221 protein-coding genes, 10 tRNA genes and 1 pseudogene (1 of these 232 running past the window's edge) are annotated in these 217,868 nt (G+C 40.6%); 127 read left to right on the top strand and 105 right to left on the bottom strand.

The features are described 5' to 3' along the window. Both BKG94_RS09960 and efp read right to left on the bottom strand, forming a co-directional pair. A pseudogene (locus BKG94_RS09960) lies at window positions 1-185 on the bottom strand (hypothetical protein); the annotation flags it as partial. Window positions 186-374: 189 nt separating this feature from the next. Continuing rightward, window positions 375-941, bottom strand: a complete 567-nt coding sequence (gene efp, locus BKG94_RS03085; protein WP_059368513.1) for an elongation factor P — start codon at window positions 939-941, stop codon at window positions 375-377. A 33-nt stretch (window positions 942-974) separates the two neighbouring features. Here efp and epmB point away from each other — a divergent pair, with 33 nt between their 5' ends. From epmB to BKG94_RS03050, 7 genes are all read left to right on the top strand, one after another. Beyond that, complete coding sequence (epmB, locus tag BKG94_RS03080; protein ID WP_077434078.1) at window positions 975-1,991, top strand: EF-P beta-lysylation protein EpmB; 1,017 nt, start codon at window positions 975-977, stop codon at window positions 1,989-1,991. A 98-nt stretch (window positions 1,992-2,089) separates the two neighbouring features. Next, window positions 2,090-3,430 (top strand): opacity-associated protein OapA, encoded by a 1,341-nt coding sequence (gene oapA, locus BKG94_RS03075; RefSeq protein ID WP_167377228.1) that lies wholly within the window; start codon window positions 2,090-2,092, stop codon window positions 3,428-3,430. Between the two features lie 48 nt (window positions 3,431-3,478). Then, complete coding sequence (locus BKG94_RS03070; protein WP_077434074.1) at window positions 3,479-3,883, top strand: Opacity-associated protein OapB; 405 nt, start codon at window positions 3,479-3,481, stop codon at window positions 3,881-3,883. 3 nt (window positions 3,884-3,886) lie between these two features. Next, the gene (gene recO, locus BKG94_RS03065; RefSeq protein WP_077434072.1) at window positions 3,887-4,597 is read left to right on the top strand and encodes a DNA repair protein RecO; all 711 of its coding nucleotides are present in this window, start codon (window positions 3,887-3,889) and stop codon (window positions 4,595-4,597) included. After that, a complete protein-coding gene (gene rlmD / locus BKG94_RS03060; protein ID WP_077434071.1) occupies window positions 4,597-5,913 on the top strand; it encodes a 23S rRNA (uracil(1939)-C(5))-methyltransferase RlmD in 1,317 nt (438 codons plus the stop codon). Before recO ends, rlmD begins: the two co-directional genes overlap by 1 nt. Window positions 5,914-5,992: 79 nt before the next feature. Next, complete coding sequence (relA, locus tag BKG94_RS03055; RefSeq protein WP_077434069.1) at window positions 5,993-8,224, top strand: GTP diphosphokinase; 2,232 nt, start codon at window positions 5,993-5,995, stop codon at window positions 8,222-8,224. Window positions 8,225-8,237: 13 nt separating this feature from the next. Next, entirely contained in the window at window positions 8,238-8,594 is a 357-nt protein-coding gene (locus tag BKG94_RS03050) for a diacylglycerol kinase (RefSeq protein ID WP_077434067.1), read from the top strand. A gap of 68 nt (window positions 8,595-8,662) precedes the next feature. Here the strand turns inward: BKG94_RS03050 and BKG94_RS03045 are convergent, their stop codons facing one another. Then, window positions 8,663-9,421, bottom strand: coding sequence for a DeoR/GlpR family DNA-binding transcription regulator (locus BKG94_RS03045; protein ID WP_077434065.1), 759 nt, complete (start codon window positions 9,419-9,421; stop codon window positions 8,663-8,665). Between the two features lie 176 nt (window positions 9,422-9,597). On the opposite strand from BKG94_RS03045, the gene ltnD reads away from it, so the two are divergent. The 10 genes from ltnD (at window position 9,598) to BKG94_RS02995 (ending at window position 21,058) form a co-directional block, all read left to right on the top strand. Continuing rightward, window positions 9,598-10,503, top strand: a complete 906-nt coding sequence (gene ltnD / locus BKG94_RS03040) for an L-threonate dehydrogenase (protein ID WP_077434063.1) — start codon at window positions 9,598-9,600, stop codon at window positions 10,501-10,503. 2 nt (window positions 10,504-10,505) lie between these two features. Beyond that, window positions 10,506-11,750, top strand: coding sequence for a 3-oxo-tetronate kinase (otnK, locus tag BKG94_RS03035; RefSeq protein ID WP_077434061.1), 1,245 nt, complete (start codon window positions 10,506-10,508; stop codon window positions 11,748-11,750). Beyond that, window positions 11,747-12,379 carry a 3-oxo-tetronate 4-phosphate decarboxylase gene (otnC, locus tag BKG94_RS03030; protein ID WP_077434059.1) on the top strand — a complete coding sequence of 211 codons (633 nt, stop codon included), beginning with the start codon at window positions 11,747-11,749 and terminating at the stop codon, window positions 12,377-12,379. Before otnK ends, otnC begins: the two co-directional genes overlap by 4 nt. A 2-nt stretch (window positions 12,380-12,381) precedes the next feature. Then, window positions 12,382-13,158: a 2-oxo-tetronate isomerase gene (gene otnI, locus BKG94_RS03025; RefSeq protein WP_077434057.1), complete on the top strand. Its 777-nt coding sequence runs from the start codon at window positions 12,382-12,384 to the stop codon at window positions 13,156-13,158. Between the two features lie 102 nt (window positions 13,159-13,260). After that, entirely contained in the window at window positions 13,261-14,208 is a 948-nt protein-coding gene (gene denD, locus BKG94_RS03020) for a D-erythronate dehydrogenase (protein WP_077434055.1), read from the top strand. A 23-nt stretch (window positions 14,209-14,231) separates the two neighbouring features. Continuing rightward, on the top strand, window positions 14,232-15,698 hold the full coding sequence (locus BKG94_RS03015) for a GntT/GntP/DsdX family permease (protein ID WP_077420082.1): 1,467 nt from the start codon (window positions 14,232-14,234) through the stop codon (window positions 15,696-15,698). A 145-nt stretch (window positions 15,699-15,843) separates the two neighbouring features. Next, entirely contained in the window at window positions 15,844-17,196 is a 1,353-nt protein-coding gene (locus BKG94_RS03010) for a phospholipase (RefSeq protein ID WP_077434053.1), read from the top strand. A gap of 226 nt (window positions 17,197-17,422) precedes the next feature. Beyond that, entirely contained in the window at window positions 17,423-18,529 is a 1,107-nt protein-coding gene (locus BKG94_RS03005; protein WP_077434051.1) for a CdaR family transcriptional regulator, read from the top strand. 121 nt (window positions 18,530-18,650) lie between these two features. Further along, complete coding sequence (locus tag BKG94_RS03000) at window positions 18,651-19,913, top strand: GntP family permease (RefSeq protein ID WP_077434049.1); 1,263 nt, start codon at window positions 18,651-18,653, stop codon at window positions 19,911-19,913. A 14-nt stretch (window positions 19,914-19,927) separates the two neighbouring features. Further along, entirely contained in the window at window positions 19,928-21,058 is a 1,131-nt protein-coding gene (locus tag BKG94_RS02995; protein WP_077434047.1) for a glycerate kinase, read from the top strand. 59 nt (window positions 21,059-21,117) lie between these two features. Here BKG94_RS02995 and xerD read toward each other — a convergent pair whose 3' ends face one another. Genes xerD through proC form a run of 3 tightly spaced genes read right to left on the bottom strand, consistent with a single transcriptional unit; the run spans window position 21,118 to window position 24,009 of the window. After that, on the bottom strand, window positions 21,118-22,011 hold the full coding sequence (xerD, locus tag BKG94_RS02990) for a site-specific tyrosine recombinase XerD (RefSeq protein ID WP_077434045.1): 894 nt from the start codon (window positions 22,009-22,011) through the stop codon (window positions 21,118-21,120). A 19-nt stretch (window positions 22,012-22,030) separates the two neighbouring features. Further along, the gene (locus BKG94_RS02985) at window positions 22,031-23,194 is read right to left on the bottom strand and encodes a 3-phenylpropionate MFS transporter (protein ID WP_077434043.1); all 1,164 of its coding nucleotides are present in this window, start codon (window positions 23,192-23,194) and stop codon (window positions 22,031-22,033) included. Further along, window positions 23,194-24,009 (bottom strand): pyrroline-5-carboxylate reductase, encoded by an 816-nt coding sequence (proC, locus tag BKG94_RS02980; RefSeq protein WP_077434041.1) that lies wholly within the window; start codon window positions 24,007-24,009, stop codon window positions 23,194-23,196. The genes BKG94_RS02985 and proC overlap by 1 nt, the downstream gene beginning before the upstream one ends. A gap of 67 nt (window positions 24,010-24,076) precedes the next feature. On the opposite strand from proC, the gene rdgC reads away from it, so the two are divergent. Then, window positions 24,077-24,985, top strand: a complete 909-nt coding sequence (rdgC, locus tag BKG94_RS02975; protein WP_077434039.1) for a recombination-associated protein RdgC — start codon at window positions 24,077-24,079, stop codon at window positions 24,983-24,985. Window positions 24,986-25,042: 57 nt separating this feature from the next. On the opposite strand, the gene BKG94_RS02970 is transcribed toward rdgC, so the two are convergent. Beyond that, window positions 25,043-25,759, bottom strand: coding sequence for a 7-cyano-7-deazaguanine/7-aminomethyl-7-deazaguanine transporter (locus BKG94_RS02970; protein ID WP_077434037.1), 717 nt, complete (start codon window positions 25,757-25,759; stop codon window positions 25,043-25,045). 314 nt (window positions 25,760-26,073) lie between these two features. Between BKG94_RS02970 and gorA the strand changes: the two genes are divergently transcribed. Beyond that, window positions 26,074-27,447: a glutathione-disulfide reductase gene (gene gorA, locus BKG94_RS02965; protein ID WP_077434035.1), complete on the top strand. Its 1,374-nt coding sequence runs from the start codon at window positions 26,074-26,076 to the stop codon at window positions 27,445-27,447. A gap of 88 nt (window positions 27,448-27,535) precedes the next feature. Here the strand turns inward: gorA and BKG94_RS02960 are convergent, their stop codons facing one another. The 3 genes from BKG94_RS02960 to murQ form a co-directional block, all read right to left on the bottom strand. Beyond that, entirely contained in the window at window positions 27,536-28,345 is an 810-nt protein-coding gene (locus BKG94_RS02960; RefSeq protein WP_077434033.1) for a class II glutamine amidotransferase, read from the bottom strand. A gap of 130 nt (window positions 28,346-28,475) precedes the next feature. Continuing rightward, complete coding sequence (locus BKG94_RS02955; protein ID WP_077434031.1) at window positions 28,476-28,859, bottom strand: cytochrome b562; 384 nt, start codon at window positions 28,857-28,859, stop codon at window positions 28,476-28,478. Window positions 28,860-28,982: 123 nt separating this feature from the next. Next, window positions 28,983-29,894 (bottom strand): N-acetylmuramic acid 6-phosphate etherase, encoded by a 912-nt coding sequence (murQ, locus tag BKG94_RS02950; RefSeq protein WP_077434029.1) that lies wholly within the window; start codon window positions 29,892-29,894, stop codon window positions 28,983-28,985. A 300-nt stretch (window positions 29,895-30,194) separates the two neighbouring features. Here murQ and BKG94_RS02945 point away from each other — a divergent pair, with 300 nt between their 5' ends. Beyond that, window positions 30,195-31,610: a glucose/sorbosone family PQQ-dependent dehydrogenase gene (locus BKG94_RS02945; protein ID WP_077434027.1), complete on the top strand. Its 1,416-nt coding sequence runs from the start codon at window positions 30,195-30,197 to the stop codon at window positions 31,608-31,610. Window positions 31,611-31,735: 125 nt separating this feature from the next. Here the strand turns inward: BKG94_RS02945 and BKG94_RS02940 are convergent, their stop codons facing one another. The 9 genes from BKG94_RS02940 to hflD form a co-directional block, all read right to left on the bottom strand. Beyond that, window positions 31,736-32,917, bottom strand: a complete 1,182-nt coding sequence (locus tag BKG94_RS02940) for a glutathionylspermidine synthase family protein (RefSeq protein WP_077434025.1) — start codon at window positions 32,915-32,917, stop codon at window positions 31,736-31,738. 1 nt (window position 32,918) lies between these two features. Further along, window positions 32,919-33,539: a hypothetical protein gene (locus BKG94_RS02935; RefSeq protein ID WP_077434023.1), complete on the bottom strand. Its 621-nt coding sequence runs from the start codon at window positions 33,537-33,539 to the stop codon at window positions 32,919-32,921. After that, complete coding sequence (locus tag BKG94_RS02930; protein WP_077434021.1) at window positions 33,536-34,240, bottom strand: HAD-IA family hydrolase; 705 nt, start codon at window positions 34,238-34,240, stop codon at window positions 33,536-33,538. Before BKG94_RS02930 ends, BKG94_RS02935 begins: the two co-directional genes overlap by 4 nt. Further along, a complete protein-coding gene (locus BKG94_RS02925; protein ID WP_077434019.1) occupies window positions 34,241-34,660 on the bottom strand; it encodes a DUF2251 domain-containing protein in 420 nt (139 codons plus the stop codon). A gap of 8 nt (window positions 34,661-34,668) precedes the next feature. Next, on the bottom strand, window positions 34,669-35,067 hold the full coding sequence (locus BKG94_RS02920; RefSeq protein ID WP_077434017.1) for a type II toxin-antitoxin system VapC family toxin: 399 nt from the start codon (window positions 35,065-35,067) through the stop codon (window positions 34,669-34,671). Continuing rightward, complete coding sequence (locus BKG94_RS02915) at window positions 35,064-35,327, bottom strand: type II toxin-antitoxin system Phd/YefM family antitoxin (protein WP_077434015.1); 264 nt, start codon at window positions 35,325-35,327, stop codon at window positions 35,064-35,066. Before BKG94_RS02915 ends, BKG94_RS02920 begins: the two co-directional genes overlap by 4 nt. A 123-nt stretch (window positions 35,328-35,450) precedes the next feature. Continuing rightward, window positions 35,451-36,761, bottom strand: a complete 1,311-nt coding sequence (gene eno, locus BKG94_RS02910; RefSeq protein ID WP_077426623.1) for a phosphopyruvate hydratase — start codon at window positions 36,759-36,761, stop codon at window positions 35,451-35,453. Between the two features lie 197 nt (window positions 36,762-36,958). Then, a complete protein-coding gene (purB, locus tag BKG94_RS02905) occupies window positions 36,959-38,326 on the bottom strand; it encodes an adenylosuccinate lyase (RefSeq protein WP_077434013.1) in 1,368 nt (455 codons plus the stop codon). Between the two features lie 35 nt (window positions 38,327-38,361). Beyond that, on the bottom strand, window positions 38,362-38,985 hold the full coding sequence (gene hflD / locus BKG94_RS02900; protein WP_077434120.1) for a high frequency lysogenization protein HflD: 624 nt from the start codon (window positions 38,983-38,985) through the stop codon (window positions 38,362-38,364). A 147-nt stretch (window positions 38,986-39,132) separates the two neighbouring features. Here hflD and trpS point away from each other — a divergent pair, with 147 nt between their 5' ends. Then, complete coding sequence (gene trpS, locus BKG94_RS02895; protein WP_077434011.1) at window positions 39,133-40,137, top strand: tryptophan--tRNA ligase; 1,005 nt, start codon at window positions 39,133-39,135, stop codon at window positions 40,135-40,137. A 119-nt stretch (window positions 40,138-40,256) separates the two neighbouring features. Beyond that, window positions 40,257-40,547, top strand: coding sequence for a YfcZ/YiiS family protein (locus BKG94_RS02890; RefSeq protein WP_077434009.1), 291 nt, complete (start codon window positions 40,257-40,259; stop codon window positions 40,545-40,547). Between the two features lie 54 nt (window positions 40,548-40,601). Here the strand turns inward: BKG94_RS02890 and BKG94_RS02885 are convergent, their stop codons facing one another. Both BKG94_RS02885 and BKG94_RS02880 read right to left on the bottom strand, forming a co-directional pair. Continuing rightward, on the bottom strand, window positions 40,602-40,754 hold the full coding sequence (locus BKG94_RS02885) for a DUF1232 domain-containing protein (RefSeq protein ID WP_077434118.1): 153 nt from the start codon (window positions 40,752-40,754) through the stop codon (window positions 40,602-40,604). Window positions 40,755-40,769: 15 nt separating this feature from the next. Continuing rightward, window positions 40,770-41,036 (bottom strand): YfhL family 4Fe-4S dicluster ferredoxin, encoded by a 267-nt coding sequence (locus tag BKG94_RS02880; RefSeq protein WP_077434007.1) that lies wholly within the window; start codon window positions 41,034-41,036, stop codon window positions 40,770-40,772. A gap of 82 nt (window positions 41,037-41,118) precedes the next feature. Between BKG94_RS02880 and BKG94_RS02875 the strand changes: the two genes are divergently transcribed. From BKG94_RS02875 to BKG94_RS02840, 8 genes are all read left to right on the top strand, one after another. After that, window positions 41,119-41,844, top strand: coding sequence for a ribonuclease T2 family protein (locus BKG94_RS02875; protein ID WP_077434005.1), 726 nt, complete (start codon window positions 41,119-41,121; stop codon window positions 41,842-41,844). A gap of 91 nt (window positions 41,845-41,935) precedes the next feature. Then, the gene (pgk, locus tag BKG94_RS02870; protein ID WP_077434003.1) at window positions 41,936-43,099 is read left to right on the top strand and encodes a phosphoglycerate kinase; all 1,164 of its coding nucleotides are present in this window, start codon (window positions 41,936-41,938) and stop codon (window positions 43,097-43,099) included. Between the two features lie 85 nt (window positions 43,100-43,184). Then, window positions 43,185-44,261: a class II fructose-bisphosphate aldolase gene (gene fbaA, locus BKG94_RS02865; protein ID WP_077434001.1), complete on the top strand. Its 1,077-nt coding sequence runs from the start codon at window positions 43,185-43,187 to the stop codon at window positions 44,259-44,261. Window positions 44,262-44,328: 67 nt separating this feature from the next. Next, window positions 44,329-45,585: an O-antigen ligase family protein gene (locus BKG94_RS02860; protein WP_077433999.1), complete on the top strand. Its 1,257-nt coding sequence runs from the start codon at window positions 44,329-44,331 to the stop codon at window positions 45,583-45,585. Next, the gene (locus BKG94_RS02855) at window positions 45,585-46,616 is read left to right on the top strand and encodes a glycosyltransferase family 9 protein (RefSeq protein WP_077433997.1); all 1,032 of its coding nucleotides are present in this window, start codon (window positions 45,585-45,587) and stop codon (window positions 46,614-46,616) included. Before BKG94_RS02860 ends, BKG94_RS02855 begins: the two co-directional genes overlap by 1 nt. Window positions 46,617-46,892: 276 nt before the next feature. Then, on the top strand, window positions 46,893-47,435 hold the full coding sequence (aroK, locus tag BKG94_RS02850; protein WP_018356294.1) for a shikimate kinase AroK: 543 nt from the start codon (window positions 46,893-46,895) through the stop codon (window positions 47,433-47,435). 41 nt (window positions 47,436-47,476) lie between these two features. Next, window positions 47,477-48,565 (top strand): 3-dehydroquinate synthase, encoded by a 1,089-nt coding sequence (gene aroB / locus BKG94_RS02845; protein WP_077433995.1) that lies wholly within the window; start codon window positions 47,477-47,479, stop codon window positions 48,563-48,565. A gap of 1 nt (window position 48,566) precedes the next feature. Next, window positions 48,567-49,418 carry a Dam family site-specific DNA-(adenine-N6)-methyltransferase gene (locus BKG94_RS02840; protein ID WP_077433993.1) on the top strand — a complete coding sequence of 284 codons (852 nt, stop codon included), beginning with the start codon at window positions 48,567-48,569 and terminating at the stop codon, window positions 49,416-49,418. Here BKG94_RS02840 and BKG94_RS02835 read toward each other — a convergent pair. Further along, window positions 49,408-49,737 (bottom strand): DciA family protein, encoded by a 330-nt coding sequence (locus tag BKG94_RS02835; protein WP_077433991.1) that lies wholly within the window; start codon window positions 49,735-49,737, stop codon window positions 49,408-49,410. The genes BKG94_RS02840 and BKG94_RS02835 overlap by 11 nt on opposite strands. A gap of 76 nt (window positions 49,738-49,813) precedes the next feature. Between BKG94_RS02835 and secM the strand changes: the two genes are divergently transcribed. The 3 genes from secM to mutT all read left to right on the top strand — a co-directional run bounded on the left by secM (window position 49,814) and on the right by mutT (window position 53,412). Further along, on the top strand, window positions 49,814-50,113 hold the full coding sequence (secM, locus tag BKG94_RS02830; RefSeq protein ID WP_077433989.1) for a secA translation cis-regulator SecM: 300 nt from the start codon (window positions 49,814-49,816) through the stop codon (window positions 50,111-50,113). Between the two features lie 122 nt (window positions 50,114-50,235). Further along, window positions 50,236-52,932, top strand: coding sequence for a preprotein translocase subunit SecA (gene secA, locus BKG94_RS02825; protein ID WP_077433987.1), 2,697 nt, complete (start codon window positions 50,236-50,238; stop codon window positions 52,930-52,932). A 60-nt stretch (window positions 52,933-52,992) separates the two neighbouring features. Then, on the top strand, window positions 52,993-53,412 hold the full coding sequence (gene mutT, locus BKG94_RS02820) for an 8-oxo-dGTP diphosphatase MutT (protein WP_077433985.1): 420 nt from the start codon (window positions 52,993-52,995) through the stop codon (window positions 53,410-53,412). Here mutT and holA read toward each other — a convergent pair. From holA to corA, 6 genes are all read right to left on the bottom strand, one after another. Further along, window positions 53,396-54,430 carry a DNA polymerase III subunit delta gene (holA, locus tag BKG94_RS02815; protein ID WP_077433983.1) on the bottom strand — a complete coding sequence of 345 codons (1,035 nt, stop codon included), beginning with the start codon at window positions 54,428-54,430 and terminating at the stop codon, window positions 53,396-53,398. The two genes, mutT and holA, sit on opposite strands and share 17 nt — an antisense overlap. Beyond that, window positions 54,430-54,933 (bottom strand): LPS-assembly lipoprotein LptE, encoded by a 504-nt coding sequence (locus BKG94_RS02810; RefSeq protein WP_077433981.1) that lies wholly within the window; start codon window positions 54,931-54,933, stop codon window positions 54,430-54,432. Before BKG94_RS02810 ends, holA begins: the two co-directional genes overlap by 1 nt. A gap of 59 nt (window positions 54,934-54,992) precedes the next feature. Continuing rightward, a complete protein-coding gene (gene leuS, locus BKG94_RS02805; protein WP_077433979.1) occupies window positions 54,993-57,581 on the bottom strand; it encodes a leucine--tRNA ligase in 2,589 nt (862 codons plus the stop codon). A gap of 129 nt (window positions 57,582-57,710) precedes the next feature. Beyond that, window positions 57,711-57,998, bottom strand: a complete 288-nt coding sequence (gene yggU, locus BKG94_RS02800) for a DUF167 family protein YggU (RefSeq protein ID WP_077433977.1) — start codon at window positions 57,996-57,998, stop codon at window positions 57,711-57,713. Between the two features lie 68 nt (window positions 57,999-58,066). Then, window positions 58,067-58,612 (bottom strand): YggT family protein, encoded by a 546-nt coding sequence (locus BKG94_RS02795; RefSeq protein WP_077433975.1) that lies wholly within the window; start codon window positions 58,610-58,612, stop codon window positions 58,067-58,069. Further along, a complete protein-coding gene (gene corA, locus BKG94_RS02790) occupies window positions 58,612-59,559 on the bottom strand; it encodes a magnesium/cobalt transporter CorA (protein WP_077433973.1) in 948 nt (315 codons plus the stop codon). Before corA ends, BKG94_RS02795 begins: the two co-directional genes overlap by 1 nt. A 63-nt stretch (window positions 59,560-59,622) precedes the next feature. Here corA and BKG94_RS09955 point away from each other — a divergent pair, with 63 nt between their 5' ends. After that, window positions 59,623-59,784, top strand: coding sequence for a hypothetical protein (locus BKG94_RS09955; protein WP_158074636.1), 162 nt, complete (start codon window positions 59,623-59,625; stop codon window positions 59,782-59,784). Between the two features lie 82 nt (window positions 59,785-59,866). On the opposite strand, the gene BKG94_RS02785 is transcribed toward BKG94_RS09955, so the two are convergent. After that, window positions 59,867-60,466: a YajG family lipoprotein gene (locus BKG94_RS02785; protein ID WP_077433971.1), complete on the bottom strand. Its 600-nt coding sequence runs from the start codon at window positions 60,464-60,466 to the stop codon at window positions 59,867-59,869. Window positions 60,467-60,560: 94 nt separating this feature from the next. Between BKG94_RS02785 and BKG94_RS02780 the strand changes: the two genes are divergently transcribed. From BKG94_RS02780 to BKG94_RS02725, 12 genes are all read left to right on the top strand, one after another. Continuing rightward, the gene (locus BKG94_RS02780; RefSeq protein ID WP_077433969.1) at window positions 60,561-60,872 is read left to right on the top strand and encodes a BolA family protein; all 312 of its coding nucleotides are present in this window, start codon (window positions 60,561-60,563) and stop codon (window positions 60,870-60,872) included. A gap of 324 nt (window positions 60,873-61,196) precedes the next feature. Beyond that, entirely contained in the window at window positions 61,197-62,540 is a 1,344-nt protein-coding gene (locus tag BKG94_RS02775; RefSeq protein ID WP_077433967.1) for a Na(+)-translocating NADH-quinone reductase subunit A, read from the top strand. 2 nt (window positions 62,541-62,542) lie between these two features. Continuing rightward, window positions 62,543-63,778 (top strand): NADH:ubiquinone reductase (Na(+)-transporting) subunit B, encoded by a 1,236-nt coding sequence (locus tag BKG94_RS02770; RefSeq protein ID WP_077433965.1) that lies wholly within the window; start codon window positions 62,543-62,545, stop codon window positions 63,776-63,778. Continuing rightward, a complete protein-coding gene (locus BKG94_RS02765; RefSeq protein ID WP_077433963.1) occupies window positions 63,771-64,505 on the top strand; it encodes a Na(+)-translocating NADH-quinone reductase subunit C in 735 nt (244 codons plus the stop codon). Before BKG94_RS02770 ends, BKG94_RS02765 begins: the two co-directional genes overlap by 8 nt. Then, a complete protein-coding gene (locus BKG94_RS02760) occupies window positions 64,505-65,131 on the top strand; it encodes an NADH:ubiquinone reductase (Na(+)-transporting) subunit D (protein ID WP_077433961.1) in 627 nt (208 codons plus the stop codon). The genes BKG94_RS02765 and BKG94_RS02760 overlap by 1 nt, the downstream gene beginning before the upstream one ends. Window positions 65,132-65,134: 3 nt before the next feature. Beyond that, window positions 65,135-65,731 carry an NADH:ubiquinone reductase (Na(+)-transporting) subunit E gene (nqrE, locus tag BKG94_RS02755; protein WP_018356313.1) on the top strand — a complete coding sequence of 199 codons (597 nt, stop codon included), beginning with the start codon at window positions 65,135-65,137 and terminating at the stop codon, window positions 65,729-65,731. A gap of 12 nt (window positions 65,732-65,743) precedes the next feature. Continuing rightward, window positions 65,744-66,979 (top strand): NADH:ubiquinone reductase (Na(+)-transporting) subunit F, encoded by a 1,236-nt coding sequence (gene nqrF, locus BKG94_RS02750; protein WP_077433959.1) that lies wholly within the window; start codon window positions 65,744-65,746, stop codon window positions 66,977-66,979. 168 nt (window positions 66,980-67,147) lie between these two features. Further along, window positions 67,148-68,188 carry an FAD:protein FMN transferase gene (locus tag BKG94_RS02745; protein ID WP_077433957.1) on the top strand — a complete coding sequence of 347 codons (1,041 nt, stop codon included), beginning with the start codon at window positions 67,148-67,150 and terminating at the stop codon, window positions 68,186-68,188. Window positions 68,189-68,190: 2 nt separating this feature from the next. Further along, the gene (gene nqrM, locus BKG94_RS02740; protein WP_077433955.1) at window positions 68,191-68,451 is read left to right on the top strand and encodes a (Na+)-NQR maturation NqrM; all 261 of its coding nucleotides are present in this window, start codon (window positions 68,191-68,193) and stop codon (window positions 68,449-68,451) included. Window positions 68,452-68,567: 116 nt separating this feature from the next. Further along, window positions 68,568-69,719, top strand: a complete 1,152-nt coding sequence (gene mnmA, locus BKG94_RS02735; RefSeq protein ID WP_077433953.1) for a tRNA 2-thiouridine(34) synthase MnmA — start codon at window positions 68,568-68,570, stop codon at window positions 69,717-69,719. A 563-nt stretch (window positions 69,720-70,282) separates the two neighbouring features. Then, entirely contained in the window at window positions 70,283-72,310 is a 2,028-nt protein-coding gene (locus BKG94_RS02730; protein ID WP_077433951.1) for a BCCT family transporter, read from the top strand. 275 nt (window positions 72,311-72,585) lie between these two features. Then, complete coding sequence (locus BKG94_RS02725) at window positions 72,586-74,130, top strand: methyltransferase regulatory domain-containing protein (protein ID WP_158074635.1); 1,545 nt, start codon at window positions 72,586-72,588, stop codon at window positions 74,128-74,130. 173 nt (window positions 74,131-74,303) lie between these two features. Here BKG94_RS02725 and BKG94_RS02720 read toward each other — a convergent pair whose 3' ends face one another. The 7 genes from BKG94_RS02720 to napF form a co-directional block, all read right to left on the bottom strand. After that, on the bottom strand, window positions 74,304-74,924 hold the full coding sequence (locus BKG94_RS02720) for a cytochrome c3 family protein (protein WP_077433947.1): 621 nt from the start codon (window positions 74,922-74,924) through the stop codon (window positions 74,304-74,306). A gap of 12 nt (window positions 74,925-74,936) precedes the next feature. Continuing rightward, on the bottom strand, window positions 74,937-75,380 hold the full coding sequence (locus BKG94_RS02715; RefSeq protein ID WP_077433945.1) for a nitrate reductase cytochrome c-type subunit: 444 nt from the start codon (window positions 75,378-75,380) through the stop codon (window positions 74,937-74,939). A gap of 5 nt (window positions 75,381-75,385) precedes the next feature. Further along, a complete protein-coding gene (gene napH, locus BKG94_RS02710; RefSeq protein WP_077433943.1) occupies window positions 75,386-76,252 on the bottom strand; it encodes a quinol dehydrogenase ferredoxin subunit NapH in 867 nt (288 codons plus the stop codon). Continuing rightward, window positions 76,252-77,061, bottom strand: coding sequence for a ferredoxin-type protein NapG (gene napG / locus BKG94_RS02705; protein ID WP_077434116.1), 810 nt, complete (start codon window positions 77,059-77,061; stop codon window positions 76,252-76,254). The genes napH and napG overlap by 1 nt, the downstream gene beginning before the upstream one ends. A 94-nt stretch (window positions 77,062-77,155) precedes the next feature. Next, window positions 77,156-79,639: a nitrate reductase catalytic subunit NapA gene (gene napA, locus BKG94_RS02700; RefSeq protein WP_077433941.1), complete on the bottom strand. Its 2,484-nt coding sequence runs from the start codon at window positions 79,637-79,639 to the stop codon at window positions 77,156-77,158. A gap of 99 nt (window positions 79,640-79,738) precedes the next feature. Further along, a complete protein-coding gene (locus tag BKG94_RS02695) occupies window positions 79,739-80,020 on the bottom strand; it encodes a chaperone NapD (RefSeq protein WP_077433939.1) in 282 nt (93 codons plus the stop codon). After that, window positions 79,995-80,543 (bottom strand): ferredoxin-type protein NapF, encoded by a 549-nt coding sequence (gene napF / locus BKG94_RS02690; RefSeq protein ID WP_077433937.1) that lies wholly within the window; start codon window positions 80,541-80,543, stop codon window positions 79,995-79,997. Before napF ends, BKG94_RS02695 begins: the two co-directional genes overlap by 26 nt. A 327-nt stretch (window positions 80,544-80,870) precedes the next feature. Between napF and BKG94_RS02685 the strand changes: the two genes are divergently transcribed. The 3 genes from BKG94_RS02685 (at window position 80,871) to BKG94_RS02675 (ending at window position 84,764) form a co-directional block, all read left to right on the top strand. Beyond that, a complete protein-coding gene (locus BKG94_RS02685) occupies window positions 80,871-81,887 on the top strand; it encodes a Fe(3+) ABC transporter substrate-binding protein (RefSeq protein ID WP_077433935.1) in 1,017 nt (338 codons plus the stop codon). Window positions 81,888-82,076: 189 nt separating this feature from the next. Beyond that, the gene (locus tag BKG94_RS02680) at window positions 82,077-83,726 is read left to right on the top strand and encodes an ABC transporter permease (RefSeq protein WP_077433933.1); all 1,650 of its coding nucleotides are present in this window, start codon (window positions 82,077-82,079) and stop codon (window positions 83,724-83,726) included. Then, entirely contained in the window at window positions 83,727-84,764 is a 1,038-nt protein-coding gene (locus BKG94_RS02675; protein ID WP_077433931.1) for an ABC transporter ATP-binding protein, read from the top strand. It begins immediately after the preceding gene. A 106-nt stretch (window positions 84,765-84,870) separates the two neighbouring features. Here the strand turns inward: BKG94_RS02675 and BKG94_RS02670 are convergent, their stop codons facing one another. Continuing rightward, window positions 84,871-85,215: a YggL family protein gene (locus BKG94_RS02670; protein WP_077433929.1), complete on the bottom strand. Its 345-nt coding sequence runs from the start codon at window positions 85,213-85,215 to the stop codon at window positions 84,871-84,873. An 80-nt stretch (window positions 85,216-85,295) separates the two neighbouring features. Further along, window positions 85,296-86,036, bottom strand: a complete 741-nt coding sequence (gene trmB, locus BKG94_RS02665; RefSeq protein ID WP_077434114.1) for a tRNA (guanosine(46)-N7)-methyltransferase TrmB — start codon at window positions 86,034-86,036, stop codon at window positions 85,296-85,298. 102 nt (window positions 86,037-86,138) lie between these two features. Between trmB and priA the strand changes: the two genes are divergently transcribed. The 5 genes from priA (at window position 86,139) to acrB (ending at window position 94,320) form a co-directional block, all read left to right on the top strand. After that, on the top strand, window positions 86,139-88,331 hold the full coding sequence (priA, locus tag BKG94_RS02660) for a primosomal protein N' (RefSeq protein WP_077433927.1): 2,193 nt from the start codon (window positions 86,139-86,141) through the stop codon (window positions 88,329-88,331). 77 nt (window positions 88,332-88,408) lie between these two features. After that, window positions 88,409-89,218 (top strand): cell division protein FtsN, encoded by an 810-nt coding sequence (gene ftsN / locus BKG94_RS02655; protein WP_077433925.1) that lies wholly within the window; start codon window positions 88,409-88,411, stop codon window positions 89,216-89,218. A 199-nt stretch (window positions 89,219-89,417) separates the two neighbouring features. Then, complete coding sequence (gene acrR, locus BKG94_RS02650) at window positions 89,418-89,984, top strand: efflux transporter AcrAB transcriptional repressor AcrR (RefSeq protein WP_077433923.1); 567 nt, start codon at window positions 89,418-89,420, stop codon at window positions 89,982-89,984. A gap of 35 nt (window positions 89,985-90,019) precedes the next feature. Further along, a complete protein-coding gene (acrA, locus tag BKG94_RS02645) occupies window positions 90,020-91,216 on the top strand; it encodes a multidrug efflux RND transporter periplasmic adaptor subunit AcrA (RefSeq protein ID WP_077433921.1) in 1,197 nt (398 codons plus the stop codon). Window positions 91,217-91,233: 17 nt separating this feature from the next. Further along, window positions 91,234-94,320: a multidrug efflux RND transporter permease subunit AcrB gene (acrB, locus tag BKG94_RS02640; protein ID WP_077433919.1), complete on the top strand. Its 3,087-nt coding sequence runs from the start codon at window positions 91,234-91,236 to the stop codon at window positions 94,318-94,320. A 200-nt stretch (window positions 94,321-94,520) separates the two neighbouring features. Here acrB and BKG94_RS02635 read toward each other — a convergent pair whose 3' ends face one another. Beyond that, window positions 94,521-95,294, bottom strand: a complete 774-nt coding sequence (locus tag BKG94_RS02635; RefSeq protein WP_077433917.1) for a M48 family metallopeptidase — start codon at window positions 95,292-95,294, stop codon at window positions 94,521-94,523. Between the two features lie 138 nt (window positions 95,295-95,432). Between BKG94_RS02635 and mtr the strand changes: the two genes are divergently transcribed. From mtr to BKG94_RS02615, 4 genes are all read left to right on the top strand, one after another. Then, entirely contained in the window at window positions 95,433-96,689 is a 1,257-nt protein-coding gene (mtr, locus tag BKG94_RS02630) for a tryptophan permease (protein ID WP_077433915.1), read from the top strand. Window positions 96,690-96,766: 77 nt separating this feature from the next. Beyond that, window positions 96,767-97,537: a class I SAM-dependent methyltransferase gene (locus tag BKG94_RS02625; protein ID WP_077433913.1), complete on the top strand. Its 771-nt coding sequence runs from the start codon at window positions 96,767-96,769 to the stop codon at window positions 97,535-97,537. A gap of 236 nt (window positions 97,538-97,773) precedes the next feature. Further along, window positions 97,774-97,849, top strand: a tRNA-Phe gene (locus BKG94_RS02620). Window positions 97,850-97,862: 13 nt separating this feature from the next. Then, window positions 97,863-97,938 (top strand) — tRNA-Asn (locus BKG94_RS02615). Between the two features lie 291 nt (window positions 97,939-98,229). Here the strand turns inward: BKG94_RS02615 and mltC are convergent. From mltC to mutY, 3 genes are read right to left on the bottom strand one after another with little or no spacing between them, the layout of a single operon-like run. Beyond that, window positions 98,230-99,309 carry a membrane-bound lytic murein transglycosylase MltC gene (gene mltC / locus BKG94_RS02610; RefSeq protein WP_077433911.1) on the bottom strand — a complete coding sequence of 360 codons (1,080 nt, stop codon included), beginning with the start codon at window positions 99,307-99,309 and terminating at the stop codon, window positions 98,230-98,232. A 14-nt stretch (window positions 99,310-99,323) separates the two neighbouring features. After that, the gene (locus tag BKG94_RS02605; protein WP_077433909.1) at window positions 99,324-99,596 is read right to left on the bottom strand and encodes an oxidative damage protection protein; all 273 of its coding nucleotides are present in this window, start codon (window positions 99,594-99,596) and stop codon (window positions 99,324-99,326) included. Next, a complete protein-coding gene (gene mutY, locus BKG94_RS02600) occupies window positions 99,574-100,707 on the bottom strand; it encodes an A/G-specific adenine glycosylase (RefSeq protein WP_077433907.1) in 1,134 nt (377 codons plus the stop codon). Before mutY ends, BKG94_RS02605 begins: the two co-directional genes overlap by 23 nt. A 216-nt stretch (window positions 100,708-100,923) precedes the next feature. On the opposite strand from mutY, the gene rpmE reads away from it, so the two are divergent. The 5 genes from rpmE (at window position 100,924) to metJ (ending at window position 104,709) form a co-directional block, all read left to right on the top strand. After that, window positions 100,924-101,136 carry a 50S ribosomal protein L31 gene (gene rpmE, locus BKG94_RS02595; protein ID WP_077433905.1) on the top strand — a complete coding sequence of 71 codons (213 nt, stop codon included), beginning with the start codon at window positions 100,924-100,926 and terminating at the stop codon, window positions 101,134-101,136. Between the two features lie 227 nt (window positions 101,137-101,363). Continuing rightward, on the top strand, window positions 101,364-102,248 hold the full coding sequence (locus BKG94_RS02590) for a hypothetical protein (RefSeq protein ID WP_077433903.1): 885 nt from the start codon (window positions 101,364-101,366) through the stop codon (window positions 102,246-102,248). A gap of 494 nt (window positions 102,249-102,742) precedes the next feature. Further along, window positions 102,743-103,411, top strand: coding sequence for a glycosyltransferase (locus BKG94_RS02580; protein ID WP_077433899.1), 669 nt, complete (start codon window positions 102,743-102,745; stop codon window positions 103,409-103,411). A 16-nt stretch (window positions 103,412-103,427) separates the two neighbouring features. Then, the gene (locus tag BKG94_RS02575; RefSeq protein WP_077433897.1) at window positions 103,428-104,186 is read left to right on the top strand and encodes a glycosyltransferase family 25 protein; all 759 of its coding nucleotides are present in this window, start codon (window positions 103,428-103,430) and stop codon (window positions 104,184-104,186) included. Window positions 104,187-104,391: 205 nt separating this feature from the next. Further along, window positions 104,392-104,709, top strand: a complete 318-nt coding sequence (gene metJ / locus BKG94_RS02570; protein WP_077433895.1) for a met regulon transcriptional regulator MetJ — start codon at window positions 104,392-104,394, stop codon at window positions 104,707-104,709. Here metJ and BKG94_RS02565 read toward each other — a convergent pair. Next, complete coding sequence (locus BKG94_RS02565) at window positions 104,706-105,098, bottom strand: Cu(I)-responsive transcriptional regulator (RefSeq protein WP_077433893.1); 393 nt, start codon at window positions 105,096-105,098, stop codon at window positions 104,706-104,708. The genes metJ and BKG94_RS02565 overlap by 4 nt on opposite strands. A gap of 86 nt (window positions 105,099-105,184) precedes the next feature. On the opposite strand from BKG94_RS02565, the gene BKG94_RS02560 reads away from it, so the two are divergent. Continuing rightward, the gene (locus BKG94_RS02560) at window positions 105,185-105,391 is read left to right on the top strand and encodes a heavy-metal-associated domain-containing protein (protein ID WP_077433891.1); all 207 of its coding nucleotides are present in this window, start codon (window positions 105,185-105,187) and stop codon (window positions 105,389-105,391) included. Window positions 105,392-105,416: 25 nt separating this feature from the next. Further along, window positions 105,417-107,549: a heavy metal translocating P-type ATPase gene (locus tag BKG94_RS02555; RefSeq protein WP_077434112.1), complete on the top strand. Its 2,133-nt coding sequence runs from the start codon at window positions 105,417-105,419 to the stop codon at window positions 107,547-107,549. 33 nt (window positions 107,550-107,582) lie between these two features. Here BKG94_RS02555 and cpxA read toward each other — a convergent pair whose 3' ends face one another. Genes cpxA through yejK form a run of 4 tightly spaced genes read right to left on the bottom strand, consistent with a single transcriptional unit; the run spans window position 107,583 to window position 111,222 of the window. Then, a complete protein-coding gene (gene cpxA, locus BKG94_RS02550) occupies window positions 107,583-108,974 on the bottom strand; it encodes an envelope stress sensor histidine kinase CpxA (RefSeq protein ID WP_077433889.1) in 1,392 nt (463 codons plus the stop codon). 5 nt (window positions 108,975-108,979) lie between these two features. Further along, window positions 108,980-109,684: a response regulator gene (locus BKG94_RS02545; protein WP_077433887.1), complete on the bottom strand. Its 705-nt coding sequence runs from the start codon at window positions 109,682-109,684 to the stop codon at window positions 108,980-108,982. A 47-nt stretch (window positions 109,685-109,731) separates the two neighbouring features. After that, window positions 109,732-110,145: an outer membrane protein assembly factor BamE gene (gene bamE / locus BKG94_RS02540; protein WP_077433885.1), complete on the bottom strand. Its 414-nt coding sequence runs from the start codon at window positions 110,143-110,145 to the stop codon at window positions 109,732-109,734. A 60-nt stretch (window positions 110,146-110,205) separates the two neighbouring features. Continuing rightward, window positions 110,206-111,222, bottom strand: a complete 1,017-nt coding sequence (gene yejK, locus BKG94_RS02535; RefSeq protein WP_077433883.1) for a nucleoid-associated protein YejK — start codon at window positions 111,220-111,222, stop codon at window positions 110,206-110,208. Window positions 111,223-111,359: 137 nt separating this feature from the next. On the opposite strand from yejK, the gene BKG94_RS02530 reads away from it, so the two are divergent. The 3 genes from BKG94_RS02530 (at window position 111,360) to BKG94_RS02520 (ending at window position 114,542) form a co-directional block, all read left to right on the top strand. Then, the gene (locus BKG94_RS02530; RefSeq protein WP_077433881.1) at window positions 111,360-111,578 is read left to right on the top strand and encodes a YejL family protein; all 219 of its coding nucleotides are present in this window, start codon (window positions 111,360-111,362) and stop codon (window positions 111,576-111,578) included. Window position 111,579: 1 nt separating this feature from the next. Next, window positions 111,580-113,328, top strand: a complete 1,749-nt coding sequence (locus BKG94_RS02525) for a DUF3413 domain-containing protein (protein WP_077433879.1) — start codon at window positions 111,580-111,582, stop codon at window positions 113,326-113,328. A 221-nt stretch (window positions 113,329-113,549) separates the two neighbouring features. Then, window positions 113,550-114,542 (top strand): amidohydrolase family protein, encoded by a 993-nt coding sequence (locus BKG94_RS02520; protein WP_077433877.1) that lies wholly within the window; start codon window positions 113,550-113,552, stop codon window positions 114,540-114,542. Window positions 114,543-114,605: 63 nt separating this feature from the next. On the opposite strand, the gene BKG94_RS02515 is transcribed toward BKG94_RS02520, so the two are convergent. The 5 genes from BKG94_RS02515 to BKG94_RS02495 form a co-directional block, all read right to left on the bottom strand. Beyond that, a complete protein-coding gene (locus BKG94_RS02515) occupies window positions 114,606-115,388 on the bottom strand; it encodes a glycosyltransferase family 32 protein (RefSeq protein WP_077433875.1) in 783 nt (260 codons plus the stop codon). 91 nt (window positions 115,389-115,479) lie between these two features. Next, window positions 115,480-115,555, bottom strand: a tRNA-Val gene (locus tag BKG94_RS02510). A 54-nt stretch (window positions 115,556-115,609) separates the two neighbouring features. Further along, window positions 115,610-115,685 (bottom strand) — tRNA-Val (locus BKG94_RS02505). A gap of 63 nt (window positions 115,686-115,748) precedes the next feature. Further along, window positions 115,749-115,824 (bottom strand) — tRNA-Val (locus BKG94_RS02500). 40 nt (window positions 115,825-115,864) lie between these two features. Continuing rightward, a tRNA-Val gene (locus BKG94_RS02495) sits at window positions 115,865-115,940 on the bottom strand. Between the two features lie 171 nt (window positions 115,941-116,111). Here BKG94_RS02495 and gltX point away from each other — a divergent pair. Both gltX and BKG94_RS02485 read left to right on the top strand, forming a co-directional pair. Then, complete coding sequence (gene gltX / locus BKG94_RS02490; RefSeq protein WP_077433873.1) at window positions 116,112-117,554, top strand: glutamate--tRNA ligase; 1,443 nt, start codon at window positions 116,112-116,114, stop codon at window positions 117,552-117,554. 78 nt (window positions 117,555-117,632) lie between these two features. Further along, window positions 117,633-117,708 (top strand) — tRNA-Ala (locus tag BKG94_RS02485). 91 nt (window positions 117,709-117,799) lie between these two features. On the opposite strand, the gene psiE is transcribed toward BKG94_RS02485, so the two are convergent. From psiE to ispB, 3 genes are all read right to left on the bottom strand, one after another. Further along, entirely contained in the window at window positions 117,800-118,216 is a 417-nt protein-coding gene (gene psiE / locus BKG94_RS02480) for a phosphate-starvation-inducible protein PsiE (protein WP_077433871.1), read from the bottom strand. Between the two features lie 85 nt (window positions 118,217-118,301). Further along, the gene (locus BKG94_RS02475; protein WP_077433869.1) at window positions 118,302-119,027 is read right to left on the bottom strand and encodes an epoxyqueuosine reductase QueH; all 726 of its coding nucleotides are present in this window, start codon (window positions 119,025-119,027) and stop codon (window positions 118,302-118,304) included. A 38-nt stretch (window positions 119,028-119,065) separates the two neighbouring features. Beyond that, window positions 119,066-120,055 (bottom strand): octaprenyl diphosphate synthase, encoded by a 990-nt coding sequence (ispB, locus tag BKG94_RS02470; RefSeq protein ID WP_077433867.1) that lies wholly within the window; start codon window positions 120,053-120,055, stop codon window positions 119,066-119,068. Between the two features lie 217 nt (window positions 120,056-120,272). On the opposite strand from ispB, the gene rplU reads away from it, so the two are divergent. The 4 genes from rplU (at window position 120,273) to cgtA (ending at window position 123,071) form a co-directional block, all read left to right on the top strand. Next, entirely contained in the window at window positions 120,273-120,584 is a 312-nt protein-coding gene (gene rplU / locus BKG94_RS02465; RefSeq protein WP_005626416.1) for a 50S ribosomal protein L21, read from the top strand. A 19-nt stretch (window positions 120,585-120,603) separates the two neighbouring features. Continuing rightward, window positions 120,604-120,861, top strand: a complete 258-nt coding sequence (gene rpmA / locus BKG94_RS02460; protein WP_005760959.1) for a 50S ribosomal protein L27 — start codon at window positions 120,604-120,606, stop codon at window positions 120,859-120,861. An 83-nt stretch (window positions 120,862-120,944) separates the two neighbouring features. Further along, entirely contained in the window at window positions 120,945-121,868 is a 924-nt protein-coding gene (locus BKG94_RS02455; RefSeq protein WP_077433865.1) for a DMT family transporter, read from the top strand. Between the two features lie 33 nt (window positions 121,869-121,901). Then, window positions 121,902-123,071, top strand: a complete 1,170-nt coding sequence (gene cgtA, locus BKG94_RS02450) for an Obg family GTPase CgtA (protein WP_077433863.1) — start codon at window positions 121,902-121,904, stop codon at window positions 123,069-123,071. Between the two features lie 70 nt (window positions 123,072-123,141). Here cgtA and smpB read toward each other — a convergent pair whose 3' ends face one another. Together smpB and arcA are read right to left on the bottom strand one after the other, a co-directional pair. Then, window positions 123,142-123,624, bottom strand: a complete 483-nt coding sequence (smpB, locus tag BKG94_RS02445) for an SsrA-binding protein SmpB (RefSeq protein WP_077433861.1) — start codon at window positions 123,622-123,624, stop codon at window positions 123,142-123,144. A gap of 111 nt (window positions 123,625-123,735) precedes the next feature. Then, a complete protein-coding gene (gene arcA, locus BKG94_RS02440) occupies window positions 123,736-124,452 on the bottom strand; it encodes a two-component system response regulator ArcA (protein WP_077433859.1) in 717 nt (238 codons plus the stop codon). Between the two features lie 183 nt (window positions 124,453-124,635). Between arcA and BKG94_RS02435 the strand changes: the two genes are divergently transcribed. The 5 genes from BKG94_RS02435 to glyA all read left to right on the top strand — a co-directional run bounded on the left by BKG94_RS02435 (window position 124,636) and on the right by glyA (window position 131,507). Then, window positions 124,636-126,372 carry a protein-disulfide reductase DsbD gene (locus BKG94_RS02435; protein ID WP_077433857.1) on the top strand — a complete coding sequence of 579 codons (1,737 nt, stop codon included), beginning with the start codon at window positions 124,636-124,638 and terminating at the stop codon, window positions 126,370-126,372. 113 nt (window positions 126,373-126,485) lie between these two features. Continuing rightward, a complete protein-coding gene (locus BKG94_RS02430; protein ID WP_077433855.1) occupies window positions 126,486-126,887 on the top strand; it encodes a DoxX family protein in 402 nt (133 codons plus the stop codon). A gap of 184 nt (window positions 126,888-127,071) precedes the next feature. Then, the gene (gene purH, locus BKG94_RS02425) at window positions 127,072-128,670 is read left to right on the top strand and encodes a bifunctional phosphoribosylaminoimidazolecarboxamide formyltransferase/IMP cyclohydrolase (RefSeq protein WP_077433853.1); all 1,599 of its coding nucleotides are present in this window, start codon (window positions 127,072-127,074) and stop codon (window positions 128,668-128,670) included. Between the two features lie 149 nt (window positions 128,671-128,819). Beyond that, complete coding sequence (gene purD / locus BKG94_RS02420; protein ID WP_077433851.1) at window positions 128,820-130,109, top strand: phosphoribosylamine--glycine ligase; 1,290 nt, start codon at window positions 128,820-128,822, stop codon at window positions 130,107-130,109. A 132-nt stretch (window positions 130,110-130,241) separates the two neighbouring features. After that, on the top strand, window positions 130,242-131,507 hold the full coding sequence (gene glyA, locus BKG94_RS02415) for a serine hydroxymethyltransferase (RefSeq protein ID WP_077433849.1): 1,266 nt from the start codon (window positions 130,242-130,244) through the stop codon (window positions 131,505-131,507). Between the two features lie 289 nt (window positions 131,508-131,796). On the opposite strand, the gene secF is transcribed toward glyA, so the two are convergent. From secF to pssA, 9 genes are all read right to left on the bottom strand, one after another. After that, window positions 131,797-132,771, bottom strand: a complete 975-nt coding sequence (gene secF, locus BKG94_RS02410) for a protein translocase subunit SecF (RefSeq protein WP_077433847.1) — start codon at window positions 132,769-132,771, stop codon at window positions 131,797-131,799. A gap of 11 nt (window positions 132,772-132,782) precedes the next feature. After that, complete coding sequence (gene secD / locus BKG94_RS02405) at window positions 132,783-134,633, bottom strand: protein translocase subunit SecD (RefSeq protein WP_077433845.1); 1,851 nt, start codon at window positions 134,631-134,633, stop codon at window positions 132,783-132,785. Between the two features lie 24 nt (window positions 134,634-134,657). Then, entirely contained in the window at window positions 134,658-134,951 is a 294-nt protein-coding gene (yajC, locus tag BKG94_RS02400; RefSeq protein ID WP_077433843.1) for a preprotein translocase subunit YajC, read from the bottom strand. A 172-nt stretch (window positions 134,952-135,123) separates the two neighbouring features. Next, the gene (locus BKG94_RS02395; RefSeq protein WP_077433841.1) at window positions 135,124-136,131 is read right to left on the bottom strand and encodes a YeiH family protein; all 1,008 of its coding nucleotides are present in this window, start codon (window positions 136,129-136,131) and stop codon (window positions 135,124-135,126) included. A gap of 192 nt (window positions 136,132-136,323) precedes the next feature. Continuing rightward, complete coding sequence (locus BKG94_RS02390; RefSeq protein ID WP_077433839.1) at window positions 136,324-136,539, bottom strand: sulfurtransferase TusA family protein; 216 nt, start codon at window positions 136,537-136,539, stop codon at window positions 136,324-136,326. A 3-nt stretch (window positions 136,540-136,542) separates the two neighbouring features. Continuing rightward, window positions 136,543-137,055, bottom strand: coding sequence for a hemerythrin domain-containing protein (locus tag BKG94_RS02385; RefSeq protein WP_077433837.1), 513 nt, complete (start codon window positions 137,053-137,055; stop codon window positions 136,543-136,545). A 57-nt stretch (window positions 137,056-137,112) separates the two neighbouring features. Next, a complete protein-coding gene (tgt, locus tag BKG94_RS02380) occupies window positions 137,113-138,276 on the bottom strand; it encodes a tRNA guanosine(34) transglycosylase Tgt (protein WP_077433835.1) in 1,164 nt (387 codons plus the stop codon). A gap of 345 nt (window positions 138,277-138,621) precedes the next feature. After that, a complete protein-coding gene (queA, locus tag BKG94_RS02375) occupies window positions 138,622-139,713 on the bottom strand; it encodes a tRNA preQ1(34) S-adenosylmethionine ribosyltransferase-isomerase QueA (protein WP_077433833.1) in 1,092 nt (363 codons plus the stop codon). A 91-nt stretch (window positions 139,714-139,804) separates the two neighbouring features. After that, entirely contained in the window at window positions 139,805-141,172 is a 1,368-nt protein-coding gene (pssA, locus tag BKG94_RS02370) for a CDP-diacylglycerol--serine O-phosphatidyltransferase (RefSeq protein ID WP_077433831.1), read from the bottom strand. A 149-nt stretch (window positions 141,173-141,321) separates the two neighbouring features. On the opposite strand from pssA, the gene BKG94_RS02365 reads away from it, so the two are divergent. After that, window positions 141,322-142,362, top strand: coding sequence for a TrmH family RNA methyltransferase (locus tag BKG94_RS02365; RefSeq protein WP_077434110.1), 1,041 nt, complete (start codon window positions 141,322-141,324; stop codon window positions 142,360-142,362). A gap of 111 nt (window positions 142,363-142,473) precedes the next feature. Here BKG94_RS02365 and yczE read toward each other — a convergent pair whose 3' ends face one another. From yczE to BKG94_RS02350, 3 genes are all read right to left on the bottom strand, one after another. Then, window positions 142,474-143,130: a membrane protein YczE gene (gene yczE, locus BKG94_RS02360; protein WP_077433829.1), complete on the bottom strand. Its 657-nt coding sequence runs from the start codon at window positions 143,128-143,130 to the stop codon at window positions 142,474-142,476. Window positions 143,131-143,340: 210 nt separating this feature from the next. Then, window positions 143,341-143,670 carry a DMT family transporter gene (locus tag BKG94_RS02355; RefSeq protein ID WP_077433827.1) on the bottom strand — a complete coding sequence of 110 codons (330 nt, stop codon included), beginning with the start codon at window positions 143,668-143,670 and terminating at the stop codon, window positions 143,341-143,343. A gap of 71 nt (window positions 143,671-143,741) precedes the next feature. Continuing rightward, a complete protein-coding gene (locus tag BKG94_RS02350; protein WP_077433825.1) occupies window positions 143,742-145,400 on the bottom strand; it encodes a phospho-sugar mutase in 1,659 nt (552 codons plus the stop codon). A gap of 238 nt (window positions 145,401-145,638) precedes the next feature. Here BKG94_RS02350 and menB point away from each other — a divergent pair, with 238 nt between their 5' ends. The 5 genes from menB (at window position 145,639) to accC (ending at window position 150,238) form a co-directional block, all read left to right on the top strand. Continuing rightward, a complete protein-coding gene (gene menB / locus BKG94_RS02345) occupies window positions 145,639-146,496 on the top strand; it encodes a 1,4-dihydroxy-2-naphthoyl-CoA synthase (RefSeq protein WP_077433823.1) in 858 nt (285 codons plus the stop codon). 54 nt (window positions 146,497-146,550) lie between these two features. Continuing rightward, on the top strand, window positions 146,551-147,543 hold the full coding sequence (gene menC / locus BKG94_RS02340) for an o-succinylbenzoate synthase (RefSeq protein ID WP_077433821.1): 993 nt from the start codon (window positions 146,551-146,553) through the stop codon (window positions 147,541-147,543). 56 nt (window positions 147,544-147,599) lie between these two features. Next, the gene (gene aroQ / locus BKG94_RS02335) at window positions 147,600-148,052 is read left to right on the top strand and encodes a type II 3-dehydroquinate dehydratase (RefSeq protein ID WP_077433819.1); all 453 of its coding nucleotides are present in this window, start codon (window positions 147,600-147,602) and stop codon (window positions 148,050-148,052) included. Between the two features lie 311 nt (window positions 148,053-148,363). Further along, window positions 148,364-148,831, top strand: coding sequence for an acetyl-CoA carboxylase biotin carboxyl carrier protein (gene accB, locus BKG94_RS02330; RefSeq protein ID WP_077433817.1), 468 nt, complete (start codon window positions 148,364-148,366; stop codon window positions 148,829-148,831). Between the two features lie 60 nt (window positions 148,832-148,891). Further along, a complete protein-coding gene (accC, locus tag BKG94_RS02325) occupies window positions 148,892-150,238 on the top strand; it encodes an acetyl-CoA carboxylase biotin carboxylase subunit (RefSeq protein ID WP_077433815.1) in 1,347 nt (448 codons plus the stop codon). 111 nt (window positions 150,239-150,349) lie between these two features. Here accC and glmU read toward each other — a convergent pair whose 3' ends face one another. Beyond that, window positions 150,350-151,720, bottom strand: a complete 1,371-nt coding sequence (glmU, locus tag BKG94_RS02320) for a bifunctional UDP-N-acetylglucosamine diphosphorylase/glucosamine-1-phosphate N-acetyltransferase GlmU (RefSeq protein ID WP_077433813.1) — start codon at window positions 151,718-151,720, stop codon at window positions 150,350-150,352. A gap of 121 nt (window positions 151,721-151,841) precedes the next feature. On the opposite strand from glmU, the gene BKG94_RS02315 reads away from it, so the two are divergent. The 19 genes from BKG94_RS02315 (at window position 151,842) to rpoH (ending at window position 173,112) form a co-directional block, all read left to right on the top strand. Then, entirely contained in the window at window positions 151,842-152,591 is a 750-nt protein-coding gene (locus BKG94_RS02315; protein WP_077433811.1) for a DeoR/GlpR family DNA-binding transcription regulator, read from the top strand. A 226-nt stretch (window positions 152,592-152,817) separates the two neighbouring features. Next, window positions 152,818-154,587 carry an L-fucose isomerase gene (gene fucI / locus BKG94_RS02310; protein WP_077433809.1) on the top strand — a complete coding sequence of 590 codons (1,770 nt, stop codon included), beginning with the start codon at window positions 152,818-152,820 and terminating at the stop codon, window positions 154,585-154,587. Window positions 154,588-154,750: 163 nt separating this feature from the next. Continuing rightward, window positions 154,751-156,178 carry an L-fuculokinase gene (gene fucK / locus BKG94_RS02305; protein ID WP_077433807.1) on the top strand — a complete coding sequence of 476 codons (1,428 nt, stop codon included), beginning with the start codon at window positions 154,751-154,753 and terminating at the stop codon, window positions 156,176-156,178. A gap of 10 nt (window positions 156,179-156,188) precedes the next feature. Then, complete coding sequence (fucU, locus tag BKG94_RS02300; protein ID WP_077433805.1) at window positions 156,189-156,623, top strand: L-fucose mutarotase; 435 nt, start codon at window positions 156,189-156,191, stop codon at window positions 156,621-156,623. A gap of 19 nt (window positions 156,624-156,642) precedes the next feature. Next, on the top strand, window positions 156,643-157,290 hold the full coding sequence (gene fucA / locus BKG94_RS02295; RefSeq protein WP_077433803.1) for an L-fuculose-phosphate aldolase: 648 nt from the start codon (window positions 156,643-156,645) through the stop codon (window positions 157,288-157,290). A gap of 45 nt (window positions 157,291-157,335) precedes the next feature. Beyond that, window positions 157,336-158,625 carry an L-fucose:H+ symporter permease gene (fucP, locus tag BKG94_RS02290; protein WP_077433801.1) on the top strand — a complete coding sequence of 430 codons (1,290 nt, stop codon included), beginning with the start codon at window positions 157,336-157,338 and terminating at the stop codon, window positions 158,623-158,625. Between the two features lie 226 nt (window positions 158,626-158,851). Next, window positions 158,852-160,486: a glutamine hydrolyzing CTP synthase gene (pyrG, locus tag BKG94_RS02285; RefSeq protein ID WP_077433799.1), complete on the top strand. Its 1,635-nt coding sequence runs from the start codon at window positions 158,852-158,854 to the stop codon at window positions 160,484-160,486. Between the two features lie 257 nt (window positions 160,487-160,743). Further along, on the top strand, window positions 160,744-161,625 hold the full coding sequence (locus BKG94_RS02280) for a pirin family protein (RefSeq protein WP_077433797.1): 882 nt from the start codon (window positions 160,744-160,746) through the stop codon (window positions 161,623-161,625). Window positions 161,626-161,817: 192 nt separating this feature from the next. After that, complete coding sequence (gene nudC / locus BKG94_RS02275) at window positions 161,818-162,618, top strand: NAD(+) diphosphatase (protein ID WP_077433795.1); 801 nt, start codon at window positions 161,818-161,820, stop codon at window positions 162,616-162,618. Continuing rightward, on the top strand, window positions 162,619-163,683 hold the full coding sequence (gene hemE, locus BKG94_RS02270) for a uroporphyrinogen decarboxylase (protein ID WP_077433793.1): 1,065 nt from the start codon (window positions 162,619-162,621) through the stop codon (window positions 163,681-163,683). Window positions 163,684-163,691: 8 nt separating this feature from the next. After that, window positions 163,692-164,282, top strand: coding sequence for a YjaG family protein (locus tag BKG94_RS02265; protein ID WP_077433791.1), 591 nt, complete (start codon window positions 163,692-163,694; stop codon window positions 164,280-164,282). A gap of 147 nt (window positions 164,283-164,429) precedes the next feature. Next, entirely contained in the window at window positions 164,430-164,702 is a 273-nt protein-coding gene (locus tag BKG94_RS02260; RefSeq protein ID WP_077433789.1) for an HU family DNA-binding protein, read from the top strand. 131 nt (window positions 164,703-164,833) lie between these two features. Beyond that, window positions 164,834-165,607 (top strand): DeoR/GlpR family DNA-binding transcription regulator, encoded by a 774-nt coding sequence (locus BKG94_RS02255; protein ID WP_077433787.1) that lies wholly within the window; start codon window positions 164,834-164,836, stop codon window positions 165,605-165,607. A gap of 55 nt (window positions 165,608-165,662) precedes the next feature. Beyond that, window positions 165,663-167,495 carry a glutamine--fructose-6-phosphate transaminase (isomerizing) gene (gene glmS, locus BKG94_RS02250; protein ID WP_077433785.1) on the top strand — a complete coding sequence of 611 codons (1,833 nt, stop codon included), beginning with the start codon at window positions 165,663-165,665 and terminating at the stop codon, window positions 167,493-167,495. Window positions 167,496-167,680: 185 nt separating this feature from the next. Continuing rightward, window positions 167,681-168,898, top strand: a complete 1,218-nt coding sequence (locus BKG94_RS02245; RefSeq protein ID WP_077433783.1) for an MFS transporter — start codon at window positions 167,681-167,683, stop codon at window positions 168,896-168,898. A 118-nt stretch (window positions 168,899-169,016) separates the two neighbouring features. Further along, window positions 169,017-170,720, top strand: a complete 1,704-nt coding sequence (gene narQ, locus BKG94_RS02240; RefSeq protein WP_077433781.1) for a nitrate/nitrite two-component system sensor histidine kinase NarQ — start codon at window positions 169,017-169,019, stop codon at window positions 170,718-170,720. Window positions 170,721-170,729: 9 nt separating this feature from the next. Then, window positions 170,730-171,755, top strand: a complete 1,026-nt coding sequence (gene murB, locus BKG94_RS02235; RefSeq protein WP_077433779.1) for a UDP-N-acetylmuramate dehydrogenase — start codon at window positions 170,730-170,732, stop codon at window positions 171,753-171,755. An 80-nt stretch (window positions 171,756-171,835) separates the two neighbouring features. Next, entirely contained in the window at window positions 171,836-172,153 is a 318-nt protein-coding gene (locus BKG94_RS02230; RefSeq protein ID WP_077433777.1) for a DUF2322 family protein, read from the top strand. Window positions 172,154-172,269: 116 nt separating this feature from the next. Beyond that, a complete protein-coding gene (gene rpoH / locus BKG94_RS02225) occupies window positions 172,270-173,112 on the top strand; it encodes an RNA polymerase sigma factor RpoH (RefSeq protein WP_077433775.1) in 843 nt (280 codons plus the stop codon). 42 nt (window positions 173,113-173,154) lie between these two features. Here rpoH and plsY read toward each other — a convergent pair whose 3' ends face one another. Then, on the bottom strand, window positions 173,155-173,754 hold the full coding sequence (plsY, locus tag BKG94_RS02220) for a glycerol-3-phosphate 1-O-acyltransferase PlsY (protein ID WP_077433773.1): 600 nt from the start codon (window positions 173,752-173,754) through the stop codon (window positions 173,155-173,157). Window positions 173,755-173,840: 86 nt separating this feature from the next. Between plsY and folB the strand changes: the two genes are divergently transcribed. Beyond that, window positions 173,841-174,209 (top strand): dihydroneopterin aldolase, encoded by a 369-nt coding sequence (gene folB, locus BKG94_RS02215; protein WP_077433771.1) that lies wholly within the window; start codon window positions 173,841-173,843, stop codon window positions 174,207-174,209. A gap of 77 nt (window positions 174,210-174,286) precedes the next feature. On the opposite strand, the gene rplI is transcribed toward folB, so the two are convergent. From rplI to infA, 5 genes are all read right to left on the bottom strand, one after another. Continuing rightward, window positions 174,287-174,736 (bottom strand): 50S ribosomal protein L9, encoded by a 450-nt coding sequence (rplI, locus tag BKG94_RS02210; protein WP_077433769.1) that lies wholly within the window; start codon window positions 174,734-174,736, stop codon window positions 174,287-174,289. A gap of 15 nt (window positions 174,737-174,751) precedes the next feature. After that, entirely contained in the window at window positions 174,752-174,982 is a 231-nt protein-coding gene (gene rpsR, locus BKG94_RS02205) for a 30S ribosomal protein S18 (protein WP_018355466.1), read from the bottom strand. An 11-nt stretch (window positions 174,983-174,993) separates the two neighbouring features. Further along, window positions 174,994-175,320: a primosomal replication protein N gene (priB, locus tag BKG94_RS02200; RefSeq protein ID WP_077433767.1), complete on the bottom strand. Its 327-nt coding sequence runs from the start codon at window positions 175,318-175,320 to the stop codon at window positions 174,994-174,996. Continuing rightward, window positions 175,307-175,684: a 30S ribosomal protein S6 gene (gene rpsF, locus BKG94_RS02195; RefSeq protein ID WP_018355464.1), complete on the bottom strand. Its 378-nt coding sequence runs from the start codon at window positions 175,682-175,684 to the stop codon at window positions 175,307-175,309. The genes priB and rpsF overlap by 14 nt, the downstream gene beginning before the upstream one ends. Before the next feature lie 190 nt (window positions 175,685-175,874). Continuing rightward, complete coding sequence (gene infA / locus BKG94_RS02190) at window positions 175,875-176,093, bottom strand: translation initiation factor IF-1 (protein WP_005627617.1); 219 nt, start codon at window positions 176,091-176,093, stop codon at window positions 175,875-175,877. Between the two features lie 218 nt (window positions 176,094-176,311). On the opposite strand from infA, the gene rsmA reads away from it, so the two are divergent. The 4 genes from rsmA (at window position 176,312) to BKG94_RS02170 (ending at window position 180,089) form a co-directional block, all read left to right on the top strand. Continuing rightward, window positions 176,312-177,175 (top strand): 16S rRNA (adenine(1518)-N(6)/adenine(1519)-N(6))-dimethyltransferase RsmA, encoded by an 864-nt coding sequence (gene rsmA, locus BKG94_RS02185; protein WP_077433765.1) that lies wholly within the window; start codon window positions 176,312-176,314, stop codon window positions 177,173-177,175. A 16-nt stretch (window positions 177,176-177,191) separates the two neighbouring features. Further along, complete coding sequence (gene apaH, locus BKG94_RS02180) at window positions 177,192-178,019, top strand: bis(5'-nucleosyl)-tetraphosphatase (symmetrical) ApaH (protein ID WP_077433763.1); 828 nt, start codon at window positions 177,192-177,194, stop codon at window positions 178,017-178,019. A gap of 11 nt (window positions 178,020-178,030) precedes the next feature. Further along, window positions 178,031-178,651 (top strand): HI_0552 family protein, encoded by a 621-nt coding sequence (locus BKG94_RS02175; protein WP_077433761.1) that lies wholly within the window; start codon window positions 178,031-178,033, stop codon window positions 178,649-178,651. A 103-nt stretch (window positions 178,652-178,754) separates the two neighbouring features. Then, entirely contained in the window at window positions 178,755-180,089 is a 1,335-nt protein-coding gene (locus tag BKG94_RS02170) for an NAD(P)/FAD-dependent oxidoreductase (protein WP_077433759.1), read from the top strand. Between the two features lie 41 nt (window positions 180,090-180,130). On the opposite strand, the gene folD is transcribed toward BKG94_RS02170, so the two are convergent. After that, the gene (gene folD / locus BKG94_RS02165) at window positions 180,131-180,985 is read right to left on the bottom strand and encodes a bifunctional methylenetetrahydrofolate dehydrogenase/methenyltetrahydrofolate cyclohydrolase FolD (protein WP_077433757.1); all 855 of its coding nucleotides are present in this window, start codon (window positions 180,983-180,985) and stop codon (window positions 180,131-180,133) included. A gap of 175 nt (window positions 180,986-181,160) precedes the next feature. Here folD and BKG94_RS02160 point away from each other — a divergent pair. Together BKG94_RS02160 and BKG94_RS02155 are read left to right on the top strand one after the other, a co-directional pair. After that, window positions 181,161-181,237, top strand: a tRNA-Pro gene (locus tag BKG94_RS02160). Between the two features lie 52 nt (window positions 181,238-181,289). After that, window positions 181,290-181,366 (top strand) — tRNA-Arg (locus tag BKG94_RS02155). 453 nt (window positions 181,367-181,819) lie between these two features. On the opposite strand, the gene BKG94_RS02150 is transcribed toward BKG94_RS02155, so the two are convergent. The 19 genes from BKG94_RS02150 to BKG94_RS09950 all read right to left on the bottom strand — a co-directional run bounded on the left by BKG94_RS02150 (window position 181,820) and on the right by BKG94_RS09950 (window position 192,834). Next, on the bottom strand, window positions 181,820-182,263 hold the full coding sequence (locus tag BKG94_RS02150; RefSeq protein ID WP_077433755.1) for a hypothetical protein: 444 nt from the start codon (window positions 182,261-182,263) through the stop codon (window positions 181,820-181,822). 501 nt (window positions 182,264-182,764) lie between these two features. Continuing rightward, the gene (locus BKG94_RS02145; RefSeq protein WP_077433753.1) at window positions 182,765-184,966 is read right to left on the bottom strand and encodes a DUF927 domain-containing protein; all 2,202 of its coding nucleotides are present in this window, start codon (window positions 184,964-184,966) and stop codon (window positions 182,765-182,767) included. A gap of 8 nt (window positions 184,967-184,974) precedes the next feature. After that, the gene (locus BKG94_RS02140; RefSeq protein ID WP_143538884.1) at window positions 184,975-185,271 is read right to left on the bottom strand and encodes a hypothetical protein; all 297 of its coding nucleotides are present in this window, start codon (window positions 185,269-185,271) and stop codon (window positions 184,975-184,977) included. Window positions 185,272-185,288: 17 nt separating this feature from the next. Further along, a complete protein-coding gene (locus BKG94_RS02135) occupies window positions 185,289-186,293 on the bottom strand; it encodes a tyrosine-type recombinase/integrase (RefSeq protein WP_077433751.1) in 1,005 nt (334 codons plus the stop codon). A gap of 9 nt (window positions 186,294-186,302) precedes the next feature. Continuing rightward, the gene (locus BKG94_RS02130) at window positions 186,303-186,485 is read right to left on the bottom strand and encodes a hypothetical protein (RefSeq protein ID WP_077433749.1); all 183 of its coding nucleotides are present in this window, start codon (window positions 186,483-186,485) and stop codon (window positions 186,303-186,305) included. Continuing rightward, on the bottom strand, window positions 186,482-186,796 hold the full coding sequence (locus tag BKG94_RS02125; RefSeq protein ID WP_077433747.1) for a hypothetical protein: 315 nt from the start codon (window positions 186,794-186,796) through the stop codon (window positions 186,482-186,484). The genes BKG94_RS02130 and BKG94_RS02125 overlap by 4 nt, the downstream gene beginning before the upstream one ends. Next, entirely contained in the window at window positions 186,786-187,124 is a 339-nt protein-coding gene (locus tag BKG94_RS02120; RefSeq protein WP_077433745.1) for a hypothetical protein, read from the bottom strand. Before BKG94_RS02120 ends, BKG94_RS02125 begins: the two co-directional genes overlap by 11 nt. Further along, window positions 187,117-187,296: a hypothetical protein gene (locus BKG94_RS02115; protein WP_077421902.1), complete on the bottom strand. Its 180-nt coding sequence runs from the start codon at window positions 187,294-187,296 to the stop codon at window positions 187,117-187,119. The genes BKG94_RS02120 and BKG94_RS02115 overlap by 8 nt, the downstream gene beginning before the upstream one ends. Continuing rightward, the gene (locus BKG94_RS02110; protein WP_077433743.1) at window positions 187,289-187,960 is read right to left on the bottom strand and encodes a host cell division inhibitor Icd-like protein; all 672 of its coding nucleotides are present in this window, start codon (window positions 187,958-187,960) and stop codon (window positions 187,289-187,291) included. Before BKG94_RS02110 ends, BKG94_RS02115 begins: the two co-directional genes overlap by 8 nt. A gap of 13 nt (window positions 187,961-187,973) precedes the next feature. Beyond that, window positions 187,974-188,282 (bottom strand): transcriptional regulator, encoded by a 309-nt coding sequence (locus BKG94_RS02105; protein ID WP_077433741.1) that lies wholly within the window; start codon window positions 188,280-188,282, stop codon window positions 187,974-187,976. A 9-nt stretch (window positions 188,283-188,291) separates the two neighbouring features. Beyond that, window positions 188,292-188,612 (bottom strand): helix-turn-helix transcriptional regulator, encoded by a 321-nt coding sequence (locus BKG94_RS02100; RefSeq protein ID WP_244156997.1) that lies wholly within the window; start codon window positions 188,610-188,612, stop codon window positions 188,292-188,294. Window positions 188,613-188,645: 33 nt separating this feature from the next. Continuing rightward, entirely contained in the window at window positions 188,646-189,560 is a 915-nt protein-coding gene (locus tag BKG94_RS02095; protein ID WP_077433737.1) for a hypothetical protein, read from the bottom strand. A gap of 57 nt (window positions 189,561-189,617) precedes the next feature. Beyond that, window positions 189,618-190,010 carry a helix-turn-helix domain-containing protein gene (locus BKG94_RS02090; RefSeq protein WP_077433735.1) on the bottom strand — a complete coding sequence of 131 codons (393 nt, stop codon included), beginning with the start codon at window positions 190,008-190,010 and terminating at the stop codon, window positions 189,618-189,620. Window positions 190,011-190,021: 11 nt separating this feature from the next. Further along, window positions 190,022-190,285, bottom strand: coding sequence for a type II toxin-antitoxin system RelE family toxin (locus tag BKG94_RS02085; RefSeq protein ID WP_077433733.1), 264 nt, complete (start codon window positions 190,283-190,285; stop codon window positions 190,022-190,024). A 103-nt stretch (window positions 190,286-190,388) separates the two neighbouring features. Continuing rightward, window positions 190,389-190,610 (bottom strand): hypothetical protein, encoded by a 222-nt coding sequence (locus tag BKG94_RS02080; RefSeq protein ID WP_077433731.1) that lies wholly within the window; start codon window positions 190,608-190,610, stop codon window positions 190,389-190,391. After that, entirely contained in the window at window positions 190,610-191,548 is a 939-nt protein-coding gene (locus BKG94_RS02075) for a P2 family phage major capsid protein (protein WP_143538883.1), read from the bottom strand. Before BKG94_RS02075 ends, BKG94_RS02080 begins: the two co-directional genes overlap by 1 nt. Window positions 191,549-191,558: 10 nt before the next feature. After that, window positions 191,559-192,251, bottom strand: a complete 693-nt coding sequence (locus BKG94_RS02070; RefSeq protein WP_077433729.1) for a hypothetical protein — start codon at window positions 192,249-192,251, stop codon at window positions 191,559-191,561. 2 nt (window positions 192,252-192,253) lie between these two features. Further along, window positions 192,254-192,562 (bottom strand): helix-turn-helix transcriptional regulator, encoded by a 309-nt coding sequence (locus BKG94_RS02065; RefSeq protein WP_244156996.1) that lies wholly within the window; start codon window positions 192,560-192,562, stop codon window positions 192,254-192,256. Window positions 192,563-192,651: 89 nt separating this feature from the next. Further along, window positions 192,652-192,834, bottom strand: coding sequence for a hypothetical protein (locus BKG94_RS09950; RefSeq protein ID WP_077433725.1), 183 nt, complete (start codon window positions 192,832-192,834; stop codon window positions 192,652-192,654). A 226-nt stretch (window positions 192,835-193,060) separates the two neighbouring features. Between BKG94_RS09950 and BKG94_RS02055 the strand changes: the two genes are divergently transcribed. After that, window positions 193,061-193,321, top strand: a complete 261-nt coding sequence (locus BKG94_RS02055; protein ID WP_077433723.1) for a hypothetical protein — start codon at window positions 193,061-193,063, stop codon at window positions 193,319-193,321. A 28-nt stretch (window positions 193,322-193,349) separates the two neighbouring features. Here the strand turns inward: BKG94_RS02055 and BKG94_RS02050 are convergent, their stop codons facing one another. Next, the gene (locus BKG94_RS02050) at window positions 193,350-194,561 is read right to left on the bottom strand and encodes a tyrosine-type recombinase/integrase (protein ID WP_077433721.1); all 1,212 of its coding nucleotides are present in this window, start codon (window positions 194,559-194,561) and stop codon (window positions 193,350-193,352) included. 199 nt (window positions 194,562-194,760) lie between these two features. Next, window positions 194,761-194,850 (bottom strand) — tRNA-Ser (locus tag BKG94_RS02045). A gap of 125 nt (window positions 194,851-194,975) precedes the next feature. Here BKG94_RS02045 and dauA point away from each other — a divergent pair. The 5 genes from dauA (at window position 194,976) to dusC (ending at window position 200,026) form a co-directional block, all read left to right on the top strand. Further along, window positions 194,976-196,718, top strand: a complete 1,743-nt coding sequence (gene dauA / locus BKG94_RS02040) for a C4-dicarboxylic acid transporter DauA (protein ID WP_077433719.1) — start codon at window positions 194,976-194,978, stop codon at window positions 196,716-196,718. 58 nt (window positions 196,719-196,776) lie between these two features. Beyond that, complete coding sequence (gene rph / locus BKG94_RS02035) at window positions 196,777-197,493, top strand: ribonuclease PH (RefSeq protein WP_077433717.1); 717 nt, start codon at window positions 196,777-196,779, stop codon at window positions 197,491-197,493. Window positions 197,494-197,502: 9 nt separating this feature from the next. After that, window positions 197,503-198,144: an orotate phosphoribosyltransferase gene (gene pyrE, locus BKG94_RS02030; RefSeq protein WP_077433715.1), complete on the top strand. Its 642-nt coding sequence runs from the start codon at window positions 197,503-197,505 to the stop codon at window positions 198,142-198,144. A 73-nt stretch (window positions 198,145-198,217) separates the two neighbouring features. Next, window positions 198,218-199,087 carry a co-chaperone DjlA gene (djlA, locus tag BKG94_RS02025; protein ID WP_077433713.1) on the top strand — a complete coding sequence of 290 codons (870 nt, stop codon included), beginning with the start codon at window positions 198,218-198,220 and terminating at the stop codon, window positions 199,085-199,087. A gap of 3 nt (window positions 199,088-199,090) precedes the next feature. Continuing rightward, a complete protein-coding gene (dusC, locus tag BKG94_RS02020) occupies window positions 199,091-200,026 on the top strand; it encodes a tRNA dihydrouridine(16) synthase DusC (protein ID WP_077433711.1) in 936 nt (311 codons plus the stop codon). Window positions 200,027-200,064: 38 nt separating this feature from the next. On the opposite strand, the gene dapF is transcribed toward dusC, so the two are convergent. Together dapF and lexA are read right to left on the bottom strand one after the other, a co-directional pair. Continuing rightward, the gene (gene dapF / locus BKG94_RS02015; RefSeq protein ID WP_077433709.1) at window positions 200,065-200,889 is read right to left on the bottom strand and encodes a diaminopimelate epimerase; all 825 of its coding nucleotides are present in this window, start codon (window positions 200,887-200,889) and stop codon (window positions 200,065-200,067) included. A gap of 130 nt (window positions 200,890-201,019) precedes the next feature. After that, window positions 201,020-201,649 (bottom strand): transcriptional repressor LexA, encoded by a 630-nt coding sequence (gene lexA / locus BKG94_RS02010; protein WP_077433707.1) that lies wholly within the window; start codon window positions 201,647-201,649, stop codon window positions 201,020-201,022. Window positions 201,650-201,806: 157 nt separating this feature from the next. On the opposite strand from lexA, the gene plsB reads away from it, so the two are divergent. Further along, the gene (plsB, locus tag BKG94_RS02005; protein WP_077433705.1) at window positions 201,807-204,236 is read left to right on the top strand and encodes a glycerol-3-phosphate 1-O-acyltransferase PlsB; all 2,430 of its coding nucleotides are present in this window, start codon (window positions 201,807-201,809) and stop codon (window positions 204,234-204,236) included. A 152-nt stretch (window positions 204,237-204,388) separates the two neighbouring features. Here the strand turns inward: plsB and sodC are convergent, their stop codons facing one another. The 5 genes from sodC to leuA form a co-directional block, all read right to left on the bottom strand. Then, a complete protein-coding gene (sodC, locus tag BKG94_RS02000; RefSeq protein ID WP_077433703.1) occupies window positions 204,389-204,937 on the bottom strand; it encodes a superoxide dismutase family protein in 549 nt (182 codons plus the stop codon). A gap of 172 nt (window positions 204,938-205,109) precedes the next feature. Next, window positions 205,110-205,712: a 3-isopropylmalate dehydratase small subunit gene (gene leuD, locus BKG94_RS01995; protein WP_077433701.1), complete on the bottom strand. Its 603-nt coding sequence runs from the start codon at window positions 205,710-205,712 to the stop codon at window positions 205,110-205,112. A gap of 14 nt (window positions 205,713-205,726) precedes the next feature. Then, window positions 205,727-207,136 (bottom strand): 3-isopropylmalate dehydratase large subunit, encoded by a 1,410-nt coding sequence (leuC, locus tag BKG94_RS01990; protein ID WP_077433699.1) that lies wholly within the window; start codon window positions 207,134-207,136, stop codon window positions 205,727-205,729. A 96-nt stretch (window positions 207,137-207,232) separates the two neighbouring features. Further along, window positions 207,233-208,309 carry a 3-isopropylmalate dehydrogenase gene (gene leuB / locus BKG94_RS01985; RefSeq protein WP_077433697.1) on the bottom strand — a complete coding sequence of 359 codons (1,077 nt, stop codon included), beginning with the start codon at window positions 208,307-208,309 and terminating at the stop codon, window positions 207,233-207,235. 580 nt (window positions 208,310-208,889) lie between these two features. Beyond that, entirely contained in the window at window positions 208,890-210,443 is a 1,554-nt protein-coding gene (leuA, locus tag BKG94_RS01970) for a 2-isopropylmalate synthase (RefSeq protein ID WP_077433695.1), read from the bottom strand. A gap of 533 nt (window positions 210,444-210,976) precedes the next feature. Here leuA and dprA point away from each other — a divergent pair. From dprA to fabD, 9 genes are all read left to right on the top strand, one after another. Continuing rightward, a complete protein-coding gene (gene dprA, locus BKG94_RS01965) occupies window positions 210,977-212,098 on the top strand; it encodes a DNA-processing protein DprA (protein ID WP_077433693.1) in 1,122 nt (373 codons plus the stop codon). Between the two features lie 41 nt (window positions 212,099-212,139). Then, window positions 212,140-212,916, top strand: a complete 777-nt coding sequence (yaaA, locus tag BKG94_RS01960; RefSeq protein ID WP_077433691.1) for a peroxide stress protein YaaA — start codon at window positions 212,140-212,142, stop codon at window positions 212,914-212,916. Then, a complete protein-coding gene (locus BKG94_RS01955) occupies window positions 212,909-213,490 on the top strand; it encodes a hypothetical protein (protein ID WP_077433689.1) in 582 nt (193 codons plus the stop codon). Before yaaA ends, BKG94_RS01955 begins: the two co-directional genes overlap by 8 nt. A gap of 122 nt (window positions 213,491-213,612) precedes the next feature. Continuing rightward, a complete protein-coding gene (pfkA, locus tag BKG94_RS01950) occupies window positions 213,613-214,578 on the top strand; it encodes a 6-phosphofructokinase (RefSeq protein ID WP_077433687.1) in 966 nt (321 codons plus the stop codon). A gap of 255 nt (window positions 214,579-214,833) precedes the next feature. Then, entirely contained in the window at window positions 214,834-215,358 is a 525-nt protein-coding gene (gene yceD, locus BKG94_RS01945) for a 23S rRNA accumulation protein YceD (RefSeq protein ID WP_077433685.1), read from the top strand. Window positions 215,359-215,380: 22 nt separating this feature from the next. Further along, the gene (gene rpmF / locus BKG94_RS01940) at window positions 215,381-215,551 is read left to right on the top strand and encodes a 50S ribosomal protein L32 (RefSeq protein ID WP_005544470.1); all 171 of its coding nucleotides are present in this window, start codon (window positions 215,381-215,383) and stop codon (window positions 215,549-215,551) included. Window positions 215,552-215,573: 22 nt separating this feature from the next. After that, entirely contained in the window at window positions 215,574-216,590 is a 1,017-nt protein-coding gene (gene plsX, locus BKG94_RS01935) for a phosphate acyltransferase PlsX (RefSeq protein WP_077433683.1), read from the top strand. Window positions 216,591-216,608: 18 nt separating this feature from the next. Beyond that, complete coding sequence (locus tag BKG94_RS01930) at window positions 216,609-217,559, top strand: beta-ketoacyl-ACP synthase III (RefSeq protein ID WP_077433681.1); 951 nt, start codon at window positions 216,609-216,611, stop codon at window positions 217,557-217,559. A gap of 132 nt (window positions 217,560-217,691) precedes the next feature. Continuing rightward, window positions 217,692-217,868 carry the start of an ACP S-malonyltransferase gene (gene fabD / locus BKG94_RS01925; protein ID WP_077433679.1) on the top strand. It continues 762 nt past the right edge of the window, so the window shows 177 of its 939 coding nt (coding positions 1-177); the start codon lies at window positions 217,692-217,694; its stop codon lies off the right edge, out of view.

The following is a 217,868-nucleotide window of genomic DNA, read 5'->3' as shown; positions in this document are numbered from 1 at the left end:
GGCTGTTGTGGCTGCGGTTGTTGTGGCTGTGGCTGTTGTGGCTGCGGTTGTTGTGGCTGTGGTTGTTGTGGCTGTGGTTGATTATCACCACTATTGCCTCCGCCACTACTTCCACAAGCGGAAATAATGAGTGCAGTTAGCGTCGTGAATCCAATTTTTGTCAGGGAAATTTTTGTTCGTGCCATAATGGCCTCCATATTATAATTATAAAGTAAGGTCAATCGGAGGTAATCCGGCAGGCAGTCTATCAAAACTCATATGGTTTGTTAAGCAAATAGTGAATAAAAGGTGGGGTTTTAATAACTTAAAAAAATAAAAAAAGAGCGGTTAAAAATTCATCAGATTTTTTGACCGCTCTTTTTTCATAACAGAGATTATTTTACACGAGAAACATATTCGCCCGAACGGGTATCGACTTTAATCACTTCGCCGATTTGTACGAATAGAGGCACTTTCACTACTGCGCCGGTGCTGAGGGTTGCCGGTTTGCCACCTGTACCTGCAGTATCACCTTTTAAGCCCGGGTCGGTATCCACGATTTCTAATTCGACAAAGTTTGGTGGAGTCACCGTGATCGGCGAACCATTCCATAGGGTAACGATACAATCTGCTTGGTCTAATAACCATTTTTCTGCATCACCCACTGCTTTTGCATCGGCTGAATATTGCTCGAAAGTTTCCGGGTGCATGAAATACCAGAACGCTTCGTCTTTGTATGAATAGGTAAGGTTTAGATCCATAACATCAGCGGCTTCAACGGATGTACCGGATTTGAAGTTCACATCCAATACTTTGCCTGAAATTAATTTACGAATGCGGGTGCGGGTAAATGCTTGACCTTTTCCCGGTTTTACGAATTCATTTTCAATGATTACGCAAGGCTCACCGTCTTGCATAAATTTTAGACCCGGTTTGAAATCACTGGTAGTATATGTAGCCATATTAAATATCCTAAAAGAAAGATGGTTTGAAAAGTGCACATTTTAACTCAAGATCCGGTGATTAGAGAAGAACAAAATTGGCTTACTATTTTAAAAAATGCGATTTCCGATCCTCAAGTATTACTAAAAACACTCGATTTACCGGAGAATAATTTTGAACAGGCATTAAATGCCCGCAAACTTTTTGCCCTACGAGTTCCTCAACCTTTTGTCTCAAAAATGGAAAAAGGCAATCCGAATGATCCACTTTTTTTGCAAGTGATGTGCTCCGATTTAGAATTTGCGCAGGCTGAAGGGTTTTCAACAGATCCCCTTGAGGAGCAAAATGCCAACGCCGTACCAAACATTCTACATAAATATAAAAACCGTCTTTTGTTTATGGTAAAAGGCGGCTGTGCGGTGAATTGTCGTTATTGTTTTCGCCGCCATTTTCCTTATGAAGAAAATCCGGGTAATAAAAAAAGCTGGCAACAGGCATTGGATTATATTGCCGAACATACTGAAATAGAAGAGGTGATATTTTCCGGCGGAGATCCGCTAATGGCGAAAGATCATGAGTTGGAATGGCTGATAAAACGCCTCGAAAATTTACCGCACTTACAGCGTTTGCGTATCCACACCCGTCTGCCGGTGGTTATTCCACAGCGGATTACTGATGAATTTTGTGAGATTTTAGCGAAAAGCCGTTTACAAACCGTAGTGGTGACCCATATTAATCATCCTAATGAAATTGATGAGTTTTTAGCCTATGCGATGAAAAAACTCTGTCACGCAGGGATAACGCTTCTTAACCAATCGGTTCTTTTGAAGGGGATTAACGATGATGCACGAGTGTTGAAAACCTTAAGCGATAAATTATTTCAAGTCGGTATTTTGCCTTATTATTTGCATTTGTTGGATAAGGTGCAAGGTGCAAGCCATTTTTTAGTGGGCGATAGGCAAGCCATGGCGATTTATAAAACCTTGCAATCGCTCACTTCCGGCTACCTTGTGCCTAAACTGGCCCGTGAAATTGCCGGTGAGCCAAATAAGACTTTATACGCTGAATAAGATCCGATAAAATACTTAAGATTTTTACCGCACTTTTGTGCATTTCACTAAGACAACAATGGACAATAATAATTAACTGAGGTAATTCCGTGGATTCTATGAATAACAATCAATCAAACGAAAATAAATCGCAAAATGAACTTGATCTTGGGTTAAGTCAAGCGGATGCGGTGACACCAAGAAAACCGGTTCAACCAAATGAATCTTTATTGGATAAAGCAAAAGGCTTGAAAGATTTATTTGGACGTAAAGAACAAATCGGAACGCAATTTCATGTGCGTAAAGAGCCGACATTTGGCGAAAATCACACACAACAAACCGGGCAGCCACAGCAGCAATCAAGTTTCACCGAAACCGTTAAAATGACGGCTGAAAATATGGAGAACAAGGTTGAAGCCTCTGTTGAATCTGTGGTTGAGACAGTTGAAACAAAAGTAGAAGGTGTAGTAGAAAGTACAGCTTCTGCCACAGAGCAAGCGAAAGAAACGATAGCTGCGGGTGCAACCGCTGCCGCGACAGCGTTGAAACGCCCTGAAAAATGGAAAATTCTTCAAATTTTACCGGAAAAACACCGCCGTCTCTTTATTGCAATTTTAGCGTTGGTTTTACTTTTAATCGTATTTTTTGCGTTAAAGCCTAATTCTGATACGGTGGAATCTTTTGAGCAGCAAAACAGTAATGAAATTCCGGTACAGTTCCAATCTTTGGATCAATCACAACCTGTTGAAACAACAGTGTTGGATAATGTCCCTGCGCCACAAGAAAACGCACCATCAGCGGAAAATCAAGCTCAGGCAGAATCTGTAAATACAACTGAACCCGGTAAAATGGAATATGTTGGCGATCAAAAAGCGGCAACAGACTCTGTAAAAGCGACAGGAGTGGCATCATCGGCCAATGAAACGGTTGCTCAACCTATTCCTGTTGCGCCTGTTCGTCCTGAACCGGCTAAACCTGCGGAACGTACTGTTGAAACCCGTCGTGAAACGGTAAAACACGATGCAGTTAAGCCTGTTACTCAAGAACGTAAAATCGTAGAAAAACCAGCAGCGAAACCGGTTCAACCTAAAACTGAAACGGTAAGAAAAGCGCCTGTTCAAGAAACCAAAGCGGCACCGAAGAACGAACGCAAAGTTCAAATTGTTGAGGCAAAACCGGCAACGAATACGGCAAAAGTGGCATCAAACAGCGCAAGTAAAACTTTAACCGTACCGAAAGGTGTTTCTCTCATGCAAGTATTCCGCGATAACAATTTGAATATTTCCGATGTGAATGCGATGACAAAAGCAAACGGTGCGGGTAACGCATTGAGTAGCTTTAAACCGGGTGATAAAGTTCAAGTTTCCCTGAACGGACAAGGGCGTGTAAGTGAGTTGCGTTTATCTAACGGAGCGAAGTTTGTGCGTCAAGCTGACGGTTCATATCAATTCAAAAAATAATTCTAAGGGCGAATCTTCGCCCTTTTTGTTTCCTTTCGGTGAAGGATTATGCTAAAAAAAACATTGTTTATTTTGACCGCACTTTTGCTTGGCGGTTGTACTCAACATACCTTATTAAATGAACCGCCCCCACAAAAGATGGTGGTACAGAAAGTCGATAAAACCTCACAAATAGGTTCGGCAAAATTGTATTTCTGCAAAGATGATAAGGAAGTGCGTGTCGTACACAGTACACAGAAACGAAATAAGAAAATGTTGAAACGTGTTTCCATCACCTTTAATCAAGTTACGGAAAAACTCACGCTAATGATTTCCGAGCGGGGAAATAACTACGGAAATATCCGTTGGACATGGTTCGAACGCAGTGATTTTAGTACCCTGAAAACCAGTGTCGGTGAGATTTTGGCGGAGCAATGTGTCTTGAAATCTTCCGACGCATCATTGAGTAAATAATACGTGCAAACCGAACTTCAGCGTGGTTTTGTCTTACACCGTCGTCCTTATAGTGAAACCAGTTTGTTAGTGGATTTATTCACGGAGGAAAGCGGCCGTCTTACCGTGATTGCAAAAGGCGCGAGAGCAAAACGTTCAACTTGGAAGTCCGTTTTACAACCTTTTACACCTTTGTTATTACGTTGGTCGGGAAAAAGCGGTTTGAAGACGCTTACTAAAGCAGAACCAGCTGCAATCACCTTACCATTGCAACAAACCGCACTTTATAGCGGTTTTTATGTGAATGAATTACTCACACGTGTTATTGAGCCGGAAACGGCCAATCCCCAATTATTCCAACATTACCTAAAATGCTTAACGAGTTTGGCGGCAGAAACCAATGTGGAACCTTGCTTACGTTTATTTGAATTTAACTTGTTGCAAATTCTCGGCTATGGTGTGGATTTTCTGCATTGTGCCGGTTCGGGTCAGCCGGTGGATTCTACAATGACTTACCGTTATCGTGAGGAAAAAGGCTTCATTGCGTCATTGGTGAAAGATAATCTTACCTTTTACGGACGTGATCTGATTGCCTTTGCTACTCTTGATTTTTCCGATGAAGCCGTACGTCAAGCAGCTAAGCGTTTTACACGTATCGCGCTCAAACCATACCTCGGCGATAAACCGTTGAAAAGCCGGGAATTATTCACTCAAAATATTTTATTTTTAAAATAATGGCACTGCTTTACACCCCACAGAAAAAATTAAATAAGCCACAAAAGATCACCGCAAAAATTATTGAACTGGATTACCAAGGATTAGGTGTGGCAAAAATTAACGGTAAAACTTGGTTTATCGAAAATGCATTGCCACAAGAAAAAGTGGAATCTCTCGTCACAGAAGAAAAACGCCAATATGGGCGAGCGGTGGCGAAAAAATGGCTTGAAAAAAGCCCCGATAGGGTTGTGCCACCATGTCAGTATTATGAACATTGTGGTGGTTGCCAAGCCCAACATATCCCTATTGAAATGCAACGTGAAGCGAAACAATCGGCACTGTTTAAACGCCTGGCAAAACTTCAGCAAGAGCCTATTGCTTTTCAACCGATGATTTGTGGTGATCCTTGGCAATATCGCCGTCGGGTACGTTTAAGTTTATGGTTTAATCCGAAAACCAAGCAAGTTGAAATGGGATTTCGTCAAAAAAATTCTCATGATTTGATCGTAGTGGGAAGTTGTGAAGTGATTGAGCCCGCTATCAATGATTTACTGCCCAAATTGACCACACTTTTAGCACGTTATTCCACACAAAAACAACTCGGCCATATTGAATTAGTCGCCGCAGATAATGGGGTGGCGATGTTGTTACGTTATACGGGAAATCTCGCCGAAATTGACCGCACTTTGCTATTGAATTTTGCCGAGCAAGAAAACGTGATGCTTTTTCTACAAAGTGATGAAGCTATTGAGCAGATTTATGGCTGCTTGCCGCATTATCAATTTTCTTGTGGTATTCGATTAAATTTTGATATTCGTGATTTTATTCAAGTCAATCGCAAGTTAAACGAAGAAATGGTGCAAACTGCATTGGATTGGCTTTCCCTTGAAACTACGGATCATGTATTGGATTTATTCTGCGGAATGGGCAATTTTACCCTTCCTTTGGCAAAACAGGTGAAAAGTGCGGTGGGAATTGAAGGTGTTTCTGAGATGGTACAAAAAGCGGCACAAAATGCCGCATATAACCAGATCAATAATATTGAATTTTTTCAAGCAAATCTTGACCAACCTTTTATTAGTCAACTTTGGGCAAATCAGCCTTTTAATAAAGTTTTGCTCGATCCGCCGCGAAGCGGTGCGGCTTTTGCATTGAATGCCCTTGCTCAATTAAAGGCTGAGAAAATTCTTTATGTTTCTTGTAATCCGGCCACCTTGGTTCGTGATGCGGAAATTCTGCTCGGGTTTGGTTATAAAATCGAAAAAAGCGCAGTGATTGATATGTTCCCTCATACGGGACATTTAGAATCCATTACGTTATTTTCTACAAAATAAGTAGGTTATTCTGTTACAATGACAAGCTAAAATGGAGTGACAGAGAGGGAGTTAGGCTTTCTCATCAACAGGGGGGATTATGGTTGCTGTTCGCAGTTCTCATTTGTTAAATCCACAGGATTTTGTGATTGAACAATGGTGTGTAGAGTTAAAACTGACGGAGCAAACGGAAAAAACGTTGATTGACGCTTGGTATTATTCGCGTGAGCTAATAACAGCCCATTCCGATGAAATGAAAAGTGCCACACTAACGCTCCAATCCGGAGTAGAAATGGTGGAAATTCTGCATGAACTTAATATGGATGCAGAAAGTCTTGTCACTGCCATGCTTTTTCCGATTGTGGCGAACCGTTTGGTAGAGTGGGAAGCATTGGAAGAGAAATTCGGTGCGAAAATTCTCAAATTGCTTAGAGGTGTTGAGGAAATGGATAATATCCGCCAACTTAATGCGAGCCACTCCGCCAATGCCTTACAAGTGGATAATGTACGCCGTATGCTACTTGCTATGGTCGATGATTTCCGTTGTGTCATTATCAAACTCGCTGAACGCATTACTTTCCTCCGTGATGCAGAAAATCGTTGTTCTGAAGAAGAAAAAGTGCTTGCAGCCAAAGAATGCTCTAATATTTATGCCCCTTTGGCGAACCGCTTAGGAATCGGACAACTTAAATGGGAGTTGGAAGACTACTGTTTCCGTTATTTACATCCCGAACAATATCGTGCTATTGCCAAACTCTTACAAGAACGCCGCCTTGATCGTGAACATTACATTGCCGATTTTGTGGAAGAACTTAGCCGCCATCTGCGTAAAAATATCGATCATGTTGATGTGTATGGTCGCCCAAAACACATTTATAGTATTTGGCGTAAAATGCAGAAAAAACACTTAGAATTTAGTGATTTATATGATGTAAGAGCGGTCAGAATTATCGTCCAAAAATTGCAGGATTGTTATACTGCATTAGGTATTGTTCATACCCATTTCAAACATTTACCAAAAGAATTTGATGATTACGTCGCGAACCCGAAACCTAACGGATATCAGTCTATTCATACTGTTGTGTTAGGAAAAGGCGGTAAGCCGATTGAAGTGCAAATTCGCACCCAGCAAATGCACGATGATGCAGAATTGGGTGTTGCAGCGCACTGGAAATACAAAGAAGGCACGACAGGTACCATGTCGGCGTATGAAGAAAAAATCGCATGGTTACGCAAATTGCTCGCATGGCAGGATGATATTACCGATTCCGGCGAGGTGATGGCGGAATTACGAAGCCAAGTATTTGATGATCGTGTCTATGTGTTTACTCCAAAAGGCGAAGTGGTGGATTTACCGACCGGTTCGACTCCTCTTGATTTTGCTTATGCCATTCATAGTGAAATTGGTCATCGCTGTATCGGTGCGAAAGTATCAGGGCGAATTGTGCCGTTCACCTATCAATTACAAATGGGTGATCAAATTGAGATCATCACGCAAAAAAATCCAAATCCGAGTCGGGATTGGCTCAATCCGAATTTAGGTTTTACTCATACGGCAAAATCTCGGGCAAAAATTCAGGCATGGTTTAAAAAACAGGATCGTGACAAAAATGTGCCGGCAGGAAAAGAATTACTGGATAATGAATTAGCCCGTTTAAATCTCAGTCTCAAACAGATCGAGCCTTACGCATTGCCACGCTATAATTTGAAAAATATCGATGATCTTTATGCGGGAATTGGCAGTGGCGATATTCGCCTCAATCACTTGGTGAACTTTTTACAAAATAAATTGATCAAAGTGAGCGCTGAGCAAGTTGATCAAGAAATTTTGCGTCATGTGGCAAACAAAAGTGCGGTCAATTCCCAGCAAAAAAGTCATGGTAAAAATGACTACGTTATTGTGGAAGGTGTCGGGAATTTAATGCACCATATTGCCCGTTGTTGCCAGCCGATTCCGGGTGATGCCATTGTGGGTTACATCACGATGGGGAGGGGAATTTCCATCCACCGTAGCGATTGTGAGCAGTTTTTAGAGCTACAAGCTGCGCATCCGGAGCGTGTGGTGGAATCCATTTGGGGAGAAAATTATGCCAGTGGTTTTCATATTAATATCCGTATTGTGGCAAGCGATCGTAATGGTTTATTGCGTGATATTACAACAGTACTGGCGAATGAAAAAATCAGTGTGTTGGGTGTATCCAGCCGTGCTGATACGAAAAAACAATTAGCCACTATTGATATGGAAATTGAACTTCACAATGTAGAAAGTTTAAGCAAAATCTTGGCTCGAGTTTCAAAATTGAATGATGTAATCGAAGCCAAGCGCTTATAAAATAGGAATCTTTATGTATAAAACAACGGGTTTAACCCATTTAATCAATTCCACAAAATATTCTCTTCAAGGCTTAAAAAGTGCATTCAAGCATGAAACCGCTTTTCGCCACGAATGCTTTCTTGCGGCTATTTTAATCCCTCTCGCCTTCTTTTTAGGGGAAACCAAAATTGAAATTGCGTTGATGATTTCATCAGTTTTACTGGTGATGGTGGTGGAATTGTTAAATAGTGCTGTTGAAGCCGTGGTGGATCGGATTGGTACCGAACGCCACGAACTTTCCGGCAGAGCTAAAGATCAAGGCTCTGCCGCCGTCTTTATCGCACTTTGCATTGTTGGCGTAGTATGGGGGAGTATTTTATTCTTCTAAAGTGCGGTCGATTTTTAAAAGATTTCGGCTTATGCGTTGGCATAAGCCGTTTTTTTATTTTGCCAATGCTAGACCGTGATTAATTCAACATTGAGTTCTTTAATGGCGTGTTGTACCGATTCAACCAGATTTTTGTCACAAATAATGCGATCAAAGCGTGTTAAAGGGCAAATATGGAAAGTTGCCACTTTGCCATATTTTGAAGAGTCCGAGACTAAAATTCTTTGATTGCTAGCATCAAGTAAGGCTTTTTTTACCGGTAATTTGTTTTCGTCAGGGGTGGTTAAGCCTTTCAATGTCCACGATGAAGTAGATACAAAGGCAATATCGATAGAAAGTTGTCGGAGGAATTGACCGGCAAGTTCGCCAACGGAAGAATGATTCAATTTATTCACGCTCCCACCGATATGAATTAACTCACATTGCCCATTCGTCATAAGAAAATGAGCAATAGAAAAATCGTTTGTGACCACTAAGAGATCATTCCGCTCAATTAAACGGTAAGCAATTTCTAATGTGGTGGTGCCCGCATCAAGATAGATCGTCGTATTGGTTGGGATTTGTTGTGCGGCAAATTTGCCGATTTGCTCTTTTTGAGTGTGAAAAAGAAGAGATTTATCTTGGTGGGTCGGTTCAAAAGACAAATGCTCTTGCATTTTTACACCGCCTGATATGGATACCACTTTTCCCATTTCTTCTAATTTTTGAATATCTCGACGAATAGTCATGTGTGACACATTCAGTGATTCAACCAGTTGTGTGATGCTTACCACATCTTTTTGATTGATTAAATTGAGTAACAGTTTTTGACGTTCCGCAGGAATCATAAAATTCTCCCCAAAGTTTTCTTCATTATATCGCTTTTTCCTCTTTTTTGTTTTCTTTCTTTTTTAACAAAAAATAACATAAATGTTAATATTTGTGATCTTGTTCACGTTTTTTTACTTTGAAACCTGTCAGAATGCCTTCATCAAATCAAAATAATATTATTGGAGGAAGCTCAATGACAAACAAACCTTATTCAGTTGCTGTAATCGGTTTAGGCGCAATGGGAATGGGCGCGGCACAATCTTGTGTGAAAGCAGGCTTAACCACCTACGGTGTCGATCTTAATGCGACTGCACTTGAAAAATTAAAGGGAGACGGTGCTTATGCCGTTAGTCAAAGTGCGGTCGATTTTGCCGATAAATTAGAGGCTGTTGTATTACTTGTCGTGAATGCCGCACAAGTCAATGCCGTGTTATTTGGTGAAAATGGGTTAGCGGAAAAACTTAATAAAGGTACCGCCGTGATGGTTTCTTCAACCATATCTGCGCAGGATGCGAAAGAAATTTCACAAAAATTAACAAGTTTAGGGTTGGTTATGTTAGATGCACCTGTTTCCGGTGGTGCAGCAAAAGCCGCCGCAGGAGAAATGACCGTCATGGCATCAGGTTCAAAACAGGCGTTTGATAAATTACAGCCTGTACTCGATGCTGTGGCAGGTAAGGTGTACAACATCGGCGAAGAAATTGGTTTAGGGGCAACGGTGAAAATTATCCATCAATTACTCGCCGGCGTACACATTGCCGCAGGGGCAGAAGCGATGGCGCTCGCCGCTAAAGCAGGTATTCCTCTTGATTTAATGTATGACGTGGTCACCAATGCGGCAGGGAATTCATGGATGTTTGAAAACCGAATGAAACACGTCGTGGAAGGGGATTATTCACCGCTTTCCATGGTAGATATCTTTGTGAAAGATTTAGGATTAGTGAACGATACGGCAAAATCCTTACATTTCCCGCTTCACCTTGCCAGCACCGCTTATTCGATGTTCACAGAAGCCAGCAATGCAGGTTATGGAAAAGAAGATGACAGTGCTGTGATTAAAATTTTTAGTGGTATTGAATTACCGAAAAAAGGAGCGTAACGATGCTAGGTGTTATTGCAGATGATTTTACCGGTGCAAGTGATATCGCCAGTTTCCTTGTCGAAAATGGCTTGAATACGGTGCAAATGAATGGCGTACCCAATACCACATTAACAGAAAAAGTGGATGCCATTGTCATCAGTTTAAAATCTCGTTCAAATCCGGTGGAGGAAGCGATCGAACAATCATTACAGGCGCTTGATTGGCTACAAAAGAGCGGTTGTTCTCAGTTCTATTTTAAATATTGTTCGACATTTGACAGTACCGAAAAAGGCAATATCGGCCCGGTAACGGATGCCTTATTAGAGGCACTTAATGATGACTTTACGGTCATTACACCGGCACTACCGATTAATGGAAGAACGATTTTTAACGGTTATTTATTCGTCGGCAATGTGCTACTGAATGAATCCGGAATGCGTAATCACCCGATTACGCCTATGAAAGATGCCAATCTTATGCGTTTAATGGATGCGCAAGCCAAAGGAAAAACAGGCTTGGTGAGCTATGCCGATGTGATTCAAGGCGCCGAGCATGTGAAATCTTGTTTTGCCCAATTAAAACAAGCGGGATTCCGTTATGCGGTGGTGGATGCGGCAGATAATAGCCAGCTTGCGATCCTTGCGGAAGCGGTGAGTGATTTGAAATTAGTGACCGGCGGTTCCGGACTCGGTGCTTATATGGCGGCGAGATTAAGCGGCGGTAAAAAAGCAGAAGAGGCGTTTGTACCGAAAAAAGCACGCAGCATCATTCTTTCCGGTTCTTGTTCCGAGATGACGAATAAACAAGTGAATGCTTATAAAGAAAAAGCCACCACGATTTATTTAGAGGTGGAAAAAGCGATAGCGGATGCCAATTATGCCGACATCTTATTTGAACAAATTTTACCACATATTGATGAACCGCTTGTGCCAATGGTTTATGCCACAGTGCCGCCTGATGAATTAAAACGAATTCAGGCGCAATTTGGTGCGGAGCAGGCAAGCCAAGCCATTGAGCAAACCTTTGCAAAATTGGCACAACGATTAAAAGAAAAAGCCAATGTGGAAAACTTTATCACCGCAGGCGGTGAAACGTCCAGCATTGTCGTGCAAAAACTCGGATTTATCGGTTTTCAAATCGGTAAACAAATTGCACCGGGTGTGCCTTGGTTAAAAGCCTTGGGAGAATCGACCGCACTTGCTTTGAAATCCGGTAATTTCGGAAAAGAAACCTTTTTTATTGATGCGCAGGGAATGATGTTATGACTGATTCAGAATTAAAAACACTTATGGTGCAACTTGGTCGTTCGTTCTATGAGCGAGGTTATACCGTTGGTGGAGCAGGGAATCTCTCCGTTCGATTAAATGAAAATCGTATTTTAGTGACCCCGACAGGATCTTCCCTAGGGCGTTTGAAAGCGGAACGACTTTCCGTGCTGGATATGGATGGTCATGTACTTGAGGGTGATAAACCTTCGAAAGAATCCGTATTCCATTTGGCGATGTACCGTAAAAATCCTGAATGTCGGGCAATTGTACATCTTCATTCTACCTATTTGACGGCACTTTCCTGTTTGGAAAATCTTGATCCGAAAAATGCCATGAAAGCCTTTACGCCTTATTACGTGATGCGGGTCGGGGGCTTGCCGGTAATTCCTTATTATCGTCCCGGCTCCCCTCGTATTGCCGAAGAGTTAGAAGCCCGGGCATTATCCGGAAAAGCCTTTTTACTGGCGAATCATGGCGTGGTGGTAACAGGAGAAGATTTGTTGGATGCCGTTGACAATGCGGAAGAGTTGGAAGAAACCGCCAAACTTTTCTTCCTTTTACAAGGAAAACCGATTCGTTATCTCACCGATGACGAAGTGAATGAATTAAAAAATAGGGGGAAATAGCCATGCCAAAATTTGCTGCGAATTTAACCATGATGTTCAACGAAGTTCCTTTTATTGAACGTTTTGCCGCGGCGGCAAAAGCGGGCTTTAAATATGTTGAATTTCTTTGGCCTTACGATTACGACATTGAAACCATCAAGCAAGAATTGGATAAACATGGTTTACAAGTGGTGTTATTTAACACGTCGGCCGGTGATATTTCGAAAGGAGAATGGGGTGTTTCGGCGATTCCGGGGCGTGAAGCGGAAAGTCATGCGCATATTGATATGGCACTGGATTATGCCTTAGGTCTAGGTTGCCCTAATGTGCATATCATGGCGGCGGTTGTCTCTGAGGGTGCGGATAAAGCGGAATATCAGCAAACCTTCATTAACAATATTCGTTATGCGTCAGAGAAATTTAAACCTCATGGTGTGAATATTTTACTTGAAGCCCTAAGTCCGGAAGTCAAACCGAATTATTTGTTAAAAAGCCAATACGACACGCTGGCAATCGTGGCACGGGTTGAACGGGACAATGTCTTCGTTCAGTTAGATTATTACCATGCGCAAAATGTGGACGGTAATTTATCTCGTTTAACGGATAAATTAAACGGCAAATTCGCCCATGTACAGATGGCTTCCGTACCGGATCGTCATGAGCCGGACGAAGGTGAAATTAACTACGACTATATTTTCAATAAACTTGATGAAATCGGTTATCAAGGTTTTGTCGGTTGCGAATATAAACCGCGGGGAGAAACATCAAGCGGTTTGGGATGGTTTGAAAAGTATAAATAAATCATAAAGTGCGGTTGTTTTTTGCCATGTTTTTTAAATATGAAAATAGCCGCTTTTTTATACCCTAAATTTGCCTTTTTAAAGGTTCAAGGAGCGTTTTTTATGAAAATTGTGATTACCGGCGGACAAGGATTTCTCGGTCAACGCCTTGCAAAAACATTACTTAATCAAACAAAAATTGACATTGATGAGCTTACCTTAATTGATGTGGTGAAGCCTATCGCACCGAATAATGATCCGCGCGTAAAATGTTTTGAAATGGATCTTCGCCATCCTAAAGGCTTGGAAAAGATTATAACGGCTGAAACGGATGCCATTTTCCATCTTGCAGCGATTGTAAGTAGTCATGCGGAACAAGATCCTGATCTCGGTTATGAAATTAATTTCTTGGCAACCAAAAACTTACTTGAAGTTTGCCGCCAAAATAACCCTAAAGTACGTTTCGTTTTTTCCAGTTCGCTTGCTGTATTTGGCGGTGAATTACCGGCTGTCATTCAAAATGATACCGCCGTTACCCCTCAATCTACCTATGGCACACAAAAAGCAATGAGTGAATTACTCATTAATGACTATACAAGAAAAGGTTTTGTTGATGGTTTTTGTGTTCGTTTACCGACCATTTGTATTCGCCCGGGCAAACCGAATAAAGCCGCCTCTTCTTTTGTGAGTAGCATTATTCGAGAACCATTACACGGCGAGCAAGCCATCTGCCCGGTATCGGAAGATTTGCGACTTTGGTTATCCAGCCCGAATACAATTATTGAGAACTTCATTCATACATTAACGTTACCGTCGTTACCATTACGTAGTTGGCATGTTATTAATCTTCCTGGCTTTACCGTCAGTGTTAAACAGATGCTTTCCGATTTGGCGAGTATAAAAGGTGATCAGATTTTGGCAAATGTCAAATTTGAATTTGATCAAAACATTAACAATATCGTGGCAAGTTGGCCGGCTGAAATTAATTGTTCACAAGCTTTAGAACTGGGATTTTCCGTTGATCAGAATTTTAAAGATGTGATTCATCAATTCATCCAATTTGATATGTGACCTATTAACGATAAGGAGTACCTATGCTTGGACTACCTACGCCAATTATTGGCTTAATTATTGCTGTATTCGTTCTTGTTGTTTTGGTGTTAAGAACACGTGTTCACGCTTTTATTGCGATGTTAATTGCTTCATCTATTGCCGGTTTGATCGGGGGAATGAGCGTTAATGATACCCTTGGTGCGATAACTAAAGGTTTTGGTGGCACATTGGGGGGAATCGGGATTGTTATCGGTCTTGGTGTCATGATGGGAAGCGTTTTGGAAGTGTCTGGTGCGGCTGAAAAAATGGCATTTAGCTTCATCAAATTCTTAGGTAAAAAGAAAGAAGAATGGGCTCTCGCAATTACCGGTTATATTGTGAGTATTCCTATTTTTGTAGATTCCGCCTTTGTGATTTTATATCCCGTTGCGAAAGCGTTGGCGAAAAACGGAAAACGTTCATTACTAACCTTGGGCGTGGCACTTGCCGGTGGTTTAGTTGTGACTCACCATACTGTGCCGCCAACACCGGGTCCATTAGGCGTTGCAGGTCTATTCGGTGTGGATATTGGTGCAATGTTACTGGTTGGTATGTCATTTGCCGTATTGCCGGTGATTGGTATGGTTTTATATGCGAAATGGTTAGATAAAAAATATCCGACTTTCAACCAAGAATCTTTTTCTACGGAAGAGTTAAAGCAAAAATATGATGATTATATTGAGAAGCACGAGAAGAAAAATCTTCCAAGCTTAGGGTTATCGTTACTTCCAATCGTACTGCCAATTTTGCTTATTTTTATCAAAGCGATTCTTGATTTAGCGATTAAGAGTAGCCCGGCAATTGCAGAGATGAAAATCTACCATTTCTTTGCTTTTATTGGTCATCCGATGATTGCATTAGCATTAAGTGTTTTAATTTCTGTTTATACCTTGTTGCCTAAAGTCGATAAAAATACGACCGCACTTCATCTTGAAGAAGGGGTAAAAACAGCCGGTATTATTTTATTGGTAACCGGTGCCGGTGGGGCATTAGGTGCGGTATTACGCGATAGTGGCGCAGGCAAACAATTAGCGGAACAAATTGCCAGCCTCCCAATTTCGCCTATTTTAATTCCTTTTATCGTCTCAACACTTGTCCGTTTTATTCAGGGCTCCGGTACGGTGGCGATGATCACTGCAGCATCAATTTCTGCGCCTATTCTGGCTCAAATTCCGGGCGTCAATATGCTGCTCGCTGCTCAAGCTGCAACAATGGGATCACTTTTCTTTGGTTACTTTAACGATAGTTTATTCTGGGTGGTCAACCGAATGATGGGAATTAATGATGTGAAGAAACAAATGATCGTTTGGTCCGTCCCTACCACAATTGCATGGGCAATTGGGGGAAGTTTGGTGATTATCGCCAATCTAATTTGGGGTAATGACGGTTCTATAACGGATTTGATTTTCCCATTAGGCATCCTCGCGTTAATCATGGGGTATGTTCAGATTCAGAGTAAAAAGCTATAACCGCTAATCTGTTGAGTGGGAGGGGGATTTCCTTCCTCCCACTCAAGATTAAAAATTTTACCATGACAAGCGAAGGGCGTGATTCACCTGTATTGTCATTATTGCGTAAAAAGTAGCTCGCTTTGTATAAAAAGGAGAGATTTACATGTTCAAAAAAATACTCGTTGGTATCTTTTTATTTTTTACGTTCTCTCATGTTTGGGCTGAAGAGGATAGACCCAAGCCAGGAAAACCGATACAGGCTACATTACTGGCTGAAATTACCTCATTAGGTCAAAGGGTGACAGGCGTTGCATTGGAATATGAAGATAATGTTCTGGCAACCAGTGATTTGAGATATTCCTACCAAGTATTCACCCAATTAGAAGAAAAAGAAAGGTTCCCTCGTTCTATTATTCGTGCTTATGTCAATGATTTGCCGAAAAAAGCAATACAGGCCAAATCAGGTAAGTTTGTCATCCTTGAATTAGATGATAGGGATGTGAATGCGGCTTTATATTCGTTGAAAGCGGATAATCAACAGCCTATGAAATTTCAATCAAAAGACAATTCAGGCAATATTGTTGAGGTTGAGAAAGTTCAAGGAATAAAGATTCCGCAATATTATGGCGAGAAGTTAGTCTATCAAATTGACCAAACCGGTTATATCAAACTTTCCAATGGGAAAACTGTTGAACGAAATTCAGTGTCTTTGAGTGCCGAAAAAGATCACCTTAAAACTTTATTTATTGATGATTTTTCTGAACAAGTGGTCAGGCTTAATGAAAATAATTTCTTGAAATATCGTTTTTATCGTCCCGATTTAATGGCAAACAAAAAATATCCTCTCACGATTTTCTTACATGGCTCCGGTCAAGTCGGTACAGATAATTTAGCCCATATTGTTTCAAATAAAGGTGCAATTTCGACATTACAATATGAAGACGGATTTGTACTTGCTCCTCAATATAGTATGGTTTTTGATCCCTTTGATGATAAAGCGAAAGGGCAAAAGGGGGGTATTCATTGGCAAACTCAGAATCGAGTGAATTTAGTATTAAAGATGATCGATGATGTGGTGCAGCAAAATCCTGCTATTGATAAAGATCGTATTTATTTGGTGGGCTTGTCTCGAGGTGCGGAAGGTGTGCTAAATCTTTTACTAAAACGACCGCACTTTTTTGCCGGTGCATTGTTAGCAAGTGGAAGGGAAGCTTATACAACGGAATGGGTTGATGGGCATGCTAATAAAGAAAATTTAGCGTCAATTAAAAATGTGCCTATGTGGTTTTTCCATAGTAAGGAAGATCGAATCTCACCGGTTAAAGGAGCTCGTATTAACTATGAGATTTTGCACAACCAACTTGATGCCCCTTATGTGAGATATACCGAGTTTACTACGGAAAAAGCGGGTGATAACGGCATCATTAATAATAATCCGCACAATACTTGGGATGTTATTTTTAACAGCCCGGAAGTCATGCAGTGGTTATTACAACAACGCCTTGGGAAGAAATGACGGTTAATTTTCAACAAGTCCACTATATTGATGGATATAAATTTCAATTCGTATAAGGAAAATTGCATTTTTCTCATTTAGTCAAAAATAAAAGTGCGGTCATAAAGTTGAATGAATTTTTGACCGCACTTATGCTCCCCCTCCTCATTTTATTTACCTAAAAGTTCATTGACGAATAGCCTTGTTGGTTATACCGTATATCAATCTCCCCTTTAAGAAAATCAATATGAAAGTTGATACAACTATTGCGCAAAAAATCGTTAAACGTGCGATGCAAATTATTCACTATTCTGTGAACGTGATGAATGACGATGGCGTGATTATTGCCTCCGGTAATCCTGAACGTTTGTCGCAACGACATACCGGTGCGGTATTGGCATTGAGAGAAAATCGGGTCGTGGAAGTGGATCAGATCCTGGCACAAAAGTGGAATTTTGAAGCCCAGCCGGGGATTAATCTTCCCATTCATTATTTGGGAAAAGCAATTGGCGTAGTGGGGATTTCCGGTGAGCCTATGCAAGTGAAACAATATGCGGAATTGGTGAAAATGACAGCGGAATTGATTGTGGAACAGCATGCATTATTGGAGCAAGAAAGATGGCGGCATCGCTATAAAGAAGAGTTTATTTTACAGTTGTTGCATGGCAATTTGAGTTGGCAAGAAATTGAACAACAAGCGAAATTTTTTGCTTTTGATTTAACTCAATCCCGTGTGGTGATTTTGATCAAATTGCTACACTCGAATCCTGATTCATTACAGCATTTGATCAATTATTTAGAACAACCCGAATTTGCACAAGATGTGGCGATTTTATCACTTGATCAGGTTGTCGTGTTAAAAACGCTGTCGGTTTCAACCGCACTTTCTCAACAAATAAAAACCTTATTACCGGCAGATTACACAAAACAGGACTACAAAATTGCCGTAGGTGCCAGTTTGAATATGCCTTTATCTGAACAGCTTCCCCTTTCTTTTCAAAGCGCGCAAAGTACTTTGGCTTACGGTATGAAACATCACCCGAGAAAAAATCTTTATCGCTTTGAGGAATATCGTTTGCCGGTATTATTGACGGATTTATCCTCTTCTTGGCAAGGTAAGGAACTATTAAAACCGGTTGTCCCTTTATTCGCCGAGGAAAATGCCACGCTTTATAAAACGTTGCAACAATATTTTTTTGCAAATTGTGATCTCCATCTCACTGCCGAAAAATTGTTTATTCACCCCAACACCCTACGTTATCGACTTGCTAAAATTGAACAAGTCACTGGGTTATCTTTCAATAGGATAGATGATGTGTTGAGTCTTTATTTAGGGACATTGTTGGAACATTGATTTGTTTAAAATTACAAAGTGCGGCAGATTTGACCGCACTTTTTTGTTCATATGAATAAAGCAATTTTTTGTTAAACAAGAAATAATCTTTCTGATCTTATCATTCAAGAGGAGAGAAACTATGACAACCGTATCTGCCTTTGGGGCATTGGTGGCATTAGTCGTCGCCATTTTTCTGATTTTGAAAAAAGTATCGCCTGCTTATGGCATGTTAGTGGGTGCATTGGTGGGAGGTTTGGTTGGTGGTGTGGATTTATCACAAACGGTGACCTTAATGATCGGTGGCGCACAAGGGATCACCACTGCCGTAATGCGTATTTTGGCTGCCGGTGTGTTAGCCGGTGTGTTGATTGAATCCGGTGCGGCAAATAGCATTGCAGAGAGCATTACCAATAAACTCGGTGAAACCCGTGCCTTATTGGCGTTGGCATTAGCCACCATGATTTTGACAGCAGTCGGGGTATTTGTGGATGTAGCGGTGATTACCGTATCACCGATCGCCTTAGCTTTGGCACGCCGTACCGATTTATCCAAGGCTGCAATTTTATTAGCGATGATTGGTGGAGGGAAAGCGGGCAATATTATGTCACCAAACCCCAATGCCATTGCGGCGGCAGATACTTTTCATTTACCGCTGACCTCTGTGATGATGGCAGGCGTTATTCCTGCAATATTTGGGTTAATACTCACTTATTTCTTGGCAAAACGACTGATCAATAAGGGAGCAAAAGTGACGGATCAAGAAGTGGTGATGGTGGAAAGCCAAAATCTTCCTTCATTTTCCACCGCACTTGTCGCACCGTTGGTGGCGATTTTATTACTTGCCCTTCGTCCTTTGTTTGATATTAAAGTGGATCCCCTTATCGCCTTGCCGCTAGGCGGCTTAATCGGTGCGCTTTGTATGGGAAAATTACGTCAGGCGAACAGCTATGCCATCAGCGGTTTAGGAAAAATGGCTCCGGTGGCGATTATGTTACTTGGCACGGGCGCATTAGCAGGCATTATTGCCAATTCCGGTTTGAAAGATGTGTTGATTCAAGGATTGGAACATTCCGGCTTGCCTTCCTACATTCTTGCACCGATTTCAGGGGCATTAATGTCTCTTGCCACAGCTTCTACTACCGCAGGCACAGCGGTTGCCTCTAATGTGTTTAGCAGTACCTTATTGGAACTTGGCGTGAGTAGCCTTGCCGGTGCTGCGATGATTCACGCCGGGGCGACGGTGTTTGATCATATGCCTCACGGCTCTTTCTTCCACGCCACCGGTGGTAGTGTGAATATGGAGATGAAAGAGCGTTTAAAACTTATTCCTTACGAAAGTGCGGTCGGTTTGATCATGACTATCGTTTCAACCTTAATTTTCGGTGTATTTAACTTATTCTAATCAAGGAGTTCAAAATGAAAATTGTGATTGCCCCCGATTCTTTTAAAGAAAGTTTAACTGCACTGGAAGTGGCAACCGCCATTGAAACCGGCTTTAAACGTGTTTTTCCTGATGCGGAATATGTGAAATTGCCTATGGCGGACGGTGGAGAGGGAACCGTCCAATCTTTAGTAGATGCCACACAAGGTAAAATTGTAGAAGCTGAAGTCACCGCCCCATTGGGGGAAAAAATCAAAAGTTTTTTTGGCTTATCCGGTGATGGTAAAACCGCCATTATTGAAATGGCTGCGGCTTCGGGATTGCATTTAGTGCCGGCGGAAAAACGTAACCCATTAATCACCACCAGCTATGGCACCGGAGAATTGATTAAACATGCTCTCAATCTTGGTGTGGAAAAATTCATCCTTGGTATTGGCGGTAGTGCGACCAATGATGGTGGCGTAGGGATGTTGCAAGCCTTAGGTATGCAGTTTTTAGATGCGCAAGGCAAGCAAATTGAATTTGGTGGTGCACAGCTCATCAAGCTAGCCAGAATTGAGGCGAAAGGGTTAGATCCACGTTTGCAAAATGTGCATATTGAGGTGGCCTGTGATGTGAATAATCCCCTTTGTGGTGAACGTGGCGCCTCGGCGATTTTTGGTCCGCAAAAAGGGGCAACACCGGAGATGGTGCAACAACTTGATCGTGCATTAGGGCATTTTGCAGCAATTGCCAAACGGGATTGCGGTAAGGATATTGCTGAACAAGCAGGTGCGGGGGCGGCAGGCGGAATGGGGGGCGGTTTGCTATTATTGCCAAATGCACAGCTCAAAGCCGGTGTCCAAATTGTGTTAGACACACTCAATCTCGCTCACTATGTGCAAGATGCGGATTATGTGATTACCGGTGAAGGGCGAATGGACGCTCAAAGTATTATGGGCAAAACCCCAATTGGTGTGGCTCGTACCGCAAAACAATTTAACAAGCCTGTTATTGCGATTGTCGGCTGTCTGCGCGAAGACTATGATGTAGTGTTTGCCCATGGTATTGATGCGGTGTTCCCGATTATCCGTCAGTTAGGCGCATTGCCTGATATTCTCAAACAAGGCGAACAGAACTTAATTTCCGCCGCTCAAAATGTGGCGAGAGTGTTGGCATTGAAGTAGTTTTGTTAGATTACCTATAATGATGTTGCAAAAGTGCGGTGATTTTTAACCGCACTTTTTTAACCTCTCGGATGAAACCTTTCATGCAGGCGTTTCAATCGTTCTTTTGCCACGTGGGTATAAATTTGCGTGGTGGATAAATCGCTGTGTCCGAGTAGCATTTGTACCACCCGTAAATCTGCACCGTGGTTCACTAAATGAGTCGCAAAGGCGTGGCGAAGCACATGGGGAGAAAGGGTATCGCCATCAATATCGGCTAAAATCGCATAATGTTTCACTCGATGCCAAAAGGTTTGTCGGGTCATTTGTTGGGCACGCTGGCTGGGAAACACAATATCCGAACTTTGCCCGTTTAATAACACTGGGCGGCCATAAAGCATAAATTGACGAATCCAATAGGCGGCTTCCTCCCCCATAGGGACAATTCGTTCTTTATTGCCTTTACCAATCACTCGCACTACGCCTTGTTGCACATTCATATTTTCAATGGTGAGTGAAACCAATTCTGTGACACGCAAACCTGTGGCGTAAAGCAATTCCAACATGGCTTTATCACGCAGTTCCAAAGGAATATCCACATCAGGCGTATTCAACAAATCACTCACTTGTTGCTCGCTTAAATATTTTGGCAAACGACCGGGTAATTTGGGTGAACTAAGGATTGCTGTGGGATCATCAGTACGATATTTTTCACGGTATAAATATTGAAATAATTTCCGCATGGCACTGAGCATTCGGGCAGTACTCGTTGCCTTATAGCCCTGTTCCACCCGCTCCCCAAGAAAGCCTTGTAAATCCACCGCATCGAGAGTTTCTAAGGAAAGATCATTCTTATCTAACCAATCGCAAAGTGCAGTCAGATCTAAGCGGTAAGATTGCACCGTGTTTTCCGAAAGCCCTTTTTCGATCCAATATTCATTGAGGAATAAATCAACTAATGCCGTGTTTTTCATTATGTCATCCTCTCTATGATTAATTTGCCTTCACCAAAAAGGCATCCAATTTGCGTGGAATGATGAAAAATGATGCAGCAGCAATACCGCTCATCAGTAAGAACGTCATTGTCGGTGAAATCGGGTAAATCAGACCTGAAATTGCCGTGAAAAAGGCAATCAGCGCACCATTTGATAAACCATTATACAAACCTTGTAATTTGGCAATATGGTTTTGTGGTTGCGTGGTGATATAACGCACAATGGCATAGTGGCAAGCCGCATAGGTGAGGCTGTGTGCCAGTTGGAGCGGTAAAATTTGCCAAAAGGTGTTGGCGTAAGCCAAACCTGCCCAACGTAAAATACTTACAAATGCAGAAAGAAAGAAAATACGGCTCACCGACCAATTTTGGAATAAACACCGTGAAAAGAAGAACAAGAGAATTTCTGCCAATACGCCAATGCCCCAAAGCAGGCTGGTTTGGGGAACGGAAATGTCGATGCTTGTCCAATAGATCGTGCTATAAACATAATAAGCGGCATGAGCCCCCTGAATTAGCCCCACGGCAAGCATAATGCGTAAGGTGATTGGATTTTTTAATAGGGCTAAAAAGCTGATTTGGCTTGATACTCCCTCTTCTAAAGGCTCGTCTTTCGGAGGAATACTTGGGGTTAACAATTGAATTAAGGCATAAAAGAATAAAAGTGCGGTCAAAATCCACACGATATTTTGTTCGCCCAGCCAACCAATCATTCCACCAAAAACAACCACACCTAGAATGAATGCGATGGAACCAATCAATCGTACCTTGCCGTAATCCAGCCCAATTTGCCGTTGCCATGTGGATGCTAGCGAATCACCAATGGGCATACCGGCAGAATTAACCATGGCAAAAAGCCCAATAGCAGAAAACAGCAACCAAAAATTGTGTGCTACCAAACTCATTGTCGCCATAATCAGGGCGGAAGCTAATGCCAGTAAACGCAGTGCGTTGATGAGGTGATCGGCTTTTTTAATTAATGAAGAGAAAAATAATCCGCCAATAAAACGGAAAATATAGGCACTACCAATGACCAAGCCGATCATTTCTTCGCCATAGTGTTGTGATTTCAACCATGCCGGAAAGAATGGCAAGAACACACCATAAGCACAATAATAGCCAAGAAAGCTCAGGGCGAGCCAGTAAAAGGGACGAATTTGCATTAGAATAAGGTTTCCATTTCTTGTGAGCGTGCAACACAGGATTGCATGGCTTCTTCCATAGTTTGATTAAATTGCCGCTGATGAAATACCGCTAATGCGGCGGCTGTTGTTCCCCCTTTTGAGGTGACATTTTCTCTTAAGGTCGAAAGAGGGATTTGTGGGTTTTCTACGACCATTTTTGCTGCCCCCAGCATCGCTTGTTGCACAAACTGACGGGCCGTGTCGGCATCCATATTCATTTCCATCAATGCTTGCTGCATGGCTTCCAGCATTAAAAAGAAATAGGCAGGGCTACTACCGGATGCGGCTGTGACGGCGTGCATTTGATTTTCCTCTTTTACCCACTGTGTTTTACCCACCGCATTTAATAAGGTTTGGGCAAAAGTGCGGTCGGTTTCCGCGGTATTTTCAGGGGCAAATAATCCCGCCATTCCTTCTCCCACCAATGCCGGGGTATTAGGCATCACTCGCACAATGGATTTTGCGCGAGGAATAAGGGCTTGTAATCGGGTGGTGGAAATGCCTGCGGCAATGGAAATCAGTAATTTATCGGAAAAATCTACCGCACTTAATGGCGCACAAACTTCCGCCATCATTTGTGGTTTCACGGCAAGTAAAACAACTTCCGCACGAGTGACGCTTTCCACATTATTGTCTGCCGTTTGCACGCCCAGTTTGGCGAAATATGCCCGTTTTTCTTCATTGGGATCATTCACAATAATTTGTGTCGCCGGATAACCTTGTTTCAATAATCCCAGTACAATCGCCTGAGCCATATTACCACCGCCAATAAAGGCGATTAATTTTTGTTGCATCATTTTTTCCCATCAGTTTATAGGCTACAATGTCGGCTATTTTACCCGATTATGAAGGATCTGTACGATGTGGTTTAAAAATTTAATGAGTTATAGGCTCACCAAGCCTTTGGAATGGGAGCGCAATCAACTTCAAACTCAGCTTGAAAACTGTCAATTTCATCCTTGTGGCGCACAAGATCAAAGTAAATTCGGTTGGGGTTATCCGTTGCGGGGTTCGGATTTACTCTATTTTTCCGTGGGCAATCACATTTTATTAGTAGCAAAAAAGGAAGAGAAAATCCTGCCGGCAAACGTGGTAAAACGTGAGTTGGATGAACGTATCGAAAGTTTGGAGCAAAAAGAAAATCGCAAATTGAAAAAAGTGGAAAAACAAACTTTAAAAGATGATGTGGTGATGAATCTCTTGCCGAGAGCCTTTAGTAAAAATCAACATACCGCTTTATGGATCGATACGGAAAATCAGCTGATTCATGTGGATGCCGCATCAAGCAAGCGGGCGGAAGATGCCTTGGCATTATTGCGAAAATCCCTAGGCTCTTTGCCTGTCGTACCGCTTGTTTTTGCCAATGAACCTAGCACCGTGATGACAAATTGGATCGCACAAGACAGCCTACCACATTGGCTGATCGCCCTTGAAGAAGCAGAGTTGCGGGGCAGCCAAGAAGATAGTGTGATTCGCTGTAAAAAACAACCCCTTGAAAATGAGGAAATTCTTGCCCTTTTACAAGAAGGCAAAAAAGTGGTGAGTAAACTGGCATTAGAATGGGAAGACACCCTCACTTTCATTTTTAATGAAGATTGCACGCTCAAACGGCTAAAATTTGCCGATACGGTACGTGAAAAAAATGACGATATTTTAAAAGAAGATTTCGCCCAACGCTTTGATGCGGATTTTGTTTTGATGACAGGCATTCTTAGCAAACTTACTGAAAATTTATTGGACGAATTCGGCGGTGAAAAGGCGAGATTATAAGGGAAAAGTGCGGTTAAAAATGACCGCACTTTTTGTTTGATTTTGCCTATTCTGACTTTAGGTTAAATGAGAGGCTTTGTTTTGAGCGGTTAAAATTTGAAGTTTACGCAAAATAAAGCTTAGTACCACGCCATAAGCCGGCACAAACAATAAGATACCAATAAATAGTTTGAACAAATAATCCACAAAACCAAGCTGTACCCAGTGCTCCGCCATAAAAGTATCCGTACTTTGATAAAATGCCACGCCGAAAAAGACAAAAGTGTCGGCGAGTGAGCCGAGAGTCATCGAGCTGCTTGGTGCCACCCACCATGTTTTGAGTTGTCGTAATCGGTTGAACACTGAAACATCCAATAATTGCCCTACCACGTAAGCCAAAAAGCTGGCAAGCGCAATACGGAAGACGAACATATCAAAATTTCCTAATGCGCCTATACCTTGATATTGGGAATCGGAAAAGAGTACGGAGATGACATAACTCACAATGAGCGCCGGAATCATCACGATAAAAATAATCCAACGGGCTTCTTTGGCACCAAATACCCGTACGGTTAAATCGGTGGCGAGGAAAATAAAGGGAAATGTAAGCGTTCCCCAGGTGCTGTGAAAAGAAAAGTTTTCCGCAGCACCAAGTGCGGTCAGTTTTAGCGTAATTTCAAAGGGAATTTGTACTAAATAATTGCTTGCTGCAATGATCAGAATATGGAAAAAACTGAGCCAAATAAGGGCGGTACGCTTTTGTTGCGCATTAAAAACAGTATGTTGGATTTTCATGTTTTACCTTTTTAATTTAATGGAAATTCGGGGTGAGGGAACCCGAGTGAAAATTAGGGATTGAATCTTACTCAGATTTACCGGGATTGCAAGTAAAGATAAGAAAAGTATTCAATTTATCAATCAGCCGGTGAGGTGGCATAGTGGCATCGATTTAATTGATTATTTCCTTTAACGGAAGTGTCAAAATACGGTAAAAAATAACCGCACTTTTACTTCAATATAGACATTTCCAATTATACTAATTTATGGCTTTATCTACGAAATTTAGGCAGAATGTAGAAAATTTTTATATTCGGAAAAAGGATAAAATGATGACTAAACATTACGATTATATTGCTATTGGTGGTGGCAGCGGTGGCATTGCTTCAGTTAATCGTGCGGCAAGCTATGGCAAAAAATGTGCAATTATTGAAGCGAAATATTTAGGTGGAACTTGCGTAAACGTGGGCTGTGTGCCGAAGAAAGTCATGTTTTACGGAGCGCAAATTGCGGAAGCGATTAATCATTATGCGCCGGACTACGGTTTTAATGTGGATGTGAAAAAATTTGATTTTGACAAACTTATTGAAAGTCGTCAGGCGTATATTAGCCGTATTCACACTTCTTACAATAATGTATTAGCGAAGAATAACGTTGATGTGATTAATGGCTTTGGGAAATTTATTGATGCACATACGATTGAAGTTACGTTAGCGGACGGTTCGGTTGAACATGTAACGGCGGATCATATCCTGATTGCAACCGGGGGGAGACCTTTTCGCCCTCATTCGGTAAAAGGCCAAGAATATGGCATTGATTCGGACGGTTTCTTTGCGTTAAAAGCATTACCAAAACGTGTAGCGATTATCGGCGCAGGGTATATTGCGGTCGAGATTGCGGGAGTATTAAATAGTCTTGGCTCGGAAACTCATTTAGTGGTACGTCGCCATGCGCCAATGCGCAATCAAGATCCGTTAATTGTTGAAACCTTGCTTGAAGTGTTGGAGCAAGACGGTATTGCTTTACATAAACATACCACGGTTCAGGAAATCATTAAAAATGCAGATGATTCTCTCACCGTAAAATTTGATCACGAACGTAGCGTAACGGTAGATTGTGTCATTTGGGCGGCAGGTCGTGAACCGGCGACGGATAAAATCGGCTTAGAGAATGCCGGAGTAGAAACGAACGAACGTGGTTATATTAAAGTCGATAAATATCAGAATACCAATGTGAAAGGTGTTTATGCAGTAGGTGATATTATTGAAGGCGGTATTGAATTAACACCGGTTGCCGTCGCAGCCGGTCGCCGTTTATCCGAGCGTTTATTCAATAACAAACCTAATGAACACTTGGATTACAATCTTGTGCCGACAGTGGTATTTAGCCATCCGCCGATCGGCACTATTGGTTTGACCGAACCACAAGCCATTGAACAATACGGCGAAGGAAATGTGAAAGTGTATAAATCCTCCTTTACTGCGATGTACACGGCTGTTACTCAGCATCGTCAGCCTTGCCGAATGAAATTAGTCTGTGTAGGAAAAGATGAAAAAATCGTCGGCTTACACGGCATTGGTTTTGGTGTGGATGAAATGATTCAAGGTTTTGCCGTAGCAATCAAAATGGGTGCGACAAAGGCTGATTTTGATAATACAGTGGCGATTCATCCGACCGGTTCGGAAGAATTTGTCACCATGCGTTAATGTTATCAAGAACAACAAAAAGTGCGGTTAATTTTGACCGCACTTTTTTTTGAAGTGTGAAATAGTTGGCGTAATCTCTATTTGGGGGTCACAGTGTTCCGTCATCTACCGCTTCTTTTGCGACACCAATGATTTCTGCCACTTTATCCCCTTCTTTGAAAAAGACGAAACCGCCGTTTTCCATTTTTGTCCAAGATTCATCTTTGGTTAGTGGAAAGGTGGTGATAATAGTAACTTTATCTCCATCTTTGGCATAATCGTTAAAATCAATTACTCCCTCATCATCAATACGGTGAGCTTTACCAAAAGGTGCTTTCCGAGTGAGATAATGCAAATTAGTTGCACAGTGGGCGATCATCCATTCACCATTAGAAAGGATAAAATTAAATGTACCATGTGTCGCCAATTTTTTGGTGATATCTTGAATCGCTTCAAAAATTTGCATTTCTGACGGTTTTTTACGAAAACGATTTTTTAAATATTCAGCCATATAACAAAATGCGGCTTCGGAATCTGTCGAACCTATCGGTTGGCAGAAACTCTCAGACATATCCGGTAAATCTTGCAAATTACCGTTATGGGCAAACACCCAATTTTCACCCCAAATTTCGCGAATAAAAGGGTGGGTATTTTCAATATTTACCTCACCTTGTGTCGCCTTACGAATGTGTGCAATCACATTAAGTGATTTTATTTGATATTGTTTTACACAATCGGCGATAGGAGAATCAGATGCGGGGCGATTGTCTCGGAAAATCCGTACTCCCCGTCCTTCGAAAAAAGCGATACCGAAACCATCGGAATGACATCCTGTTAAGCCTGCACGGCGACGGAAACCTTCAAAAGAAAACACGATATCTGTTGGTGTGTTACAGTTCATGCCAAGTAATTGACACATAAAACCCTTCTAAAATATAACTAAATGAATAACCCTATAAGAGGTGTAGATTTAACACCATTATAGGGTTGATTTCAAGAGAGATAAGGTAGGATTTTTAGACAAAAATATTACATAAAATAGCGTAAAATTATTTATACAATTTATGATACATTGTTCTTAGCTCCGGTAGTTCGCTGAGCTTTTCTTTGGCTTCACTTAATTTATTCTGTTTCGCCAACTCGGAGGCTTCCGTTGCAATGTCAATGACTTTTTGTAAACCCTGTTGATAGCCTGAAAATTGTGATGTATCGCCGTTCCATTTAGGTGGAATGGTCGCTTTGGATTTTTCTGCTGCATCAATAAATTTTGCCATGCTATTTTGAAATTCTTCAGCAGAATCTGCACGGTTAGCAAAATTTAAACGTTGCGCCATAATGGTCATTTCATCACGAAGATTAATGGATTCTTCTGATGCCGCAAAAGTAGAGGTGGCAGTGATTGCGATTGCCATAAGAGTAAAAAGTTTTTTCATAGTATGTCTCAATTTTGTTCCTAATAGAATTGATAATGCTATTTAAAAATCAGTATGATAAATAGCGGAGTAGATTTTATCCTATCAATAAAAATGCGGTCAAATTTAACCGCACTTTTTATTTCATTTTTCCAAAGCTTTCCGCAAAAGCCCTCGTTCTTTCTCTAACAATGCTTGTGCTTCATTTTTTTCTAATCCGCTTAGAATCATCATGATCGCCAATTTTGCATTTTGTTCGGCAAGAATAAGATTTTTTTCTGCGATGGTTTTATCACAATCGGTCGCTTGCATCACGATTCGAATAGCACGTGCTTTAAGCTTTTCATTACTGGCTTGCACGTCCACCATTAAATTTTCATAGCATTTACCAAGTAAAATCATCGATGCGGTAGTTAGCATATTGAGCACTAATTTTTGAGCCGTACCTGATTTTAAACGGCTAGAGCCGGTTAGTATTTCTGCGCCGACGACGGTATCAATGGCAATATCGGCGATTTGAGCCATTGCCGAATGTGGATTGCTGGCAATAGAGATCGTGATCGCCCCCAACTGTTTTGCATAATTTAATGCGCTTAAAACATAAGGCGTACGCCCACTGGCGGCAATGCCGACCAAAATATCTTGAGCTGAAAATTTGATTGCGCGTAAATCATCGATTGCTGCGGTTTGGTTATCTTCAGCGCCTTCTACAGGATAGCGGATAGCAATATCACCACCGGCAATAATTCCTTTCACCATCTCATCACTGACACCAAAAGTCGGCGGACATTCAGAGGCATCAAGAACCCCTAAACGTCCACTTGTGCCGGCACCTATATATATCAATCTTCCCCCCTGCTGAAATGCGCTAACAATAGTTTCTACCGCTTGGGCAATTTGGGGTAATACCGCTTCAATGGCAAGGGGAACTTGGCGATCCTCTTGGTTCATTAAGGTGACAATTTCTAAGGCAGAAAGCTGATCGATATTCATAGAACCTGGATTACGCTGTTCGGTAATCAGAGTTGAAAGCGTTTGCAAGAGTTGTTCGTTCATAAGTGTTCCGATTGAAATAGTTAGGATAGAAGCTCGTGTATTATGTTTTACTCATTTTATACATTTCGATGAATAAAATAAAACGATGAAAGCAATCGTTATTGGGGTTATATGACGGGAAAGTGTGGGGTTAATAATGATTGGCGGATGATATATACGGCAAAATCCGTATTTATTAGGAAAACCTTATTAATTCTGTCACTTACAAATTAAAAAGGGGGGCTTATCCCACTTACTTTTCCACATGAAAGTATGCTACCATCCGCCCGTTTTACATTCACTTATAAAAAGGAAATCTTTATGAAAAAGACCGCACTTTCCCTTGCATTAGGGCTAATCATGTCGACCTCTGTTTTTGCCAAAGCCGGTGATAAATTTGATACCCAACAAGCGGAGCCGTTCAGCGGTAAAGTTTTGGTTGAGGGGTTGCAAAGTCCTTGGGATATGGCGATTGACCGCAATGGACAACTTTGGGTCACGGAAGTGGGCGGCAATATTTTATTGATAGATGCGGAAACGGGCAAGCATCAGGTGATTCATCATTTTGATGATGTGGTGAATGGTGGCCAACAGCAAGGTTTGTTGGGCTTGACACTTGATCCGAATTTTCTATCCGGCAACAGTGAAAACGTACTTTATGCTGCCTATGCGTATAAAGGAAAAGACGGGCAAGAGCATACTAAAATCGTCAAGCTCACCTTAGACAAAACTGCCCGTAAAGTGGAAAAAGCGGAGATTGTGTTGGATAATTTGGCATCTTTCACTGATCACCAAGGCGGCCGCCTACGTTTAGGGCCGGATGGAAAACTTTACTACACCATTGGTAATCAGGGCGCAAACCAATATTCCCGTACTTGTTATGCAGATCGTGCACAGCGTTTACCAACCCAACAAGAAGTGGATAACAAAGATTTCGCTGCTTATGAAGGCAAAACCTTGCGTTTCAACGTTGATGGTTCGATTCCTGAAGATAATCCTGTCATCAACGGCGTGAAGAGCCATGTTTACACTTATGGACACCGCAATCCACAAGGTATTGTATTCGTGGGTGATAAATTATTCCAAGAGGAACAGGGGCCGGGTTCGGATGATGAGGTGAATTTATTGGAAGCGGGGGCAAACTACGGTTGGCCGCATGTGGCAGGTTATCCCGATAACCAAAATTACGTTTATACCAGTTATGCTACGGCAGAAAAATGTAATACTTTACCGGAAACTATCGGCGATACGAAATTTGAAACCTCTGGCGGAGCAGCGCCGAATAAAATGGTGGCACAAAAAGAGACCGACTTTAAACAGGAAGAAAATTATCGCAATCCGTTAAAAACCTTCTTCACTGTGCGTAACGGACATAATATGTTCGACCCGAATTGCCCGGATTCCAGCTATCTATGCTGGCCAACTGCGGCACTCTCAAGTATTGCTTATTACCCGAAAGATGGCAAAGTGAAAGAATGGCGCAATTCTATTTTAGTGTCAGGGCTAAAAAGTGGCGGAATTTATCGTATGCCATTGAATGGTAACAGCGATGATGTACAAGGTGAACTCTATAAACATTTCACCAGCTCAAATCGTTATCGTAATGTGGAAGTGAACCACGATGGTAGCAAAATCTATGTGATGACTGACACCGCCGGTGCTTCTCTGGGATTAGACGGCAAACAAAATATGCAAATGCAAAATTCGGGCGCAATTTTGGTGTTTGAGGCGAAGTAATTTGCGATAGCAATAAAATACGAAACGGAAGCCGATGCTTCCGTTTTTGTTATCTGTATCAGCTACAGAAAATGTTTCCTGTTTTGACCGCACTTTGGGATATTGCTTTGGGCTGAATATTTTCCTTATGGCACAAAATAATGTGGCACAAAATGGCTGTCATTGCCGGTAACTGCGGTGAAATCTTCACGTAATCCCATTCCGCACGCCACATCACCAATCACCCAAGAGCCGATAACGGGATACATTCCGTCAAAATTCGGCAGCTCAAATTTCTGTTGATAAATGTACCCAGAAGTATCGTAGAAAGCCGAATGTTCACTGCCTTTGGCGGCGAATTCTACTCCGTTGCTTTTTTCATAATAGAAGACATTTGCTCCTTCCCGACCAAGTAGTGGTTTTTTCACCCAAATAGCGTTGCGATCGGTAATGTCGAATTTATTGAAATAAGCCGGTAGTAAATTCGGATGGTTTGGATGTCGTTGCCATAATTTTGCTAATATGGCTTTGTTACTTAGCAACATTTTCCACGCAGGTTCAATAAAATGTGTTTTGGCTGTCGGGATATGTTGGGCAAATTCCGCTCCGCTTAACCATTCTAAAGGATAAAGTTTAAAAAGCATCTCAATCGGCGTATCGTTTAAATCGACAAATTCTTTGTTTTCCCGGTTATAGCCAATATCCTCTACAGCAAGTTGATGAATATTCCAACCTGCGTTGTAAGCAACGTCGGCAAGATAATCTAAATTACCCCAATCCTCCCGACCGGCTTCTTGCATGGCACTGAAATAGAAATCGTGTTTTCCGCTTTGCTGTTTGAGAAAAGTAAAATGTTTAAGTAACTCTTCGTGAATCCAATTAAATTGGTCACGATGTTGCAAGCCCTCAATTTGTTCTAACCATTGCCATTGCACAATTGCCGCTTCTAACAAGGAAGTGGGCGTATCGGCGTTGTATTCAAAAATTTTTAAATTTTCGCCATCATAACCAAAATCAAAACGTCCGTATAGATAGGGGGCTTGCTTGCGCCACGAGTCTTCAATTAACTGTTTTTGCAAATCGGTAAAACGATAATGGGCATAATCACCTTGTCTGATTTCATCAGCGACAAAATCTAAACACATGGCGTGCAATTCATTCGTGGTATCTTCAATCCGATCAATTTCCGCTAAGGTAAATTCATAAGCGACATTATCCGACCAATAATGAGAACCGTCACTGGAAGGCAAATTGTAATAATCAAATCCGACATCAAGCAGTTGTTGCACCATATCGGGGCGGGTTGGGAAGCCGGTCACGCGTTTCATTTTAGCCTCCGCTACTACGATTTGAATTGCTTGGGCTGCTAAAACCGCCTCGTGAAACCGGTTTACTGTTCATACTTCCTGCATTGCCTTTTATGAGCATTGGTTTGCCTACAGAACGGTTGGTTTGAGGTTGGATGACTTGTCCGCTCGGGGTGGAGACGGCACGATTACTTGGATGATAGCTTGGGCCTAAAAAGCTACTAACCGCACGGGCTGCCATATATCCCATCACCCCACCGGCAATTGCCGCACCTAAGGACGGATCACTGCTTTCAGCATTGGCAGTCGTTTCACCCGTTGCATTGTTGGACTCAGCTGTTGCCGGATTATTTTGCTGACCATTTTGCCACTCACCATTGACGGCATTGGGATTTTCACCGTTATTGCGTAAGCCTAGCCCAGAAAGAGAGTTGTTGTTTTGTTGGGGTTGGGCCGGCATATTAGCAGGTGCCGATTGAGTATTTTCTGTATTTTTGTCTGCTTCGCATAACTCAATTCTTTTCCAATCGGCAAGACAGTCATCAAGGGAATGATATACATCTCGTTGTACTTCTTCTTCCGAACAACCGCCGAGTAAAGCGACAATAGAGAGTGTAACGAGGATTTGATTTTTCTTTTTCATAATAATAACAGTTCAGTTAAGTGATTGATTTCTAAAGTTGGTAGAAGAGTGGCTGTGGTAAAGTCAGCGATCTGGCAACCAGATAAATTAATCCACACAGCTTGACAACCAGCCTGAATTGCCCCTTGAACATCTGTTGTTAAATTATCTCCTACATGCAAAATTTCTTGTGGGGAAACCTTGAAATAGCGTGAAGCTTGTTGGAACAGATCTTCATGAGGTTTTGCTCTGCCATGTTCTCCGGCACGTAAAATAAGGTCAAATTGTGATAATCCGATACGCAAAGGATCCACATTGCCGTTGGTGATGGCACAGAGTTTGTAGCCTGTTTTTAAATGATTTAATACGTTTGGTGTATCTTGGGGAATATCAATTTGATGGCGCCAATGTAAAAATTCATTCATTGAGAGTGCTAAAGTGCGGTCAATTTCAACCGCACTTTTTCCCTGTGCATTTAAAAATTGGCGTAGTGCTTCTTTTCGCCATTCTGTCACATCTTCGCTTAAGAGCGGATTTTCTTGTGCAACACGTTCTTTCCAATCCCACCATTCTGTTTCAAAGGTTGGGCATTGAGTGAGGCCTTGGGTGAATTGCACAAAACGCGAGATAGCAGTGCGAATCACATCATGGTTATCATAGAGTGTGTCGTCCAGATCAAAGCTAATGACTTTGAAAGGCTGAAGATTGCGATAAAATTTCATTTATTTGATGGTTTTTACACCAAGCCATTGCTCGGCTTTATCGTTGCTGAGTTCTTCTCGTGTCCACATACTCATTAAATTCGGTTGCGGATATTTGTTACTGTTATAACCGACTAAGCAAGCAAAATCAAATACTGCATGGGGATAACCATTAATTAAGAGTAAGGCTAAATAACCGCTTTCATCCCAACAAATTTCCAATTTACGGGCTTCGTGATGATTTGAGGTAGAATCCACATTGTAAACGTGCAACACATCCACAATGGGTTGACCGTTTTGGCGCATATCAAGCGCATAAAAATAGCCGGTCTCACCATCATCTTCAAACATCACAGCAAGATGATCATAGACAGTAGAATGAGTCCCCACTTGTTTTGGTTGACCGAGAAAGAGTTCGTCTTCAAGGGTGAGGTGGAGCATATAAATTCCTATTTTTTAGCATTTAAAAGAAATGACTTATTATAGTCGAGTATGAGGCTATCGGCAGTCATAAAGTAAATATTTTCTACATCCGCTTGTGCCAATAATAGCCTGTCAAAGGGATCCTTATGAACAAAGGGATAGCCTGATGATTTAACAATATGAGAGAGTTCAATCGGTAATAAATGACATCCCACGGAAATAAGCCCTTGTTCAAGCTTTTCAACATCAACATTAAAGTGAGGTTTTCCTAAGCTGGATTTTATTGATATTTCCCAAAGACTTGCTAGGCTAAAATATAATTCATTTTTAAAATCCTCTAATAATTCAATGGCTTGTGGTGAGAGTTTTGATTTATCGTCAAAGGCCAACCAAAGTAAAATATGAGTATCCAATAAAATTTTCATTCATCAGATCCTTCAAACATGTCGATAATTTCATCTTGGTAGAGATGGGCAAAATCATCAGGAATCACCATATTAGTCGCTTTCATAAAACCAAAACGAGAGCCTGTTTCATTTGAATCTAAAGGGACAATTTTTACTTGGGGTTTTCCAGCTTTGGCAATAATCATAGGTTTGCCAAATTTTCTAACATTTTCAACGATAGACGAAAGATTTGTTTTTGCTTCGTGAATATTCACACTGGGAATTGATAATGTTTTCATAAATCCCTCCTTTTTAGTTAGTTTAATTTTTTAGTTTAATTTTATCAAGGAGAATATGGGGCAAAAAAACACCGCACTTTCTTTCAAAAGTGCGGTGCGATTTCAGTTTAAATCAACCAAAGATTATGCTTGACCTTTAACCGCTTTTAAACCAGGGAATGCAGCCGGAGTACCTGCACGTTCTAATGCTTCTTCAATACGGATTAATTGGTTATATTTTGCAATACGATCAGAACGGCTCATAGAACCGGTTTTGATTTGACCTGCAGCCGTACCTACCGCTAAATCTGCGATAGTGGCATCTTCGGTTTCACCGGAACGGTGAGAGATAACCGCAGTATAGCCTGCATCTTTCGCCATTTTGATTGCGGCTAAAGTTTCAGTTAAAGAACCGATTTGGTTGAATTTGATTAAGATTGAGTTTGCAATGCCTTTTTCGATACCTTCTTTTAAGATTTTGGTGTTGGTTACGAATAAGTCATCACCGACTAATTGTACTTTGTCACCTAATACTTTAGTTTGGTATGCAAAACCATTCCAGTCAGACTCATCTTGACCGTCTTCAATAGAAACGATTGGATACTGTTTGCAAAGTTCTTCAAGGTAGTGAGTGAATTCTTCAGAAGTGAATGAACGACCTTCGCCTTTCATTTCATATTTGCCGGTTTCTTTGTTATAGAACTCAGAAGACGCACAGTCCATTGCCAAGGTTACATCTTTACCTAATACATAACCTGCTTTTTCTACCGCTTCTTTGATACAAGCCAAGGCATCAGCGTTAGAGGCAAGATTTGGTGCAAAACCACCTTCATCACCAACAGCGGTGCTCATTCCTTTTGCTTTTAATACTTTAGCAAGATTGTGGAATACTTCCGCACCGATACGAAGTGCTTCACGTAATGTTTTCGCTCCAACCGGTTGAATCATAAATTCTTGAATATCAACATTGTTGTCTGCGTGCTCACCACCATTGATGATGTTCATCATCGGTAATGGCATAGAATAGACGCCCGGAGTACCGTTGAGTTCTGCAATGTAAGCGTACAGCGGTAAGCCTTTAGATGCCGCCGCCGCTTTAGCGTTTGCTAATGAAACCGCTAAGATTGCGTTTGCACCGAAGTTAGATTTATTTTCTGTACCGTCTAAGTCGATCATAATTTGGTCGATTTCAGCTTGGTTTAAAGCATTCTTACCCACTAATGCATCAGCAATCGGACCATTGACTGCGGCAACCGCTTTTAATACACCTTTACCTAGGAAACGTGATTTATCGCCATCGCGTAATTCCAATGCTTCACGAGAACCGGTTGATGCGCCTGATGGAGCTGCCGCTAAACCCACGAAGCCACCTTCTAAATGTACTTCAGCTTCAACAGTTGGGTTACCACGTGAGTCGATGATTTCACGACCAATCACTTTAACGATTTTTGCCATTTTAGCTTTCCTCTTTAAGTTAATGAAAATGTGTATTAGGCGAACCTAAATTGCGGGCTATGATAAAGCTATTTTGTTTCTTTGTCTTGCAAAAAATGCACTTGCTTTGATCTTTGTCTAATTTATGAGGTAGCTGAAAAGCTAAAGTGCGGTCAAAATTTTCATAGAATTCCGACCGCACTTTTTATTATGTCAAATTAGAGTTTTTCCACTAATTCAACGGCTGCACCGATATAGGTTGCAGGGGTGAGTTGTTGTAAACGGGCTTTTTCTTCAGCCGGAATCTCAAGTTTTTCCACAAATTCGCGCATAGCTTGCTCGTCCACGCGTTTTCCTCGAGTTAATTCTTTCAGTTTTTCGTACGGTTTTTCAATGCCATAACGGCGCATGACGGTTTGAATCGGCTCTGCTAAGACTTCCCAGTTTTGATTGAGTTCATCACGTAAATGTTGCTCGTTCACTTCTAATTTACTGATACCTTTACGGGTTGCGGCATAAGCGATCAAGCAGTAGCCCACGCCCACGCCAAGATTACGCAACACGGTGGAATCCGTTAAATCCCGTTGCCAACGGGAAATTGGCAGTTTTTGTCCTAAGTGGGTCATCACCGCATTGGCAAGCCCAAGATTGCCCTCAGAGTTTTCAAAGTCAATTGGGTTCACTTTATGCGGCATCGTGGAAGAACCGATTTCGCCGGCGATGGTGCGTTGTTTGAAATGATTTAATGCAATATAGCCCCAGAGATCGCGGTCGAAATCAATAATAATAGTGTTGAAACGCACGATAGCATCAAAATATTCGGCGATGTAATCATGAGGTTCAATTTGCGTAGTGTAGGGATTCCAGTTCAAACCCAGTGAGGTGACAAATTCTTCGCTGAATTTATGCCAATCAAGGTTTGGATAAGCGGATAAATGCGCGTTGTAGTTCCCTACCGCACCATTAATTTTGCCGAGAATCTCATTTTGTTGCAGTTGTTTGAATTGACGGCGTAAACGATAGACCACATTGGCCATTTCTTTTCCGATCGTGGTTGGGGAAGCAGGTTGACCGTGCGTGCGTGAAAGCAATGGGATGGTTTTGTATTCATTGGCAAGACGGGTAATTTCATCAATCAGTTTTTGCCATTCCGGTAAAATTACGGTATCACGCGCCGTTTTTAGCATCAAGGCATGAGAAAGATTGTTAATGTCTTCGGAGGTACAGGCAAAGTGAATAAACTCTGACACTTTTGCTAATTCAGGCAACGCTTCGCTTTTTTCTTTTAAGAAATATTCCACGGCTTTTACATCGTGATTGGTGGTGCGTTCAATTTCTTTGATGCGCTCGGCATCGTTTAGGCTAAATTCACTGATGATTCTATCAAGGTAATCGTTTGCTTCTTGAGATAAATGGGAAACTTCTGGAATTTCGGCGGTCGCCGCTAATTTTTGTAACCAGCGAACTTCAACGGTAACACGGAATTTAAGTAAACCAAATTCGCTAAAAATATCGCGAAGTGCGGTGGCTTTGTCTTGGTAACGCCCATCAATCGGGGAAATCGCAGTGAGTGCGGAAAGTTGCATAAAATACTCCGGTGTATTAAGGGATGTTGATAAATTTAAGAATAAATCGTTGAATAGATTTCTTTCGCTGCATTAATGATTTTGCTGCGGAAGAATAATAATCGCCATTTATTGCCGCCTACTTGTCGCCATAGCACGGTGGCACGAATTCCGGCAAGCAAACAGGCTCGAATTTTGTCTTGCACAAATGGTTGCTGGAGGTAATGTTCTTCACCAATAATATGAATTCTTCGTCCTAAAGGGCTAATTACATCAATGTAAATATTAGCCATAATGGAAAGCATCTGTTCATCAAGCAATTTGTGATATGCCATCTGTTCTTGCAAACGTTGAATACGTTGAGCCAGTTTGGATTTGGCTTCAGAATTCTTGTTTAGGATACTTTCCAAGCCTAATAAACTACTCCAATAACTCACGATATTTTTATCATTTAGTGTAGAAAGTTGTTCAATCAGAGTTTCCAAGCCCAGTTTCAAATGATGAACTTGTCCGCCAAAAACGGCAAGCGTGTTTTCCGGGCTGGTTTGAAAAAGGGAATTGATGGTGGCGTGGAAAGCATCTTGATTTTCCACGTTGCCTTTTGTTGCCAGTTGATTGGCTAACGCAGTGGATTGATAAATGCCGGCTAGGGCCAGCGCCATATCATGATAATTTGTCATATAAAAATGTAATAGACGCGATAAACAGGCTGAAATTGCGCGCAATATAGCATTTTTGCCGTCTGTTTTGAACTATCTCATTAAAAAAGAAGCGATCTTTTGATATGATATCCACAATTTATTTTCAAGATGAAAAAAGGATAAGTTATGACAAAACCAATTGTATTTAGCGGTGTGCAGCCTTCCGGTGAGCTGACTATTGGGAACTACTTAGGCGCATTACGTAATTGGGTAAAAATGCAAGAGGATTACGAATGTATTTTCTGTGTGGTGGATTTACATGCGATCACAGTTCGCCAAGATCCTACGGCACTGCGTAAGGCAACCCTTGATGTGGTGGCGCTTTATTTGGCTTGTGGTATTGATCCTAATAAAGCAACGATTTTCGTACAATCTCATGTGCCGGAGCATACCCAATTGGGCTGGGTGTTAAATTGCTATACTTATTTTGGTGAGATGAGTCGTATGACGCAATTTAAAGATAAATCAGCACGTTACGCGGAAAATATTAATGTGGGCTTGTTTGATTATCCGGTGTTGATGGCGGCAGATATTCTACTTTACCAGGCCAAAAGCGTACCGGTAGGGGATGACCAAAAGCAACATTTGGAAATTACCCGTGATATTGCAAACCGTTTTAACGCACTTTATGGCGATATTTTCACCATTCCTGAAATTTTTATTGGTAAAGCCGGTGCACGCATTATGTCGTTGCAGGATCCTGAAAAGAAAATGTCAAAATCTGATGATAACCGCAATAATGTGGTGACACTGTTAGAAGAACCGAAATCCGTGGCGAAAAAAATTAAACGGGCGGTGACGGATTCTGATGAGCCACCGGTGGTTCGTTATGATGTGAAAAACAAAGCTGGAGTATCAAATTTATTGGATATTCTTTCTGCGGTAACGGATAAATCCATTGCGGAACTGGAACAAGAATTTGAAGGTAAGATGTACGGTCACTTAAAAACCGCCGTAGCTGATGAAGTGTCTAATTTACTGGAAGGATTGCAGGCACGTTTCCATGAATATCGTAATAACGAAGCTTTGCTTGATGAGGTGCTTCGTCAAGGGGCTGCAAAAGCACGGACGAAAGCGCAAGAAACCCTCGCAAAAGTGTATGACGCAGTGGGTTTTGTGGCGGCAAAATAGTGAATTGAAATTTCAATGATACTGCGTTGGCTTGCCTTGCTGTCCCTATTTGTACTGTCTGCGGCAAGCCGTCTTGTCTCATTTTTAACCCACTATAGCAATTAAAGAAGGAGTGAAAGATGGCAATTCAAACAGAAAAAACCATTGAATGTGTGGGCTGTAATACTTTCGATATGAAATCATTGTTTGATAATCGAGATTGCACACAAGAGATCAGCTATATCTATGACACCCAAGAGCAAGCGCAAACCGCACTCGATTTCTTCACTCAGAAAGCCCGTGAGGTTGAAAGCGAGCCTTGTGAAATTCATTCAGAAATCAATAAAGTTGATGATGGCTATTTGCTAAACGCAAAATTTGCCTTCTGCTGTCAGGCAGAGTTGGTGATTTTCCAAATGAAGGCGGCATAATGCAATGAAGCAGTGTGGTTGAAATTCTCCGTGAAAATCAACCGCACTTTTTATTTATTTAGCAAGTAAAATTTTGATTAGTAGCCACACGGCTGCGGCATCATCGACGAGGCCCAGAGGACCGAGTACGGCTTCCGGTAGAATATCGATAGGACTAAACAGATAAATCAAAATCACCACGATTTTGAGTAACTTTGTTTTATTCATTCGAGAAAACATGGTTTAACCTTCAAGTTTATCGGCATGGTGAATCATCACAAAACGCTCCCAAAGTTGTTCTTCCGTTTCTTGATGGTCGGGATCAGGTTTAATACAGTTCGTAATTGGGCAAACTTTTTGACAGGTTGGTGTGTCATAATGGCCAACACATTCGGTACAAAGTACAGGATCAATTACGTAAATGTCATCACCGACAGAAATGGCCTCATTAGGACATTCCGGTAGGCACATATCGCAGTTTGTGCATTTTTGAGTGATGAGTAATGCCATTGTGATCCTTTAACTATGTTAGATATGAAGGCGGCGAATTATAGCCGACAAATGTAAAATTGACAAAAAACAAACATATTTTATGAAAAAACAAATTTCCACACTTTCTGTTATTGCGCTTGCTACATTTAGCATTTGGCAATATTTTAGCGAAAGCAAAACGGCTTCCAAACCCTCTCAATCTTCAACGTCAATATCCTCTTCCCAAACGAACAAAAGTGCGGTCAAAAATAAGGATGTTTTTGCCGATTACGATGTGATTATGCGTGATGATCCTATTGGGCAAAATGCCAATGCATCGGTGGATTATTATATGTTGGCGCTTTCTTGGTCACCGGGATTTTGTGACTCACAGTATGAAAAATATGGCGATCAGTTACCCTCATCAGCGCAATATCAATGCGGAATGAATCGTTCTTTCGGCTGGGTTGTACATGGTTTATGGCCACAAAATGCAAAGGCGCGCTCTGTTGCTGATCATCCTCGTTTTTGTCAAGGTGATTTGCCTGCATTACCAAAATCAGTTATCGAACCCTATTTGACGCTTTCTCCCGGTGCAAAATTATTACAAGGGGAGTGGGAAAAACACGGTAGTTGTGCTTTCGGCTCGGCAGAACAGTATTTTGCCAAGGAATTGGAGTTATTTAGTGCGTTACGTTTACCGAAAGAAAATTTAAGCCGACGTGAATTATTCCGTTGGATGAAACAACACAATCCACAGCTTAAAAATGCTTATCTTGGCGCAAGCCGAAATGAATTGTTCATTTGTTATAACAAACAATGGCAAGTGATTGATTGTCAGAAGTAATAGGCGTTTCTTTGATCTAAATCGTTACAACCTAGCGAGATCTAGGTATAATAGACGAAGTTTTAATTTTAACTAACCAAGAGGATAGATTATGTCAGTAATCAAAATGACCGACTTAGATTTAGCGGGCAAACGTGTGTTTATCCGTGCAGATCTTAATGTACCGGTAAAAGACGGCAAAGTGACTTCCGATGCACGTATCCGTGCAACCATCCCTACGTTGAAATTAGCTCTTGAAAAAGGGGCAAAAGTGATGGTGACTTCTCACTTAGGCCGTCCGACTGAAGGTGAATTTAAACCTGAAGATTCTTTACAACCGGTTGTTGATTATTTGAACGAACATCTTGATGTTCCTGTGCGTTTAGTGCGTGATTACCTTGATGGCGTGGATGTGAAAGAAGGCGAAATCGTTGTTCTGGAAAATGTTCGTGTAAACAAAGGTGAAAAGAAAAACGATCCTGAATTAGGGAAAAAATATGCCGCACTTTGTGATGTGTTTGTGATGGATGCATTCGGTACCGCACACCGTGCGCAAGCTTCAACTTATGGTGTTGCTGAATTTGCGCCGATTGCTTGTGCAGGCCCATTGCTTGCTGCTGAGTTAGATGCCTTAGGAAAAGCGTTAAAAGAACCGGCTCGCCCAATGGTGGCGATTGTAGGTGGTTCTAAGGTTTCTACTAAATTGGAAGTGTTAAATTCCCTTTCAAAAATTGCTGACCAAATTATTGTGGGTGGCGGTATCGCAAATACTTTCATTGCAGCAGCCGGTCATAACGTAGGAAAATCTTTGTACGAAGAAGATTTAATTCCTGTGGCAAAAGAATTAGCGGCAAGTACGGATATCCCCGTGCCGGTTGATGTGCGTGTGGGAACAGAATTTTCTGAAACCGCACCGGCAACAGAAAAAGCGGTGACGGAAGTGAAAGACGATGAATTCATTTTTGATATTGGTGATAAATCAGCAGAACAGTTGGCTGAAATCATCAAAAATGCGAAAACCGTTTTATGGAATGGTCCGGTAGGCGTGTTTGAATTTCCTAATTTCCGTAAAGGGACAGAAGTGATTTCCCACGCTATTGCGAATAGTGATGCGTTTTCTATTGCCGGTGGTGGTGATACCCTTGCGGCGATTGATTTATTCGGCATTGCGGATAAAATTTCTTACATTTCAACCGGTGGCGGTGCGTTCCTAGAATTTGTCGAAGGCAAAGTATTACCGGCCGTAGAAATTCTTGAAAAACGTGCGAACGGTTAATTAACCGAATATGATGATAATGTGTGGGTTGAATGATCCACACATCAGTGCAAAAGTTCTCAATATTAAAGAAGGAAACAATAAGATGGGTTTATTAGATATCGTAAAACCGGGTGTATTAACTGGTGAAGATGTTCAGAAAGTATTTGCTTATGCGAAAGAACATAATTTTGCAATCCCTGCGGTAAACTGTGTGGGATCTGATTCTGTGAATGCGGTATTAGAAACAGCGGCACGCGTAAGAGCGCCGGTTATTGTTCAATTTTCTAACGGTGGCGCCTCTTTCTATGCGGGTAAAGGCATCAAACCGGCATCCGGTGCTCGTGCTGATGTGTTAGGTGCGATTGCAGGGGCAAAACACGTTCATACTCTTGCAAAAGAATATGGTGTGCCGGTTATTCTTCATACCGACCACGCAGCGAAGAAATTACTTCCATGGATTGACGGCTTATTAGAAGCAGGTGAAAAACACTTCGCTGAAACCGGTCGCCCATTATTCTCTTCCCATATGATCGATTTATCTGAAGAGCCTATGGAAGAAAATATGGCAATTTGCCGTGAATACCTTGCCCGTATGGATAAAATGGGTATGACCCTTGAAATCGAAATCGGTATCACCGGTGGTGAAGAAGACGGAGTGGATAATTCAGATGTAGAAGAATCTAAACTCTATACCCAACCTGAAGACGTATTATACGTTTATGACCAATTAAATCCGGTTAGCCCGAACTTCACGGTTGCAGCGGCATTCGGTAATGTGCACGGTGTGTATAAACCGGGTAACGTAAAATTAAAACCGTCTATCTTAGGTGCATCACAAGAATTTGTGGCAAAAGAACGTAATCTTCCGGCTAAACCAATCAATTTTGTATTCCATGGTGGTTCCGGTTCTTCCCGTGAAGAAATTCGTGAAGCTATCGGTTATGGTGCAATCAAAATGAACATTGATACCGATACACAATGGGCATCTTGGAATGGTATTCTTGAGTTCTACAAAGCAAACGAAGCCTATTTACAAGGTCAATTGGGTAACCCTGAAGGTCCGGACGTACCGAATAAAAAATATTACGATCCGCGCGTTTGGTTACGCAAAATGGAAGAATCTATGTCTAAACGCTTAGAACAATCTTTCGAAGACCTAAACTGTGTTGATGTTTTATAATCCACAAAAATAGCATAGAATACAACCGCACTTTTTGAGTGCGGTTTTTTATTTTTGGTGATTATTTATGCAAATTTCAAAACAAAATTTATTGCCGCTTCTTGCGAATTTTAGCATTAGTTTCTTTTTTTTATCTGTGCTGGCATTTAAAGGTGGACATAATGTTGCACCGTTCTTTTTAATCGCTTTAGGGATCGGCTACGGTATTTATGGATTAATTAAAAAGTTTAAATGGCACTTATCTAAAGAAGATAAATGGTTAATTTATAGTTATATTTTTTATTTTTCAGTATTTGTACTTTCGTTGTTTATCAATGAAGGAAGGGGAAGAGAGCTAGATAATCCAAGTCGCGCTATTTTATTAATTCCTGCTTTAATTTTCCTATTAAGAATGCCGTTAAAGCACTGTGCATTGATTTATGCTATCCCGTTAGGTTCAGTCATTGCAGGACTTGTTGCCCTTTATGATAAATTTATTTTACATAGTTCAATGGCATATTCTCCCCGAACTATGCATATCCAAGGTGGCGACATTGCGATGTCACTAGGCTTATTCAGTATTGTGATTGGGATTTATTACTGGCAGAAATCACAGAAAAAAATGACCGCACTTTGTATTTTCGCCTCTTTCTTTGGCATCGTGGGAAGTATTCTTTCCACCGCTCGTGGTGGCTGGGTCGCATTACCGGTTATGCTTGTGGTGATGTTATGGATTTATCGCCATTCGCTCTCAAAAAAATTCTTCTTTGGTGTTATCAGCTTATTTACGCTTACTCTGGTTGGGATAAGCCAAATGCCAAATAGCCGAGTGATGGAACGCCTTTCCTTAATTCAGCATGATATTGCCAGATATGAGAAAAATAGCGCCAATACCTCACTTGGATTGCGTTTTGAAATGTGGAAAAGTGCGATTCAAATGATAAAAGAAAAGCCGATTCTAGGCTGGGGAGAGCAAGGAGCGACAGACAAGCGTAAGCAAGATGTGAAAACTAAGGCTGTGGCAGGGAATATAGGGCGATTTACCCATGCTCACAATCAATATCTTGATGATTTTTCTAAGCGGGGACTTGTTGGGTTTATCGCATTTTTAGGTATTTTGTTAGTGCCGCTATATCAATTTAAACGTCGTTTAAACAGTATTTATCCTGAAACAAAATTCATTGCCACATTAGGTGTGGTGCATATTCTTTCGGTAATGGTTTATTGCTTAAGCCAAGGTTTTTTCACGCATAATTCTGGTAATATTTTTTATCTTTTCCTAACAATCGTGTTTTATGCCATGTTAAAACAAAGTGAAAAAAGACAATCTTCGGAGCAAGTGTAATGGAAAAAATTCTGGTTATTCGTAACGATAAATTGGGGGATTTTATGCAGGCATGGCCGGCTTTTGCTATGTTGAAAGCCTCAAATCCTTCACTAAAATTGACCGCACTTGTGCCGAGTTATACTGCACCGCTTGCAGAAATTTGCCCTTATTTGGATGATGTGATTGTTGATAGTAAAAAAGATGATAAAGAAGATTTCAAGCGCCTTCTTCAGGACATTAGAATAAGAAATTTTGATGCGATGATCAGTTTTTTTTCCAATACGCATAATGCTAAATTAGCCTGGAAAAGCGGTATTAAGTATCGCCTTGCTCCTTCGACAAAGCTGGTTCAATTTCTTTATAATCATCGCCTTACACAACGCCGTTCCCGTTCAGAAAAATCGGAAGCGGAATATAATCAGGATTTAGTTCGGGCTTTTTTAAAAAAATACAATATGCCGATTGTTGAACCCAAACCGCCCTATCTTGCATTGGAGAAAAGTGCGGTTGAAAATCAGCGTGTTTTTTTACAAGAAAACTTGGGGCTTTCAGCTGAGAAAAAATGGATTTTTGTGCATAGCGGCTCAGGGGGATCGGCAACCAATCTTTCACTTGCCCAATATGCCGAATTAATTCAAGGATTACTTGCTGTTTTTGATTGTCAAATTGTGCTCACAGCCGGCCCTGGTGAAAGCGAAAAAGCTCATGAACTGGCGCAGTTAGTGGGGGATTCGCGCCTTGTGATTTACGATAAAAATAACGGCTTGGTTGATTTTGCTCATTCCTTAGCTTGTGCGGATTTATTTATCGCGGGGTCAACCGGACCTCTGCATTTGAGTAGTGCCTTTAATCTTCCAACGGTAGGTTTTTATCCTAATAGCCGTTCCTCTCAACCAAGGCGTTGGAGACCGATTAATGATCCGGATAAGCACCTCGCATTTTGTCCGCCCGCCGGTAAAGAAACACAGATGAATTTAGGCTTGATTTCAATTGAGCATGCTCTAGTTGAAATTATTCCTTTTATTCGTCGAGTATGGCAAATAGGGTAATTTAATGTTCGGTATTTTCCATAAAAATTGCCGCCACGATGCTGGATGGGAAAGAAAATTTAATCTTCACTTAATGGGTAAGTAAAAATTAAACGATTTTTGACCGCGCTTTAGGCTTATTGAAAATAAATTCCCTTTAAAGGTTGAAAATTAAGGCGGTTTATTGCGATAATCCCCATTATTTTTTGGGTGATCTTTTGGCAACCTTCATTTCATGGTTTTGCTTGGTATTAAAAAGATCAATTTGAGTAAATTTATCATTAGAAAAAAAGAGTAATGGCAGAAAAACGTAATATTTTTTTAGTAGGGCCGATGGGGGCGGGTAAAAGCACAATTGGTCGTCAGTTAGCACAACAGTTAAATATGGATTTTTTAGATTCTGATGCTGTGATTGAAGAACGTTCGGGCGCAGATATCGGTTGGATTTTTGATTTAGAAGGCGAAGAAGGCTTTCGTAAACGTGAAGAACGTATCATTAATGAATTAACCCAAATGCAGGGTATTGTTCTCTCGACCGGTGGTGGAACTGTGCTTTCAAAGGATAGTCGTAACTATTTATCGGCACGTGGTATTGTGATCTATCTGGAAACTACCGTAGATAAACAATTTCAGCGTACGCAACGGGATAAAAAACGACCACTCTTACAAGATGTGGAAGATCCTCGCCAAGTGTTAGAAGATCTGGCAAAAATCCGTAACCCATTATATGAGGAAATTGCGGATATTACCCTTCCTACCGATGACCAAAACGCCAAAGTGATGGTGAATCAAATTATTGATTTAATTGATAATATGAATGGGCTCAATGGTTCGCTTTAGCTTTAATTAGTTGTATTTAATCATTACTGTAAGGATAAATTATGCAGTGCATAAATGTGGAATTACAAGAACGTCGTTATCCGATTTTAATCGGCAGTGGTTTGTTACAAGATGAACATCGCTATCCGGTTGAAGATGGGGAACGAGTGATGATTGTAAGTAATCCAACGATCGCACAGTTTTATCTGAAAGCAGTGACAGAAGCCCTTGAAAAGCGGGGATGTGTTGTCGATCATGTCTTATTGCCTGATGGAGAAAAGTATAAAACTCTTGATTCTCTTAATCTGATTTTTACCAAACTTTTACAAGGCAATCATGGTCGTGATACAACAATTATCGCATTGGGTGGTGGGGTTATCGGAGATGTTGCTGGTTTTGCTGCGGCAAGCTATCAGCGTGGTGTCCGTTTAATTCAAATTCCGACTACTTTACTTTCTCAGGTAGATTCTTCCGTAGGAGGGAAAACAGCAGTCAATCATGAGCTTGGTAAGAATATGATTGGTGCGTTCTATCAACCTACTGCAGTAATGATTGATACGCTTACGCTGAATACCTTGCCAAAACGTGAAGTCAATGCAGGGCTTGCGGAAGTTATTAAATACGGTGCAATTCTAGACTATGAATTTTTTGAATGGTTAGAAAAGAATATTGATGATCTTGTTGCGCTGAAACAAGATGCACTTCAGTATTGTATTGCCCGCTGCTGCCAAATAAAAGCGGATGTTGTGGCTCGCGATGAAACAGAGAAAGGCGATCGTGCCTTGTTAAATCTTGGGCATACTTTTGGGCACGCTATTGAGACACATCTTGGCTATGGCAACTGGTTACATGGTGAAGCGGTTTCCGTAGGAATGATGATGGCAGCCGCACTTTCAGAGGAATTGGGCAATATTTCCGTAGAAGATGTCGCCCGTTTAGAAAAATTACTTGCCCGTGCCAATTTACCCACTGTATCACCGGATGGTATGCAACCGGAAGACTATTTGCCGCATATGATGCGTGATAAAAAAGTTCTCGCCGGTAAATTACGCCTTGTATTACTTAAATCGCTAGGACAAGCTTATGTGGCAACAGACACGGATCATAAGCTTGTGCTAAATGCTATCCGCCGTTGTTCTCAAGCGGACTAAAATGTTACGTCCGAAAAAACAAATTAAATCTAAGATAAAGCACCGCCCTTTTTTGAAATGGGCGGGCGGCAAGTTTCGTCTAACGGATGATATAAACAAAGCTTTTCCAAAGAAAAAACAATGTTTGATTGAACCTTTTGTAGGCGCGGGAGCCGTTTTTTTAAATTCTAATTTTGAGCGCTATATCCTGGCGGATATTAACCCTGATTTGATTAATTTATTTAATATTGTTAAAGATAACGTAGATCAATATATTGACGCTTGTAAACCGATTTTCTTTTCACCTCAAGCCAATACGCCCGATTACTATTATGCGAAACGCCAACAATTCAACGAATCCCGTGATCCCTTTGAGCGCTCTGTTATTTTTCTTTATCTAAATCGATTTGGTTTTAATGGGCTGTGTCGTTATAACAGTAAAAATGAATTTAATGTGCCTTTTGGCGACTATAAAACCCATTATTTCCCGGAGGATGAACTTCGTTATTTTGCACACAAAGCTCAAAGTGCGGTCTTTTTATGTAGTGATTTTAAACAAACCTTTGAACTGGCGGATAAAACATCGGTGATTTACTGTGATCCGCCCTATGCGCCGTTGCAACAAATGACTAATTTTACCAGCTATGCAGGCAATGAATTTGATTTGGAACACCAACGAGCCTTAGCAGAACTCGCTAAAAAAGTACAAAAGGAAAAACAAATTCCCGTTTTGATTTCTAACCATGATATAAAATTTACCCGAGAAATTTACAAAGGTGCGAAATTTAAACGGGTCAAAGTGCAGCGCTCAATTAGCCAAAATTCAGAAAAACGGGTGAAAGTGAAAGAGTTGATTGCAATTTTTAAGGCATAGCGCTGTTAAATTCAGGACTGATTTTCAAATCAAGTTTTTTTACCTGTGGGTAATCTTTTTGAATCAACGCTAATAAATCCTGTTGGCGAAACAACATCCCCTGTCTAACAATCGCATTTGCGACTTCAATAAACAATGTATCCCCGTTTATCTGACCGATACGAAATAAACCTTGAAATTCAGGGGGAAAAGTGCGGTTAAGTTTTTGGTTTAATTCATGTATTGCCAAGCCTTTTTGCATTATTTGGGCAAAGGGTGACTGTTCTATTATCTCGACGATATTCACGGCCTTTTGATAACGTTCCACCTTGTTTTTCATGAAATAACCCCAATAAATGACATCAGTTTAGATTTCCGCTACAATACACGCAATTTTTGTAATAAACAACGAGATGATGATTTCAGGCAAAACCAAACCAAATTTTTGGTCGCGATTACTTTTAAGTATGATCGCTATCTTTGCTTTGCCTAATGCTCAAAGTTTAGAAAATCAACCGGCGGAAAACTATTCATCCAATGTGTCGGTTCAACAAGTGTTGGAAACAGTAAAAGTGTTGCACAATGAGCAACACCAACAATTCCAGCAACCTTCTATTTCTCATTCAACAAAAAAACAAGTTGAAATTCAACCGCACTTCATCGTGGCGGTATTGAATCCTCTAGCTCCTATCCGTGCAGGTCCTTTACTCATTTAATTTCTGATTTTCTATAATCAGTACGAATGTGGAAAATTCGTATTATAAGATCATTGTGATATGCAAAATTTAAGAAATTTTACACATTGATTCGTCTAACCTATTATTTTTAAAGAGAAATTATGAGTATTTTAACAAAAATCTTTGGTAGTCGTAACGACCGAATTTTACGTAAACTTAAAAAACAAGTTATCAAAATTAATAAATTAGAACCGGAATTTGAAGCCTTAACCGATGAACAACTTCGTGCTAAAACTGATGAATTCCGTGAGCGTTTGAATGCAGGCGAAACCTTGCAAGATATTTTACCGGAAGCTTTCGCTACGGTGCGTGAAGCGAGTAAACGTGTGTTAGGGATGCGTCACTTTGATGTGCAACTTATTGGCGGTATGGTATTGACGAATCGTTGCATTGCGGAGATGCGTACCGGTGAAGGGAAAACCTTAACCGCAACCTTGCCTTGTTACCTGATTGCTCTTGAAGGCAAAGGGGTACATGTGGTTACGGTCAATGATTACCTAGCACGCCGAGATGCGGAAACCAACCGTCCATTATTTGAATTTTTAGGGATGAGTGTGGGGGTAAATATTCCGGGCTTGCCACCGGAAGCAAAACGAGCAGCTTATGCAGCGGATATTACTTACGCCACTAATAGCGAACTCGGTTTTGACTATTTACGTGATAATTTAGCCCACTCAAAAGAAGAGCGTTTTCAACGTACTTTAGGTTATGCGTTAGTGGATGAAGTGGATTCTATTTTAATTGATGAAGCTCGTACTCCGTTAATTATTTCCGGTCAGGCGGAAGACAGTTCGGATCTTTATATTGCCGTGAATAAACTGATTCCGAGCTTGATTAAGCAAGAAAAAGAAGACACCGAGGAGTACCAAGGTGAAGGTGATTTCACGCTGGATCTTAAATCCAAACAGGCGCACCTCACTGAACGCGGACAGGAAAAAGTTGAAAATTGGTTAATCGAACAGGGTTTAATGCCGGAGGGCGATTCACTCTATTCACCGGGTCGCATTGTGTTATTACACCACGTGATGGCGGCATTACGCGCCCATACTTTATTTGAACGTGATGTGGACTACATTGTAAAAGATGGTGAAATTGTGATCGTAGATGAGCATACCGGCCGTACTATGGCAGGGCGTCGTTGGTCTGACGGTTTACATCAAGCCATTGAAGCCAAAGAAGGGGTGGATATTAAGAGTGAAAACCAAACTGTCGCTTCTATTTCTTACCAAAACTACTTCCGCTTATATGAAAAACTTGCAGGGATGACCGGTACAGCGGATACCGAAGCCTTTGAGTTTCAACAAATTTATGGTTTAGAAACCGTGGTGATTCCGACCAATCGCCCAATGATTCGTGATGATCGAACAGACTTAATGTTTGAAAATGAAGAATACAAATTCAATGCGATTATTGAAGATATTAAAGATTGTGTCGCACGCCAACAACCCGTATTAGTGGGGACGATTTCTGTTGAAAAATCGGAAGAATTATCCAAAGCATTGGATAAAGCAGGGATTAAACACAATGTATTAAATGCGAAATTCCACCAACAGGAAGCGGAAATTGTAGCTGAAGCCGGCTACCCGGGAGCAGTAACCATCGCAACCAATATGGCCGGGCGTGGTACAGATATTATCCTAGGTGGTAACTGGAGAGCGCAGGCGGCGAAATTAGATAACCCAACCCAAGAACAACTTGATGCGTTAAAAGCCGAATGGGAGAAAAATCACGACATTGTGATGAAAGCCGGCGGTTTACATATTATCGGCACTGAGCGTCATGAATCACGCCGTATCGATAACCAGCTGCGTGGTCGTTCCGGTCGTCAAGGCGACCCGGGCTCGTCCCGTTTCTATCTTTCTTTGGAAGACGGCTTGATGCGAATTTACCTCAATGAAGGCAAGCTCAATTTAATGCGCAAAGCCTTCACGGTGCCGGGTGAGGCGATGGAGTCCAAAATGTTGGCAAAAGTGATCGCCTCTGCACAAGCAAAAGTAGAAGCTTTCCACTTTGATGGACGTAAAAATTTACTTGAATATGATGATGTTGCTAATGATCAACGTCATGCTATTTATGAGCAACGTAATCACTTGTTGGATAACGATGATATTTCAGAAACGATCAAAGCGATTCGCCATGATGTATTTAACAATGTGATTGATCAATATATCCCACCGCAATCTTTGGAAGAGCAATGGGATATCAAAGGGCTTGAAGAACGTCTTGCACAAGAGTTCGGTATGGAGTTGCCGATTGCGCATTGGTTGGAAGAAGATTCTAACCTTCACGAAGAAAACTTGCGTGAACGCATTGTAGAAATTGCAGAAGAAGAATACAACGAAAAAGAAGCGCTTGTCGGTGAAGAAACCATGCGTCATTTTGAAAAAGGTGTGATGTTACAAACTCTTGATGAACTCTGGAAAGAGCACTTGGCTGCAATGGATTATCTCCGCCAAGGGATTCATTTACGTGGTTATGCGCAAAAAGATCCGAAACAGGAATACAAAAAAGAGTCTTTCCGTATGTTTACAGAAATGTTGGACTCTTTAAAACATCAGGTTATTACGACTCTTACTCGTGTCCGTGTGCGTACTCAAGAGGAAGTTGAGGAGGCGGAACGTCTGCGTCAAGAAATGGCAGCACGTGAAACCCAGAGCCATAAGCCTGTAGATGAAAATAGTTCGGCACAACAGGCGGAAGATTATTCTGATCGCCATGTAGGACGAAATGAGCCTTGCCCTTGCGGTTCCGGCAAGAAATATAAACATTGTCATGGTAGCCGCGCTAAATATAATTAATGGCACTCACCAAAAGTGCGGTTGTTTTGACCGCACTTTTTTCATATTGGATTTAACAAAATGGAAAAACCAGTAATACAAGTTGCTGCAGGCATTATTCGTAATGAATTCGGGCAGATTTATTTAACCCAACGTTTGGAAGGGCAGGATTTTGCCCAATCTCTTGAATTCCCCGGTGGCAAAGTGGATGCCGGTGAAACGCCGGAACAGGCTCTAAAACGTGAATTGGAAGAAGAAATCGGTATTGTGGTATTAAATGCCGAGTTGTATGAACGCTTTCAGTTTGAATATCCCACTAAGCTGATTTCGTTCTTTTTTTATATTGTAGATGAATGGATCGGTGAACCTTTTGGGCGTGAAGGGCAAGAAGGTTTTTGGATTGAACAAAGAGCATTAGATGCCGGATTATTTCCACCGGCCAATGCAAAGCTCATTCAGCGTTTGATTGCGGAAACCGATTTATCTATGAGCAAACTTTAACGGATAAATCCGCTAATTTTTCCCACACATTATGGCTAAATTCTTGTTTGGCGAGGCGTTCGATATCGGCTAACTCTTGGATAATTTCATAGAGTTTTTGATAGGTTAATCGTTGTACTGCGGTTAAAAAGAGCGGTCGGCGATTTTGCCAAATTTTAAGACGATCAAATTCTGACTTAATTTGTTGAATAGGTAAAGCATCGGTTATGCGAATGTGTTGTTGGGGTTTTGTAAGCTCAAGTATTGTCAATAATTCACGTTGTAAGGTACGAAGTAAAATTATTGGTTGAATATCCTCCGCTTGTAAACCGTTTAAAATTCGTTTAGCTCGATTTGCTTTGCCCGCAAGAAGTGCGTCAATCCATTGAAAAGGTGTAAATATGGAAGATTGTTCAACCACTTCAATCACTCGGTTGTAATTGAGTTTGTGATCAGGATGAAGTAAATCCAAGAGTTGCAAAGTTTGTTTTAATGCAAGCAGGTTATTTTCATAGCTATAACAAAGCTGCTGAATGGCTTCATCATCAGCCGTTAACCCCATTGATTGAATCCGATTTTTTACCCAGCGGGGAAGATTTTCCACCGTTGGCGTTTGGCAATTAATCAATATCAAATCTGGTTCATACTGACTAAGCGTCAAAAACCAAGCTTGTTTCTCCATTGTTTTGGGGAATTTCGCTACGCTGAGCATAAGCAGAATATCTTCGGTCAATGAGCTAACGAACTCTTGCAGATTTTTCTGCAAAGATGCGCTCAAGGTTTCCGGTAAATTGAGAACCAGAATTTGTTTGTTAAAAAATAGTCCCATCGACTGACTGGTTTCAATAAGTTGTCCCCAATCGGTTTGGCTATCAATTTGCACTGTATGTTTTTCATCAAAATCTTGCTGAATAGCAGTTTGATAAATAGTATCTTCACTTTCACTGAGTAACAGCGGATCTTGCCCAACCAATAAATATGCCTTGGCTAGACGTTGGCTTACATGGTGGGCTAGTTGCTCAGGAAAAAGACGATTCATTACTTACCTTTTACTTGGTGTTGTAATGCCACCATTTTAGTAATGAGTTGGCGTGCGGCTTGATCACGCATATCGTTCCAAATCACATCACGCTCGGCGGCTTTTGCCAATGCTGCCCGTGAATTATCAAAGAAAGTACGGTTTACTTTTGCGCTGATTGGATAAGTTTCACCATTGGCTAAACGTACGCTGGCTTCCACCTCCAACGTTAAGACTTTTTCTGCTTCACGTCCTCGTTTAAAAATGGATGCGACCTGATTATCGCTGGTTTGCTTATTGATACGCAGAACGGGTACGCCTTGCGTTGGTTTAACAAGATTGACATTATTGATTTGTAATTGGCGACGGACTGCCATTGACATTTCACTATAAGGATCACTACTTGCAAAAGTTAAAGTTTGTAATTCTTGCGGAATTAATGCACCATTTTGAAGATGCCAACCACAGGCTGAAAGTGTTGCCACTGTCGTCGCAAAAAATAATCTTTTGATTGATTTCATCATAAAAATCACCTTTAAAATCAACCGCACTTTGGTAATAAGTGCGGTTATTTTTTTATGGGTTATTGTGGTTTCACCACAACATTTAATAATTTACCTGAGACATAAATCACTTTCACGATTTGCTGACCATCGGTAAATTTCTTCACATTTTCATCGGCAAAAGCAATGGTTTTTACCATTTCTTCATCGGCATCTGCCGCCACCGTCACTTTGCCACGCACCTTACCGTTCACCTGAACAACAATGAGTTTTTCATCTTCGACCATCGCCGCTTCATCGGCTTTCACCCATTCTGCGGTATCAATGCTGTTTTCGTTGCCGAGAGCCTGCCATAACTCAAAGCAAATATGTGGGGTAATCGGATAAAGCATACGCACGACGGCACTTAAGGCTTCTGCCATGACCGCACGATCCTGCTCGCTATCCAATGGCGCTTTGGTGAGTTTGTTCATCAATTCCATAATTGCCGCAATAGCCGTGTTGAAGGTTTGACGGCGACCAATATCGTCACTCACTTTGGCAATGGTTTTATGTACTTCACGGCGAAGGGCTTTTTGATCCGCAGAAAGAGCGGTCACATCTAAGGCTGTTTTTGCCGGGTTTTGTTGATATTGATACACCAAGTTCCACACTCGGCCTAAGAAGCGTTTTGCCCCTTCTACACCGGATTCTTGCCATTCAAGGGTCATTTCCGCAGGGGAGGCGAACATCATAAATAGGCGAACGGTATCCGCACCGTATTTTTCCACCATTTCTTGTGGGTCGATACCGTTGTTTTTCGATTTCGACATTTTGGTCATACCGGAATGGACCAGCTCATGTCCTTCAGGATCCGTCGCCTTGATAATGCGGCCTTTCTCATCTCGCTCGAGGGTCACTTGCGTTGGGCTGACCCAAATACGCTCGTTAGTCGGGCTGGTGTAATAGAATGCATCGGCAAGCACCATACCTTGACATAACAACTTAACGGTCGGTTCATCACTTGTTACAAAACCTGCATCACGCAAGAGTTTGTGGAAGAAACGGAAATATAATAGGTGCATAGTCGCATGCTCAATACCGCCGATATATTGATCCACCGGTAACCAGTAATTCGCTTCTTCTTTATCTAACATTGCCTCTGCAAAGGTTGGTGAGGTGTAACGGGCGTAATACCAAGAAGATTCCATAAAGGTATCAAAAGTGTCCGTTTCTTTTAATGCAGGTGCACCGTTAAAGGTGGTTTTTGCCCAGTTTGGATCCGCTTTAATCGGGCTTTTCACCCCATCCATCACCACATCTTCAGGCAGAATAATCGGTAAATCTTCTAATGGAGCAGGCACGACATCACCGTTTTCAAGGGTCAGCATTGGGATTGGTGCGCCCCAATAACGTTGACGGGAAACACCCCAATCACGCAAGCGGTAGTTCACTTGGCGTTTACCCACGCCTAATTTTTCAAGTTTATTTGCAATACCGTTGAATGCGCCGTCGAAGTCTAAGCCGTCAAATTCGGCAGAATTAACTAATACACCATGTTCGATGAACGCTTCTTTGGTTAAATCAATTTCTTGGTCGGCAAGTGGCGCGATCACTTGTTTTAATGGTAGGGCATATTTTTGTGCGAACTCATAGTCACGTTGATCATGTGCCGGAACCGCCATTACCGCCCCCGTACCATAGTGCATTAATACGAAATTTGCCACCCAAATCGGTAATTTTTCCCCGGTTAACGGATGAATTGCGAACAAGCCTGTCGCCATCCCTTTTTTCTCCATGGTGGCAAGATCGGCTTCGGCAACTTTGGCGTTTTTCGCTTCTTGAATGAATGCAGCCAGTTCTGGATTATTTTGTGCTGCAAGGCTTGCCAAAGGATGAGCGGCGGCAATGCCTAAATAACTCACGCCATAGAAGGTATCCGGGCGAGTAGTGTAAACCGCCACTTTCTCATTGGTATCCGCTACTTCAAAGATAATTTCCACCCCTTCGGAACGTCCAATCCAGTTGCGTTGCATGGTTTTCACCATATCCGGCCATTGCGGAAGATTATCCAGCCCGCCTAATAATTGCTCGGCATAATCCGTGATTTTAATAAACCATTGAGGAATTTCTTTTTGTTCCACCGGGGTATCGCAACGCCAACAGCAACCATCATGCACTTGCTCGTTGGCAAGCACGGTTTCATCATTCGGACACCAGTTTACCGTTGAGGTTTTTTTATACACTAAACCTTTTCTATAAAGCTCGGTAAAAAACCATTGTTCCCATTTGTAGTATTCAGGTTTACAGGTCGCAATTTCACGATCCCAGTCATAACCAAAACCCAACATTTTGAGCTGGTTTTTCATATATTCAATGTTTTCGTATGTCCATTTTGCCGGTGCGGTTTTGTGTTTAATTGCCGCCCCTTCAGCAGGTAAACCAAAGGCATCCCAACCGATGGGCTGCAATACATTTTTACCGTTCATACGTTGATAACGTGAAACCACATCACCGATCGTATAGTTACGCACATGCCCCATATGCAGGCGGCCGGACGGATACGGGAACATAGAAAGACAATAATATTTCTCTTTATTGGTATCTTTAACGGCTTTGAAAACCTTATTCTCTGCCCAATATTGCTGAACTTTCGGTTCAATCATATCGGGACGATATTGTTCTTGCATAAAATTACCTTTAATTTTGACCGCACTTTAGCGGGATTTTTATATGAAAAAATTGACTCATAGAATATCGTAAAACGCCATAAATTGGTAGGCTAAGAGGCATAAAGTGCGGTGATTTTTTCGTTTGTTTTATAATAAATTTTCGATTTCTTTTGGCATTAATTTAGGAGAGGGAATCCAAATTTGTTTGTGGCGATTTAATTCGCCTTTTTCCAGCAGGATACTGCTTTTCGGTACTTTGAAGATTTTGCTTAAGAATTTTAATAAATGAGCGTTTGCTTGCCCTTCTATCGGTGGGGCGGTGATGGTAATTTTGAGTTCTTCATTATGTATTCCAACAATTTGATCTTTGCTGGCTTTGGGTTGTAAAAAAATCTTTAGGCGAATGCCATCAGACAGTTTTTCGATTGCTGACATATTTATAACCCCTATAAAGAAAAGCCACGTAGAACGTGGCTGAAAACATGTTATTTTATGACCGCACTTTATCCGGCGATCACCCAAAGTCCCTGTAACATATCAATCATAAGATTATTGATAAATAGTAGGATAAACACAATCACCATGGGTGAAAAATCAATCATTCCAATAGTTGGTAAGATTTTTCTAACAGGCCGTAATAGTGGTTCTGACAATTGATAGAAAGCGTAGAAAGTAGGATTGTTACCACGATTAAACCAGCTTGAAATTGCTCCGATAAATAACACATAGAAAATCGTCATTCCGGTTGCTTTTAGAATGCTTAATAGGCCTAAAAGTATCATGACATCAATGGCTAATCCGAAGTAAAGCACGGATTTTAGCGCACCGAGGATAAAAATCACAAGGACAGCTGAAGTGTCAATGTTTTTGACGGTCGGCATCATTTTACGAATGGGTTTAAGTACCGGTTCTGTAATTTTTACCACAAACTGTGAAAGAGGATTGTAGTAATCCACTCTAGCCAATTGCAACCAAATACGTAAGACCAACACTAGCGCATAAAGATTGATGATTGAACCGACAAATAGTGCGGTTTGGGATAATTCCATTATAGCCATCCTTTTCGTTTAAAATAAATATATGGGGTGAGTGCTGCGGCGATCATTAAACCGATAGCCATTGGGTAACCATATTTAAAATGCAGTTCCGGCATAAACTCAAAGTTCATTCCATAAGTAGAGGCAACTAATGTTGCCGGTAAGAACATCACGGAGACTACCGAGAAAAATTTCATAATTTTATTCTGCTCAATATTAATGTAACCCATTGCTGCTTGCATAAGGAAATTTACTTTTTGGAACAAGGATTCGTTGTGCGGTTGTAGGGATTCAATATCTCGCAGGATTTCTCTCGCCTGTTCCAACTGGTTTGCCGGTAAACGGGTTTTGCGCACTAAAAAACCGAGTGCGCGTTGGGTATCCATCAGACATAGGCGCACTTTTGAACTGGTATCTTCCTGTTCTGTGAGGGTGTTTAACGCTTCATCAAACGCCTCACCTTGTGTGCCGTTTAGGATTACGCGACTTAATTCTTCTAGATCGGCGTAAACATTTTCGATGACATCGGCAAGTTGCTCAATTTTGGTTTCAAATAAATCAAGCAGCACTTCATAAGCATTGAATTCCAATAAACGCTGACTACGGGAACGCATACGATACAAACGAAATGCAGGCAGTTCTCGATCACGTAAGGTAAATAAGCGGCCATCGCGGATAGTAAATGCTACACTAGCGAGATCGGCATAGTTATTTTCATCTTCACAGTAAAAGAATGAGTGTAAGTGTAATCCGTCTTCGTCTTCAAAGAAACGGGCGGAGGCTTCGATATCTTCTAATTCCAGAAAAGAAGCGAGGCTTTGTCCTAAGCTTTCTTGTAGCATTTCACGCTCTTCGCCGGTAGGTTCGAGCAAATCAAGCCAGATTGCGCTATTGAGATCCGTTTCATTTTCGTCGATCCGAAATAAACGGGAATCGTTGATAGTAAAAGCATTGATCATTTCATACTCCTTGTGGGATTATGAACAGTTAGCCGTGAACAAAAGAATGTCAAACGAATAAAAGTGCGGTTAAAAATTGCGGTATTTTCGTTTTGTATTAAGGATGCCGAAATCGGTAAATCTACCGACGAACTCTCGCCGATAGCCATTTTGGCGTTGGGCGGGAGTCTAAAGCGATATTCGGTATCGACTATGACTGTCCAAAGTGTGTGTCCTTCTCGTTAAAAAATCGGGCGAATGTTACGCTTGAAAGGGGTATTCGTCAAGTTTTTATAGAAAATAATGGGGCGAAACGCCCCAAAAGAAATTAGCGGGTATATTGATTGATTGCCGTAACGACTTCTTGATCTTGATAGATGTTATTAACAATATCTTTGAAAGTTTCACCAAGCACTTTTTGGATTTCGTCATTGTCAGCATTAAATGCGCCGGATTGTGAACGGCTGGCGTTAAAGTCTTTGTTATATTTCCCACCGCTACCCTGTACATGCACGGTGACTTGAATTTTGCTGTTTAGATTGTAGCGTAAATTGCCCTGATCCACCTGAGTGAAAAAATCTTTTACTTCAACGGTAACGCCGGCATTTGAATTATTTACCTGCCCAATACGGAATCCCTTACTGACCAAATTTTGTTGCATCACTTGTTGGAATAGTTGTGTCACACTTGGTGAAGCATTGAGTTTTACTAATTCCCCGTTTTTTACATAGCTGGCGATATCTTGTTTTGAACGGGCATCGCTTGTGGTGACATAAACAACGGCGGATTGATTAACGTTCATCGACGCATTAGGGGCTGGAGGGGTGAACGTTAATGTATTGGATTGAGCTTGGCAGCCGGTAAGAAACACTGTTGCGGCGGCAAGGGTAACAGCAGATAATGTTTTGATTTTATTTGCGAGCTTCATAATTTCCTCAATTAAAATAAGTTGATTTGTGCTATTCTTGCAGACTTAATGACGGATGTATAGCCTTTCAGCAAAATTTTATTGGAGATAAATGATGTCAAAGCAACAAGAATTATTAGATAAAATTCACACTGAATTTCAACCGCACTTTGCGGCAGTAGAAAATGAAAGTCACATGCATAGCTCCGGTCGTGGTGCAAATTCTCATTTTAAATTAGTGATTGTGAGTGATGTTTTTGATGGTATGAGTAAGGTTAAACGCCATCAAAAATTATATCAATTATTTGCCGAGGATTTAAAAAACGGTATCCATGCCTTCGCCCTCCATCTTTATACCAAAAAAGAATGGGAAGAGCGTGGTGAAGTATTTCCCAACTCACCAAACTGTGCCGGAGTTGGCTTATAGTTTGATTGTTTTCCGTTCATAACTCTTTGTGTGTATCTTGCAAAAAGTTCACAAATTTTTCACAAAAAGTGTGGGTTAAAGTGGAATGAAACGCAGATTTTAGCTAGAATAAGTCGCTTTAATTTTTATATTTTCAATTTTTTGATGTTGTAAAAGCTCGCTTACTTTGTCAAAAAATTAAACCAATTTGAGTTTTTTATTTATGTGTCAGTAGTTAATACTTTGATGGTTTAACGTATTCTCTGTCACGCTCAAACACGAGATTGCATTTAATTTCAGTTATTTGCAATCGTATTTTTAACCTTGAAAAGTAGTGCAAACAATATGATTACAATTAAGAAAGGCTTGGATCTTCCTATTGCAGGAAAACCGGCACAAGTAATCCACAATGGCAACGTTGTGAATCAGGTTGCGATTCTTGGTGAGGAGTATGTGGGGATGCGTCCTTCTATGAAGGTACGCGAAGGTGATGTTGTCAAGAAAGGTCAAGTGCTTTTTGAAGATAAGAAAAATCCCGGTGTGGTTTTCACAGCCCCAGCAAGTGGTACTATCACAGCAATAAATCGTGGCGAAAAACGTGTATTACAATCTGTGGTCATTAACGTGGAAGGCGATGAACAAATCACTTTCGCGAAATATAATGCAGATGAGCTCAATACGCTTTCTCCTGAACAAGTAAAACAAAATCTTGTGGAATCGGGTTTATGGACCGCATTACGTACGCGTCCTTTCAGCAAAATCCCTGCGATTGAAAGCGAACCTTCTTCTATCTTTGTTAATGCGATGGATACTAATCCTCTCTCGGCTGATCCTGAAGTCGTGTTAAAAGAGCATTGGCAAGATTTTATCAATGGGTTAAGCGTATTAAGTCGTTTATTCCCAAGCAAACCGTTACATCTGTGTAAAGCCGGTGATACCAATATTCCGACTGTGGATTTATCAAATCTTCAGGTTCACGATTTTGGTGGCGTTCATCCGTCAGGTTTAGTGGGCACTCACATTCACTTTATTGATCCTGTCGGTGCACATAAAACCGTATGGCATATCAATTATCAAGATGTGATTGCTGTTGGTAAATTATTTACCACGGGTGAACTTTACGTTGATCGTGTTATTTCTCTCGCCGGTCCACAAGTGCAAAATCCACGTTTGATCCGTACAGTGATTGGTGCGAACCTTTCTCAATTAACTGAAAATGAACTCAGTGCGGGTGAAAATCGTGTCATTTCAGGTTCCGTACTTTGCGGTAATACGGCGAAAGGTGTACATGACTACTTAGGCCGTTATGCATTACAAGTTTCTGTAATTGCAGAAGGGAACAATAAAGAATTCTTTGGTTGGATTACTCCGCAACCAAATAAATATTCGATTACCCGTACTGTATTAGGTCATTTTGGCAAAAAACTCTTCAATTTCACTACCGCTGAAAATGGTGGTGAGCGTGCGATGGTGCCAATCGGTAACTATGAGCGAGTCATGCCGTTGGATATTTTACCAACTTTATTGCTACGTGATTTAATCGCCGGTGATACTGATAGTGCTCAAGCATTAGGTTGTTTAGAGTTGGATGAAGAAGATTTAGCACTTTGTTCATTCGTTTGTCCGGGCAAATATGAATATGGTTCAATCTTGCGCCAAGCTTTAGAAAAGATTGAGAAGGAAGGTTAGAAATGGGTTTAAAAAATCTTTTAGAAAAAATGGAACCCGCGTTTTTACCAGGTGGTAAATACAGCAAGCTTTATCCGATCTTTGAATCGATTTATACCTTGCTTTATACACCGGGTACAGTGACGCACAAAAACACGCATGTTCGTGATGCGTTAGACTCAAAACGTATGATGATCACAGTGTTTCTCGCACTGTTTCCTGCGATTTTCTATGGTATGTACAATGTGGGTAACCAAGCGATTCCCGCATTAAATCAATTAGGCAATTTAGAACAATTAATTGCAAACGACTGGCATTATGCGCTCGCCAATGGTTTAGGGTTAGATCTAACCTTAAATGCCGGTTGGGGAAGCAAAATGGCATTAGGGGCAATTTTCTTCCTGCCAATTTACCTAGTGGTATTCACCGTTTGTACTATTTGGGAATTATTGTTCTCTGTAGTTCGTGGCCACGAAGTGAATGAAGGGATGTTTGTTTCTACCATTCTTTTCGCTTTAATTGTTCCGCCAACATTACCTTTATGGCAAGCGGCATTAGGTATCAGTTTTGGTATCGTTGTGGCAAAAGAGATCTTCGGTGGTGTAGGGCGTAACTTTATGAACCCGGCACTTGCAGGTCGCGCCTTCTTGTTCTTTGCCTACCCGGCACAAATTTCCGGTGATACGGTATGGACAGCAGCAGATGGCTTCTCCGGTGCGACCGCACTTTCACAATGGTCACAAGCAGGTCAGGGTGCATTACAGCATACTGTAACCGGTCAGCCAATCTCTTGGATGGATGCGTTTATTGGTAACCTTCCGGGTTCTATGGGTGAGGTTTCAACCTTAGCGATTTTAATCGGTGGGGCAATTATAGTTTTCACCCGTATCGCTTCATGGCGTATTATCGCCGGGGTAATGCTCGGTATGATTGCAACCTCAACATTATTTAACCTCATTGGTTCTGAAACCAATCATATGTTCTCAATGCCTTGGCACTGGCATCTTGTTTTAGGTGGTTTTGCTCTAGGTATGGTGTTCATGGCAACGGATCCTGTTTCAGCCTCGTTCACCAATACAGGTAAATGGTGGTATGGTGCGTTAATCGGTGTTATGGCCGTGTTAATTCGTACTGTAAACCCGGCTTATCCGGAAGGAATGATGTTAGCAATTTTATTTGCAAACTTGTTTGCACCAATTTTTGACTACATCGTTGTTCAAGCAAATATCAAACGTCGGAGAGCAAGAACAAATGGCTAAGTTTAATAAAGACAGTGTTGGCGGCACAATTCTTGTTGTGTTGTTACTGAGTTTAGTTTGTTCCATTATTGTTGCTGGTTCCGCTGTGGTGTTAAAACCTGCACAAGAAGAGCAAAAATTACTCGACAAGCAAAAAAATATCCTCAATGTTGCAGGACTTTTACAAGAAAAAACGAATGTAAAAGAAACCTATGCAAAATTTATTGAACCACGTTTTGTTGATTTAGCAACAGGTGACTATGTTCAACAAGCTGATGATTCGCAAGAAGCGATTCCTGCAGAACAGGATAAAGCGAGAATCCGTACTCGTGGGAAAACTGCAGAAATTTATCTTGTTAAAGATGAACAAGGTCAAACTCAGCAAGTGATTTTACCTATTTACGGCACCGGATTATGGTCTGTTATGTATGGTTTGGTTTCTGTTCAACCGGATGGCAATACGGTGAACGGTATCACCTATTATCAACATGGCGAAACTCCAGGGTTGGGTGGTGAGATTGAAAACCCAAATTGGGCCGGTTTATTTAAAGGTAAAAAACTTTTCAATGAACAGCATCAACCGGCTATTCATATTGTGAAAGGTCAGGCACCGAAAGATGATCATAGCGTTGACGGTTTATCCGGAGCGACCTTAACCGCTAACGGTGTTCAAGGTACTTTTGATTACTGGTTCAGTGAAAATGGCTTTAGTAAATATCTTGAAAAACTTCAAGCAGGAGCGAACTAATGTCTGGAAAAACAAATTTAAAAGATCTGTTATTAGCTCCTATTGCTAAAAACAATCCAATTGCGTTGCAAATCCTTGGGATCTGTTCTGCATTAGCGGTAACAACGAAATTAGAAACTGCATTTGTTATGGCTATTGCGGTAACTTTAGTAACCGGGTTATCAAACTTCTTTGTTTCTTTAATCCGTCACTATATTCCTAACAGTATTCGTATTATCGTACAACTTGCGATTATTGCTTCATTGGTAATTGTTGTTGACCAAGTATTAAAAGCTTATGCTTACGGTTTATCTAAGCAGCTTTCAGTATTCGTTGGGTTGATTATTACGAACTGTATTGTAATGGGTCGTGCAGAGGCCTTCGCAATGAAATCCCCTCCGCTTGAAAGTTTCGTGGACGGTATTGGTAACGGTTTAGGTTATGGCGCAATGCTAATCATTGTTGCGTTCTTCCGTGAACTTATCGGCTCAGGTAAATTATTCGGTATAACCATTCTTGAAACAATTCAAAATGGTGGTTGGTACCAAGCAAACGGTTTATTCCTACTTGCACCAAGTGCATTCTTTATCATCGGATTTGTCATCTGGGGATTAAGAACTTGGAAACCGGAGCAACAGGAGAAATAATCAATGGAACATTATATTAGCCTATTTGTGAAGGCCGTCTTCATTGAAAATATGGCACTGTCCTTTTTCTTGGGAATGTGTACATTCTTGGCGGTATCAAAAAAGGTTTCTACGGCTTTTGGTTTAGGGATTGCAGTAACCTTCGTGTTGGGCGTTGCGGTACCGGTTAACCAGTTAATTTACGCTAACATACTAAAAGAAAATGCGTTAATTGAAGGTGTGGATTTATCATTCTTAAACTTCATCACTTTTATCGGTGTGATTGCAGGTTTAGTACAAATCCTTGAGATGGTATTAGATAAATTTATGCCGTCTCTTTATAATGCATTAGGGATCTTCTTACCGCTTATCGCAGTAAACTGTGCGATTTTCGGTGGCGTATCCTTTATGGTTCAACGTGATTACAATTTCCCTGAGTCTATCGTATATGGTTTTGGTTCCGGTTTAGGTTGGATGCTTGCCATCGTTGCCCTTGCTGGTTTAACGGAAAAAATGAAATATGCGGATATTCCGGGTGGTTTGAAAGGCTTAGGCATTACTTTCATCACCGTTGGTTTGATGGCGTTGGGCTTTATGTCCTTCTCCGGTATTCAATTATAAGGAGTGTAATCAATGAGTGATTCAGTAATTCTTGCACTCGGTATTGCTGCATTTACGGTTATCGTATTGGTATTAGTAGCAATCATCTTATTTGCGAAATCAAAACTCGTAGATTCCGGGGATATTACAATCGGCATTAATGATGATCCTGAAAAGGCGATCACCTTACCGGCCGGTGGCAAATTATTAGGTGCGTTAGCAAGTAAGGGTATCTTCGTATCTTCCGCTTGTGGTGGCGGTGGCTCTTGCGGCCAATGTATTGTGAAAGTGAAAAGCGGTGGTGGCGAAATTCTTCCTACCGAGCTTTCTCACATCAACAAACGTGAAGCCAAAGAAGGTTATCGTTTGGCTTGCCAAGTGAATGTGAAAGGCAATATGGAAGTTGAACTTCCGGAAGAAATCTTCGGTGTGAAAAAATGGGAATGTACCGTTATTTCTAACGATAACAAAGCGACATTCATCAAAGAGCTTAAATTGGCGATTCCTGAAGGTGAAGAAGTACCATTCCGTGCCGGTGGTTATATCCAAATCGAAGCAGAGCCTCATACGGTTTACTATAAAGACTTCGATATTCCGGAAGAATATCACGAGGATTGGGATAAATACGATTTATGGCGTTATGTGTCTAAAGTGGATGAGCATATCATTCGTGCTTATTCCATGGCTTCCTATCCGGAAGAAAAAGGCATCATTATGCTTAACGTACGTATTGCAACGCCTCCTCCGCGTCAACCGGATGCCCCTCCGGGTCAAATGTCTTCTTACATTTGGTCATTAAAAGAAGGTGATAAAGTGACAATTTCCGGTCCATTCGGTGAATTCTTTGCAAAAGACACCGATGCGGAAATGGTCTTCATCGGTGGTGGTGCGGGTATGGCACCAATGCGTTCACACATTTTTGACCAGTTAAAACGTTTACATTCTAAACGCAAAATCTCATTCTGGTATGGTGCACGTTCTAAACGTGAAATGTTCTATGTAGAAGATTTTGATACGCTTCAAGCGGAAAATCCAAACTTCAAATGGCATGTGGCTCTTTCTGATCCATTGCCGGAAGATAATTGGGATGGCTATACCGGCTTCATTCACAATGTACTTTATGAAAACTATCTGAAAAATCATGAAGCACCAGAAGATTGTGAATACTATATGTGTGGACCTCCGGTAATGAACGCAGCGGTAATCAAAATGTTGAAAGACCTCGGCGTTGAAGACGAAAACATCTTGTTAGATGACTTCGGTGGATGATTTAATGAGTTAAAACACCATGAAAATTGACCGCACTTTGTGATGAAGTGCGGTCAAAATTTAAAGCGTTTTTTAGGGGCGTATGGCATACGCCCTTGTTGCTATTCAGATTACAGCAAGCTGATTGAAAAGTCAGTTTGCCTATATTCACCTCATTAGGAAAAATAAATGAAGAAAATATTGAGTGGACTACTTGCCGTTGTTTTCGCTTGCTCACTGGCGGCCTGTAAGAAAGAGGCCGAAGTGATCTCATTAAGTGGTAAAACCATGGGCACAACCTATCATGTAAAATATATTGATGATAGTGCTGTGAGTGAAAGTTCACAAAAGACCCATGAACAGATTGATAGCATTTTAAAAGACGTCAATGCCAAAATGTCCACTTATATTAAGGATTCGGAATTGAGCCGTTTTAACCAAAATACTCAAGTCAACACGCCTATTGAAATTTCAGCAGATTTTGCGAAAGTGTTGGCCGAAGCTATTCGGCTCCATCAAATCACTGAAGGGGCGCTTGATGTGACTGTTGGACCGGTTGTGAATTTATGGGGATTTGGTCCTGAAAAACGCCCGGAACGCCAACCGACACCGGAACAACTTGCAGAGCGTCAATCTTGGGTAGGGCTTGATAAAATTACCCTTGATATGAGTGGTCAAACCCCAACATTAAGCAAATCTGTGCCACAAGTTTATATCGACCTTTCTTCTATTGCGAAGGGTTTTGGGGTGGATCAAGTGGCAGAGAAATTGGAACAGCTTAATGTACAAAACTATATGGTGGAAATTGGGGGCGAAATTCGAGCCAAAGGAAAAAACGCGGAAGGAAAACCTTGGCAAATCGCCATTGAAAAGCCTAATATAACGGGAGAAAGAGCGGTTGAAAATGTGATTGGTTTAAATAATATGGCAATGGCAACCTCCGGCGATTACCGTATTTATTTTGAAGAAAACGGCAAACGTTTCGCCCATGAAATTGATCCGAAAACAGGTTACCCGATTCAACATCATCTTGCCTCCATCACGGTGTTTACTCCAACAACCATGACTGCGGACGGTCTATCAACGGGTTTATTTGTACTCGGGGAAGAAAAAGCCCTTGAAGTGGCGGAGAAAAATGATCTTGCGGTCTATTTAATCATCAAAACCGAAAATGGCTTTGAAACAAAAATGTCATCCGCATTTAAAAAATTGATGGAAACAAAGGAATAATCATGCAAACGTTATTTTTTACCCTCATCGCCTTTGTGGCGATTATTTTACTGATGTCGATTGGCTTTATTATCAAAAAACAGAGCCTAAAAGGCAGCTGTGGTGGCTTGTCCACATTGGGAATTGCCAAAGCCTGTGATTGTGATAAACCTTGCGATACACTTCAATCAAAACTTGATGCAGGTGATGAACAAGCCAAAGCGGAATACGAACAAAAATTTGCGAAGAAAAATGATGATACATCGTTTTATGAAGTGAAATAAATTTCGTTGAATTTTGACCGCACTTTTTATCGGATAGCTGAAAGAAACAGGCTTATTTCGCCGATTTTTAACAATAACCAATGTGCTTCGCCTTAACCGAAGTTACGGGAGAATTTATGTTAATTTCAAAAACTTACAATCAATATTTCCCTCAACTCACATCAGAACAACTTGCCGAAAATAGTAAGAAACAAGTGATTTGTGGAATGTCCGGTGGGGTGGATTCTTCTGTTTCTGCCTTTATTCTTCAGCAACAGGGCTACCAAGTGGAAGGCTTGTTTATGAAAAACTGGGAAGAGGATGATGATACGGATTATTGCACGGCAGCAGCGGATCTTGCCGATGCGCAAGCAGTGTGTGACAAACTTGGCATTAAACTGCATAAAATTAATTTTGCTGCTGAGTATTGGGATAATGTCTTTGAGCATTTTTTAACGGAATACAAAGCAGGGCGAACACCAAATCCGGATATTTTGTGTAATAAAGAAATTAAATTTAAAGCTTTTTTAGAGTATGCGGCAGAAGATCTCGGCGCTAATTATATCGCCACCGGGCATTATGTTCGTCGCTCAGGTGATGACAATCAAGCCAAATTATTACGTGGTTTGGATGCCAATAAAGATCAAAGCTATTTTTTATATACCCTAAGCCATCAGCAAGTGGGGCAAAGCCTTTTCCCGGTGGGGGAAATTGAAAAGCCGATTGTGCGTGCAATTGCCGAAGAGCTAGGTTTGATCACGGCAAAAAAGAAAGATTCAACGGGAATCTGCTTTATTGGTGAACGTAAATTCAAAGATTTTTTAGCCCGTTATTTACCGGCACAACCAGGAGATATTCGTACGGTGGATGGAGAGGTGATTGGTCGCCATGAGGGCTTAATGTACCACACCTTGGGACAGCGTAAAGGCTTGGGTATTGGCGGATTGAAAAATGCCGGTGACGAAGCTTGGTATGTGGTGGATAAAAATGTGGAAAATAACGAACTCATTGTGGCGCAAGGTCATGATCATCCACGTTTATTTTCCAAAGGATTAATCGCTAAACAGCTTCATTGGGTAGATCGTCAAACGATTCAAGATCCCTTATGTTGCACAGTGAAAACCCGCTATCGTCAAGCGGATATTCCTTGTGTAATAGAGCCTATTGATAATGACACTATCCGTGTTGTTTTTGATGAACCTCAAGCTGCCGTGACCCCCGGACAATCTGCCGTATTTTATCTGGACGAGATTTGTTTAGGCGGGGGCATTATTGAAGAACGGATATAGTTTTTCTTTCAAATGCGGTAAAAATATTGATATTACATAGCAGTTATACAAACCTGAGTCTGTTTATTGAATAGTAATCCCCTCGCCCGTTCACGGGAGAGGGGGGAGAAAATCCGTAGGATTTTCGGAGGGAGAGGGGGAACAACAAAATTTATTGCAAAGATAACTACATTTCCCCTCTCTCTGACGAAAATTGCCGAACGCAATTTCCGTCGTCTCTCTCCCGCAAGCGGGCGAGAGGATTTATATTAAACAAGGGAAATCACCTTATCTTTCATTGAAATAACTATCTCGAGCATTTGCTACATAACGCCGGAAAATATCGGTGTTTTTCACTGCACTTTTACTCGTCAATATCTACTAATTTGAAATAATCATCATTTTTTGATAGAATTCGCCCGTTATTTAGAAATAATCTCACAATGCCTACTGAGTATTTCTACCAAAATCGCACTTCTATGTGCTGTCATTGTAGTGGTTCCACTACACACTTTTTTGCCTAATGGCAACGTTTTGAATAAATCGAATTTTTAATTAATAGACTTCATTTTAAGGGGAAAGGTTTGTCTTTATCTCAATTTATGGAAAAGCGAACGTCATTTAATCCTTTTGTGATTGGATTAACGCTGTTTTTTGTTTTATTACTGGTGGCGATGATTTTAATCGCACCGGCTCAAACTCAAGCATTATTAAACCAAGCGAAAGCCGGTATCTTTGCAAATTTTAGCTGGTTTTATGTATTGGTATTCTCCGTTTTTTTAGGCTTTTTACTGATTTTATCCGTAAGTAGTTTGGGGAACATTAAACTTGGTAGTGATGAGGAAGAACCTGAATTTAGTTTCCTCTCTTGGCTTGCCATGTTGTTTGCTGCCGGCATGGGCGTGGGGTTAATGTTCTTTGGTGTTGCTGAGCCATTAACCCACTATCTTTCAGAAATAACCAGCGGTGCGGCGGAACATCGACAGCAAGAGGCATTATTACATACTTTATTTCACTGGGGGATTCATGCTTGGGCGGTATATGGCACGATTGCATTAGCTTTGGCTTATTTTGGTTTCCGTTATAAATTGCCGTTAGCATTACGCTCTTGTTTTTATCCGTTGTTGAAAGATCGCATCAATGGAAAAGTAGGAGATCTCATCGATATTGTGGCATTGCTTGCCACCTTATTCGGTATTATTACTACGCTAGGTTTTGGTGCTTCTCAATTAGGTGCAGGTTTGCATCAAATGGGATGGGTGAGTGAAAATACTTTTACATTACAAATTATTGTGATTGCTGTGGTAATGAGTCTAGCGGTTTTTTCTGCTATCTCAGGCGTAGGGAAAGGGGTAAAAATGCTTAGTGAATTGAATTTAACATTGGCATTTTTATTACTCATTTTTGTGTTAGTTACCGGGCCAACGCTTTATTTACTCTCGGCATTTAGCGATAACATTGGCAGCTATCTTAGTAATTTAGTACAACTTAGTTTTAAAACCTATGTGTATGAGCAAGAACATACCGAATGGTTTAGTGGTTGGACGGTGCTTTATTGGGCGTGGTGGTGTTCATGGGCACCCTTTGTCGGGCTATTTATCGCCCGCATTTCCAAAGGGCGTACTATCCGTGAATTTATTTTTGGTGTATTAGTCATCCCAAGTTTATTTGGTATCCTCTGGTTTACAGTATTTGGTAATACCGCTATCTGGTTAAATGATGGTGAGGCTGCCGGTGTACTGGGACAAATGATTTCATCACCGGAAACTTTATTGTTTAAGTTCCTTGATTATTTGCCATTACCTACTATGAGCGGTTTGGTAAGTTTGATCGTTATTTCTCTATTTTTTATCACTTCGGCGGATTCGGGAATTTATGTTTTGAACAATATTGCTTCTCGTGATAAAAGCCTTGTATCACCTAACTGGCAAACCGTGATGTGGGGTGTATTGATGTCCATAGTAGCAGTTGTATTAATGCAATCAGGTGGTTTAGCAAACTTGCAGGCTATGACATTAATGGTGGCATTACCTTTTGCCGTATTGATGTTAGTGATGTGTTTTAGTCTATGGAAAGGGTTAAATGCAGATAAAAAATACTTTACAACAAAGGTGAATCCGACCAGTATTTTATGGACGGGTGAAAAATGGAAAGAACGTTTGGAACAAATGATGAACCAAACACAGGAAAAAGATATTTTACGTTTCTTAAAATACACAGCGTTGCCGGCAATGCGTGAATTGCGCCAAGAACTTATCGGTAAATATAATTTAAACGTACAAGTTAATACCTTATTTGAGCAGGAAGAACCCGCAGTAGAATTAGTCATTCAAAAAGAATTGATGCGTGATTTTATGTATGGGATTAAATCCGTCGGACATGAGGTTTCCGAACAGCTAATTAACGATGAAAATCTTCCACATATTCAACATGGAACGAGTTATCAGCCTTATACGTATTTTTTTGATGGGCGTGTTGGTTATGATGTGCAATATATGGATCAAGATGAATTGATAGCCGACATATTGAGACAATACGAGCGTTATCTCACTTTACTTGATGATGTCGGTCAGGAATTAATGGCACATGAACAAGTAGAATTAGCTGAGTAATTTTTATTAGTATCAAAAAGTGCGGTCAAAAATGACCGCACTTTTTTAATATGCCGCTTAGGATAAATATAAAAAACTCACTTTATGTTAAGTTAATTAATTTTGGAATGTAGTACTTTTTTAGTATTTGGTAAAAAATCATGATAAAAAATGAGATATTCCTTAAATAATTTTAACGACTATATTTTAAAAATAAGGTATATTGCGTGGACTTTTAATGTAGTAGCAATAGAAATTATTATTTAATGATATGGAAATTAGTGGGGAAATCTCTTATGTCTAGTTGGTCAGAAGGCTATGTTAGCGATATAAATTACACATTTGGTTATTATTCGGAGCTCAATCCTAATAATGCCATTATTCCTTTTTTAATGGCAGGGATTGCACTACCGGAATCAATTTTAACTTCTCAATATCATGCTTGTGAGCTTGGGTTTGGGCAAGGTATATCGATGAATGTACATGCGACAGCCGGTCATGCTAAATGGTATGCTACGGATTTTAATCCATCTCAAGCCAATTTTGCCAGTTATCTTTCTGAGGTGGCGAATAATGGTGCATTAATCGCAGATCAAGGTTTTAATGAATTTTGTAAGCGTGATGATTTACCTGAATTTGATTTTATCGGTTTACATGGTATTTGGTCTTGGATTTCTGATGAAAACCGTGCCATTGTGGTGGATTTTATTCGTCGTAAACTAAAAGTCGGCGGCATCTTATATATCAGTTACAATACGTTGCCGGGATGGTCTGCGCCATCGCCACTGCGCCATTTATTGCTTCAACATCATAATACAATGACCGCACATTCCAATAGTCGCCAACAAAATATTAAGGATAGTATAGAATTTGTTGGTAAAGTATTTGCTCAAAGCACTAATCTAACACAAAAATCACCGGAATTACTCTCTCGGGTCGAGCAACTTAAAAACAAAGATCCACATTATGTTGCTCACGAATATTTAAATAAAGACTGGCAACCGATGTATTTTGCCGATATGCAAAAATGGTTGGAATCCGCCAAATTGACTTTCGCTTGCTCTAGTAATTATTTAGACGATTTTAATGAAACGCTATATAACCAAGAGCAACGTGAATTAATCGCAAGTTTTAGTGATCCGTCATTTGCTCAAACCGTTAAAGACTTTATTTTAAATAAACAATTCCGCAAGGATTTTTGGATAAAAGGTGCGCGTCGATTAAATAGCTATGAACAAAGAGAAGCATGGAAAAAATTGCGTGTCTTGTTACATACCCCTCGTAAACAAATTGAAATGAAAGCTTCAGGTCATTTGAGTGTTGATTTGAACGTAGATTTATTTAATCCGATATTGGATATACTGCAGGATCATAAAATCCACTTGGTTAAGGATATCGTTGAAACATTAAAAGGTCGCTTTAATGAAGCGGATATTTTTACTGTTTTAGCTATTCTTGTCGGTAAAAATAATTTGGCGGTGGCACAATCGGAAGAGACAATTGAGCAAGCGCGCCCACATTGCATGGCATTTAATCGCTATGTTTTGGAGCAATCCCGTTCTTCGCAATTCAGTATTAACTATCTTGCTAGTCCAGTTACCGGCGGTGCATACAATCTTGATATGATACAGCGTTGGTTTTTACTTGCCCATATTGATGGGTTTACGAAGAAAAAACAATTGGATTTTGCCTGGAGTTTATTAAAAGAAAATGGTCTATTTATGGTTGAAGACGGGAAAACTTTGGAAAAGGACGAAGAAGGAAAAGCCGCAATGGAAAGAATCTACAATAAATTTGTAGAAAATCAATTGCCACAGTTAGAATGTTTAGGAATTATCTAAACTGACTGAAAATGCTATTAATAGCTTAATATTTTTTATTAAGGATAAAATAAAGCCCGATCTTATTGAAAGGTATCGGGCTTTAAATATATTTCTAGTATAGAAACATTTTATGAGTATTAAATCGGCACCAAAAGGTGCCGATATTTATATAAAGTGCGGTCAAAAATTAATTATTTTTCCGCTTTATCCGATGCCTCTTTTTTAAAGCCGGATTCTACATTACTCATGTCAGGTAGCTGGTGAGCAATACCTTTATGACAATCAATACAGGTTTTTCCTTCTGTTTTGATTTTTTCGTGCATTTTCGCCGCAACAGAGCGTTGTGCATTGAAATTCATTCGATCTACATTATGACAATTACGACATTCTTGAGAATCATTGGCTTTCATTCTTGCCCATTCTCTTTCAGCCATTTCCAAACGATGCTGATTAAATTTCTCCAATGTATCCACTTTACCAGTGTAATGGGCATAGACCTCTTTTGCGGCAATGATTTTGCGTTTCATCTTCGGCCCAAATTCGTGTGGTACATGGCAATCCGGACAGCTCGCGCCTACACCCGTACGGGTTTGGTAATGTACGCTGTGAAGATATTCCGGATAGGCGTCATTCATATGGCAGCTTGCACAGAATTTTTCAGTATTCGTTTGCTCTAAGCCGTAATTAAAACCTACCCAAGATAAAATACCGCCGATAAAAGCAAGAGTAATGATTGTTCCCACGGCTAGACGGCTTGGTTTACGAAACCAACGCCAAAAGCGCACGATGAAATTTGGTTTTTTCTCTGACATAATCCTTCCTTATTAGTTACCGTAACCTTTCATCGGTTTGAAATCATTTGGTACGATAGGATCGACATTTGATTGAGAAACATGGCATTGTAAACAAAAATAACGGCGTGGTGATGAGCTTGAACCAATGTTTCCATCACGATCCATAAAGTGTGTCGGGCTGATTCGGGTTGCTCCACTTAAACGTGAATTTTCCGGGCTGTGGCAGTTTAAGCATTGATTCACATTTTTGGTCACCTGATAATTAGCCACACTGTGTGGCACCATTGGTGGTTGGTTCACATAATTTAATGCCGGTAACTCCGTTTCACGCGGTGCAGTGTGGAATGCCGGTGCAATATTTTCCGGCGATTGAGTTAGGTCTTTACCGATAGGTTGGACATCGTTCGCCATTAAGTAACCGGCAAAAAGTGCGGTCATGAATCCCACTAAAATTTTAGATACCTGATTGGTCATATTAATCACTCCCCTGAATGATTGAATCGAGTTGAAAATTTAAAAACTTTTTCAGCGCAGACGTCAATACAACGTCCACAGCTGATGCAATCTTTCGAAAGCACAAGTAGGCTATCATCTTTTTTTCCGTGTAAAGGTGAACGTAACACTTGTGCTTCCGGACAGACGTTATAGCAATCCATACAATTGTCACATTTGCTGCGATCAATGACTTTAATTCGGAGAATACTTTTGGCACCAATAATGCCGTAAGTCGCGCCGATTGGGCATAAATGTCCGCACCAACCGTGTTCGACAATCAACAAATCAAAAAGAAAAACTACCGCGATTAACCAAGCTGTCGCACCCAATCCGAATACAAAAGCGCGTCCTAATGCTGCAACAGGATTAATCCATTCCCACAGTAACATTCCGCTTACAGCACTGCCGACTAAAATCATCGTCAAAATACCATAGCGTAATCCTCTAGGGAGTTTTGCCGTTTGACGAATACCAAGTTTACGACGTAACCATGCTGCAGTATCTGTCACAATGTTTAGTGGACAAACCCAACCACAAAATACTTTACTTCCCAGTATTGCGTAGCAAAGTACAATAATTATGGCACCGATTAAGGTCAGAAGATCGGGTAAATGACCCGCAGCAAGGCTTTCAGCAGTGATTAAGGGATCACTCAAAGGAATCGTATCAAACAGTAGGCTACCACTGTAATTACCTTTTAAGATCCACACATTAAAACAAGGACCACTTAAAAACATCGCAAGAATGCCTAGTTGACTTAAACGTCGCCAAAACAAAAAGCGGTTGGCATACCACCATCCCCATTTTTGACGGGCTTCTCTCCCAGCATGTTTAGGTGCATTTGCTGCCATTATTTGGTTACCTCTAAAATTGGTGCCAAAACAGGTTCTGCGACCTCCGGTATCGTCACTGTAGCCTCTGGTGTGCGGGCAGGTAAAGAAATGATATCTTTCGGTGCAAGAGAATGCCCGGCTTTTTCTTTTTCCTCCCAACCTAAACGATAATGTTTGCCTAACATACCTTTCGCCAGATCCATTGGTAAAATCTTAATTGCCGCTTCTTCCAGCACACAGGCTTGTTCACATTTACCACAACCGGTGCAGGCATCGGAATGCACTGTCGGGATGAGTAAAGCGTGTTTATCCGACCGAGGATTGTGTTGTTTTTCCAAAGTAATTGCTTTGTCGATTAGCGGACAAACACGATAGCACACATCACAACGGAGACCTTGCCAGTTGAGACAGGTTTCATGGTCTAACAATACGGATAATCCCATACGTGATTCGTTGATATCCGTTGCATCGCGGTCTAGTGCTCCACTTGGACAAGCGTGTGCGCATGGAATATCAGGACACATTTCACAAGGTTTATCACGTGCAATGAAGTATGGTGTACCTGCTTCTACCGGCGACAGAAGCGACGCTAGATGCAACATATCATAAGGGCAAGCCTGTACGCATTGACCACAACGAATACAAGCAGCAGAAAATGCTTTTGCATCTTGCAGTGCAAACGGCGGGCGTAGCGCTACACCTTCACGGGCTAAGCTTTGATTTTGTTGTAACCCCAGCAAAATTCCTATGCCAACAAGACCACCCGCAGTACGGGTAGTCTCTTTTAGAAAGCGTCGGCGTTCAGGATTTAGTGTGGCTTTTTTCATTTTCTCTTTAAATATTGATTGCACTTTTGATAGGAAATGAATTTGTTTCATTTCCTATCCTAGTGACAAGTGCGGTTGGTTTTTATGTCGTTTTTTACACAGCCTTTTCTACTTTTACCGCACATTTTTTAAAGTCGGTTTCTTTTGAAATTGGGTCTGTTGCATCAAGTGTTAATACATTAGCAAGCTGACCTGCATCAAAGAAAGTAGTATAGACTAGGCCACGAGGCGGTTTGTTACGTCCGCGAGTATCCAGATAAGAAATCATTTCACCACGGCGGGATGAAATTTTAATTTTATCTCCGTGACGTAGTCCCCGAGCTTCTGCATCTAATGGGTTCATCCACACTAAATTATTTGGGAATGAGCGATGCAATTCTTGCACGCGGCGAGTCATGCTTCCTGTGTGCCAGTGTTCAAGAACACGACCGGTTGATAACCACAAGTCGAATTCCGCATCCGGAGATTCTGCAGGTGGTTCATAAGGTACGGCAAGGATAATCGCTTTTTTGTCCGGATAACCATAGAATGCCACACCTTCGCCTTCTTTTACGTAAGGATCGTAACCTTCACGATAACGCCATAAGGTTTCTTTTCCGTCAACGACCGGCCAACGTAACCCGCGAGCTTTGTGATACATATCGAAAGGTGCTAAATCATGCCCGTGACCTCGACCAAATTCGGCATACTCTTCAAATAGACCTTTATGCACATAATAGCCAAAGTGTTCGGATTCATCATTTAATTGACCTTCAGCCAGTTCGCTGAGTGGGAATTTATCCACTTGACCATTTTTAAATAGCACGTCATACAGTGTTTTTCCACGATATTCCGGCATTTGTGCGAGCAATTCTTCCGTCCACATTTCATCAGTTGTGAAATATTTAGCAAATTCCATTAATTGCCATAGGTCAGATTTCGCTTCTCCCGGTGCTTTTACTTGTTGACGCCAAAATTGCGTACGGCGCTCGGCATTACCATATGCCCCTTCTTTTTCTACCCACATTGCTGTTGGAAGGATTAAATCGGCGGATAGTGCGGAGACTGTTGGATAAGGATCGGAGACAATCACGAAGTTGCCTTCTTTACGCCAGCCCGGCAAGCGGTCGGCATTGATATTGGGGCCGGCTTGCATATTGTTGTTACACATCTGCCACAATACGTTCATTTTACCATCGTGCATTGCACGATCTTGTGCGATGGTATCCAAACCTACTTTGTCAGAGATGGTACCTTTCGGTAATTTCCAAATACGCTCGGCTGTTTCGCGGTGTTTCGGATTTGTCACCACTAAATCTGCCGGTAAACGATGTGGGAAAGAACCGACCTCACGAGCCGTACCACAAGCGGAAGGTTGACCGGTTAATGAGAATGGACCACAACCCGGAATAGAAATTTTGCCGGTTAATAGATGAATATTGTAAATCAAGTGGTTTGCCCATACGCCACGTGTATGTTGGTTAAAGCCCATTGTCCAGAACGACACCACTTTTTTATTTGGATCTGCGTAAAGTTTCGCTAAATTCTCAAGTTGAGCTTTGTCTACCCCTGACATTTCTGATACTTTTTCAAGGGTATATTCCGACACTAATTGCTTCAATTCTTCAAATGATGAATCGTGCATTTTACCTGCGGTTTTACGATTCGTGTCTTTCTCTAACGGATTTTCAGGACGTAAACCATAACCGATATTGGTTTCACCACGTTTAAATTTGGTGTGTTTATTCACAAAATCCCAATTGATCGCATTATTTTGAATGAGATAGTTAATGATGTAGTTCATAATCGCCAAATCGGTTTGCGGTGTAAACACTAAACCGTGATCGGCAAGCTCAAAACTGCGATGTTCAAAAGTTGAGAGAACCGCTACTTTCACATCAGGATTAGAAATGCGACGATCTGTGATACGAGACCACAAAATCGGGTGCATTTCCGCCATATTTGAACCCCAAAGGACAAATGCTTCGGCTTGCTCAATATCATCATAGCAACCCATTGGTTCATCCATACCAAAGGTACGCATAAAGGCGACCGCAGCGGATGCCATACAATGACGTGCATTCGGGTCCACATTGTTTGAACGGAAACCGGCTTTCCAAAGTTTGTTTTTCGCATAGCCTTCCCAAATGGTTGATTGACCGGAACTGAACATCCCAACCGCATTTTGCCCGTTTTGTTTAAAGGCTTCTTTAAATTTTTCAGCCATGGTTTTAAAGGCAACATTCCAAGAAACAGGTGCAAAATCCCCGTTTTTATCGAATTTGCCGTTTGTCATACGCAACATCGGCTGCGTTAAACGATCCTTACCATACATAATTTTTGGTAAGAAATAACCTTTAATACAGTTTAAACCACGGTTTACTTCGGCATCAGGATCGCCTTGGGAAGCAACAACACGTCCATCTTTAGTTCCTACCAGTACGGCACAGCCGGTACCGCAGAAACGGCATACTGCTTTATCCCATTTAATTTCGGATTCTGCCGCAACCACATTTTTGACTGGGATAGTTAATCCCGCTGCCGTTGCTGCTGCCATAGCTGCATTGGCCTTCATAAAGTCTCGACGACTTAAGCTCATCGCGTTTCCCCCACATTACACGTTGATTTTCAAAATTAAGTTTATATTTTTAAGGATGAATGTTCTGCTGCTGCGGAACAATAAATATACAAAAATAGATTATTTTTTCTGTTCATCCTGTTCGTGATAGATCAGTGATACGTTAATTACACCATCAATGTTGTTCACGCTTTCCATATTATCAAGCAGAACATGCTGATCATGAGATTGCATCACTACAACCAATTTACCCATTTTCTCATCAAATGTCGGTATTTCGGTATGCTCAATTTCCAAAAGTGCGGTCTGAATTGCCGCCATTTTTTTAGGATTGGCTTGTACTATCAAGCCGACCACATGCCAATCCTGTATATCTTTAGCTACTAAATTTTTTTTCTTCATTATGTTTTAGATGATTAATTTTTATGGCATTAACAGGGCAATTTTGTAAACAAGCACCACAGCCATTACAAGTATCTAGATTTACAAAAGGTTGCGCCACACTACCTATTTGGAAACGAAAATAAATGGAACTTACAGGACAGCTGTCTTGACATGAACGACATTCAATACTTCGTTGTGTTAAACAATTCTCACTAATTTCAATTTTATGTGACCAAGGTTGTTCATTTGATGGACGGAAAATCGGTTGTTGACAAATTTCCACGCATTTTCTACAAAAAGTACATTCACCGTTGTCAAACTGAACCTCCGGAAAACCCCCATCACCTTTCACTAAAATTTTAGTTTCGCAAACTGACAAGCAATCACCACAGCGTGTACATTGTTCAATAAATTCGTTATTGGCAACGGACCATGGAGGAAGAATTCCCTCAACGCCTTGTTTTTGTTCGTTTTCAGTGTGTAATGATGCTAAAAATTTACCTCGTAAAAACTGCCTGCGGGGTAAGTTCTTAACGCTCATTTAGTTTACCTTCGTGAATAAATCTATACCTTATCTGGATAGAGGATTATCTAATTGTGATTACAATAGATAAACTACCAAAAAGAGGTAGATTGATAAAGAGTTGAACTTTTGTTGTGTTAGATCAAGAAAAGAAGGTTAGTTGTTGATTTTTTTTAGAATCTTTTTATAAAGATGGATAGCATCCTTTTGGGGACATAATTGAAGGCGATATATTATAAAAAATACTCTTAAAGTTACTAAATAATAATAATTCTTATTGACGGTGATTGGATAACCTTTTAGAATCTTGCCGAATAATAAACCTACCCATATGGAGAAAGTCCAATGAAAAAATCCCTCACGACACTTGCATTATCTCTTTCTGCAGTGCTTTCAACTTCCGCATTTGCAGCACATGAAGTGAATGTTTACTCTTATCGTCAACCTTATCTCATTGAACCAATGCTTAAGGACTTTGAAAAAGAGACCGGCATTAAGGTGAATGTCATTTTTGCCGATAAAGGTTTAGTTGAACGGGTTAAACAAGAAGGTGAGTTAAGCCCTGCAGATGTGTTATTGACAGTGGATATTTCACGCGTGATGCAGATCGTCAATGAAGGTTTAGCACAGCCGTTTACCTCTAAGGTTTTAGATGAAAATATTCCTGCGCAATATCGTGATTCAGATGGCAAATGGTATGGTTTAACAACTCGTGCACGTGTCATTTATTCATCTAAAGACCGAGTAGGGAAATTACCTGCTGATTTTGATTATTTAGATTTAGCCAAACCGGAGTTCAAAGGTAAAGTATGCGTGCGTTCAGGTAAAAATTCCTATAACGTTTCACTTTTTGCTTCAATGATTGAACACTATGGCGAAGCAAAAACTAAGGCCTTTTTAGAGGGGTTAAAAGCGAATCTTGCACAAAAACCTCAAGGTGGTGACCGCGATCAAGTAAAAGCAATCAAAGAGGGGATTTGCGATTATTCATTAGGCAACAGTTATTACTACGGTAAAATGTTAGATGATGAAAAACAAAAAGCTTGGGCTGAATCTGCGGTGATTAACTTCCCAGCCGGCAAACACGGTACGCATGTTAATATCAGTGGTGTGGCATTGGCAAAACATTCACCGAATAAAGAAAATGCCGTAAAACTCGTGGAATATTTAAGTGGTGAAAAAGCCCAAAAACTTTATGCCCAGCTTAACCATGAGTATCCGGTAAAACCGGGTGTTGAACCTTCTGAATTAGTGAAAGGTTGGGGAACATTCACACCGGATACCTTAAAATTGGAAACTATCGCAAAAAATTATGAGAAAGCCTTGAAATTAGTTGATGAAGTGAAATTTGATGAATTTTAATTATTAGACTTTCTTTAATTAAAATAAAACGAGCTTTTTACAAAGGATAAGGTATTATCTGAAAATTTGTTAAAGCTCGTTTTAGTGTCTAAAATACTTTATTCTTAATAAAGCATACCTTTAGTACTAATTATGTTTGCTAGGCTTACTAAATCATACGGTCCGTATGGGAAAATAATTTAAATAAAAATGACCCGTAACCTATCTTGGAAACTGTTTGCGATTTTAACCGCACTTTTCATTCTGTTACCATTATTGGCGATCACTTACCATGCTCTGAATGGTGAGATGGATAATCTTATTCATCTTTGGAACACGATGCTTGGTCGCTATGTGATTAACTCCTTATTGTTAGTGATTGGTACTGTCGCACTGGCATTATTTTTTGCATTACCCTCTGCATGGTTGGTGGCGAATTTTCAGTTTTGGGGGCAACGTTCATTACAGTGGTTGCTTTGCTTACCTCTTGCTATGCCGGCTTATTTAATCGCTTATCTTTATACGGATTTACTTGATTATTCGGGGGCACTTCAGTCATTATTACGTAGTATTTTCGGCTGGCAAACGCCACGTGACTACTGGTTTCCCCAAATTAGAACGCTTTACGGTGCTTGTTTTGTTCTCGCCTTGGTACTCTATCCTTATATTTTTCTCCTTGTGCGGGTTGCATTTTTGGAACAGTCAGAAAATTTGCAACATAGTGCCAAAATGCTTGGCGCAACCCCTCTCCAAATTTTTCGTCGTGTAACTTTTCCGCTTATTCGTCCCGCTATTGCGGTAGGTATGGCATTAGTTGCAATGGAAACCTTGGGGGATTTCGGCACTGTCGCTTATTTTGCACTTCCCACATTGACCACTGCAATCTACGATTCTTGGCTGAGTTTCCACGATCTTGGCACTGCAAGCCGTATCTCGATTTTTATGCTGCTGATGATTTTTTTGTTTATCAGCCTTGAACAATATAGCCGTCGCAAGCAGAAAAGCTATCAACGTGGTTATGAAAAGAAAACGCATTTTAGAACGCTAACAGGATGGCGTTGTGGTTTGGCATTGGTATGGTGTTGGGGCCTGTTGGCAATGGCATTTTTTATTCCATTTGGGCGATTGATTTTTTGGTCGATAGATTATTTTGAGCAGTCGTGGAATTTAGATTTTGTCAAATTTGCCATGAATAGTTTGAAAGTCTCATCTCTTGCTGCTATCACGACGGTTAGTATTGCTCTTTTATTGCATTTTGCTTACAGGCTTTCCAAAGATAGTCGGTTTTTTAGTAAAATAGCCCGATTATCACTCGGTTTATCCAGTTTCGGTTATGCAATTCCGGGGACGGTGTTAGCGATTGGCTTGCTTTCACCACTGAGTTTTGCTGATCATCAGTTACATAACCTACTCAAATCTCTAGAATTAAAACCTGTCGGGCTGATTTTCTCCGGCTCGATATTTGCGTTAGTGTTGGCTTATACTATTCGTTTTTTGGCTATGGCAATCGGAAGTCTTGGTGCTTGTTTAGAAAGGGTTTCCCCTACATTGGATATGGCAAGTCAAACCATGGGGAAAAGTGGGGCAAAAATGTTTAAGCATATTCATATTCCATTGATTTCAAAGGGGATTATTACCGCAGCCTTAATGGTTTTTATTGAAAGTATGAAAGAGCTCAATGCCTCACTGTTACTGCGTCCTTTCAATTTTGATACGCTTGCAACTTACGTTTTTACTTTTACTTCGGACGAACAGCTAGAGCGGGCGGCGATGCCGGCAATTGTCTTGGTATTGGTCGGGTTAATCCCAGTGATTTGGCTCACTCGTTCGCTGATTTCTCAATCACAAAAAGAGCGTTAAATGAAATTACTTGAAGTGCAGCAACTGAGCTGCAAGTTTGGACAGAATCAGATTTTAAAATCCCTTGATCTTGACGTTGAAGAAAATGAGATTGTCTGTTTACTCGGTGCAAGCGGTTGCGGTAAGACAACCTTACTCAAAGCGATTGCAGGTTTAATTCCGAGTTCGCAAGGCTCAGTAAAACTGGCCGGGAAGGTGATAAACTCAATGCCTGTGGAACAGCGTAAAATCGGTTTGATTTTTCAAGATTATGCACTTTTTCCACATTTAACCGTTGCGGAAAATATTCAATTTGGGTTGGCTAAATTGACAAAAGATGAACAACAAATCGTTACGCAACAAATGCTGAACGTGGTGAAACTGGATGGTTTTGAACAACGTTTTCCACACGAACTATCCGGTGGGCAACAACAACGGGTTGCTATCGCCAGAGCCTTAGCTTGCAAGCCTGAATTGCTTTTGTTAGACGAGCCTTTTTCTAACATTGATAGCCAAACTCGCTATGCGATGATCCAAGAAATTAAACAAATCTTGAGAAATCAAAAAGTGCCGGCAATTTTTGTGACGCATAGTAAGGAAGAAGCTTTTGCTTTTGCGGATAAAATTGCCGTCATGGATCAAGGCAAAATTGTACAAATTGGTACGCCAACCCAGCTTTATCACAATCCAATCAATCACTTTGTCGCAGATTTTCTTGGTAGTACAAATTACCTCGATTGTGAAATTCAAGCCGATCGAAGCCTTAAAAGCCCGATTGGTACTTACCATCTTTTCCCTGAAATGGACTATGCCACCGGCCGTTATCAATGGTTACTGCGCCCCGAACAAATTTTGTTTAAACGGGATAAAGCAGGGCAGGGAACTGTGGTTGATAAACTTTTTCTAGGGCAGTACTATCGTTATCAGCTTGCAATTAATGGTATTAATCTTATTGCTTATGCAAGTACAGATTTCCCCCTAAGATCTACCGTGAGTGTCACTTTTCAATGCCGGGAATTTGTCTTTTTCCCACGCCATAATGAGGAGTTAGGGGATTAATAAAATAAAGAAATTCTTTTGCAAAGTGCGGTCGATTTTTTATTAGTTTTGAAAAAAACAGCATGAAAGATAACTGTTTCATGCTGTTTTTTTTAACTAGAAGGATTTAAGCTTTTGAGGCCGGGTAATCCCACCAAATATCAAATAATTCACTGATTTCGATTTGTTGTAAACCGTTGCTTTCAAGCCATTTTTTCACGGTTTCACGGTGGCTTTCATCACATTTGCCGATTTTTTCTAAGCATACTAAACCTTCCCAGTGTAAATAACCGCTGCCTTCATAAGCGAGTCCGTTTGGTTGGATCACTTCGCTGATAAAACGATCAACAACTTCATCCACGGTATCAATTGAAGAGCCTTCGGCAAATTGGAAATTGACCAAAAAGCCTAATTCTTGGAACTCGGCAAGATGAAGTTTTTTACGCTGGCGTTGATTGTAAGATTTAGACATTTTGAGGTTCTCCTATTTGGATTGTTATGAGGAATTAATGGGGCAGCAGAATTTTACTGATGCCTTTATAAAATCAAAAATTATTTCTTCGTAAAGAACAAATCCCAGACACCATGACCGAGCCGTTGTCCACGCGCTTCAAATTTTGTTAATGGACGAAAACTCGGGCGGGGAATATAGTCCCCCTGTGCTGATGTGTTGGCTAAATGGGTATTGGCACTAAGAACTTCCAGCATTTGTTCGGCATAGTTTTCCCAGTCCGTTGCCATGTGGATAAAGCCCTTTTCACCCAGTTTTTTAACCACTTGATCGACAAAGTGCGGCTGAACAATACGGCGTTTGTGATGTTTTGCTTTATGCCAAGGATCGGGGAAAAACAGCTGTAATCCACCCAATGTATTATCCGCAATACTATCACGTAAAATTTCAGTGGCATCGTGGCAGATCACACGAAGATTTTTCACGCCTTTTTCTACGGCATAGGCAATACAGGCACCGACACCCGGGGTATGCACTTCAATACCGAGATAATTTTTATCAGGATTGGCATACGCCATATCCACAAGGGATTTTCCCATACCGAAACCGATTTCCAAAATCACCGGATGGGTATTACCATAAATGCTGACAAAATCAAAAGGGGCGGTTTGATAATCTAAGCCGAGTTCTCCCCAATGCTCGTTCATCATATTTTTTTGAAATTCACTTAAACGCCCGGTGCGTAGCACAAAACTGCGTACTTTACGTTTATAACGACCATCTTCGGTAAATTCAGCCGTTTCTACGGTTTTACGTTTTTGATCGGCAAAGGTAGGTTTCATAACTTTTAGATTGCAAAATGAATGTGTAAAATTGCCGGCGATTATACACGAAATCATTTCGTTTTCCCGTATAATACGCCAAATTTTTTCCTGAAGGTGATTATGAAAATTGTCCGTGTCGCACTTCCTGTGCCGCTTCCCCGTTTGTTTGATTATCTGGTTTCTGATGATGTGTCATTGGTTGTGGGCGCGCGCGTACTTGTTCCTTTCGGCGCACAGAAAAAAGTGGCGATTGTGGTGGAATTGCCGGAAACCACAGAGATACCGAAGGATAAATTAAAGGAAATTGTATCACCTTTAGATTCGACATCTTTATTTTCGTCTGTGACTTGGGAATGGTTGTGGTGGGCGGCGAATTATTATCAAGCCCCATTGGGAGAAGTGCTATTTCAAGCCTTGCCGGTGAAATTGCGTCATGGGGAAAGTGCGGTGAAAAATGACCGCACTTTTTGGCGTATCACCGATGAAGGAAAAAATGCACTGTGGAATGATGAATTAAAGCGTTCGAAAAAACAGGCGGAAGCCTTGCGATGTTTGTCTGAAAAGGATTTGGAAAAAGGCGAGGGGGATTTTAGCGCTTCTGTTTGGTCGGCATTAAAAACCAAACATTTTGTGCAAGAAATCCAAATTCAAAAAGAGCCGATAAATTGGCAAACGGTTTTGGGTGATAAGCCCTTAGTGAATATTGATAATCGTCTGACGTTAAACAAACAGCAGGCTTTAGCCTTTAGTCAATTGATGTTTCAACGTGAATTTAATGTGTGGTTGCTTGATGGGGTAACTGGCTCTGGCAAAACAGAAATTTATTTGCAGTATATTGAAGAAATCTTGAAATCGGGCAGGCAGGTGTTGGTATTAGTGCCGGAAATTGGGCTGACCCCGCAAACTGTTCAGCGTTTTAAGGCTCGATTTAATGTGGAAATTGATGTTCTCCATTCTCACTTAAATGATACCCAACGGCTCAATGTGTGGTTTCGAGCTAAAACCGGGCAAAGTGCGGTGGTGATAGGGACGCGATCCGCATTATTTACCCAATTTGCAAATTGGGGTGCGATTATTTTGGATGAGGAACATGACGCCTCTTTCAAACAACAGGACGGCTGGCGTTATCATACTCGGGACTTGGCGATTGTGTTGGCTCAAAAGCTGAATATTCCAATGTTAATGGGATCGGCGACGCCAAGTTTAGAAAGCATTAATAATGTCCAAAATGGTAAATATAAGCATCTGATTTTGTCAAAAAGAGCCGGCAATGCGACCGCACTTCGCCAGTTTGTGATTGATTTAAAAAATCAGCTTGTGCAACAGGGGCTATCCCAAGCGTTGTTGGCTCGAATGAAAAATCATCTTGAAAAAGGCAACCAGGTTTTATTATTTCTCAACCGCCGTGGATTTGCCCCGGTGTTGCTTTGCCACGAATGTGGTTGGATTGCCCAATGTCCCCATTGTGAAAAACCTTATACCTATCACCAACATCAACGTGTGTTGCGTTGTCATCATTGTGGTTCACAGAAAGCGATTCCGCGTCAATGCGGTGATTGTGGTTCAACCCATTTAGTCACCACAGGGCTTGGCACAGAACAGTTGGAAGAAACCTTGAAAGCACAATTCCCCACTTATTCGGTTGCACGTATAGACCGAGACAGCACATCTAGAAAAGGGTCTTTGGAAGGCTATTTAGAGGCGATTCAACAAGGGAAAAGCCAAATTTTAATCGGCACGCAGATGTTGGCAAAAGGACATCATTTTCCTAATGTCACGTTGGTTGCCTTGGTAAATGTGGATAGTGCGTTGTTTTCCTTGGATTTTCGCGCAGAAGAACGATTGGCTCAACTTTATGTTCAAGTGGCAGGTCGTTCCGGCCGTGCAGAAAAACAGGGGGAAGTAGTGCTACAAACCCATTATCCGGATCATCCATTACTCACCACATTATTAGCGAAAGGCTATCAGGCATTTGCGGAAGAAACGTTGCGTTTACGTCATGGGATGGGATTGCCACCTTTTAGCTTTCAAGCCTTGTTTAAAGCGCAGGCCCGCTATTCTGAGCAGGCTGAGGAATGTTTAATTCGGATCGCAGATTTTTTTCATTCAAAGCAAATTGAAGGGTTACAAATTTTAGGGCCGTTGCCTGCACCCTTTAGCAAAAAAGCGGGGCAATACCGTTGGCAATTGCTTTTACAGCACCCCTCTCGTAGAGAATTACAAACAGCATTACGTGATTACCAGCAGGCAAATTTGGAAAAAAATAGCCAAGTGCGGTTGATTTTAGATGTGGATCCTCAGGATTTAAGCTAGAAAATCACGATATTTTTCAGTAAACTTGGAAAGTTTTATAAAATTTTTAGAAATCATTTAAAGTTTAGGGTTTTATTGTGGCACATCGAGATTTTGCCGCTCGTCGCGGTTCAAATAAGAAAAAAAAGACAACAAATAAAAATGTATTGATTGGTATTGCTTTAACAGTATTGATTGGTTTTGGTATCGGGCTTTATTTTTTAAAGAGCAAAACACCTGAGCCGGTTTCACCTGTGGTAAGCCAGCCTGAAAAAACACAGCCGAAGAGTGTATTACCCAATCGACCGGAGGAAGTGTGGAGTTACATTAAGGCGCTGGAAACCCGCACTGTGCCGGTCGATGATAAACCCTCCAGTGTAGAAAAAAATATGCGTTTAACGGAAGAACAGCGTCAAGTTCTCGTTCAAATGGAAAAAGAACAGAAAGCGGCAGAAGACGCGCGCAAATTGGCGGAAAAGCGTAAAGCGGAAGAGGCTGAAAAAGTGACACAACAAGCGGTGACAGTGAAGACTGAGGCGCCGAAACAGGAAGTGAAGAAGCAGCCGGAAACCGTGAAGAAAGTGGAACCGGTGAAAAAGCCGGAGCCGGTGAAAGTTGAGACAGCAAAAAAAGTTGAAACGAAAACAGAAGAGACCAAACCGGCAAATACTGCTACAGCCGCCACAACCGGTGGTAAACGTTTTGGTTTACAATGTGGCGCTTTTAAAAATCGAGCTCAAGCAGAAAACTTACAAGGTCGTTTAGTCATGTCCGGTATTAATGCGCAGGTGATGGTGAATGGCGAGTGGAATCGTGTTCGAGTAGGGCCATTCAACAGCCGTGATGCCGCAGTGCAAGCACAAGATAAAGCAAAATCTGTGACAGGTTGTGTGATTATCGGTATGTAGGAGCGATGATAATGTTGTTGGCAATATCAGTAAAAAATAAAACGTCAACAGACTAATGACAAAGGAAAAGTGCGGTGAAAAATGACCGCACTTTTTTATTTTTTAACTTGCTAAAAAATGAAAAATCTCTAAAATGAACGTTCGTTCATTCGGCGGGTTTACCTGAGCCCCTTTTTTACTTTCAAACCTAAGACTTTTTATGCGGCACTCTTCTAAAACAGATCTTGCCGAGCAAATTTTTATGGCGGTAGATTGCTTAATGGCAAAGGAAGGTTTAAATCAACTTTCGATGCATAAATTGGCAAAAGAAGCCAAAGTAGCAGCTGGAACGATTTATCTTTATTTTAAAAATAAGGATGAATTGTTAGAACAATTTGCCCGGCGTGTGTTTGCTATGTTTATGGCAGCACTGGAGAAGGATTTTGATGAATCAGAATCCTTTTTTCAACAATATCGACGAATGTGGTGGAACATTTGGCAGTTTTTGCAAGACAACCCCACGATTTTATCAAACTTGAATCAGTATCAGTCTTTACCTAACTTTGCTGAACTTTGTCGGGAAATTGATAATAGTCGTTGGGATCATTTTTGCCTTCAAGCAAAGGCGGCAAATGAATTAGCAGATTTACCGGATGAGGTTCTTTTTCAGTTAAGCTTAAAAACAGCAATGACGATGGCATCGGATATTAAGTTTTTCAGTGTAGAACTTACCAGTGAAATTTTAGAATCTGTAGTTGAACGCTCTTGGCGGGCAATTCAGAAATAATCGTTATTTTTATCTTTTATCGGAGCTTTTATAAAATGAGTCAAACTCAAACCAATCGACCAAAACGCTCGCATGTTTTCTATATGAAAATCATTTTAGTAGTGTTTGTCTTAATTTTTGCCGGTGTTATCGGTTTTAATGTGTTACGAGGCATTATGATCGGTAAGGCTATCGCAAATATGCCGGAGTCTTCAAGCCCTGTTACAGCATTGGAAGTCAAGGCAAAAGAATGGACCCCGGTGATTAATACCACGGGGCTTGTGCGACCAAATCAAGGAGCGATGTTAAGCGCACAGAATGCGGGAACGGTTTCCAATGTATTTGTTCAAAATGGACAAATTGTAAAAAAAGGTGATCTTTTAGTTGAACTTGATAGTTCTGTTGAACGGGCAAGTCTTAAAGCCTCTCAAGCGCAACTTCCTGCATTACGTCAAACCTATCAGCGCTATGCAAATTTATTAGCAAGCAATGCGGTTTCCCGTCAAGAGGTGGATAATGCGAAGTCCGCCTATGATGCACAAGTGGCGAACATTGAATCTTTAAAAGCCGCTATTGAACGTCGTCAGATTGTTGCGCCTTTTGATGGTAAAGCCGGTATTGTAAAGGTTAATGTCGGTCAATATGTGAATGTGGGGACGGAAATTGTTCGTGTAGAAGATACCAGTTCAATGAAAATTGATTTTTCGATTTCACAAAACGAATTAGATAAATTGCACCTCAATCAACGTGTTACTGCAACAACCGATGCCCGCCAAGGGGAGACCTTTTCCGCACGTATTACGGCAATTGAACCGGCAATTAATTCGTCAACAGGTTTAGTGGATATTCAAGCGACTTTCGAGCCTGAAGATGGACGTAAATTACTTTCCGGTATGTTCTCACGTTTACGCATTGCATTACCGACAGAAACTAATCAAATTGTCGTACCACAAGTGGCGGTGAGCTATAACATGTACGGTGAGATTTCTTATTTGTTAGAGCCTTTATCTGAAGAAGATAAAGCGAAATTTGCCGATAATCCAAAATTAGATTCACTCTATCGTGCAAAACAGATCACGGTATTTACCAAAGATCGCCAAGGGATTTATTCTCAATTACAAGGCGATGAAGTGAAAGTGGGTGATAAAATTATTACCGGCGGTCAGCAAGGTATTGGTAATGGCAGCCTTGTTGAATGGATTAAAAAAGATATCGTTGGTGGAACCGAACCTGCGAAGAAAACCAATCTCTAATAGGCTAGGAAATACGAATGAAATTTACTGATATATTTATTCGTCGCCCTGTTTTAGCGGTTTCGATCAGTTTGCTTATCATTATTTTAGGTTTGCAGGCGATTTCGAAATTGGCAGTGCGTGAATATCCTAAAATGACAACAACGGTGATTACCGTGACCACCGCTTATCCTGGGGCGGATGCGAATTTGATTCAGGCATTTGTTACCTCTAAATTGGAAGAGTCCATCGCACAGGCGGATAATATTGACTATATGTCTTCGTCAAGTGCTCCTAGCTCTTCAAGCATTACCGTAAAAATGAAACTAAATACGGATCCGGCAGGGGCCTTGGCGGATGTGTTGGCAAAAGTGAATGCCGTGCGTTCGGAATTGCCTAGAGGTATTGAAGATCCTACGGTGGCCTCCTCATCAGGGGGAACGGGGATTATGTATATTAGTTTCCGTTCTAATAAGTTGGATTCCAGCCAAGTGACGGACTATATCAACCGTGTGGTCAAGCCCCAGTTCTTTACCATTGAAGGGGTAGCGGAAGTCCAAATCTTCGGTGCGGCGGAATATGCGATGCGTATTTGGTTAGATCCGCAAAAAATGGCGGCTCAAAATCTTTCCGCTTCGCAAGTGATGTCTGCACTTTCTGCCAATAACATTCAAACAGCGGCAGGGAGTGATAACGGTTATTACGTGAGCTATCGTAATAAAGTTGAAACCACTACGAAATCGGTAGAACAGCTAAGTAATTTGATTGTTACCTCTAACGGTGATGATTTAGTGCGTTTGCGTGATATTGCTACCGTTGAATTGAATAAAGAAAGTGATAATTCACGAGCGACTGCAAATGGTGGGGAGTCTGTGGTATTAGGGATTAATCCGACCTCTTCTGCCAATCCATTGACGGTGGCTGAAAAAATTCGTCCGCTTTATGCGAGCATTCAAAAACAGCTTCCGGACAGTATGGAGTCGGATATTCTTTATGACCGTACGATTGCCATTAACAGCTCAATTAATGAGGTAATCAAAACGATTGTGGAGGCGACGGTTATCGTATTAGTGGTGATCCTGATGTTTATCGGTTCACTGCGTGCCATTATCATTCCTGTACTCACTATTCCGATTTCATTGATCGGGGTGCTAATGATGTTACAAAGTTTAGATTTCTCGATTAACTTGATGACATTATTGGCATTGATCCTTGCCATCGGTTTGGTGGTGGACGATGCGATTGTGGTATTGGAGAACGTTGACCGACATATTAAAGAAGGGGAAACCCCGTTCCGAGCTGCGATTATCGGTACCCGTGAAATTGCATTACCGGTAATTTCTATGACGATTTCTTTGATTGCGGTTTACTCGCCAATGGCATTGATGGGCGGCATCACAGGCACACTCTTTAAAGAGTTTGCCCTCACCCTTGCCGGTTCGGTATTTATTTCCGGGATTGTGGCATTAACGCTTTCACCAATGATGACCAGTAAATTGCTGAAATCCAATGCCGAACCAACTTGGATGGAACGTAAAGTAGAACACACACTTTCTAAAATGAATAATGTGTATAACTACATGTTGGATATTGTGATGCAAAATCGCAAATCCATGGTGGTGTTTGCCGTGGCGATTTTTGCCACGTTACCGTTCCTGTTTAACTCACTTTCAAGTGAATTAACGCCGAATGAGGATAAAGGTGCATTTATTGCAATCGGTTCTGCTCCTTCTAATGTGAACGTGGATTATATCCAAGATGCCATGACCCCTTATATGAAAACCGTTATGGATACCCCGGAAGTGTGGTTTGGTATGAGTATTGCCGGTGCGCCAAGCACTAACCAATCCCTCAACATTGTGACATTGAAGGACTGGAAAGAGCGTTCACGCAAACAACCGGAAATCATGAACGAATTGAATGCCAAGGCAAAAGTGATTCCGGAAGTGTCGGTATCTGCCTTTAACTTCCCTGAAATTGATACAGGGGAGCAGGGACCACCGGTTGCCATCGTGTTAAAAACGGCACAAGATTATAATGCGTTGGCAAATACCGCTGAGAAGTTTTTAGAGGCAATGCGGGCATCGGGCAAGTTTGTTTATACCAATCTTGATTTAAAATACGATACCGCACAAATGACGATTTCTGTGGATAAAGAAAAAGCCGGCACCTATGGCATTACGATGCAGCAAATTAGTAATACTTTAGGAAGCTTCCTTTCCGGAGCCACCATCACCCGAGTGGATATTGACGGACGGGCCTATAAAGTGATTTCACAAGTAAAACGTGATGATCGCCTCTCGCCGGAAAGTTTCAAAAATTACTATCTCACTGCAAGTAATGGGGAATCTGTACCATTAAGTAGCTTGATCAGTATGAAGTTGGAAACCCAACCCACTTCATTACCACGTTTTAGCCAGTTAAATGCAGCCACGATTCAAGCTGTACCTATGCCGGGAACCTCCACAGGAGATGCAGTGGCATGGTTACAACAACACGCTGATACCACCTTACCGCAGGGCTATACTTACGATTTCCGTTCGGAATCCCGTCAGTTAGTACAAGAGGGGAATGCGTTGGCGGTGACCTTTGCATTAGCGGTGGTTATCATCTTCTTAGTGTTGGCGATTCAGTTTGAATCGATACGCGATCCAATGGTGATTATGATTTCTGTCCCTCTGGCAGTGAGTGGTGCATTATTAACGCTGAATTTCTTGTCATTCTTCGGTATTTCAGGCACAACCTTAAATATTTACTCACAAGTGGGATTAATCACCTTGGTGGGCTTGATTACCAAACACGGTATTTTGATGTGTGAAGTGGCGAAAGAAGAGCAATTATTGCACGGCAAAAACCGCATTGATGCGATTACAGCTGCGGCTAAAGTGCGTTTGCGTCCAATTTTGATGACAACTGCTGCGATGGTGGCAGGGTTGATTCCATTGCTTTATGCAACGGGGGCTGGTGCGGTATCACGCTTTAGTATCGGTATCGTTATCGTGGCCGGTTTGTCTATCGGTACCATCTTTACCTTGTTTGTACTTCCGGTAGTTTATAGTTATGTGGCAACCGAACATAAACCATTACCGGTATTTGAAGAAAACGAAGGCAAAGCCGCACATTAATAAAATACTGTAAAATTCAACCGCACTTTTGGAAACGAAAGTGCGGTTTTGTTTTTTTGTTCTCTTGTAGGGACACACTGCGTGTGTCCGAAATAAAATCAAATTATTTCAATACGTTACAAACGGACACACGCAGTGTGTCCCTACGTTCTGTTAACATTTCTGTTTTTGTGCGTTTGCTACATAATACCGAATGTTTTTTATTTTTTTGATGCTTCGTAAAGTTTTATCGCCTCAGGAAGTAAACGGCGTAAGTTTTCTTGGCGATCTTCATCTGTTGGATGGGTAGAGGCTAGGGCATCTAAGGCGCCTTTTGAACCACCGGACGCTTTTTTCATTTTATCCCATAAACCGGGAGCGAATTGCGGATTAAAGCCTGATTTTGCCATAAGCAATAAGCCGACTTCATCGGCCTCAGTTTCCGCACTACGGGAGTAAGGTTTATCTAAGGCAAAATCCTTCGTTAAGCCAATTGCAATGCCACTAAGATCTGATCCTACCACGGTAGAAAGTGCAATATGACCTAATTGTGCGGCAATGCCTGTCGCCATTCCAAAATTCGCTTTCGCTTTACCATGCTCTTTTAGGGCGTGTGCCATTTCGTGTCCCATTACGGTGGCAATTTCATCATCATTGAGTTTTAATGAGTCCACTAAACCCGTATAAAATGCCATTTTCCCGCCCGGCATTGCCCAAGCATTTAATTCTTTAGACTTGATAACAGTGATTTGCCAGTTAAAAGGTTGACCGGTTTGGTTTTCTTTGTTGGCGTAAGGGACCATTTTGTTGAAAATTCGATGAATACGTTTTGCCGTTTGAGAGGTGGTATCCACAGCCCCTTGTGTGCGAATTCTACCCATTTCTTGAGCATAGCTGGATGCCGCTTGTTGATTGATAGAGGCTGAATCTGCACAAGCATTTAGCACAAAAGCCGCCACGGAGGCAAAAGCAAAGGATTTGATGTATTTTTTCATTTGAGATTCCTATTGTGAGTATAACGGTAGAGACAGTGAAATTATAAGGAAAGTCAGCTCGCATTGTCTAATAAAAAACAATTGAGTTTTGAAATTGTACTACTATAATAGTGCAAAATTAACCTTTAGGAATCAATTATGAAACAACAAAAATCCCCTTCTTTATTAGGCGGTGCGATGATTATTGCAGGTACGGCGATTGGTGCCGGTATGTTGGCAAACCCCACGTCAACCGCCGGTGTATGGTTTATCGGCTCTATTCTTGCATTGATTTATACCTGGTTTTGTATGACCACATCGGGCTTAATGATTTTAGAAGCCAACCTACATTATCCCACAGGGGCAAGTTTCGATACGATTGTCAAAGATTTGCTTGGTAAAGGTTGGAATGCGGTTAATGGTTTATCCGTCGCATTCGTGCTTTATATTTTAACTTACGCCTATATCACCTCAGGTGGCGGCATTACACAAAATTTATTCAATCAGCTGTTGAGCACCCCTGAAAGTGCGGTTGATATTGGGCGTACTTTCGGTTCGCTTATTTTTTGTATCGTTTTAGCGGCATTTGTCTGGCTTTCAACCAAAGCGGTCGATCGTTTTACAACGGTATTAATTGGCGGTATGGTCATTGCCTTTTTTCTTTCAACAGCCGGTTTGTTAGGATCAGTCAAAACGGACGTTTTACTTAATACTGTTGCACAAGGTGAGCAACAATATTTACCCTATTTATTGACCGCACTTCCTGTGTGTTTGGTTTCCTTCGGTTTCCACGGCAATGTTCCTAGTTTGGTGAAATACTACCATCGTGACGGCAATCGGGTGATGAAAGCCATTTTTACCGGCACCGGTTTAGCGCTCATTATCTATATTTTGTGGCAGCTTGCGATTCAAGGAAATTTACCCCGTGCGGAATTTGCCCCGGTGATTGAAAAAGGGGGGGATGTTTCAGCGTTACTTGAAGCATTACGCACGTATATTGAAACCGATTATATTGCGGTGATTTTGAATTTCTTTGCTTATATGGCAATTGCCAGTTCTTTCCTTGGCGTGACGTTGGGATTATTCGATTATATTGCGGATTTATTTAAATTTGACGACAGCCTAATGGGCAGAACAAAAACCACCTTAGTCACTTTTTTGCCCCCTCTATTATTAAGTCTCCAGTTTCCTTATGGTTTTGTGATTGCCATTGGTTATGCGGGTTTAGCCGCAACCATTTGGGCAGCTATTGTGCCGGCATTACTTGCGAAGGCAAGCCGTCAAAAATTCCCGAATGCCAGTTATAAAGTTTATGGAGGCAATTTTATGATTGGCTTTGTTATCCTTTTTGGTGTGCTAAATATTGTGGCACAAGTAGGGGCTAATTTAGGCTGGTTTGCGAGTTTTACGGGATAATCGTATCCTATCGTATTCTAAGGGCGTATGATATACGCCCTTTTTAATTTTAGCCTTTAGTTTGGTAGGAATCATCAATGAACAATAAAACCAGTGTTTACGATAGGGAAAACTTCTTTGAGCTTTATCAAAAGCTCCGGGCAAACCCGATTAGTCTAAATGAAATGGTAGAAAAACCGACAATGCTCTCTCTTTTGCCTGATCTTCAAGGCAAAAAATTACTGGATCTTGGGTGCGGTACCGGTGGGCATTTACAACTTTACTTGACACAGGGGACAAGTGCTGTGGTAGGGATGGACTTATCTGCCAATATGTTAAAACAAGCGAAAACAGATTTGGAAAAGTGCGGTCAATTTCACGGACGTTTTTCTTTACATCAATTAGCAATGGAAAACTTGGCGGATTTACCTGACAGTCATTTTGATGTCATCACTAGCTCTTTCGCTTTTCATTATGTGCAAGATTTTCCTGCATTATTGATGGCCATTCGTGAGAAATTAACTTCAAACGGCACATTAGTCTTTTCTCAAGAACATCCCATCACCACTTGCCATAAAGTAGGGGAGCGTTGGGAAAAAGATGAAAATAAACAACAGGTGGCATATCGTTTAAATCATTATCGTGATGAAGGAGTGCGTGAGAGAAACTGGTTTAAACAACCTTTTAAAACCTATCACCGCACCACGGCGACCATTATCAATCATTTAATTGCCGCAGGTTTTCAAATTGAGCAAATGGCCGAGCCTATGCTTGCGGATCAGCCTCAATGGCACGCTGAATTTAAAGATTTGCAGCATCGGCCGGTATTATTATTTGTTAGGGCAAAGCTGATTAAGAAGAGCGAATAATTGGTAGGCTACCCGATGGATAATATAGCTATTACCTGTATTTGGCTGGATTATTTTATTAAAAGTGCGGTTATTTTTAGATGTGTTTTATAAAATCCGTTGTTTTTATAAACATTTTGATTATTAACCATTCAAACACACTTATTTTTTCACTTTTTTTAAATTTAGTTGTTGACCGGCAAGCGAAAAAATAGTTTAATACGCTCCGTTGTCAGGCAGTAGCCTATAGTGATAACGCCTCGATAGCTCAGTCGGTAGAGCAGGGGATTGAAAATCCCCGTGTCGGTGGTTCGATTCCGCCTCGAGGCACCATTTCAAAATCTACTCCTCCTTAGTTCAGTCGGTAGAACGGTGGACTGTTAATCCATATGTCGCTGGTTCAAGTCCAGCAGGAGGAGCCAACTTAATCTTACTTTTCCTTTTTTAGTTGTTATCCAATTTTCTATTTCTGAAAATATTAAAATAAATAATACTGTTTTATTTCTAAAATCCTTTTTTAATTAAGAGTTGTCAATCTATTTAGCTCGAATTCGTTGTCTAGAAATTATAAAAAGCACTTGATTGTAAATCATTAAGGGAGAGATTTCAGGAGAGAAAAAGTAAGAATATAAGCGATTCCTAATTTAAAGGTGATCACCTAAGCGATCACCTTTAAGCTAAGACTAAGTTTATATAGAATTTTTGACGATAACCTATCGTCTTACACGGAATTTTTTCTGTGCTTGATCAACTTTCAAAAGATAATTTCTCGCTTGTGATGATGGGTGTGCTGTTGTCAAAATACGGTAAACCTGTTCAGGATACATTTGATTGATTTTGTAAATAGCTTCATCTTTATCATTATCAAATACACGTAATACAGCACCAGCACCACTGTTGTAAGCGGAAATCATCGCAAATCGTTTAGACGTTGGATTAGTAATACCGTCTAAATATCGATTTTGCAGAAGCCATAAATAGGCTACACCGGCATCAATATTATTTTCCGGATCGTATAGATAGCGTGTGGAAGGTTGGCCTCCCCGACCTTTCATTGCAAAAATATCACGCCCTGCCGTATGAGGTACGACTTGCATTAATCCGATAGCGTTAGCATAGCTAATGGCGTAAGGATTGAAACTCGATTCGGTTTGCATAATCCCCAAAATCAAGCTTTCATCAATACCATAACGTTGAGCGGCTTTTCGAATTAATGGCAAATATTTTTGCGCACGGACTTCAACGTGGTTAGCGATCATCGGAATTGCAACAAACTGTACCATATTACCATTTTGTAATCGGCGGGTTTGTAATTTATTTTGAATTAAATAAGTTGCAAAGTTGCTTGCAATAAATTGGTTTGCAATTTGTTGTCCGTTATTATCGACCACTTGTCCTAATAGGAAAGGTCTTGAACTAATAGGCACATCTCCTGATGCAAATAAATCAATTCCCTTTGCATCAGATCCCATTAATAAGGTGTGTACAATCGCATTATGTAATCGATTGAGATCTTTTTGTGTCTCAATCACAATATTACCTTCATCAAAACTTACATGGCTACGTGTATAGAAAGAGTCCGTATATTTCACGTAGTCTTTACGGCTAGCAACGAGTAGTTCGTTAACCCCCCAAATGCGGTCAATATTATGAGAGAATTGTCCGGTGAGAATATCCAGCCCTTGCGTATCTTTCGCAAACACTTCATCGTAATTAATGCCTCGATGACGGTTAGACGAATCACCACAAGCATACAAAAGCGGCAGTAATGCCAATAACAAATACTTTTTCATTATCTTATTGCCAATTAATTTGATGGAGGAACATAGCCTTCAATATGTACATCTTTGCCTTCAAACAAAAAGTTTATCATCTCTTGTTCAAGTAATTTACGATGTTCTGTATTCATCATATTGAGTTTTTTCTCATTGACGAGCATTGTTTGTTTTTTTATCCATTCAGCCCAAGCTTGTTTGCTGATAGAATCAAAAATTCGTTTTCCTAATTCTCCAGGATAGAGTTGGAAATCTAAGCCTTCAGCCTCTTTTTTGAGATGCTCACAAAACACTATTCTTGTCATAGTTAGTCCTTAAAAATTGTGTTAATAGATTTTTTACAGGTTGCGCTAACCCTATCTGTTCAGGATTTTGGGGATCATACCAATATTTGACCTCTCTTGATAGATTTGGTTTATATTCTTTTGGTTTTTCCATCACTTTATGCCAATCTCGATTTTCCTGTTCAGCTTGAATATTGCCTATTTCCGCGTAAATAGGATGAATATCTAAATGAAAATGGCTAAATGTATGGCGAAAGCTTGGCCAAGGCTGATAGTGAGAAATATCCTCGTTAATTAAATAAGCCAGCAAATCTTCTTGTGACTCAAATTGTGGGAAACAAAATAATCCGCCCCATACACCTGAGTTCTCCCTTTGTTCTAACCATACTTTGCCATTTTTTGACAAAATCAAAAAATATGTTTCTTTTTCCGGTAACCTTTTTTGAGGTTTTTTAGCGGGAAATTGTGCCCAACTTTCATTTTTATAGGCTAAACAGCTTTTTTTCAGAGGACAAAGATCACATTTGGGTTTTGTTCGTGTACAGACCAACGCACCAATATCCATCATAGCTTGATTAAAATCCGCCACATGCTCTGTCGGTGTAACTTGCTCGGTTAAGTCCCATAACTGATTTTCTACTTTTTTCTCTCCGGGCCAACCCTTTACCTCAAAATAACGTGAAAGTACACGTTTTACATTTCCGTCTAATATGGGGTATGGTTGATCCAATACAGAAGATAAAATTGAGCCGGCAGTAGAACGCCCTACTCCCGGTAATTCCCAAACCTGCTCAAAATCAATGGGGAAATCTCCACCAAATTCATCTCGAATTTTTTGTGCCGCTTTATGTAAGTTTCGTGCCCGAGCGTAATAGCCTAGCCCTGTCCACAAATGAAGCACTTCATCTTGTGAAGCATTAGCAAGTGCGGTCACATTTGGAAAAGTTTTGATAAATCGTTCAAAATAAGGAATAACAGTTGCGACCTGCGTTTGTTGTAACATCACTTCTGAAAGCCAAACGCCATACAATGTTTTGTTTTGTTGCCAAGGCAAGTGTTTACGTCCAAATTTGTCATACCATTGTAATACGGATTGTGCAAAAGGAGCATTAGGGGAAGATTGTGCTAACATAACTTTCCTGAGTCAAAAGTGCAGTCAAAAAATTAAGTAAATTTTATTCTTTCTTAAAGAAAACAAGGGCAGATTTTACCATTTAGCCCCTCTTGATCAATCTCATTTTTTCAGTATAATTTGCGGTCTATTTGGTGCCGGATAACGGCGATTATTAACTCACGCGGTGTAAGAAGAAAGTTCTTATAGCGGCGTGGCTTCATTTTGAGGTTTTCTATGAAACAAGGTATTCACCCAGAATATAAAGAAATCACAGCGACTTGCTCATGCGGTAACGTGATTAAAACCCGTTCAACTTTAGGTAAAAATATCAACCTTGATGTGTGCGGTAACTGTCACCCATTCTATACCGGTAAACAACGTGTTGTAGATACCGGCGGTCGTGTTGAACGTTTCAACAGCCGTTTCAAAATTCCAAGTTCAAAATAGTTTGAACTTTGTTAAAAACCCCACCAACTGGTGGGGTTTTGTTTTGCCTAGAAAATGTGTAAAATCCAGTAAAACCAATGGGAAAAGAAATCTTAAATGTTACAAAAAAATAATTTTGTTCTCTTTTATTAATAAAATTATTTTAATTTTCATATATTATGTGGAATCTAATTAATTTCACTACAAATAAATTTGAAATATTTTACTATTAAAAATCAAGGATACATATGTTAAAGATAATTTTATTTTATTTGGGTTTATCAAAACGTTTAAGAGTTACTGAAAAAATTCAAAAGCTATATTCTTGGCGTAAACCAATTAAACCTTATGCATTTATTCGTGTTCATAATGAGATAAAAACTATTGATGCAGCTTTAAAAAGTGTATTACCTGTTTTAAGAGGGGGAGTAATTGGATTTAACTCATGTACTGATGGAACAAAGGAATATGTTTTACATTTTTGTAAAAAATATCCACAGTTCATTCCTGTAGAATATCCTTATGATGTAATTCCTGCTAGCAATAAAATCTATATGGAAGATTCGATAGATATAAAAAATAGACTTGACTCATACTATAACTTTGTATGGGAAAAATTACCAAAAAATGAATGGATAATAAAGATTGATGGAGATCATATTTGGATCCCTGAATTTTTAGAAAACTTATGTAGGATTCCATTTAGAAAAAAAGATTGTATTATTTTAAGTAGATTAAACCTACATTGTTATGGAGGAAAATGTTACATCCATAAGAAATACCCAGTTTTAGAAAATGGAGATTCCTGGATTTTATATAATAAAAATGTAAACTTTGAATTTTGGCGAGGTTGGATTGACAACAAATTTGAAGCCTATGAGATACTTCACCTGCCTAAGAAAGAGAGAAAGAAAATTTTTACTATATGCACTAACTGGCATTTTCCCATAGTAAAAAATCATAGGAGTAATTTCAATAGAGACGAATGGGTGTTACTTCAAGATTTTGATATAAGAACATATTTAAAGGAGCATAAATTAGAAGGTCGAGTTCAGGACTACATGATTAATGAAAGCAATATACTAGAGGCATTTTCTAGATTTAATCACTCTGGTGAGAAAATATTACCATAACGAGATAATATCATGAAGATCTTAATATTACATAAATGGCTAGTAACTGGTGGTGTTGAAACTGTACTAATGAATTATAGGAAGATTCTAGAAAAATCAGGTCATGATGTAGATATACTAATAACTTATAAAACAAACTCAAAAATAGATAGTCAAAATATAAGATTTGCTTTTAGTAATAAAGACTTTAATTTTATCTACAGTAAAAAAATAATTTATATCAAAAAATACTAATAGGATTGTATAAAAATTATCAAAAGCTACGTTATTACAATTTAATAAACTCTATATATCACAAATATGATTATATTGTTGATTTTAGTAATTGCTTAGATTCCTATATTAGGAATCCACTCTTTAGGAAACGTGAAATAAAGACAATTAGATGGATTCATAATCAACTATCAACTAATCTAATTTTAAGTAAAAAAGGGAAAAAGAAATATTATAATATTTTTAGAAATCATCATAAAGTGGTTGTTTTATGCAGGGAAATGAGAAAATTAATATTAGAACAAGTTGACATTGATGAGAATAAATTATTTATTTTGAGTAATCCAATTGATATTTCTGCAATTAAGGAAAAGGGTAGTGTCAATAAAACAGAAATAAATCAGGTTATAAATTCTACTCCCTATCTTTTACAAGTATCAAGATTAACTCATAGAAAAGGACACGAACAGCTTATAGATATTTACTACGAATTAAAGAAAAAAGGTGTAAATCATAAACTATATTTCATCGGGGATGGCAATAATAGAAAAAATCTTGAGAATAAAGTGTTATCATTAAGTTTGGAAAATGATATTTTATTCCTAGGAGAAATGGAGAATCCATATCCCTACTTCAAAAATGCAAAATTATTCTTACATTGCTCTGAATCCGAAGGGTTACCAACCGTAATACTTGAAAGTATGGTATTTGGGGTTCCTGTTATTGCGATGAATTGCCATACTGGACCGAAAGATATACTTGGAGAAAAAGGAGAGTTTGGTAAGCTCGTTCCAATGTATGATAAAACTAAATTCATAGCCGAAACCTTAGAATTATTAACTAATGATGATATATATAAAAAATATAGTAATAAATCCTTAGAACGCGTTGAAGAGTTTTCAATGGAAAACGTCGCATTAGGTTTAGATAATTTGTTTTATGAAAAGTAAAATATGGAGACATCAAATGTCTAGTTTAAATAATAGTCAAGTGTCAATATATGTTATCAATCTAGAAAAATCAACAGATCGAAAAGCCTATATGCAAGCACAGTTTGATAGTTTATTTGATCATGATTCAACACAAGAAATCCACTTCTTTAAAGGAATCAATGGAAAAGAAAATCCCAATCACCCATTATTTAAACGTTACAATAATAAAAAACGGTTAAATGTAAAAGGCTACCCGTTAACTTTGAGCCAACTAGGCTGTTATGCTAGCCATTACTCAATGTGGGAAAAGTGTGTAGAACTTAATCAACCGATTATAATTTTGGAAGATGATGCTAAATTTAAAGAGAATTTTTTAGATATTCTTGCTTTTATTAATAGTGATAAAAACACCTTTGAATTTTTTTGGTTGCAACCCGATAGATTAAAAAATAAAAGAAAATTAGTAGTAGATTTTGGAGATTTCTCAGTTCAAAAATTTAGCAAAGGCTTTATTGGTGCAACAGGGTATTATTTAACTCCAAAAGCAGCAAAAAAATTTTTAGCACAAAGCAAAGAATGGTATTTAACTGTAGATGTAACTATGGATCGATTCTTTGAAAATAAAGTTCCTCCTTATGCTATTCTTCCGTTTTGTTTAGAAGCTGATTATGAGATTGAATCAACAATCTTTGAAAAACAAAAGAAAGTAAAATCATTTAAAATTATTATAGCAAGAGAGTTATTTAATATAAAAACAACATTTAAGAGACTGATTTATAACATATTAAATTAAAAATTTTATTCAATTGGCTTATCATTTTTAGAGAGGAAACTTATATCTATATAATATTGATAAAACTAAAGTCATAGCAAGATGTATGGCTATGATGAAACTAAAAACTTATCATTTAGCCGTCTAGATTGTTATTTGGTTATTTTTTCATTAGAATAACCACAGATAATTTAGTTTTAATTTTTTTATTGATTGCAAGGTACTTATGGCAGATTGGAATGGCAAATATATCAGTCCCTATGCGGAACACGGAAAAAAAAGTGAACAGGTTAAAAAAATTACGGTATCAATTCCTATTAAGGTATTGGAAATTTTAACTAATGAACGCACCCGTCGCCAATTAAAAAGTTTACGTCACGCAACCAATAGCGAGTTGCTTTGTGAAGCTTTTCTCCATGCGTTTACCGGTCAACCTTTGCCTACAGATGCTGATTTAATAAAAGATCGTAATGACGAAATTCCGGAAGAAGCAAAAGAAATCATGCTCCAATTAGGCATAGATCCGGAAAGTTGGGATTATTAGTTTTCTTCTTTTAGTCCGTCTAAAATTGAGCATTCGGGGCAATCATTGCCTTGACATGCATCATACCAACCTTGTAATTCTCCTACCATTTCTTCTAATTGCTTAATCTGTTGTTTTAATGTTGCGATATGTTTTGCTGTTAGTGTTTTTACTTCACTACTACAGCGGGTAGGGTTATCTTGCAGAGCGAGTAATTGTCCTATCTGTTGTAAAGAAAAACCTACATCTCGCGAATGTCGAATAAAATATAATCGCTCAATATCTTTTTTTTCATAATGGCGGTAGCCGGAGAAGTTTCGTTGTGCCGGTTTAATTAAACCTAATTTTTCATAATCTCGAATTTGTTTAGCAGTGAGACCGCTTAATTTTGCTGCTTCACTAATATTCATAGAAAATACCTTGACCTTTACCTTAAGTTAAGGTTTATAGTAGCCGGCATTAATCTTTTATTCAATACAAAATAAGGAAAAAATAAATGAAAAATATTCACTTAACCGTAACTGGAATGCATTGTGTGGGCTGTGTAAAAAGTGTAACGCGCGTGTTGGAAGCATTGGATGGCGTGGAGCAAGTCAATATCGCTCTTGAGGGGGACACTGATATTCAATTTGATGAAAACAAAGTTTCTGTCGAACAATTAATTGAAGCTATTGAGGAGGCGGGATTTGACGCAACAGAATAGAAAGATTGCTATCCAAATTGAAGGTATGACTTGTCAATCTTGTGCGAGCAGAATTGAAAAGGTGTTGAACAAAAAGCCTTTTGTGGAACAAGCAAATGTGAATTTTGCGGTGGAAGAGGCGCAAGTGGTTTTTGATTCGACGCAAGCAACTGCAGAAGATATTCTTAATATTCTTCAAAAAACGGGATTTAAAGGAATTTTAAAAAACGATCGGCAACCCGTTTTACCAGAGGATAGAAAAATTCATTGGCAGCTTTGGCTATTATTGTTAATTAACATTCCTTTTTTGATTGGGATGATTGGAATGTTAATTGGCAATCATCGTTTAATGCTGCCCCCGATGTGGCAATTTGTGTTGGCAACCGTTGTACAATTTGGTCTCGCTATCCCGTTTTATCGAGGTGCGATTGGTAGTATTCGTGGTGGATTGGCAAATATGGATGTACTTATTAGCAGTGGCACACTAACCATTTATTTGTATTCCACTTATATGTTGTTCTATCACAGTGCACAAGGTCATGATGCGTTGCATCATATTTATTTTGAAGCCTCTGTTATGGTGATTGGCTTTGTGACTCTTGGCAAGTTTTTAGAAGAGAGAACCAAAAAACATAGCTTAAACAGCCTTGAGTTGCTATTACAACTTACCCCGAAAAAAGTGAGTGTTTTTCGTGATGAAACCTGGCAAACGATTCCGCTTGATCAGGTGAAAATAGGAGATCTCTTGCGTACTAATCATGGGGAGCGTATTGCGGCAGATGGTATTGTTGAAGAAGGATCGGGCTGGTGTGATGAAAGCCATCTAACCGGTGAATCCATGCCTGAAATGAAGCAGGTTCAAAGCCCAGTATTGGCGGGAGCGATGGTGGTTGAAGGTAGTTTAACTTACTGTGCCAATCAGCTAGGATCGCAAACTTTGCTTGGGGATATGATGAAAGCGCTTTCTGATGCGCAAGGTACGAAAGCTCCAATTGCCCGTTTTGCAGATAGAGTTGCCGGTGTTTTTGTTCCTGCGGTTCTCATTATTGCGGCGGTAACCTTTGGATTAACCTGGTGGATTACGGCAAATATTAGTACGGCAATTATTCATTCGGTTGCTGTGTTAGTGATCGCTTGTCCTTGTGCGTTAGGACTTGCCACACCGGCTGCCATTATGGCGGGAATGGGAAAAGCGGTGAATAGTGGCATTTGGTTCAAAGATGCAGTCGCAATGGAAGAAACTGCTCATGTAAATACCGTCGTGTTAGATAAAACGGGCACATTAACGACGGGGGAGCTTACTATTGCTGCTGTCTGGCAACCAGAAAGTGCGGTCATTTCAGAAGAAGATTTGTATCGAGTTACTGCTGCGGTGGAGCAATACGCTACACATCCTATTGCGCAAGCAATTGTGCGTTTTGCGTTGGAAAAAACCTCCACAATACCGACCGCACTTTCTGTGAAAACAGAAGTAGGCGCAGGCGTTTCAGCGGAAGTTGAAGGCATCGGTTTTGTTAAGGTGGGTACACCGGAGTTTTGTGGTTTTCAACTACCAAGCCAACTTAATGGTATATGGGATATCGCAAGTATTGTGGCCGTTTCCATTAATAACGAAATTGTCGGTGCATTTGCTTTAACCGACACATTACGCGAAGAAAGTAAAGGGACAATTAAACGCTTACAACAAAATAATATTGATGTGATTATTATGAGTGGTGATCGCCAATCTGTTGTGGATTATATCGCAAGGCAGCTCAATATTACGACAGCGTTCGGTAAACTTAATCCTCGTGATAAAGCAGCGAGAATTCAAGCCTTACAGCAGGAAGGGCGGGTTGTTGCTATGGTAGGGGATGGTATTAATGATGCGGCGGCATTAGTGATGGCAAATGTGAGTTTTGCGATGAAATCGGGTTCCGATGTCGCAGCGCAAGCGGCTTCGGCAACCCTAATGCGGCAATCGATAAAGCAACTTACCGATGGGATTTTTATCGCACAAGCCACATTAAAAAATATCAAACAAAATCTCTTTTTTGCGTTGATTTATAATGTGCTTGGAATACCCCTTGCCGCATTGGGTTATTTAAATCCTGTCATTGCAGGCGCAGCAATGGCATTAAGTTCTATTTCCGTATTAACGAATGCATTAAGATTAAAACGATTGAAAATTAAACAATAAAATAAGGCGGAATTATCCGCCTTATTTTTACTATTACTTATTCAACCAAAGCGGCAACTCAATAGTCACGGCCAGTCCTCCAAGCTCACTTTCTTCAGCCCATACTTTACCTTGATGTTCTTTAATAATATTTAAAACAATAGTTAAACCTAATCCAGTACCGCCTGTCGAACGGGTACGGGTCTCATCAACACGATAAAACGGTTGGAAGATTTTTTCAAACTCATCAGGGGGTACTCCCGATCCGTTGTCATCAATTCGGATTTTAAGGGTTTCCTCTTGGACAAAAATACTGAGCTTGATCTTACTCGTGGTGTATTTCAGTGCATTTCTAACGATATTTTCTACTGCACTTTGTAATAACTCTGAATTTCCGTTCAAAAATATATCGGAATTTGATAATTGAAAGTTTTGTTCAAATTCAATATTGCGTTGCTTGGCCTCAAACATTGCATCTTGTACAACATCAAGCCAAATTTGCTTGGCTGGAAAGATAGATCTTTTCGTTTGTGTACTCATTTGCTGTCGAGAGAGAAGCAGTAGCTCGTTAATCATTTTATCCATACGTGTAATTTCTTTCTCGATCCGTTGTACTGCATTGTTGCTACCGGTTTGATGACGAAGTAGAGCTACCGCAAGTTGAAGGCGGGTAAGTGGCGTCTTCATTTCATGAGAAATGGAAGATAATAAATTTTGTTGATTTGAAATTAAGCCATTAATTGCGGTTGCCATTCGGTTAAAACTTTGTCCTACCTGGCGTAATTCCAGTGGACCATTTTGAGCTAATTGAGGATCAATTTTAAAATTGCCTAGTGCGACACTATTTGCTGCTTTTTGCAAGCGGGAAATAGGTTTTACGATAGTATGAGTAAACCACCAAAGTAATGGTGTAGTAATTAATAGAGTCAATATGAGTAATATTAATGGGTTATCTATCATGTACCTGAGTATTTCCTGAGAAGGATTGGCACGTGAGATAAAAAAAACTGAAAAGGGCTTATCCAGATTATCAACATATACTTGAAAAGGGCCGGAAATCCGAATATTTGCAAAGCTTTTTCGCATAGGATGAGAGAAATCATTTGCCGTTTCGAAAAAACGTTCTATAAAGATTTTTTCTTCATTAAATGCACCAAAAAATTCTTTGCGGCTAGGATCGTAAATAACCGGTCGGGTTTCATCAAATCGATCAATAGGAAGTAAGGGGACTTCTGAAAGAAGTGATTTAATTTTGTGATTACGAATAGACTCTACCAATTTTTTTTGGTAAGTAGCGATTTCATATTCCCGAAGATTTGAGTAAAACCGGTTATCTAAATAAGGTAATAAGGCCAATAATGTCATCATGACAAAAAACGCAAGCCAAAAAACTGTAAAAGTACGAATAGTTAAATAATTCAGGCTAAACTTTTTTTGAGGCAGCATAAGGATTATTTGCTAATTAAAAGGTAACCACGTCCACGCAAAGTTCTGAACCATGGTAATCCATCTTCTCTAGGCGGTAATTTTTTGCGTAGGTTTGACATATGCATATCAATTGAACGATCAAACGGTGTCAGTGGTTTTCCTAGTACGTTCATACTTAATTCTTCCCGAGTAATGAGTTTACCTTGGGAATGAATTAGTGCTTCGAGCAACGCAAATTCTGATGCCGTCAGAAGAAGATCTTGTGTTTTATAGAATGCTTGTTGATGACCCGGATGGAGTTTTAATTCACAAAAATAAATCCAACCATCTTCTTCCTGTTTGGTTTTTGTCTTTTCCAAATCTTCGGAGATAGCGATCCTACGTAAAATTGCTTTAATACGGGCAATTAATTCACGATCGTTAAACGGTTTTGGTAAATAGTCATCGGCGCCCAGTTCTAATCCTAATACTCGATCGATTTCTTCACCACGAGAGGTCAGCATCATCACAGGGACATTAGATTGTTGGCGGATACGTTTAAGGGTTTCAATACCATTTAATATGGGCATCATGACATCCAGCAGGATTAATGAGTAATCCTGATCGAGTTTATCTAACGCTTCTTGCCCATTATTTGCAACATCAATATCAAAGCCCGATAAAGAGAGGACTTCCGCAAGTAAATCAGTTAATTCTGTATCATCATCAACTAGTAAAATCTTTGACATTATTAAACCTTTGGGTATGACTTATTGTTTAGTAAAACAACAGGAAATTACCAGAATTTCCACCAAGATTTTTTATTAGTGTCAGCGCTACGTTCAATAATTGTGTTGTTTTCGTTTTGTGATGTAACTTCCGGCAATGGTTTGTCTAAATGAGTTTCAGTCACAATGCCACGTTGATCAAATTTTACGGTAAAAGTATGTTGTTCCGGAGATTGGTAGGCGCGTTGCTGCAAAAATACATAATACCAAGTTAAGTTACTATAAGGATCAATTAATACGGGCGTGCCGAGTAAATATTGTACTTGTTGAACGGTCATTCCCTGTTTAACTTGTGCGACGCTTGCGGCTTCTAGATAGTTACCTTGTGGCACATCAATACGATAAACGATTTTCTCAACGGTAGAACAAGCAGAAAGGCTAAGAGCCAATACCGTTGCACCAAAAAGAGTTTTGAATTGCATTTTCTTTACCTGTATTTACAATTTTTTCAAATAATACCCAAAGTTAATTCGCTTGCCAAACTAATTCTTTGATTTTAAGGCTTTTTGCAGTTGATCTTTCAAGTTTGGCGGTAATCCTTTGATTGTAAGTTCATCTGTCATGGAATCCCAATGGACACGCGTGTTGAGTAAATCCGCATCAAAACTTAATGTGATTCCCTTACCCGAACCGGAGAATTTTGTCAGTGTCTTTAACGTGGAACGCACCGGAGGAATACTTTCTTCCAACCCATAATCTTGATTTTCTACAAAGGAAACAAAAGGTTGCTCGCTTAGAGTCGGGATATTGGCGGAAAGTTCCGCTAATTCAATTTCCGCTCCTGTGGCAAGTTGCCCTTTACAATAGTCAAAAACCTGTTTTTTTATCGCTTGGGTTTGTTCTTTATTGAGCTCGCCTTGATCGCAATAATCACTGACTGCTTGTAATAAGCATTGATTTTGTACTTGTGGGTTTAACCCTTCCTCTGCCCCTAAGAAATCCATAAAAAAGTCACTAATTTTTCGTCCAACTCGCCCTTTAATGAACGTTAAATAACGATTGGAATTAGCGTTAATTTGTAAATCTGTCAGATTTACTCTTGCCGCAATATCAAATTGCGTAATATCAAGATATTCTGTGCGGCGAATATCTAAATGCTCATCGACCAACATACTGTGTCGATTATCGAGCAATGCGATAAATAAATAATCCGTCGCTAAAAAGTTATATTGGCATAAAATAAGCGTACCGCTATCGGCAAAATTATATTTGCTTAATTCATCGGCAAGGAGTTTGGTGGCATACTGACTAAAGCCCAAAAATTCGATTTCTTGTTCCAATAAACGATTCAAATGTTGGGCGAATACTGAATTATCCTGGAAGATACCAAAGGCTTTGGCCTTGTTTTGATAGCCTTGGTGCAACTGTAACATCATCTGTTCTACTTCGGGCGTAATTGGTAGAAGCTCTTCTCGAAGAATGCTTTCCATTTTTGTGCTTTCACCGTCTGTTTGCTTGATAAGTTGATGTAGCACGATTTGATTTACAGTAATGCTCATTTTATTTTCCTTCTTTCAAAAACGTGGCAAATTATAACCGCACTTTTCCTGCATTTCCGCAAGAAAAAAGAAATTATTTATGATCTGCAAAATAATCGGGTATCATAGGGCAACCTCTTTCTTTTATTTTTAATAAAATGGCGCAACATTCTAAATATTCTGATGCACAGCTAAGCGCAATCATAAATGATATGATTGCTGTACTCGAAAAACACAAAGCTCCGGTGGATTTATCCCTGATTGCACTTGGTAATATGGCAAGCAATTTACTTACCACCAGTGTGCCTAAAACGCAGCGGGAAGCTTTAGCTCAAGCCTTTTCCAATTCTTTAATTAATGCAGTAAAAACGCTTTAGTATGATTCGATTTAAAAAAGGCATGTTTAGTGGAAAACAGTACCGTGACGAGACCTCAAGAAAAATCTCGTGGGGACATTGGTTTGCCTTTTTTAATATCATTATCGCCATATTGATCGGCGCACGTTATGCTTTTCTTATTGATTGGCCGGATACACTTGGCGGAAAACTTTATTTTTTCGTCAGTTTGCTCGGGCATTTTAGCTTTAGTGTTTTTGCCATCTATTTATTGGTTATTTTCCCGTTAAGTTTTATTGTCAAAAATCACCGCACTTTTCGTGGTTTAACGGTAATTCTATCCACTATTTGTATTACATTGTTGCTGTTTGATTCGGAAGTATTTCATCGATTTAATTTACATTTATCTTCAGTGGTATGGAATTTGTTGGTGAATCCGGAAAATGGCGAGATGTCCCGTGATTGGCAAATATTTTTTGCCCCAATGCCGATTATTCTCTTGGTACAAATGTTATTTTCCCGTTGGAGTTGGGAAAAACTTCGTAGTCTAGAACGTCAAAATTGGTTGAAGGCTGTGGGGATTTTTTTCACCTCGGCTTTTGTCGCAACTCATCTCATCTATGCTTGGGCGGATGCCTATTTGTATCGCCCAATCACGATGCAACGCGCTAATTTCCCCCTTTCTTATCCAATGACGGCACGTTCCTTTTTAGAAAAACACGGGTTATTGGACGGGGAACAATATACGCAAACATTGGAACAGGAAGGGCGATTGGATGCATTAAAAATTAGTTATCCTAAAAATCCTCTGGTTTTCAGCCCAATGGAACAGAAACCGAATATTTTGCTTATTACGGTTTCGGGATTGCGTTATGATGCAGTTTCCATCGAAAAAATGCCGAAATTAGCGGAATTTGCGATGAATTCTACACAATTCACGAATCATTATAGTAGCGGTAATTCGAAAAATACCGGCTTAGTGGGGCTGTTTTATGGTTTAAATGCAAACTATACGGATAGTATTTTAAGCAATCATACCCCTTCGGTGTTCATTGAAAAATTGCAAGCGGAAAAATATCAATTCGGCCTATTCTCGACAACAAATTTTAAAGATAGTTTGTTTCGCCAAGCGCTGTTTCGCGGTATGAAATTACCAAAAATCAAATTGGGTAACGAAAGTGCGGTCAAAAATTTCAATGAATTTATCGCTACAAAAAAATCGGATAACCCGTGGTTTGCTTATCTCGATCTTGATTTGAAAATTAATAATGTCGCTGAATATGAGCAGAATTTAATGCGCATGGATAAACTGATTGAGCAAGTATTAGCGAATGTTACGGTAGAAAATACAATGATAATTGTGACCGCACAACATGGTTTAACTTTCAATACATTGAATGAAAAAGATCAGGTAAATTATTTTGGGCGTGATCAGATTCAAGTTCCATTATTCGTTTTTTGGAAATCCTTACCGGCAGGTGTTGAAAGAGGATTGACAAGTCATACGGATTTACTGCCTGCATTGATGAAAAATGTGTTTAACGTTCAAAATCCTGCCAAAGATTATTCACAAGGACATAATTTGTTTGAGCGAAACGGTGATGATTGGGTGCTTGTTTCTAATTATCGTTGGAATGTATTGATTCAACCTGATGGCACGCAATACCATATAGATCGCAAAGGAAACTACAAAAAATTTGACCGCACTTATCAAGAACAGTCTTCCGAACGTCCGCCTTTAGGTTTGTTCCTGGAAATATTTAAACGGGAAAATTCGTTTTTTGATAAATAAAATGTAGAACAATATTTTCCCCTTATTTTATGATAAAAATGAATAGCTTTTTGAAGTTCAACCCTTTATACTCTCGCCCCAGTTTAAGACTGAAAAGATGTTATTAATGAAAATCCGTGAGTTTTTCATAACATTATTACAATGCTTCTCGCCACGTTTGTCGTGCCTTTCAATTAATACGCTTCTCGTCTTTTTATCCTCATTCTTTTTATGGAGTTTGTATGAAAAGCCATGTTCGTAGTTTTAAAACTTATATCCGTGATGAAATTATCAAAAAGGGTGGTTGGGTGAATGCCCATGCTCATGCCGATCGTGCTTTTACGATGACGCCGGAGAAAATCGGGATTTATCACACCAGTAATTTACAGCAAAAATGGGATTTGGTGGATGAGGTAAAACGGACTTCCAGTGTGGATGACTATTATGCACGTTTTTGTCAATCTATTGAATTAATGATTTCTCAAGGGGTGACGGCATTTGGTACCTTTGTTGATATTGACCCAATTTGTGAAGATAGAGCAATCATTGCCGCCCATAAAGCCCGTGAGGTGTATAAACACGATATTATTCTTAAATTTGCGAATCAAACCTTAAAAGGGGTGATTGAACCGACAGCACGGAAATGGTTTGATATCGGCTCAGAAATGGTAGATATGATCGGTGGTTTGCCTTATCGTGATGAATTGGACTATGGTCGTGGTCTTGAAGCAATGGATATTTTACTCGATAAAGCCAAGTCTCTCGGTATTATGTGTCATGTGCATGTGGATCAATTTAATAATCCAAGTGAAAAAGAAACTGAACAGCTTTGTGATAAAACCATTGAACATGGTATGGAAGGGCGTGTCGTAGGGATTCACGGCATTTCAATCGGCTCTCATTCAAAAGAATATCGCTATAAACTTTACGAAAAAATGCGTAAGGCAAAAATGATGATGATCGCCTGCCCGATGGCGTGGATTGATAGTAATCGTAAAGAGGATTTGATGCCGTTTCACAACGCTTTGACACCTGCAGATGAGATGATTCCGGAGGGGATTACCGTGGCTTTGGGAACCGATAATATCTGTGACTATATGGTGCCGCTTTGTGAGGGGGATTTATGGCAAGAGCTGAGCTTACTTGCTGCGGGGTGTCGTTTCCCGCATTTGGATGCGATGGTCGATATTGCAAGTATTAACGGACGGAAAGTATTGGGCTTAGATCCGATTTAACCATGTATAAAAATAGAAAAGTGCGGTGAAAAAATTAAGGGATTTTTTACCGCACTTTTTTATTTATTTTAGTAAGTCTTCACTTTTTGCATGAATCCATTTTCCTTTTTTCTTATCCATATATTGAAAATATTCATTAGCGAAGATGCCCTGTGCGCAGGTGAATTTGTCTCTACGGTGAGTCACTTTCTTTCCTTCTAAGGCTAGATTGAGAGTATTTGGCCCTGTTAGGGTGAATACACCGTGTTCTACCCGGCGCTGCTCAATGTTATCAATGATAATATCCAGTGTTTCCCGTAAAAATGGATTACCTTTTTCACTTGCCATAAAGAAATTTGTGTATTTGCCCCGACGTGTAATGAGCACTTCGCTATTTTGTTCTTCTAAAATAGAATCTAAACTCCAAAGGAGAAGCCCATCAATATCCATATAGATTCCGCCTTCATTATAAAGCACGAATAAACGCCAGAAATCAGCTTGTGCCGCTCCATCATTGAGCTGAATATAAGCCTGATATGTACGCTCATCTGCATGTTTTTTGATGTATTCTTCTCGGGCTTCTGTACTCACATAGCGATAATTAAAGCTGCGTGAAAGGAGACGATTTAGAAGATAATTGCAGTAAATTGGCAGTGTAACTTTATTACTATAGTTAGTTTGCCAAATAGTGCGGTTAATTTTTAATTGTTTTTTAGAAAGACGCTTCGCCGAATTAACTTCTGGAATAGTAAAGCGTTTTTTGGGGAAAATAAAATGAAAGGGATAACTTAGTATTTTGACCGCATTGCCTAAAATGCGTAGTAGGCTACCCGTTATAAGAATTAATGTTTGATATTTAACCTTCATAATTATTGAGAGTAAAGCTAAGGAGTGTGCACTTTATCACGTTATTGGGAAGAGTAAAATCAGAAAGTGAATCAATTAGAAAAATTTAGATTGGTGGGCGATACCGGTCTCGAACCAGTGACCCCCTCCTTGTAAGGGAGGTGCTCTCCCAACTGAGCTAATCGCCCGACGATATTAAGACTTATGTCTTATATTTCGGTTTATTTAAACACTTGATTAAGTGGTGGGCGATACCGGTCTCGAACCAGTGACCCCCTCCTTGTAAGGGAGGTGCTCTCCCAACTGAGCTAATCGCCCACTTAAGACAGCGTTTAAATAAAAGGGAAGTTTGAGCGGAAAAGATACTTAAATCGAATTAAGTGGTGGGCGATACCGGTCTCGAACCAGTGACCCCCTCCTTGTAAGGGAGGTGCTCTCCCAACTGAGCTAATCGCCCGCCTGGTCAAACTCTACAACATTAAGATACTTTGAAAAAGTGGTGGGCGATACCGGTCTCGAACCAGTGACCCCCTCCTTGTAAGGGAGGTGCTCTCCCAACTGAGCTAATCGCCCTTAATGTTGTGGATTGGCATTATAGGGATAATGCATTTTCAGTCAATCATTTTTTATAAAATTTAAGTTAATTGTTGTAAAAATAAACATAAAAATAGCTTTTTTATTTAGAAGTTAGCCCAGTCGTAGTAGAATAACAGACAATTTTTTGTTGAATATAGGGTTATAAAAATGAAATTAGATGCTCTTTTTGATTTAGATCCAAATATAAAAGTACGCACACGTTTTGCCCCAAGTCCTACGGGTTATTTACATGTGGGGGGCGCACGCACGGCACTTTATTCTTGGTTATTTGCAAAACATAACCAAGGTGAATTTGTATTACGCATTGAAGATACGGATTTAGAACGTTCGACACCGGAAGCAACAGCAGCTATTTTGGAAGGTATGGAATGGCTTAATCTTGCCTGGGAACACGGTCCTTATTATCAAACCAAACGTTTTGATCGTTATAATCAAGTGATTGATGAAATGCTTGAACAAGGCTTGGCTTATCGCTGCTATTGCTCTAAAGAACGTCTAGAAGCGTTGCGTCATAACCAAGAACAAAATAAAGAAAAACCACGTTATGATCGTCATTGTTTACATGATCACAGTCATTCACCTGATGAACCCCATGTTGTACGCTTTAAAAATCCAACGGAAGGCTCGGTTATATTTGATGATGCGGTGCGTGGTCGCATTGAAATCAGCAATAACGAATTAGACGACTTAATTATTCGCCGAACTGATGGTTCGCCGACCTACAATTTTTGTGTGGTGGTGGATGATTGGGATATGGGCATCACTCACGTCGTGCGTGGTGAAGATCATATTAACAACACGCCGCGTCAAATTAACATCTTAAAAGCCCTTGGCGCACCGATTCCGGTATATGCCCACGTTTCTATGATCAATGGTGATGACGGTCAAAAACTTTCTAAACGCCACGGTGCAGTCAGTGTGATGCAATATCGTGATGAAGGGTATTTACCGGAAGCATTAGTCAATTATCTTGTGCGTTTAGGCTGGGGACATGGCGATCAAGAGATTTTTAGCCGTGAGGAAATGATCAAATATTTTGAATTGGATCATGTGAGTAAATCAGCCAGTGCATTCAACACAGATAAACTTTTGTGGTTAAACCATCATTATATTCGTGAATTACCAGCGGAATATGTCGCAAAACATCTCGAATGGCAATATCGGGATCTCGGCATCGATACGACCAATGGGCCTGCTTTAGCGGAAATTGTCAAAATGTTAGCTGATCGTTGTAAAACGCTACGAGAAATGGCACTTGCCAGCCGTTATTTCTTTGAAGAGTTTGAGACTTTTGATGAAGCGGCAGTGAAAAAACATTTCAAAGCTGGTGCCGTTGATGCCCTTGAAAAAGTAAAAGAGAAATTGACCGCACTTTCTACTTGGGATTTACATTCTACCCATGAAGCGATTGAACAAACCGCTGCGGAGCTTGAAGTAGGGATGGGGAAAGTAGGAATGCCGTTACGTGTAGCCGTGACAGGTTCCGGACAATCACCTTCAATGGATGTTACTTTAGTGGGAATCGGGCGTGAACGGGTACTTGCTCGAATTCAACGTGCGATTGATTTTATTCAATCTCAAAATGCTTAATATTTAATCGTCTGATTTTTTCGAGATAATTTCATGTTGACAGCGATAGCGGTAAAATTTAAGATACCGCCATCTTTTGGGGATATAGCTCAGTTGGGAGAGCGCTTGAATGGCATTCAAGAGGTCGTCGGTTCGATCCCGATTATCTCCACCAAATCAATAAAGCAAGGTAAATCACCTTGCTTTTTTTGTATTAACCATCTTCTTAAACTAAAAATGCACGTTGTTAATGTGCATTTTCATTGCTAGAAATTTTTTAATTTATTGGAGTACAGCACTAAACAGAGTGCGATCACCATAATTAAAATTGCACCGGCAAATAAAAGGGTATCCACCGCATTTTCATGACTCACGATAATTAATCGGATCATCGCCGTTATACCGGCATAAATGAAATACCGCAGCGGAAAATGGTAGCCGCTTTTAAAATATTGGACAATTAAGCCGATAAAACCGAAGTACAAGAAAAACATAACAGCCTGTTCTGCTAATGCATAAGGCACAACAGTGGAAGGATTTATCACCATTAAAGCAAGAGAATAGGTGATTTTTGCCAAGGCAATAATCAAAACGATAGAAAGTGCAATAAGCGCTGTACTTAATACATATTTAAGTATGTTAATGACAAATGCCGGTAATTTTTCTAATTGGTTTTCTTCCATTTTTTCCTTCATTATTTTCAATAAAAACTATTGATAGACTAACCGCTATTTTTTAAAGGAAAGTGCGGTTAGTTTTTCTCGTGTTTTAATCCGGAGAATAATACAGCTTTCCTATTTCAATTTTTTGACGTCCAGTTTCTTCACGCCATTTATTGCTATCGCGTAAGGAATAAACACAGCCGCAATATTCTTGTTGATAGAAACGTTCACGTTTACTGATTTCGATCATTCGTTGTGAACCGCCTTCTTTGCGCCAGTTGTAGTCCCAGTAAATCACATCATCGTATTTTTCAGCAGCACGATGACCACATCCGTTAATTTGGTTCATATCTTTCCAACGGGAAATACCAAGACAGCTGGTAAAAACCGGGAAACCATGTTCGTGTGCGTATTCGGCCGCTTTTTCAAAGCGCATATCAAAGCACATCGTACAGCGAATGCCACGCTCCGGCTCCCATTCCATTCCTTTGGCTCGGTCAAACCAATTTTGCCGATCATAATCCGCATCAATAAATGGAATGCCAAATTTTTTGGCAAAACGAATATTTTCTTCTTTACGGATCAAGTATTCTTTGAGTGGATGAATATTAGGATTGTAGAAATAAATAGTAAATTCAATACCTGAAGCAAGAATGGCTTCCATGACTTCACCAGAACAAGGCGCACAGCAGGAGTGAAGAAGGAGCTTATTGTGTCCCTCCGGCAGTTCTAGTTTTTCACGAATAAAGGGTGCATTAGGATCTTTGCAAGCCTTCTTTTTCGTTGTTTTCGGTTGAAAGTTAGTTGTATTTTGTGTTTTAAGGTTATTCATAAAGTAAATGCTTAAAAGAGGATAAAATATTTCAATCGTTAGTAAGTTCTATCTACGGATAAATAGGCTAAGGATATTAATGCCTGTTTGTATTCGCTTTCCGGTAAAATTGAAATCGCATCAACCGCCTTTTGAGCTTCTTGTTTTGCTCGCTCCATTGCATAATCCAGTGATTTGTGTTCCGCCATGATTGCCAGTATTTCATCAATGATTTCAAGCTTGCCGCCCTGTTTGATTGCTTCACGAATCAATGCTGCTTGTTCGTCATTGCCGTGGCGCATTGCGTGAAGTAAAGGAAGAGTAGGTTTTCCTTCCATCAAATCATCACCTATATTTTTACCTAAATCTTGGGCGTTGGCACTGTAATCCAGTACGTCATCAACAAGCTGAAATGCCGTACCAAGGTAGCGACCATAATCTTGTAAGGCTTTTTCTTGGATTTCTGTTGCGTTTGCAACAATTGCGGCAGATTGTCCTGCGACTTCAAATAAGCGTGCTGTTTTACTGTAGATCACACGCATATAATTGGCTTCGCTGGTTTCCGGATCGTTTACGTTCATTAATTGTTGTACTTCACCTTCGGCAAGAACATTAGTTGCATCTGCCATAATACGAAGGATTTTTAGCGATTCTAATTGAGCAACAAGTTGGAATGCACGTGTATAAATAAAGTCACCAACTAATACGCTTGCGGCATTTCCAAATTCGGCATTTGCCGTGGCACGACCACGGCGCATATCCGATTCATCAACGACATCATCGTGCAATAGGGAAGCGGTATGGATAAATTCCACAAAAGTGGCACAAGTAATGGCATTTTCCCCTTGGAAACCTAAAGATCGTGCAGCAAGTACGGAGATCAGTGGGCGGATCCTTTTTCCTCCCGCTTGAACTATGTAAAAACCGAGTTGGTTAATTAGTGCAACGTCAGAATCAAGCTGAGCAAGAATATTCTGATTGACTTTTTGCATATCTGGTTCAGCGAGTTGCTGAATAGCGTGCATATCCATTAAATCTTGTTTTTTCATCTTTTGTGTTTGTTCTCAAATGAATGAAAGTGCGGTACATTTTACCTGAGTTTTTATTTTTTCTAAAATTAATCCGTTATAAAAGGGAATTTTTTTACTTTATTGTAAATAAATTCTTGCTATAAGATCGTTTTTCTCATAGAATCTGCGACCTATTTATATGAATTTTGAAGTGTGGGCTGCCAAAGGCAGAGAAACACAATTAAGCGGAGTATTTATGTACGCAGTTTTCCAAAGTGGCGGTAAACAACACCGTGTGAGCGAAGGTCAGGTTGTTCGTTTAGAAAAACTTGAACTGGCAACTGGCGCAACAGTTGAGTTCGATTCAGTGTTGATGGTCGTTAATGGTGAAGATGTTAAAATTGGTGCACCGGTAGTAGCGGGTGCTAAAGTAGTGGCTGAAGTTGTTGCACAAGGTCGTGGCGAGAAAGTTAAAATCGTTAAATTCCGTCGTCGTAAACACAGCCGTAAACAACAAGGTCATCGCCAGTGGTTCACTGAAGTGAAAATCACTGGGATTCAAGCATAATTTCAGAGGAGATCAATAGATGGCAACTAAAAAAGCTGGTGGTTCAACTCGTAACGGTCGCGATTCTGAAGCTAAACGCCTTGGTGTTAAACGTTTCGGTGGCGAGTCTGTATTAGCAGGTAGCATTATCGTTCGTCAACGTGGTACTAAATTCCATGCTGGTAGCAATGTAGGAATGGGTAGAGATCACACCCTATTTGCAACAGCTGACGGTAAAGTTAAATTTGAAGTAAAAGGCGAAAAAAGCCGTAAATATGTAAGTATTGTTACTGAATAATTTAAAACTTATCCGATTGAAACGCCCTGCAAATTTTTGTAGGGCGTTTTTGTCTTTTTAATTATTAACAAAGCGATCAAACTATGAAACAACAACCGTTATTAGGCTTTACCTTTGCACTGATTACTGCAATGGCATGGGGATCGTTACCCATTGCATTAAAACAAGTATTATCGGCAATGAATGCGCAAACTATCGTGTGGTATCGTTTTGTTGTTGCGACAATTGCTCTCTTTATTTTGCTTGCTTATAGAAAGCAATTACCTGAGCTCAGAAAAGTTGGGCGATATGTTTGGCTTGCCCTTATTGGTGTAGTTGGCCTCGCCGGTAATTTTTTACTCTTTAGTCGTTCCCTAAATTATATTGAACCGTCGATAGCACAGATTTTTATCCATTTATCCTCTTTTGGTATGTTGATTTGTGGTGTGTTTATCTTCAAAGAAACCCTCGGTTTACATCAAAAAATCGGGATCGTGCTTTTATTGATCGGATTAGGGCTATTTTTCAATGATAGTTTTGAGGCTTTTACCGGGCTTAATCAATATTCAATGGGTGTAATATTAAGTGTGAGTGCTGCGTTAGTATGGGTGGCATACGGTATAGCACAAAAGTTAATGTTGCGTAAATTTAATTCGCAACAAATTTTATTAATGATGTATTTGGGGTGTGCGCTTGTGTTTACGCCGATGATGGAGTTTTCTCAGGTGCAAGCTTTAACCCCTTTTACGCTGATTTGCTTTATTTATTGTTGTTTAAATACCTTAATCGGTTATGGCTCTTATGCAGAAGCATTGAATCGTTGGGATGTGTCAAAAGTCAGCGTTGTGGTGACATTAGTTCCACTTTTTACTATTTTCTTTTCTCATATCGTTCATACCCTTAGCCCGGAACATTTTAGTGCACCTGAATTAAATAGCATTAGCTATATTGGGGCGTTTATTGTAGTATGCGGCGCAGTTTTATCTGCAATTGGGCACAAATTATTACCATCGCACAGGGCAAAGTAGTCAAAAAGTGCGGTTAAATTTTGGAGAATTTTAATGAAATTTATTGATGAATCCCTGATTCGAGTGGAGGCAGGGGATGGTGGAAATGGATGTGTAAGTTTTCGCCGTGAAAAGTTTATCCCTAAAGGCGGACCGGATGGTGGCGATGGTGGTGATGGTGGTGATGTTTATTTAATCGCTGATGAAAATCTAAACACACTGATTGACTATCGATTTAACAAACGTTTTGCCGCAGAACGGGGTGAAAACGGGCGGAGTTCCGATTGTACCGGTCGCCGTGGTAAAGACATTATTTTGCCCGTACCCATAGGAACTCGTGCCATTGATAACGATACCAAAGAAACCTTGGGTGATTTAACCAAACATGGTCAAAAAATGTTGGTGGCAAAAGGTGGTTATCATGGACTTGGGAATACGCGTTTTAAATCTTCCGTCAATCGTGCGCCACGCCAAAAAACCATGGGAACACTGGGTGAAAAGCGGGATTTATTGTTGGAATTGATGTTGCTTGCGGATGTCGGTATGTTGGGATTGCCGAACGCCGGTAAATCAACCTTTATTCGGGCTGTATCCGCAGCGAAACCTAAAGTCGCAGACTATCCGTTTACCACGTTAGTGCCAAGCCTTGGTGTGGTGAAAATGGATGAATCCCGTAGTTTCGTGGTCGCCGATATTCCGGGATTGATTGAGGGGGCGGCAGAAGGTGCAGGATTAGGAATTCGTTTCTTGAAACATTTGGAACGTTGCCGAGTGCTTATTCACCTTGTGGATATTAACCCGATTGATAGTTCCGATCCGGCGGATAATGTTGCCATTATTGAATCGGAGTTGTTCCAGTATAGTGAAAAATTAGCTGAAAAACCACGTTGGTTAGTGTTCAATAAAATTGATACGATGACGGATGAAGAAGCGAATGAGCGCGCTAAAGACATCGCCGAGCGTTTAGGTTGGGATGAAGATTATTACTTAATTTCAGCGGCAGCAGGAAAAAATGTTTCTTCGTTATGTCGCGATATTATGGATTTCATTGAAGCCCACCCACGAGAAATGGAAGAACCGACGCTTGCTCCGGAAGAAGTAAAATTTAAATGGGAAGATTATCATCAAGAGCAGTTGGCAGAACATCAATTTGATGACGACGATTGGGATGATGATTGGACAGAAGAAGATGACGAAGGTATAGAGTTTATTTATAAACCTTAATCTGTCTGGCAAAAGTGCGGTTGATTTTATCGTTAAAATCGACCGCACTTTGTTTTTTTATACGGAAAAATTATCCACGGTTGGCATTTTTCATAATTCGCTCTTTTGCTAGCTTCCACTCGCGATCTTTAATATCGTCCCGTTTATCATGTTGCTTTTTGCCTTTAGCCAATCCGACTTTAATTTTCGCCCAAGCGCCTTTCCAATAGAGAGAAAGGGCAACAATAGTAAAGCCATCACGACTTGATTTACCAAAAAGAGATTCTAATTCCCGCTTGTTGAGTAGGAGTTTTCGGGTTCGGGTGGGATCACATACGATATGGGTTGAAGCCAGACTGAGTGGTTGGATAGTGGCCCCAAATAAATAGGCTTCTCCATTTTTGAAAATAATGTAGCTGTCGCTAATATTTGCTTTGCCGGCACGCATAGATTTGACTTCCCAGCCTTGCAATTCAAGCCCAGCCTCAATTTCATCTTCAATAAAATAATCATGGCGGGCTCGTTTGTTTAGAGCGATGGTATTTGAACCCGGTTTTAGTTTTTTCTTTGTCATAATTTACTACATTTTAAATTTTTGCTGATTTTACCGAATATACCTCTTGATCGCAAAGCCGAACGCATAAAAGAAAAGGCTGAATTTTCAGCCCTTTCCAATTTACTTTGACTATTGTTCAATCTCGCCACAGAATCGATAGCCTTCACCGTGAATTGTCGCGATGATTTCTGGGGTGTCGGGATGATCTTCAAAATGCTTGCGAATACGGCGAATTGTTACATCCACGGTGCGATCTTGAGGCTTTAATTCACGTCCTGTCATTTTTCTTAACAGTTCTTCACGGGTTTGTAATTTACCCGGATTTTCACAGAAGTGTAACATCGCACGGAATTCACTACGTGGTAATTTAAATGTTTCTCCTTCCGGGTTAATAAGATTGTGACCGTTTAAATCCAATGCCCAACCGTTGAAACGATAAAACTCACGTTCACTACTACTATTCTCTTTTTCATGTTGCAACATCACACGATGTAATAAATTGCGGGCACGAATAGTTAATTCTCGAGGATTAAAAGGTTTCGTAAGGTAATCATCCGCACCAATTTCCAACCCTAAAATTTTATCTACTTCATTATCTCGCCCGGTTAAGAATATAAGAGGCAGGTTAGCATATTCACGTAATTCTCTTGCTAATAACAGACCATTTTTACCCGGTAGATTAATGTCCATCACAACTAAATTTACTCTGCTATTTTTTAAGATTTCATGCATTTGCACGCCATCTTGTGCTTCAAGAACGGTATAACCTTCTGCCTCAAAAATCCCTTTTAATGTATTGCGAGTAACGACTTCATCTTCAACGATGAGAATCTGTGGTATCGCCATATTCGTCCTCTCTTTACTTATTTTGAGTGATGTCCTATTTTAGCTTTGTAACATTGTTGTAACAACGGGAAAGTGCGGTTATTTTTATGATATTTTTATTTTTATGATCTAAATCATGCTTTTTTAGTTTTTAGAATTTCTTTATGTTAGAATTTTTCCTCCTCACAATTTACGTGTTCACCTATGAAAAAATACTTTCTTTTGTTTGCTTTGATCTTTACTGTGTTTGCAAGCCAAGCAGGATTATTTGATAATAAATCTTCTTTTTTAAATGTTGATAATGCTTTTCCTCTTTCGGCTCATATTTCACCGGATAAAAAACAACTCTCCATTCGTTGGGATATTGCAGAGGGCTATTACCTTTACCAAGATAAAATCAGTGCAAAAGTAGGCTCTGATCCTCAACCGCTTTCAATGAATTTCAACCAAAATGCTGAAATACATGACGATCCTTATTTTGGAAGAGTCGCTGTTTTTACTAAGCCTTTAGTGGCTTATGTTTCCGGCGAAACCTTTGGGGACAATCAGAATATTGAGATTGCTTATCAGGGATGTACAGAAGGATTTTGCTATCCACCGGAAGTGAGAACCTTGAAAGTGGGGGATTTACCCATTGCTTCTGTGGAAGAAAGAATGCCACAAAATTCAACCGCACTTTTGGCGGAACAAGATCGTTTAGCAGCGGGTTTATTCCAAAGTAAATATGCGGTGTTCGGCTTTTTCTTACTTGGCTTGGGATTGGCTTTTACACCTTGTGTATTACCTATGTTGCCATTGCTTTCCTCTATCGTTATCGGTCAGCAACAACGCCCAAATATGCTACGTGCTTTTTCTCTTAGTTTTCTTTATGTGCAAGGTATGGCGCTCACTTATACCTTGCTTGGGCTTGCTGTGGCAGCAATCGGATTACCTTTCCAAATTGCCTTGCAACACCCCTATGTAATGATTGGGCTTTCCGTGCTATTCACGCTGCTTGCGCTATCCATGTTTGGTGTCTTCACCTTGCAATTACCCAGTTCCTTGCAAACCAAGCTTAATGCATTGAGCCAAAAACAAACTTCAGGCGCGTTTGGTGGGGTATTTTTAATGGGGATGATTGCCGGTCTTGTTGCTTCACCTTGCACTTCAGCCCCCCTCTCAGGTGCATTGCTTTATGTGGCACAAAGCGGTGATCTTGTTACCGGGGCGATCACCCTCTATTTATTGGCATTGGGTATGGGAATTCCGCTTATACTCATCACTTTATTCGGTAACAAAATTTTGCCGAAATCAGGGGAGTGGATGAATACGGTCAAACAATCTTTTGGTTTTGTCATGCTTGCCTTGCCGGTATTTTTGCTTTCCCGCATTTTACCTGAAATCTGGGAGCCATCTTTATGGGCGTTGCTGGCGACGACATTCTTTGTTTGGTTTGCCTTGCAAATGCCGAAAAATGGTCTGGGTTATGGCGTGAAGGTGTTTTCATTCGTTTGTGCCATGGTGGCGGTACAGCCTTTGCAAAATCTTATGTGGCAACATCCATTAGGTCAGCAAAGTGCGGTCAAAAATACGGAAATTTCTCATATAAAATTTCAGCGTATTCAAAATTTGCAAGAGTTAGATGAGGTGTTAGCGAAAAATCCCCATAACATTGCTTTATTGGATTTATATGCGGATTGGTGCGTGGCCTGTAAAGAATTTGAACGTTATACCTTCAGTGATAAAAGTGTGCAGAACGCCTTGGAAAAAATGTTGGTGCTGCAAGTGGATATGACAAAAAATAGCGCTGAAAATAAAGCCATAATGGATCGCTATCAGGTATTAGGTTTACCCACCATTTTATTTTTGGACCGTTCAGGCAATGAAATTTCAGGTAGCCGTATCACCGGGTTTATGGATGCTGAAGTTTTTTTGAATTGGATAAATAAAATAGAAAATTAAGTTATTTTTTACCGAGAGTAAAAGGTCTTTTTCAAATTTTATACTTGTTTGATAAAACGCTAATCGCTATGATCCGCACGTTTTTTCAATTTATCTTTAAACAAGGAAACTTTATGAACAATCTTGAAAAATTTCGTCCCTATGCTTTAGCGTTATTACGCATTGTTGCCGCTTATATGTTTATTTTGCATGGCACCGCAAAATTCTGGGAATTTCCTATCTCGATGACAGGGGGCAATGGCGCAGTGGCCGATCCATTAATGATTGTCGGTGGAATCATCGAAATCGTTGGCGGTATCTTAGTGTTACTAGGATTATTTACCCGACCGGCGGCCTTTATTTTATCGGGTCAAATGGCGTATGCTTACTTCTTTATGCATGCGGCGAAAGGCGGATTATTTTTCCCACTCGCAAACGGTGGTGAACTCGCATTACTTTATTCCATTGTTTTCTTCTACTTTGTTTTTGCCGGTGGCGGTGCATTGGCATTAGATAATAAATTTAACAAAAAATAAGGTTTAGCTTTATCTTTTATCTCCCTCACTAGCCCACGTAATGTGGGCTTTTCTCTAAAATACTTTCTGTTTTGACCGCACTTTCTTTCGACGGATTTTCTTTAATCTTTTCTATATTTACGCAACCGTTTGCGTTATAATCTGCGGGCTTATTTTTTTAACCTATTTATGAAAGGAAAACGTAATGACAGATCGTCCTATTCGTCAGGCTTTATTAAGTGTTTCAGATAAAACCGGTATTGTGGAATTTGCCCAAGGGCTTGTGCAACGTGGCGTAAAATTACTTTCTACCGGCGGCACGGCAAAACTTTTAGAACAAAATGGTTTGCCTGTGACAGAAGTGTCCGATTACACAGGGTTTCCTGAGATGATGGATGGTCGTGTGAAAACCTTGCATCCGAAAGTTCATGGCGGAATCTTAGGTCGCCGTGGAACAGATGACGCCATCATGCAACAACATGGTATTGAAGGCATTGATATGGTGGTGGTGAATTTATATCCCTTTGCACAAACCGTTGCGAAGCCGGATTGCACGCTGGAAGATGCGGTAGAAAATATTGATATTGGCGGTCCGACGATGGTGCGTTCTGCGGCAAAAAACCACAAAGATGTTGCCATTGTTGTGAATAATAAGGATTTCAATGCAATCCTATCGGAAATGGATCAACATCAGAACAGCCTAACGTTGGAAACCCGTTTTGATCTTGCTATCAAAGCCTTTGAACATACTGCACAGTATGATTCGATGATTGCCAATTATTTCGGTCAGCTTGTTAAGCCTTATCATGTAGCTGCCGAAGAGGATGTTGATGCGAAGTGCGGTCAATTCCCACGCACATTAAACCTGAATTTCGTGCGTAAGCAAACCATGCGATATGGTGAAAATGCTCACCAAAATGCCGCATTCTATGTGGATCTCAATGTAACAGAAGCCAGTGTCGCCACCGCCAACCAATTACAAGGCAAAGCCCTTTCTTACAATAATATCGCTGATACCGATGCAGCCCTTGAATGTGTGAAAGAATTTGACGAACCGGCTTGTGTGATTGTGAAGCATGCCAATCCCTGCGGTGTGGCGTTAGGAAAAGATATATTAGAAGCCTATAACCGTGCCTATCAAACCGATCCAACTTCTGCCTTTGGCGGAATTATTGCCTTTAACCGTGAATTAGACGGAAACACCGCTGCAGAAATTGTTGAACGACAATTTGTGGAAGTGATTATCGCACCGAAAGTTTCAGCGGAAGCGCTTGAAGTCGTGAAACGCAAGAAAAATGTTCGTCTGCTTGAATGTGGTGAATGGCAAGCACGCACCCAACGTTTAGATTTTAAACGAGTGAATGGCGGTTTGTTAGTGCAAGATGCGGATTTAGGCATGGTCGGTTTGGACGATTTAAAAATCGTCAGTAAACGCCAACCGACTGAACAAGAACTGAAAGATTTATTATTCTGCTGGAAGGTGGCGAAGTTTGTGAAATCCAACGCTATTGTTTATGCGAAAAATAACCAAACCATTGGTATTGGGGCAGGGCAAATGAGCCGAGTGTATTCCGCTAAAATTGCAGGAATCAAAGCACAGGATGAAGGCTTGGAGGTCGATGGTTGTGTGATGGCATCCGATGCATTCTTCCCATTCCGCGACGGCATTGACGCTGCAGCGAAAGTGGGGATTCAATGTGTGATTCACCCGGGTGGTTCAATGCGTGATCAAGAAGTGATTGATGCGGCAGATGAACACGGAATGGTGATGGTATTAACTGGAATGCGGCACTTTAGACATTAAGAGTTAGCCTGTGCCGAGGGTAAGTCCACCCTCGGTTACGCATAGTCCAACCCCTATGGGGTTGGTTTCACAAATACCCCAAAGGGGTATGCTTATTTTTAACCGTGGGTAGGCTTATCCACGGAAAGTTGGATACACAAGGACACATTATGAATATTTTAATTATCGGAAACGGCGGTCGTGAACACGCACTTGCTTGGAAAGCAGCGCAATCCCCATTAGCTAAGAAAGTGTTTGTTGCCCCTGGTAATGCGGGAACAGCAATGGAACAGAATGTCGAAAACGTGAATATTGCGGTTACCGATATTCCGGCACTTGTTAAATTTGCTCAAGATAATCAAATCGACTTAACCATTGTTGGGCCTGAAGCGCCGCTTGTTATTGGAGTGGTCGATGCGTTCCGTGCAGCAGGATTAAAAATTTTCGGACCAACCCAAGCCGCAGCACAATTAGAGGGGTCAAAAGCCTTTACTAAAGATTTCTTAGCCCGTCACAAAATTCCTACTGCGGAATATCAAAATTTCACTGAAGTCGAGCCAGCATTGGCCTATTTGCGTGAAAAAGGTGCGCCGATTGTGGTGAAAGCAGATGGCTTGGCGGCAGGAAAAGGTGTGATTGTAGCGATGAACTTGCAGGAAGCGGAAGATGCGGTGCGTGATATGCTATCAGGCAACGCCTTTGGTGAAGCAGGCAGCCGTGTGGTGATAGAAGAGTTTTTAGATGGCGAAGAAGCCAGTTTTATTGTGATGGTAGATGGCAAAAATGTCGAGCCGATGGCAACTAGTCAAGATCATAAACGTGTAGGCGAGAATGATACGGGATTGAATACGGGGGGAATGGGGGCTTATTCACCGGCCCCGGTGGTGACACCTGAAATTCACGATCGCATAATGAAGGAAGTGATCTATCCAACGGTAAACGGGATGGAGGCGGAAGGTAATGTTTACACCGGTTTTTTATATGCCGGTTTGATGATTATGCCAAACGGTCAGCCGAAAGTGATCGAATTTAACTGCCGTTTCGGTGATCCGGAAACCCAACCGATTATGTTACGTTTAGAATCTGATCTGGTTGAACTTTGCCTTAAGGCCTGTGAAGGTAAATTAGATGAAATTCAATCCCAATGGAATCCTAAAGCCTCGCTCGGCATTGTATTAGCAGCAGAAGGTTATCCAGGCGATTATCGCAAAGGCGATGAAATCCACGGTTTGCCACAAAGTGCGGTGGAAAATGAAAAAGTTTTCTTAGCGGGTGTAGAAGCGAAAGAAGGAAAATTGCTAACTAATGGCGGCCGTGTATTATGTGCCACTGCCTTAGGCGATAGCGTATTTGAAGCACAACAAAAAGCCTTGAAACTTGCCGAACAGATCCAATGGAACGGGCGTTTTTATCGCCGTGACATCGGCTATCGTGCAGTTCAGCGTGAGCAGAAAAAATAAAGGAAAAATGACCGCTCTTTTCCTATGAATCTTTTTCATTCCTTAGATGAAAAAATATGTACTAAATTTTAATTAAGTTTAAATCAATAAGCGGTTACACTATATATCGCAATCACATAACAGGAGAACACAATGTTTACTAAAAATATGAATATCGCTGATTACGATCCGGTACTATGGCAAGCGATTTTAGATGAAAATCGTCGCCAAGAAGAACATATCGAATTAATCGCTTCTGAAAACTATGCCAGCCCACGTGTCATGGAGGCTCAGGGATGTCAATTTACCAATAAATATGCGGAAGGCTATCCGGGTAAACGTTACTACGGTGGTTGTGAGTATGCAGACATTGTGGAACAACTTGCCATTGATCGTGCAAAAGAATTATTTGGTGCAGATTATGTCAATGTGCAACCTCACTCAGGATCACAAGCGAATGCTGCGGTGTATGGGGCGTTAATTAACGCAGGCGATACGATTCTCGGAATGGACTTGGCACATGGTGGCCATTTAACACATGGTGCAAAAGTCAGCTTCTCCGGTAAAATCTATAATTCGGTGCTTTATGGTATCACCGCGGACGGTTTAATTGATTACGAAGATGTACGTCAAAAAGCGTTAGAAGCGAAACCCAAAATGATTGTTGCCGGTTTCTCTGCCTATTCCCAAGTGGTGGATTGGGCTAAAATGCGTGAAATTGCCGATGAGGTGGGCGCATATTTATTCGTGGATATGGCACACGTAGCAGGCTTAATTGCAGCGGGATTATATCCGAATCCGTTACCGCACGCTCATGTTGTGACCACCACCACCCATAAAACCTTAGGTGGTCCACGTGGTGGTTTAATTCTTTCTTCTTGTTGTGATGAAGAAATCTATAAAAAATTACAATCTTCCGTATTCCCGGCTAATCAGGGTGGCCCATTAGTTCACATTATTGCGGCAAAAGCGGTATGTTTTAAAGAAGCGCTAGAACCGGAATATAAAGTGTATCAAGCTAACGTATTGAAAAATGCGAAGGCGATGGTCGAAGTATTCAAACAACGTGGTTATGATGTCGTATCAAATGGCACAGAAAATCATTTGTTCTTGGTTAGTTTCATCAAACAAGGCTTAACCGGTAAAGCGGCTGATGCGGCATTAGGTAAAGCAAATATTACCGTGAATAAAAACTCGGTACCAAATGATCCGCAAAAACCATTTGTGACTTCCGGTATTCGTGTGGGTACGCCATCGGTAACCCGTCGTGGCTTTAATGAGCAAGATTGTCGTGATTTAGCCGGTTGGATGTGTGATATTTTAGATGTACTTGGCAAAGAAAACGAAGAACAAGTCATTGAATCAACCAAAGAAAAAGTATTAGCAATTTGTAAACGTCTTCCTGTTTATCCTGCTTAATATTGAGCGGACAGATGTATGTTAGCGGCGGTGAATATCGCCGCTTATTTTTTATATAAAAAGAAGAAATTTATACTTTGGAAAATATTTTTCTTGTAATTATTCTTTTAGAAAGAAGAAAAGGCAGGAGAAACTGCCTTTGGGGTTGAAAAAAAGCGGTATTATGTCGCAAATGCACAAAAACAGAAATTTTACAGAATGTAGGGGCACACTGCGTGTGTCCGAATTTTAATTACATAATATTGGAAAAAAGAAAAAGTGCGGTAATTTTGACCGCACTTTTAATTGATTAAGGGAGATCATCCACTTCTTTATCTACTTTTGGAGGGATCATATGTTCACGTCTCAAGCCAACATCATAGGCAATGGCAATAGCGATAAAGATGGAGGAATACGTACCGAACCCAATCCCGACGAGTAATGCGAGAGAGAAGTTATGAATAGACGGACCACCGAAGAAGAACAAGGCGATAACCACAATTAAGGTTGTTGCGGAAGTCATGATTGTTCTTGATAAGGTTTGGGTTAGGGAAACATCGATAATATCAATCGTATCCAATCGTCTGATTTTTCGGAAATTTTCACGAACCCGGTCAAACACAACGATACTATCATTGATGGAATATCCCACTACAGACAGGATCGCAGCCACGAAGGTTAAATCCATTTCTACTTGTAGGGCTGAAAATACGCCAAGGGTAATCACGACATCGTGGGCGAGTGAGGCGATCCCGCCTAAGCCTAAACGCCATTCAAAACGTGAACCGATATAAATTAGCATCATCGCCAGTGTGGCTAAAGTAGCATAAACTGCGCCTTGTGCTAATTCTTCGCCTACGTTAGGTCCAACGAACTCAATACTCTTAATTTGAATTCCTGAATCAAGTTCCACCAACATTGATTTTACTCGATCACCAATACCTGAATCGTTATCAGAAGCCGGTAAACGAATCATCACATCTTGAACAGATCCCGTAGTTTGCACAATAGGGCTTTCAATACCGTTTTCTTTCAACTTGTCACGGATCTGCTCAAGATTTGCCGTTTGAGAAAAGTGAGTATCAAATACCACACCACCGGTAAAATCTAATCCCCAGTTAAAGCCTTTTGTGACGATAAAAAACATTGAAATCGCCATAAAAAGTGCTGAAACGATGTAGCCCCATTTACGTACTTTCATAAATTCTGCTAATGGGAACGGGAGTTTAATTCCGTTAATTTCTTTGATGAGATGTCCGTTTTTATCTCTTGCAAAAAGTGTCATAGTCACCTCAATTAAATAGAAAGTTTTTCAACACGTTTGCCACCATAAATTGCGTTCACAAGCGCGCGCGTTCCGGTAATGGCAGTAAACATGGAAATTGCAACACCTAATGAAAGGGTAATTGCGAAGCCTTGAATCGGGCCGGTTCCCACAGCATAGAGAATAATAGCTGTTAAGATGGTCGTTAGGTTTGCATCAAAAATGGAAGTAAATGCGCCGTTGTAACCTTCATTAATCGCTTGCTGAATCGGGCGCCCATTGCGGATTTCTTCTTTGATCCGTTCAAAGATCAACACGTTGGCATCAACGGACATTCCAAGGGTTAGCACGATACCTGCAATCCCCGGCATAGACAATGTTGCCCCCGGAAGAATAGACATCAAACCAACGAGCAAGACAATATTAATAACCATTGCAAGGCTTGCGATAATACCAAAGAGCTTATAGTAGACAAGCATAAATACGATAACGGCGATTAATCCCCAAAAGCTGGCATTCATACCTTGCTCAACATTTTGTGCACCGAGTGATGGACCGATAGTGCGCTCTTCCACAATTTGTACCGGGGCGATTAGCGCACCTGATTTTAATAAGGTGGAAAGATTATTGGCCTCAGCCATGCTACCAACACCGGTAATTTGGAAGTTAGCACCAAAGCGTGCCTGAATTGTGGCGACATTGATAACTTCTTCGCTTTTCTCAAGAATGGTTTTGCCATTCTCATCTTTCTTGCCGTTATCTTTATATTCCACATAAAGAGTTGCCATCGGTTTTTTATAGTATTTTTTGGTGAGTTGAAGCATTTGCTCCCCACCTTCGCTATCTAAGGTTACGCTTACCTGTGGCATACCGGATTGATGGTCGAGAGCTGCACTAGAATTGATAATATGTTCTCCACCTAAAGATGGGCGTTTTAATAATACGACAGGTTGACCTTCACGATTATATTTTACTTCTGAATCCGCTGGAATCACTCCTCGAGCCGCAGCCTCTGCATTCACAGTAGAATTCACCATACGGAATTCAAGGGTTGCTGTTGCACCGAGAATTTCTTTTGCACGAGCAGTATCCTGTACACCCGGTAATTCAATTACGATACGTTCTGCACCTTGGCGTTGTATGACTGCTTCCGCTACGCCTAACTCTGAAACACGTTTACGCAAAATTGTTAAGTTTTGTTCAATTGCCAAATCGCGTGCTTCATTAAGTGCGGTTGTGGAAAGCGACAAATTTAATGTATCCTTATCCGAATCCGTTATGTCTAATGTTGGATGAGCTTGGCGAATGATACGGGCTGCTTTTGAGAGTTGATCAGGATTAGCAAGGGTAATCGTCGTACCAAAATGCTCGGCGTTTTTAATTCCCGTGTACTGAATTTTTTCTTTGCGGAGATCGTTACGTAATGTGTCTTGTAATTGTTCTTGACGTTTGGCGAGAGCGGAGTTCATATCCACTTCCATCAGAAAACGTACCCCGCCTCGTAGATCCAGACCCCATTTCATTGGGTTTGCCCCAATGCTGCTTAACCAAGCCGGAGTCGCAGGTGCAAGGTTTAAAGCCGTGCTATAGTTTGTACCGAGTTTTTCGGCAATTTTATCCTTAGCAAGTAATTGATCATCCGTATTATTGAAGCGGGCTAAAATAGAGCCTTGTTCAAGAACAATAGATTTTGTTGGAAGATTATTGGCTTTTAAGACTTCTTGAACTTGTCCTAATGTAGCCGTATTGGCTTGTTGTCCACGAGTACCTGAAATTTGCACTGCGGGATCTTCACCATAAATATTTGGAAGAGAGTATAAAACACCAATGGCGACCACAAGGATCACCATTAGATTCTTCCATAATGGGTAACGATTTAACATAGTTGTCCCTTTATGAATGGAGGATTAAAGGGTCTTTACAGAACCTTTTGGAAGAATAGTCACAATATAGTTACGGTTGAGCGTGATTTCCGTTGTTTCATTTAATGCAATCACTACGCTGTTATTGTCTTCAATCACTTTAGTGATTTTTCCCATTAAACCACCGGCCGTTAACACTTCTGAGCCTTTAGCTAATTCAGACATTAATTTTTTGTGTTCTTTATTACGTTTTGCTTGTGGGCGGTAAATCATAAAGTAAAAAATTAAACCGAAAATCACGAAAATAATTAACGTGGACATTGGGCTTTGAGCTTCCATTTGATGTTTTCCTTATTTAAATTTGAGTTGAAAATCGGGCGATAAAATACCATAAATCGTACAAAATGTGAAAAGCATATTGAGTCAGTTACATAATTTACTGAATTTCTTCCTTCTCAATTATCTTATTCGTGCATTTCAATGCCTCTTCGTTACTTTTGCGAGAGAAAAATCAGCCTAATAAGTGATAAAGCAGTAAGTTAACACCGAACCCACCAACAACCAACCATACAAAGACGAAGGCGCCTAGTAAAAGTGGCTTTAATCCGGCCTGTTTCACTGTGCTCACATTGGTGGTTAATCCTAGTCCTGCCATAGCTGCCATTAACAAAATAGTATCAATTTGAACCAGTATATTCACCCATTCGGTCGGTAATAAGTTAAAAGAATTAAATACGGCAACGAGGATAAACATCAACGCAAAATAAGGAATTGAAATTGCGTGCTTTTGTTCTTCATCTTTGTGTAAAAAATAAGATAAGGCGAGTAAAAAAGGCGCAAGCATCATCACTCGTATCATTTTTGAAACCACTGCAACATCAGCGACAACCGGGCTAATATTACTTCCTGCTGCATAAACTTGGGCGACTTCGTGTACGGAAGAACCGATGTAAATACCAAATTGATGGGGATTAATAAAATCAATCAAAATAGGATAAAGAACAGGGTATAAAAACATAGAAATTGTGCCGAAAATAACGATTAACGCTACGGCAACAGAAACTTTGTAAGAGGGGGCTTTTACCACCGGTTCGCTCGCAATAATCGCTGCCGCACCGCAAATACTGCACCCCGCACCGGTGAGATAAACGATTTGTTTGTCGATTTTTAAGACTTTAATCCCAATCCAGCAGGTGATCACAAACGTCAATATTAACATAGTAGCATCGGCTAATACGGCATTGACTCCCACTTGCCCGATATCTTGTAGAGTAATTCTGAAACCATACAAAATAATGCCGAGGCGTAGCAGTTTTCCTTTAGCGAAGGTTACACCGAGATGCGTAAAATTTTCGATTTTATGATAGAACGTGTTGCCACATAGAATACCAATGACAATCGCTAAGGTTAATGCACTGATATTGAGGGTCATTACCCATTCATTATGACTAATTAAAAAGGCGACTGCAGTAATCACTAATACTAAAAACAATCCCCAAATTAAGTTTAAATTTTTCATTATTATTCTCTCTTTAGGCTAAAACCATACGGCAGGTAATTAATTATAGTGATTTTACTCAGTAGGTGTTATTCAATTAAGTGAAATTGAGGGAAATAAATCACAGAATTGAATGTAGTAATCCTTTGTGTATTTGTAATTGAAAGTGACAAAGAATGGCGATTTTTTTATAAAAACCTACCACGAGCAAGCTTATTTTGCACGCTTACGAAGAATAAATGAATGCTCTTCATTTCGCTGATATAAACAATCCAAGCTTTCGCACAGCTGCTCAATTTCCTTTTTACTGCTTTCTGTTGAAATGAGTACCAATAACCTGTCGTTTTCCCCTAGGCTTGCCAAAGCTTTTTTTATCATCAGTAATGGCAAAGGGCAGCGATAACCTCGCGTATCAAGTTGATAGTCCATCACTCAAGGATGACGCCGATTTGACATAACTTGCCCAATCGCCTTCAATTCAGTTTCGGTTAAATACTGCTTGCCTAATTCAAAAAGCGGTTCTTCAATAGCAATGTGGTTAGCGTAACCCGATATGAATCGCTGAACGAGCGCCAAATCTATTTCGTCAGTTTTTTGTGCGATTAATTCTTCTAATTGTTTAGAAAGTTCAAACCAGTTTTTGTGTAAATCAATATGTTGGCGTTCTAATTCTTCCACCTGTGATTGAATTTCCGGCGCTTTACGCATTAAGGCAGGAAAAAAGTCTTTTTCCTCATCATCGTGATGAAGCGGAGCTGCACAATTAAAATATTGTAAGATAATTTTTACATCATTCAGTACGGCTTGGTTCACGCCGTTTTTCTCTAGATAACTCGGTAAAATACTGAGTTGATGACAAAAGCGTTTTACTTTGCTATGGCAGGCATAAAGCATTTCAATGGGTTCATTCCAACTGGCGAATTGCTGAGGTTCAAGAATTTGCATAATTTTCCTTCTCTTCGTGTGAAAAGTGCGGTCAAAAATGGCCGCACTTTTTGTGCTTTATTCAGATAATGGTGATGAGGGAGTATCAAGTTGCAACGGTGGCACAGGTTTCCCTATTCTCGCATAAAACTCTACCACAAAATCATCAAAACGATCCTCTTCAATGGCTTGACGAATTTCTGCCATAAGGCGTTGGTAATAACGCAAATTATGAATGGTATTTAAACGAGCCCCTAAAATCTCGCCACATTTATCTAAATGATATAAATAGGCTTTGGTGTAATTTTTACAGGTGTAACAATCACAATGAGGATCGAGTGGGCTGGTGTCGTCACGGTATTTCGCATTACGAATTTTCACAATACCGTCCGTGACAAATAAGTGACCGTTACGGGCATTGCGGGTTGGCATCACGCAATCGAACATATCGATACCACGACGAACCCCCTCAACCAAATCTTCCGGTTTCCCTACGCCCATTAAATAACGTGGTTTATCCGCCGGAATTTGTGGACAGATGTATTCTAAAATACGATGCATATCCTCTTTCGGCTCGCCCACGGCCAAGCCGCCTACCGCATAGCCGTCAAAGCCAATATTGACTAAGCCCTCCAAAGAGATTTTACGCAATTCTTCAAAGACACCCCCCTGAATAATGCCGAAAAGGGCATTTTTATTGCCAAGTTCATCAAAACGATCACGACTCCGTTTTGCCCAACGAAGGGACATTTCCATAGACTTTTTGGCATAATCAAAGGTGGCAGGATAGGGGGTACATTCATCAAAAATCATCACGATATCGGAGCCGAGATCATATTGAATTTCCATGGATTTTTCCGGAGAAAGAAAGATTCGCTCGCCATTGATCGGATTTTGAAATTTTACGCCCTCTTCAGTAATTTTGCGTAATTTACCCAGGCTAAATACTTGGAAACCGCCGCTATCCGTTAAGATTGGGCGATGCCATTGCATGAAATCGTGTAAATCACCGTGTTTACGCATCACTTCTTGCCCGGGACGTAACCATAAATGGAAGGTATTACCCAGTAAAATTTCAGCCCCTGTTGCACGGACTTCTTCCGGTGTCATTCCTTTCACTGTGCCATAGGTACCTACCGGCATAAATGCAGGGGTTTCCACGCTGAATGTGCCTTGCGGACGTTCAAACACTAACCTACCACGGCGTGCATTACCACTGGTTTTGTCTAATTCATATTTCATTTTATTTCCTCAACGAATAAACAGTTCGAAGATTTTCATTAATAAAAAAAGCCTGTTTAAATTTACAGGCTTCATGCTATGATTTTTTTAATGCTCTTTGAGCAGAGGCGGATCTACTAAGATGGTCCGCCAGTTGCCGCTGTCGGGCTATATCGTAGATCCTGATTGTTAATCATATCAAGGATAAAAATATGACTAACTTCACAATTAAATTGGTCATCATTACTCTACTTTGCCTGTTATTGAAAGGTAGCACTGGCTATTAGTAGTTTGATGCCGCAAGGGACGAGAGCCCTCGTCCCTTGTCTTTTATTGTAGGCGTTGCCTTTCTTTAAGTCAAACGACTTATGCTAATCCTTTCACATTCGGATTTTTGGTAATAAACATCGCATCGCCATAACTGAAAAAACGATAGCGATTTTCCACCGCACTTTTGTAAGCATTCATTGTATGGCTGAAGCCGGCAAAGGCGGAAACCAGCATAATGAGGGTACTTTCCGGTAAATGGAAATTGGTGATTAAGGCATCCACCACACGGAATTTTTTACCCGGATAAATGAAAATTGAGGTGTCGGAAAAATAAGGTTCGAGCAAATCCGGATTGCCGTTTTCTTCTGCTGACAACGCAGCGGTTTCAATGGAGCGAACGGACGTTGTGCCCACCGCAATCACACGCTTTCCTGCTTTTTTAGTGGCAATAATGGCATTGCACACTTCTTGTGAAAGTTCCACATATTCGGCATGCATAGTATGATCTTCAATATTTTCTACACGAACCGGTTGAAATGTGCCTGCTCCCACATGGAGTGTCACAAATTCAAAATTCACACCTTTGGTTCGAAGTTTTTCCAATAATTCATCATCGAAATGCAAGCCGGCTGTTGGTGCAGCCACTGCCCCCGGTACTTTGCTATAAACGGTTTGATAGCATTCTTGATCCGCCTCTTCATCAGGGCGATCAATATAAGGCGGTAACGGCATATGCCCAATTTGTTGCAGCACAGTGAGAAGTGTGGTGGATTTATCCTTTAATTCCACTTCAAAAAGTGTGCCGTGGCGTGCCGTCATCACCGCAGGAATGCCGTTATTTTCACCGAGTTTATCTTCCCCTAAAAATAATTCAGCTCCTTCCTTTGGTGATTTTGAAGAGCGAATATGGGCGAGGAAACGGTGTTCATCCAACATCCGCTCAACCAGTACTTCAATTTTACCGCCACTGGCTTTGCGTCCGAACATTCGGGCGGGAATAACACGGGTATTGTTAAAAATTAACAAATCGCCTTCATTAATGAGGTCTAATATATCTGTGAAAGTGCGGTGAGAAATTGCTCCGTTTTCGCCGGTTAATGTCAGCAAGCGACAAGAGGAACGATCTGTTTTGGGATAACGGGCGATAAGCTCATCAGGTAAATCAAAATGGAAATCGGAAACACGCATAATAGTATCTGGTTGATAAAAAGAATGGGGTAGTCTAGTTGGAATGAGTGGCAAGCTCAAGGGGAAATGTTTGCCATTTCCCCTTTTCCTATTAAAGAATCATTTTTACCAGTTTATCTGCTTTAATTCGGGCAAATTTTTTCAGTAATTTTTGAACCGGTTCCGGATATTGAGATAATTCCTCCAATTCGGAATAATGGCTCAATACGGAGGTATGCAGACGAATATGATTTAACTCTTTTTCAACTTGATCACGCAATTCTTGTTTCGGATCATGAATCAACAAGCCATTTTCCGCATCTAAACGCCAAGCACGCGGGTTTAAATTATTACCGGTCAGTAAAATGTAACAATTATCCACCCACACTCCTTTTAAGTGGTAGGTGTTATCGCCATCTTTCCACAAGCGAATGGTTAACTGCCCTTGTTCAATGTCTTGTTGGAATTTTTCACAAAAGTGGCGGAGATTGCTTTCGTATAAATAAGGCAATGCACCCGCCATTTTGAACGGTTGTTCCGGTGGAATATAAAAATCGTTTGCCACTTTGTCGCCTACGATAATTTCGACTTTTTTCCCTGCTTCCAAGAGCGTGGCAATTTTATTTTGTAAGGTACGAGGAAAATTAAAATAAGGGGTACAAATGACTAAACTTTCTTGAACCTGCAAAAACAGATCTTCAATAATTTGGTTTAATTCATTGCCTGATGCGCCCAAACCAAACAAAAGCGAAACGCTTAAAACATCGGAAAAAACCATCGCATTTTCAATGGTGTATTCAGCATGATTGGCTAAATTTTTGCGATAAGCCCGAATAGCAGAACGAATTTCTTTGGTGCGAGGACGGTTTGCTACATCAAGAGGATGAACGGCACTTAAATCCAATAAGTAATCATTAATAAAATTCACCATTGAATCGGCTAATGCTTTATTTGTGATTTTTTGATAGCGATCGTAGCGGTATTTATCCGATTGTTGTAAATATACATTGTTGATACTTGCACCGCTATACAGCACCGTATCATCAAAAATAAATCCCTTAATATGCAAAACACCGAATACCTCACGGGTATTAATCGGTACGCCGAAAAACATATTCGGATCTTCTGAAAGTTGGTAGGTTTGACGCTGTTCTACATACCAATCGGCATTGGTCGCAGATTTTTCTGCGCCCAATAAATTGCGCTGACCACGATGCCAATCCACAAGGATTTTAATATCTAAGTCAGGTTGTTCTTGTTTTATCCGGTAAATTTCATCAAGAATTTCTTGTCCCGCTTCATCTTTTTGCCAGTAAAGTGCGGTGACATAAATACGTTTTTTGGCATTTCTAATTAATTCAATAATCTGAGTTTTGAATTCAGTCGGACTGAACAAAAATTCTACCTGCTCTTTTTCTAAAGGCAAAAAGGGCAGATTTTTGAGATTTTGTTCTGTACGTTTTAATTTATTGATTAACATAATTTGTCTCTGCATTCTCTAGGAATGGGCTAGTTTACAATATTTCACTGATGGATTGATAGAAAAAAGGTTTTTTTTCGTTATAATGCTCACAAAATTTGACATTTATTGGCGAATTATTATCCAATTTTTTTCTTGAGTATCTCCTTATGAACAATTCTCGCAAGCCGACTTTTCAAACAAATTCTAATAAATCTTTTCAAGAGCGTTCTTTTGATGGGAAACAAAATTCCGAAAAACGTCGTGAAAATCGACCGCACTTTGATAAAAAACATAATGAAAGAAAAAAGCAACGCCATTTTCAACAAGAAGTTCGTGAACCGCAGATTGCTGAGCTTTCTTTAAATAAAAGTGGCGGAGCGCAAGGCGGTGTAAAAGTGGTAGTGAAAAGCACAGGTGTAGCGTATAAACCGAAAGAAAAGAAAACCGGTGCACTTTCGCCGCGTGCCCCGGAAAAAATTAAAAAAAATCGCGCGGAAGAAATGAAGGTCTATGGTGAAAATGCCTGTTTCGCATTGTTTGAAAAACGCCCGGAAAGTATTATTCGTGTTTGGGCAACGGTGCAGATGTCACATAAAATCGGTGAGATATTTAGTTATTTGGCGGCAAACAAAAAAGTATATCATGTGGTGGACAATGAAGAATTATCCCTTGTGAGCGGCACGGAGCATCATGGTGGGATCTGTATGTTGGTAAAAAAACAACGTCCGTTCACCTTACAAGGTTATTTGGATATTCCTCACGAGGAAGATTGCTTAGTGTTGTTGGATAATGTGAATAATGCACAAAATATTGGCGGAGTGTTGCGTACTTGTGCGTTTTATGGTGTGAAGAATGTGCTAACCAATAATGCCGATAAGTTGTATTCTGCGGCAGCGATGCGTGTGGCAGAAGGCGGTGCGGAGTACATTCGTTTATTAGAATGTTTAGATATTGAATCGGCATTACAACAACTCCGCCAAAAAGGCTATCAAGTTGTGCATATTGCACAAGGCAAAGAGGGAATCGCTCTTAATTCAGTTCAATTCGATAAAAAAGTCGCATTTTTATTCAGTGAAGCCGGTACGTTGGATTTATACGACAAACAGGATATAAATGTTCGTTTATCTTTAAGTAATCCATTAAAAAACGGCTTAAATATCGCGGTAAATAGCGGTATTTTGCTATCAAAATGGTATTTTTCGAAGTGAAAATAAACTAAGTGCGGTCTTTTTCGTTGCGTTAAGGCTGAGTAATCAGCCTTTTCTTTTTTAAATCGTGAGATCTGTGATTGAAATTTATCGTTTCATTCAATCTAAAACCTATGTTTTTTCATTTAACGAATGCGAGAAACGGGCGATTAATTCAAGGCAACTTTGCACAATCCAACCAATTCCGGTGGCAAAAATAAGCGTGCCGATACCGATGGTTCCTCCAAGAAAAAAACCTAATAGGCAAACTGATATTTCAATACTGGTACGGACGACTCCTACCTTCAACTGGAAGCGTTGGCAAATCCCCACCATAAGCCCATCACGAGGGCCGGCTCCCAAATGACAAGTGAGATATAGTGCAGTGCCTAATCCGTATAGGAAAAGTCCGATTATGCCAAACGCAATGCGTGAAAAAAGTGCGGTCGGTTCCGGTAGAATTCTGGTGGTAATATCTAAGAAAAAAGCAATGACAATAATATTTAGAATCGTGCCGAGTCCAAAGCGGAGTTTTAGGGGCAACCATGCAAGCATCACAACGCAGCTAATCAAGAATGATGACCAACCGATACTCATTTCGCTCTGTAATGCCACGCCTTGAGAAAGCACTGTCCAAGGGGTAGAACCGAAGTCGGATAATACAATGAGCCCATCACCAATTCCTAATATTGCTAATGCAAATAACAACACATAGATTGTTTTGCCTTTTATTGACCATAATGAACTTGCCGCCCAGTTTGTATAAGGAATTGCTCGTGCTTTTTTCATAAATTTCCTATGTTTTATAAGATATGAGTATCATAAAGGGGAATAACTAAAAGGCAAAACACTTTAATGTCATATTATATAGCAGAATTGACTATGCAAATTCTCTATTTAACTGAAATTTAAAGGTTAATGGAAATAATATAATGATGTAGCTAAGTTAAGCAGAGAAAATTAAAGAATATAAAAGAGCGGAAAATTAACCGCTCTTTTTTAATGGGATGTGACTGAAAATAGGTTAATTACCAATACACCTGCAATAATTAGTCCAATACCAATCATCCCAGCCATATCAATTTTTTGTCCGAAAGCGAAATAAGCCACAACGGCAGTGAGGACAATTCCAACACCCGACCAAATGGCGTAAACCAACCCAACGGGTAAAGATCGAAAAATAATTGAAACAAAATAAAAAGAAATCGCATAGAGCGTGAGCGAACCTAGTGTCGGGAGCGGTTTAGTAAAACCGTCACTCACTTTTAATAAATTGGTTGCAGCAATTTCTAAGCAAATAGAAATGGCAAGTAAAATCCAAGGGTTCATTAGTCATTCCTTTATTCAAATAAAAAGAGATGCCAAATCGCATCTCCTTTCATTAGGTGATTGTTTATAAATTAGCAATCTTGTTTGCCATAAGCCTCTTGACGAAGAATGTTGCGTACTCCTTCATCAAACTCGGCAAGCACTTGGTCGGCATTTTGTGGATCTGTACCACGCGCGTCTAAGTAGAATTTAATTTTTGGCTCGGTACCGGAAGGGCGGACGATTAAACGTGAACCGTTTTCCAGCACAAATACGAGAATATCACTTTGACGATCAGTTTTTGTGTGGTCGATAAATTGTACCACATTCACCTCACCGATAACACTTGGCGGAGTGGTGCGAAGTGCGGTCATTAATTTGCCGATTTCGGAAAGATCGCTGACACGAATAGAAATTTGTCCGCTTACATAGGCACCGAATTCTTTGGTGAATTCATCGGCATAATCCGCTAAGGTTTTACCTTGTTTTTTCAAGTTGCGGACAAGGTCTAAGAATATAATCGCCGCTGAAATACCGTCTTTATCACGGACTTTATCGGGATCAACCAAATAACCGAGCGCCTCTTCAAAGCCAAACAGTAAGCCTTGAACTTTACCGATATATTTGAAACCGGTTAAGGTTTCTTCCGATTGGAAACCATATTTTTTGGCGATCTCGGCAAGGGCAGGAGAGGACACTAAAGAGCATGCCAATATCCCTTGTTTACCTTGGACGTGATATTGTTTGGCTAAATACCAGCCTAAGAAACAGCCTACCACATTGCCGTGCAAGGCTTTCCAGTTTCCTTCCGCATCCGGTACGGCAACGGCTAAACGGTCGGCATCAGGGTCGTTTGCAATAATAAATTCCGCCTTGTTTTCTTTCGCCACTTTAATGGCTAAATCCAACGCCCCTTTTTCTTCAGGGTTAGGGAAGTTCACGGTTGGGAAAGTACCATCCGGCCAAACTTGTTCGGCTACGATGTGTGGTTGTGGTAAACCGGCTTTGGCGAGTGTTTTGCTTAACACTTCGTAGCCTACGCCGTGCATTGCAGTATAAACATAGTTGATGTCACATTGTGGCTCTTTGGCAAGAGAGGCGGTTTTCGCAATGTAAGCATCAATCACTTCATCATTTAACACGATATAATCATCGCTGCGTGGTAAATCTTGAATACTGCCGGCTGCCACTTTGTCGATTAATGCGGCAATTTCTTTATCGGCAGGTGAAACGATTTGCCCTCCACCATTCGCTTTTCCTAGGTACACTTTATAGCCGTTATCTTCCGGTGGATTGTGGCTTGCAGTCACCATTACTCCGGCGGTGGTATCAAAATATTGAATCGCATAGGCTAACACCGGAGTTGGTAATTTACGTGGTAATAAATAGGCTTTCACCCCGGCACCCGCCATGATCTCTGCGGTATCACGTGCAAACACATCAGAATTTTTACGACCGTCATAACCAATCACAATAGAAGGTTCTTTGTCGTAGTCTTTTAAGAAATCGGCTAAACCGCCGGCAGCTTGGGCGACTAATACACGGTTCATTCCCATAGAGCCAGCTTGTAAAGGGCCGCGTAAACCGGCGGTACCAAATTGTAAACGACCGTCAAAACGGGTCTGTAATTCCGCTTTTGCTTTTTCATCACCGGATTTTGCCGCTGTTAAAAGTGCGGTCAATTCTGCACGAGTTTCCGAATCAGGATCTTGGTTTAACCAATTTTGTGCTACATCAAAAAGAGTTGCCATAATTTCACCTTCTTAAGTTGAAAGAAATACCTTGGATAGACTAGCGGAAAACAATTAAATCTTAAAGGTTTATTTACCGAAAGTTTGATCTGTTTAACATTTTTTGCTCATATAATCGGTTGCTTGAAAAGTGTATTTATTTTTAGAGATAAACAGGGAATAAATTTTCATTTTCCCGATTGGAAAAACTTCCGCTATAATGACCGCACTTTTTGTTAATTAAAAGGAATGAATATCCATGCAAAATCCAAAAGATGATGTACTTTATGCACCTGTTGAGTGGGTCGATCATAGTGAAGGTTATACCGATATTCGCTATCATAAATCTACCGATGGTATCGCCAAAATCACCATTAACCGTCCTGAAGTGCGTAATGCCTTCCGTCCACAAACCGTTAAAGAAATGATCCACGCCTTCTCTAATGCGCGTTTTGATGAAAAAATCGGGGTCATCGTATTAACCGGTGAGGGTGAAAAATCTTTCTGTGCCGGTGGCGATCAAAAAATTCGTGGGGATTACGGCGGTTACAAAGACGAAAGCGGCGTACATCATTTGAATGTATTGGATTTCCAACGGGATATTCGTACTTGCCCGAAACCGGTGGTGGCAATGGTGGCTGGTTATGCCATTGGCGGTGGTCATGTATTGCATATGTTATGTGATTTAACCATTGCGGCAGATAATGCTATTTTCGGTCAAACCGGGCCGAAAGTCGGGTCTTTTGACGGCGGTTGGGGGGCAAGCTATATGGCTCGTTTGGTCGGTCAGAAAAAAGCCCGTGAGATTTGGTTCTTATGCCGTCAATATAATGCGCAAGAAGCCTTGGATATGGGCTTAGTGAATACTGTTGTGCCTTATGCGGATCTTGAAAAAGAAACAGTGCGTTGGTGTCGTGAAATGCTACGTAACAGCCCGATAGCATTGCGTTGTTTGAAAGCCGCATTAAATGCGGATTGTGATGGTCAAGCAGGTCTTCAAGAGTTGGCAGGCAATGCCACCATGTTGTTTTATATGACAGAAGAAGGTCAAGAAGGTCGCAACGCTTTCAACGAAAAACGTGCGCCGGACTTCAGCAAATTCAGACGTAATCCTTAATTATTCAACCAAAAGTGCGGTTAATTTCAACCGCACTTTTTGTAAGCAAAATTTATGACAATTCGACAATATCATCTTTATCGTTATTCCATTCCTGTTGATAGCCAACTTATTTTGCGAGATCGCTTTTTAAAACGCCGTGAAGGGTTGCTTGTGCGGATTCAATGCCAAGATAACGAAGGTTGGGGGGAAATTGCCCCCTTACTGGGATTTAGTGAAGAATCTTTAGAGATGGCGCAAAGTCAAACGATACAATGGCTTGCCGATTGGGATGTTGCCCGCAGTCGTGATGAAAAATGTTCACTTGACGGGCTTTATCCTTCCGTCGCTTTTGGTTTGAGCTGTGCCTTGGCGGAGCTAAAAGAGAAACTGAATGAAGCGGGAAATTATCATATCGCTCCCTTGTGTTATGGCGACCCCGATGAGCTTTATGAAGAATTAGCGGGGATTTCCGGTGAGAAAGTGGCGAAAATCAAAGTGGGGATGTATGAAGCCAACCGAGACGGATTGATTGCGGATATGTTTTTAGAGGCGATCCCCGATCTACAATTACGCCTTGATGCCAATCGCCGTTGGACACTTGAGAAAGCCTTGTTGTTTGCCTCCAAAATAAAAACGTCTCATCGGGCTAGAATTCAATTTTTGGAAGAACCTTGCAAAACCCCTGAATTAAGCCGTGAATTTGCAGCGCAAACAGGGATTGCCATTGCTTGGGATGAATCCTTACGAGAAAGCGATTTTCAGCTTAAAAAAGAACCACACTTGGCCGCCATTGTGATTAAACCGACATTAATTGGTTCCCTTGAACGCTGTATTGAATTAATCAAACAAGCGCACACATTAGGTTTAAAAGCGGTGATCAGTTCCAGTATTGAAAGTAGTCTTGGGTTAACCCAACTGGCACGAATAGCACAACAATATACGCCAAATGTCACCCCGGGGTTAGATACGCTGGATTTAATGGATTATCAAGTATTGCGTCCGTGGAAGGGCTCAATATTACCGCTTATTGATTTGGATTCTGAATTGATTACAAGGATTATCTGATTCGACCACCATTTGTTGAAAAATCAGTATAATGCATAACCGTAAAGGAAGAGAAAATGTCGCAAAAATCCCGAATTTTGTTGCTAAATGGCCCGAACTTAAATATGTTGGGCGCCCGTGAGCCAAAATACTATGGCAGTTTGTCACTTGCCGCCATTGAATCGAATCTAAAGGCGTTGGCAGCGCAGCACCATGTTGAATTAACTTGCTTCCAAGCTAATAGTGAGGAAAAGTTGATTGAACAAATCCATCAAAGTTTTCAAAAAACGGATTTTATTTTAATCAATCCTGCTGCTTACACGCATACCAGCGTGGCATTGCGTGATGCTTTATTATCGGTTTCAATCCCTTTTGTGGAAATTCATTTGTCTAATATCCACAAACGTGAGCCGTTTCGTCATCATTCTTATTTCAGTGATGTGGCGGAAGGGGTGATTTGCGGATTAGGGGCGAAAGGTTATGAATTTGCCTTTTTATTTGCCTTGGATTTTTTAGCAAGAAAGCAATAAAATACGGTATTTTTACCGAAATTTATAGAATTTTATCGCAATTTAGATCAATTTAGGGTAATCTTTGCCCGATTAAAAATCGGTTTATAACTGACCGCACTTTTGTGCGCTGTTGCATAAAGCTGGTTTGGAGGCTTCCGTAGGGGCACACTGCGTGTGTCCGTTACAGTATCAAGTTATTTCAATATTAAACGGACACACGCAGTGTGTCCCTACATTTTGTTGAAATCCCAGTTTTGTGCATGGGTGACATAATACCGTGCATTGTCACGAAAGTGCGGTTAAAAATTTCATTATTTTAGGAAAAACGTATGGACATTCGTAAAATTAAAAAGCTGATCGAGCTCGTGGAAGAATCAGGCATCACTGAATTAGAAGTTCAAGAAGAAGAGGGAACGGTTCGTATTAGCCGTGCCGCACCTGCTGTGGTGCCGGCAGCAGTGCAATATGCTGAACCTGTGGCTACACCGACTGTTACACCGGCCCCAGCTCCTGTCAATACAACAGCGCCATCTGCTACACCGGCGGTTTCTGAAGAAGTTGTAGGTCATCAAGTTCGTTCCCCGATGGTAGGAACATTCTACCGTAGCCCAAGTCCGGAAGCGAAAGCCTTTGTTGACGTCGGACAATCAGTTAAAGTAGGAGACACACTTTGTATCGTTGAAGCAATGAAAATGATGAACCGTATTGAAGCGGACAAAGCCGGCGTGGTAAAAGCAATCCTGGTAAATGATGGCGAACCGGTTGAGTTTGATCAACCATTGATCGTTATTGAATAATCCTATCAATTATCCCAAATGGCGGACTTATCCGCCATTTTTTAACAAGTGGAATTTCTTATGTTAGAAAAAGTTGTGATTGCCAACCGTGGTGAAATTGCATTACGCATTTTGCGCGCATGTAAAGAATTAGGCATTAAAACCGTTGCGGTACACTCCACAGCAGATCGTGATTTAAAACATGTGTTATTGGCAGATGAAACAGTTTGTATTGGTCCGGCACCTTCAGCAAAAAGCTATTTGAATATTCCGGCAATCATTGCTGCTGCAGAGGTGACAGGAGCCGATGCCATTCACCCGGGATATGGTTTTTTATCTGAAAATGCGGATTTTGCCGAGCAAGTAGAACGTTCAGGTTTCACTTTTATCGGACCGACAGCGGATGTGATTCGTTTAATGGGCGATAAAGTTTCCGCCATTAAGGCTATGAAAAAAGCCGGTGTACCTTGTGTGCCGGGATCTGATGGTCCTGTGGGAAACGATATTGCCAAAAATAAAGAAATTGCGAAACGTATCGGTTATCCAATTATTATTAAAGCTTCCGGCGGTGGCGGCGGTCGTGGTATGCGTGTTGTACGTAACGAAGAGGCGCTAGAAGAGTCGATTGCGATGACCAAAGCTGAAGCGAAAGCAGCCTTTAATAATGATATGGTGTATATGGAAAAATACTTAGAAAATCCACGCCATGTGGAAATTCAAGTATTGGCGGATACTCATGGTAATGCCGTGTATTTGGCAGAACGTGATTGTTCAATGCAACGTCGTCATCAAAAAGTCGTAGAAGAGGCACCGGCTCCGGGCATCACTGAAGAACTTCGCCGAGATATCGGTTCCCGTTGTGCCAATGCCTGTGTGGAAATCGGTTATCGTGGCGCAGGTACATTTGAGTTTTTATATGAGAATGGTGAGTTTTATTTCATCGAAATGAATACCCGTATTCAGGTGGAACACCCTGTGACAGAAATGATTACCGGGGTGGATTTGGTGAAAGAGCAGTTACGCATTGCCGCAGGTTTACCGCTATCTTTCAAACAAGAAGATATTAAAGTGAAAGGTCATGCCATTGAATGTCGTATCAATGCGGAAGATCCAAAATCTTTCTTACCATCACCGGGTAAAGTCGCTCACTTACATTCACCGGGCGGTTTTGGTGTGCGTTGGGATTCCCACGTATATGGCGGTTATACTGTGCCTCCGCATTATGATTCTATGATCGCAAAATTGATTACTTATGGTGATACACGTGAAGTGGCGATTCGTCGTATGCAAAATGCCTTGGCCGAAACCATCATTGACGGAATTAAAACCAATATTCCATTACATGAGATGATTTTGGAAGATGAAAACTTCCAAAAAGGTGGAACCAATATTCATTACCTTGAGAAAAAATTAGGGTTACATGATTAATTAAAGGGCTCACACTAGTGAGCTTTTTTTATCGGGTATGAAATATTTAAAAATAAATGGAAAATCAACCGCACTTATCATAAAAAAATCCCACAAAAGTGGGATTTTCATCTATTTCTTTTTCACCGGACGTTGCCAGTTTTGAATATGGCGTTGCGGTACTCGGGTTATTACCAATTCATCTTTGCCAACATTGCGAGTGATGGTTGAACCTGCGCCGATGGTTGCGCCGTCTTCAACTGCCACCGGGGCGACTAATTGTGTATCGGAACCCACGAAGACATTATCACCGATAATGGTTTTAAATTTATTGGCACCATCATAATTACAGGTAATCACGCCAGCCCCAATATTACAATTTGAACCGATTTCACTGTCGCCCACATAGGTTAAATGGTTGACTTTCGAGCCTTTACCCACAAGGGATTTTTTGATTTCTACAAAGTTGCCGACATGGGTTTCTGCGGCTAATTCTGTACCGGGACGTAAACGGGAGAACGGACCAATTGCCGCTTTTTCGCCAATGCTGGAGTCTTCTAACACGGAGTAAGGTTTCACTTCCACATCATCGCTAATTACCACATTTTTTAATACGCAGCCCGTACCGATTTTCACCCGATTTCCTAACCGCACTTCACCTTCAATAATCACATTGGTATCAATTTCCACATCTTTACCGTGCTCAAGGGTGCCGCGTAAATCAAACCGTTCCGGATCTGCCAACATCACACCGGCTAACAGTAAACGTTCTGCCTGTTTACGTTGATAGTAGCGTTCAAGTGCGCTTAATTGCAGGCGATTATTTGCCCCTTCCACTTCCATCATATCTGTTGCTTGAACCGCAACAACTTGGCAGCCATCTTGGTTTGCAAGGGCAATTAAATCCGTTAAATAATATTCGCCTTGAGCATTATTATTACCCACGCGTGCGAGCCATTTTTTGAAACTTGCCCCATCGGAAACCATGACACCGGTATTCACTTCCTGAATGTTTAATTGTTCGGCATTGGCATCTTTTTGTTCAACGATAGCGATCACACGGCCATTTTCACGAATAATACGACCATAACCTGTTGGGTTGTCTAATTTTACCGTAAGTAATGCAATACCGTTTTCAGGTTTCGCTGCAATCAGTTTTTCCAAGGTTTCCTTTGTAATCAGTGGCGCATCGCCGTAAAGTACGACAATATCTTCATTATCCTTAAAAAAAGGCGCAGCCTGTTGAACCGCATGTGCTGTGCCGAGTTGCTCGGTTTGTAAGACCCAATTTACCTTTTCATTGGCAAGACGTTCACGCATTAATTCACCACCATGTCCGTAAATTAAATGCACGTTTTCGGCCCCTAATGAATTTGCCGTATCAATCACGTGCTTGACCATCGGCTTGCCAGCCACGGTGTGTAGCACCTTGGGTAAATCGGAATACATACGGGTGCCTTTTCCTGCCGCCAAAATGACCGCACTTCGAGTTTTGTTTGTCATAAAATATCTCTTGTCATTAAAAATTGACGGTATTTTAGCTTAGAAATACTAGGATGATAAGCTGTTTATCTTTTCTTAAAAATTCTATAATGAGACAATTTTTGAGCGATTTGGGGTGAATATGCGTAATCGGGATGAGATGATTCTGCAATGGGTTAATCAACAGGGAAAAGCCACGGTGATTGAATTGGCAGAAAAGTGTGAAATATCCGTTGAAACCGTTCGGCGTGATCTTAATCGGCTTGAGAAACAAGGATTGCTTTATCGTACGCATGGCGGTGCGATAAGTCATAAAACTACTGATCTTGGTTCTTTTTTTCAGGCTCGGCGATACATCAATGCAACGGCAAAGCGATATATTGCTAAAAATGCCCTTGAATTACTCTATGAGAATGCAGTGATTGGATTGGATGCAAGTTCCACAAGTTGGTATTTTGCTCATTTAATGCCGGATATTCCTTGTACTGTGGTGACGAATTCTATGCTTAATATCAACGCATTGGTGAATAAACCTAATATCAAAACCATTGTCACCGGTGGGGTTTATTCATCAAAATATGAAGCATTTTACGGGCCATTATCAGAATATTTATTACAACGTCTGCACATTAACTTTTCTATTTTTTCCTGTTCAGGTATTGATAACCAAGGAAATATTTGGGAATCCAATGAATTAAATGCCTCTTTAAAGCGTAAAATGATGGAGGCCTCAGAACATGCTTATCTTTTGGCGGATCATTCTAAATTTGAGAAAAAAAGCCTCATACAATTAACCGAATTGAGCAAAATTAATACTATTTTTAGTGATGCCGATTTATCGGAAACTCTCCAAACCTATTGTGAAAAAAACGATATTGTGACCGTTTTATAATAAATAATGACCGAATTGCCCGTTTTTTGAAAGTTTAAGTAACGATCGGGCATTGTTTTTCTTTAAAAATGACCGATTATTGTGATCCTTTTCACAAATTTGAAATCAACTGTTTTTCCCTTCTATCTTCTTCTATTTTTTTATTCAAAAATAATTTCAAGTTAAGCAGATAAATTGCTTATCTGGGATTTCAATATGAATTAAAAATGATAGGAGAAACACGATTATGACATCTTCCACTCAAATTAATCGTATCAAAATCGGTATCCGCCCAACTATTGATGGTCGTCGTATGGGAGTACGTGAATCATTAGAAGATCAAACCATGCGTATGGCGAAATCTGTTGTCGATTTGTTGCAAACCCATATCCGCTATACAGACGGTTCTTTTGTTGAATGTGTGATTGCTGATAGCTGTATTGGTGGTGTTGCTGAAGCGGCGGCTTGTGCGAATAAATTCAAACGTGAAAATGTCGGATTAACGATTACTGTCACTCCTTGTTGGTGCTACGGTTCTGAAACGATTGATATGGATCCGCATATGCCGAAAGCGATTTGGGGGTTTAACGGCACAGAACGTCCCGGTGCGGTTTATCTTGCTGCTGCATTAGCCGGCCATTCCCAATTAGGTTTACCCGCCTTCTCAATTTATGGAACCGAAGTTCAAGAAGCCAATGATACGAATATCCCGGAAGATGTAAAAGAAAAACTGTTACGTTTTGCCCGTGCCGGTCTTACTGTTGCTACTCTTCGAGGAAAATCCTATTTATCTATTGGTTCTGTTTCTATGGGAATCGCAGGTTCAATTGTGAACCAACAATTTTTCCAAGAATACCTTGGTATGCGTAACGAATATGTCGATATGACGGAAATCAAACGTCGTTTAGATCGCAAAATTTATGATCAAGAAGAAGTGGATTTAGCACTTTCTTGGGTAAAACAATATTGCCAAGAGGGGATTGATGTAAATAGTCAGGAAAATCAATGTACACTAGAAGAGCGTGCCGAACTTTGGGAAAACGTAGTGAAAATGAGCATTATCACGCGTGACTTGATGGTGGGGAATCCAAAACTGGCGAAATTGAATTTTGCTGAAGAAGCCTTAGGACATAATGCTATTGCTGCTGGGTTCCAAGGTCAGCGTCATTGGACGGATCATCTGCCAAACGGTGATTTTATGGAGGCGATGCTCAATTCTACTTATGATTGGAACGGCGTTCGCCCACCTTATATTCTTGCCACTGAAAACGATAGTTTGAATGCCGTATGTATGTTGTTTGGCAATCAACTCACCGGTCAGGCACAGATTTTTGCTGATGTGCGTACTTATTGGAGCCCAGAATCCGTTGAACGTGTAACGGGTTGGAAACCGGAAAGTGGCTTTATCCATTTAATTAATTCTGGTTCTGCTGCACTTGATGGTACAGGTAAACATAAAGATGCAAATGGTAACCCAACCATTAAACCGGCTTGGGAAGTGACTGAAGAGGACGGAAAACGTTGCCTAGCGCACACTCGTTGGTGCCCAGCGGTGCATGAATATTTCCGTGGCGGTGGTTTATCTTCCCAATTTTTAACTCAAGGTGGCATGCCGTTTACCATGCATCGTATTAACCTTATCAAAGGCTTAGGACCGGTATTGCAAATTGCAGAAGGTTGGTCAATCGATTTACCGGAACAGGTACATGATATTCTCAACAAGCGTACTAATGAAACTTGGCCGACCACTTGGTTTGTGCCTCGTTTAACCGGTAAAGGGGCATTCACTGATGTCTATTCCGTGATGGCTAATTGGGGGGCGAACCACTGTGTCGCCACTTATGGACACGTTGGTGCGGATCTTATTACTCTAGCCTCTATGTTACGCATTCCGGTTTGTATGCACAACGTTGAAGAACGCAATATCTTCCGTCCAAGTGCTTGGAATGGGTTTGGGCAAGATAAAGAAGGTCAGGATTATCGAGCCTGTCAAAACTTCGGTCCACTTTATAAATAATAGCAATGGCACATACTTTTCTGTGTGTGCCACCATTTCAATCAACACCCATATTGAAGTGCGGTCACAAAATCCAAAGGAGCGAATAAATCACTTTAGTGATTTATGAGTAAAAATCGATGTCTTTTTCAGCCGCACTTTTCTCAATCTTAGGGGAGTTTTTATGCCTATCGTACTGATCTTTGATTGCGGTGCAACCAATTTACGAACTATTGCGATGAGCGATAAGGGCGAAATTTTGGCCTCCTATCATATGGTGAACAATACCCAACCGGATATCAAATTTGCTGATTATCATATTTGGGATTTTGAAGAAATCTGGCAGAAATTATCTCATTGTGCGGATCTAACTATTGCACAATTAAAAGAACAACATATTGATTTAGCAGAGATTGTTGGCATTTCTGTGACGACATTTGGGGTAGATGGGGCACCTTTTGATCGCCATGGTCAGCAACTTTATCCGATTATTTCTTGGAAATGCCCACGCACCCTTCCTGTAATGAAAAAACTGGATCAATTGGTCGATGTTAAAGCGCTTTATCAACGTAATGGCATCGGACAATACAGTTTTAATACTTTATTCAAGCTGCTTTGGTTAAAAGAATATGAACCGGAAATTTTCCAAAAAATGGATAAATTCGTGTTCATTTCTTCCATGCTAACTCAACGTTTAACGGGGGAATGGAGCACCGATCACACTATGGCGGGGACATCAATGATGACAAATCTCGCTACCGGTGATTGGGACAAAGACATTTTGCAATGGCTTGGGCTTACCTCATCCCATTTTCCACCAATGCGCTATGCGGGTGAAAAAGTGGGTGATCTTATTCCTTCACTTGCTATGAAGTGGGGGCTAAAGCGTATTCCGGTCATCGCCTGTGGACACGACACACAATTTGCCGTGTTTGGTTCAGGGGCAGGATTAAATCAACCTGTGCTTAGTTCCGGTACTTGGGAAATTTTGATGGCTCGTACGCAATATGCACAGCCACAATTTGATTTTGTTTCACAAGGGCTGACGACAGAATTCGATGTTCAACGGAATTGCTTCAACCCCGCAGTGCAATGGGTGGGATCCGGTGTTATGGAATGGCTTGGAAAACTGTTATTTGCAGATGTATATGGCACTGATAGTTATTATCCAACGATGATTACAGAAGCCATGGCTACCGAGGAAAGTAAAAGTGAGGTCGATTTTCAGGGCGTTTTTAATCAACTTGGACAAGGGCGGATAGAGGGGCTTTCTATGTTTACCTCTCGTGGCGAGATCTATCGTGCAGCGCTTTATTACATGGCGAATCAGCTTAAACAGGGATTGGCTGTGCTACAACAGGTGAGTCATTTTAAAGCAGAGAGTTTGCTTTGTGTTGGTGGTGGATCAAAAAATCCATTATGGAACCAAATTCGTGCCGATGTTTTAGGGTTACCGATTGATGTGGTTGATGTCGCAGAAGCAACCGTTTTAGGTGCGGCGATGTTTACTTTTGTCGGTGTTGGTGTGTACGACAATGAAGAAACGGCACAAAAGGCGATGCAACCGCAACGCAGACGTATTTATCCTCAGTTCAATTTAGCAAATAAATAGGAGAAATCTCATGTTAAAAGGCATTCATCCGGCTATTTCCCCTGAATTACTCAAAATTCTCGCCGAAATGGGGCATGGCGATGAACTTGTCCTTGCTGACGCACATTTTCCTGCTCACTCGCTTCATCATCATGTTGTGCGTGCTGATGGGATTACCATTGAGACTTTATTAAAAGGGATTGCGCCATTATTTGAATTTGATGCTTATGTGGCAGCACCACTTGTTATGATGCAGGCAGTACAAGGCGACAGGTTAGATCCTGATGTAGAAAAACGTTACTTAGAGGCCATTCAAAGTGCGGTCGATTTTGTGCCAAATCTTGGACGTATTGATCGCTTTGATTTCTATGAGCGAACAAAACATGCTTATGCCGTGGTGATGACTGGCGAAATAGCAAAATACGGCAACATTATTATCAAAAAAGGGGTTACCCCGGTTTTATAACAAATTAGAGGTCTTAAAAATGAATAGAAAAACACTTTCACAAAAAATTATCGACACTTGCCTTGAAATGACTCGATTAGGTTTAAATCAAGGGACGGCTGGAAATGTAAGCGTACGTTACAAAGAAGGTATGCTGATTACCCCCACTGGTATGCCATATCATTTAATCACACTGGAAGATATTGTTTATGTTGATAGTCACGGTAAACACGAAGAGGGAAAGTTGCCTTCCAGTGAATGGCAATTTCATTTAGCAGTCTATCAAGCAAGACCGGAAGCTGATGCAGTAGTGCATAACCATTCTCTTAACTGCGCCGGTTTATCTATTTTAGAAAAACCGATTCCGGCTATTCACTACATGGTGGCGGTAGGCGGAACGGATCATATTCCTTGTGTACCTTATGCCACATTTGGTACTCATGAGTTGGCAGCCTATGTGGCAGAGGGGATCAAAAAAAGTAAAGCTATTTTGCTGGCTCATCATGGCTTAATTACTTGTGGTGAAAATCTTGATAAAGCCTTATGGCTTGCACAAGAAGTTGAAGTATTGGCTTCTTGGTATTTGAAATTGCTTGCAACCGGTTTGGATATTCCGCTTTTAAGCCATGAACAAATGCAGATGGTGTTAGGAAAATTCCATACCTATGGATTACGCATTGAAGAATAGCGATTCTCTGTGTGTCTCTCTACTAATTAATATAAGGAAAATCTTATGAGTGCCAAAGTGTTAGAAAAGAAATTTATTGTTCCCTTTATTTTAATTACCAGTTTGTTTGCTCTATGGGGATTTGCGAACGATATTACCAATCCAATGGTTGCTGTATTTCAAACTGTTATGGAGATCCCTGCTTCTGAAGCCGCTTTGGTGCAATTTGCATTTTACGGTGGTTACGGCACGATGGCGATTCCTGCCGCAATTTTTGCCAGCCGATATAGTTATAAAGCAGGAATTATGCTAGGGCTTATTCTTTATGCTATCGGCGCTTTTTTATTCTGGCCGGCAGCAAAATATGAAGAATTTAATTTTTTCTTGATTTCACTTTATATTTTAACCTTTGGTTTGGCTTTTTTAGAAACCACGGCAAACCCTTATATTCTTGCAATGGGTGATCCACAAACTGCCACACGTCGGTTGAATTTCGCTCAGTCTTTTAACCCTTTAGGTTCTATCACTGGGATGTTTGTCGCCTCTCAATTGGTGTTAACAAATCTTGAGTCAGATAAGCGTGATGCTGCCGGTAATTTGATATTCCATACATTATCAGAAGCGGAAAAAATGGGGATTCGTACCCATGATTTAGCAGAAATTCGTAACCCATATATTGTATTAGGCTTTGTTGTGGTTGCGGTGCTGATTATTATTGGTCTTTACAAAATGCCTAAAGTACGAGTGGAAGAAGGCAATAATCGTATTTCGTTTAAAGAAGCGGTCAGTCGTTTGATACAGATACCCAAATATCGTGAGGGCGTGATTGCACAAGTATTTTACGTTGGCGTGCAAATTATGTGTTGGACGTTTATTGTTCAATATGCAGAACGTTTAGGCTTTACTAAGGCAGAAGGTCAAAATTTCAACATAATTGCGATGGGGATTTTTATCGCCAGCCGTTTTATTAGTACCAGTCTTATGAAATATCTCAAATCTGAATTTATGTTAATGCTCTTTGCTATCGGCGGTTTCTTTAGCATTCTTGGTGTGATTTTCATTGATGGAATATGGGGATTGTATTGCTTAATTTTAACCTCTGGTTTTATGTCACTGATGTTCCCAACTATTTATGGTATTGCGCTCAACGGCTTAAAAGAAGAATCCACAATTGGTGCTGCTGGTTTAGTAATGGCTATTGTAGGTGGGGCGTTAATGCCACCGCTACAAGGGATGATTATTGATCAGGGTGAAGTAATGGGACTCCCAGCAGTGAACTTCTCTTTCATCTTGCCTTTAGTATGCTTTGTCGTTATTGCTATCTACGGATTTAGAACGTGGAAAATTCTTAAATAGAGGTAAAATGGCCGCGTTTAAAGTGCGGTCATTTTTTTATAAGTTTGGTGGATAAGTCTTGTTTTTAATTCCGCTCTTCCCGTTGAGTTGGCACCATAAATAAGGTAAACTACCGTCCCGTCTTTAGTAGCTAATCTTCTTCAATTTTTGACCGCACTTTTTGTGAAATGTCTCGTAAGATGATTAGCTATAATCATTTCTATCCCAACAAAGAATTAGGTTTCCTATGGCTACAAATTATATTTTCGTCACAGGCGGTGTGGTTTCATCGCTCGGTAAAGGTATTGCAGCGGCATCATTGGCAGCAATTTTAGAAGCACGCGGTTTAAACGTTACGATCATGAAACTTGATCCCTATATTAATGTGGATCCGGGCACGATGAGTCCTACCCAACATGGGGAAGTGTTTGTCACACAAGACGGGGCGGAAACGGATTTGGATTTAGGCCATTATGAGCGTTTCATCCGTACCAAAATGACGAAACGTAATAATTTCACTACCGGTAAAATTTATTCGGAAGTGCTACGCAAAGAACGCCGTGGTGATTATCTTGGCGCAACTATTCAAGTGATTCCTCATATCACTAATGAAATTAAAGATCGAGTGATCGCAGGGGCACAGGGACACGATGTAGTGATTGTGGAAGTGGGCGGAACCGTGGGTGATATTGAATCTTTACCGTTCTTAGAGGCACTACGCCAGCTTGCAGTACAAGTGGGGCGTGAACATACGCTATTTATGCATTTAACGCTTGTGCCTTATATTCCAACAGCCGGTGAAGTCAAAACTAAACCAACCCAACATTCGGTCAAAGAATTACTCTCCATTGGGATTCAGCCTGATGTGTTGATTTGTCGTTCCGACAGAATGATTCCGCCAAATGAACGGGCGAAAATTGCATTGTTCTGTAATGTGCCGGAGCGTGCAGTGATTTCCTTAAAAGATGTGAATTCTATCTACCAAATTCCGGCCTTATTGAAATCGCAAGGATTGGATGATTTTGTCTGTGATCGTTTCCGTTTAAACTGCCATGAGGCAGATCTTTCCGAATGGGAACAAGTGCTTTATAAACAAGCTAACCCTGTAGGGGAAGTGACCATTGGTATGGTGGGCAAATATACGGAATTGCCGGATGCTTATAAATCTGTCAATGAGGCATTAAAACACGCGGGTTTAACCAATCGTTTATCGGTGAATATCAAATATATCGATTCGCAAGATGTAGAGACCAAAGGCGTAGAGGTGCTTCAGGGCGTGGATGGTATTCTGGTACCGGGCGGTTTCGGTTATCGTGGGGTGGAAGGTAAAATTCGTACCGCTCAATATGCACGTGAGAATAATGTTCCTTATTTAGGCATTTGTTTAGGGATGCAAACAGCGTTGATTGAGTATGCCCGCAACGTGGCGGGGCTAACCAAAGCGAATTCTTCCGAGTTTGACCGTGATTGTGAACAGCCTGTTGTGGCATTAATTACAGAATGGCAAGATGCAGAAGGCAACACGGAAGTGCGTTCCGACAAATCTGATCTTGGTGGTACTATGCGTTTAGGGGCACAACAATGTCATTTAGTAGAGGGAAGTCGTGCACGTGAATTATATGGCGCAGAAACCATCGAAGAACGTCACCGCCACCGCTATGAAGTGAATAATGTCTTACTTCCACAAATTGAAAAGGCAGGATTGAAAGTTACCGGTTTATCTGCGGATAAAAAGCTGGTGGAAATTATTGAAGTACCAAATCACCCTTGGTTTGTGGCGTGCCAGTTCCATCCGGAATTTACCTCTACGCCACGTGATGGACACCCGTTATTTGCCGGGTTTGTCAAAGCGGCTTACGAAAACCACAAAAAATCAGCTTAACTTTTGACGATAAAGGGATAAAAAGTGCGGTTAAAAATTTAACCGCACTTTTTGTTTTATTAAGAACCGTTAGGACAACATTCAGCCAGTGAGGCAATCTTTTTAGCTTATTGAAATTTATTCATATCATTGGGACTATTTTTTCTTATTAGTAAATTATATTTTAACTAAAGCGCTATTTATTCAAATTTTGTGAAGTATATAATGCACGCCATCAACAGAACGATAGGTTCTAACAATAAATTAAGGAGCTTTATATGAAAAAAGTAGCAAATGTATTTAGTGCACCGGAAAAACACTGGGTAGGTAATGGTTTCCATGTGGCGTCAATGTTTAGTTATAACGATAAAGATAAAAATCTTGATCCGTTCCTTTTAATGGATTATAACCCACCAAAATTCTTCCAAGGCGGTCGTCGTGATAATTCAGAATTTGATTTACGTGGCGTGGAAGAGCATCCGCATCGTGGTTTTGAAACTGTGACGATTGCTTATCAAGGCGAAGTGTCTCATCGTGATTCTCATGGTGGCGGTGGAACAATCGGTACCGGCGATGTTCAATGGATGACGGCAGGCTCCGGTGTGATGCACGAAGAAATGCACTCAGAAAAATTTGCTAAAGAAGGCGGTTTATTCGAAATGGTGCAGCTTTGGGTGAATTTACCGGCAAAAGATAAAATGACCACGCCGAAATACCAAGCCATTAAATCGGCAGATATTCCGGTCGTGAAATTGCCTAATGATGCAGGGCAAGTACGTGTGATTGCCGGTGAATTATTAGGAACAACGGGTTCGGCGAGCACGTTTAGCCCGATTAATATGTGGGATACCACGATGAATGCAAATGCGACACATACTTTTAGCGTGCCGGAAAGTCATAATGTGGTTATTCTTGTATTAGAGGGAACGCTCCAAGTTGGCGGAGAGGCGGTTGCGCGCCGTGGCGAGTTAGTGACTTTCGAGCGTGGTGGTGCCGATGTACTTATTGAATCTAACAATGAAGCTAAATTGTTAATTCTTACCGGTGAACCGCTTAATGAGCCGATTGTGGGCTACGGTCCGTTTGTGATGAATACCCGCGAGCAAATTGTTGAAGCTTTTAACGATGTGCAAACCGGTAAATTCGGACGTTTAAACTAAAAAATGATAAGCCTGCGTGCTTAAATTTAAGGGTAAATTCTATTAAGGATTTACCCTTTTAGTTTTTATATTTTCTCTGTTATATGGCATATTGTTTTCTGGGAAAATCTCATTGTGAATTAAAACGAAGCTTGTAGGTTTGGAACTTGGTAAAATAATCAAAAAAAGTGCGGTTATTTTGGGGGATATTTTATGCACAATATTAAAGTCACAGATTCCGGATATTGGCTTCTCACACGGGGCTCCAATTTATATTTGGTTAATGGCGAATTACCTTATGGAAATGCCGCATTATTTGGTTTTGAAAATTTAAAAGGTATGCTAATTGGCAAATGGGCAGGACAGCCATTATGGCTTATTGAAGAACAACAGGATGATCAACGAGAATATTTTAGTTTAAGGGACTTGCTTTTTCTTCCGGAGGAAAAGTTTTATTTGTTAAGTCGTGGGGTGGAAATTAACCATTTTCTGAAGACCCATCAATTTTGTGGCAAGTGCGGTCATTCCAATCGTCAAACGGAAGATGAGATTGCGATGCAGTGTACCCATTGCGGTTATCGCACTTACCCCGTCATTCACCCTTCCATTATTGTTGCAGTACGCCGTGATACACAGATTTTACTCGCCAATCATAAACGCCATTATCAGCCCGGTGGTGGAATGTACACCACCCTTGCCGGTTTTGTTGAAGTCGGGGAAAGCTTTGAACAGGCTGTCCATCGGGAGGTCTTTGAAGAAACGGGGATTCGGATTAAAAATATTCGTTATTTCGGTAGCCAACCTTGGGCGTTTCCCAATTCACAAATGGTAGGTTTTTTAGCTGATTATGAGAGTGGTGAGATTTCTTTACAGGAAACGGAAATTCATGATGCGCAATGGTTTTCTTATCATCAGCCCTTGCCAGAATTACCTCCAACAGGTACTATCGCACGAAAATTAATTCATGCTACGCTTGAGCTTTGTAAAGTGGCAGATAACAAAAAGGAAACCTAAATGTCAGTATTAAAAAATGATCGCTATTTAAAAGCCTTATTACGCCAATCCGTGGATTACACACCGGTGTGGATGATGCGCCAAGCGGGGCGTTATTTGCCGGAATATAAAGCGACGCGCGCGCAAGCAGGGGATTTTATGTCCCTTTGTCGCAATGCGGATTTAGCTTGTGAAGTAACCTTACAACCTCTCCGCCGTTATGATCTTGATGCAGCGATTTTATTTTCCGATATTTTAACCATTCCCGATGCGATGGGGTTAGGTTTGAGTTTTGGTGTCGGCGAAGGTCCTAAATTTGCCAGACCGATTGAAAATAAAAGTGCGGTTGAAAATCTTCCGATTCCTGATCCGGAACAAGAGTTGCAATATGTAATGAACGCAGTACGCACCATTCGTCGTGAACTAAATGGTGAAGTTCCACTGATCGGCTTTTCCGGTAGCCCGTGGACGCTCGCCACTTACATGGTCGAAGGCGGCAGCAGTAAAACTTTCAGTAAAATCAAAAAAATGATGTATGCAGAGCCGCAAACATTGCATTTGTTATTGGATAAACTTGCAGATGCAGTGATTCTCTATCTTAACGGGCAAATTAAAGCCGGCGCACAATCTGTGATGGTGTTTGACACTTGGGGTGGCGTATTGGGTCATCGTGAGTATCTGGATTTTTCTCTTCAATACATGAACAAAATTGTTGATGGTTTGATTCGTGAAAATGAAGGGCGTACAGTGCCGGTCACTCTCTTTACTAAAGGCGGCGGGCTATGGCTTGAAGCTATTGCCAACACCGGTTGTGATGCTATCGGTTTAGACTGGACGGTCAATTTAGCGGAGGCAAAAGCCCGTGTCGGACACAAAGTTGCCTTACAAGGTAATATGGATCCAAGCGTACTTTACGCACCGGCTGAACGGATTGAACAAGAAGTGCGGTCAATTTTAGCAGATTTTGGCGAGGGTAGTGGCCACGTGTTTAACTTGGGGCACGGTATTCATCAAGATGTACCGGAAGATGCACCAAAAGTGTTTGTGGATGCGATTCACGAATATTCTAAAATCTATCATAAATAAAAAATAAGATGCGAAACCCTATTCATAAACGCCTGGAAAACCTTGAAAGCTGGCAGCATTTAACTTTTATGGCGGCATTGTGCGAGCGTATGATGCCGAATTTCAAATTGTTCTGCCAAATGAACAAGATGGAAGACGAGGGCAAAATCTACCAAAATATTCTCAACCTTGTGTGGGAATATTTAACCGTAAAAGATTGCAAAATTAATTTTGAGAACCAGCTGGAAAAATTGGAAAACATTATTCCTGATGTGAACGATTATGACAATTTTGGCGTGGTACCGGCACTTGATGCCTGCGAAGCGTTGGCTGAGATTTTGCATGGAATTATTGCGGGAGAAACTTTAGAAAGAGCGGTCAAAATCAGCCACATTTCTTTGGGGACGATTACGGCATTATTGGAAACGGAAAACAGCCGTCATTTTTCTGAAAGTGAACTCAAAGAAAGCGAGGATATTCAAGCTGAATTGGATGTACAGTGGCAAATTTATCGTTTGTTAAAAGAATGTGAAAAACGGGATATTGCCCTGATTTTGGATCTAAAAAACGAGATTAGAACTGAAGGGATATCCAATATTGGTATAAAATTTAATCAATAACGTGAGATTTATCACAAATTTAAAAAATCTTACTTTTATTTCATTGAAAGTTGGATTATCCTTTACAAAGCTGTTGTTGCCTAGGCTGAATGCTTGGTGGCGCGCTTTATTAAAGAAACAAATTAAATTTAACGAAAGGTAAAGTCTATGAACAAAACAGATTTAATTGATGCAATTGCAAGTGCTGCAGAGCTAAATAAAAAACAAGCTAAAGCAGCATTAGAAGCTACTTTAGAAGCAATCGCTGCAAGCCTTAAAAAAGGTGAGCCTGTACAATTAATTGGTTTCGGTACATTTAAAGTGAACCAACGTGCAGCGCGTACTGGCCGTAATCCACAAACCGGTGCAGAAATTAAAATTGCGGCATCTAAAGTGCCGGCATTTGTATCTGGTAAAGCATTAAAAGACGCAATCAAATAATTGATGCATAAATTGCTATAGACCCTGCCTTGAGCAGGGTTTTTTATTGACTAAAATTTCTTTACAAACGTATTGAACTGCTATAATCTTTCGAACCGAAATTTATTCCGTCATATTTTAAGAGTCATTAAATGAAACGAGTCACTCAACCACGCAATACACAACAACGCCGACACGCAATTATGCAGTATTTGCAACAGCAAGGTGAAGTGAGTGTAGAGCAGCTGGTTCAATTACTTGACACATCAGAAGTGACTATCCGTAAGGATTTAAGCGCATTAGAAAGTAGCGGTTTTTTATTACGTAAGTATGGCGGTGCGATCTTAATGCCGAAAGAGATTATTGATGAAAACGAAAATGAAGAACTTTCGAAACGAAAGTTTGTCATAGCTAAGGCTGCGGCAGAATGTATTCGTGATCACAATCGTATTATTGTGGATAGCGGTAGCACCACAGCGGCATTGATTAGGCAGCTTAATCGCAAACAAGGCTTAATTGTGATGACAAATTCTCTTTCAGTGGCAACGGAGCTTCGGGCTTTAGAGAATGAACCGACATTATTGATGACCGGCGGAACTTGGGATACCCGTTCAGAATCCTTCCAAGGCAAAGTAGCGGAACAGGTATTGCGATCTTATGATTTTGATCAACTCTTTATTGGTGCGGATGGTGTTGATTTAGAGCGGGGAACAACGACATTTAATGAGTTAGTTGGTTTGAGCCAAGTTATGGCGGAAGTTTCTCGTGAAGTGATTGTGATGGTGGAATCCCAAAAAATTGGCAGAAAAATGCCTAATTTAGAGTTAACTTGGCAGCAAATAAATGTGTTGATTACCGATAGTGGGCTGTCAGAACAAGATAAACAAGCGATTTTGGCACAAGGCGTGGACGTGATCTGCGTATAAAGTGCGGTCAAAATTATCATTATTTTTCAAATTAGTGAGTAAATAGGGAAAACTTATGTGTGGTATTGTAGGTGCAGTTGCGCAACGTGATGTAGCAGAAATTTTAATCAATGGATTACACCGTTTAGAGTATCGTGGCTATGATTCAGCCGGTGTGGCGGTGGTCAACGAACAGCATGAATTACAACGTGTTCGTTGCTTGGGTAAGGTTAAGGCATTGGATGAAGCCGTTGCAGTGAAACCGTTAATTGGTGGAACGGGTATTGCACACACTCGTTGGGCAACCCATGGCGAACCTTCGGAAGCGAATGCGCATCCTCACGTTTCCGGCAATTTTGCTGTGGTACATAATGGTATTATCGAAAATCACGAAGAATTGCGTGAATTATTAAAATCCCGTGGTTATGTGTTTCTTTCACAAACCGATACTGAAGTGATCGCTCATCTTGTGGAATGGGAAATGCGTAGCACGGATTCTTTACTTGAAGCAGTGCAAAAAGTAGTGAAACAGCTTACCGGAGCTTACGGTATGGTGGTGCTAGATCGCAATCATCCGGAACATTTGGTGGCAGCCCGTTCCGGTAGTCCATTAGTGATTGGTTTAGGGATTGGGGAAAATTTCTTAGCCTCAGACCAGCTGGCATTACTCAGTGTAACCCGTCGTTTTATCTTCTTAGAAGAAGGGGATATTGCGGAAATTACCCGTCGTACCGTGGATATTTATGATGCGAAAGGTAACAAGGTTGAGCGTGAAGTACATGAATCCAATCTTGAAAATGATGCAGCGGAGAAAGGTAAATTCCGTCACTTTATGCAAAAAGAAATTTTTGAACAACCGACCGCACTTATCAATACGATGGAAGGCCGTATCAATCACAATAACGTGATTGTGGAGTCTATTGGCAATGGGGCGAAAGACATCTTAGAGAAAGTACAGCATATCCAAATTGTCGCCTGTGGTACATCTTACAATGCCGGTATGGTCGCACGTTATTGGTTTGAAGCTCTGGCAGGTGTGAGCTGTGATGTAGAAATCGCCTCTGAGTTCCGTTATCGCAAATTTGTCACTCGTCCAAACAGCTTATTACTCACGCTTTCTCAATCCGGTGAAACGGCTGACACTTTAGCCGCCCTTCGCTTAGCAAAAGAAAAAGGCTACATGGCGGCAATGACGATTTGTAACGTCGCAGGCTCTTCTCTTGTGCGCGAATCTGATCTTGCGTTTATGACTCGTGCTGGCGTGGAAATTGGCGTTGCTTCGACAAAAGCCTTTACTACTCAATTAGCCGCAATGCTCATGTTAGTGACTGCAATCGGTAAACTCAATGGTAATATTTCCGATGAAAAAGAGAAAGAAATTGTTAAAGCATTGAATTCTCTCCCGGCAGATATTGAAAAAAGTTTAGCTTTTGATAAAGATATTGAACTTCTTGCAGAGGATTTTGCTGAGAAAAATCATGCTTTGTTCTTAGGGCGTGGCGAATATTATCCGATCGCCATGGAAGCCTCTTTGAAATTAAAAGAAATTTCTTACATTCATGCGGAAGCCTATGCGGCGGGTGAACTAAAACATGGTCCGTTAGCATTAATTGATGCAGATATGCCGGTAATTGTGGTGGCTCCAACCAATGATTTATTAGAAAAAGTGAAATCAAATATTGAAGAAGTACGCGCTCGTGGCGGTCAATTATACGTCTTTGCGGATAAAGAGGCCGGTTTCACTGAAACGGAAGGCATGAAAATTATTACGATGCCAAAAGTGAATGAAATCATTGCTCCGATTTTCTATACCGTGCCGATGCAGTTGTTGTCCTATCATGTGGCTTTAATCAAAGGGACGGATGTGGATCAGCCGCGTAATCTTGCAAAAGCGGTAACCGTTGAATAAAGTGCGGTTGATTTAATCACTGTTTTTTAAAAGCACGAAATATCATTTTCGTGCTTTTTTATTTGCCTAAAATAAAAAGATTCTTTAAACTACGCCCCCAGTTTTGAGCGTAGATAATTTTGCCGCTCACTACATCACCTTTCTCCACTTTAAACACTACCTGTGAGTAGTAAAAGGACATCAATATGACAACTAAAGTCAATCAATATGGCTGGAAAGCCCTTATTGGCTCTGCCGTCGGCTATGCAATGGACGGTTTCGATTTACTTATTCTTGGTTTTATGCTCAGCGCTATTTCTGCTGATCTTAATCTTACACCGGCTCAGTCAGGATCACTTGTCACTTGGACATTAATCGGTGCGGTATTCGGTGGTATTGTATTTGGTGCATTAAGTGATAAATATGGTCGTGTGCGTGTTCTGACCTGGACGATTGTATTATTTGCTGTTTTCACCGGTTTGTGTGCCCTTGCCCAAGGTTACTGGGATTTATTAATTTATCGCACGATTGCCGGTATTGGTTTAGGCGGTGAGTTTGGGATCGGTATGGCGCTTGCTATTGAGGCTTGGCCGGCACGTCATCGCGCCAGAGCTGCCTCTTATGTGGCTTTAGGCTGGCAAGTGGGGGTATTAGGTGCGGCATTATTAACGCCGGCATTGCTACCCTATATCGGTTGGCGTGGTATGTTTATTCTCGGTATTTTTCCGGCATTTGTGGCATGGTATTTACGGGCCCGTTTACACGAACCTGAAATTTTTACTCAAAAACAGACCGCACTTTCCGCACAAAAAACATCAAAATTGGAATCTTTTAAGCTTTTAGTGAAAGATAAAGCAACGGCGAAAGTCAGTTTAGGGGTGGTTGTACTGACATCCGTGCAAAATTTTGGTTACTACGGGATTATGATCTGGATGCCAAATTTTCTCTCTAAACAACTCGGCTTTAGTTTAACGAAATCGGGGATTTGGACGGCTGTTACCGTATGCGGAATGATGTTGGGTATTTGGATTTTTGGTCGCCTTGCCGATAAAATCGGACGCAAACCGAGTTTCTTATTATTCCAACTTGGCGCAGTAATCAGTATTGTGGCTTATTCACAACTCACGGATCCAACTGTAATGTTGATTGCCGGTGCATTCTTAGGCATGTTTGTAAACGGTATGATGGGCGGTTATGGCGCGTTAATGGCAGAAGCTTATCCTACAGAAGCGCGTGCGACGGCACAGAATGTGTTGTTCAACTTAGGACGTGCGGTAGGTGGGTTTGGACCGGTTGTCGTGGGGGCGATTGTTTCCGCCTACTCATTCAGTCTTGCCATTGCATTCTTGGCAATTATTTATGTGATTGATATGGTCGCCACCATTTTCCTTGTTCCCGAACTAAAAGGCAAAGCATTACAATAAAGTGCGGTTGATTTTAGGCTTATTTTTAAATCCGTCTTATTAAAAGGCGGATTTCTTATTTAAAAGCCTGTGCGTTTTTATGCTAAACTAGCACGAGTTTTTTCATAAAGGTATTCTTGTGCAAATTACTCGTTCTGTTTCTTTACGTATTGCGAAGTATCTTTTTCTTATCATTATTGTAGCAGGCGTAATCAGTTCTTTAAGCTTGGCAATTATGACAAGTAATAAATCTGACGCGGAAGCGATTAACGTTTCCGGCTCGTTGCGTATGCAAAGTTACCGTCTGCTGTACTTGATGGAAAAACAACCGGAAACTGTTGAGAAAAACTTGCGTTTTTATGAAAAAAGCCTCCATGCTCCAAGTTTGGTGGATATTCAACATCAGCTTTTTACACCGGACATAGTGAAACAATCCTATCAAACGATCCTTGCACGTTGGGCAGAAATGGAAACCTTTGCCCGTCAAAATAATATTCAGCAATATAGCCAAAATCTGACGGATTATGTAAGTGAGGTGGATTATTTTGTGTTTGAACTGCAACGTTTTAGCGAACAAAAATGGTTTTTTGCCTTATCTGTATTGTGTTTTTCTATGTTGCTGATTGTGGGAATGGTGTCTTATGTAATTTGGTTTACTCAGCGTGAAGTGGTCAAACCGCTCAAATTGCTGACACGTGCCAGCATACAAGTACAAATGCGCCAGTTTAACCATATCCCATTGGATACGAGAAATGATAACGAACTTGGTACGTTGGCACGTGTGTTTACGCAAATGTCAACGGAATTAGGTAAATTGTATTCACGTTTGGAAGATGCGGTGAATGAAAAAACTCAAAAATTACGTCAAACCAACCGCTCTTTATCGACGCTTTACCAAAGCTCACAATTACTTACAGTGAATGCAATTAATGATAAAATTCTTAACCAAGTATTGCATCAAATTTTTCTCAGCGAGCATTTGAGCTATATTGAATTGGCAGTGCTAGGGGCTGAACATTGGGATATTGTATTAGGAGAGAAAAGAGCGCATCAGAGTTTAGAAACACAAGAGTTGAAAGTGGAAAATGAGACACTAGGCATACTGTCATGGCAAGCCGGTCTGCCTTGTCCGGATCCTAGAATGATGCAAAATTTGGCGCAAATGTTAGCACGGGCTTTGTATTTCCACAAAAATCAACGTCAGCAAGAGCAGCTTTTATTAATGGAAGAGCGTTCCATTATTGCTCGGGAGTTACATGATTCATTGGCTCAAGTGCTGTCTTTTTTACAGATTCAGCTTGCTTTGTTGAAACATAATTTGAAGAAGAATAGTGAATCGGCTCAACAGGAAAGTTTTGCGATTATTGCCAGTTTTGAACAAGCGCTTTCCAGCGGTTATGTACAGTTGCGTGAGTTGCTCGCAACTTTCCGTCTAACAGTACAAGAGGCTAATTTACAATTAGCGTTGGAACAAGTTGTTGCTTCTTTGCGTGCTCAAACCAATATGCAATTGAGTGTAAATAGCCAGCTTCCATCACAAAGTTTGAATCCTCAGCAACTTGTCCATTTGCTGCAAGTCGTACGTGAGGCTACTTTAAATGCGATTAAACATTCAAAAGGAACCACGGTTGATATTATTGCTCATACCAACGCAGAAGGTGAGTACGAAATTCTCATTCAGGATAATGGCGTGGGTATTCCAAGTCTAGATGAACCTGAAGGTCATTATGGATTGAATATTATGGCGGAACGTTGTAGTCAGCTCAATGCCGAATTAACTATTCGTCGTCGTGAACAGGGCGGTACACAGGTTAAAATCACGTTGCCGCAAAAATTATTTTAAGGAAAAACAATGAAAAGTTTACAACCTTTTCACACTTTTCATATCTCTGCGAATGCGCATGAGATTATAGAAGTACAAAATCTTGAACAACTGAAACAGGCTTGGTCTAAAGCAAAGGCGCAGAATCTCCCTGTACTCTTACTCGGGCAAGGTAGCAATATGCTTTTTGTCGAAGATTTTGATGGAGTCGTTATCATCAATCGATTGCAAGGTATTACATATGAGCAAGATGATCGCTTTCACTATCTCCATGTCAATGCCGGTGAGAATTGGCATAATTTGGTGAAATACACGCTTGAACAAGGTATCGGAGGATTAGAAAATCTTGCCCTGATTCCGGGCTGTGCCGGATCGGCGCCTATTCAAAATATCGGTGCTTACGGGGTCGAATTTAAAGATGTCTGCCATTATGTCGATGTGTTGGATTTGGTCACAAACAAGCCATTTCGATTAACGGCAGAAGAATGTGAGTTTGGTTATCGGGAAAGTATTTTTAAGCACCGCTATCGAAATGATCACGTGATTACAGCAGTAGGGTTAAAACTGCCAAAAAATTGGCAACCGGTATTGGAATACGGCACGCTTGCGAATTTTAGTAGAGAAAATGTAACAGCGAAAGAGGTATTTGATGAGGTTTGCTATATTCGCCAAAGTAAATTACCGAACCCGGATGAATTTGGCAATGCGGGAAGCTTTTTTAAAAACCCGGTGGTGAGCACAGAGCTGTTTATCGAACTACAAAAACTCAATGAAAATCTACCGCACTTTCCACAGCCTGATGGGCGTGTAAAACTGGCTGCCGGTTGGTTAATTGATCAATGTAATCTTAAAGGCTTTAAAATTGGTGGTGCTTCAGTGCATAAAAAACAGGCATTAGTACTGATTAATGAAGGTAATGCGACAGGGGAAGATGTGGTGAAACTTGCGCATCATATCCGCCAAAAGGTGGCGGAAAAATTTGCTGTCTATCTCCAACCTGAAGTCCGTTTCATTGGAGCAAAGGGTGAGATCGATAGCGAGAAGGCGATTACTTAATTTTTTAGTGCATAAGTGGTAAAATTTGCCGGTGTATTAACTGGATGAACAAAGATTCCTATCCATTAAAGGAAAATAAAATGAATTTTAAAGATATTTTAGATACGCTTCCATCTGTTGAGCATTTAACGGGATTAAATGTAAAGCAAAATAATGAGATTATTCACAATATTCCTGCAGTGGCGGGAAAATTAGGGTCATTGCGCCTTTATAATGCGTTATCGGAAAAATTTAATGGGAAATTAGACCGCACTTCAGCGCTACAGGGGATAGAATGGTTTGCAGAGCATGTAGAAGATGCGAAAGAAAACCCGGGTAAACACCCGAATATTGATCTACTTTTCAAAGTAATTGATGAAGATTTGGTTTTAGAACTTGAAGTGTTAAAAAATAACTAAATCAATTGAACTTTTAATAGGTAAAACCTGTCTTAAAGAGCAAATTAGTTCAATAAAACCTTTTATTGTGCTATAACAAAAATTATTAATTGGCAGTGCTAGAAAGAAGGAAAGAGATGGATAAAGAAACACAAATGATGCTAGTTCCTCAAGGTAGTATAGAAGGTTATATTCGTGCGGCAAATGAATATCCAATGCTGACAGCTGAAGAAGAGAAGGAACTGGCGGAACGTTTATATTATAACGGTGATATTGAAGCGGCTAAAAAATTAGTATTGTCCCATCTTCGTTTTGTCATTCATGTGGCACGGGGATATTCCGGTTATGGTTTACCGCAAGCAGATTTGATCCAAGAGGGCAATATCGGCTTAATGAAAGCGGTAAAACGTTTTAATCCGGAAGTAGGCGTACGCTTGGTTTCTTTTGCGGTGCATTGGATTAAAGCTGAGATTCACGAATATGTATTGAGAAACTGGCGTATTGTGAAAGTTGCGACAACAAAAGCACAACGAAAATTATTTTTCAATCTGCGTAAAACCAAACAGCGATTAGGTTGGTTTAATGAAAATGAAGTGGATATGGTGGCAAATGAATTAGGTGTATCGAAAGAAGATGTGATCGAGATGGAATCTCGTATGACAGGTGCAGATGTGGGTTTTGACTTACCAACAGATGATAGTGAAGAAACTTATTCGCCATCGCTTTATTTAGAGGATAAAAGCTCAAACTTTGCCGCAGAATTAGAGAATGAAAATTTTGAAAGCCAAGCGACAGAGCAGCTAAGTCACGCATTGCAAAGTCTTGACGCACGTAGTCAGGATATTATTAAAGCTCGTTGGTTAGATGATAACAAAGCGACATTACATGATTTAGCGGCAAAATATAATGTATCTGCAGAACGTATCCGCCAACTGGAAGCTAATGCGCTTAAAAAGCTGAAAAGTGCGGTGAGTTTTTAATGAGATTTTAAAAAAAGAAAACCTGCCAAATGGCAGATTTTTTTAATTTTTCTTTAGTTTTGACCATACTTTGTCTTCTTGTCCACGCCATAGGCGCTGAATATTATCATGATGTCGGTAAACTAATAAACAGCTTACCAGTGCGACGGGAAAAGTAAATTCAGGTTTAAACCACCATACATAAAAAGGAGCAAGTAATGCGGTGATAACAGCACTTAAGGAAGAATAACCGCTGATTAAAAAGACAATAAACCAAGTGCCAAAAATAGATCCCGCGACAGCCCATGCTATTGGTGCAATGGCACCGAATGCGGTCGCAACCCCTTTCCCACCTTTAAATCGAAAGAAAATAGGGAAAATATGACCTAGGCAAGCGCCTAGTGCGATCATACCCAGTTCAAATTGAGTTAATCCCAAGTAGTAACCGGCCCAAACCGGTAACATACCTTTTAGAATATCAAAAATGAGAACGGTAAGTGCAGCCCAACGTCCTCCAATACGGAATACATTCGTTGCTCCGGGATTATGAGAGCCATATTGGCGGGGATCAGGCAAGCCTGCTATTCTACAAATTAAGATTGCACTGGAAATCGATCCTAGGAGATAGGCAAAAATCATGTAAATAATAGCGAATAGGCTCATTTAATCCCCCCAGAATGACAAAATTTCCTCGCTATTTTACCTAAACTTGCTAGCATACGCCTACTATAATTTTAGGAGAATCTGATATGGATCGTATTTTTATTGAAGAATTAACGGTATTTGCTCAAATCGGTGTTTATGATTGGGAGCAACAAATTAAACAAAAGCTGGTGTTTGATATTGAAATGGCGTGGGATTGTCAAAAAGCGGCAGAAACCGATGACGTACAGTATTGCCTTAATTATGCGGAAGTCAGCCAGTTTGCTTTAGATTATGTACAAGCAAAGCCCTTTTTGCTTGTTGAGCGTGTGGCTTATGAGGTGGCTGAACAGTTACAAAAACGTTTTTCTATTCCGTGGCTTCGTTTGAAACTCAGTAAACCTAAAGCGGTGGCTCAGGCTCAAAGTGTAGGGATTGTTATTGAGCGTGGTACTTTGTCGGCAGAGATAAAATAAATAAAAAATACAAAAATTTTTACCGCACTTAGCAATAAAAAACCCGACCGAAGTCGGGTTTTTTGTTTACGGATAAATTATTCCGCAACAATAACGATGTTCAATGATGCAAACACTTCGCTGTGAAGTTGGAAACGAACATCATGATCACCAAGGGTACGAATTGGACCGTTTGGTAAACGAACTTCGCTTTTCGCCACTTCAACACCGGCAGCGCTCACTGCTTCAGCTACATCACGGGTAGTGATAGAACCGAATAAACGACCTTCATCACCGGCTTTAGAAGTGATAGTTACTTTTTCTAACGCTTCTAAACGCTCTGCGCGGTCGATCGCAGCTGCTAATGATTTAGCCGCTTTTTCTTCTAATTCAGCACGACGTGCTTCAAAGTGTTCGATGTTTGCTTTAGTTGCCATCACTGCTTTACCTTGTGGGATTAAGAAGTTACGGGCAAAACCTGATTTAACATCTACTTGGTCACCTACATTACCTAGGTGAGCAATTTTATCTAAAAGAATAACTTGCATTTGACCTTCTCCTTCTTAGTGATGATGTGCATCAGAGTAAGGTAATAACGCTAAATAACGCGCGCGTTTAATTGCACGGGCTAATTGACGTTGGTACTTCGCACGAGTACCGGTAATGCGGCTTGGTACAATTTTGCCGCTTTCAGAAATGTAGTTCTTTAATGTAGCGATATCTTTGTAATCGATTTCTACAACATTTTCCGCTGTAAAACGGCAGAACTTACGACGACGGAAATAACGTGCCATTTGGCTGTCTCCTAATCTATAAATTCGATTTGCTCGGCATGTAAAACTAATTGGTTTAAACCGTTTGCAGTTCTATGTGAGGTGATGAAACCCACAACCAATAGCTGATTGCCGACCGTAATGCTTTGAGTTTTTTCTACTAATTGATTGCCACTAATTTGAATGGGCATTTTCAACCACGCTTGGCGTGATAAACCACTTTCGAACTGCTCGGAACGATGTTCCAACCAAAACTGGCAATGTTCAATGCCATTAGGGCTTTTATATCGCTTTGGTAATTGGCAAACTGTGCCGATTAATGAAAAGCGATTATCAACTTTTGAATTACTCTTCAGCATCCTCAAAATCGTTGTTTTCAACTTCAGCTAAAGCTTTACGATCATCTTTTGCTTTAACCATTGGGGACGCTTCTGTTACGGCGTGCTTAGTATGAATAACAAGACTGCGTAATACAGCATCGTTATAACGGAAAGTCGTTTCTAGCTCGTCGATGACTTGTTGAGGCGCTTCTACATTCATAAGCACATAATGTGCTTTGTGTAATTTATTGATTGGGTATGCTAATTGACGGCGACCCCAATCTTCTAGGCGATGAATTTGACCACCGGCTTCTTTAACAGAACCTGTGTAACGTTCAATCATACCTGGTACTTGCTCGCTTTGGTCCGGATGAACCATAAACACGATTTCGTAGTGACGCATTACTGCTCCTTACGGGTTAATCAGCCTTTGACGTAGATTAGTCACCAATCTGCAAAGGCAAGGAACGAAAAATTGAATGTGACTAAGGGTTGCGGATTATATCGGAATTTTTGTTTTTTGCAACCAATTTGCAGTTTTTTTAGGCAAGAAAAAACCGATAATTTATATCGGTTTTCTTTTTCCATAAAAACTAACGGCTGCGGAAAATAATGCGTCCTTTACTTAAATCGTAAGGCGTCATTTCCACTGTCACTTTATCACCGGTTAAAATACGAATGTAGTTTTTACGCATTTTGCCGGAAATGTGAGCGGTCACGACATGACCGTTTTCTAACTCTACACGAAACATTGTATTAGGTAATGTTTCTAAAATTGTACCTTGCATTTCAATGCAATCTTCTTTTGCCATTGTATCCTCTAAAAATAACTGATTTTTTGACCGCACTTTCTGCGGTAATTTAAGAAAAACGGGCGGATTATAGCCGTTTTTGCGTTGAGGTGAAAGGTGAAAATCAAGTTGTGTTGAAAAAATAACCTTTTTATATCGGGAAGGATTCAATAGTTCAATGATTTACAAACCCAAATCACGTTCTATAATAACCGCACTTTGATAAAAGATAGAAGAATATGAGCTCAAAAAAACACTTAGGGCATACAGCCCGCAAACGGTTTGGACAAAATTTTTTGCACGATAACAATGTGATTCAAAATATTGTTGCGGCGATTTATCCGCAAAAGGATCAATTTTTACTGGAAATAGGGCCGGGGCTTGGTGCATTAACCGAACCTGTTGCGGAACAAGTCGATCATTTGACCGTGGTGGAACTGGATCGTGATCTTGCCGAACGTTTACGTCATCACCCATTTTTACATCACAAAATTACTGTAATTGAAAATGATGCGATGCAATTTGATTTTGGCGAGCTTTATCGTCAAGAGAATTTGGCGGAGAAAGGGCAAAAATTACGTGTATTTGGAAACCTGCCTTATAACATTTCTACTCCATTGATGTTCCATCTTTTTAAATATCACGACATTATCCAAGATATGCACTTTATGTTGCAAAAAGAGGTGGTAAAACGTTTATGCGCCGCACCGAATAGTAAGTCTTACGGGCGTTTAACTATTATGGCACAGTATTTTTGTCAAGTGATGCCTGTATTGGAAGTACCGCCAACTGCCTTTAAACCTGCGCCCAAAGTGGATTCAGCCGTAGTACGTTTAATTCCTCATCAAGTACTACCACACCCGGTGAAAGATTTATATTGGCTTAACCGAGTATGTTCACAAGCTTTTAATCAACGCCGTAAAACTTTACGTAATGCACTGTCAACGCTATTTTCAGCAGAAAATTTGACCGCACTTGGAATCGATTTAAATGCACGTGCGGAAAATCTTTCTATTGCGGATTACGCCCGTTTGGCGAATTGGTTGGCGGATAATCCTCCGGAAGAAATTAATAAACCGGAAATTATTGATACGGATGATTAATTAAAGAGCGGTTAACATGGCGACATATTTTGTAGGCGATTTGCACGGTTGTTATGATGAATTACAACTTTTGCTGGAAAAAGTGGCGTTTGAACCTGCGCAGGATAAATTATACCTTGTGGGGGATTTAGTCGCGCGAGGGGATAAATCGCTAGAATGTTTGCGTTTTGTGAAATCCCTGGGTAATGTGGCTCAAACGGTTTTAGGCAATCACGATTTACACTTAATTTCTACCGCACTTGGTATTAAAAAAGTGAAACCAAAGGATCGGGTAGAGCGTATTTTTCAAGCACCGGATTTTGAAGAGTTGATAGACTGGCTACGTTATCAACCTTTGCTTGTACATAATGAAAAACAAAATTTTGTCATGTGCCATGCCGGTCTCTCCCCTGATTGGGATCTTGTCACGGCAAAAAATTGTGCAGAAGAAGTCGAAAATATACTGAGACATGGAGATATCCGAAATTTATTGGAAAATATGTATGCGGAGCAGCCGGATCGTTGGTCTCCTGAATTAGAAGGGCTCGCTCGTCTGCGTTATATCATTAATGTTTTTACCCGTATGCGTTTTTGTTATTGGGATCATCGTCTTGATTTTGCTTGTAAATCTCCGCTTAAAGATGCACCGGCGGAATTAACCCCTTGGTTTAACTTGAATAATCCTCTTTATCAAGAAATCCCGATTATTTTCGGACATTGGGCAAGTTTAGTCGATGAGCCGACACCAAAGGGGATTTATGCGTTGGATACGGGCTGTGTGTGGAACAACAGAATGACGATGTTACGTTGGGAAGATAAACAATACTTTACGCAAAGTGCGGTTAAAAATTACCGTATTTTCTAAGGGGACATATCATGCTTTCCCTTACTGCCGAATCATGCGAACTCTTTGAGATTCCTTTTTATCAATTCGCACAAATGAAAAAATTTTGTCCGGCAGAAATCCCTTCAATCAAAGCCAATTACAAACACCATTGGGATAATTGGAAAGCCATTATTCAAGCCGTAGCAAAACAACTCGACGCACCTTTTGCAAAACCCCATATCGAAAGTTGGACAAACGGTTGGCAAGTCCGAGCGCATTTTTTTGCTTATTTTAAATATGAGTTTAACCAAAATTCGGCAGCAATTTTTTCCGTATTGCTAAATCGCCGACGTCTATCGGTGAGTTTAGATTGGCATTGCTACCGAGCGGAGCGTTCACAAATTAATCTGCAACAATATAATCAATGGCTGGATGAATTCGATTTTCAGATGTTTTCCGATTGGGATATATGGCGCGGAGATGAAAGTGAATACGATGATTTCCGTCAAGTTAATCAGTTGCAGGAAAAAGATTTATTGCTACGTTCCGATGATGATTTTTGGTGTATTGGTCAAAATATTGAAAAGAATGCGTTGCAGAATATCGATACTGTGAATTTTATCGTGAGTACCATTCAGAGATTACAACCGCTTTATGAACGTTGTCATTGATAAGTGCGGTCATTTTAGTGAAAGTTTTTCTTATCATTTCTTTACTTATGTTATCATTACAAAGATTTAACATTTTTAACAATATTTTATTTAGGAGAGCAATATGAAAAACGTCGTGGTCGTTGGCGGTGGTGCCGGCGGTATTGAATTGGCGACTTTTTTGGGGAATAAACTGGGGCGCAAAGGGCAAGCGAAAATAACCCTTGTGGATCGCAATGCGACTCATCTTTGGAAACCATTACTCCACGAAATTGCAACCGGCGTTCTGGATGACGGGGTAGATTCTTTAAGCTATCGCGCGCATGGTAAAAATCATCATTTCAGCTTTGAACAAGGTACGATTACCCGTATCAATCGCGAACAAAAATATGTGGAGCTCGCCCCGATTTATGGTCAAGAAGGGGATATGCTGGTGATCGCACGCCGCATTCCTTATGATTATTTAATTTTAGCTATTGGCAGTAAATCTAATGATTTCAATACTAAAGGTGTAGCGGAAAATTGTATTTTCTTGGATAGCTCTGATCAAGCATTGCGTTTTCAGCGAAAAGTTTTGGAACTCTTTTTGAAATTCTCAGAAAATCGGGCATTGGACGATATTGGTGAGGAAGAATTCAAACAGAAGTTAGTGGATGAAAATAAAGTCAATATTGCTATTGTCGGTGGTGGAGCGACGGGTGTGGAATTAACCGCAGAACTTTATCATGCCACTGAAGACTTATCTTCTTATGGCTATGGAAAAATTGATAACGCCTGTTTACAAGTAACCTTAGTCGAAGCCGGTCCTCGTTTGTTACCGGCGTTACCGGAAGATTTATCCGCTGCTGTTTTGGATGAATTAAAAGAGATGGGCGCAGATGTGAAGCTCAATACGATGATTACCGAAGCTCAACCCAATACGCTAATCACAAAAGAGGGAGAAGAAATCAAAGCCGATTTAATCGTTTGGGCGGCAGGTGTTCGAACTTCAAAAGTCACCCACAATTTTGATGGTTTAGAAATTAACCGCACTAATCAATTAGTGGTGAAAGATACGCTACAAACTACGGTGGACGAGAGTATTTTTGCCATCGGCGATTGTGCGGCATTCACTCAAGACAACGGTACATTGGTACCGCCTCGTGCTCAAGCAGCACACCAGATGGCAAAAGCTTGTGCGAAAAATATTTTTGCCATTTTTGATAATAAACCGCTGAAGGCGTTTAAATACAATGATAAAGGTACTTTGGTATCGCTTTCCAGCTTTACTGCATTAGGCAGTTTAACCAATAAATTTGGCAAGAATCCACTGACAGTACACGGCAAGTTTGCACAATTTGCTTACGTATCACTTTATCGTATGCACCAACATGCATTGCATGGTTGTACTAAAATTGGATTGATTATCTTAGTGGATAAAATTAATCGTTATTTAAAACCAAGATTGAAATTGCATTAATCACAAGTAAAAGTGCGGTCATTTTTGACCGCACTTTTTTGTTATACCGAAATATTATGTTCGTAGGCATAAAGTGTGTTATACATCAACATTGCAACGGTCATTGGACCTACACCACCCGGAACAGGGGTAATATAACTCGCTTTTTTAGCTGCGGCTTCAAACCCTATATCACCTACTAATTTACCTTCAATTCGATTAATGCCCACATCAATAACGACAGCACCTTCTTTTACCCATTCGCCCGGTACAAGATTCGGTTTTCCAACAGCGACAACTAAAATATCGGCTTGGCGAACGTGATTTTCAAGATCTTTTGTGAAACGGTGAGTCACCGTCACGGTTGCACCGGCAAGCAATAATTCCAAGGACATTGGGCGACCCACAATATTTGAAGCACCAACAATAACCGCATGTTTACCGTGTAAATCAAGACCGGTTGTTTCCAATAATTTCATCACGCCATAAGGGGTGCAAGCACGTAGAGTCGGGATACGCTGGCATAAACGCCCAACGTTATAAGGGTGAAAACCATCCACATCTTTTTTCGGGTCAATACGTTCGATAATAGCTTCAGAATTGATTTGTTTTGGAAGAGGGAGTTGTACCAAAATGCCGTCAATGGTTTCATCTGCATTTAACCGGTCGATTAAAGTAAGTAATTCTTGCTCCGTTGTTGTTGCCGGCAAATCATAGGATTTAGAGTTAATCCCGACTTCCTCACAACTACGACGTTTACTTTCCACATAAACTTGAGAGGCGGGATCCGAGCCGACGAGAATCACGGCAAGCCCGGGGGCACGTTTATCTTCATTGCGATAATGGCTAATTTTTTTTGAAATTTCAGATTTTATCTGCTTGGAAAGCATCGTTCCTGAGATAATTTGTGCTGTCATTAAAAGTCCTTAATAATGGAAATGTAAACGTTTGCCATTTTATCGAACAATAGGAAATTTACAAAATCAAAATATGTTGAATATTGAAATTGAAATAATTTTGAGCAATCAAATATAAAAATAATAAAAATTGATTGACTGAATAAGAAAGCTCACTATAATTAGGCAAACTTATCGGCGAGTAGCGCAGCTTGGTAGCGCAACTGGTTTGGGACCAGTGGGTCGTAGGTTCAAATCCTATCTCGCCGACCACTTCTTTTATATTTCCCTTGGAACTTCATAAAAAAAGATACAATCCTTAAATGCGCCCTTAGCTCAGCTGGATAGAGCAACGCCCTTCTAAGGCGTGGGTCAAAGGTTCGAATCCTTTAGGGCGTGCCATTTGCCTTTTCGTTTATTAATCCGTCGTTATTCGTAATTGTTGTTGGGTTTACGCAATAAATTTTTGTATTTACATAAATACAAATTAAGTATATTTGCGGAAACATATATGAACAAATAGATCGAGATCGCTTCTTTTCCAATTCATCCATTTAATAAAGTCTGAAGGCTATTTTAAAAGCTTAGAATTTTTTGTATGAAAATGTTGCTGTTTTGATAATTAAGCCTGATAAAAGGAATCTTGTGTAAGAAAGAGAATAGATAAATGGCGAGAGGGAACAATCACTTTTTACTGTCAAGCCTTGATATGCCTAGCTTCTTTAACTTCCCCTTTATAGTGTAGGGAGTATCTTGGGGAGTTAAAATCTATTATTTGTCTTTGCTTGGCGGCATTTTCAAGAAAAACATTTCTTAGGTCAATCTTTAAATTTCGTTTAATTATTGGCTTTGATTCTATTCACGATAAAAGAATTTGTGCATAGCCGCACGTTCTTGCGTTTCTTTCCAAATTTGTTTTTCTCTTTTACGTTCGAGATCTTTTTTCGTGTTATATGCAAAGATTCCAATAAAAAACAAAATAATGGCATACCATAAGAACGGGTTATCAGCTATTGCATAAATTATGACGAAAGGTAATGCAAGAATTGCACCGGCCAACACTACGATTAATGGACCAAACAGGATTAAAGCGAGTAATTTTCCAATCGTGTTTATTTTAGTTTGATGTTTATTAAACCATGGTTTTAGCGGGGTAAACATATACACCAAAAAGACGATTATTAAGTAGATTGAAAGGAGCATTGGGAGAATATTGATAAAATATGTTCCCCCAATTATAAGTCCTGCAATCACTAAATAGACTGGAACACTTATCAAAACCAAAAATAATGTAATCATTTTCTTGTATCCTAGTTGTCATTATGCTTGATTCTAAGACAAGTAGAAAAAAATAAAAACATTTTGTTCATATAAAAGATCATCATCAGCCCCACCAAGTATTTTTCATAAAAAATAATTTTTTTCTGTAAGTATGTTTTTTTCATAGGAAAAACAGGAATTTTAGGAACAAAAATTTTTTCATCTTATTTTTCAAATAGTTAAATTCTGAAAAGTGTTCCTATTTTTAGTTTTCCAAATAGGAACAGAACAGGAATTTTTTAGGAATGGAAAAAGGTGATTTTTCAAAATAGGAATGAAAAAGGCAAAAATAGGAATAAAACAGGATGAAATAGGAACTATAAAGCACTAAATAGGAATAGATTATTTATATAACTTATTGATTAATATATTATTTATTTCTTTAATTCCTATTGTTCCTATAAATTTCTTATGCCTTGGCAAAAAATCTTTTCATTGGTGATAAAAAAGCAAGGTTTTGCGCCTTGCTTCTTTGTGGATTTAGTCGTTTTCTTCCGTGTCATCCGCCTCGTCTGAAAACGGCATGATTTTGTAAGCCCTCGGGCTTTTCCCTAGCATTTTTACGGGTATCTTGAATAAATACTCGTTATAGCCTTTTTGTGGTGTCATTGGTTTCTTCATTATGCCGGAATTAAAAAGAACGTTCCTTACCATGTTTTTGGGGAAGCCATCCGTTATTTCATCAAACACTTTTGTGTAAATAAAGTAGTACTCCCTTTCCTTACCATTTGCCAACACTCTAACTCCGGCAATCTTGGGCGGTGTTTTGGCATTCGGATCAGCCGGATATTCAATAAAGCAAGATTCATTCACTAAAAGCCAATCTGTGAGGCTGTCTATAATGCTTTTTTCCTCTCGGCTGTTTTCGCCAAACTCTTCTTTCCAGTTAAGAAAGTTTTTCAAAATGGCTTGTGCGCTTTCTTCTTCCGTCCATTGGGTTAAATCCCTGGCTAAGCATAACGCGGTTTCAAGCACGGCGAAACGATCACCGGCGACCCGTTGAACTTGTCCGCTCATATTGCTAGATAAATCTAACCATTTTTGCCGGATTGCTTTATAGGTGGTTTTTATGCTGTCCGCATTGTTGGCAAGGAAAGCGATCCATTCACGCCCAATCACGCCAAAGCATTCTTGCACTTTTTCGTTCAGGTGGTCGGCGTGGGCTTTATTATTCGGGAATTGATGAATATTATTCGCCTCTTCCAGTGGAACATTTAAAAGCCGCACTAATTGACCGGCATGCACTTTTACGTTCTGTAGTCTTAGCTGTGTTTCTAAGTCTTTTTCACCTGTTGAAAGTGCGGTTACTTTCCAGCGTTTTATTTGTCTATTACCGCCCGTTTTTTCACCGCGGTTTTTATCTGTTTCATTGAATAAATCATATGCAATCGAACCTAACTCTTTTGCATCTTTCGCTTGTCCTATTTCATCTAGCGTTATAAAGCCATCATTGCGTGCGGCGGCTTCATTTTTAACGCCTGTGGCGGTGGTACTCCAGCTTAATTTTATTTTCTCGGGGTTTCCGTAAATACTATTGGCTATGTTTAACGTGGTGCTTTTCCCTTTTGAGCTTTCCGCAAATAAATGCACGCCAAAAGATTCACGCCCTAAGAGTGAGATCATTGGCGCGGCAAGTGCAACCGCAACCCCCAACATCATTGAGGCGTTGCCTTTCACATTTTGTGCGATTTCTCGCTGCCAATCTGCAAGGGTTCCGCTAGTGGTATAGCCTAGGCTTGAGCTGCTGCGATCTGTAAAATAAATGGGCTTGCTTGGTGTGCCTATAATTTCCCCATTCGGCAATAAATACGCGCTATTTATCCAGCCTGTTACATCAGTTACAGTCCACTGCGTGAAGTGGTCGCCATTAAAGTGAAAATGCTCGGTGAGCTTTTGAGTTAATCCCGATCCCTGTGTCATCTTCAAGCCTTGAGCTTTCAACATTTTCCAGCCGGTATCTGTGCCAAAATCTTCACGGGCAATCGCAACAGTTCTAGGGGTGTTTTCGTCTCGGTTTTGCCATTGGAACAAATAATAATATTCACCGCTTGTGGTTTTACCTTCACCTACTAACGCTAAATTGTCGCAAATCCATGTTATTTTCTCTGTAAGAATTTCACCGCTTTTTTTATCTAATACCGGTTCAATTTTGTGCAACCCTTTTATTTTTCCATTTTCACGATATTCAACATAAGGCTCACGTTTTGGCATTTCCGGTTTATTCATAAATTCTACGCGCATCTCGGCAATATTCCGTGATTCTGCGTTATTGCGCAGATCATCTAAACGACGGCTTAATTCTTCTTGATTTTCTCCTAGGCTATCGGCAAAAAATACTTTCTTAACTTTGCTATTTGTTGCAAGTGCCAATAGTAGAGCGTTTTCTTGCTCTTCTACCACGTTGCCAAATCGGCAAAACGTCACGGCATGAACATCCTCTTTTAAAATCTGATAATTTCCCGCATTTGCCAATTTTTCAGCGTCTAAAATGATCGGCTTATAATCATTGCCTAAACCTAATTTATCACGCAATAGTCCCCATTCTAGCCCGTTGCCTTTCTCCTTCCCAAATCCCCAAGCCTTCCACGCTTTATCACCGATCAAAGCGTAAATATGTTCATAGGCTACACGCCCTTGTTCGTCAAAGTGCGGTACTTTTGGCGGTTGTTTTTTATATGCCATAACTCCCCCTAACCTTGATTTCTATTCTTAAAAAACGCAATCACATCGCCAGCGCGGTATTTTTTCGGGGCGTTTTTCTTTGGTGTGCCTACGCTTGCCGGAAAGTGCGGATCGTGAATAAGTTTTTGCATTAAATAGCCGTATGAAATTTTGGCGTAGTCTGCCACTTGGCGGGCTGTCCAGATTTCATCAGGGCTAAATGTTGCCTTGTCGTTTTCAAGTCGGTTTAGGCGTTCGTCATAATCGGCAAGAATGCGTTTCAGGCTTGCCAGCGTTAATTTTGGTTCTTGTTGAATTTCTTGCATTTTTTGTTCCTTAATGATTAGCCCAAAAGGCTGACTACATTTTCCATTTTTGGCGAATAGTAAGTATTCAGTAAAATTTTAATGTCTCGGTGGCCGCTGATTTTTGCCAAGGTCATTACGTCCACTTTTTCCGCAAGGCGGGTTAAGGCTTCGCGCCTTGTGTCGTGAAAATGTAAATCAGCTTCATCAAGCCCCGCTCGTGCTTTCAGCTTTCTGAAATTTGCATCGAGGTTTCGGGCGGTTAATTGAAAAATAGGCTCTTCTTCACCAAAACTTAAACGTTCCATTGTGTCGAGAATCGCCACGGCTTTTGTTGAAAGCGGAACATTGCGCGGGTGTCCGTTTTTACTGGTCGGAATATGTAAAATTTTCGTTTGCCGGTTGTAATTTTTCCATTTTGCATTGCAAATTTCACCGGCGCGCATGGCGGTTTCAAGGGCGAATAACATCGCCGCTCCCGCTCGGCTTAATGCGGTGAGTGGGGCGCGGTTAAGTGAAAAGCCGGAAACAAATTTCAAGCGTTCGATTTCCTCATGGCTATAACGGCGTGTGCGTGCATGCGGGGTTTTCGGTTTGCGCACGTTTTTAAGGGGATTTTCTTTCAGGAATTTCCATTCACCGCACGCCATTGTCATAATATGGGAAAGGGTGTTCCATTCCCGTAAAACGCTTGCCACGCTGACTTTAGAAAGGCGTTCATCACGCCATAACCTAAAATCATCTTCCTTTAAATCCACTAAATAAACGCGCCCTAGCGGCATATCCATTAAGCGGAAAAGGCGCAGTCGTTCTTCACGGTAACTTTTCTTATAGCGGCTTACTTCTTTGATGTACTTATCGATTACATCCGCAAAGGTGATATAAGGGATCCCCGTGTGATAAGTACCATTAATGATTTTTTCCTCTAACTCCTTTGCCCATGCGATAGCCTCGGCTTTAGTGCGGAATTGTTCCGATTTTGAAACGCCTTTACGGCGCACTTGCGCGCGCCATCCTTTATTTCTTTTGATAATGGTTGCCATAATTCCCCCTTATTTCCGATTCTTACGGCGTGCTAGGCGTTGGGCTTTGCGTTTTTGTTTTTTCCGTCTTTCTGCCGCTTTCTCATTTTCGGGAATAGCAAGCCACGGGAAAGCCTCACTAAATAGCGCGCTATCACTGGCGAAAAATTCCAATTCTGCGCCGTTGGGAAAGTGTAAAGAATAGGTGTTCATGCTGTTGCTCCTTGTGGCTGTGGTTTTCTTGCGCCCATGATTTTGAATAAATCATTAAAGGCTTTTGCGCTGCTGTTTTGTTGTAAAGCGGTGTGGCGTGCATAGGTTACTTTTTCGATATTGCTCACCTTTCCGCCATTTTCTAATTTCAGCCTTGTTTCTTCGCTTTTTGCCCATTGGCGGGCGGTGGCTTTGTCTGATTCAAAATAGCGGCTTGAAATGAGTTTCTGCCGCTTGATTTGAATTTTCACTACGGCATAGTAAGCGGTTTGATTATTTTCATCGGTGAGAGAGTAGATACTAATTGCCATTTTTGCCCCCTTGCTGTGCCTTGAGTTGTGCATATTTTTCAAGCGTTTGTTCGAGTGGGTAACGCCCGTTTTGTGAATAAACATCGCATAGGCGGTTATCCAACCACTTCAAAATAGGCGTGCCGTTTAGCTCTTTGATTAAGGCTAAATAGCAAACGCCAAAAAAGGCGAGGGAATCTGTTAAATCTCGTTCTTCCGGCTGTGTCGGAACGTTGAAACGCACATTTAATTCATCAATCAATAACAAGGAAGGATTTGTTTTTTTCTCTTTGTTGGGGTCGCGATAAATTAAAATGCCTTCATGGGTTTGAATTAATTTACTACTCATTTTCTCCCCCTCTTGATATGTTCACATCACGCCCCGCCATATTATTTGCATTGCCGGTAACGTGTTGATTTATGCTGTTGTCATTGATGTAATTGATAGTGATATAAATGCGCTCTATCCGGTGAATTTGGATAAGGGAGCGTAAAAGGGCTTTAAGGGAAAGATTAGGCATAAATCCCCCCTTGCGTAAAAGTGCAGTCAAATTTCGGGTTGATTTTTGCGATAAGTGAAAGGCATTGAAAATCGGCGCTCAAGCTTAGGCGCGCGTTGGTTTCGCTGTTGGCTTGAATAGTTTGAACGCACAAATTAAAGTGCGGGTGCGTGCGATTCACGCATAGAAATTTGTAGATCATCTCTGCGGTTTCCTTGTGTAAATTTTGAGGAACTACCGCTAAAGTTTCGAGGCTTGGGCGGTAGCACATAACGGGCTCGAAAACCGTTACACAAGGAACACGGCAAAGGGCGGAACCTTTCCCGCTATGCGCTACCATTGAGAATAGACTATCAGAAAATAGGCTATATTGAATGGGTGCGTAAACGCTACGAACAAAAAAAGCACGATCCGGCGTGCTGTTCGCCTTGTGTATAAAAACGAGTTTCGAGGCTCGTACTCTAGATTTTGCTAAAGCGGATTTAATATAGTTTAATTTCGTTTTAACTGTCAAGGCTGAATTTGACAAAATACGGCTTTTTTTGTGCGTTTGGTGATAAATGCTTGATTTTTGGCTATAATATGCCTGTTCATTTTTCATAAATGAATCCTTAGTTATGGTTAGATAATTAGTTGGTTTAGGATTTAAGCCTCCGTTCCCGCGGGGGCTTTCTTTTGGCTGCATTTCGGCGTCAAGGCTAGAAATTGAGCTTGCCTTGTGTATTGCCAGATGTTTTAAGCTGTGATAAACGTTCCTCATTGGTCATGGGTTTCATCCCCGCCTCTTTCAAAAGTTCTTTTTCGCTTTTCTCCCAGCCGTTTGCTTCCGGACAATCCACAAAAACCGCGCGGCGAATGTTGGTGATTTGCCCCACAAATTCCGCTTGTAATTGGTTGCATTGCGGGCAATAAAGGCGCGCACTGGTAACCAGTAAAGAAAGTTTGCTACTTGTCCGAATACCTACTTTATGCCCGCAAAATGGGCAATAAATCGTTAATCCGCTCATCTTGCCCCCTTAGTGCGCATTGGGGTTTTCTGCGGTGTGGTTTTGCTGCGCTAAATAACGCTCCACGGCTTCAACCGGATAACGGGCCAAGCGCCCAAACTTAACCGGTTTTGGAAATTTACCGGCTTTTGATTGTTCCCATAGCCAACTGCGAGAAACGTCGAGCATTTCGCAAAGTGTGGCGGTTGAGTAGTAACGTTGTTGTGAATCAATGGTTTTTTCCATACGTTCCCCTTTGATTGTTGGTGTTGTCAAATAACGTGCTTTTTTGTCTTGTTTGTCGGGGTGGTATGGTAGGGAATGGATTTTTTGAAGAGTGGAAATTTCCAAAAATAGTTCGGAAATTTCCAAAAAAATGAAAGGTTATTTTGCTGTATTAAGCCAGTTTCTAAGCGTCTCCGGCGTGATGTTAATCTCTATTCCAGCACTGGCAAATTTTTTGGCTAATTGTCCGTTTAAAAGGCTTCTCGCTTTTTCCGGTTCATCTATGCCATAGTGCAATTTGAGTAAGGCTTTAATAAATTCAGCTTGGTTGGCTTGTTTTCGGGGTGATGTTTTTTCTTTTTCAATTTCTTCAATCTTTCCTTTTATTTCGTCCGTGTATTTCTTGCCATTAATAAAATCGTCAAAATCTGAATGCAGTATATAGAAATCATTAATCTTGAAGTGAATATTTTGATTTTCTTTTAAGTATAAAATAAATAATAACCTGTTTTGTTCATTATTTTTTGGAGTGAGCAGATAATTTATCCCTAGATCTAGGTTTAATCCATTATTTAATATTGTTTCTTCTGTTTTTATTTTTCTTGGGTGATGATGAAAAGGAAAGTTAAAAAAACCATTCATTCTTAATATATCATCCTCTTTAACCGGTAAACATTCTAACAATCTTCTTACATCATTTATCTTATCGCCTATAAATTTAAAGCTTTTTCTCTCTGCCCAAAGTCTAAATTCATTTTCTTTTGCTTGCTTAAATGTTTGTGCAAAAAATATATTTTCTAACTCAAAGTCTTTCTCGCTTATGGTTCTTATCTCATTAGCTAAAATAATTTGGGGTAAATCATTTTCTTTTGTTTGAAGGAAACGATTATTCCCTATATTTAATGATAGAACGTTATATTCCATTTTCACGCTAAACATTAAATAACCGTGAATCCAGTAATGAATTAAATCCTCTATTGTTACCGGCTCATTAAATTTTCTTGTTAATTTATCCGCTGCTTGTTGCAAGCTATACCATTTTCTCGGCGGTAAAGTGGGTTTACTTTTTGTCATTTTTGATGAATCCTTAAATAAATTGAAAGCCCATCAATAGGGCTTTCTTTATATGGTTTAAATTTCTAATTGTTCGGGGTTGCATTGATAAATTTTCGCCAGTTTTTCACGGGTCTTTTTTTGTGGTTTGCTTTCTTTGCGTTCAGCTTGAGAAATAGCGGATTGAGTTAATCCAGTGCGTTCTGCTACCTCTGCTTGCGAAAGATTGCGATAAATGCGCCACGCTGCCAATAGGCTCACGTCTTGATTAAACATGATATTCACTACATCATTAGGAATTAATTCCGCCCCGTCTTCGGTAGGAACAAGGGGAATATCTTCCCATTCTGCGGAATTTTCATCATCAAAAGGACTTGCTTTCATTAATAAATCTTCATATTCCGCAATAGGTAAAATGACAAATTCCGGTTTCCCTTGTGGGTCGTTAATATATCGGTGATTTAGATTCATTTTGCTTTCTCCTAGCTATAAGTGCGTTCACTACGGCGTTTTATGGCTTGAATGTTGATGATTTTCGGCTCTCCGTTGATAACTTCAAAAATAATACGGTAATTGCCTACCCTTAGCCGCCATTTCCCTTCTTCACCTTTTAATTTTTTGGTATCTAGCGCTTCGTTTGGAAAAGTTTCAAGTGCATTTGCCTTTTCTCTAATCGCTTTTTGATACCTACTATCTATTTTTAAAAGCTGCCGTAACGCGTCTTTTGTCCAGTTTACGCGATTCATGGGGATCCTTTAGGTATATTTGAATAATTAGATTATAAGCTATTTTTAGTTTTCATCAATAAGAAAATTAGAAAAGTAAAAAGCCCCTTTTCGGGGCAGTGGGTTAATAACTAAAAATAAAGGAATGAGCTTGAATTTCGCTTGAAGTGCGGTCAGATATGCGGGTTTGTTCTGCCATAAGCCTTGAATATTCACGCATAAGCGCATTTCTTTCACCAGACTGAATGGCGCCTTGTTTAACTAAGCATTGCACGCTGTGATTCAAAAATAGGTTTGTGGCGTGGAGTAAATCCGCTGCATGCGCTTCAATGGTTTTTTCTTCCATTATGCTCGCCCCTCAATGCCCTCAATTAAAACCGCATGGCGGTAATTTTCCAGCAAATAATCAATCTGCACCGAAAAATAAACATTTAGGCTATCTTCGCGCAGTTCTTGCTTGAAGAATAGGCGTGCCGTGTTTTGTTTTAGGTAAATGGCAAGGTTTGAAAGCGTGCTAATTAGAATGCAATTTGCCGGAAAGAAAGGCGCATTGATTGCACGCAAGCCCCCGATAAGGTTTTGTGCCGTTAAAAGCACGCCATTTTGTGCATTAAGCTGTTTCGACTCAAGCTGAATCAGTGCACCGTCTAAAACATTTCGCCCGCAAATTGCGATTAAATCACCACTTTCGCGAAGTATTGCCGGCAATTTTTCAAGAGCCTTTTTGATAAGTTGGGCGGTGGTTTGTCCGCTTAATTCAGCAGCTTGAATCACTTGTGCTTTTTCTTTTAGCTGTGCATGCCAACCTTTCGCCACATCTTCGCCCAGTGGGTGGGCTTGTGGCTCGGAATCTTTTGCACGGTGTGTGCCGTGAAAACCTACCATGGCGAGATTTTTCGCAAATTCTCCGCCTAAACGGGCATTAAGGGCTTTTTCAAAATCAATTTCAGTAAAAAGATCCAGTTCGCTATGCAAAAGGCGAACGTCGAGATTAATTTGGGCGCACTCAAAAGGGGTTACATCTTGCACGATATTGCGCGGTTCTCGGGCGTGCTTGTCGGTGTCTGTGTTGCTGACAATCGGCAAAGAGAGTGCATAGGCTTTATTTGGCGAATCTTCAACAAATTTTGTGGTGATTAAGCTTAAAAAAGCGTGGTTTTTAATGCCTTGTTTAATAATCTTTTCCACTTTGGCGTGGTCGTTGAAATGGCTGTATTCTTGCATTTCTACGCCTTCAAATTCGTTTTTGTAGGCGGTAAATTTTTCTTGAGTGAGTTTTTGCATATTGTCATCCTTACATTTCAGTTAATAAACGTTTTAAGCCTTTTTCTTCTTGCACTTGAAAGCGCTCAACGTGTTTTTGCGTTGGGGTTTTCGGTTTCCAGCTAGAATCAAGTGCTAACGGTGGGAGCTTTAATTCTTCCGGTGTGGTTAATTCCACGTTGAATTTTTTAATAATGAGTGAATTAAATTCATCATGACCGTCTTTTTCTGTTAGTGGGTCATATTCACCGGATTGAACAAATAAGCCCTTAAATAGTGCGATTTTCGCCTTATTCTGCGCCATAAATTCATCAATCAAGGTTTCCGCGGTGAATCGGTAAATCTGCTTGCGGAAGGTGAGAAAATCTTGTTTGGCGGTGTAAACTTCTTCGCGCTTGTCGTAAAGTTTTTGCTCTAAGTCTTCATTCAAGGCGGTGAAGAAATCTACGCGTGATTTTAATTCCGCTTTTAATTTTTGTGTGGCGCTGTAATCGTCAAGGGTGAGCTCGCTTTCTGTCTCAAATTTCGCCTTGATTTTTGCAATTTCCGTTTCAAATTCATGGCGTACTGCCGCAATCGTGGCGTTATTTTTTGCCTGTTTGCGCTCGAGTGTACTCAATTCATCGGAAAGGGCGATGAGTGTCGCTTTTTTGCTATTGAAATCACCTAAAAGTGCGGTTAATTTCGCTTGTTTTTCGGGGTTCTTTAGTGTGATTTGGATCATGTTTAGTTACCTGCTTTTGCTTTGTTGTTGCGTTGTTCGATGCGTGCATTCATCCATGCGCGCACTTCACTTTCTAGCCATGCTTTCGCATTGCCGCCTAGATTGACGGCTTCGGGAAATTTCCCCAGCCGTGTTTTGTCGTAAATGGTGGAGCGTGAAAGCCCCGTGAGGTTTATCACGTCATCCACTCTTAAAAACCGTTCTTTTTGTGTGTTGTCCGTCATCATTTGCCTTATGGGGTGGTGTCTTGTATCCATTAGCCAACGAGTAAGCGAGGTTAGCCCGTTTTTTGCCTGATTGCCTTGTTGCATTTTTCACCTAAAAAAATTTGGTGCGCTGTGTGTCCGTGCGTTACGCCTCGGAGTGGTTTTTATTATGGATAAATCAGGCATGGCGCGCATTAAGTGGCAAGTGTGGAGGGGTGTTTCACAAAATCGGCGGAAAAATTAAGGGCAAATTCAACCGCACTTTTTATCAATGCTGGGAACTGTCCAATTTTGGATGCTAAAAATTGGGCTAAATTGGCATTTTTACGCCTAAATTTTGCGTTTTTCTGCGTTGGTTTGCGTTGATAAACGAACATTTCAAATATCGAGGTGCGCCAGTATTGGCAAGGTGTGAATGGCTTTTAAAATTTGCGTTAAAATCACTATAAAAAGTGTGCCGGCGTGGCGAGGGTTTGCTAGCGATATTTCGCAAGGACAAATCGTTTAAAAATTAGTGGGGAAATTAGGCGTTTTAGTATTGTTGGGCTTGTGTTTTTGATATAATAAACCCATAGAAAAACCAGTAACGACAAGGGTTTATCAATGTTTAAACGTGGGCTATCTTATGCGCTTGTCGCCGTGGTTGCATTGGGTTTTATCAATCCGGCAATAGCGGAAAAAAAGAAAAAGGGCAGTGGCATAATTAAAAAAGCGGTCGCCGCCTATGTTGTCTATAAAGTCGTCAAGCATTACAAAGATAAAAAAGAAGAGCAAAAGGCGAGGAATAAACAACATCAAGATTACTATGTTGAGCCTTACTATGATGAAGAATGCGAGGATGAAGACGAGTGTGAGGAAGAATAAAGGGCGGAACGCTCCGCCCTGTGATGGTCTAGGCTTTCATCGCCTCTAACTTGCATTGCTCTACATAATCGCCCCAACATTGCATAATGGCTTGTCTTGATTTCCATTTTTTAGATTTATCATACGTCTTGCGAACTTTGCCCCTGTTTTCATGCGAAAGGCATAATTCGATTGATTCAGACGAAAAACGGTCTAATTCATGTAAATAAGTGCTGGCAATACTGCGTAAACCGTGAGCCACCAAGAGATCTTTAAACCCTATGCGCTTCAATGCTACGTTAGCTGCGCCGCTATTCATCGGTCGATTATAAGGCGCAATGCGGCTACAAAACACATATTTACGGTTGCCGGTATAACGGCGCATTTGTTCTAACACATTCAAGGCTTGAGAGGAAAGCGGAACACTATGAGGGCGTTTACCACCTTTCATTCGTTCAGCCGGAATATGTAAGGCTTTCGCCTCCCAGTCAATATCCGCCCATTCAATTTTAACCGCTTCCGAACTACGCAAAATGCTTAAAAGTTGCCATTCAATTAATAATTCTGTTGGCTTTTCTAAATTCGCACCTTGCAACACTTTAAATAATCTTGGCAATTCTTCGGGCGCAATTGTCGGATGATTTTTTGTTTCCACGTATGTAAATTCATCGTGGATATTTCTGAATGGATTTTTGGGGATTAAATTCTCATTTTCTGCCATTCTGAAAATCTGATTAATCGCAATATTGATTTTATAAAGTGTATTAGAATTTTTCAGCGGTAAAAGTGCCGGCGCAAAAGTCTCATAATTTGCCTCATCAATCGGCAAATCTGCGATTTTAGGGAATAAATGCAACTCCACACGGCGAAATGCCTCATTGACTGTTTGCGCCTTGAGCTTCCCCAATTTCAAGCGCTTATCACGCCATTTCATCGCCATTTCTGCAAAGGTGATTTTCTTTTCTTCTACCGGATTAAGTAAAGATTCACGATATACATGCGGATCAATATTAAGAAGAACAAGCCTTTTATATTCAAGCGCCATATCGCGCGCCCTAGTAAGCGAAAGAACCGGATAATCGCCCAGCTTGATTTTCTTTAGCTTTTTCGCAAATTTATATTCAAAATAAAACGTTTTCTTTTTACTCGGCATAACACGGATAAAAAGCCCGGATTCTTTGCCGTCATATTTTCTAAACTCTTTCTCTTTGGATTTGAGAGATTGAATAGCGGAATCGGAGAGAGGTTTTACTAATTTCATAATGAAAGCCTTTGTTATGGTTAAACATTAGCCGTTTTAACTCCCCAAAAAGTAATCCCAAATGGCTGGGGAGTTAAATAGGGAGTTAAAAACGACAACAAAGACAAACAATAGCGAACGAAAACAACAAATAGAAAGCTGTTAAAGTCTTGTTTTTACGTTGTTTTTTGACAGAAAAGACGTTATTTGACAAGCTACATGGCGGTGAGAGGGGGATTCGAACCCCCGATGCAGTTTCCCACATACACGCTTTCCAGGCGTGCTCCTTCAACCACTCGGACATCTCACCGTGTTGAGGTGCGCAAACTATAAAGATTTGCAGAAATTTAGTCAAGTTTTTTGAGCTAGAACATAAAAATCTTCTTAAATTTTCGTTAGAATAACGATATTTTATTCATATTTTGTTGTTTTTTTATGCACCTTAAATCATTATTTTCTAAAAATGTGTTTTTAGCTGTAAAACCTTTTAGTGCTTTGAAGGATTCGTTTCGAGCTGGATACACAAAAAAATCACTCATTCGGGATATTATTGCGGGCTTAACCGTAGGCGTGATAGCAATTCCCCTTTCTATGGCTTTGGCGATTGCGAGTGGTGTGCCACCTCAACATGGGCTTTATACGGCAATTATTGCAGGAATAGTCATTGCAATTTCGGGGGGCTCCCGTTTCAATATTTCAGGTCCTACTGCCGCTTTTGTGGTGATTTTGTACCCGGTAACCCAGCAATTTGGTTTGAGCGGTTTATTGATGGCAACGCTACTTTCCGGGTTGATCTTAATTTTAATGGCGTTATTCCGATTGGGGCGATTAATTGAATATATTCCGCTACCGGTAACCTTAGGCTTTACTTGTGGTATTGGCATTACTATCGGTACTTTACAAATTAAAGATTTTTTAGGGTTGAACATTGAACAAATGCCATCGAATTATTTGGAAAAAATTCACGCAATTTTTACCGCACTTCCAACGATTAATTGGGCTGATACAATAGTAGGTGTGATAACTTTGTTGGTATTAACCCAATGGCATAAATTACGTCTTGCGATACCGGGACATTTACCGGCAGTGATTATCGGCACAATGTTAGCGTTAGTTTTACAGCATTTTGGATTTAATATGGCGACGATTGGCTCGGCGTTCCAATATATGTTGCCGGATGGTTCAATCGGATCAGGCATTCCAAATGTGCTCCCTGATTTTGTTTTACCTTGGAATATTCCTAATGCACAAGGCGAGTTGATTCACTGGAATTTTAATAGCTTGCAGGCCTTATTGCCGGCCGCATTTTCTATGGCGGTGTTGGGTGCGATTGAGTCGCTACTTTGTGCAGTCGTACTTGACAATATGACGGATACCAAACATCATTCGAATAATGAATTGTTAGCACAAGGATTAGGGAATATTGTTTCCCCATTTTTTGGTGGAATCACGGCAACAGCGGCAATTGCACGTTCCGCAGCGAATGTTAAATCCGGTGCGGTTTCACCGATCGCCAGTGTAGTGCATGCACTTCTCGTGTTATTTGCATTACTTTTTTTCGCAAAAGCCCTTTCTTATCTGCCTCTTTCTTCAATGGCGGCGTTACTTTTAATCGTTGCATGGAATATGGCAAGTGTACACGAAATTATCAGTCTTGCCCGCCGTTCAGGCAAAAATGAGCTGACCGTATTATTTACCTGCTTAATTTTAACCGTGCTATTTGATATGGTTATCGCAATCAGCGTAGGCGTATTGTTGGCTAGCCTGTTGTTTATTCGCACTATTGCAGAAATGACAAAAGCCATTGAACACAATGCACCGGACGATCTTAATGATGTTTTGGTTTACCGAATTAGCGGTCCTTTGTTTTTTGCCGCAGCAGATAAATTATTTTCAGATTTGCACGATAAAACGGTACATACGGATCATGAAATCAAGCATATCGTATTACAATGTGATGCCGTGACGGTACTGGATGCTGGGGGAATTCATGCACTCACAAGATTTGTGCAACATATGTTACCGCACCAGCAACTTTATTTGTGTAACATGCAGTTCCAACCGCTCAGAATGTTGGTGAAATCCAATGCGGTGCCTGAAATACAAAAAATTAATTTTGCCTCTGATTTACAGGAAACCTTTAATAAAATTCGCGATTTTGAGCAATCTAATCCATAATAAAAACAAAAGCGTGCTAGAATAGTGCGCTTTTTTATAACATATTAAGGAATTTTCAATGCGTCCGAATAACCGAGAAAATCACCAATCCCGCCCAATCAAAATTACCCGTCATTACACTAAACATGCCGAAGGTTCGGTTCTCGTTGAGTTTGGTGATACGAAAGTCCTTTGTACCGCCACAGTGGAAGAGACGGTACCGCGTTTTTTAAAAGGTCAAAATCAAGGTTGGGTGACTGCCGAATATGGTATGTTGCCACGCTCTACACACAGCCGTATGCAACGTGAAGCGGCAAAGGGTAAACAAGGCGGGCGTACCATGGAAATTCAACGTTTAATTGCCCGCTCTTTACGTGCAATGATTGATTTAAAAGCCTTAGGCGAAAGATCAATTACCTTAGATTGTGATGTGATTCAAGCTGACGGTGGTACTCGCACTGCCTCAATTACCGGTGCGGCTGTGGCATTATGTGATGCGGTTAATGGTTTAATTGAGAATGGTACGTTAAAAACAAATCCGATTAAAGGCTTGGTCGCCGCTGTTTCCGTGGGCATTGTTGAAGGGGAAGCCGTTTGTGATTTAGAGTATGTGGAAGATTCAGCAGCGGAAACCGATATGAATGTCGTGATGATGGAAGATGGACGTATGATTGAAGTTCAGGGTACAGCAGAAGGTGAGCCATTCAGTCATGAAGAATTGCTGACTTTATTGGATTTGGCCAAACAAGGTTGCCAACAAATTTTCGTCGCACAACGTGAAGCATTGGGATTATAAGGATTAAAAATGGAACAATATAAACGTGATTTTATTGAATTTGCGCTAAGTCGTAATGTGTTGAAATTCGGCGAATTCACCTTAAAATCCGGACGCAAAAGTCCGTATTTTTTCAATGCGGGTTTATTTAACACAGGGGCTGATTTAGCTCGTTTAGGCGGGTTTTATGCTGCCGCTATTCAAGCAAGTGCGGTCGATTTTGACGTTATTTTTGGACCCGCCTATAAAGGTATTCCGATTGGTACGACAGTATCCGTGGCATTATTCGACCGTTATAACATTGATAAACCGGTATGTTTTAACCGTAAAGAAGCTAAAGATCATGGTGAGGGTGGTAATTTAATCGGCAGCCCACTAGAAGGAAAAATCTTGTTAGTCGATGATGTGATTACTGCAGGAACAGCGATTCGTGAATCGATGGAACTTATTCAGTCAAATAATGCTGAATTGGCTGCAGTCTTGATTGCTTTGAATCGTAAAGAACGTGGTCAAGGTGCACTTTCCGCCATTCAAGAAGTTGAACGTGATTATCAATGCCGAGTGTTATCCATCATTGATTTAGATGATTTAATGCAATTTATTGAGCAAGATCCGCAATATCACGATTTTTTACCGACAATGCATGCTTATCGAGTGGAATTTGGGGTATAAAACTTGATAAATCAATCTTTATCTCCATTTTAGAAAAACATCGCAAAATCAACCGCACTTTTAGAGGAAAAGAATGAATTTTATTGGAAAAATTTTAGGTGTGTTTATTGGCTGGAAAATGGGTGGATTTTTTGGCGCAATAGCCGGACTAATTTTAGGTTCTATTGCCGACAAAAAGTTATATGAATTAGGCGCAGTGAATTCGAGTTTTTTCAAACGAAAAACCACGCGCCAAGAACTTTTTATGCAAACGACCTTTGCTGTGTTGGGGCATTTGAATAAAGCTAAAGGGCGAGTGACAGAAGAGGATATTCAAATAGCCAATCAGCTAATGACACAAATGAAGTTGGATGATAACGGTCGTCGCCTTGCTCAAGAAGCGTTTAGACGCGGTAAAGAAGCCGATTTTCCAATTCGCCAGGTTATTCGTGAGTTTCGTATCGGTTGTGGACAACGGGCTGATTTATTGCGGATGTTCTTACATGTGCAAGTGCAAGCGGCGTTCTCTGACTCTCAATTACATGAAGGCGAAAAAGAAGTGCTTTATGTGATTGCGGAAGAACTCGGACTTTCCCGTATGCAATTTGAGCAAATGATTGCGATGGAGATGGCTGCCAGAGCTTTCACACAGGGAGGATTTTATCAGCAATATCAACAAGGTGCATATCAGCAACAAGGCAATTATCAATATCAGCAAAACCACAGCGGATATCAACGCTCTGCTGGCCCGACCTTAAGTGATGCTTATAAAGTGCTGGGTGTTAATGAATCGGATGATCAGAGCACGGTTAAACGGGCTTATCGTCGTTTAATGAATGAGCATCATCCTGATAAACTCGTGGCAAAGGGATTGCCTCCTGAAATGATGGAAATGGCGAAAGAAAAAGCACAACAAATTCAATCAGCTTACGATTTAATTTGCAAATCGAAGGGCTGGAAATAAAACGTGCGTGTTATTCTCGCACCCATGCAAGGCGTACTGGATCCTTTCGTACGCCAGCTTCTTACTGAAATCAACGACTACGATTTGTGTATTACAGAATTCGTCCGTGTAGTTGATCAGCTTCTTCCCAAAAAAGTATTTTACCGTTTATGCCCTGAACTAAAAAATCAGGGATTTACGCCTTCTGGTACAGCTGTGCGAGTTCAGTTACTTGGACAACATCCCGATTATTTAGCTGAAAATGCGATTCGAGCCATTGAGCTCGGTTCTTGTGGCATTGATTTCAATTGTGGTTGCCCTTCTAAAACCGTAAACGGTAGTCATGGCGGTGCGGCATTACTCAAACAACCCGAATTGATTTATCGTGCAACACAGGCTTTACGAAAAGCAGTGCCGACTCCCCATACTGTCAGTGTCAAAGTGCGGTTAGGTTGGGATGATATTTCCCAAGCCATTGAGATTGCTGATGCGGTACAACAAGGTGGTGCGACAGAGATCGCTATCCATGGTCGAACTAAGGCAGACGGATATCGTGCCGATCGTATTAACTGGGAAAAAATTGGTGAAATTCGCGAATATCTTTCCATCCCTGTTATTGCAAATGGTGAAATTTGGCATTGGCAAGACGGACAAAATTGTCTCGCGAAAACAGGTTGCCATGATCTTATGGTGGGTCGGGGGGCATTAAATATACCGAATTTAAGCCATGTTCTAAAATCAAATGCACCGAAAATGCTATGGTCGGATATTCAGACGATGTTACAAAAATATGCCGAAATGGAAAATTTTCATGATTCCGGTTTTTACCATGTCGCACGCATTAAACAGTGGTTACGTTATTTGAATAAAGAATATGATGAAGCCAATATTGTTTTTGAAAAGATAAAAACTTGCCAAACGGCTGAGGATTTAAGACAAAGATTAAATCAAGATATTTGAAATAAAAGTGCGGTCAAATTTGACCGCACTTTTTGTATTTAGAGTTGAATATGTCCATCGTAAATATGGGTGGCATCACCTGTCATATAGAGCGGATGACCTTCGCCTTGCCATTCAATTATAAGGCTTCCCCCCGGTAAATCAACTTGTACGTTGTTATCAAGCAAACCTTGCATTATTCCCACCGCTGCTGCAGCGCAAGCTCCGCTACCACAGGCTTGTGTTTCACCGGCACCACGTTCATAAACACGTAATTTAATATGGTGACGATTGATTACTTGCATAAATCCGACATTAACCCGTTCAGGAAAGCGTTCGTGACTTTCTAATAAAGGACCAAGTTGTTCAACATTTGCTGTTCGAATATCTTCCACTTGTACTACACAATGGGGGTTTCCCATAGAAACTGCACCGCATAACACCGTTTGAATATCTGTGCGTAAGATGTAATTTTTTTCAAATTTATTGGCGATAAAAGGGATTTTTGTCGGTTCCCAGATAGGTTCGCCCATGTTTACACGAATTTGCCCGTTGTCTTTTACGGTTAAAATCATTTTGCCTTTTTGCGTGCTGACAGAAATATCTTTTTTATTGGTTAAACCCTTCAGGGTGACGAAACGTGCAAAACAGCGTGCACCATTACCGCATTGCGATACTTCGCTACCATCGGCATTAAAAATACGGTAATGAAAATCTAAATCGGGATCGTAGGGTGGCTCTACGATCAAAAGTTGATCAAAACCAATACCACGGTGGCGATCTGCAAGGCGTTTAATAGTTTCAGCTGTGAAGTAAACATTTTGTGTAATGGCATCGACCACGACAAAATCATTGCCTAAACCATGCATTTTGGAAAATTGCATTTCCGTTCCTTAGTTCTTTTAAAATGATATTTCGGCATTATAGTAAGCAATGAATTGAATGGCAAACCTGCGAAAAGAGGTGTAAAACAAAAAGTGCGGCTGATTTTGACCGCACTTTATAGGTTAAAACTTACATCCATGCATTGTTACGAATAATGCCAACTGCAATGCCTTCGATTTCAAAATTAGGTTGTTCCGCTAAATTTACGACAATAGGTTGGAATTCTTCGTTTTCAGCATGGAGATAGATAATCGAACCTTTACGTTCAAAACGTTTTACAGTGACTTCATCTTCAATGCGTGCGACAACAACTTGCCCATTTCGTACATCTTTTGTGCTATGCACAGCCAGTAAATCACCATCTAAAATACCAATATCTTTCATGGATTGACCATAAACTTTCAATAAAAAATCTGCTTGTGGTTTGAACATACTGGCATCTACGCTGTAAGTGGCTTCAATATGTTGTTCGGCAAGAATCGGTTCGCCTGCTGCAACTCGACCAATCAATGGTAAACCTTCCATTTCATCGTTAGCGCTATCACTATCACTTAAGATGCGGATACCGCGCGATGCTCCGGCGACAATTTCAATGGCACCTTTGCGGGCGAGTGCTTTTAAATGTTCTTCAGCCGCATTCGGGGATTTAAATCCGAGTTCACGCGAAATTTCTGCACGAGTTGGGGGCATACCGGTAGTTTCTAGGTGCCGCTTTAATAAATCCAGCACTTCCTGTTGTCTATTGGTTAATGGTTTCATATACACTCCTGTTGTTATATACAGATTTTTTGATATTATATACAGAGGGGAGGCTATTGCAACTGTTATTTATATTCTATAGAAAATTTTAAGAAGTGATAAATAGGCTAATGTGGTATCATTGTGGCGATCTGAATAACCAAAAGAGAACCTGATTATGTCGAGTATCGTGAATGCTTACCGTAAATTATTAGAATTTCCATTGTCATTTTTGGTAAAAAATAATCCTATTCCCGCTAATCCTGCCGAAGAACTTCAGCTTAATCTTTCACAACCCATCGTCTATGTTCTGCCTTACACTTCACAAACTGATTTTGTCATTTTTCGCCGTAATTGCTTGAGTTTGGGCTTACCTGATCCGGCAGAAAAAAATGATATACAGGGTGTGATGTTGCCCCGTTATGTGTATTTGGATGAAGGGCGTCGATTTTTTAAATCAAAGGGGGCGAAAGATGAAACCATTCAAGTGTTTAATAAATACTTGGAATTACACCGCACTTTTGAAGATTTAGACGTGCAGCTTGTGCCGGTTTCAGTACTTTGGGGACGTTCTCCTGGGCATGAAGATAAAACGGGCTTGCCTAATTTGCGTTTACTAAATGGTATACAGAAAACCTTTGCGGCAATTTGGTTTGGGCGTGATACTTTTGTCCGTTTTTCTCAAGCGGTTTCATTGCGTTATATGGCAAATATGCATGGTTCCGATGAAAAAATGGCACAAAAATTAGCACGCGTTGCCAAAATGCACTTTGCACGCCAACGCATTTCCGCAACAGGCCCGCGTTTGCCGAATCGTGAAGCGATGTTTAATAAATTATTGCAGTCGGCACCGATTCAAGCCGCAATCGATGATGAAGCAAAAAGCAAAAACATTAGCCGTGAAAAAGCAGAAAAAGAAGCCTACAAAATTTTAGATGAAATTGCGGCGGATGTGAGTCATTCAAGCCTTCGTGCGGCGGATCGTTTCTTGCGTTGGTTATGGAATAAATTGTATTCCGGTATTGATGTACAAAATGCGGATCGTGTCCGTAAACTTGCCCTTGAAGGACACGAAATTGTTTATGTGCCTTGCCACCGTAGCCATATCGATTATTTATTGCTTTCTTATGTACTTTATCATCAAGGGTTAGTACCGCCACATATTGCCGCAGGAATTAATCTGAATTTCTGGCCGGTAGGACGTCTTTTCCGGAGTTGGGGGGCATTTTTTATTCGCCGTACATTCAAAGGAAATCGTCTTTATTCGGCGATTTTCCGTGAATATTTAGCGGAATTATTTCATCGAGGTTACTCTGTGGAATATTTTATTGAAGGTGGGCGTTCCCGTACCGGTCGTTTACTGGCACCCAAAACGGGAATGATGTCGATGACATTGCAAGCACTCCAGCATAATCAGACCAGACCCATTTCCGTGGTGCCGGTATATGTCGGTTATGAACATGTATTGGAGGTAGATACTTACGCCAAGGAATTACGTGGTGCGGCAAAGGAAAAAGAAAATGCCGGTTTAGTGCTCCGTGTGATTAAAAAATTACGTAATTTAGGGCAAGGGTTTGTGAATTTTGGCGAACCCATTACACTATCAAATTACTTGAATCAACATTTTCCGGATTGGAAAGAAAATCATCATGAGGAAAAACCACAATGGTTTAACCATGCAGTGAATGAGGTTTCCAATCAAGTGATGGTAAATATTAACAAAGCAGCTGCAGTTAATGCGATGAATTTAGTCGGAATGGCACTACTTTCTTCCCGTCAGCGTGCGCTTTCCCGCGAGCAATTAGTGGAACAGCTTGACAGTTATCAACAAGTATTACAATACGCTCCTTATTCGGAAGATATGGTGATCCCAAAAGATTCATCTGAAACCATGTTGGAACATGTATTGAGTCTTGATCGTGTAGGCGTACTGGTTGAAAAAGATAATTTTGGCGAGATTGTTCGCCTTGAGCGCACTTCTGCCGTGTTAATGACCTACTATCGCAACAATATTCAACATGCTTTTGTACTCCCTTCTTTAGTCGCAAGCATTGTTCTGCATTATGAAACGATTCAAAAAGACTTATTGTTGGATGCTGTGAGTAAAATTTACCCGTTCTTAAAAGGGGAATTATTCTTGCATTTCAATCAAGACGAGCTAAGAGTACAAATTAGTAAAATCATTGCTGAATTTACCCGTCAGGAAGTGGTTTATTCTAGCGAAAACTTACTTTCAATTAATCGACCAAAAGTGCGTATCTTACAACTTTGGGCTGCCGGAGTGCGGGAAATTTTACAACGCTATTATATTACCGTCACCATTTTGCAAAAAGATCCGCAAATCGCTCGTGCTACACTTGAGAAAGAGAGCCAATTGGTTGCGCAACGTCTTTCAGTGTTACATGGCATTAATGCGCCGGAGTTTTTTGATAAAGCGGTATTCTCTACCTTTATTGCCAGCTTGAAAAACGAAAACTATTTTGATGAACAAGGTAACGGAAATCTTGCTTATTTAGATGAGCTTTCTTCTATCCTCGAACATCTCATTTCAACAGAGATCAGTTTGACAATCAAAGGTACAGTTGAAAAGGCTGAAGAGATGAAATAGCACAAAAGTGCGGTTAGGATTTATGGTATTATCAAGTAAGATTGATAGGTATCGATGAATCAATATCCTTTGTTTCACAGCGTATCAAGGGATATTTTCTATAAAAAAGCGGGCTAAATTACTTAGCTCGCTTTTATATTTTTAACAATAGATTATTTAATCACACCACAGGCCATACGTGCACCGCCACCGCCAAGTGGGGCAGGGTGATCTGAGTGATTATCGCCACCAGCGTGAATCATAATGGAATGGCCACGAACCTCATCTAAGTGTTTAAGACGTGGCGCTAAAACCGGATTGGTTGCTGTACCATCCTGTAATACGGTTAATGCCGGTAAATCCCCTAAATGGGCATCATCTTGCCAAGGATAGCCGTGTTGTTTGGTTTCTTTTGGATCCCAGTGACCACCGGCAGCCAAACCGGCAGTGAGTTTACCGTCTTTTTCTTTTGGCTCACAGCTTGGATTTTGGTGAAGATGGAAACCGTGTAAACCCGCTGTTAAACCTTGTAAGTTTGGAGTGAAAACTAAACCGTAAGCGGATTCAGTGATCGTCACAGTACCTACATCTTTATTACCGTTTGTCGGGTCAAGCTGTTGTACTTTCACTTCAATTGATTTATCGGTTGCTTGTTGTGTATTTGCGATAGCGGATGTGCACACAGCGGTTAATGTTAATGCTAAGAGAGTTTTTAGATTCATATAAGCTCCTTATTTTTGAAAAACTCGGAGTAATTGTAATCAAATTTGAACAATAATTTGACTATTTTTTATAAAAAAAATCATCTCATTGTGAGATTAGTAGAGGATAGGCATGATGTGAAAGTAAAAGTGCGGTCAAAAAAAGCAGAGAATTTTAACCGCACTTGAACGATTAGCGCAAAAATGCCGGGATGTTTTTCTCGTATTCTGCGATTTTGTCTTCGTGTTGAAGGGTTAAACCGATGTTATCTAAGCCGTTTAATAAGCAATGACGGCGGAATTCGTCTAGTTCAAAGTGATAGACTTTCTCGCCTACCGTGACGGTCATGGCTTCCAAATCCACATGAATTTGTTTGCCTTCATTTGCCCATACCCATTGGAAAATTTCTTCCACTTCTTCTTCACTTAAACGAATCGGTAACATATGATTGTTTAAGCTATTGTTATAAAAAATATCTGCAAAACTTGGTGCGATCATCACTTGAAAACCATAATCGGCGAGCGCCCAAGGGGCGTGTTCACGGGAAGATCCGCAACCCAAATTTTTACGGGCAAGTAAAATGGTTGCCCCTTGATATTGTGGAAAATTCAGCACAAATTCCGGATTAGGTTGTGTACCTTCCACATCTAAATAACGCCATTCGTGGAATAAATGTTTCCCAAAGCCTACTCGTGTAATGGCTTGTAAAAATTGTTTTGGAATGATGGCGTCAGTATCCACGTTTGCCGCATCCAAAGGGACGACCAAGCCTGAAAGTTGTTTAAATCCTGCCATTTTAATTTTCCTCTTTAATTCAACGCCACATCACGAATATCAACAAATTTACCGAACATGCCTGCTGCCGCCGCCATTGCCGGACTGACAAGGTGTGTCCGTCCGTTGCGACCTTGGCGACCTTCAAAGTTACGGTTGCTGGTGGAGGCACAACGTTCCCACTCGCCTAAACGGTCGTCATTCATGCCTAAGCACATGGAACATCCCGGATTACGCCATTCTGCGCCTGCTTCGATAAAGATTTTATCTAAGCCTTCTTTTTCCGCTTGTTCTTTTACCAAGCCTGAACCAGGCACCACCAAAATGCGTTTCACGTTATCTGCTTTTTTACGCCCTTTCATCACTGCGGCGGCGGCACGCAAATCTTCAATGCGGGCATTGGTGCAAGAGCCGATAAACACTTGATCTACAGGAATATCTTTCATATCGGTGTTTGGCTCTAAACCAATATACGCAAGAGCTTTTTCTGCGGATGCTTTCGTCACAGGATCTGCCATATCTGTTGGATTTGGCACTAACTGATTGATACCGATGACTTGCCCCGGGTTGGTTCCCCAAGTGACTTGAGGGGCAATATCTTTGGCTTCCAAGGTGACCACTGTGTCAAATTGTGCATCTTCATCGGATTTTAAGGTTTTCCAATATTCCACCGCATCGTCCCAATCTTTACCTTTAGGGGCGTGAGGGCGACCTTTTAAATAGGCAAATGTGGTTTCATCCGGGGCGATTAAACCGGCTTTTGCACCCATTTCGATTGCCATATTGCAGACTGTCATCCGTCCTTCCATCGAAAGATCACGAATCGCTTCACCGCAAAATTCTACAACGTGTCCTGTACCGCCTGCCATGGTAGTTTTACCGATGATAGCAAGGATAATATCTTTTGCGGTAATCCCTGGGGCAACTTTGCCACGGACTTCAATTTTCATACTTTTTGCCCGTGCTTGTTTTAAGGTTTGCGTAGCCAAAACGTGTTCTACTTCAGAGGTACCGATACCGAATGCCAATGCCCCGAAAGCACCGTGGGTGGCAGTGTGGGAATCCCCACAAACAATGGTCATCCCCGGTAGGGTTAAACCTTGCTCCGGCCCCATCACATGTACGATACCTTGTTCTTTTGTTTTCATATCGAACAGCTGAATACCGGTGGCTTGGGTGTTTTTTTCAAGTTCTAATACTTGAATTTTCGCCTGACCTTCTAATTTGTTTACATCACGCACTTGCGTGGAAATGCTGTGATCCATGGTGCCAAAGGTTTTACCCACTTGACGCACATTACGACCTGCTACACGCAAACCGTCAAAGGCCTGTGGTGAAGTCACTTCGTGGATCAAATGACGGTTAATATACAAAATCGGCGTTTCGCCTTCTGCTTCGTACACAATGTGAGAATCAAATAATTTTTGATAAAGTGTTTTTGCCATAATCTTTTTCTCTATTTTATAAGGGGGAAAGTGCGGTTAAAAAAGAAGAAATTTTTGACCGCACTTGTAGGGGGATTGCAAACTATTCCCCTACGATTAAATTGCGTTTGTAATTAATGTGCCCATTTCCGCTGTGGAAACCGGGGCAGAATCATCGGCTAAATCACCGGTGCGATGACCATTTGCTAGGACTTTTTGTATCGCATTTTCAATGGCATCAGCCGCTTCGTTTAAATTGAAACTGTAGCGTAGCATCATTGCAGCTGACAAAATTTGTGCAATAGGGTTGGCGATACCTTTGCCTGCGATATCAGGTGCTGAGCCACCAGCCGGTTCATATAAACCGAAACCTTCCTCATTAAGGCTGGCAGAAGGTAACATTCCCATAGATCCCGTAATCATTGCCGCTTCGTCGGAAATAATATCACCGAAAATATTAGAGCAGAGCAACACATCAAAAGATTCCGGTGCTTTGATTAATTGCATCGTTGCATTGTCGATATACATATTTTCAACGGTGACTTCAGGATAATCTTTAGCGACCTCTGCAACGGTTTCACGCCATAAAATAGAGGATTGCAATACATTGGCTTTATCCACCGAGGTGATATGTTTACGGCGTTTCATTGCCACTTCAAATGCCGCACGGGCAATGCGTTCGATTTCATATTTGTAATACACTTCCGTATCGAATGCGCGCATTTGTGAACCCTCGCCGTCACGACCTTTTGGCTGACCAAAATAAATCCCACCGGTCAGTTCACGTACCACCACCATATCAAAGCCTTTCGCCGCAATATCGGCACGCAATGGGCAGAATTTTTCTAACCCTTTGTAAAGGGTTGCCGGACGAAGGTTGCAGAATAATTTGAAATGTTTACGTAAAGGCAAAAGTGCGCCACGTTCCGGCTGTTGATCCGGGGGGAGATTCGTCCACTTAGGGCCACCTACGGAACCGAATAAAATAGCGTCTGCCTCTTCACAACCTTTTAGGGTTTCCGCTGGTAATGGACTGCCACAGTGATCGATAGCCGCTCCACCCACATAGAATTCATTAAAGTTGAAGTGAACATTGAATTTCTCTTGAATTTTATTGAGGACTTTAATGGCCTCCGCCATCACTTCAGGACCAATTCCGTCACCGGGGAGGACTGCGATGTTGTATGATTTCATTTTGGGTTTTTCCTATTTTTATGTATTGAGTTTCGCCCAATGGGCGACCTACTTTTCTTTGCTTGTGCAAAGCAAAGTAGGCAAAAGAAACACACCCCAGTTAAATTGCTGATTTTTGCTTGGTTTAAATTTTCTTGACGGCAATTTTCTGAACTCGCCGCAAGCGGCTCAAACAAACGAAAATTGCCTAAAAATTGAAAGTCGCAAAGGCAATTTATATGGGGCCCCGAATTTATCGGAGCGTTATTTTAAAAGTGCGGTTGATTTTAAGTTTGTTTTTCTACCGCACGTTATTCATAGAAAGAACAAAATGGGTTCCCTTCTTTGCCGCCTTTGTGTAATTGAATTTGTAGGAAATTTTCGTTTGTTTGAGCGTAGCGAGTTCAGAAAATTTCCGTTAAGCAAATTCAATGGAACAAAGGATTAAGGCAAAGCAGGGTTGCCTTTCTTTTGGTGACTTTTCTTTGGCAAAGCAAAGACAAAATCTGCAAGATTTTGAACGTTGGCTCTGCCAACGGTACGAAGTGCAAGCGTAGCGTAGTAAAAGTCACTCGCCCGTCAGGGCGAAACCTGAACGGGATTAAGCCCCGACAGCTTTATGATGTTTAATATCCGCCACTCTATGCGCTCGATAAATCGCATTAATCGCATGCACCAACGCCAACGCGGAGGATTCCACAATATCAGTTGCCAAACCGACACCGTGGAATTTTCTGCCTTCGTGTTCTACCACAATATCCACTTGACCTAAGGCTTCTGCGCCTTCGCCTTTGGCGGTGAGGTTATAGTGGGACATTTTGATGTCTAAGCCTGTTAAGGTCAAAATGGCGTTATAGACAGCGTCCACCGGGCCATTTCCACCAATAGAGGAGGTGCTTAATTTTTCGCCGTCTAATTGTAGTTGAACAAAGGCGGTAGCCGGGTATTCTTTGGTGGAATGAGCTGAAAGTTTATCCAATACCAAACGATCCTCATCACCTTGTTGCATATCAATAAAGGCTAAGGCTTCCAAATCGTAATCAAACACTTGTCCTTTTTTGTCTGCCAATTTCAAGAAGGCATCATATAATTTATCCAAATCATAATCTTGCTCGGTGTAACCCATATCCGCCATATGACCTTTCACTGCGGCACGGCCGGAACGGGCGGTGAGGTTTAATTTTTCTTTTTTCAACCCAATAGTTTCCGGCGACATAATTTCGTAGGTATTTTTGTTTTTCAGCATTCCGTCTTGGTGGATACCGGAGGAGTGAGCAAAGGCGTTAGAGCCTACAATGGCTTTATTCGGCTGAATCGGCATATTGCAAAGCTGGCTCACCATTTGACTAACCCGATGGATTTCTTGCGTGTTAATACGGGTATCCACACCAAACAATTCCTGACGGGTTTTAATTGCCATCACTACTTCTTCAAGGGCGGTATTACCGGCACGTTCACCGATGCCGTTAATGGTACATTCAATTTGACGTGCTCCATTTTGTACCGCGGTTAAGGAATTGGCAGTTGCCATACCCAAGTCGTTATGGCAATGCACGGAAATCACCGCTTTGTCGATATTCGGCACACGGTTACGCACTTGGGCGATAATGTTGCCATATTCCGTTGGTAAACAATAGCCTACGGTATCGGGAATATTGACCGTGGTTGCCCCGGCGTTGATTGCCGCCTCGACAATACGGCAAATGTTATCAATGCCGGTACGCCCAGCATCTTCGCAGGAAAATTCCACATCATCCGTATAATTGCGTGCACGTTTTACTGCTGCAACGGCCATTTCTACCACATCATCAAAAGTGCGTTTTAATTTTGCTTCCACGTGCAAAGCAGAACTGGCGATAAACGTGTGGATACGAAATGCCTCCGCCACTTTTAAGGCTTCGTAGGCGGCGTCAATATCTTTATCAACAGCACGGGACAGAGCAGCCACGCGTGAATGTTTAATATGACGGGCGATGGTTTGCACCGATTCAAAATCCCCCTGAGAGGATACCGGAAACCCCACTTCCATCACATCGACACCTAAGCGTTCCAATGCCAAGGCAATCTGTAATTTTTCTTTTACGGTCAAGCTTGCTTTCAAGGCTTGTTCGCCGTCACGCAAGGTGGTATCAAAAATAATGACGCGCTCTGTCATAACAATATCCTTCTAAAATCACTCCGAAAGTGCGGTTGTTTTTTGCAAAATTTTTTAAACAAAAACCCGCAATTCTATGAAGTGCGGGTTGATTAAAAAGAGGATTTACATTTAATTGTTTTTCATCCACAACCTAGCCGCACAAAGAATGTGTGAGCAGCAGGTTGAGAGATAAAGAAACAGAAGAAAACATAAAAATCCTATGAAAATTCGTTGTAAAACATTTGCTATGTTACGAATAAATAAAAAACTGTCAAATGCTTTTTTAGTGTTTTATCTCTGTTATTGTGCTGTTAACCATTGTTGAATAGTTTAATTATCTTTTTATCTTTGCTTTATTGGAATAATATCCTTTGTTTTTTGGGTTGAAACCTATTTTTCTCCTACCTTTTATTTGTTTTTAAGAGTGTAAGAAAATCATCAAATTTTCTTTATTTTTACGATCTTTCTCGCAAAAGTGCGGTGAAAAACTCGCAACTTTTTTTAGTTTCTTGAACAATTTGCCTTTCATTGAAGAAGGGATGATAAAAATAATGACAAATATTAATGAAACTTTGCTTCGTTTGATGCAGGTACCCAAACTGGGCGGTGTGGCGATTAACAAAATTCTATCGGCTATGACATTAGATGAATTGTTGAATGCAGATGAAAATGTTTTTCGCCAAATGGGTTGGGGAGCGATTCAGATTCGTCGTTGGTTTAAACCGGAAAAGAAATCTATGGAATCAGCCCTCATTTGGGCTGAAAGGGAAGGGAATCATTTAGTGAATTATTTTTCACCTTTTTATCCTTTTTTGCTAAAGCAAATCGGGAGCTTTCCTCCTCTTTTATTTGTTAAGGGGAATGCAACATCAATTTCACAGCGTCAAATAGCAATAGTTGGTAGTCGATACTGCACACCCTATGGCGAGTATTGGGCAAAGTATTTTGCTAAAGAACTCTCCTTTGCCGGTTTTACTGTTACAAGTGGATTGGCGTTAGGCATTGATGGATATTGTCATCAGTCGGTAGTGGATATCAAAAGGCAAACCGTTGCAGTTTTAGGTAGTGGATTAGAGGAAGTTTACCCGGCAAATAATAGACGGCTTGCAGAACAAATTTTGGAAAATAATGGTGCGTTAGTTTCTGAGTTTTTGCCAAATCACCCTCCTATTGCAACAAATTTTCCTCGTCGTAATCGTATTATTAGTGGTCTTTCTGTGGGGACATTAGTGATTGAAGCGACCGAGAAAAGCGGTTCTTTAATTACTGCACGCTATGCCTTGGAGCAAAATCGGGAAGTTTTTGCTATACCGGGTAATATTCAAAGTGAGTTTAGTCAGGGTTGTAATCGTTTGATTAAGCAAGGCGCAATGTTAGTAGAAAATATGAAGGATATTTTAGACACGTTGTATCAACATTCAATTCATAGCCAAACAGAAATTGATTTCAGTCGGATTGAAATGGAAAACCACATACTACCGAATAAACCTCGTCAGTTAGTTGAAACCCCAAGCCATCCTAAACTTTATGCCAGAATTGGCTATACTCCCGTGAGTATTGATGATCTCGCCCAGGAGTTTGGGTTGAGTGTAGAAGTATTATTGGTTCAACTTTTAGATTTGGAATTACAGGATTTGATCCTTAATGAAAATGGACTTTATAAACGTGTGTAGAAATATGTTAAAATAGTGCTCGATTTTATTGAGGATAAACCATGTTAGCGATTATTTCCCCTGCAAAAACCTTAGATTTTGAAAGTGCGGTCAGAAAACTTTCTATTTTTCAACCGAACTTAATCGATTATAGCGAGCAATTAATTGAAATTTGCCGCCAACTTTCTCCGCAAGATATTGCTTCATTGATGTCCATTAGTGATAAACTTGCGGGTCTAAACGCAGCACGTTTTGTCGAGTGGACTAAAGAACACAATGAACAAAATTCCCGTGCGGCTATTTTCGCTTTTAAAGGTGATGTTTATACCGGATTAGATGCCGAAAGCTTATCTGATGAGGATATTAGTTTTGCTCAGACTCATCTTCGTATGCTGTCAGGTTTATATGGCTTACTTCGTCCCCTTGACTTGATGCAGCCTTATCGTTTAGAAATGGGAACAAAATTAGCGAATAGCAAAGGCAAAGATCTTTACGCATTTTGGGGTAGTGTTATTACCCAAGCTGTGCAACAGGCGCTTGATGAACAGGGTGATAATGTGTTGGTAAATCTTGCTTCCGATGAATATTATAAGTCTGTAAAAGAAAGTCGGCTTCAGGCACAGATTGTAAAACCAATTTTTTTGGATAATAAAAATGGGCGTTATAAAGTCATCAGTTTTTATGCGAAGAAAGCCCGTGGCTTAATGTGCCGTTATATAATTCAAAATCGTTTAACCCATGTTGACCAATTAAAAGACTTTGATTTGGGGGGATATTGGTTCGATAAAACGGCTTCTACTGAAAACGAATTGGTATTTAAGCGAGACCATGATGAATAAACTTCTTGTTGTTTTAACCGCACTTTTACTTTCTGCTTGCGTAAGTACATCTTCTCAATTAGATGTACCTAGTCAAATTAAATACCACAATAAAACTTACCAAATGGCGACCGGACAAGATTTAGATTCGGTGGCTCGTTATATTTATTTGAGTAAGCCTGATACCTTAGAAAAGTGGCAATCTCAGATAGAGTTATTGTTGGATCGTAATAAACAAGATCGTGATATTAAAGAACGTATTACATTACGGGAACGGATTTATCGTAATACAGATGTGGCATCATTTAAATTGACCCCGATTAGAAATGAGAAAACAAATAGGGATGAAGGATTAAAGGGGTATGTTATTTATGCACCTACGGATAAAATGCCTTCTTGGCAAGTGAATATTATGATGGGAAAAGAAATCCCACAATGTGGTTTTGTTCAATTCCAGTATTCACAAAAAGTAAAAAATAGCCGACGCTTAAATAATAAAAAAGTCTTACAGCATTTGAAGAAATATTTGATTGAAAAAGAAATGAAAATTTTAGGAAAAATGGATTGGCAATGGCATTGTCAGAGTTTGAAGTAACCTAAAGTAAAAGCATATTTAGAATAAGCGATAAGATTTCTCAAAATTTTATAGAGCTGTATGTTTGAATAGTGTAATCTTAGCAACATTTCTGATTTAAATTTAACTTAAACAGGTGATATATGATTAAAAAAATTGCAGTATTAACCAGTGGTGGAGATGCTCCGGGTATGAACGCTGCCATTCGTGGCGTAGTGCGTGCGGCATTAGCGGAAGGTTTGGACGTTTTTGGTATCTATGATGGTTATCAAGGCTTATACAATAATAAAATTAAGCAATTAAATCGTTATAGTGTGTCCGATATTATTAATCGTGGCGGGACATTTTTAGGTTCTGCACGTTTCCCGGAGTTTAAAAATCCGGAAGTGCGGGCAAAATGTGCGGAGATTTTACGTTCACATGGGATTGATGCCTTAGTGGTAATCGGTGGTGACGGTTCCTATATGGGGGCAAAACTTTTAACGGAAGAACATGGTTTCCCTTGTGTGGGGATTCCGGGCACCATTGATAATGATGTCGCAGGGACAGATTATACCATCGGCTATCAAACCGCATTACAAACGGCGGTGGATGCTATTGACCGTTTGCGTGATACCTCAAGTTCCCATCAACGTATTTCTATTGTAGAGATTATGGGACGCCATTGTAGCGATTTAACGATTTCTGCGGGTATTGCGGGCGGGTGTGAATATATTGTTGCTTCTGAAATAGAATTTAATCGTGAAGAGTTAGTGCAACAAATTGAACGCAGTATTATTCGTGGTAAACGTCATGCCATCATTGCCATCACTGAATTAATTACCGATGTACATTCTCTTGCCAAAGAAATTGAAGCGAGGGTAGGACACGAAACCCGTGCAACCGTATTAGGTCATATTCAGCGTGGTGGTTCACCTTGTGCATTTGACCGTATTTTAGCTTCACGTATGGGGGTTTATGCGGTGGATATTCTGCTTCAAGGCAAAGGCGGTTATTGTGTGGGTATCCAAAATGAACAGCTCGTTCACCATGATATTATTGATGCAATTAATAATATGCGTCGTGAATTTAAAGCGGATTGGTTGGAAGTGGCAAAACGCTTAGAATAATTCATTAAACAGAAAGTGCGGTTATGTTTAGCCGCATTTTTTAATGATAATAAATGTATAATCTATAGGCTTATTTAGTCTTGGGTTTAATCGCATAATTGATATACCACGAACAGTTTCCTCAATTTTGACAAAGTGATAAAAAAGGGAATTTTTTTAAAAGTTAATTTTGTCTGAAATTTGCGTGGCTTTATTGCATAAAAAGTGAGATTTCCCTTTGACTATTTTCTTTACAACAGGTAATATTCACGCCCTATGCAAAAGGTAAAACTACCCCTCACCGTTGATCCGGTTAAAGGCGCGCAACAGCGAATCGATTATGAAGGTTGTTACACGATTAATCAGTTAGCGCGATTAGCTGAATCTGTGGTAAATGTGCTTAGCGATGCACAGGTAACATTATCGTTTTATATTGATCCGCAAAAATTAGTAGTGATGAAAGGGAAGGCACAGGTTGATGTTGAATTAGAATGTCAGCGTTGTGGTGAGCCGTTCAAACATACATTGGAATGTGATTTTATTTACAGTCCTGTGGCTAATTGGGATCAGGCTGATGTATTGCCGGAAATTTATGAGCCGATTGAATTTAATGAATTTGGCGAAATAGATTTACTTGGTGTAGTGGAAGATGAATTAGTTTTAACACTACCACTTGTACCAAAGCATTCATCTGAACACTGTGAAGTGTACGCGCAGGAACAGGTTTTTGGCGAATTGCCGGAAGAATTGGCAAAAAAACCGAACCCGTTCGCTGTATTAGCTAATTTAAAACAAAAGTAAATTAAATTTAGGAGTATAGCCAATGGCTGTTCAACAAAATAAAAAATCTCGTTCACGTCGTGATATGCGTCGTTCACACGATGCGTTAACTACTGCTGCAGTATCAGTGGATAAAGCAAGTGGTGAAACTCACTTACGCCATCACGTAACCGCAGACGGTTACTATCGTGGACGTAAAGTGATTAATAAGTAATTTTTTACTTATAGGTATTCACTTGAATCGTCTAACCTTAGCGTTAGATGTGATGGGCGGGGACATTGGTCCCCGTATTACTATCCCCGCATCGCTTTTAGCGTTGGAAAATGATCCAATGCTCTCTCTAATCTTATTTGGTGATAGCCAACAAATTTCCCCTTTTCTTGAAAACATTCCGAAAGCGAGTTTAGACCGCATTCAAATCCATCATTGCACTCGAACTATTGATAATAATCAGGGCGTTTCTTATGCACTCCGCCGTAGTAAAAATACCTCTATGCGTTTAGCCCTTGAGGCGGTTCAGCATGGTGTTGCACAAGGTTGTGTCAGCGCCGGTAATACTGGGGCATTGATGGGATTATCGAAGATTTTATTACAGCCCCTCAAAGGGATAGCCCGTCCGGCTTTGGTTTCGATGATACCAACTGTTGACGGTGAAAAATCGGTAATGTTGGATCTCGGTGCGAATCTTGAATGTAATGCGGAAAATCTTTATCAATTTGCTATAATGGGGAGTATTTTTGCCGAACATCGACTTAATTTAGTTTATCCCAGAATCGGATTATTGAATATTGGTGTGGAAGAAATTAAAGGGCATCAATTTATTCGCGATGCTGCCAATTTGTTAGAAAAATCGACCGCACTTAATTACATCGGGTTTGTTGAAGGTGATTTATTATTAAACGGTAAAGCTGATGTGATTGTCAGTGATGGTTTTTCAGGCAATATTGCCTTAAAAACTCTAGAAGGTGCGGCAAAAAATGTTTTATCTTTATTCAAAGAACCTTCTAAACACTATTGTTTAAAACCTATTTTTTGGGGAATGCGTTATTTGTTTAAAACAAACTATCAACGCCTAAAACGTATTAATCCTGATGAATATAATGGCGCATCGCTTATTGGATTAACTGCAGTGGTGGTAAAAAGCCACGGCAGTGCAAATGTAAATGCTTTTGCTCACGCTATTGCCGATGCCGCTTTCCAAGCCCGTCAGAAACTTCCCGAAAAAATTTTGGCGGGTTTAGAACGTTATTAATGACTTAACTTATTGATTATGAATAGCAGAATTTTATCTACCGGTAGTTATTTACCAAGCCAAATACGAACCAATGCAGATCTTGAAAAAATGGTTGATACCTCAGACGAATGGATTGTCACCCGTTCGGGCATTCGTGAACGTCGTATTGCCGCAGCGGACGAAACTGTTGCAACAATGGGATTTGAGGCTGCGAAAAATGCCATTAAAAGTGCGGAACTTAATCCTCAAAATATCGATCTCATTATTGTAGCAACCACGAGTAGTTCCCATGCTTACCCGAGTGCCGCTTGTCAAATCCAAGGGATGCTAGAGATTGATGATGCGATTTCTTTCGATTTAGCAGCAGCTTGTACCGGCTTTGTCTATGCATTAAGTGTGGCTGATCAATTTATCCGAACAGGCAAAGTAAAAAAAGCATTAGTGATCGGTTCTGATCTTAATTCCCGTAAATTAGACGAAACGGATCGTAGCACTGTTGTGTTATTTGGTGATGGTGCTGGTGCAGTGATTTTAGAAGGTAGTGAACAAGAAGGGATTATTTCAACGCATTTACATGCCTCTGCGGATAAACATAATGCATTGGTTTTACCGCAAGCTGAGCGTGGTGTTGAAAAATCCGGCTATATTGAAATGCAAGGCAACGAAACTTTCAAACTTGCAGTGCGTGAACTTTCTAATGTAGTGGAAGAAACCTTAGCGGCAAATAATTTGGATAAAAAAGACTTGGATTGGCTTGTACCACATCAAGCAAATTTACGCATTATCAGTGCAACGGCGAAAAAATTGGAAATGGATATGTCCCAAGTGGTCGTTACTCTAGATAAATATGCCAATAATAGTGCGGCAACCGTGCCGGTGGCATTGGATGAAGCTGTGCGTGATGGGCGTATCCAACGCGGACAGTTGTTACTACTGGAAGCTTTCGGTGGTGGTTGGACTTGGGGTTCGGCATTGGTGCGTTTCTGATAATTCTGTTAGAATCGCCGTGGAATTATTGGAAAGTGCGGTTAAATTTGACCGCACTTTTTAATATGTACCATCGTGGATACCGGTTTTTATTAAAGAAATATTTCAATTAAAAATAAAAGTAGGAAAAAAATGAAAAAATTTGCAATGGTATTTCCTGGACAGGGTTCACAAACCGTAGGAATGTTAAGCGAACTTGCCACCGCCTATCCTGTGGTGTTGGAGACATTTAAACAGGCCTCTGAAGCACTGGGTTATGATTTGTGGCAACTTGTGCAGCAAGGCCCAGCTGAAGAACTGAATAAAACA

It is taken from the genome of Rodentibacter ratti (assembly GCF_002000485.1).
In the GTDB taxonomy this organism is placed as follows: Bacteria; Pseudomonadota; Gammaproteobacteria; order Enterobacterales; family Pasteurellaceae; genus Rodentibacter; species Rodentibacter ratti.
This window is presented reverse-complemented; position numbering and strand designations above follow the sequence as displayed.

Excerpts from the sequence above, each read along its gene's own strand:
- efp (WP_059368513.1), bottom strand. The coding sequence starts at position 941 with ATGGCTACATATACTACCAGTGATTTCAAACCGGGTCTAAAATTTATG.
- oapA (WP_167377228.1), top strand. The coding sequence starts at position 2,090 with ATGAATAACAATCAATCAAACGAAAATAAATCGCAAAATGAACTTGAT.
- BKG94_RS03070 (WP_077434074.1), top strand. The coding sequence starts at position 3,479 with ATGCTAAAAAAAACATTGTTTATTTTGACCGCACTTTTGCTTGGCGGT.
- rlmD (WP_077434071.1), top strand. The coding sequence starts at position 4,597 with ATGGCACTGCTTTACACCCCACAGAAAAAATTAAATAAGCCACAAAAG.
- relA (WP_077434069.1), top strand. The coding sequence starts at position 5,993 with ATGGTTGCTGTTCGCAGTTCTCATTTGTTAAATCCACAGGATTTTGTG.
- BKG94_RS03050 (WP_077434067.1), top strand. The coding sequence starts at position 8,238 with ATGTATAAAACAACGGGTTTAACCCATTTAATCAATTCCACAAAATAT.
- BKG94_RS03045 (WP_077434065.1), bottom strand. The coding sequence starts at position 9,421 with ATGATTCCTGCGGAACGTCAAAAACTGTTACTCAATTTAATCAATCAA.
- ltnD (WP_077434063.1), top strand. The coding sequence starts at position 9,598 with ATGACAAACAAACCTTATTCAGTTGCTGTAATCGGTTTAGGCGCAATG.
- otnK (WP_077434061.1), top strand. The coding sequence starts at position 10,506 with ATGCTAGGTGTTATTGCAGATGATTTTACCGGTGCAAGTGATATCGCC.
- otnC (WP_077434059.1), top strand. The coding sequence starts at position 11,747 with ATGACTGATTCAGAATTAAAAACACTTATGGTGCAACTTGGTCGTTCG.
- otnI (WP_077434057.1), top strand. The coding sequence starts at position 12,382 with ATGCCAAAATTTGCTGCGAATTTAACCATGATGTTCAACGAAGTTCCT.
- denD (WP_077434055.1), top strand. The coding sequence starts at position 13,261 with ATGAAAATTGTGATTACCGGCGGACAAGGATTTCTCGGTCAACGCCTT.
- BKG94_RS03015 (WP_077420082.1), top strand. The coding sequence starts at position 14,232 with ATGCTTGGACTACCTACGCCAATTATTGGCTTAATTATTGCTGTATTC.
- BKG94_RS03010 (WP_077434053.1), top strand. The coding sequence starts at position 15,844 with ATGTTCAAAAAAATACTCGTTGGTATCTTTTTATTTTTTACGTTCTCT.
- BKG94_RS03005 (WP_077434051.1), top strand. The coding sequence starts at position 17,423 with ATGAAAGTTGATACAACTATTGCGCAAAAAATCGTTAAACGTGCGATG.
- BKG94_RS03000 (WP_077434049.1), top strand. The coding sequence starts at position 18,651 with ATGACAACCGTATCTGCCTTTGGGGCATTGGTGGCATTAGTCGTCGCC.
- BKG94_RS02995 (WP_077434047.1), top strand. The coding sequence starts at position 19,928 with ATGAAAATTGTGATTGCCCCCGATTCTTTTAAAGAAAGTTTAACTGCA.
- xerD (WP_077434045.1), bottom strand. The coding sequence starts at position 22,011 with ATGAAAAACACGGCATTAGTTGATTTATTCCTCAATGAATATTGGATC.
- BKG94_RS02985 (WP_077434043.1), bottom strand. The coding sequence starts at position 23,194 with ATGCAAATTCGTCCCTTTTACTGGCTCGCCCTGAGCTTTCTTGGCTAT.
- proC (WP_077434041.1), bottom strand. The coding sequence starts at position 24,009 with ATGCAACAAAAATTAATCGCCTTTATTGGCGGTGGTAATATGGCTCAG.
- rdgC (WP_077434039.1), top strand. The coding sequence starts at position 24,077 with ATGTGGTTTAAAAATTTAATGAGTTATAGGCTCACCAAGCCTTTGGAA.
- BKG94_RS02970 (WP_077434037.1), bottom strand. The coding sequence starts at position 25,759 with ATGAAAATCCAACATACTGTTTTTAATGCGCAACAAAAGCGTACCGCC.
- gorA (WP_077434035.1), top strand. The coding sequence starts at position 26,074 with ATGACTAAACATTACGATTATATTGCTATTGGTGGTGGCAGCGGTGGC.
- BKG94_RS02960 (WP_077434033.1), bottom strand. The coding sequence starts at position 28,345 with ATGTGTCAATTACTTGGCATGAACTGTAACACACCAACAGATATCGTG.
- BKG94_RS02955 (WP_077434031.1), bottom strand. The coding sequence starts at position 28,859 with ATGAAAAAACTTTTTACTCTTATGGCAATCGCAATCACTGCCACCTCT.
- murQ (WP_077434029.1), bottom strand. The coding sequence starts at position 29,894 with ATGAACGAACAACTCTTGCAAACGCTTTCAACTCTGATTACCGAACAG.
- BKG94_RS02945 (WP_077434027.1), top strand. The coding sequence starts at position 30,195 with ATGAAAAAGACCGCACTTTCCCTTGCATTAGGGCTAATCATGTCGACC.
- BKG94_RS02940 (WP_077434025.1), bottom strand. The coding sequence starts at position 32,917 with ATGAAACGCGTGACCGGCTTCCCAACCCGCCCCGATATGGTGCAACAA.
- BKG94_RS02935 (WP_077434023.1), bottom strand. The coding sequence starts at position 33,539 with ATGAAAAAGAAAAATCAAATCCTCGTTACACTCTCTATTGTCGCTTTA.
- BKG94_RS02930 (WP_077434021.1), bottom strand. The coding sequence starts at position 34,240 with ATGAAATTTTATCGCAATCTTCAGCCTTTCAAAGTCATTAGCTTTGAT.
- BKG94_RS02925 (WP_077434019.1), bottom strand. The coding sequence starts at position 34,660 with ATGCTCCACCTCACCCTTGAAGACGAACTCTTTCTCGGTCAACCAAAA.
- BKG94_RS02920 (WP_077434017.1), bottom strand. The coding sequence starts at position 35,067 with ATGAAAATTTTATTGGATACTCATATTTTACTTTGGTTGGCCTTTGAC.
- BKG94_RS02915 (WP_077434015.1), bottom strand. The coding sequence starts at position 35,327 with ATGAAAACATTATCAATTCCCAGTGTGAATATTCACGAAGCAAAAACA.
- eno (WP_077426623.1), bottom strand. The coding sequence starts at position 36,761 with ATGGCAAAAATCGTTAAAGTGATTGGTCGTGAAATCATCGACTCACGT.
- purB (WP_077434013.1), bottom strand. The coding sequence starts at position 38,326 with ATGCAACTTTCCGCACTCACTGCGATTTCCCCGATTGATGGGCGTTAC.
- hflD (WP_077434120.1), bottom strand. The coding sequence starts at position 38,985 with ATGACAAATTATCATGATATGGCGCTGGCCCTAGCCGGCATTTATCAA.
- trpS (WP_077434011.1), top strand. The coding sequence starts at position 39,133 with ATGACAAAACCAATTGTATTTAGCGGTGTGCAGCCTTCCGGTGAGCTG.
- BKG94_RS02890 (WP_077434009.1), top strand. The coding sequence starts at position 40,257 with ATGGCAATTCAAACAGAAAAAACCATTGAATGTGTGGGCTGTAATACT.
- BKG94_RS02885 (WP_077434118.1), bottom strand. The coding sequence starts at position 40,754 with ATGAATAAAACAAAGTTACTCAAAATCGTGGTGATTTTGATTTATCTG.
- BKG94_RS02880 (WP_077434007.1), bottom strand. The coding sequence starts at position 41,036 with ATGGCATTACTCATCACTCAAAAATGCACAAACTGCGATATGTGCCTA.
- BKG94_RS02875 (WP_077434005.1), top strand. The coding sequence starts at position 41,119 with ATGAAAAAACAAATTTCCACACTTTCTGTTATTGCGCTTGCTACATTT.
- pgk (WP_077434003.1), top strand. The coding sequence starts at position 41,936 with ATGTCAGTAATCAAAATGACCGACTTAGATTTAGCGGGCAAACGTGTG.
- fbaA (WP_077434001.1), top strand. The coding sequence starts at position 43,185 with ATGGGTTTATTAGATATCGTAAAACCGGGTGTATTAACTGGTGAAGAT.
- BKG94_RS02860 (WP_077433999.1), top strand. The coding sequence starts at position 44,329 with ATGCAAATTTCAAAACAAAATTTATTGCCGCTTCTTGCGAATTTTAGC.
- BKG94_RS02855 (WP_077433997.1), top strand. The coding sequence starts at position 45,585 with ATGGAAAAAATTCTGGTTATTCGTAACGATAAATTGGGGGATTTTATG.
- aroK (WP_018356294.1), top strand. The coding sequence starts at position 46,893 with ATGGCAGAAAAACGTAATATTTTTTTAGTAGGGCCGATGGGGGCGGGT.
- aroB (WP_077433995.1), top strand. The coding sequence starts at position 47,477 with ATGCAGTGCATAAATGTGGAATTACAAGAACGTCGTTATCCGATTTTA.
- BKG94_RS02840 (WP_077433993.1), top strand. The coding sequence starts at position 48,567 with ATGTTACGTCCGAAAAAACAAATTAAATCTAAGATAAAGCACCGCCCT.
- BKG94_RS02835 (WP_077433991.1), bottom strand. The coding sequence starts at position 49,737 with ATGAAAAACAAGGTGGAACGTTATCAAAAGGCCGTGAATATCGTCGAG.
- secM (WP_077433989.1), top strand. The coding sequence starts at position 49,814 with ATGATTTCAGGCAAAACCAAACCAAATTTTTGGTCGCGATTACTTTTA.
- secA (WP_077433987.1), top strand. The coding sequence starts at position 50,236 with ATGAGTATTTTAACAAAAATCTTTGGTAGTCGTAACGACCGAATTTTA.
- mutT (WP_077433985.1), top strand. The coding sequence starts at position 52,993 with ATGGAAAAACCAGTAATACAAGTTGCTGCAGGCATTATTCGTAATGAA.
- holA (WP_077433983.1), bottom strand. The coding sequence starts at position 54,430 with ATGAATCGTCTTTTTCCTGAGCAACTAGCCCACCATGTAAGCCAACGT.
- BKG94_RS02810 (WP_077433981.1), bottom strand. The coding sequence starts at position 54,933 with ATGATGAAATCAATCAAAAGATTATTTTTTGCGACGACAGTGGCAACA.
- leuS (WP_077433979.1), bottom strand. The coding sequence starts at position 57,581 with ATGCAAGAACAATATCGTCCCGATATGATTGAACCGAAAGTTCAGCAA.
- yggU (WP_077433977.1), bottom strand. The coding sequence starts at position 57,998 with ATGTCAGCAATCGAAAAACTGTCTGATGGCATTCGCCTAAAGATTTTT.
- BKG94_RS02795 (WP_077433975.1), bottom strand. The coding sequence starts at position 58,612 with ATGGAATTATCCCAAACCGCACTATTTGTCGGTTCAATCATCAATCTT.
- corA (WP_077433973.1), bottom strand. The coding sequence starts at position 59,559 with ATGATCAATGCTTTTACTATCAACGATTCCCGTTTATTTCGGATCGAC.
- BKG94_RS02785 (WP_077433971.1), bottom strand. The coding sequence starts at position 60,466 with ATGAAGCTCGCAAATAAAATCAAAACATTATCTGCTGTTACCCTTGCC.
- BKG94_RS02780 (WP_077433969.1), top strand. The coding sequence starts at position 60,561 with ATGTCAAAGCAACAAGAATTATTAGATAAAATTCACACTGAATTTCAA.
- BKG94_RS02775 (WP_077433967.1), top strand. The coding sequence starts at position 61,197 with ATGATTACAATTAAGAAAGGCTTGGATCTTCCTATTGCAGGAAAACCG.
- BKG94_RS02770 (WP_077433965.1), top strand. The coding sequence starts at position 62,543 with ATGGGTTTAAAAAATCTTTTAGAAAAAATGGAACCCGCGTTTTTACCA.
- BKG94_RS02765 (WP_077433963.1), top strand. The coding sequence starts at position 63,771 with ATGGCTAAGTTTAATAAAGACAGTGTTGGCGGCACAATTCTTGTTGTG.
- BKG94_RS02760 (WP_077433961.1), top strand. The coding sequence starts at position 64,505 with ATGTCTGGAAAAACAAATTTAAAAGATCTGTTATTAGCTCCTATTGCT.
- nqrE (WP_018356313.1), top strand. The coding sequence starts at position 65,135 with ATGGAACATTATATTAGCCTATTTGTGAAGGCCGTCTTCATTGAAAAT.
- nqrF (WP_077433959.1), top strand. The coding sequence starts at position 65,744 with ATGAGTGATTCAGTAATTCTTGCACTCGGTATTGCTGCATTTACGGTT.
- BKG94_RS02745 (WP_077433957.1), top strand. The coding sequence starts at position 67,148 with ATGAAGAAAATATTGAGTGGACTACTTGCCGTTGTTTTCGCTTGCTCA.
- nqrM (WP_077433955.1), top strand. The coding sequence starts at position 68,191 with ATGCAAACGTTATTTTTTACCCTCATCGCCTTTGTGGCGATTATTTTA.
- mnmA (WP_077433953.1), top strand. The coding sequence starts at position 68,568 with ATGTTAATTTCAAAAACTTACAATCAATATTTCCCTCAACTCACATCA.
- BKG94_RS02725 (WP_158074635.1), top strand. The coding sequence starts at position 72,586 with ATGTCTAGTTGGTCAGAAGGCTATGTTAGCGATATAAATTACACATTT.
- BKG94_RS02720 (WP_077433947.1), bottom strand. The coding sequence starts at position 74,924 with ATGTCAGAGAAAAAACCAAATTTCATCGTGCGCTTTTGGCGTTGGTTT.
- BKG94_RS02715 (WP_077433945.1), bottom strand. The coding sequence starts at position 75,380 with ATGACCAATCAGGTATCTAAAATTTTAGTGGGATTCATGACCGCACTT.
- napH (WP_077433943.1), bottom strand. The coding sequence starts at position 76,252 with ATGGCAGCAAATGCACCTAAACATGCTGGGAGAGAAGCCCGTCAAAAA.
- napG (WP_077434116.1), bottom strand. The coding sequence starts at position 77,061 with ATGAAAAAAGCCACACTAAATCCTGAACGCCGACGCTTTCTAAAAGAG.
- napA (WP_077433941.1), bottom strand. The coding sequence starts at position 79,639 with ATGAGCTTAAGTCGTCGAGACTTTATGAAGGCCAATGCAGCTATGGCA.
- BKG94_RS02695 (WP_077433939.1), bottom strand. The coding sequence starts at position 80,020 with ATGAAGAAAAAAAATTTAGTAGCTAAAGATATACAGGATTGGCATGTG.
- napF (WP_077433937.1), bottom strand. The coding sequence starts at position 80,543 with ATGAGCGTTAAGAACTTACCCCGCAGGCAGTTTTTACGAGGTAAATTT.
- BKG94_RS02685 (WP_077433935.1), top strand. The coding sequence starts at position 80,871 with ATGAAAAAATCCCTCACGACACTTGCATTATCTCTTTCTGCAGTGCTT.
- BKG94_RS02680 (WP_077433933.1), top strand. The coding sequence starts at position 82,077 with ATGACCCGTAACCTATCTTGGAAACTGTTTGCGATTTTAACCGCACTT.
- BKG94_RS02675 (WP_077433931.1), top strand. The coding sequence starts at position 83,727 with ATGAAATTACTTGAAGTGCAGCAACTGAGCTGCAAGTTTGGACAGAAT.
- BKG94_RS02670 (WP_077433929.1), bottom strand. The coding sequence starts at position 85,215 with ATGTCTAAATCTTACAATCAACGCCAGCGTAAAAAACTTCATCTTGCC.
- trmB (WP_077434114.1), bottom strand. The coding sequence starts at position 86,036 with ATGAAACCTACCTTTGCCGATCAAAAACGTAAAACCGTAGAAACGGCT.
- priA (WP_077433927.1), top strand. The coding sequence starts at position 86,139 with ATGAAAATTGTCCGTGTCGCACTTCCTGTGCCGCTTCCCCGTTTGTTT.
- acrR (WP_077433923.1), top strand. The coding sequence starts at position 89,418 with ATGCGGCACTCTTCTAAAACAGATCTTGCCGAGCAAATTTTTATGGCG.
- acrA (WP_077433921.1), top strand. The coding sequence starts at position 90,020 with ATGAGTCAAACTCAAACCAATCGACCAAAACGCTCGCATGTTTTCTAT.
- acrB (WP_077433919.1), top strand. The coding sequence starts at position 91,234 with ATGAAATTTACTGATATATTTATTCGTCGCCCTGTTTTAGCGGTTTCG.
- BKG94_RS02635 (WP_077433917.1), bottom strand. The coding sequence starts at position 95,294 with ATGAAAAAATACATCAAATCCTTTGCTTTTGCCTCCGTGGCGGCTTTT.
- mtr (WP_077433915.1), top strand. The coding sequence starts at position 95,433 with ATGAAACAACAAAAATCCCCTTCTTTATTAGGCGGTGCGATGATTATT.
- BKG94_RS02625 (WP_077433913.1), top strand. The coding sequence starts at position 96,767 with ATGAACAATAAAACCAGTGTTTACGATAGGGAAAACTTCTTTGAGCTT.
- mltC (WP_077433911.1), bottom strand. The coding sequence starts at position 99,309 with ATGAAAAAGTATTTGTTATTGGCATTACTGCCGCTTTTGTATGCTTGT.
- BKG94_RS02605 (WP_077433909.1), bottom strand. The coding sequence starts at position 99,596 with ATGACAAGAATAGTGTTTTGTGAGCATCTCAAAAAAGAGGCTGAAGGC.
- mutY (WP_077433907.1), bottom strand. The coding sequence starts at position 100,707 with ATGTTAGCACAATCTTCCCCTAATGCTCCTTTTGCACAATCCGTATTA.
- rpmE (WP_077433905.1), top strand. The coding sequence starts at position 100,924 with ATGAAACAAGGTATTCACCCAGAATATAAAGAAATCACAGCGACTTGC.
- BKG94_RS02590 (WP_077433903.1), top strand. The coding sequence starts at position 101,364 with ATGTTAAAGATAATTTTATTTTATTTGGGTTTATCAAAACGTTTAAGA.
- BKG94_RS02580 (WP_077433899.1), top strand. The coding sequence starts at position 102,743 with ATGAGAAAATTAATATTAGAACAAGTTGACATTGATGAGAATAAATTA.
- BKG94_RS02575 (WP_077433897.1), top strand. The coding sequence starts at position 103,428 with ATGTCTAGTTTAAATAATAGTCAAGTGTCAATATATGTTATCAATCTA.
- metJ (WP_077433895.1), top strand. The coding sequence starts at position 104,392 with ATGGCAGATTGGAATGGCAAATATATCAGTCCCTATGCGGAACACGGA.
- BKG94_RS02565 (WP_077433893.1), bottom strand. The coding sequence starts at position 105,098 with ATGAATATTAGTGAAGCAGCAAAATTAAGCGGTCTCACTGCTAAACAA.
- BKG94_RS02560 (WP_077433891.1), top strand. The coding sequence starts at position 105,185 with ATGAAAAATATTCACTTAACCGTAACTGGAATGCATTGTGTGGGCTGT.
- BKG94_RS02555 (WP_077434112.1), top strand. The coding sequence starts at position 105,417 with ATGACTTGTCAATCTTGTGCGAGCAGAATTGAAAAGGTGTTGAACAAA.
- cpxA (WP_077433889.1), bottom strand. The coding sequence starts at position 108,974 with ATGCTGCCTCAAAAAAAGTTTAGCCTGAATTATTTAACTATTCGTACT.
- BKG94_RS02545 (WP_077433887.1), bottom strand. The coding sequence starts at position 109,684 with ATGTCAAAGATTTTACTAGTTGATGATGATACAGAATTAACTGATTTA.
- bamE (WP_077433885.1), bottom strand. The coding sequence starts at position 110,145 with ATGCAATTCAAAACTCTTTTTGGTGCAACGGTATTGGCTCTTAGCCTT.
- yejK (WP_077433883.1), bottom strand. The coding sequence starts at position 111,222 with ATGAGCATTACTGTAAATCAAATCGTGCTACATCAACTTATCAAGCAA.
- BKG94_RS02530 (WP_077433881.1), top strand. The coding sequence starts at position 111,360 with ATGGCGCAACATTCTAAATATTCTGATGCACAGCTAAGCGCAATCATA.
- BKG94_RS02525 (WP_077433879.1), top strand. The coding sequence starts at position 111,580 with ATGATTCGATTTAAAAAAGGCATGTTTAGTGGAAAACAGTACCGTGAC.
- BKG94_RS02520 (WP_077433877.1), top strand. The coding sequence starts at position 113,550 with ATGAAAAGCCATGTTCGTAGTTTTAAAACTTATATCCGTGATGAAATT.
- BKG94_RS02515 (WP_077433875.1), bottom strand. The coding sequence starts at position 115,388 with ATGAAGGTTAAATATCAAACATTAATTCTTATAACGGGTAGCCTACTA.
- gltX (WP_077433873.1), top strand. The coding sequence starts at position 116,112 with ATGAAATTAGATGCTCTTTTTGATTTAGATCCAAATATAAAAGTACGC.
- psiE (WP_077433871.1), bottom strand. The coding sequence starts at position 118,216 with ATGGAAGAAAACCAATTAGAAAAATTACCGGCATTTGTCATTAACATA.
- BKG94_RS02475 (WP_077433869.1), bottom strand. The coding sequence starts at position 119,027 with ATGAATAACCTTAAAACACAAAATACAACTAACTTTCAACCGAAAACA.
- ispB (WP_077433867.1), bottom strand. The coding sequence starts at position 120,055 with ATGAAAAAACAAGATTTAATGGATATGCACGCTATTCAGCAACTCGCT.
- rplU (WP_005626416.1), top strand. The coding sequence starts at position 120,273 with ATGTACGCAGTTTTCCAAAGTGGCGGTAAACAACACCGTGTGAGCGAA.
- rpmA (WP_005760959.1), top strand. The coding sequence starts at position 120,604 with ATGGCAACTAAAAAAGCTGGTGGTTCAACTCGTAACGGTCGCGATTCT.
- BKG94_RS02455 (WP_077433865.1), top strand. The coding sequence starts at position 120,945 with ATGAAACAACAACCGTTATTAGGCTTTACCTTTGCACTGATTACTGCA.
- cgtA (WP_077433863.1), top strand. The coding sequence starts at position 121,902 with ATGAAATTTATTGATGAATCCCTGATTCGAGTGGAGGCAGGGGATGGT.
- smpB (WP_077433861.1), bottom strand. The coding sequence starts at position 123,624 with ATGACAAAGAAAAAACTAAAACCGGGTTCAAATACCATCGCTCTAAAC.
- arcA (WP_077433859.1), bottom strand. The coding sequence starts at position 124,452 with ATGGCGATACCACAGATTCTCATCGTTGAAGATGAAGTCGTTACTCGC.
- BKG94_RS02435 (WP_077433857.1), top strand. The coding sequence starts at position 124,636 with ATGAAAAAATACTTTCTTTTGTTTGCTTTGATCTTTACTGTGTTTGCA.
- BKG94_RS02430 (WP_077433855.1), top strand. The coding sequence starts at position 126,486 with ATGAACAATCTTGAAAAATTTCGTCCCTATGCTTTAGCGTTATTACGC.
- purH (WP_077433853.1), top strand. The coding sequence starts at position 127,072 with ATGACAGATCGTCCTATTCGTCAGGCTTTATTAAGTGTTTCAGATAAA.
- purD (WP_077433851.1), top strand. The coding sequence starts at position 128,820 with ATGAATATTTTAATTATCGGAAACGGCGGTCGTGAACACGCACTTGCT.
- glyA (WP_077433849.1), top strand. The coding sequence starts at position 130,242 with ATGTTTACTAAAAATATGAATATCGCTGATTACGATCCGGTACTATGG.
- secF (WP_077433847.1), bottom strand. The coding sequence starts at position 132,771 with ATGACACTTTTTGCAAGAGATAAAAACGGACATCTCATCAAAGAAATT.
- secD (WP_077433845.1), bottom strand. The coding sequence starts at position 134,633 with ATGTTAAATCGTTACCCATTATGGAAGAATCTAATGGTGATCCTTGTG.
- yajC (WP_077433843.1), bottom strand. The coding sequence starts at position 134,951 with ATGGAAGCTCAAAGCCCAATGTCCACGTTAATTATTTTCGTGATTTTC.
- BKG94_RS02395 (WP_077433841.1), bottom strand. The coding sequence starts at position 136,131 with ATGAAAAATTTAAACTTAATTTGGGGATTGTTTTTAGTATTAGTGATT.
- BKG94_RS02390 (WP_077433839.1), bottom strand. The coding sequence starts at position 136,539 with ATGGACTATCAACTTGATACGCGAGGTTATCGCTGCCCTTTGCCATTA.
- BKG94_RS02385 (WP_077433837.1), bottom strand. The coding sequence starts at position 137,055 with ATGCAAATTCTTGAACCTCAGCAATTCGCCAGTTGGAATGAACCCATT.
- tgt (WP_077433835.1), bottom strand. The coding sequence starts at position 138,276 with ATGAAATATGAATTAGACAAAACCAGTGGTAATGCACGCCGTGGTAGG.
- queA (WP_077433833.1), bottom strand. The coding sequence starts at position 139,713 with ATGCGTGTTTCCGATTTCCATTTTGATTTACCTGATGAGCTTATCGCC.
- pssA (WP_077433831.1), bottom strand. The coding sequence starts at position 141,172 with ATGTTAATCAATAAATTAAAACGTACAGAACAAAATCTCAAAAATCTG.
- BKG94_RS02365 (WP_077434110.1), top strand. The coding sequence starts at position 141,322 with ATGAACAATTCTCGCAAGCCGACTTTTCAAACAAATTCTAATAAATCT.
- yczE (WP_077433829.1), bottom strand. The coding sequence starts at position 143,130 with ATGAAAAAAGCACGAGCAATTCCTTATACAAACTGGGCGGCAAGTTCA.
- BKG94_RS02355 (WP_077433827.1), bottom strand. The coding sequence starts at position 143,670 with ATGAACCCTTGGATTTTACTTGCCATTTCTATTTGCTTAGAAATTGCT.
- BKG94_RS02350 (WP_077433825.1), bottom strand. The coding sequence starts at position 145,400 with ATGGCAACTCTTTTTGATGTAGCACAAAATTGGTTAAACCAAGATCCT.
- menB (WP_077433823.1), top strand. The coding sequence starts at position 145,639 with ATGCAAAATCCAAAAGATGATGTACTTTATGCACCTGTTGAGTGGGTC.
- menC (WP_077433821.1), top strand. The coding sequence starts at position 146,551 with ATGACAATTCGACAATATCATCTTTATCGTTATTCCATTCCTGTTGAT.
- aroQ (WP_077433819.1), top strand. The coding sequence starts at position 147,600 with ATGTCGCAAAAATCCCGAATTTTGTTGCTAAATGGCCCGAACTTAAAT.
- accB (WP_077433817.1), top strand. The coding sequence starts at position 148,364 with ATGGACATTCGTAAAATTAAAAAGCTGATCGAGCTCGTGGAAGAATCA.
- accC (WP_077433815.1), top strand. The coding sequence starts at position 148,892 with ATGTTAGAAAAAGTTGTGATTGCCAACCGTGGTGAAATTGCATTACGC.
- glmU (WP_077433813.1), bottom strand. The coding sequence starts at position 151,720 with ATGACAAACAAAACTCGAAGTGCGGTCATTTTGGCGGCAGGAAAAGGC.
- BKG94_RS02315 (WP_077433811.1), top strand. The coding sequence starts at position 151,842 with ATGCGTAATCGGGATGAGATGATTCTGCAATGGGTTAATCAACAGGGA.
- fucI (WP_077433809.1), top strand. The coding sequence starts at position 152,818 with ATGACATCTTCCACTCAAATTAATCGTATCAAAATCGGTATCCGCCCA.
- fucK (WP_077433807.1), top strand. The coding sequence starts at position 154,751 with ATGCCTATCGTACTGATCTTTGATTGCGGTGCAACCAATTTACGAACT.
- fucU (WP_077433805.1), top strand. The coding sequence starts at position 156,189 with ATGTTAAAAGGCATTCATCCGGCTATTTCCCCTGAATTACTCAAAATT.
- fucA (WP_077433803.1), top strand. The coding sequence starts at position 156,643 with ATGAATAGAAAAACACTTTCACAAAAAATTATCGACACTTGCCTTGAA.
- fucP (WP_077433801.1), top strand. The coding sequence starts at position 157,336 with ATGAGTGCCAAAGTGTTAGAAAAGAAATTTATTGTTCCCTTTATTTTA.
- pyrG (WP_077433799.1), top strand. The coding sequence starts at position 158,852 with ATGGCTACAAATTATATTTTCGTCACAGGCGGTGTGGTTTCATCGCTC.
- BKG94_RS02280 (WP_077433797.1), top strand. The coding sequence starts at position 160,744 with ATGAAAAAAGTAGCAAATGTATTTAGTGCACCGGAAAAACACTGGGTA.
- nudC (WP_077433795.1), top strand. The coding sequence starts at position 161,818 with ATGCACAATATTAAAGTCACAGATTCCGGATATTGGCTTCTCACACGG.
- hemE (WP_077433793.1), top strand. The coding sequence starts at position 162,619 with ATGTCAGTATTAAAAAATGATCGCTATTTAAAAGCCTTATTACGCCAA.
- BKG94_RS02265 (WP_077433791.1), top strand. The coding sequence starts at position 163,692 with ATGCGAAACCCTATTCATAAACGCCTGGAAAACCTTGAAAGCTGGCAG.
- BKG94_RS02260 (WP_077433789.1), top strand. The coding sequence starts at position 164,430 with ATGAACAAAACAGATTTAATTGATGCAATTGCAAGTGCTGCAGAGCTA.
- BKG94_RS02255 (WP_077433787.1), top strand. The coding sequence starts at position 164,834 with ATGAAACGAGTCACTCAACCACGCAATACACAACAACGCCGACACGCA.
- glmS (WP_077433785.1), top strand. The coding sequence starts at position 165,663 with ATGTGTGGTATTGTAGGTGCAGTTGCGCAACGTGATGTAGCAGAAATT.
- BKG94_RS02245 (WP_077433783.1), top strand. The coding sequence starts at position 167,681 with ATGACAACTAAAGTCAATCAATATGGCTGGAAAGCCCTTATTGGCTCT.
- murB (WP_077433779.1), top strand. The coding sequence starts at position 170,730 with ATGAAAAGTTTACAACCTTTTCACACTTTTCATATCTCTGCGAATGCG.
- BKG94_RS02230 (WP_077433777.1), top strand. The coding sequence starts at position 171,836 with ATGAATTTTAAAGATATTTTAGATACGCTTCCATCTGTTGAGCATTTA.
- rpoH (WP_077433775.1), top strand. The coding sequence starts at position 172,270 with ATGGATAAAGAAACACAAATGATGCTAGTTCCTCAAGGTAGTATAGAA.
- plsY (WP_077433773.1), bottom strand. The coding sequence starts at position 173,754 with ATGAGCCTATTCGCTATTATTTACATGATTTTTGCCTATCTCCTAGGA.
- folB (WP_077433771.1), top strand. The coding sequence starts at position 173,841 with ATGGATCGTATTTTTATTGAAGAATTAACGGTATTTGCTCAAATCGGT.
- rplI (WP_077433769.1), bottom strand. The coding sequence starts at position 174,736 with ATGCAAGTTATTCTTTTAGATAAAATTGCTCACCTAGGTAATGTAGGT.
- rpsR (WP_018355466.1), bottom strand. The coding sequence starts at position 174,982 with ATGGCACGTTATTTCCGTCGTCGTAAGTTCTGCCGTTTTACAGCGGAA.
- priB (WP_077433767.1), bottom strand. The coding sequence starts at position 175,320 with ATGCTGAAGAGTAATTCAAAAGTTGATAATCGCTTTTCATTAATCGGC.
- rpsF (WP_018355464.1), bottom strand. The coding sequence starts at position 175,684 with ATGCGTCACTACGAAATCGTGTTTATGGTTCATCCGGACCAAAGCGAG.
- infA (WP_005627617.1), bottom strand. The coding sequence starts at position 176,093 with ATGGCAAAAGAAGATTGCATTGAAATGCAAGGTACAATTTTAGAAACA.
- rsmA (WP_077433765.1), top strand. The coding sequence starts at position 176,312 with ATGAGCTCAAAAAAACACTTAGGGCATACAGCCCGCAAACGGTTTGGA.
- apaH (WP_077433763.1), top strand. The coding sequence starts at position 177,192 with ATGGCGACATATTTTGTAGGCGATTTGCACGGTTGTTATGATGAATTA.
- BKG94_RS02175 (WP_077433761.1), top strand. The coding sequence starts at position 178,031 with ATGCTTTCCCTTACTGCCGAATCATGCGAACTCTTTGAGATTCCTTTT.
- BKG94_RS02170 (WP_077433759.1), top strand. The coding sequence starts at position 178,755 with ATGAAAAACGTCGTGGTCGTTGGCGGTGGTGCCGGCGGTATTGAATTG.
- folD (WP_077433757.1), bottom strand. The coding sequence starts at position 180,985 with ATGACAGCACAAATTATCTCAGGAACGATGCTTTCCAAGCAGATAAAA.
- BKG94_RS02150 (WP_077433755.1), bottom strand. The coding sequence starts at position 182,263 with ATGATTACATTATTTTTGGTTTTGATAAGTGTTCCAGTCTATTTAGTG.
- BKG94_RS02145 (WP_077433753.1), bottom strand. The coding sequence starts at position 184,966 with ATGGCATATAAAAAACAACCGCCAAAAGTACCGCACTTTGACGAACAA.
- BKG94_RS02140 (WP_143538884.1), bottom strand. The coding sequence starts at position 185,271 with ATGCAAGAAATTCAACAAGAACCAAAATTAACGCTGGCAAGCCTGAAA.
- BKG94_RS02135 (WP_077433751.1), bottom strand. The coding sequence starts at position 186,293 with ATGGCAACCATTATCAAAAGAAATAAAGGATGGCGCGCGCAAGTGCGC.
- BKG94_RS02130 (WP_077433749.1), bottom strand. The coding sequence starts at position 186,485 with ATGAACACCTATTCTTTACACTTTCCCAACGGCGCAGAATTGGAATTT.
- BKG94_RS02125 (WP_077433747.1), bottom strand. The coding sequence starts at position 186,796 with ATGGCAATTAGTATCTACTCTCTCACCGATGAAAATAATCAAACCGCT.
- BKG94_RS02120 (WP_077433745.1), bottom strand. The coding sequence starts at position 187,124 with ATGAGTAGTAAATTAATTCAAACCCATGAAGGCATTTTAATTTATCGC.
- BKG94_RS02115 (WP_077421902.1), bottom strand. The coding sequence starts at position 187,296 with ATGCCTAATCTTTCCCTTAAAGCCCTTTTACGCTCCCTTATCCAAATT.
- BKG94_RS02110 (WP_077433743.1), bottom strand. The coding sequence starts at position 187,960 with ATGCAGCCAAAAGAAAGCCCCCGCGGGAACGGAGGCTTAAATCCTAAA.
- BKG94_RS02105 (WP_077433741.1), bottom strand. The coding sequence starts at position 188,282 with ATGAGCGGATTAACGATTTATTGCCCATTTTGCGGGCATAAAGTAGGT.
- BKG94_RS02095 (WP_077433737.1), bottom strand. The coding sequence starts at position 189,560 with ATGACAAAAAGTAAACCCACTTTACCGCCGAGAAAATGGTATAGCTTG.
- BKG94_RS02090 (WP_077433735.1), bottom strand. The coding sequence starts at position 190,010 with ATGAATCTAAATCACCGATATATTAACGACCCACAAGGGAAACCGGAA.
- BKG94_RS02085 (WP_077433733.1), bottom strand. The coding sequence starts at position 190,285 with ATGAATCGCGTAAACTGGACAAAAGACGCGTTACGGCAGCTTTTAAAA.
- BKG94_RS02080 (WP_077433731.1), bottom strand. The coding sequence starts at position 190,610 with ATGGAAGAAAAAACCATTGAAGCGCATGCAGCGGATTTACTCCACGCC.
- BKG94_RS02075 (WP_143538883.1), bottom strand. The coding sequence starts at position 191,548 with ATGCAAAAACTCACTCAAGAAAAATTTACCGCCTACAAAAACGAATTT.
- BKG94_RS02070 (WP_077433729.1), bottom strand. The coding sequence starts at position 192,251 with ATGATCCAAATCACACTAAAGAACCCCGAAAAACAAGCGAAATTAACC.
- BKG94_RS02065 (WP_244156996.1), bottom strand. The coding sequence starts at position 192,562 with ATGCAACAAGGCAATCAGGCAAAAAACGGGCTAACCTCGCTTACTCGT.
- BKG94_RS09950 (WP_077433725.1), bottom strand. The coding sequence starts at position 192,834 with ATGTTCGTTTATCAACGCAAACCAACGCAGAAAAACGCAAAATTTAGG.
- BKG94_RS02055 (WP_077433723.1), top strand. The coding sequence starts at position 193,061 with ATGTTTAAACGTGGGCTATCTTATGCGCTTGTCGCCGTGGTTGCATTG.
- BKG94_RS02050 (WP_077433721.1), bottom strand. The coding sequence starts at position 194,561 with ATGAAATTAGTAAAACCTCTCTCCGATTCCGCTATTCAATCTCTCAAA.
- dauA (WP_077433719.1), top strand. The coding sequence starts at position 194,976 with ATGCACCTTAAATCATTATTTTCTAAAAATGTGTTTTTAGCTGTAAAA.
- rph (WP_077433717.1), top strand. The coding sequence starts at position 196,777 with ATGCGTCCGAATAACCGAGAAAATCACCAATCCCGCCCAATCAAAATT.
- pyrE (WP_077433715.1), top strand. The coding sequence starts at position 197,503 with ATGGAACAATATAAACGTGATTTTATTGAATTTGCGCTAAGTCGTAAT.
- djlA (WP_077433713.1), top strand. The coding sequence starts at position 198,218 with ATGAATTTTATTGGAAAAATTTTAGGTGTGTTTATTGGCTGGAAAATG.
- dapF (WP_077433709.1), bottom strand. The coding sequence starts at position 200,889 with ATGCAATTTTCCAAAATGCATGGTTTAGGCAATGATTTTGTCGTGGTC.
- lexA (WP_077433707.1), bottom strand. The coding sequence starts at position 201,649 with ATGAAACCATTAACCAATAGACAACAGGAAGTGCTGGATTTATTAAAG.
- plsB (WP_077433705.1), top strand. The coding sequence starts at position 201,807 with ATGTCGAGTATCGTGAATGCTTACCGTAAATTATTAGAATTTCCATTG.
- sodC (WP_077433703.1), bottom strand. The coding sequence starts at position 204,937 with ATGAATCTAAAAACTCTCTTAGCATTAACATTAACCGCTGTGTGCACA.
- leuD (WP_077433701.1), bottom strand. The coding sequence starts at position 205,712 with ATGGCAGGATTTAAACAACTTTCAGGCTTGGTCGTCCCTTTGGATGCG.
- leuC (WP_077433699.1), bottom strand. The coding sequence starts at position 207,136 with ATGGCAAAAACACTTTATCAAAAATTATTTGATTCTCACATTGTGTAC.
- leuB (WP_077433697.1), bottom strand. The coding sequence starts at position 208,309 with ATGAAATCATACAACATCGCAGTCCTCCCCGGTGACGGAATTGGTCCT.
- leuA (WP_077433695.1), bottom strand. The coding sequence starts at position 210,443 with ATGACAGAGCGCGTCATTATTTTTGATACCACCTTGCGTGACGGCGAA.
- dprA (WP_077433693.1), top strand. The coding sequence starts at position 210,977 with ATGACAAATATTAATGAAACTTTGCTTCGTTTGATGCAGGTACCCAAA.
- yaaA (WP_077433691.1), top strand. The coding sequence starts at position 212,140 with ATGTTAGCGATTATTTCCCCTGCAAAAACCTTAGATTTTGAAAGTGCG.
- BKG94_RS01955 (WP_077433689.1), top strand. The coding sequence starts at position 212,909 with ATGAATAAACTTCTTGTTGTTTTAACCGCACTTTTACTTTCTGCTTGC.
- pfkA (WP_077433687.1), top strand. The coding sequence starts at position 213,613 with ATGATTAAAAAAATTGCAGTATTAACCAGTGGTGGAGATGCTCCGGGT.
- yceD (WP_077433685.1), top strand. The coding sequence starts at position 214,834 with ATGCAAAAGGTAAAACTACCCCTCACCGTTGATCCGGTTAAAGGCGCG.
- rpmF (WP_005544470.1), top strand. The coding sequence starts at position 215,381 with ATGGCTGTTCAACAAAATAAAAAATCTCGTTCACGTCGTGATATGCGT.
- BKG94_RS01930 (WP_077433681.1), top strand. The coding sequence starts at position 216,609 with ATGAATAGCAGAATTTTATCTACCGGTAGTTATTTACCAAGCCAAATA.